This window comes from Streptomyces collinus Tu 365 (assembly GCF_000444875.1).
In the GTDB taxonomy this organism is placed as follows: Bacteria; Actinomycetota; Actinomycetes; order Streptomycetales; family Streptomycetaceae; genus Streptomyces; species Streptomyces collinus_A.
The window spans coordinates 2,173,360-2,402,135 of the sequence record NC_021985.1; the positions used below are offsets into that span (position 1 = coordinate 2,173,360).

The 228,776-nt window shown below is 72.4% G+C and carries 208 protein-coding genes, 3 rRNA genes, 1 pseudogene and 1 riboswitch (2 of these 213 only partly in view); of the genes and pseudogenes, 90 read left to right on the forward strand and 122 right to left on the reverse strand.

Translation table 11 applies throughout. The annotated features are described in order from the left end of the window. Both B446_RS09210 and B446_RS09215 read right to left on the reverse strand, forming a co-directional pair. Nucleotides 1–555, reverse strand: partial view of a FecCD family ABC transporter permease gene (locus tag B446_RS09210; RefSeq protein ID WP_043475157.1) — the 5' portion only. It extends 489 nt beyond the left edge of the window; the window shows 555 of its 1,044 coding nt (coding positions 1–555); the start codon lies at nt 553–555; its stop codon lies beyond the left edge, outside the window. Nucleotides 556–702: 147 nt separating this feature from the next. After that, the gene (locus B446_RS09215) at nt 703–1,731 is read right to left on the reverse strand and encodes an HAD hydrolase-like protein (RefSeq protein WP_020939153.1); all 1,029 of its coding nucleotides are present in this window, start codon (nt 1,729–1,731) and stop codon (nt 703–705) included. 74 nt (nt 1,732–1,805) lie between these two features. Here B446_RS09215 and B446_RS09220 point away from each other — a divergent pair, with 74 nt between their 5' ends. Then, on the forward strand, nt 1,806–3,089 hold the full coding sequence (locus B446_RS09220) for a DUF1015 domain-containing protein (RefSeq protein WP_043475160.1): 1,284 nt from the start codon (nt 1,806–1,808) through the stop codon (nt 3,087–3,089). Nucleotides 3,090–3,156: 67 nt separating this feature from the next. Here the strand turns inward: B446_RS09220 and B446_RS09225 are convergent, their stop codons facing one another. From B446_RS09225 to B446_RS09250, 6 genes are all read right to left on the reverse strand, one after another. Further along, nucleotides 3,157–3,990 (reverse strand): tetratricopeptide repeat protein, encoded by an 834-nt coding sequence (locus tag B446_RS09225; RefSeq protein WP_202807765.1) that lies wholly within the window; start codon nt 3,988–3,990, stop codon nt 3,157–3,159. Beyond that, complete coding sequence (locus tag B446_RS39480; RefSeq protein WP_234967994.1) at nt 3,882–5,108, reverse strand: hypothetical protein; 1,227 nt, start codon at nt 5,106–5,108, stop codon at nt 3,882–3,884. Before B446_RS39480 ends, B446_RS09225 begins: the two co-directional genes overlap by 109 nt. A 149-nt stretch (nt 5,109–5,257) precedes the next feature. Beyond that, nucleotides 5,258–5,374 (reverse strand): 5S ribosomal RNA (gene rrf, locus B446_RS09235). Nucleotides 5,375–5,485: 111 nt separating this feature from the next. Beyond that, a 23S ribosomal RNA gene (locus tag B446_RS09240) occupies nt 5,486–8,605 on the reverse strand. A 302-nt stretch (nt 8,606–8,907) separates the two neighbouring features. Further along, a 16S ribosomal RNA gene (locus B446_RS09245) occupies nt 8,908–10,433 on the reverse strand. The 16S, 23S and 5S rRNA genes sit together here, the layout of an rRNA operon. A gap of 606 nt (nt 10,434–11,039) precedes the next feature. After that, nucleotides 11,040–11,690 carry a DNA-3-methyladenine glycosylase gene (locus tag B446_RS09250; RefSeq protein WP_020939156.1) on the reverse strand — a complete coding sequence of 217 codons (651 nt, stop codon included), beginning with the start codon at nt 11,688–11,690 and terminating at the stop codon, nt 11,040–11,042. A gap of 100 nt (nt 11,691–11,790) precedes the next feature. On the opposite strand from B446_RS09250, the gene B446_RS09255 reads away from it, so the two are divergent. The 3 genes from B446_RS09255 (at nt 11,791) to B446_RS09265 (ending at nt 13,825) form a co-directional block, all read left to right on the forward strand. Beyond that, nucleotides 11,791–12,573, forward strand: coding sequence for a sporulation protein (locus tag B446_RS09255; protein WP_020939157.1), 783 nt, complete (start codon nt 11,791–11,793; stop codon nt 12,571–12,573). A gap of 40 nt (nt 12,574–12,613) precedes the next feature. Continuing rightward, nucleotides 12,614–13,153 (forward strand): YbhB/YbcL family Raf kinase inhibitor-like protein, encoded by a 540-nt coding sequence (locus B446_RS09260; protein WP_020939158.1) that lies wholly within the window; start codon nt 12,614–12,616, stop codon nt 13,151–13,153. A 165-nt stretch (nt 13,154–13,318) separates the two neighbouring features. Then, nucleotides 13,319–13,825: an HNH endonuclease gene (locus B446_RS09265; protein ID WP_020939159.1), complete on the forward strand. Its 507-nt coding sequence runs from the start codon at nt 13,319–13,321 to the stop codon at nt 13,823–13,825. Between the two features lie 70 nt (nt 13,826–13,895). Here B446_RS09265 and B446_RS09270 read toward each other — a convergent pair whose 3' ends face one another. The 3 genes from B446_RS09270 to B446_RS09280 all read right to left on the reverse strand — a co-directional run bounded on the left by B446_RS09270 (nt 13,896) and on the right by B446_RS09280 (nt 16,273). Next, nucleotides 13,896–14,861, reverse strand: coding sequence for an SPFH domain-containing protein (locus B446_RS09270; RefSeq protein WP_020939160.1), 966 nt, complete (start codon nt 14,859–14,861; stop codon nt 13,896–13,898). Between the two features lie 111 nt (nt 14,862–14,972). Further along, nucleotides 14,973–15,404 carry an NfeD family protein gene (locus tag B446_RS09275; RefSeq protein WP_020939161.1) on the reverse strand — a complete coding sequence of 144 codons (432 nt, stop codon included), beginning with the start codon at nt 15,402–15,404 and terminating at the stop codon, nt 14,973–14,975. Between the two features lie 71 nt (nt 15,405–15,475). Further along, nucleotides 15,476–16,273, reverse strand: coding sequence for an ABC transporter ATP-binding protein (locus B446_RS09280; RefSeq protein WP_020939162.1), 798 nt, complete (start codon nt 16,271–16,273; stop codon nt 15,476–15,478). A 149-nt stretch (nt 16,274–16,422) separates the two neighbouring features. On the opposite strand from B446_RS09280, the gene B446_RS09285 reads away from it, so the two are divergent. After that, nucleotides 16,423–17,211, forward strand: a complete 789-nt coding sequence (locus B446_RS09285; RefSeq protein WP_020939163.1) for a hypothetical protein — start codon at nt 16,423–16,425, stop codon at nt 17,209–17,211. Between the two features lie 109 nt (nt 17,212–17,320). Here the strand turns inward: B446_RS09285 and B446_RS41095 are convergent, their stop codons facing one another. The 4 genes from B446_RS41095 to B446_RS09300 form a co-directional block, all read right to left on the reverse strand. Beyond that, complete coding sequence (locus B446_RS41095; protein WP_158506749.1) at nt 17,321–17,473, reverse strand: chaplin family protein; 153 nt, start codon at nt 17,471–17,473, stop codon at nt 17,321–17,323. A gap of 71 nt (nt 17,474–17,544) precedes the next feature. Further along, the gene (locus B446_RS09290) at nt 17,545–17,790 is read right to left on the reverse strand and encodes a chaplin (protein ID WP_020939164.1); all 246 of its coding nucleotides are present in this window, start codon (nt 17,788–17,790) and stop codon (nt 17,545–17,547) included. A 172-nt stretch (nt 17,791–17,962) separates the two neighbouring features. Then, a complete protein-coding gene (locus B446_RS09295) occupies nt 17,963–18,604 on the reverse strand; it encodes a response regulator (RefSeq protein ID WP_020939165.1) in 642 nt (213 codons plus the stop codon). Further along, nucleotides 18,597–19,742 (reverse strand): GAF domain-containing sensor histidine kinase, encoded by a 1,146-nt coding sequence (locus tag B446_RS09300; RefSeq protein WP_020939166.1) that lies wholly within the window; start codon nt 19,740–19,742, stop codon nt 18,597–18,599. The genes B446_RS09295 and B446_RS09300 overlap by 8 nt, the downstream gene beginning before the upstream one ends. Before the next feature lie 242 nt (nt 19,743–19,984). On the opposite strand from B446_RS09300, the gene B446_RS09305 reads away from it, so the two are divergent. The 3 genes from B446_RS09305 to B446_RS09315 all read left to right on the forward strand — a co-directional run bounded on the left by B446_RS09305 (nt 19,985) and on the right by B446_RS09315 (nt 22,812). Beyond that, nucleotides 19,985–20,680 (forward strand): SDR family NAD(P)-dependent oxidoreductase, encoded by a 696-nt coding sequence (locus B446_RS09305; RefSeq protein WP_020939167.1) that lies wholly within the window; start codon nt 19,985–19,987, stop codon nt 20,678–20,680. Next, entirely contained in the window at nt 20,677–21,732 is a 1,056-nt protein-coding gene (locus B446_RS09310; RefSeq protein ID WP_043475169.1) for an S-adenosylmethionine:tRNA ribosyltransferase-isomerase, read from the forward strand. The genes B446_RS09305 and B446_RS09310 overlap by 4 nt, the downstream gene beginning before the upstream one ends. Before the next feature lie 327 nt (nt 21,733–22,059). Then, complete coding sequence (locus B446_RS09315) at nt 22,060–22,812, forward strand: transglycosylase SLT domain-containing protein (RefSeq protein WP_020939169.1); 753 nt, start codon at nt 22,060–22,062, stop codon at nt 22,810–22,812. Nucleotides 22,813–22,891: 79 nt separating this feature from the next. Here the strand turns inward: B446_RS09315 and B446_RS09320 are convergent, their stop codons facing one another. Beyond that, complete coding sequence (locus B446_RS09320; RefSeq protein ID WP_020939170.1) at nt 22,892–25,420, reverse strand: FHA domain-containing protein; 2,529 nt, start codon at nt 25,418–25,420, stop codon at nt 22,892–22,894. Between the two features lie 241 nt (nt 25,421–25,661). Between B446_RS09320 and B446_RS09325 the strand changes: the two genes are divergently transcribed. Both B446_RS09325 and serB read left to right on the forward strand, forming a co-directional pair. Beyond that, complete coding sequence (locus tag B446_RS09325; protein ID WP_020939171.1) at nt 25,662–27,620, forward strand: streptophobe family protein; 1,959 nt, start codon at nt 25,662–25,664, stop codon at nt 27,618–27,620. A gap of 420 nt (nt 27,621–28,040) precedes the next feature. Then, nucleotides 28,041–29,249 (forward strand): phosphoserine phosphatase SerB, encoded by a 1,209-nt coding sequence (gene serB, locus B446_RS09330; RefSeq protein WP_020939172.1) that lies wholly within the window; start codon nt 28,041–28,043, stop codon nt 29,247–29,249. Nucleotides 29,250–29,352: 103 nt separating this feature from the next. Here the strand turns inward: serB and B446_RS09335 are convergent, their stop codons facing one another. The 4 genes from B446_RS09335 to B446_RS09345 all read right to left on the reverse strand — a co-directional run bounded on the left by B446_RS09335 (nt 29,353) and on the right by B446_RS09345 (nt 31,826). Further along, on the reverse strand, nt 29,353–29,871 hold the full coding sequence (locus B446_RS09335) for a SixA phosphatase family protein (protein WP_020939173.1): 519 nt from the start codon (nt 29,869–29,871) through the stop codon (nt 29,353–29,355). A gap of 78 nt (nt 29,872–29,949) precedes the next feature. Continuing rightward, nucleotides 29,950–30,159 carry a hypothetical protein gene (locus B446_RS09340; RefSeq protein WP_020939174.1) on the reverse strand — a complete coding sequence of 70 codons (210 nt, stop codon included), beginning with the start codon at nt 30,157–30,159 and terminating at the stop codon, nt 29,950–29,952. 197 nt (nt 30,160–30,356) lie between these two features. Further along, a complete protein-coding gene (locus B446_RS40730) occupies nt 30,357–30,473 on the reverse strand; it encodes an SGM_5486 family transporter-associated protein (protein ID WP_020939175.1) in 117 nt (38 codons plus the stop codon). A 54-nt stretch (nt 30,474–30,527) separates the two neighbouring features. Continuing rightward, on the reverse strand, nt 30,528–31,826 hold the full coding sequence (locus tag B446_RS09345) for a CynX/NimT family MFS transporter (RefSeq protein ID WP_043477934.1): 1,299 nt from the start codon (nt 31,824–31,826) through the stop codon (nt 30,528–30,530). Between the two features lie 124 nt (nt 31,827–31,950). Here B446_RS09345 and B446_RS09350 point away from each other — a divergent pair, with 124 nt between their 5' ends. Next, complete coding sequence (locus B446_RS09350; protein WP_020939177.1) at nt 31,951–32,643, forward strand: FadR/GntR family transcriptional regulator; 693 nt, start codon at nt 31,951–31,953, stop codon at nt 32,641–32,643. Here the strand turns inward: B446_RS09350 and B446_RS09355 are convergent. The 5 genes from B446_RS09355 to B446_RS09375 all read right to left on the reverse strand — a co-directional run bounded on the left by B446_RS09355 (nt 32,621) and on the right by B446_RS09375 (nt 41,941). Next, nucleotides 32,621–32,971: a hypothetical protein gene (locus B446_RS09355; RefSeq protein WP_020939178.1), complete on the reverse strand. Its 351-nt coding sequence runs from the start codon at nt 32,969–32,971 to the stop codon at nt 32,621–32,623. The two genes, B446_RS09350 and B446_RS09355, sit on opposite strands and share 23 nt — an antisense overlap. A 162-nt stretch (nt 32,972–33,133) precedes the next feature. Then, on the reverse strand, nt 33,134–33,901 hold the full coding sequence (fabI, locus tag B446_RS09360) for an enoyl-ACP reductase FabI (RefSeq protein WP_020939179.1): 768 nt from the start codon (nt 33,899–33,901) through the stop codon (nt 33,134–33,136). A 5-nt stretch (nt 33,902–33,906) separates the two neighbouring features. Then, on the reverse strand, nt 33,907–34,611 hold the full coding sequence (fabG, locus tag B446_RS09365) for a 3-oxoacyl-[acyl-carrier-protein] reductase (RefSeq protein ID WP_020939180.1): 705 nt from the start codon (nt 34,609–34,611) through the stop codon (nt 33,907–33,909). Between the two features lie 149 nt (nt 34,612–34,760). After that, nucleotides 34,761–36,290, reverse strand: a complete 1,530-nt coding sequence (locus B446_RS09370; RefSeq protein WP_020939181.1) for a hypothetical protein — start codon at nt 36,288–36,290, stop codon at nt 34,761–34,763. Next, nucleotides 36,287–41,941 carry a hypothetical protein gene (locus tag B446_RS09375; RefSeq protein ID WP_148305728.1) on the reverse strand — a complete coding sequence of 1,885 codons (5,655 nt, stop codon included), beginning with the start codon at nt 41,939–41,941 and terminating at the stop codon, nt 36,287–36,289. The genes B446_RS09370 and B446_RS09375 overlap by 4 nt, the downstream gene beginning before the upstream one ends. A gap of 478 nt (nt 41,942–42,419) precedes the next feature. On the opposite strand from B446_RS09375, the gene B446_RS09380 reads away from it, so the two are divergent. From B446_RS09380 to tyrS, 3 genes are read left to right on the forward strand one after another with little or no spacing between them, the layout of a single operon-like run. Continuing rightward, nucleotides 42,420–43,943, forward strand: a complete 1,524-nt coding sequence (locus B446_RS09380) for a TldD/PmbA family protein (RefSeq protein WP_020939183.1) — start codon at nt 42,420–42,422, stop codon at nt 43,941–43,943. Then, nucleotides 43,940–45,334 (forward strand): metallopeptidase TldD-related protein, encoded by a 1,395-nt coding sequence (locus tag B446_RS09385; protein ID WP_020939184.1) that lies wholly within the window; start codon nt 43,940–43,942, stop codon nt 45,332–45,334. The genes B446_RS09380 and B446_RS09385 overlap by 4 nt, the downstream gene beginning before the upstream one ends. A 56-nt stretch (nt 45,335–45,390) precedes the next feature. Further along, nucleotides 45,391–46,659, forward strand: a complete 1,269-nt coding sequence (tyrS, locus tag B446_RS09390; RefSeq protein ID WP_020939185.1) for a tyrosine--tRNA ligase — start codon at nt 45,391–45,393, stop codon at nt 46,657–46,659. Between the two features lie 108 nt (nt 46,660–46,767). Here the strand turns inward: tyrS and B446_RS09395 are convergent, their stop codons facing one another. Then, the gene (locus B446_RS09395; RefSeq protein WP_020939186.1) at nt 46,768–47,046 is read right to left on the reverse strand and encodes a GlsB/YeaQ/YmgE family stress response membrane protein; all 279 of its coding nucleotides are present in this window, start codon (nt 47,044–47,046) and stop codon (nt 46,768–46,770) included. Nucleotides 47,047–47,285: 239 nt separating this feature from the next. On the opposite strand from B446_RS09395, the gene B446_RS09400 reads away from it, so the two are divergent. Together B446_RS09400 and B446_RS09405 are read left to right on the forward strand one after the other, a co-directional pair. Continuing rightward, on the forward strand, nt 47,286–47,687 hold the full coding sequence (locus tag B446_RS09400; RefSeq protein ID WP_020939187.1) for a DUF3099 domain-containing protein: 402 nt from the start codon (nt 47,286–47,288) through the stop codon (nt 47,685–47,687). Nucleotides 47,688–47,911: 224 nt separating this feature from the next. After that, a complete protein-coding gene (locus B446_RS09405; RefSeq protein ID WP_020939188.1) occupies nt 47,912–48,127 on the forward strand; it encodes a hypothetical protein in 216 nt (71 codons plus the stop codon). A 10-nt stretch (nt 48,128–48,137) separates the two neighbouring features. On the opposite strand, the gene moaA is transcribed toward B446_RS09405, so the two are convergent. The 3 genes from moaA to B446_RS09420 all read right to left on the reverse strand — a co-directional run bounded on the left by moaA (nt 48,138) and on the right by B446_RS09420 (nt 51,262). Further along, on the reverse strand, nt 48,138–49,127 hold the full coding sequence (gene moaA / locus B446_RS09410) for a GTP 3',8-cyclase MoaA (RefSeq protein WP_020939189.1): 990 nt from the start codon (nt 49,125–49,127) through the stop codon (nt 48,138–48,140). 156 nt (nt 49,128–49,283) lie between these two features. Further along, complete coding sequence (locus B446_RS09415) at nt 49,284–50,909, reverse strand: cation acetate symporter (RefSeq protein ID WP_020939190.1); 1,626 nt, start codon at nt 50,907–50,909, stop codon at nt 49,284–49,286. Further along, nucleotides 50,906–51,262, reverse strand: coding sequence for a DUF485 domain-containing protein (locus B446_RS09420; RefSeq protein WP_020939191.1), 357 nt, complete (start codon nt 51,260–51,262; stop codon nt 50,906–50,908). Before B446_RS09420 ends, B446_RS09415 begins: the two co-directional genes overlap by 4 nt. Nucleotides 51,263–51,585: 323 nt before the next feature. Between B446_RS09420 and B446_RS09425 the strand changes: the two genes are divergently transcribed. Beyond that, nucleotides 51,586–53,139 carry a S8 family peptidase gene (locus tag B446_RS09425; protein ID WP_020939192.1) on the forward strand — a complete coding sequence of 518 codons (1,554 nt, stop codon included), beginning with the start codon at nt 51,586–51,588 and terminating at the stop codon, nt 53,137–53,139. 33 nt (nt 53,140–53,172) lie between these two features. Beyond that, nucleotides 53,173–54,552, forward strand: a complete 1,380-nt coding sequence (locus B446_RS09430; protein WP_020939193.1) for a CoA transferase — start codon at nt 53,173–53,175, stop codon at nt 54,550–54,552. 208 nt (nt 54,553–54,760) lie between these two features. Here the strand turns inward: B446_RS09430 and B446_RS09435 are convergent, their stop codons facing one another. The 6 genes from B446_RS09435 to B446_RS09460 form a co-directional block, all read right to left on the reverse strand. After that, nucleotides 54,761–55,810, reverse strand: a complete 1,050-nt coding sequence (locus B446_RS09435; RefSeq protein WP_020939194.1) for a zinc-dependent alcohol dehydrogenase family protein — start codon at nt 55,808–55,810, stop codon at nt 54,761–54,763. Between the two features lie 189 nt (nt 55,811–55,999). Next, entirely contained in the window at nt 56,000–56,710 is a 711-nt protein-coding gene (locus B446_RS09440; protein ID WP_020939195.1) for a VIT1/CCC1 transporter family protein, read from the reverse strand. A 55-nt stretch (nt 56,711–56,765) separates the two neighbouring features. After that, a complete protein-coding gene (locus B446_RS09445; protein ID WP_020939196.1) occupies nt 56,766–57,992 on the reverse strand; it encodes an amidohydrolase family protein in 1,227 nt (408 codons plus the stop codon). Then, nucleotides 57,989–59,272 carry an amidohydrolase family protein gene (locus B446_RS09450; RefSeq protein WP_043477938.1) on the reverse strand — a complete coding sequence of 428 codons (1,284 nt, stop codon included), beginning with the start codon at nt 59,270–59,272 and terminating at the stop codon, nt 57,989–57,991. The genes B446_RS09445 and B446_RS09450 overlap by 4 nt, the downstream gene beginning before the upstream one ends. A 12-nt stretch (nt 59,273–59,284) precedes the next feature. Beyond that, a complete protein-coding gene (locus tag B446_RS09455; RefSeq protein WP_020939198.1) occupies nt 59,285–60,169 on the reverse strand; it encodes an SDR family NAD(P)-dependent oxidoreductase in 885 nt (294 codons plus the stop codon). Further along, nucleotides 60,169–60,966, reverse strand: coding sequence for an acetoacetate decarboxylase family protein (locus B446_RS09460; protein ID WP_020939199.1), 798 nt, complete (start codon nt 60,964–60,966; stop codon nt 60,169–60,171). Before B446_RS09460 ends, B446_RS09455 begins: the two co-directional genes overlap by 1 nt. Nucleotides 60,967–61,255: 289 nt before the next feature. On the opposite strand from B446_RS09460, the gene B446_RS09465 reads away from it, so the two are divergent. From B446_RS09465 to B446_RS09480, 4 genes are all read left to right on the forward strand, one after another. After that, nucleotides 61,256–62,236: a DEDDh family exonuclease gene (locus B446_RS09465; protein WP_043475178.1), complete on the forward strand. Its 981-nt coding sequence runs from the start codon at nt 61,256–61,258 to the stop codon at nt 62,234–62,236. 96 nt (nt 62,237–62,332) lie between these two features. Next, complete coding sequence (locus B446_RS09470; RefSeq protein ID WP_020939201.1) at nt 62,333–62,566, forward strand: hypothetical protein; 234 nt, start codon at nt 62,333–62,335, stop codon at nt 62,564–62,566. 49 nt (nt 62,567–62,615) lie between these two features. Next, entirely contained in the window at nt 62,616–63,410 is a 795-nt protein-coding gene (locus B446_RS09475; protein ID WP_020939202.1) for an SURF1 family protein, read from the forward strand. A gap of 266 nt (nt 63,411–63,676) precedes the next feature. Continuing rightward, nucleotides 63,677–64,432: an SDR family oxidoreductase gene (locus tag B446_RS09480; protein WP_020939203.1), complete on the forward strand. Its 756-nt coding sequence runs from the start codon at nt 63,677–63,679 to the stop codon at nt 64,430–64,432. 269 nt (nt 64,433–64,701) lie between these two features. Here the strand turns inward: B446_RS09480 and amaP are convergent, their stop codons facing one another. The 5 genes from amaP to B446_RS09505 form a co-directional block, all read right to left on the reverse strand. Continuing rightward, nucleotides 64,702–65,292, reverse strand: coding sequence for an alkaline shock response membrane anchor protein AmaP (gene amaP / locus B446_RS09485; protein ID WP_106960556.1), 591 nt, complete (start codon nt 65,290–65,292; stop codon nt 64,702–64,704). Next, nucleotides 65,289–65,927, reverse strand: a complete 639-nt coding sequence (locus tag B446_RS09490) for a DUF6286 domain-containing protein (protein ID WP_020939205.1) — start codon at nt 65,925–65,927, stop codon at nt 65,289–65,291. Before B446_RS09490 ends, amaP begins: the two co-directional genes overlap by 4 nt. Next, entirely contained in the window at nt 65,924–66,307 is a 384-nt protein-coding gene (locus B446_RS09495; protein WP_020939206.1) for a hypothetical protein, read from the reverse strand. The genes B446_RS09490 and B446_RS09495 overlap by 4 nt, the downstream gene beginning before the upstream one ends. Continuing rightward, complete coding sequence (locus B446_RS09500) at nt 66,304–66,498, reverse strand: hypothetical protein (protein ID WP_020939207.1); 195 nt, start codon at nt 66,496–66,498, stop codon at nt 66,304–66,306. The genes B446_RS09495 and B446_RS09500 overlap by 4 nt, the downstream gene beginning before the upstream one ends. A gap of 82 nt (nt 66,499–66,580) precedes the next feature. Further along, complete coding sequence (locus B446_RS09505) at nt 66,581–67,060, reverse strand: Asp23/Gls24 family envelope stress response protein (protein WP_043475184.1); 480 nt, start codon at nt 67,058–67,060, stop codon at nt 66,581–66,583. Between the two features lie 117 nt (nt 67,061–67,177). On the opposite strand from B446_RS09505, the gene B446_RS09510 reads away from it, so the two are divergent. Further along, a complete protein-coding gene (locus tag B446_RS09510; protein ID WP_020939209.1) occupies nt 67,178–67,918 on the forward strand; it encodes a hypothetical protein in 741 nt (246 codons plus the stop codon). 258 nt (nt 67,919–68,176) lie between these two features. Here the strand turns inward: B446_RS09510 and B446_RS09515 are convergent, their stop codons facing one another. The 3 genes from B446_RS09515 to B446_RS09525 all read right to left on the reverse strand — a co-directional run bounded on the left by B446_RS09515 (nt 68,177) and on the right by B446_RS09525 (nt 71,319). Further along, nucleotides 68,177–68,980: an enoyl-CoA hydratase/isomerase family protein gene (locus tag B446_RS09515; protein WP_020939210.1), complete on the reverse strand. Its 804-nt coding sequence runs from the start codon at nt 68,978–68,980 to the stop codon at nt 68,177–68,179. Nucleotides 68,981–69,139: 159 nt separating this feature from the next. Further along, nucleotides 69,140–69,361: a helix-turn-helix domain-containing protein gene (locus B446_RS09520; protein ID WP_004002281.1), complete on the reverse strand. Its 222-nt coding sequence runs from the start codon at nt 69,359–69,361 to the stop codon at nt 69,140–69,142. Between the two features lie 359 nt (nt 69,362–69,720). Continuing rightward, nucleotides 69,721–71,319, reverse strand: coding sequence for an ABC-F family ATP-binding cassette domain-containing protein (locus B446_RS09525; protein WP_020939211.1), 1,599 nt, complete (start codon nt 71,317–71,319; stop codon nt 69,721–69,723). Between the two features lie 259 nt (nt 71,320–71,578). On the opposite strand from B446_RS09525, the gene B446_RS09530 reads away from it, so the two are divergent. Continuing rightward, nucleotides 71,579–71,989: a VOC family protein gene (locus tag B446_RS09530; RefSeq protein WP_020939212.1), complete on the forward strand. Its 411-nt coding sequence runs from the start codon at nt 71,579–71,581 to the stop codon at nt 71,987–71,989. Nucleotides 71,990–72,014: 25 nt separating this feature from the next. Here B446_RS09530 and B446_RS09535 read toward each other — a convergent pair whose 3' ends face one another. The 3 genes from B446_RS09535 to B446_RS09545 form a co-directional block, all read right to left on the reverse strand. Further along, nucleotides 72,015–73,421 (reverse strand): hypothetical protein, encoded by a 1,407-nt coding sequence (locus tag B446_RS09535; protein WP_193384440.1) that lies wholly within the window; start codon nt 73,419–73,421, stop codon nt 72,015–72,017. A gap of 255 nt (nt 73,422–73,676) precedes the next feature. Beyond that, on the reverse strand, nt 73,677–74,804 hold the full coding sequence (locus B446_RS09540; protein ID WP_043477941.1) for an alpha/beta hydrolase: 1,128 nt from the start codon (nt 74,802–74,804) through the stop codon (nt 73,677–73,679). A 187-nt stretch (nt 74,805–74,991) separates the two neighbouring features. Further along, nucleotides 74,992–75,756: a class II aldolase/adducin family protein gene (locus B446_RS09545; protein WP_020939215.1), complete on the reverse strand. Its 765-nt coding sequence runs from the start codon at nt 75,754–75,756 to the stop codon at nt 74,992–74,994. 187 nt (nt 75,757–75,943) lie between these two features. Between B446_RS09545 and B446_RS09550 the strand changes: the two genes are divergently transcribed. The 10 genes from B446_RS09550 to cobI all read left to right on the forward strand — a co-directional run bounded on the left by B446_RS09550 (nt 75,944) and on the right by cobI (nt 89,533). Further along, nucleotides 75,944–76,714 carry a GH25 family lysozyme gene (locus B446_RS09550; protein WP_020939216.1) on the forward strand — a complete coding sequence of 257 codons (771 nt, stop codon included), beginning with the start codon at nt 75,944–75,946 and terminating at the stop codon, nt 76,712–76,714. A gap of 142 nt (nt 76,715–76,856) precedes the next feature. Then, the gene (locus B446_RS09555; protein WP_020939217.1) at nt 76,857–78,110 is read left to right on the forward strand and encodes an inorganic phosphate transporter; all 1,254 of its coding nucleotides are present in this window, start codon (nt 76,857–76,859) and stop codon (nt 78,108–78,110) included. Nucleotides 78,111–78,142: 32 nt separating this feature from the next. After that, on the forward strand, nt 78,143–78,370 hold the full coding sequence (locus tag B446_RS09560; protein WP_020939218.1) for a hypothetical protein: 228 nt from the start codon (nt 78,143–78,145) through the stop codon (nt 78,368–78,370). A gap of 118 nt (nt 78,371–78,488) precedes the next feature. Beyond that, nucleotides 78,489–78,631, forward strand: a riboswitch (cobalamin riboswitch). A gap of 99 nt (nt 78,632–78,730) precedes the next feature. Then, nucleotides 78,731–79,675: a cobalamin biosynthesis protein gene (locus B446_RS09565; RefSeq protein WP_020939219.1), complete on the forward strand. Its 945-nt coding sequence runs from the start codon at nt 78,731–78,733 to the stop codon at nt 79,673–79,675. Continuing rightward, nucleotides 79,672–81,180 (forward strand): cobyric acid synthase, encoded by a 1,509-nt coding sequence (locus tag B446_RS09570; RefSeq protein WP_020939220.1) that lies wholly within the window; start codon nt 79,672–79,674, stop codon nt 81,178–81,180. Before B446_RS09565 ends, B446_RS09570 begins: the two co-directional genes overlap by 4 nt. Continuing rightward, nucleotides 81,177–84,827, forward strand: coding sequence for a cobaltochelatase subunit CobN (gene cobN, locus B446_RS09575; RefSeq protein WP_043475186.1), 3,651 nt, complete (start codon nt 81,177–81,179; stop codon nt 84,825–84,827). The genes B446_RS09570 and cobN overlap by 4 nt, the downstream gene beginning before the upstream one ends. After that, a complete protein-coding gene (locus B446_RS09580) occupies nt 84,824–86,836 on the forward strand; it encodes a putative cobaltochelatase (RefSeq protein ID WP_020939222.1) in 2,013 nt (670 codons plus the stop codon). Before cobN ends, B446_RS09580 begins: the two co-directional genes overlap by 4 nt. Further along, nucleotides 86,836–87,435: a cob(I)yrinic acid a,c-diamide adenosyltransferase gene (gene cobO / locus B446_RS09585; protein WP_020939223.1), complete on the forward strand. Its 600-nt coding sequence runs from the start codon at nt 86,836–86,838 to the stop codon at nt 87,433–87,435. Before B446_RS09580 ends, cobO begins: the two co-directional genes overlap by 1 nt. Further along, nucleotides 87,429–88,805, forward strand: coding sequence for a cobyrinate a,c-diamide synthase (locus B446_RS09590; RefSeq protein WP_020939224.1), 1,377 nt, complete (start codon nt 87,429–87,431; stop codon nt 88,803–88,805). The genes cobO and B446_RS09590 overlap by 7 nt, the downstream gene beginning before the upstream one ends. Next, the gene (cobI, locus tag B446_RS09595; RefSeq protein ID WP_106960675.1) at nt 88,802–89,533 is read left to right on the forward strand and encodes a precorrin-2 C(20)-methyltransferase; all 732 of its coding nucleotides are present in this window, start codon (nt 88,802–88,804) and stop codon (nt 89,531–89,533) included. The genes B446_RS09590 and cobI overlap by 4 nt, the downstream gene beginning before the upstream one ends. A gap of 134 nt (nt 89,534–89,667) precedes the next feature. Here the strand turns inward: cobI and B446_RS09600 are convergent, their stop codons facing one another. Next, entirely contained in the window at nt 89,668–90,399 is a 732-nt protein-coding gene (locus B446_RS09600) for a ZIP family metal transporter (RefSeq protein ID WP_020939226.1), read from the reverse strand. Between the two features lie 118 nt (nt 90,400–90,517). Here B446_RS09600 and cobM point away from each other — a divergent pair, with 118 nt between their 5' ends. The 6 genes from cobM to cobC are packed head-to-tail and all read left to right on the forward strand — an operon-like array spanning nt 90,518 to nt 96,844. Continuing rightward, entirely contained in the window at nt 90,518–91,336 is an 819-nt protein-coding gene (gene cobM / locus B446_RS09605) for a precorrin-4 C(11)-methyltransferase (RefSeq protein ID WP_020939227.1), read from the forward strand. Beyond that, nucleotides 91,333–92,574 carry a bifunctional cobalt-precorrin-7 (C(5))-methyltransferase/cobalt-precorrin-6B (C(15))-methyltransferase gene (locus B446_RS09610; RefSeq protein WP_020939228.1) on the forward strand — a complete coding sequence of 414 codons (1,242 nt, stop codon included), beginning with the start codon at nt 91,333–91,335 and terminating at the stop codon, nt 92,572–92,574. The genes cobM and B446_RS09610 overlap by 4 nt, the downstream gene beginning before the upstream one ends. Further along, on the forward strand, nt 92,571–94,271 hold the full coding sequence (gene cobJ, locus B446_RS09615; RefSeq protein WP_020939229.1) for a precorrin-3B C(17)-methyltransferase: 1,701 nt from the start codon (nt 92,571–92,573) through the stop codon (nt 94,269–94,271). Before B446_RS09610 ends, cobJ begins: the two co-directional genes overlap by 4 nt. Further along, complete coding sequence (locus tag B446_RS09620; protein WP_020939230.1) at nt 94,268–94,855, forward strand: precorrin-8X methylmutase; 588 nt, start codon at nt 94,268–94,270, stop codon at nt 94,853–94,855. The genes cobJ and B446_RS09620 overlap by 4 nt, the downstream gene beginning before the upstream one ends. Further along, nucleotides 94,852–95,763: a sirohydrochlorin chelatase gene (locus B446_RS09625; protein WP_020939231.1), complete on the forward strand. Its 912-nt coding sequence runs from the start codon at nt 94,852–94,854 to the stop codon at nt 95,761–95,763. The genes B446_RS09620 and B446_RS09625 overlap by 4 nt, the downstream gene beginning before the upstream one ends. Then, on the forward strand, nt 95,753–96,844 hold the full coding sequence (gene cobC / locus B446_RS09630; protein ID WP_020939232.1) for an Rv2231c family pyridoxal phosphate-dependent protein CobC: 1,092 nt from the start codon (nt 95,753–95,755) through the stop codon (nt 96,842–96,844). The genes B446_RS09625 and cobC overlap by 11 nt, the downstream gene beginning before the upstream one ends. Nucleotides 96,845–97,222: 378 nt before the next feature. Here the strand turns inward: cobC and B446_RS09635 are convergent, their stop codons facing one another. The 5 genes from B446_RS09635 to B446_RS09655 form a co-directional block, all read right to left on the reverse strand. After that, nucleotides 97,223–98,116, reverse strand: a complete 894-nt coding sequence (locus B446_RS09635) for an SCO1860 family LAETG-anchored protein (protein ID WP_043475189.1) — start codon at nt 98,114–98,116, stop codon at nt 97,223–97,225. Nucleotides 98,117–98,302: 186 nt separating this feature from the next. Further along, a complete protein-coding gene (locus B446_RS09640; RefSeq protein ID WP_020939234.1) occupies nt 98,303–99,394 on the reverse strand; it encodes an amidohydrolase family protein in 1,092 nt (363 codons plus the stop codon). A gap of 18 nt (nt 99,395–99,412) precedes the next feature. Then, nucleotides 99,413–100,207 (reverse strand): amino acid ABC transporter ATP-binding protein, encoded by a 795-nt coding sequence (locus B446_RS09645; protein ID WP_020939235.1) that lies wholly within the window; start codon nt 100,205–100,207, stop codon nt 99,413–99,415. Beyond that, entirely contained in the window at nt 100,204–101,037 is an 834-nt protein-coding gene (locus B446_RS09650; RefSeq protein WP_020939236.1) for an amino acid ABC transporter permease, read from the reverse strand. The genes B446_RS09645 and B446_RS09650 overlap by 4 nt, the downstream gene beginning before the upstream one ends. After that, a complete protein-coding gene (locus B446_RS09655) occupies nt 101,034–101,882 on the reverse strand; it encodes a transporter substrate-binding domain-containing protein (protein ID WP_020939237.1) in 849 nt (282 codons plus the stop codon). The genes B446_RS09650 and B446_RS09655 overlap by 4 nt, the downstream gene beginning before the upstream one ends. A 140-nt stretch (nt 101,883–102,022) precedes the next feature. On the opposite strand from B446_RS09655, the gene B446_RS09660 reads away from it, so the two are divergent. The 5 genes from B446_RS09660 (at nt 102,023) to thpD (ending at nt 106,584) form a co-directional block, all read left to right on the forward strand. Then, a complete protein-coding gene (locus B446_RS09660) occupies nt 102,023–103,123 on the forward strand; it encodes a pyridoxal-phosphate-dependent aminotransferase family protein (protein WP_020939238.1) in 1,101 nt (366 codons plus the stop codon). Nucleotides 103,124–103,453: 330 nt separating this feature from the next. Continuing rightward, nucleotides 103,454–103,972, forward strand: coding sequence for a diaminobutyrate acetyltransferase (gene ectA, locus B446_RS09665; protein WP_043475191.1), 519 nt, complete (start codon nt 103,454–103,456; stop codon nt 103,970–103,972). Nucleotides 103,973–103,985: 13 nt separating this feature from the next. Next, nucleotides 103,986–105,257, forward strand: coding sequence for a diaminobutyrate--2-oxoglutarate transaminase (gene ectB, locus B446_RS09670; protein ID WP_020939240.1), 1,272 nt, complete (start codon nt 103,986–103,988; stop codon nt 105,255–105,257). A gap of 29 nt (nt 105,258–105,286) precedes the next feature. Continuing rightward, a complete protein-coding gene (locus B446_RS09675; RefSeq protein ID WP_020939241.1) occupies nt 105,287–105,691 on the forward strand; it encodes an ectoine synthase in 405 nt (134 codons plus the stop codon). A 5-nt stretch (nt 105,692–105,696) separates the two neighbouring features. Beyond that, a complete protein-coding gene (gene thpD / locus B446_RS09680; RefSeq protein WP_020939242.1) occupies nt 105,697–106,584 on the forward strand; it encodes an ectoine hydroxylase in 888 nt (295 codons plus the stop codon). 73 nt (nt 106,585–106,657) lie between these two features. Here the strand turns inward: thpD and B446_RS09685 are convergent, their stop codons facing one another. The 4 genes from B446_RS09685 to B446_RS09700 form a co-directional block, all read right to left on the reverse strand. Next, a complete protein-coding gene (locus tag B446_RS09685; RefSeq protein WP_078614668.1) occupies nt 106,658–107,764 on the reverse strand; it encodes an aminotransferase class V-fold PLP-dependent enzyme in 1,107 nt (368 codons plus the stop codon). Nucleotides 107,765–107,825: 61 nt separating this feature from the next. Then, nucleotides 107,826–108,551, reverse strand: a complete 726-nt coding sequence (locus B446_RS09690) for a DsbA family oxidoreductase (protein WP_020939244.1) — start codon at nt 108,549–108,551, stop codon at nt 107,826–107,828. A 183-nt stretch (nt 108,552–108,734) separates the two neighbouring features. Continuing rightward, nucleotides 108,735–109,343, reverse strand: a complete 609-nt coding sequence (locus B446_RS09695; protein ID WP_020939245.1) for a DUF1349 domain-containing protein — start codon at nt 109,341–109,343, stop codon at nt 108,735–108,737. Nucleotides 109,344–109,398: 55 nt separating this feature from the next. Next, nucleotides 109,399–110,928, reverse strand: a complete 1,530-nt coding sequence (locus B446_RS09700) for an aldehyde dehydrogenase (NADP(+)) (protein ID WP_078614669.1) — start codon at nt 110,926–110,928, stop codon at nt 109,399–109,401. A 139-nt stretch (nt 110,929–111,067) separates the two neighbouring features. Here B446_RS09700 and B446_RS09705 point away from each other — a divergent pair, with 139 nt between their 5' ends. The 4 genes and pseudogenes from B446_RS09705 to B446_RS09720 all read left to right on the forward strand — a co-directional run bounded on the left by B446_RS09705 (nt 111,068) and on the right by B446_RS09720 (nt 114,292). Continuing rightward, a complete protein-coding gene (locus B446_RS09705) occupies nt 111,068–111,841 on the forward strand; it encodes an IclR family transcriptional regulator (protein WP_020939247.1) in 774 nt (257 codons plus the stop codon). A 42-nt stretch (nt 111,842–111,883) separates the two neighbouring features. Beyond that, a complete protein-coding gene (locus tag B446_RS09710; protein ID WP_020939248.1) occupies nt 111,884–112,354 on the forward strand; it encodes a GNAT family N-acetyltransferase in 471 nt (156 codons plus the stop codon). Between the two features lie 208 nt (nt 112,355–112,562). Next, a pseudogene (locus B446_RS36045) lies at nt 112,563–112,786 on the forward strand (response regulator transcription factor); the annotation flags it as partial. Between the two features lie 54 nt (nt 112,787–112,840). Next, nucleotides 112,841–114,292 (forward strand): peptidoglycan D,D-transpeptidase FtsI family protein, encoded by a 1,452-nt coding sequence (locus B446_RS09720; RefSeq protein ID WP_020939250.1) that lies wholly within the window; start codon nt 112,841–112,843, stop codon nt 114,290–114,292. 43 nt (nt 114,293–114,335) lie between these two features. On the opposite strand, the gene B446_RS09725 is transcribed toward B446_RS09720, so the two are convergent. From B446_RS09725 to B446_RS09760, 8 genes are all read right to left on the reverse strand, one after another. After that, entirely contained in the window at nt 114,336–115,787 is a 1,452-nt protein-coding gene (locus B446_RS09725; RefSeq protein ID WP_020939251.1) for an NCS2 family permease, read from the reverse strand. Between the two features lie 184 nt (nt 115,788–115,971). After that, nucleotides 115,972–116,769 carry an HAD family acid phosphatase gene (locus B446_RS09730; protein WP_020939252.1) on the reverse strand — a complete coding sequence of 266 codons (798 nt, stop codon included), beginning with the start codon at nt 116,767–116,769 and terminating at the stop codon, nt 115,972–115,974. 216 nt (nt 116,770–116,985) lie between these two features. Next, nucleotides 116,986–118,719 carry an L-arabinonate dehydratase gene (gene araD, locus B446_RS09735; protein WP_043477943.1) on the reverse strand — a complete coding sequence of 578 codons (1,734 nt, stop codon included), beginning with the start codon at nt 118,717–118,719 and terminating at the stop codon, nt 116,986–116,988. Then, entirely contained in the window at nt 118,716–119,627 is a 912-nt protein-coding gene (locus tag B446_RS09740) for a dihydrodipicolinate synthase family protein (protein ID WP_020939254.1), read from the reverse strand. Before B446_RS09740 ends, araD begins: the two co-directional genes overlap by 4 nt. Further along, entirely contained in the window at nt 119,624–120,280 is a 657-nt protein-coding gene (locus B446_RS09745) for a GntR family transcriptional regulator (protein ID WP_043475194.1), read from the reverse strand. The genes B446_RS09740 and B446_RS09745 overlap by 4 nt, the downstream gene beginning before the upstream one ends. Before the next feature lie 157 nt (nt 120,281–120,437). Further along, entirely contained in the window at nt 120,438–121,199 is a 762-nt protein-coding gene (locus B446_RS09750; RefSeq protein WP_020939256.1) for an MBL fold metallo-hydrolase, read from the reverse strand. Between the two features lie 69 nt (nt 121,200–121,268). Further along, on the reverse strand, nt 121,269–121,568 hold the full coding sequence (locus tag B446_RS09755) for a hypothetical protein (protein ID WP_020939257.1): 300 nt from the start codon (nt 121,566–121,568) through the stop codon (nt 121,269–121,271). 221 nt (nt 121,569–121,789) lie between these two features. After that, complete coding sequence (locus B446_RS09760) at nt 121,790–122,371, reverse strand: TIGR03086 family metal-binding protein (protein ID WP_020939258.1); 582 nt, start codon at nt 122,369–122,371, stop codon at nt 121,790–121,792. 161 nt (nt 122,372–122,532) lie between these two features. Here B446_RS09760 and B446_RS09765 point away from each other — a divergent pair, with 161 nt between their 5' ends. Then, a complete protein-coding gene (locus B446_RS09765) occupies nt 122,533–123,768 on the forward strand; it encodes an MFS transporter (protein ID WP_020939259.1) in 1,236 nt (411 codons plus the stop codon). 287 nt (nt 123,769–124,055) lie between these two features. On the opposite strand, the gene B446_RS09770 is transcribed toward B446_RS09765, so the two are convergent. Next, the gene (locus tag B446_RS09770) at nt 124,056–125,219 is read right to left on the reverse strand and encodes a hypothetical protein (RefSeq protein WP_020939260.1); all 1,164 of its coding nucleotides are present in this window, start codon (nt 125,217–125,219) and stop codon (nt 124,056–124,058) included. Then, complete coding sequence (locus B446_RS09775) at nt 125,216–126,157, reverse strand: 5-dehydro-4-deoxyglucarate dehydratase (RefSeq protein ID WP_020939261.1); 942 nt, start codon at nt 126,155–126,157, stop codon at nt 125,216–125,218. The genes B446_RS09770 and B446_RS09775 overlap by 4 nt, the downstream gene beginning before the upstream one ends. A gap of 305 nt (nt 126,158–126,462) precedes the next feature. Between B446_RS09775 and B446_RS09780 the strand changes: the two genes are divergently transcribed. The 7 genes from B446_RS09780 (at nt 126,463) to B446_RS09810 (ending at nt 133,915) form a co-directional block, all read left to right on the forward strand. Beyond that, nucleotides 126,463–127,272: an NAD-dependent epimerase/dehydratase family protein gene (locus B446_RS09780; RefSeq protein ID WP_020939262.1), complete on the forward strand. Its 810-nt coding sequence runs from the start codon at nt 126,463–126,465 to the stop codon at nt 127,270–127,272. Nucleotides 127,273–127,550: 278 nt separating this feature from the next. Beyond that, nucleotides 127,551–128,321, forward strand: coding sequence for a DeoR/GlpR family DNA-binding transcription regulator (locus tag B446_RS09785; RefSeq protein WP_020939263.1), 771 nt, complete (start codon nt 127,551–127,553; stop codon nt 128,319–128,321). A 187-nt stretch (nt 128,322–128,508) separates the two neighbouring features. Next, complete coding sequence (locus tag B446_RS09790) at nt 128,509–129,879, forward strand: ABC transporter substrate-binding protein (protein ID WP_020939264.1); 1,371 nt, start codon at nt 128,509–128,511, stop codon at nt 129,877–129,879. Then, nucleotides 129,876–130,811, forward strand: a complete 936-nt coding sequence (locus tag B446_RS09795; protein WP_020939265.1) for a carbohydrate ABC transporter permease — start codon at nt 129,876–129,878, stop codon at nt 130,809–130,811. The genes B446_RS09790 and B446_RS09795 overlap by 4 nt, the downstream gene beginning before the upstream one ends. Next, the gene (locus B446_RS09800; RefSeq protein ID WP_020939266.1) at nt 130,808–131,653 is read left to right on the forward strand and encodes a carbohydrate ABC transporter permease; all 846 of its coding nucleotides are present in this window, start codon (nt 130,808–130,810) and stop codon (nt 131,651–131,653) included. Before B446_RS09795 ends, B446_RS09800 begins: the two co-directional genes overlap by 4 nt. After that, complete coding sequence (locus B446_RS09805) at nt 131,650–132,639, forward strand: zinc-dependent alcohol dehydrogenase family protein (protein ID WP_020939267.1); 990 nt, start codon at nt 131,650–131,652, stop codon at nt 132,637–132,639. Before B446_RS09800 ends, B446_RS09805 begins: the two co-directional genes overlap by 4 nt. Before the next feature lie 82 nt (nt 132,640–132,721). Continuing rightward, complete coding sequence (locus tag B446_RS09810) at nt 132,722–133,915, forward strand: TerD family protein (RefSeq protein ID WP_020939268.1); 1,194 nt, start codon at nt 132,722–132,724, stop codon at nt 133,913–133,915. A gap of 55 nt (nt 133,916–133,970) precedes the next feature. Here the strand turns inward: B446_RS09810 and B446_RS09815 are convergent, their stop codons facing one another. The 4 genes from B446_RS09815 to B446_RS09830 all read right to left on the reverse strand — a co-directional run bounded on the left by B446_RS09815 (nt 133,971) and on the right by B446_RS09830 (nt 138,397). Beyond that, complete coding sequence (locus tag B446_RS09815) at nt 133,971–134,549, reverse strand: TetR/AcrR family transcriptional regulator (RefSeq protein WP_020939269.1); 579 nt, start codon at nt 134,547–134,549, stop codon at nt 133,971–133,973. A gap of 4 nt (nt 134,550–134,553) precedes the next feature. Continuing rightward, nucleotides 134,554–135,231 carry a 2'-5' RNA ligase family protein gene (locus B446_RS09820; protein ID WP_020939270.1) on the reverse strand — a complete coding sequence of 226 codons (678 nt, stop codon included), beginning with the start codon at nt 135,229–135,231 and terminating at the stop codon, nt 134,554–134,556. A gap of 72 nt (nt 135,232–135,303) precedes the next feature. Beyond that, nucleotides 135,304–136,749 (reverse strand): alkaline phosphatase PhoX, encoded by a 1,446-nt coding sequence (locus B446_RS09825; protein WP_020939271.1) that lies wholly within the window; start codon nt 136,747–136,749, stop codon nt 135,304–135,306. A gap of 220 nt (nt 136,750–136,969) precedes the next feature. Then, nucleotides 136,970–138,397 (reverse strand): hypothetical protein, encoded by a 1,428-nt coding sequence (locus B446_RS09830; RefSeq protein WP_020939272.1) that lies wholly within the window; start codon nt 138,395–138,397, stop codon nt 136,970–136,972. Nucleotides 138,398–138,662: 265 nt separating this feature from the next. Between B446_RS09830 and B446_RS09835 the strand changes: the two genes are divergently transcribed. Further along, nucleotides 138,663–140,489 (forward strand): endonuclease/exonuclease/phosphatase family protein, encoded by a 1,827-nt coding sequence (locus B446_RS09835; protein WP_020939273.1) that lies wholly within the window; start codon nt 138,663–138,665, stop codon nt 140,487–140,489. An 89-nt stretch (nt 140,490–140,578) separates the two neighbouring features. Here B446_RS09835 and B446_RS09840 read toward each other — a convergent pair whose 3' ends face one another. The 6 genes from B446_RS09840 to B446_RS39600 form a co-directional block, all read right to left on the reverse strand. Continuing rightward, on the reverse strand, nt 140,579–141,316 hold the full coding sequence (locus tag B446_RS09840) for an SRPBCC family protein (RefSeq protein WP_020939274.1): 738 nt from the start codon (nt 141,314–141,316) through the stop codon (nt 140,579–140,581). A gap of 14 nt (nt 141,317–141,330) precedes the next feature. Then, nucleotides 141,331–141,933, reverse strand: a complete 603-nt coding sequence (locus B446_RS09845; RefSeq protein ID WP_020939275.1) for an ArsR/SmtB family transcription factor — start codon at nt 141,931–141,933, stop codon at nt 141,331–141,333. Between the two features lie 267 nt (nt 141,934–142,200). Next, entirely contained in the window at nt 142,201–142,692 is a 492-nt protein-coding gene (locus tag B446_RS09850) for a DUF3618 domain-containing protein (RefSeq protein WP_020939276.1), read from the reverse strand. Beyond that, nucleotides 142,689–143,108: a phage holin family protein gene (locus B446_RS09855; protein ID WP_020939277.1), complete on the reverse strand. Its 420-nt coding sequence runs from the start codon at nt 143,106–143,108 to the stop codon at nt 142,689–142,691. Before B446_RS09855 ends, B446_RS09850 begins: the two co-directional genes overlap by 4 nt. 52 nt (nt 143,109–143,160) lie before the next feature. Beyond that, nucleotides 143,161–143,868, reverse strand: a complete 708-nt coding sequence (locus B446_RS09860; RefSeq protein ID WP_020939278.1) for a hypothetical protein — start codon at nt 143,866–143,868, stop codon at nt 143,161–143,163. Beyond that, nucleotides 143,865–144,005, reverse strand: coding sequence for a hypothetical protein (locus tag B446_RS39600; RefSeq protein WP_166662825.1), 141 nt, complete (start codon nt 144,003–144,005; stop codon nt 143,865–143,867). The genes B446_RS09860 and B446_RS39600 overlap by 4 nt, the downstream gene beginning before the upstream one ends. Nucleotides 144,006–144,174: 169 nt before the next feature. On the opposite strand from B446_RS39600, the gene dapA reads away from it, so the two are divergent. From dapA to B446_RS09870, 3 genes are all read left to right on the forward strand, one after another. Beyond that, nucleotides 144,175–145,071, forward strand: coding sequence for a 4-hydroxy-tetrahydrodipicolinate synthase (dapA, locus tag B446_RS09865; protein ID WP_020939280.1), 897 nt, complete (start codon nt 144,175–144,177; stop codon nt 145,069–145,071). A gap of 72 nt (nt 145,072–145,143) precedes the next feature. Continuing rightward, complete coding sequence (locus tag B446_RS40735; protein ID WP_020939281.1) at nt 145,144–145,278, forward strand: hypothetical protein; 135 nt, start codon at nt 145,144–145,146, stop codon at nt 145,276–145,278. A gap of 196 nt (nt 145,279–145,474) precedes the next feature. Further along, nucleotides 145,475–145,705: a response regulator transcription factor gene (locus B446_RS09870; protein ID WP_020939282.1), complete on the forward strand. Its 231-nt coding sequence runs from the start codon at nt 145,475–145,477 to the stop codon at nt 145,703–145,705. Nucleotides 145,706–145,822: 117 nt separating this feature from the next. Here B446_RS09870 and B446_RS09875 read toward each other — a convergent pair whose 3' ends face one another. Next, the gene (locus tag B446_RS09875; RefSeq protein ID WP_078614671.1) at nt 145,823–146,890 is read right to left on the reverse strand and encodes a MerR family transcriptional regulator; all 1,068 of its coding nucleotides are present in this window, start codon (nt 146,888–146,890) and stop codon (nt 145,823–145,825) included. 179 nt (nt 146,891–147,069) lie between these two features. On the opposite strand from B446_RS09875, the gene B446_RS09880 reads away from it, so the two are divergent. Beyond that, nucleotides 147,070–147,384, forward strand: coding sequence for a CPCC family cysteine-rich protein (locus B446_RS09880; protein ID WP_043477948.1), 315 nt, complete (start codon nt 147,070–147,072; stop codon nt 147,382–147,384). Nucleotides 147,385–147,619: 235 nt separating this feature from the next. Here B446_RS09880 and B446_RS09885 read toward each other — a convergent pair whose 3' ends face one another. Then, a complete protein-coding gene (locus B446_RS09885) occupies nt 147,620–148,072 on the reverse strand; it encodes a hypothetical protein (protein ID WP_234967471.1) in 453 nt (150 codons plus the stop codon). A gap of 221 nt (nt 148,073–148,293) precedes the next feature. Beyond that, entirely contained in the window at nt 148,294–148,539 is a 246-nt protein-coding gene (locus B446_RS09890) for a hypothetical protein (protein WP_043477951.1), read from the reverse strand. A 103-nt stretch (nt 148,540–148,642) separates the two neighbouring features. Between B446_RS09890 and B446_RS09895 the strand changes: the two genes are divergently transcribed. Next, nucleotides 148,643–149,050 carry an NUDIX hydrolase gene (locus tag B446_RS09895; RefSeq protein ID WP_020939287.1) on the forward strand — a complete coding sequence of 136 codons (408 nt, stop codon included), beginning with the start codon at nt 148,643–148,645 and terminating at the stop codon, nt 149,048–149,050. A 438-nt stretch (nt 149,051–149,488) separates the two neighbouring features. On the opposite strand, the gene dapD is transcribed toward B446_RS09895, so the two are convergent. From dapD to B446_RS09910, 3 genes are all read right to left on the reverse strand, one after another. After that, the gene (gene dapD, locus B446_RS09900; protein WP_020939288.1) at nt 149,489–150,475 is read right to left on the reverse strand and encodes a 2,3,4,5-tetrahydropyridine-2,6-dicarboxylate N-succinyltransferase; all 987 of its coding nucleotides are present in this window, start codon (nt 150,473–150,475) and stop codon (nt 149,489–149,491) included. A gap of 73 nt (nt 150,476–150,548) precedes the next feature. Then, nucleotides 150,549–151,082 (reverse strand): TetR/AcrR family transcriptional regulator, encoded by a 534-nt coding sequence (locus B446_RS09905; RefSeq protein ID WP_020939289.1) that lies wholly within the window; start codon nt 151,080–151,082, stop codon nt 150,549–150,551. Then, nucleotides 151,082–151,402 (reverse strand): DMT family transporter, encoded by a 321-nt coding sequence (locus B446_RS09910; protein ID WP_020939290.1) that lies wholly within the window; start codon nt 151,400–151,402, stop codon nt 151,082–151,084. The genes B446_RS09905 and B446_RS09910 overlap by 1 nt, the downstream gene beginning before the upstream one ends. A gap of 202 nt (nt 151,403–151,604) precedes the next feature. On the opposite strand from B446_RS09910, the gene B446_RS09915 reads away from it, so the two are divergent. Next, nucleotides 151,605–152,438 carry an AbfB domain-containing protein gene (locus tag B446_RS09915; RefSeq protein WP_020939291.1) on the forward strand — a complete coding sequence of 278 codons (834 nt, stop codon included), beginning with the start codon at nt 151,605–151,607 and terminating at the stop codon, nt 152,436–152,438. A gap of 94 nt (nt 152,439–152,532) precedes the next feature. Here B446_RS09915 and B446_RS09920 read toward each other — a convergent pair whose 3' ends face one another. From B446_RS09920 to B446_RS09955, 8 genes are read right to left on the reverse strand one after another with little or no spacing between them, the layout of a single operon-like run. Then, a complete protein-coding gene (locus tag B446_RS09920; RefSeq protein WP_020939292.1) occupies nt 152,533–152,865 on the reverse strand; it encodes a metal-sulfur cluster assembly factor in 333 nt (110 codons plus the stop codon). Then, a complete protein-coding gene (sufU, locus tag B446_RS09925) occupies nt 152,862–153,329 on the reverse strand; it encodes a Fe-S cluster assembly sulfur transfer protein SufU (protein ID WP_020939293.1) in 468 nt (155 codons plus the stop codon). Before sufU ends, B446_RS09920 begins: the two co-directional genes overlap by 4 nt. A gap of 16 nt (nt 153,330–153,345) precedes the next feature. Beyond that, nucleotides 153,346–154,602 (reverse strand): cysteine desulfurase, encoded by a 1,257-nt coding sequence (locus B446_RS09930; protein ID WP_020939294.1) that lies wholly within the window; start codon nt 154,600–154,602, stop codon nt 153,346–153,348. After that, a complete protein-coding gene (gene sufC, locus B446_RS09935; protein ID WP_020939295.1) occupies nt 154,599–155,363 on the reverse strand; it encodes a Fe-S cluster assembly ATPase SufC in 765 nt (254 codons plus the stop codon). Before sufC ends, B446_RS09930 begins: the two co-directional genes overlap by 4 nt. Before the next feature lie 7 nt (nt 155,364–155,370). After that, nucleotides 155,371–155,691, reverse strand: coding sequence for a bifunctional 3-phenylpropionate/cinnamic acid dioxygenase ferredoxin subunit (locus B446_RS09940; protein WP_010987727.1), 321 nt, complete (start codon nt 155,689–155,691; stop codon nt 155,371–155,373). Continuing rightward, a complete protein-coding gene (gene sufD, locus B446_RS09945; RefSeq protein WP_020939296.1) occupies nt 155,688–156,872 on the reverse strand; it encodes a Fe-S cluster assembly protein SufD in 1,185 nt (394 codons plus the stop codon). The genes B446_RS09940 and sufD overlap by 4 nt, the downstream gene beginning before the upstream one ends. 56 nt (nt 156,873–156,928) lie before the next feature. Further along, nucleotides 156,929–158,350, reverse strand: coding sequence for a Fe-S cluster assembly protein SufB (gene sufB / locus B446_RS09950; protein ID WP_020939297.1), 1,422 nt, complete (start codon nt 158,348–158,350; stop codon nt 156,929–156,931). Beyond that, on the reverse strand, nt 158,347–159,099 hold the full coding sequence (locus tag B446_RS09955) for a helix-turn-helix transcriptional regulator (protein ID WP_020939298.1): 753 nt from the start codon (nt 159,097–159,099) through the stop codon (nt 158,347–158,349). The genes sufB and B446_RS09955 overlap by 4 nt, the downstream gene beginning before the upstream one ends. Nucleotides 159,100–159,305: 206 nt before the next feature. Between B446_RS09955 and B446_RS09960 the strand changes: the two genes are divergently transcribed. The 4 genes from B446_RS09960 (at nt 159,306) to B446_RS09975 (ending at nt 162,973) form a co-directional block, all read left to right on the forward strand. Next, nucleotides 159,306–160,121 (forward strand): aminoglycoside N(3)-acetyltransferase, encoded by an 816-nt coding sequence (locus B446_RS09960; protein WP_020939299.1) that lies wholly within the window; start codon nt 159,306–159,308, stop codon nt 160,119–160,121. 31 nt (nt 160,122–160,152) lie between these two features. Then, nucleotides 160,153–161,130: an ABC transporter ATP-binding protein gene (locus B446_RS09965; protein ID WP_020939300.1), complete on the forward strand. Its 978-nt coding sequence runs from the start codon at nt 160,153–160,155 to the stop codon at nt 161,128–161,130. 47 nt (nt 161,131–161,177) lie between these two features. Then, nucleotides 161,178–161,894 (forward strand): ABC transporter permease, encoded by a 717-nt coding sequence (locus B446_RS09970; protein ID WP_052352262.1) that lies wholly within the window; start codon nt 161,178–161,180, stop codon nt 161,892–161,894. Between the two features lie 68 nt (nt 161,895–161,962). Next, nucleotides 161,963–162,973 carry a COX15/CtaA family protein gene (locus tag B446_RS09975; protein WP_020939302.1) on the forward strand — a complete coding sequence of 337 codons (1,011 nt, stop codon included), beginning with the start codon at nt 161,963–161,965 and terminating at the stop codon, nt 162,971–162,973. A 51-nt stretch (nt 162,974–163,024) separates the two neighbouring features. On the opposite strand, the gene B446_RS09980 is transcribed toward B446_RS09975, so the two are convergent. The 4 genes from B446_RS09980 to B446_RS09995 form a co-directional block, all read right to left on the reverse strand. Next, nucleotides 163,025–163,840, reverse strand: coding sequence for a nucleotidyltransferase domain-containing protein (locus B446_RS09980; protein WP_020939303.1), 816 nt, complete (start codon nt 163,838–163,840; stop codon nt 163,025–163,027). Between the two features lie 422 nt (nt 163,841–164,262). Beyond that, the gene (locus tag B446_RS09985; RefSeq protein WP_020939304.1) at nt 164,263–165,369 is read right to left on the reverse strand and encodes an amidohydrolase family protein; all 1,107 of its coding nucleotides are present in this window, start codon (nt 165,367–165,369) and stop codon (nt 164,263–164,265) included. Between the two features lie 180 nt (nt 165,370–165,549). Further along, the gene (locus tag B446_RS09990; protein WP_020939305.1) at nt 165,550–165,870 is read right to left on the reverse strand and encodes a hypothetical protein; all 321 of its coding nucleotides are present in this window, start codon (nt 165,868–165,870) and stop codon (nt 165,550–165,552) included. Nucleotides 165,871–165,960: 90 nt separating this feature from the next. Then, nucleotides 165,961–166,950 (reverse strand): heme o synthase, encoded by a 990-nt coding sequence (locus B446_RS09995; RefSeq protein WP_043475208.1) that lies wholly within the window; start codon nt 166,948–166,950, stop codon nt 165,961–165,963. Nucleotides 166,951–167,330: 380 nt separating this feature from the next. On the opposite strand from B446_RS09995, the gene tkt reads away from it, so the two are divergent. Genes tkt through pgl form a run of 5 tightly spaced genes read left to right on the forward strand, consistent with a single transcriptional unit; the run spans nt 167,331 to nt 173,983 of the window. Further along, on the forward strand, nt 167,331–169,418 hold the full coding sequence (tkt, locus tag B446_RS10000; protein WP_020939307.1) for a transketolase: 2,088 nt from the start codon (nt 167,331–167,333) through the stop codon (nt 169,416–169,418). A 33-nt stretch (nt 169,419–169,451) separates the two neighbouring features. Next, the gene (gene tal / locus B446_RS10005) at nt 169,452–170,570 is read left to right on the forward strand and encodes a transaldolase (protein ID WP_020939308.1); all 1,119 of its coding nucleotides are present in this window, start codon (nt 169,452–169,454) and stop codon (nt 170,568–170,570) included. A 1-nt stretch (nt 170,571) separates the two neighbouring features. Continuing rightward, nucleotides 170,572–172,110 carry a glucose-6-phosphate dehydrogenase gene (gene zwf / locus B446_RS10010; RefSeq protein ID WP_020939309.1) on the forward strand — a complete coding sequence of 513 codons (1,539 nt, stop codon included), beginning with the start codon at nt 170,572–170,574 and terminating at the stop codon, nt 172,108–172,110. Then, on the forward strand, nt 172,107–173,204 hold the full coding sequence (gene opcA, locus B446_RS10015) for a glucose-6-phosphate dehydrogenase assembly protein OpcA (protein WP_020939310.1): 1,098 nt from the start codon (nt 172,107–172,109) through the stop codon (nt 173,202–173,204). The genes zwf and opcA overlap by 4 nt, the downstream gene beginning before the upstream one ends. After that, complete coding sequence (gene pgl, locus B446_RS10020; protein WP_020939311.1) at nt 173,201–173,983, forward strand: 6-phosphogluconolactonase; 783 nt, start codon at nt 173,201–173,203, stop codon at nt 173,981–173,983. Before opcA ends, pgl begins: the two co-directional genes overlap by 4 nt. Before the next feature lie 165 nt (nt 173,984–174,148). Here the strand turns inward: pgl and B446_RS10025 are convergent, their stop codons facing one another. From B446_RS10025 to B446_RS10045, 5 genes are all read right to left on the reverse strand, one after another. Further along, nucleotides 174,149–174,988 (reverse strand): carbohydrate ABC transporter permease, encoded by an 840-nt coding sequence (locus B446_RS10025; protein WP_020939312.1) that lies wholly within the window; start codon nt 174,986–174,988, stop codon nt 174,149–174,151. Beyond that, the gene (locus B446_RS10030; RefSeq protein WP_020939313.1) at nt 174,985–176,346 is read right to left on the reverse strand and encodes an ABC transporter permease subunit; all 1,362 of its coding nucleotides are present in this window, start codon (nt 176,344–176,346) and stop codon (nt 174,985–174,987) included. Before B446_RS10030 ends, B446_RS10025 begins: the two co-directional genes overlap by 4 nt. 6 nt (nt 176,347–176,352) lie before the next feature. Further along, nucleotides 176,353–177,681, reverse strand: a complete 1,329-nt coding sequence (locus tag B446_RS10035; RefSeq protein WP_020939314.1) for an ABC transporter substrate-binding protein — start codon at nt 177,679–177,681, stop codon at nt 176,353–176,355. 52 nt (nt 177,682–177,733) lie between these two features. Then, nucleotides 177,734–179,368 carry a glycoside hydrolase family 13 protein gene (locus B446_RS10040; protein ID WP_020939315.1) on the reverse strand — a complete coding sequence of 545 codons (1,635 nt, stop codon included), beginning with the start codon at nt 179,366–179,368 and terminating at the stop codon, nt 177,734–177,736. A 134-nt stretch (nt 179,369–179,502) separates the two neighbouring features. Further along, entirely contained in the window at nt 179,503–180,774 is a 1,272-nt protein-coding gene (locus B446_RS10045) for an ABC transporter substrate-binding protein (protein WP_043475212.1), read from the reverse strand. Nucleotides 180,775–180,902: 128 nt separating this feature from the next. Here B446_RS10045 and B446_RS10050 point away from each other — a divergent pair, with 128 nt between their 5' ends. The 3 genes from B446_RS10050 (at nt 180,903) to B446_RS10060 (ending at nt 184,534) form a co-directional block, all read left to right on the forward strand. Continuing rightward, the gene (locus B446_RS10050; RefSeq protein ID WP_020939317.1) at nt 180,903–181,418 is read left to right on the forward strand and encodes a PadR family transcriptional regulator; all 516 of its coding nucleotides are present in this window, start codon (nt 180,903–180,905) and stop codon (nt 181,416–181,418) included. Nucleotides 181,419–181,483: 65 nt separating this feature from the next. After that, a complete protein-coding gene (locus tag B446_RS10055; RefSeq protein ID WP_043475216.1) occupies nt 181,484–182,212 on the forward strand; it encodes an ABC transporter ATP-binding protein in 729 nt (242 codons plus the stop codon). A gap of 39 nt (nt 182,213–182,251) precedes the next feature. Then, nucleotides 182,252–184,534, forward strand: coding sequence for an FtsX-like permease family protein (locus tag B446_RS10060; protein ID WP_020939319.1), 2,283 nt, complete (start codon nt 182,252–182,254; stop codon nt 184,532–184,534). Nucleotides 184,535–185,193: 659 nt separating this feature from the next. On the opposite strand, the gene pgi is transcribed toward B446_RS10060, so the two are convergent. The 11 genes from pgi to uvrC all read right to left on the reverse strand — a co-directional run bounded on the left by pgi (nt 185,194) and on the right by uvrC (nt 199,979). Beyond that, nucleotides 185,194–186,846, reverse strand: coding sequence for a glucose-6-phosphate isomerase (gene pgi, locus B446_RS10065; protein WP_020939320.1), 1,653 nt, complete (start codon nt 186,844–186,846; stop codon nt 185,194–185,196). Between the two features lie 484 nt (nt 186,847–187,330). Continuing rightward, a complete protein-coding gene (locus B446_RS10070) occupies nt 187,331–187,666 on the reverse strand; it encodes an RNA polymerase-binding protein RbpA (protein WP_003957010.1) in 336 nt (111 codons plus the stop codon). Between the two features lie 210 nt (nt 187,667–187,876). Next, nucleotides 187,877–188,113 carry a preprotein translocase subunit SecG gene (gene secG, locus B446_RS10075; RefSeq protein ID WP_020939321.1) on the reverse strand — a complete coding sequence of 79 codons (237 nt, stop codon included), beginning with the start codon at nt 188,111–188,113 and terminating at the stop codon, nt 187,877–187,879. A gap of 108 nt (nt 188,114–188,221) precedes the next feature. Next, complete coding sequence (gene tpiA, locus B446_RS10080; RefSeq protein ID WP_020939322.1) at nt 188,222–188,998, reverse strand: triose-phosphate isomerase; 777 nt, start codon at nt 188,996–188,998, stop codon at nt 188,222–188,224. Between the two features lie 5 nt (nt 188,999–189,003). Further along, nucleotides 189,004–190,215, reverse strand: a complete 1,212-nt coding sequence (locus B446_RS10085) for a phosphoglycerate kinase (RefSeq protein ID WP_020939323.1) — start codon at nt 190,213–190,215, stop codon at nt 189,004–189,006. A 151-nt stretch (nt 190,216–190,366) separates the two neighbouring features. Next, nucleotides 190,367–191,374, reverse strand: a complete 1,008-nt coding sequence (gene gap, locus B446_RS10090; protein ID WP_020939324.1) for a type I glyceraldehyde-3-phosphate dehydrogenase — start codon at nt 191,372–191,374, stop codon at nt 190,367–190,369. Nucleotides 191,375–191,693: 319 nt separating this feature from the next. Continuing rightward, the gene (locus B446_RS10095) at nt 191,694–194,657 is read right to left on the reverse strand and encodes a M14 family metallopeptidase (RefSeq protein ID WP_043475222.1); all 2,964 of its coding nucleotides are present in this window, start codon (nt 194,655–194,657) and stop codon (nt 191,694–191,696) included. A 150-nt stretch (nt 194,658–194,807) separates the two neighbouring features. Continuing rightward, the gene (gene whiA, locus B446_RS10100) at nt 194,808–195,797 is read right to left on the reverse strand and encodes a DNA-binding protein WhiA (RefSeq protein WP_020939326.1); all 990 of its coding nucleotides are present in this window, start codon (nt 195,795–195,797) and stop codon (nt 194,808–194,810) included. Then, nucleotides 195,788–196,885: a gluconeogenesis factor YvcK family protein gene (locus tag B446_RS10105; RefSeq protein ID WP_020939327.1), complete on the reverse strand. Its 1,098-nt coding sequence runs from the start codon at nt 196,883–196,885 to the stop codon at nt 195,788–195,790. The genes whiA and B446_RS10105 overlap by 10 nt, the downstream gene beginning before the upstream one ends. Continuing rightward, nucleotides 196,882–197,877, reverse strand: coding sequence for an RNase adapter RapZ (gene rapZ, locus B446_RS10110; RefSeq protein ID WP_020939328.1), 996 nt, complete (start codon nt 197,875–197,877; stop codon nt 196,882–196,884). The genes B446_RS10105 and rapZ overlap by 4 nt, the downstream gene beginning before the upstream one ends. After that, the gene (gene uvrC, locus B446_RS10115; protein ID WP_052352140.1) at nt 197,874–199,979 is read right to left on the reverse strand and encodes an excinuclease ABC subunit UvrC; all 2,106 of its coding nucleotides are present in this window, start codon (nt 199,977–199,979) and stop codon (nt 197,874–197,876) included. Before uvrC ends, rapZ begins: the two co-directional genes overlap by 4 nt. A gap of 375 nt (nt 199,980–200,354) precedes the next feature. Between uvrC and B446_RS10120 the strand changes: the two genes are divergently transcribed. Next, the gene (locus tag B446_RS10120; RefSeq protein ID WP_020939330.1) at nt 200,355–201,305 is read left to right on the forward strand and encodes a hypothetical protein; all 951 of its coding nucleotides are present in this window, start codon (nt 200,355–200,357) and stop codon (nt 201,303–201,305) included. A gap of 191 nt (nt 201,306–201,496) precedes the next feature. Here B446_RS10120 and B446_RS10125 read toward each other — a convergent pair whose 3' ends face one another. Then, the gene (locus B446_RS10125) at nt 201,497–201,922 is read right to left on the reverse strand and encodes a Rieske (2Fe-2S) protein (RefSeq protein ID WP_020939331.1); all 426 of its coding nucleotides are present in this window, start codon (nt 201,920–201,922) and stop codon (nt 201,497–201,499) included. Between the two features lie 242 nt (nt 201,923–202,164). Between B446_RS10125 and B446_RS10130 the strand changes: the two genes are divergently transcribed. Both B446_RS10130 and B446_RS10135 read left to right on the forward strand, forming a co-directional pair. Further along, nucleotides 202,165–203,334 carry a LacI family DNA-binding transcriptional regulator gene (locus tag B446_RS10130; protein WP_020939332.1) on the forward strand — a complete coding sequence of 390 codons (1,170 nt, stop codon included), beginning with the start codon at nt 202,165–202,167 and terminating at the stop codon, nt 203,332–203,334. After that, nucleotides 203,331–204,242 (forward strand): carbohydrate kinase family protein, encoded by a 912-nt coding sequence (locus B446_RS10135; protein ID WP_020939333.1) that lies wholly within the window; start codon nt 203,331–203,333, stop codon nt 204,240–204,242. The genes B446_RS10130 and B446_RS10135 overlap by 4 nt, the downstream gene beginning before the upstream one ends. A gap of 241 nt (nt 204,243–204,483) precedes the next feature. Here the strand turns inward: B446_RS10135 and uvrA are convergent, their stop codons facing one another. Further along, on the reverse strand, nt 204,484–207,522 hold the full coding sequence (gene uvrA / locus B446_RS10140; RefSeq protein ID WP_043475225.1) for an excinuclease ABC subunit UvrA: 3,039 nt from the start codon (nt 207,520–207,522) through the stop codon (nt 204,484–204,486). 225 nt (nt 207,523–207,747) lie between these two features. Here uvrA and B446_RS10145 point away from each other — a divergent pair, with 225 nt between their 5' ends. From B446_RS10145 to B446_RS10165, 5 genes are all read left to right on the forward strand, one after another. Beyond that, complete coding sequence (locus B446_RS10145) at nt 207,748–208,434, forward strand: maleylpyruvate isomerase family mycothiol-dependent enzyme (RefSeq protein ID WP_020939335.1); 687 nt, start codon at nt 207,748–207,750, stop codon at nt 208,432–208,434. A gap of 44 nt (nt 208,435–208,478) precedes the next feature. Continuing rightward, the gene (locus B446_RS10150) at nt 208,479–209,135 is read left to right on the forward strand and encodes an MBL fold metallo-hydrolase (protein WP_020939336.1); all 657 of its coding nucleotides are present in this window, start codon (nt 208,479–208,481) and stop codon (nt 209,133–209,135) included. 360 nt (nt 209,136–209,495) lie between these two features. Further along, complete coding sequence (locus B446_RS10155; RefSeq protein WP_020939337.1) at nt 209,496–210,380, forward strand: ABC transporter substrate-binding protein; 885 nt, start codon at nt 209,496–209,498, stop codon at nt 210,378–210,380. After that, nucleotides 210,377–211,318 carry an amino acid ABC transporter permease gene (locus B446_RS10160; RefSeq protein WP_020939338.1) on the forward strand — a complete coding sequence of 314 codons (942 nt, stop codon included), beginning with the start codon at nt 210,377–210,379 and terminating at the stop codon, nt 211,316–211,318. The genes B446_RS10155 and B446_RS10160 overlap by 4 nt, the downstream gene beginning before the upstream one ends. A gap of 19 nt (nt 211,319–211,337) precedes the next feature. Then, nucleotides 211,338–212,105: an amino acid ABC transporter ATP-binding protein gene (locus B446_RS10165; RefSeq protein WP_020939339.1), complete on the forward strand. Its 768-nt coding sequence runs from the start codon at nt 211,338–211,340 to the stop codon at nt 212,103–212,105. Nucleotides 212,106–212,117: 12 nt separating this feature from the next. Here the strand turns inward: B446_RS10165 and aroQ are convergent, their stop codons facing one another. Next, nucleotides 212,118–212,591 carry a type II 3-dehydroquinate dehydratase gene (gene aroQ / locus B446_RS10170; protein ID WP_020939340.1) on the reverse strand — a complete coding sequence of 158 codons (474 nt, stop codon included), beginning with the start codon at nt 212,589–212,591 and terminating at the stop codon, nt 212,118–212,120. Between the two features lie 205 nt (nt 212,592–212,796). Here aroQ and B446_RS10175 point away from each other — a divergent pair, with 205 nt between their 5' ends. Next, entirely contained in the window at nt 212,797–214,080 is a 1,284-nt protein-coding gene (locus B446_RS10175) for an MFS transporter (protein ID WP_020939341.1), read from the forward strand. Between the two features lie 16 nt (nt 214,081–214,096). Here the strand turns inward: B446_RS10175 and B446_RS10180 are convergent, their stop codons facing one another. The 6 genes from B446_RS10180 to B446_RS10205 all read right to left on the reverse strand — a co-directional run bounded on the left by B446_RS10180 (nt 214,097) and on the right by B446_RS10205 (nt 222,293). After that, entirely contained in the window at nt 214,097–215,194 is a 1,098-nt protein-coding gene (locus B446_RS10180) for a calcium:proton antiporter (protein ID WP_020939342.1), read from the reverse strand. A gap of 160 nt (nt 215,195–215,354) precedes the next feature. Further along, nucleotides 215,355–216,392, reverse strand: a complete 1,038-nt coding sequence (locus B446_RS10185) for a TerC family protein (RefSeq protein ID WP_052352141.1) — start codon at nt 216,390–216,392, stop codon at nt 215,355–215,357. Nucleotides 216,393–216,615: 223 nt separating this feature from the next. Beyond that, nucleotides 216,616–218,427: a TerD family protein gene (locus B446_RS10190; RefSeq protein ID WP_020939344.1), complete on the reverse strand. Its 1,812-nt coding sequence runs from the start codon at nt 218,425–218,427 to the stop codon at nt 216,616–216,618. A gap of 57 nt (nt 218,428–218,484) precedes the next feature. Continuing rightward, nucleotides 218,485–219,063: a TerD family protein gene (locus B446_RS10195; protein ID WP_020939345.1), complete on the reverse strand. Its 579-nt coding sequence runs from the start codon at nt 219,061–219,063 to the stop codon at nt 218,485–218,487. A 166-nt stretch (nt 219,064–219,229) separates the two neighbouring features. Continuing rightward, nucleotides 219,230–221,374 (reverse strand): excinuclease ABC subunit UvrB, encoded by a 2,145-nt coding sequence (gene uvrB / locus B446_RS10200; RefSeq protein WP_020939346.1) that lies wholly within the window; start codon nt 221,372–221,374, stop codon nt 219,230–219,232. 49 nt (nt 221,375–221,423) lie between these two features. Further along, nucleotides 221,424–222,293 (reverse strand): MHYT domain-containing protein, encoded by an 870-nt coding sequence (locus tag B446_RS10205; protein WP_020939347.1) that lies wholly within the window; start codon nt 222,291–222,293, stop codon nt 221,424–221,426. A 278-nt stretch (nt 222,294–222,571) separates the two neighbouring features. Here B446_RS10205 and B446_RS10210 point away from each other — a divergent pair, with 278 nt between their 5' ends. Both B446_RS10210 and B446_RS10215 read left to right on the forward strand, forming a co-directional pair. Beyond that, entirely contained in the window at nt 222,572–223,447 is an 876-nt protein-coding gene (locus B446_RS10210; protein WP_020939348.1) for a glycerophosphodiester phosphodiesterase, read from the forward strand. 59 nt (nt 223,448–223,506) lie between these two features. After that, nucleotides 223,507–224,061 carry a methylated-DNA--[protein]-cysteine S-methyltransferase gene (locus B446_RS10215; RefSeq protein ID WP_020939349.1) on the forward strand — a complete coding sequence of 185 codons (555 nt, stop codon included), beginning with the start codon at nt 223,507–223,509 and terminating at the stop codon, nt 224,059–224,061. Between the two features lie 14 nt (nt 224,062–224,075). Here B446_RS10215 and B446_RS10220 read toward each other — a convergent pair whose 3' ends face one another. After that, nucleotides 224,076–224,504 (reverse strand): VOC family protein, encoded by a 429-nt coding sequence (locus B446_RS10220; protein ID WP_020939350.1) that lies wholly within the window; start codon nt 224,502–224,504, stop codon nt 224,076–224,078. Between the two features lie 99 nt (nt 224,505–224,603). On the opposite strand from B446_RS10220, the gene B446_RS10225 reads away from it, so the two are divergent. Beyond that, on the forward strand, nt 224,604–225,512 hold the full coding sequence (locus B446_RS10225) for a pseudouridine-5'-phosphate glycosidase (protein ID WP_020939351.1): 909 nt from the start codon (nt 224,604–224,606) through the stop codon (nt 225,510–225,512). Beyond that, nucleotides 225,497–226,426: a carbohydrate kinase family protein gene (locus B446_RS10230; protein WP_020939352.1), complete on the forward strand. Its 930-nt coding sequence runs from the start codon at nt 225,497–225,499 to the stop codon at nt 226,424–226,426. The genes B446_RS10225 and B446_RS10230 overlap by 16 nt, the downstream gene beginning before the upstream one ends. Before the next feature lie 109 nt (nt 226,427–226,535). Here B446_RS10230 and B446_RS10235 read toward each other — a convergent pair whose 3' ends face one another. Then, complete coding sequence (locus B446_RS10235; protein WP_020939353.1) at nt 226,536–227,330, reverse strand: methyltransferase; 795 nt, start codon at nt 227,328–227,330, stop codon at nt 226,536–226,538. A 174-nt stretch (nt 227,331–227,504) separates the two neighbouring features. Between B446_RS10235 and corA the strand changes: the two genes are divergently transcribed. Continuing rightward, nucleotides 227,505–228,632 (forward strand): magnesium/cobalt transporter CorA, encoded by a 1,128-nt coding sequence (gene corA, locus B446_RS10240; protein WP_020939354.1) that lies wholly within the window; start codon nt 227,505–227,507, stop codon nt 228,630–228,632. A gap of 92 nt (nt 228,633–228,724) precedes the next feature. Here corA and B446_RS10245 read toward each other — a convergent pair whose 3' ends face one another. Then, nucleotides 228,725–228,776: the end of a hypothetical protein gene (locus B446_RS10245; protein WP_020939355.1), read on the reverse strand. The gene runs 581 nt beyond the window's last position; 52 of the gene's 633 nt are visible here — the last part of the coding sequence; the start codon falls outside the window, past its right edge; the stop codon is at nt 228,725–228,727.

A 228,776-nucleotide genomic window follows, 5' to 3' on the forward strand; every position in this document is an offset into this window, starting at 1 on the left:
GTCCGTGATCATCACGGCCTGGAGGTAGCCGTACAGCGCGGCGCTGACCGCAGTGCCGGCCAGCGCCAGCCGCACCGGGGTGGCACCCCGGCCGCCACCGAGGAACCACACCAGCGCGCCGACCGCGGCCGCGCCGCCGAACGCGAACCACACGTACCCGGAGAGGCTGGTGACGCCGAACCAGGTGATGGCCGTGACGACGGCGGCGGAGGCACCGGCGTTGATGCCGAGCAGTCCGGGGTCGGCCAGCGGATTGCGGGTGAGCGCCTGGAGCACCGCCCCGGACAGACCGAGCGCGGCACCGGCCAGCAGACCGAGCACGGTCCGTGCCAGCCGTTCGTCGACGACGACGTCGCCGTAGGTGCCCGTGTCGTGGAACAGGCCGTGCCAGACCTGGTCCGGCGACAGCCCCTTGGCCCCGACCGCGATGCTCGCCAGGGCGACGAGGCCCAGGACCGCGAGGGAGAGGAGCAGCCCAAAGGCCTTTGCCGCCCGACGGGTTGGGAGCGCGGGGGCGGTCTGCGCGCGTCGTTCCGGAGGACTGTCGACCAACACGAGGTTAGGTTAGCCTACCCTCGCCACGATCTCGATGCCGGATCCCCGCGCGCAGGCTCGCGCCCCCGCTCCCGTCCGTACTCCCGTCCCTGTTCCGCACCCGCGCACGCCCGTACGCGCGAGCGTGCTCGTGCGTGTTCGTGACCGTCAGAGACCCAGCCTGGCCAGCGCCTTGCCCGCCTCCAGGGCGCAGGAACCGTCCCCGGCCGCCGTCCACGCGGCCGCGCACAGCGCGCGCAACCCGTCGAGCGCCTCACCCTCACCGTCGAGACCCAGCCGGTCCGCACCGGCGGTCGCCGTCCAGCCGCCGCAGCGGAAACCCTCACCCTCCCGGGTGATGTCGGGCTGACCGGTCAGCAGCCCCCGCAGATCGGCGTCCACATACGTCGGCCGGTGCCGCGGCGGTGCGGCGAGCAGCTGCGCGCCGTCCGTGACGCCGGTCAGCACCAGCAGCGAGTCGACCTCGCCGTTGAACGCGCCCTCGATGTCGGTGTCCAGCCGGTCTCCGACCACCAACGGCCGCTCCGCGCCCGTACGCAGGATCGTCTCCCGGTGCATGGGCGGCAGCGGCTTGCCCGCCACCTGCGGCTCGGCCCCCGTCGCGATCCGCACCACCTCGACGGCCGCGCCGTTGCCCGGCGCGATCCCCCGCCCGCTGGGAATCGTCAGATCGGTGTTGGACGCGAACCACGGCACCCCGCGCGCGACGGCGTACGACGCCTCCGCGAACCGCCCCCAGGGCAGATCGGGCCCGCCGTACCCCTGCACCACCGCCACCGGATCGTCGTCCGCCGACTCCACCGGCGTCAGACCGCGCTCGCGCAGCGCCACGCGCAGCCCCTCACCACCGATCACCAGCACCCGCGCACCGGCCGGCACCTGCTCGCTGATCAGCCGCGCGACCGCCTGCGCCGAGGTGATGACGTCGTCCGCCCCGGTCGGTATCCCCAGCTCCGTCAGATGCCCGGCCACCGCGTCCGGGGGGCGCAGGGCGTTGTTGGTGACGTACGCCAGCCGCATCCCGCCCGTGCGGGCACGCTCCAGGGATTCGACGGCATGCGCGATGGCGTTCCCGCCCGCGTACACCACCCCGTCCAGATCGAGCAGCGCCGTGTCGTACGCCTCGCTGAGGGGCTGCCCACTGCCCTCGGGCCTCGTCCTGACGCCCTGGCTCATTCCGCATCGCTCCTCGTTCGCTCGCTTTACCTGTCGATCATCCCCCACGGCACCGGCACACGTACGATGCCGGGATGAACACTGCAGGTCACTCGGAAGCAACGGCGCGCCGGGGCCTGGAACTCAACCCGTTCCGTGGCCTTCGATACGACCCCGACCGGGTCGGCAGTCTGGCCGCCGTCACCTCTCCTCCCTACGACGTCGTGGTCCGCCCCGACGGCCTGCACCACCTCCAGTCCGCCGACCCGCACAACATCGTCCGCCTGATCCTCCCGCAGGCCGCCACGCCCGAGGCCCGCAACGAACAGGCGGCCGACACCCTGCGCCGCTGGCTCGACGAGGGCGTCCTGACCGCCGATCCGGACCCCGCCCTCTACGTCTACGAGCAGCGGGACGGCGACGGCATGCTCCAGCGTGGCATCATCGGCGCCCTGCGGGTGTCCGAGCCCGCGGACGGCGTGGTGCTCCCGCACGAGGACGTCATGCCCCCGGTGGTCGCCGACCGCGCGGCCCTGATGCGGGCGACCCGAGCCAACCTGGAACCCCTGCTGCTGACCTACCGGGGCAACGGCGCGGCGGCCGAGGTCGTGGAGGAGACCGCCGAGCGGCCCCCGCTGCTGGCCACGACCACCGAGGACGGGTTCCGGCACCGGCTGTGGGCGGTCACCGATCCCGCCGACGTCCGCCGCATCCAGTCCGATCTGGCCCACCACCAGGCGCTCATCGCCGACGGGCACCACCGCTGGGCCACCTACCGGCGGCTGCGCGCCGAGCAGCCCTCCCCCAGCCCCTGGGACCACGGCCTGGTCCTGCTGGTCGACACCGCTCGCTATCCGCTGCGCGTCCGCGCCATCCACCGCCTGCTGCACCGGCTGCCGGTCGCGGACGCCCTGGCGGCCGTGAGCGGCCTGTTCCGGGTACGGCGGATCGACAAACCGCTGTCCGAGGCACTGGCGGCGCTCGCGGACGCGGCGTGCGCGGGCAACGCCTTCCTGTTCGCCGGCGACGGCACCTTCCACCTGGTCGACCGTCCCGATCCCGACCTGCTGGCCCGTACCGTCCCGGCCGACCGCCCGGCCGCCTGGCGCTCGCTGGACGCCACCGTCCTGCACGCCACGCTCCTCGACCACGTCTGGCACATCCCCGAGGACTCCCCGGCGCACATCGCCTACATCCACGACACCGCCGCCACCGTGGAGAAGGCCGAGCGCGACGGCGGTACGGCGGTCCTGCTGCACCCCGTCCACGAGGAGGTCGTGCGCGACCTGGCCCGGCAGGGCGTGACGATGCCCCGCAAGTCGACGTCGTTCGGCCCCAAACCGGCGTCCGGACTGGTGCTGCGGGCACTGGAGCTCTGACCCCGCACATACGAAAGGGCGGGACCCCGGGGGTCCCGCCCTTTCGTCATTCCTTCACCCGTCCGGGTCAGTCCTTGTCGCCCGGTTCGGGGGCGTCGGAGACCGGGGTGGTGTCGGCGGCGCTGTCGGCAGCGCCTGCCGCCTCGGTGGCGTCGGCGTCGGCGTCGGCGGTGTCATCGGCGGCCCGGCCGGCGCCCTCGCCGTCACTCTCGTTCTCGTTCTCGTCGAGGGCGTCGACGAACTCCACACCGTCCAGCTCCGCGAGCCGGTCGGAGGCGTCGGTGCTGCCGTCGCGGTCCGCCTCCACGGCCTTCGCGAACCACTCCCGCGCCTCGTTCTCCCGGCCCGCGGCCAGCAGCGCGTCGGCGTAGGCGTAGCGCAGCCGCGCGGTCCACGGTTGGACGGAGTTGGAGGCCAGCTCGGGGCTCTGCAGGGTCACGATGGCCGCGTCCAGCTGGCCCATGTCACGCCGGGCGCCGGCGGCGACCAGCCGCATCTCGACCTGACCGGCCTTGTCCAGCTTGTGCACCTCGGGAGCACCGGCCATGTCCAGCGCCTTCTCCGGACGGCCGAGCCCGCGCTCGCAGTCGGCCATGACCGGCCACAGCTCCGCGGAGCCGGTCATGCGCCGCGCGGCCCGGAACTCGCCGAGGGCCTCGCTGTACTTCTGGGTGGCGTACGCGGCGAAGCCGGCGGCCTCGCGGACGGCGGCCACGCGGGACGCCAGGCGCAGGGCCACCCGGGAGTAGCCGTAGGCGCCCTCGGGGTCCTCGTCGATCAGCCGCGCGACCATCACCAGGTTCTTCGCGACGTCCTCGGCGAGCGTCTTGGGCAGGCTCTGCAGCTCCTGCCGGACATCCTTGTCGATCTCGTCCCCGGTGACGTCCTCCGGGATCGGCAGCCGCTTGATCGGCTCACGGTCCCGGTCCCGCTCGTCGCGGAAACGGCCGGCGCCGCCACGGCGGTCGCCACCGCGGTCGTCCCGACGGTCGTCGCGGCCCCGGTACCCACCCGGACGGCCGCCGCGCTCGTCCCGGCGGGGCCCACGGGCACCGCCCCGGTCGTCACGCCCGCGGAAACCACCGCGTTCACCGCGGTCACCACGGTCGTCCCGGCCCCGGAAGCCACCGCGGTCCTCGCCACGCCGGTCGTCCCGACGGTCGTCCCGACGGAAGCCCCGGTCACCGCGGTCGTCGTCGCGGCGGCCGTAGCTGATCCGGTCGTCGTCGCGACGGAACGTGGGGCGGTCGCCACCGCGGTCGTCACGGCGGTCGTCGCGGCGGTCGTCGCGGCGGTCGTCGCGGCGGTAGGTGGGACGGTCGCCGCCACGGTCATCGCGCCGGCCGGCGTAGCCGCCACGGTCGTCGCGGCGGAAGCCACCGCGGTCGCCGCGATCACGGTCGTCGCGCTGGTACGCGGGACGCGAACCCCGGTCACCCTCACGCCGGTAGCCACCGCCACGGCTGTCACCACCGCGGTCATCGCGACGGTCGTCACGGCGGTCGTCACGGCGGTACGTGGGACGGTCACCGCCACGGTCATCACGCCGGCCGGCGTAACCGCCGCGGTCGTCGCGGCGGCCGTGGCCGCCACGGTCGTCGTCGCGACGGAACGTGGGGCGGTCGCCACCGCGGTCGTCACGGCGGTCGTCGCGGCGGTCGTCGCGGCGGTCGTCACGGCGGTAGGTGGGACGGTCGCCGCCACGGTCGTCGCGGCGGAAGCCACCGCGCTCGCCGCGATCACGGTCGTCGCGCTGGTACGCGGGACGCGAACCCCGGTCACCCTCACGCCGGTAGCCACCACCACGGCTGTCACCACCGCGGTCATCGCGACGGTCGTCACGGCGGTCGTCACGGCGGTACGTGGGACGGTCACCGCCTCGGTCGCCGCCTCGGTCGCGGTCGTCGCGACGGTCGTCGCGCCGGCCGGCGTAACCGCCACGGTCGTCACGCCGGCCGTAACCCCGGTCGTCACGACGGTCGTTGTCCCGACGGAAGCCACCGCGGTCGCCACGGTCACCGCTGTCCCGTCGCCGCTGGTCGCGCTCCGGTCGGTCGTCGGGAGAGTTGGTGGACATGGTGACTCCTGTCTTCGGTACACAAGCATTGTAAAAACGAAAGGACCCCTGGTCCCAGCTGAACGCTGGGACCAGGGGTCCTCCAAAGATTGTTCGGCGGTGTCCTACTCTCCCACAGGGTCCCCCCTGCAGTACCATCGGCGCTGTGAGGCTTAGCTTCCGGGTTCGGAATGTAACCGGGCGTTTCCCTCACGCTATGACCACCGAAACCCTAATGGTTTCGAGCGAACAAGCACACTTTTTACTTGTGTTGTTGTGTTCTACTCAAAGCCGGCAACGGTTCGTTGCCTCAGAACTAACACAGTGGACGCGAGCAACTGAGGACAAGCCCTCGGCCTATTAGTACCGGTCACCTCCACCCATTACTGGGCTTCCAGATCCGGCCTATCAACCCAGTCGTCTACTGGGAGCCTTACCCTCTCAAGGAGGTGGGAATACTCATCTCGAAGCAGGCTTCCCGCTTAGATGCTTTCAGCGGTTATCCCTCCCGAACGTAGCCAACCAGCCATGCCCTTGGCAGAACAACTGGCACACCAGAGGTTCGTCCGTCCCGGTCCTCTCGTACTAGGGACAGCCCTTCTCAATATTCCTACGCGCACAGCGGATAGGGACCGAACTGTCTCACGACGTTCTAAACCCAGCTCGCGTACCGCTTTAATGGGCGAACAGCCCAACCCTTGGGACCGACTCCAGCCCCAGGATGCGACGAGCCGACATCGAGGTGCCAAACCATCCCGTCGATATGGACTCTTGGGGAAGATCAGCCTGTTATCCCCGGGGTACCTTTTATCCGTTGAGCGACGGCGCTTCCACAAGCCACCGCCGGATCACTAGTCCCGACTTTCGTCCCTGCTCGACCCGTCGGTCTCACAGTCAAGCTCCCTTGTGCACTTACACTCAACACCTGATTGCCAACCAGGCTGAGGGAACCTTTGGGCGCCTCCGTTACTCTTTAGGAGGCAACCGCCCCAGTTAAACTACCCATCAGACACTGTCCCTGATCCGGATMACGGACCCAGGTTAGACATCCAGCACGACCAGACTGGTATTTCAACGACGACTCCACCCATACTGGCGTATGAGCTTCAAAGTCTCCCAGCTATCCTACACAAGCCGAACCGAACACCAATATCAAACTGTAGTAAAGGTCCCGGGGTCTTTCCGTCCTGCTGCGCGAAACGAGCATCTTTACTCGTAGTGCAATTTCACCGGGCCTATGGTTGAGACAGTCGAGAAGTCGTTACGCCATTCGTGCAGGTCGGAACTTACCCGACAAGGAATTTCGCTACCTTAGGATGGTTATAGTTACCACCGCCGTTTACTGGCGCTTAAGTTCTCAGCTTCGCCTGGACGAATCCAAGCTAACCGGTCCCCTTAACGTTCCAGCACCGGGCAGGCGTCAGTCCGTATACATCGCCTTACGGCTTCGCACGGACCTGTGTTTTTAGTAAACAGTCGCTTCTCGCTGGTCTCTGCGGCCACCCCCAGCTCACGGAGTAAATCCGATCACCGAGTGTGGCCCCCCTTCTCCCGAAGTTACGGGGGCATTTTGCCGAGTTCCTTAACCATAGTTCACCCGAACGCCTCGGTATTCTCTACCTGACCACCTGAGTCGGTTTAGGGTACGGGCCGCCATGAAACTCGCTAGAGGCTTTTCTCGACAGCATAGGATCATCCACTTCACCACAATCGGCTCGGCATCAGGTCTCAGACTATGTGCAAGGCGGATTTGCCTACCTCGCGTCCTACACCCTTACCCCGGGACAACCACCGCCCGGGATGGACTACCTTCCTGCGTCACCCCATCACTCACCTACTAACCGCTTGGTTCGGCGGCTCCACCACTCCCCTCAACTCCGAAGAGATCAGGGCGGCTTCACGGCCTTAGCATCACGATGCTCGATGTTTGACGCTTCACAGCGGGTACCGGAATATCAACCGGTTATCCATCGACTACGCCTGTCGGCCTCGCCTTAGGTCCCGACTTACCCTGGGCAGATCAGCTTGACCCAGGAACCCTTAGTCAATCGGCGCAAACGTTTCTCACGTTTGTATCGCTACTCATGCCTGCATTCTCACTCGTCAACCGTCCACAACTACCTTCCGGTGCTGCTTCACCCGGCAGACGACGCTCCCCTACCCATCCATACACCCGTTGGGGCTGTTGCATGAATGACACGACTTCGGCGGTACGCTTGAGCCCCGCTACATTGTCGGCGCGGAATCACTAGACCAGTGAGCTATTACGCACTCTTTCAAGGGTGGCTGCTTCTAAGCCAACCTCCTGGTTGTCTGTGCGACTCCACATCCTTTCCCACTTAGCGTACGCTTAGGGGCCTTAGTCGATGCTCTGGGCTGTTTCCCTCTCGACCATGGAGCTTATCCCCCACAGTCTCACTGCCGTGCTCTCACTTACCGGCATTCGGAGTTTGGCTAAGGTCAGTAACCCGGTAGGGCCCATCGCCTATCCAGTGCTCTACCTCCGGCAAGAAACACACGACGCTGCACCTAAATGCATTTCGGGGAGAACCAGCTATCACGGAGTTTGATTGGCCTTTCACCCCTAACCACAGGTCATCCCCCAGGTTTTCAACCCTGGTGGGTTCGGTCCTCCACGAAGTCTTACCTCCGCTTCAACCTGCCCATGGCTAGATCACTCCGCTTCGGGTCTTGAGCGTGCTACTGAAACGCCCTGTTCGGACTCGCTTTCGCTACGGCTTCCCCACACGGGTTAACCTCGCAACACACCGCAAACTCGCAGGCTCATTCTTCAAAAGGCACGCAGTCACGAGATACAGCAAGCTGTATCCGACGCTCCCACGGCTTGTAGGCACACGGTTTCAGGTACTATTTCACTCCGCTCCCGCGGTACTTTTCACCATTCCCTCACGGTACTATCCGCTATCGGTCACCAGGGAATATTTAGGCTTAGCGGGTGGTCCCGCCAGATTCACACGGGATTTCTCGGGCCCCGTGCTACTTGGGTGTCTCTCAAACGAGCCGCTGACGTTTCGACTACGGGGGTCTTACCCTCTACGCCGGACCTTTCGCATGTCCTTCGTCTACATCAACGGTTTCTGACTCGTCTCACAGCCGGCAGACTGTGAAAGAGAGATCCCACAACCCCGCATGCGCAACCCCTGCCGGGTCTCACACGCATACGGTTTGGCCTCATCCGGTTTCGCTCGCCACTACTCCCGGAATCACGGTTGTTTTCTCTTCCTGAGGGTACTGAGATGTTTCACTTCCCCTCGTTCCCTCCACACTGCCTATGTGTTCAGCAGCGGGTGACAGCCCATGACGACTGCCGGGTTTCCCCATTCGGAAACCCCCGGATCAAAGTCTGGTTGACGACTCCCCGGGGACTATCGTGGCCTCCCACGTCCTTCATCGGTTCCTGGTGCCAAGGCATCCACCGTGCGCCCTTAAAAACTTGGCCACAGATGCTCGCGTCCACTGTGCAGTTCTCAAACAACGACCAGCCACCCATCACCCCCGGTCAACAACCGGAGTTCACTGGGGCCGGCGACTGAGGAAGTTCATTCCCTCAGACACCCAACAGCGTGCCCGACACGATCAGCTGACCAGATCAGCGTTCCACGCTCCGAAGAGCAGTACTAGCGCCTGGTCCATCCTGGACCGTGCCGAATAATCAACGTTCCACCCATGAGCAACCAGCATCAGACGTTCGCTGATGTTCTGGCCTCTGACCGAGCAGGCTCGGTAAGAAGTGCTCCTTAGAAAGGAGGTGATCCAGCCGCACCTTCCGGTACGGCTACCTTGTTACGACTTCGTCCCAATCGCTAGTCCCACCTTCGACAGCTCCCTCCCACAAGGGGTTGGGCCACCGGCTTCGGGTGTTACCAACTTTCGTGACGTGACGGGCGGTGTGTACAAGGCCCGGGAACGTATTCACCGCAGCAATGCTGATCTGCGATTACTAGCGACTCCGACTTCATGGGGTCGAGTTGCAGACCCCAATCCGAACTGAGACCGGCTTTTTGAGATTCGCTCCACCTCACGGTATCGCAGCTCATTGTACCGGCCATTGTAGCACGTGTGCAGCCCAAGACATAAGGGGCATGATGACTTGACGTCGTCCCCACCTTCCTCCGAGTTGACCCCGGCGGTCTCCTGTGAGTCCCCATCACCCCGAAGGGCATGCTGGCAACACAGAACAAGGGTTGCGCTCGTTGCGGGACTTAACCCAACATCTCACGACACGAGCTGACGACAGCCATGCACCACCTGTACACCGACCACAAGGGGGCGCCTGTCTCCAGACGTTTCCGGTGTATGTCAAGCCTTGGTAAGGTTCTTCGCGTTGCGTCGAATTAAGCCACATGCTCCGCCGCTTGTGCGGGCCCCCGTCAATTCCTTTGAGTTTTAGCCTTGCGGCCGTACTCCCCAGGCGGGGAACTTAATGCGTTAGCTGCGGCACCGACGACGTGGAATGTCGCCAACACCTAGTTCCCACCGTTTACGGCGTGGACTACCAGGGTATCTAATCCTGTTCGCTCCCCACGCTTTCGCTCCTCAGCGTCAGTAATGGCCCAGAGATCCGCCTTCGCCACCGGTGTTCCTCCTGATATCTGCGCATTTCACCGCTACACCAGGAATTCCGATCTCCCCTACCACACTCTAGCTAGCCCGTATCGACTGCAGACCCGAGGTTAAGCCTCGGGCTTTCACAATCGACGTGACAAGCCGCCTACGAGCTCTTTACGCCCAATAATTCCGGACAACGCTTGCGCCCTACGTATTACCGCGGCTGCTGGCACGTAGTTAGCCGGCGCTTCTTCTGCAGGTACCGTCACTTTCGCTTCTTCCCTGCTGAAAGAGGTTTACAACCCGAAGGCCGTCATCCCTCACGCGGCGTCGCTGCATCAGGCTTTCGCCCATTGTGCAATATTCCCCACTGCTGCCTCCCGTAGGAGTCTGGGCCGTGTCTCAGTCCCAGTGTGGCCGGTCGCCCTCTCAGGCCGGCTACCCGTCGTCGCCTTGGTGAGCCATTACCTCACCAACAAGCTGATAGGCCGCGGGCTCATCCTTCACCGCCGGAGCTTTACAGCCTCCACCATGCGGTGGAAGCTCATATCCGGTATTAGACCCCGTTTCCAGGGCTTGTCCCAGAGTGAAGGGCAGATTGCCCACGTGTTACTCACCCGTTCGCCACTAATCCCCACCGAAGTGGTTCATCGTTCGACTTGCATGTGTTAAGCACGCCGCCAGCGTTCGTCCTGAGCCAGGATCAAACTCTCCGTGAATGTTTACCGGTAATCCGGATCAACACACACGAGAGCGGTGCGAGAGGAGGAATAGTCCCCTCGCACACAGCGTCCTCGCTGTGTTTTTCAAAGGAACCTCGTCCCAGCCGTGACGGCCGGAGACGGGGTATCACCATATCTGGCGTTGATTTTTGGCACGCTGTTGAGTTCTCAAGGAACGGTCGCTTCCTTTGTACTCACCCTCTCGGGCTTTCCTCCGGGCGCTTCCCTTCGGTCTTGCGTTTCCGACTCTATCAGATCTTTTCTCGATCCGATTTCCTCGGTGCTTTCCAGGTCTTCGCTCTCGCGTTTCCCTTTCCGGCGGTTCCGACTCTATCAGATCCTTTCGGCGTCCGATTCCCGGTCGGCGGGATTGTCTGGGGCTTTCGGCTTTCGCCCGTCGGCCTTTCGACATTCACTACGTTAGCGGAGTCCCCCGGGAACTCATAATCGAGTCTCGCGAGTTCGAATTAGGGCACGCGGGCGCGCCAGAATCGACCCCGCTGAGGGGTGGTAGCTAGGTAGTGGTTTGGCCGCTCCGGCTGCAGGCGATCGCCGTACCCGGTTCAGCGGCTCGGGCCACATTACGCACCTTCCAAGGTCGAGTCAACTTCGGCGGCGCCTGGGCACATGGGCCCGATAGGGGCTGACGGTCGGGTCGTCGGCCACCCAGTACCGCCAGGGATGGATCTCGCCGTCGCCGCCTTCGCCGGCCACTCCGGTGCGCGGGCCGTTGCGTACCTGGTCGGAGGTGACGGGAGTGCCGGTCAGGACCCTGAGGGGTGTCTCGCCCGGGGCGCACGCGTCCGTGCCGTCCAAGGCCCGGCCCACATCGAGGGCGGTGGCCAGACGGGCCGGCCCCTTGGCCAGTTCCTTGTCGTTCCGGGCCGAAAGTCGACGTCTGCGCGCCAGTTCGGCCCCTTCGATCACCTCCCCCGCGCGCAGCAGCACGGCACAGGCCCGGCCCTCCGGCCCACAGACCAGATTCATGCAGTGCCACATGCCATAGGTGAAATAGACGTACACATGACCGGGTGGGCCGAACATCACCGCGTTGCGGGCGGTGGGGCCGCGGTAGGCGTGCGACCCGGGGTCGTTCGGTCCGTCGTACGCCTCCACCTCCGTGAGGCGGACGGCGATCGGGCCGTCGGGGGTCGTCCGGACCAGAATGCGGCCGAGGAGGTCGGGTGCCACCTCGAGTACGGGGCGGTCGAAGAACTCTCGGGGCAGTGGCATACGGTCCGGGGGCGCGATCATGCCCTCCGAGGGTAGTCCAGACGTGGTGCGGTCCCGGCGGAACCGGTCGCGGCCCGATCGCGTTTGTAGGGGTCGAGGGTCCATTCGTAAAGGGAGAGTCATGGCGTTCAAGAAGCTGCTCGCGAGCCTCGGGGCCGGTGGGGCGTCGGTGGAGACGGTGCTGACCGAGTCCAACGTCGTGCCCGGCGGGGTCGTCCAGGGCGAGGTGCGAATCCAGGGCGGGTCGGTCAACCAGAACATCGAGGGCCTGTCGGTGGGCCTGCAGGCCAAGGTCGAGGTGGAGAGCGGCGACCAGGAGTACAAGCAGGACATCGAGTTCACCAAGGTGCGGCTGGGCGGTGCCTTCGAACTGCAGGCGGGTGCCGTGCACACGGTGCCGTTCGGCCTGGAGATCCCCTGGGAGACGCCGGTCACGATGATCGACGGGCAGGCCCTGCGCGGCATGCACATCGGTGTGACGACCGAGCTGGAGATCGCGCGGGCCATCGACTCCGGCGACCTCGACCCGATCAACGTGCACCCGCTGCCGGCGCAGAAGGCGATCCTGGACGGCTTCATCCAGCTGGGCTTCCGCTTCAAGAGCGCGGACATGGAGCGGGGCCACATCCGGGGCACGCGCCAGCGGCTGCCCTTCTACCAGGAGATCGAGTTCTACCCGCCGTCGCAGTACCGGGGCCTGAACCAGGTCGAGCTGAGCTTCGTGGCCGACGAGCACGCGATGGACGTCGTCCTGGAGATGGACAAGAAGTCGGGCCTGTTCAGCGAGGGATCGGACACCTACCGCTCCTTCCAGGTCGGTCTGAACGACTTCCACGGGACCGACTGGGCGGCTTACCTCAACCAGTGGCTGTCCGAGGTCGGCAGCAAGCGGAACTGGTTCTAGGCTCGGAGCCACCGAACGAGAACGATCAGGAGGTACCGAGGTGACCGAGCTCAAGCGACGGCCGCTCCCCCACGACTTCCATCCGCCCGTGCCGTCGTTCACGGTGACGAGTGAGGACATCGAGCCGGGAGCGACGCTGGGCAGCGCCCAGGTACAGGCGGAGGGGAACACCTCGCCGCAGTTGCGGTGGGACGGTTTCCCCGCGGAGACCAAGAGCTTCGCCGTGACCTGCTACGACCCCGACGCCCCGACGGGCAGCGGGTTCTGGCACTGGGTCCTGTTCGACATCCCGGCCTCCGTGACGGAGCTGCCGGCGGGTGCGGGCAGCGCGGGGTTCAAGGGCCTGCCCGAGGGTGCCGTGCACGCGCGCAACGACTACGGGTCGAAGGACTTCGGCGGCGCCGCCCCGCCGCCCGGGGACGGTCCGCACCGGTACGTCTTCACGGTGTACGCCGTGGACCAGGAGAAGCTGGGTCCGGACGCGGACGCCTCCCCGGCCGTCGTCGGCTTCAACCTGCGGTTCCACGCGATCGCGCGCGCCCAGCTCATCGGCGAGTTCGAGAACCCCGCCCAGGGCTGACGCGGCGCGGTTCCGCGGTCCGACGTTCATTGAACGTTTGCCCGCCTCTGGTCTTGGAAGTGATCAGAGGCGGGCACTTTTATTGCGTTGTCCATCTCGGCGCGCCCGTCCAGAGTTGATCCGAGCCCGCCGGGGGGTGGGCGGTGCACACGGGAGGTGGGCCGGATGCGTGACACGCTGGTGCTGAACGCGAGCTTCGAGCCGCTGTCGACGGTGACTCTGAACCGGGCCGTCGTGCTGGTCCTGCAGGACAAGGCCGTCGTCGAGCAGGCCCACCCCGAACTGCGCATGCGCGGTGCCGCTCTGGACATACCCGCGCCCCGGGTGATCAGACTCTGCAGATACGTACGGGTGCCGTTCCGAAGACAAGCCCCGTGGTCGAGACGGGGGGTGCTGGTCAGGGACCGGCACAGATGCGCGTACTGCGGGCGCAGGGCGACGACCGTCGACCACGTGGTGCCGCGGGCGCAGGGTGGGCAGGACACGTGGCTGAACACGGTGGCCGCGTGCGCGGAGGACAACCACCGCAAGGCGAACCGCACTCCGGAGGAGGCGGGGATGGCCCTGCTCCGGGAGCCGTTCGAGCCGACTCCGGCGGACGCGATGCTGTTGGCCCTGGGGCAGGACGACATGGCCGCCCTTCCCGACTGGCTCGCCCGGGCCGCGGCCTGAACGGCCGTAGCCTCGCGGTGCTCCGCGCCCCCGGTGGGGCGCGGAGCGGGACCGGCGGGGTGGCGGGTCCCTAGTCGATGCTCGGCTTCTCGCGGCGTTCGCCTGCGGGACCGTTGTTCTGGGACGGGACGGAGGCGCCGCCGCCGTTGCCGCCACCGCCGAAGGGGCCGAAGTTGCCCATCGCTCCGGACAGGCCCTTGAGGGCGTCGCCGATCTCGCTGGGGACGATCCAGAGCTTGTTGGCGTCGCCCTCGGCGATCTTCGGGAGCATCTGCAGGTACTGGTAGGACAGGAGTTTCTGGTCCGGGTCGCCCGCGTGGATGGCCTCGAAGACCGTGCGGACGGCCTGGGCCTCGCCCTCGGCGCGCAGTGCGGCGGCCTTGGCCTCACCTTCGGCGCGCAGGATCTGGGACTGCTTCTCGCCCTCGGCTGTGAGGATGGCCGCCTGGCGCGTGCCTTCCGCGGTGAGGATCGCGGCGCGCTTGTCGCGGTCGGCGCGCATCTGCTTCTCCATCGAGTCCTGGATGGAGGTGGGCGGTTCGATGGCCTTGAGCTCCACGCGGTTGACGCGGATGCCCCACTTGCCGGTGGCCTCGTCGAGCACGCCGCGCAGGGCCGCGTTGATCTCCTCGCGGGAGGTCAGGGTGCGTTCGAGGTCCATGCCGCCGATGATGTTGCGCAGGGTGGTGACGGTGAGCTGCTCGATGGCCTGGATGTAGCTGGCCACCTCGTAGGTCGCGGCCCGGGCGTCGGTCACCTGGTAGTAGATGACGGTGTCGATGTTCACGACCAGGTTGTCCTGGGTGATCACCGGCTGGGGCGGGAACGGTACGACCTGTTCACGCAGGTCGATGCGGTTGCGGATGGTGTCGATGAACGGCACCACGATGTTCAGGCCCGCGTTGAGCGTGCGGGTGTAGCGGCCGAAGCGCTCGACGATCGCGGCGCTGGCCTGTGGGATGACCTGGATGGTCTTGATCAGGGCGATGAAGACCAACACCACCAGAATGACCAGGACGATGATGACCGGTTCCATCGTGTACCCCGTACCCCTCTCCGCCTCGGCGCCTTCGGCGGACCCCGTGGTCGCCGAAGATCTTGCTGGTCGAGTCTGACAGACGGCCGCCCAACTCGTGGGCAGGATGCCTCAGATGACGATCGCGGTGGCTCCTTCGATGTCGACGACGTCCACCTCCTGGCCGACCTCGTAGGCGCGTGCGTTGTCGAGGGAGCGGGCCGACCAGATCTCTCCGGCGAGTTTGATGCGGCCGCCGGAGCCGTCGACGCGCTCCAGTACGACGGCCTGCCGGCCCTTCAACGCGTCGATGCCGGTGACGAGTTGGGGTCGCTGGTTGCCGTGGCGGGCCGCGATGGGCCGGACGACGGCGATGAGGGCGACGGAGACGACGACGAACGCGAGGACCTGGACGACGGCGTCGAGGCCGAGGCCGGCGGCGACCGCCGCCGCGACGGCGCCGACCGCGAGCATGCCGAACTCGGGCATCGCGGTGACCACGAGCGGGATTCCGAGCGCCGCCGCGCCGACGAGCCACCACACCCATGCGTCCATGTCGTTCACAGGGGTCATGGTAGGACCGCGGCCGGGCGGCGGACAGGGCGCGAAGGGGAGCGGGGAGGGCTCCCGAGGGGTCAGGACAGGGGCAGGCCCTGGGCGGTCCAGCGGTCGCCGACCTGCTCGACGACGAGCGGGAGGCCGAAGCAGAGGGAGAGGTTGCGCGAGGAGAGTTCGAGCTCGATCGGGCCCGCGGCGAGGACCTTGCCCTGACGGATCATGAGGACGTGGGTGAAGCCGGGGGCGATCTCCTCGACATGGTGCGTGACCATGATCATGGAGGGGGCGATGGGGTCGCGGGCGAGCCGGCCGAGGCGGCGGACGAGGTCCTCGCGGCCGCCGAGGTCGAGGCCGGCGGCGGGCTCGTCGAGCAGGAGCAGCTCGGGGTCGGTCATCAGGGCGCGGGCGATCAGGGTGCGCTTGCGCTCGCCCTCGGAGAGGGTGCCGAACCTGCGGTCGAGGTAGTCGCTCATGCCGAGGCGGTCGAGGAAGGCGCGGGCGCGCTGCTCGTCGACGTCCTCGTACTCCTCCTGCCAGCCGGCGGTCATGCCGTAGGCGGCGGTGAGGACCGTCTGCAGGACCGTCTGGCGCTTGGGGAGCTTCTCGGCCAGGGCGATGCCGGCGACGCCGATGCGGGGGCGCAGCTCGAAGACGTCGGTGCCGGGGGTGCCGAGGGTCTCGCCGAGGATGGTGGCGGTGCCCTTGCTGGGGTAGAGGTAGCTGGAGGCGACGTTCAGGAGGGTGGTCTTGCCGGCGCCGTTGGGGCCGAGGATGACCCAGCGCTCGCCCTCCTTCACCGACCAGGAGACCTGGTCCACCAGAGCCCGGCCCTCGCGGACCACGGATACGTCCTGAAGCTCCAGAACATCGCTCATGAGCGCGTTGTCTCCCCTTGCAGTGTGCCGGTCTCGGCTGTCGCGTACGCCTGTGGCTCGGTCCGCCGCGCCGGTGGGCGCAGCCCCCATGAAATCTACGCCACGAGCGCACCCCACCATTCCATCGGTCCGGTCCTTAGGGTGGGGGCATGCTGACGGAACCGCGTTCAGGACGCCTCGCCGCTTGGGGAAACGCCCTTTTGGCCGGACTTGTCTCTCCGGACGACGCCGCTCTCGCCATTGTGGGCGAGGACACGGTGCACCGGGTGGAGGGGCTTCCGGGTGAGCCGGCGCCGGTCGGGCTCACGCTGGCGCTGGGGCGGCTGCGGGCGCTGGGGGTGACCGGTCTGCGGGTGGCGCTGCCGGCTCCCGGTCATCCGCTGGGGCTGAGCGGGCCGCCGGAGTTCAACGCGCGGGCGCTGGAGGCGGAGGAGGCGGTGGTCTGCTTCGGCGCCGCGTTCGGGCTGGTGCCGGAGGCGTACGAGGCCGGGCCGGAGGGTGATGTGCACGCCGAGGTGGTCTGGCGGGTGCTGCCGGTGCGGGAGGCGCCGCCCGCGGACGTGCCGTCGCTGGGCGAGGCGGAGCGGGAGCTGGCGGAGGCCCTGCGGGAGGCGACCGAGGTGCTGGCGAAGCTGGATCTCGCCGGGTCGGGTCCGGTGGCGGAGGCGGCGATCGAGGCGTACCGGGCGCGGTCCGAGCGGGGCCGTGAGGTGCTGGCGCCGGGCTATCCGCCGCGGGCGGTGCGGGTGCTGGAGCTGGCCCAGCGGGTGGGGCTGCTGATTGCCCTGGCCCACGGCAACGGGCACGGGGCCGCGGTCACCGCCTCCGAGATGGCGGCCCGCTCGCAGGCGCTGCGTCCGGTGGAGCGGACGGCGCGGCGGGCGCAGGTGGCGGCGTACAACTCCATCGTGGAGGAGCGGGAGCGGGGGGTGCGCTGAGCCGGGGGGTGGTGTGGGTCCCGGGCGCACCGCGCGAGGTCCGCGGGGCGGGGGTCACCGGGGCTCCTGAGCCGTGGTGCCGCGGGGACCTCGCGCGTCGCGGACGGCGTCAGCCGTTGGTGGCCTGGTTGCCGAAGGCCGGGTTCGGGGCGCCGACGACGTCGACGGTCAGGCCGCTGGCGTCGACCGGGACCTCGTGCGCTGACGCGGGAGGTCTCCGCGGGGCTACGGGGGTCCGGGCCCCGGCCCTCGTTCGGGCCACTCGGACGACGAGCCGAAAACCCGACAGGCCTCCCGGTGGGCCCGGGAGGCCTGGGCTCGGTGGCCGCGGTGTCAGTGGTTGACGCCGAGGTTGCCGAAGGCCGGGTTCAGCGTGCCGATGACGTTGACGCTGTCGCCGACCACGTTCACCGGGACGTGCACGGGGACCTGGAGGACGTTGCCCGAGACGACGCCCGGGGAGCCGTGCGCCTCGCCGCCGGCCCAGGCACCGTTCGTGGCGGAGGCCGCGCCCGCACCGGCGGCGATCAGCCCCCCGGCCACCATCGTCACGGCCGCCGCCTTCTTCAGGTTCTTCACTTTCCAACCCCTCCTGGACGTTCACCGCGGTGTTCACCGCGGCACGCACTGGAGAACGGCGGGGATCGCCGGAGGATGCGCCATCCGGGTGACATTCCCACGACGGTATGAATCTCAGCCCGGAGCGGAACCGCGCCGATCCGTCGACGGCTGGTCGTCGGGTACGGACGTCTCAGCCGGTCACGCCGTGGCGGACGGCCCACAGGGCGGCCTGGGTGCGGTCGGCGAGGTCGAGCTTCATCAGGATGTTGGAGACGTGCGTCTTGACGGTCTTCTCGGACAGCACGAGGGCGCGGGCGATCTCCCGGTTGGAGCGGCCGTCGGCTATCAGGCCGAGCACCTCGCGCTCCCGGTCGGTCAGCGAACCCCCTCTGCCCTGACCGGAGTTGACCTCGTCCTGGGAGAGCAGGGCGCCGGCCACCTCCGGCTGGAGCAGGATGTGCCCGGCGTGCACGGAGCGGATGGCGCCGGCCAGGGCGTCGGGGTCCACGTCCTTGTACACGTACCCGGCGGCGCCGGCGCGCAGGGCCGGGACGACCGTGCGCTGTTCGGTGAAGCTCGTGACGATCAGCACGCGGGCGCGGTTGTCCAGTTCGCGGAGTTTGCGCAGGGCGTCGATGCCGTCGGCGCCCGGCATCTTGACGTCCATGAGGACGACGTCGGGCCGCAGCTCCTCGGCGCGGGCGACTCCCTCGGCGCCGTCGGCGGCCTCGCCGACCACCTCGATGTCGTCCTGCACCTCCAGGAAGGTGCGCAGGCCCCGGCGGACGACCTGGTGGTCGTCGACGATCAGCACCTTGATCCGGTCAGCCACCGGGGACCTCCATCTCGATCGTGGTGCCCTTGCCGGGCGCCGATTCCACGGTCAGCGTGCCGCCGACGCCGTCGGCGCGGTCCCGCATCGAGACCAGGCCCAGGTGGCGTCCGGCGCGGCGGACCGACCTGGGGTCGAAGCCGCGGCCGTCGTCGGTGACGCGCAGGACGGCGCCGCCGCCGCGCCGGTCCACGGTCACGTCGACCTGGTCGCCGCCGGAGTGGCGCAGGGCGTTGTGCAGGGCCTCCTGGGCCACCCGCAGCAGGGCCTCCTCCTGTGCGGCGGGCAGGGCGCGGAAGCCGTCGCAGGCGAAGGTCACGCGCGCGGTGTGGGCGCGGTCGAGGACCTGGATCTGGGTGCGCAGGGTGGCGATCAGGCCGTCCTCGTCCAGGGCGGCGGGGCGCAGCTCGACGACCGCGGCGCGCAGTTCGTCGGCCGCCTCGGCGGCGAGGGCGGCGACCTGGTGCAGCTCGCCCTTGGCGCGGGCCGGGTCGCGGTCGACGAGCGCGGCCGCGGCCTGGGCGGTCAGGCGCAGGGAGAAGAGTTTCTGGCTGACCGCGTCGTGCAGCTCGTGGGCGAGGCGGGAACGCTCCTCGGCGATGGTCAGCTCGCGGCTGCGTTCGTAGAGACGCGCGTTGGTGAGGGCGATGGCGGCGTGCTGGGCGAGCAGGGCGAGGAGTTCCTCGTCCTCCTCGGTGAAGCCGCAGCCGCCCGTGGGCCTGGGGCAGTTCTTGTTGGCCAGGAACAGGGCGCCGATGACCTCGTCGCCGTCCTTGACGGGCAGTCCCAGGAAGTCGGACATGTCCGGGTGGGCGGACGGCCAGCCCTCGAAGCGCGGGTCCTCGCGCACGTCGGCCAGGCGCTCGGGCCGGGCCTCGCGCAGCATCGCGGCGAGGATGCCGTGCTGGCGGGGCAGGGGCCCGATGGCCTTCCACTGCTCGTCGCTGACGCCGTCGACGACGAACTGGGCGAAGCCGCCGTGGTCGTCGGGGACCCCGAGGGCGGCGTACTGCGCGTCGAGCAGTTCGCGGGCGGAGGCGACGATCGTCTTGAGGACGTCGCGCACCTCCAGGTGCCTGCTCATGGCCAGCAGCGCGGCGCTGACCGCGGCGAGGCCGGACCGGGGGCCTTGACTCATGACCTCACGGTACCGGCGGGGTGTGACAGCGCGGATCGGACCGGTGGGGGCTCGGTCCGGTCCCATCGCCCTAGGTCGGGAGGGCTAGGTCCCGGGCGCTAGGTCGGGCGTCCCCGGGCGCGCGGTCTACGCCGAAGGGACCCGCCGGGCCCCGCCCCGCGCCCGAGGCGGCGGCGGGGCGGCCGTTCCTAGGTTGTGATCACCGCCCGGCGGGGGCGGCCAGCGACGAGGGGACGGATGTCATGCCGGTAGCGATCATCACAGGGGCGTCCAGGGGGCTCGGCCGGGCGCTCGCCGAGGCGCTGGCCGCCCGGGGGTGGGACCTGGTGCTCGACGCCCGGGGCGCGGGGCCGCTGCGGGAGGCCGCGGAGGCGGCCGAGGGGCGTGGCGTGCGGGTGGCGGCGCTGCCCGGGGACGTCACGGACCCGGGGCACCGGGCCGCCCTGGTGGCGGCGGCGCGCCGGCTGGGCGGGGCCGACCTGGTGGTGAGCAACGCGAGCGCGCTGGGCGCCGAGCCGCTGGTACCGCTCGCCGAGCTGCGCCTGGACGGGTTGCGGCGGGCGCTGGAGGTGAACGTGGTGGCGGCGCTCGGCCTGGTCCAGGAGGCGCTGCCGCTGCTGCGTCGGTCGCCGGCGGGCACGGTGATCGCGGTGAGTTCGGACGCGGCGGTGGAGGCGTACGGGACGTGGGGCGGTTACGGGGCTTCGAAGGCGGCCCTGGACCGGCTCGCGGCCGTGCTGGGCGCCGAGGAGCCGGCCCTGCGGGTGTGGGCGGTGGACCCCGGGGACATGGCGACGGAGCTGTACGCGGCCGCCGTGCCCGGTGACGACGAGCCGCGGCCGGCGCCCGCCGAGGTCGTGCCGGCGTTCCTGCGGCTGCTGGACGAGCGTCCGGCGAGCGGGCGGTACGCGGCGCCGGCCCTGACGGTGGGGCGATGAGCACGGCGGTGCGGGTGCCGGAGGAGCTGTCCGCGCGGGTGCCGGCCGAGCAGCGGGGGCCGGGTCTCGACCGGGACTCCGTGCGGCTGCTGGTGTCGCGCGGTACGGAGGTGACGCACCACGCGTTCGCCGAGCTGCCGCGGCTGCTGCGGGCGGGGGACCTGCTGGTGGTGAACACCTCGCCCACGCTGGCCGCCGCGGTGGACGGCCGGATCGGGCACGCGCGCGTGGTGGTGCACTTCTCCACGCGGGGTGACGACGGCCGGTGGGCGGTCGAGCTGCGTGATCCGGACGGAGCGGGCACCACGCGCGCGCGGACGGGTACGCGTGCGGGGACGGAGGTGGTGCTGCCCGGAGCGGGGGCGCTGGTGCTGGAGGAGCCGCTGAGCGCGCGCGGGGAGCGGCTGTGGTGGGCCCGGGCCGCGGGGGACGTCCGGCAGGCGCTGCGGGTGCACGGGCGGCCGATCCGCTACTCCTACACGGAGCGGGACCAGCCGCTGCCGGTGTACCAGACGGTGTTCGCGCTGCCCTCGGCGGACGGGGCGGGCAGCGCGGAGATGCCGAGTGCCGCGCGGCCCTTCACCGCGCGCCTGGTGACGGAGCTGGTGAGCCGGGGGGTGCAGTTCGCGCCGGTCACCCTGCACACGGGGGTGGCGTCGATGGAGGCGCACGAGCCGCCGTACCCGGAGCGGTTCGCGGTGCCGGAGGCGTCGGCGCGGGCGGTCGAGGCGGCGCGGGCGGGCGGCGGCCGGGTGATCGCGGTGGGGACGACGGCGGTGCGGGCGCTGGAGTCGGCCGCGGGGCCGGACGGCGCGGTGGGGGCGGCCCGGGGCTGGACGGATCTGGTGGTGACGCCCGGGCGCGGGGTGCAGGTGGTCGACGGGCTGCTGACCGGGCTGCACGAGCCGGAGGCCTCGCATCTGCTGATGCTGGAGGCGGTGGCGGGGCGGGCCGCGGTCGAGCGTGCCTACGCGGAGGCGCTGCGGGGCCGCTATCTGTGGCACGAGTTCGGGGACGTGCATCTCATCCTCCCCGCCGAGGCGGCTCACTGAGAGCATTGCGCCGGCAACTCTTCGTAAGAGACAGGCGTCGGCCATGTGAGCCCGCGCATAGGGCCCACATCACGTACGAAAGGGCATAGGAGATAAACACGCCCATATGAACGGGACAGACGGCCTAGTCTGTCCCGTTTTGCCCCTCCCTGATCCACTATCCCGGATAGTACGTCACACCTTTGCCTGGGCATTTTGCGCCCGCTAAGAATTGCTTCCGTCGCTCAGCGCCGTGGGTTTTCGCCCCGCGGCGTTCGTGTGGGAGGAGCCGATTCCCCCGGCGGACGCAGAGCGACCTCCGCGCCCGAACGAAGAGGTCCATCAGCCATGCCCAAGAACATCCTCAGTAGCCGTCTCAGTCGCACGCTGACCAAGCAGCAGCAGAAGATCGCCATCGCCGGCGTCGGCACCCTCGGCGTCGCCGCCCTCGCCTTCTCGGCCGTCCCCGGCAACGCCGAAACGGTCACCACCGGCGCACCGGCCGCCGCGTCCGCACAGGTCGCCGCCGCCCCGCAGGTGAAGAACGTCAAGGGCTCGCTGACCGACCAGCTCGCCACCGACACCGTCAAGCTCGACACCCTGGCCGCGCAGAAGAAGGCCGCGGCCGACGCCGCCGCCAAGAAGCAGGCCGCGGCCGACGCGAAGAAGAAGGCCGCCGACGCCGCCGCCCGCAAGGCCGCGCAGGACCGCGCCGCCCAGGCGCCCGCGAACCGCTCCGCGCAGCGCCCGCAGGTCCAGCTCGTCGCCGCGAAGACCTACGCCGACAACCTGGACGGCTGGATCCGGCAGTCCCTGGACATCATGCGCGCCAAGGGCATCCCGGGCAGCTACCACGGCCTGTACAAGAACATCATGCGCGAGTCCTCCGGCAACCCCCGCGCCATCAACGACTGGGACGTCAACGCGATCAACGGCATCCCGTCCAAGGGTCTGCTCCAGGTCATCCCGCCGACCTTCCACGCGTACCACGTCGCCGGCACCTCCTGGAACATCTACGACCCGGTCGCCAACATCACCGCCGCCGCCAACTACGCGGCCGACAAGTACGGCTCGATGGACAACGTCAACAGCGCGTACTGAGGTCGGCGCGGACCTCTGACACGACGCGGAAAGGGCGGCACCCCCTCGGGGGTGCCGCCCTTCGCGTGTCCGGCCGCGGTTACTTCCGCATGACCTCCGGCTCGTGCCGGCGCAGGAAGCGGGCGACGAGGAAGCCGCAGGCCACACCGAGGACGATCAGGGCGATCATGTCCAGGCTCCAGGCGCCCGCCGTGTGGTTCCACAGCGGGTCGGTGCTGGTCGGGTCATCGGCGTTCGGGGCGATGTTGTTGAAGTCCAGCGTGGCGCCCGCGGCGGCCACCGCCCAGCGCGACGGCATCAGGTACGAGAACTCGTTGACGCCCGGGGTGCCGTGCAGGGTGAAGAGGCAGCCGGTGAACACGACCTGGATGATCGCGAACATGACCAACAGCGGCATGGTCTTCTCGGCGGTCTTCACCAGCGAGGAGATCACCAGGCCGAACATCATCGAGGTGAAGCCGAGCGCCATGACCGGCAGGCACAGCTCCAGCAGCGTCGAGTGACCGAGGACGACCCCCTCCCCGGGGATCTCCCGGCTGGAGAAGCCGATCAGGCCGACCATCAGGCCCTGCAGCACCGTGACCGCACCGAGCACGACCACCTTGGACATCAGGTACGCCGAACGGGACAGGCCGGTCGCGCGCTCCCGCTCGTAGATGACCCGTTCCTTGATCAGCTCACGGACGGAGTTCGCGGCACCCGCGAAGCACGCGCCGACGGCGAGGATCAGCAGGACCGTGGTCGCGGTGCCGTTGGGCACGTGCAGCCCGGTCCTCGGGTTGACCGCCTCGTTGACCAGCAGCCCCTTGTCGCTGTCGATCAGCAGGCTGACCGCGCCGAGCACGGCGGGCAGGATCACCGTCAGGGCCAGGAAGCCCTTGTCGGAGGCGATGACCGCCACGTAGCGCCGGATCAGGGTCATCAGCTGCGAGCCCCAGCCCTGCGGCTTGGGCGGCTTGATGGCCTGCGGCGGCGGCATGTGTACGGACTGCGGGGCGACCGCGTCGATGTCCGCGGCGTACATCTGGTAGTGCTGCGAGCCCTTCCAGCGGCCCGCCCAGTCGTAGTCGCGGTAGTTCTCGAAGGCGGAGAAGACGTCGGCCCAGCTGTCGTAGCCGAAGAAGTTCAGCGCCTCCTCCGGCGGGCCGAAGTAGGCCACCGCACCGCCCGGCGCCATCACCAGGAGCTTGTCGCAGATCGCCAGCTCGGCCACGGAGTGGGTCACCACGAGGACCGTGCGGCCGTCGTCGGCGAGGCCGCGCAGCAGCTGCATGACGTCGCGGTCCATGCCCGGGTCGAGACCGGACGTCGGCTCGTCCAGGAAGATCAGCGACGGCTTGGTGAGCAGCTCGAGCGCCACCGAGACACGCTTGCGCTGGCCACCGGACAGGGACGTGACCTTCTTGTCCTTGTGGATGTCCAGCTTCAGCTCGCGCAGCACCTCGTCTATGCGGGCGTCGCGCTCGGCGGCCGTGGTGTCGGCGGGGAAGCGCAGCTTGGCCGCGTACTTCAGCGCCTTCTTGACGGTCAGCTCCTTGTGCAGGATGTCGTCCTGCGGGACCAGACCGATGCGCTGGCGCAGCTCGGCGAACTGCTTGTACAGGTTCCGGTTGTCGTACAGCACCTCGCCCTGGTTGGCGGGCCGGTAGCCGGTCAGCGCCTTGAGCAGGGTCGACTTGCCGGATCCCGACGGGCCGATCACCGCGATCAGGGACTTCTCCGGGACACCGAAGGAGACGTCCTTGAGGATCTGCTTGCCGCCGTCGACCGTGACGGTCAGGTGGCGCGCCGAGAAGGAGACCTCACCGGTGTCGACGAACTCCTCGAGGCGGTCGCCGACGATGCGGAAGGTGGAGTGGCCGACGCCGACGATGTCGTTCGGGCCGAGCAGCGCCGTACCGCCCTTGGCGATCGGCATACCGTTGACGTACGTGCCGTTGTGCGAGCCCAGGTCGCGGATCTCGAACCGGCCGTCGGGTGTGGCGTGGAACTCGGCGTGGTTACGCGAGACCTGCAGGTCGGAGACGACCAGGTCGTTCTCCAGGGCACGGCCGATGCGCATCACACGGTCGAGCGAGAACTGGTGGAACGTGGTGGGGCTGCGGTCGCCGTGGACCGGCGGCACCCCCGCGCCGCCACCGGGCGTCTTCTGCGCGTACTGCTCCGGCGGGACGCTCTGCTGCTGCGGGAACGGCGCGGCCTGCTGCGGTGGTTGCCAGTCGGCCTGCGGCGCCGGTTGCTGCGCCGGCGCCTGCTGCGCCCAGCCCGCTCCCGCCCCCTGCGCGGCGTACGGCGCCGCCTGCTGCTGGACGGCCGCGGCACCGGAGAGGTTCAGCCGCGGGCCGTCGGTCGCGTTGCCCAGGTACACCGCCGAGCCGGGGCCGATCTCCATGCGGTCGATCCGCCGGCCCTGCACGAAGGTGCCGTTGGTGCTGCTGTGGTCCTCGATGACCCAACTGCGGCCGTCGAAACTGACCGTGGCGTGGCGCCAGGAGACCCTGGCGTCGTCGAAGACGATGTCACCCTGCGGATCGCGGCCCAGGGTGTAGGGCCTGGACGCATCGAGCGTCCAGGTCCGTCCGTTTGATTCCAGTACGAGTTCCGGCACTCCATGCCCCACTGAGTTGTCCCCCGAATTTCCCCCATCACAGGGAGTCTAGGGATGTCGAACATCGTGGGGAACTATTTCAGGCTCGGCCCCATGACCGAAAGCCGGGCCTTGCGCACGGCGCCGGTGCGCGCATCAACTCGCCCCGTTGACGGGGTTGAAACCGGGCCGGAGAGTGGTAATCCCCCGCGAGGGGGACGAGCGCGGCCTCGGGACCGCGCCGCGGATCGGGGGGTCTGCCATGAGTGCCAGGGGCGTCGGGACCGCACGGCACGGCACACGGCTGCCGTGGGCGGACATCCTGCTGTCCGCGATCGCCGCCGTGAGCTGGGCGTTGATAGGGATGGCGGGCACGGCCGCGCTGGGTCTGCACCTGCTGCGGGCGGACACCGAGGGCTCTCTCGGCCCCATGACGGCGGCTGTCGTGGCCCTCGGGGCGGGTGGTTCGGTGTCACCATCGGGCGATGTGTCCGCTTTCGGGCTGAAGGGCGCCGAGGCCCACACGGCCGTCGAGATCACGCCACTCGGGGTGAGCCTGGTCGGAGCCCTGCTGCTGGCGTGGTTCTTCCTGCGGTCCCTGCGCACGGCCGGAGTTGTGATCGCGCCGGCCGAACTCCTCGCCCGCGCGGGCTCGGTGACCGCCCTGTTCGTGGCGACGCTGGGCGGCCTCGCGTGGGCGGGGCACGACGTCGTCACGATCGACGGCGGCGCGCTCGGCCTCGACCGGCTGCCGGGCGGCGCGGGCAAGGGCGGCGGCCTCGACATCCCCGGCGTGGGCGACGTCGGCGGCCTGCTGCCGGACCGGATCGGCGACCTGATCCACGCCAAGGCGGCCGTCGGCTTCACCGTGGACACCGCGCCCACCCTGCTCGGCGGCCTCGGCTGGTGCGCCGGTGTCCTGCTGATCGCCCTGTTCGCCTCCCGCCGCACCCCGCTGCCGGCCGGCTGGGACGCCGTGCACCGGGTGGTGCGGCCCGCCGTCTCGGCCCTCGTCACCGTGCTGCTCGTGGCCGTGGCCGCCGGGCTCGCGGCGGCAGTGTACGCGGCGATCGGCGACGACCACCCGCGCCGGATCGCGGGCGCGGCCCTGCTGGGCGCCCCCAACGGCGTGTGGCTCGGCGTCCCCATCGGTCTCTTCGTCCCCTGGGACGGCCGGGCGACCGGCGTCCTCGGCACCGTGCTGCCCGACCCGCTCGACCGGCTCCTGAGCTCGAACTCCGACGAGCCCGTCACGCTGGGCCGGCTGGCCGAGCTGGACGGGCGGGTGTGGCTGCTCGCGGTCGCGGCGGCGCTGATGATGCTGCTCGCCGGAGTGCTCACGGCGGTACGGACCCCGGTGGACGGGCGGGTCGGCGCGGCGGGGTTCGCCGGGCGTTGCGCCCTGCGGCTCGGGACGGTGACCGCGCTCGCCCTGCCCTTCCTCGGCCGGCTGGCGGACGTGTCGGTGACCGCCTCCCTGTCCGTGCTCGGCTTCGACGCCTTCGGCGCGGGCATCGAACTGCACGGACACCTGGGCACGGCGCTGCTCCTGGGCGCCGTCTGGGGCGCCGGCGCCGGGGCGGTGGGAGCACTGCTGGCGCGGGCGACGGGGGCGGCGGGGGTCCGCGCGGTGCTGCCGGGCCGGGACACGGGGACCGGCGCGGCCGGCCCCCGGGACCCGCGCGGCCCTGGCGGGCCAGGCGGGCCAGGCGGCCCAAGCAGGTCGGGCGGGTCGGGCGGCTCGGGCGGCTTCGCGGGAAGCGGGCGGCCGGGGAGCGGGAGCGTCGGCGGCCGCGCCGGGGGCGGCGGCACCGGGGGTGGTGAAGCCGGGCCGTACCTGCCGAACAGGCCGTACCGGCCGCCGAATCCCGACACCAACCCCTATCTCGAGGTGCCGCGGGAGCTGAGGGCGGAGCCCGAGGACGCGAGGCCTCCGGCGGCCGGGGACGCGAGGCCTCCGACGGCCGGGGACACGAGGCCTCCGACGGCCGGGGACACGAGGCCTCCGACGGCCGGGGACGAGGTGCACGGCGCTCCCACCGTCGTCCGGCCGCTCGGGCAGACTCCCCCGACGCCCCGCGGACGGGGGCGCGCGCCGGGCCGGCCGGGCGGCCAGGGCTCGCCGGACGACGGGCAGGCCGGGCCTCCCCCACCGCCCCCGCTCCCGCCGCGGCCGAAGGGCGGCCCGACCGGTGGCCCAGGGGGTGGACCGCGCCGGTGAGACCGCCCGGCGATGCGCCCGGCTCCGGCGGCGGACGGCGGCGTCCTCCCCACCCACTGCGCCCACTTCCACCACGACCGAAGAGCGGACCGGCCCATGGCCCACTTGGCGGGCCGGGGCGGCGAGCCCGGCCCGGCGAGCCAGCCTCCTCGGCGGCGGACGCAGCCCTGCGGCAGGCGCCCGCGTGCCCCGGGGCCGCACTCCGTGGCACAGTCGTGGTGGGGCCGGAACCGTGCCGTGCCGTCCGCGTCGTCCGCGCCCGCGAGCGGGCGGTGCGGGCGGATCGGGCGGATCGGGCACGTCGGGCGGACGTCGGTTCCGGGCAAGGTTCGCGACACCGGCCGGACACCCATTGTTCCGTGTCCGTCAGGCGGACCGGGCGGGCGGAAGGCACTGGGTGCCGGATACGGTGGTGACACCATGAGCGCTTCGCAGACCTCCGAGGTCCCCACTCTCCTCGTCAAGATCTTCGGCAAGGACAGGCCGGGCATCACGGCCGGCCTCTTCGACACCCTCGCCGCCTACACCGTCGACGTCGTCGACATCGAGCAGGTCGTCACGCGGGGCCGCCTGGTCCTGTGCGCGCTGGTCACCCACCCGCCGGCCGGGCTCGAGGGCGACCTGCGGGCGACGGTGCACAGCTGGGCCGAGTCGATGAAGATGCAGGCGGAGATCATCTCGGGACACGGCGACAACCGCCCCCGAGGTCTCGGGCGCTCCCTGGTGACGGTGCTCGGTCACCCGCTCACCGCCGAGTCGACGGCCGCCATCGCCGCCCGGATCGCCAAGGCCGGCGGCAACATCGACCGTATCTTCCGCCTCGCCAAGTACCCGGTGACCGCGGTGGAGTTCGCCGTCTCGGGTGTGGAGACCGAGCCGCTGCGCACGGCCCTGGCCTCGGACGCGGCGGCACTGGGTGTCGACATCGCCGTCGTCTCCGCCGGTCTGCACCGGCGCGCCCAGCGGCTGGTGGTCATGGACGTGGACTCGACCCTCATCCAGGACGAGGTCATCGAGCTGTTCGCGGCGCACGCCGGGTGCGAGGACAAGGTCGCCGAGGTGACGGCGGCGGCGATGCGCGGCGAGCTGGACTTCGAGCAGTCGCTGCACGCGCGCGTGGCGCTGCTGGAGGGACTGGACGCCTCGGTGGTGGAGAAGGTGCGCAATGAGGTCCGGCTGACGCCGGGCGCGCGCACGCTCATCCGCACCCTGAAGCGCCTCGGCTTCCAAGTCGGCGTCGTGTCAGGCGGGTTCACCCAGGTCACGGACGATCTGAAGGAGCGCCTGGGGCTGGACTTCGCGCAGGCCAACACGCTGGAGATCGTCGACGGCCGGCTGACCGGGCGGGTCACCGGCGAGATCGTGGACCGCGCGGGCAAGGCGCGGCTGCTGCGCCGGTTCGCCGCGGAGGCCGGGGTGCCGCTGGCGCAGACGGTGGCGATCGGGGACGGCGCCAACGACCTGGACATGCTGAACGCGGCCGGTCTCGGTGTCGCCTTCAACGCCAAGCCGGTGGTCCGCGAGGCCGCGCACACGGCCGTGAACTTCCCCTTCCTGGACACGGTGCTCTACCTGCTGGGCATCACCCGCGAAGAGGTCGAGGCGGCCGACACCCACGACGAGGGCTGAAGCTCCCCGCGGCGGCTCAGCGGGGCCGCCCGGCGGCCCGGCGCTCCGGACGTGAGGAGGGCCCGGCACCACGGGGTGCCGGGCCCTCCTGTCGTGCGTGCCGTCACTCGGAGGGCGCCCAGTAGTCCGTCAGGGTGGCCACGCCCGGCTCCAGGCTCTTCCAGGTGCCGTCGAAGGTGAGCACCGCGAAGCCGGCGGCGGGGAAGCCACGGCGGTTCATCCGCTCCCGGGCGTCGCCCTCGGAGCCGCCGGCCAGCACCTCGGCCAGGCCGTGGATGCCCGGGTTGTGGCCGATCAGGATCGCGTTGCGCACGTCGTCCGGGATCTCGTTGAGCACGGCGATCAGCTCCCCGGGCGAGGCCTCGTAGACCCGCTCCTCGTAGTGGGTCTTCGGCCGGTGCGCGAGTTCGTGGACGGCGAGCTTCCAGGTCTCACGGGTCCGGACCGCGGTGGAGCACAGGGCAAGGTCGAAGGTGACGGCGGTGTCGGCCAGCTTCCGTCCGGCGACGGCGGCGTCCATCCGGCCCCGCTCGGCCAGCGGGCGCTCGTGGTCGGACACCTGGGGCCAGTCGGCTTTCGCATGCCGGAAGAGGACGATCTCACGGGGTTCTGCGACGCTCATGAGATCCAGCTTCGCATGAAACAGGCCACCCGGCGCAGGGAGTTGACTTGCGATTTCACCGGGTGCGCGGGCTCGGTGTCAGCGTGCGAGAAGCTGCTGCACGCGTTCGAGGAGCTGAGTGATCGCGGGGTCGCCGCTCGCCGCGTGGGCCTGGGACGGGTTCAGTATCAGCGCGAACAGCATGATGAAGGCGAGTGCCGGCAGGGCGAGCGCCCACCAGCGCAGCCGGATGTCGACGCCACCGCCCGAAGGCGCCGGGTGGGGCCGGGAGGGGATGGGGGCCGGCATGGTCGCCTCCGTGGGTCGCCGAGCGGTTCTGGCCGCCTGTCGCGGTCACCTCTCGAAACTACGGAATCCGGGGCCGCCGACCCATCCGGTGACCCACCCACTTCACCCTGACCCTGGCCCCCTAGGGGATGGTGGGGCCAGCCCCACCATCGGGCGCCGCGGCCGGGCCGGACCGGGTCGGTTCAGGGCGGTTCGGGTCAGGGCGAGGCGAGCGTCGCGATGATGGCGATGATCACGAAGATGGCGAGGAACGAGCCGAAGACGAGCAGCATCTTCTTCTGGCCGTTCTGGGGGTTCGGGTCGAGCACGGGCATGCGGCCAGTGTCCCACCTGCCGTGCCCGTGCCCCGCCCCGGGGTGCCGCCCGGGTCAGCGTGTCGCCGCCGCCTCGTCCTCCACGACGCGGTCGCGGCCGGCCAGGAAGCCCACGACCATCTGGGGCAGCATCAGGGCCGCCATCAGGGCGATCGGCAGGCCCCAGCCGCCGCTGTGCTGGTAGAGGACGCCGACCAGCAGCGGTCCGGGGATGGAGATCAGGTAGCCGGTGCTCTGCGCGAAGGCGGACAGCTGCCCCACGCCGGGGCCGGTCCGGGCGCGCATGCCGACCATCGTCAGCGCCAGCGGGAACGCGCAGTTGGAGATGCCCAGCAGCACCGCCCAGGCCCAGGCGCCGGCGGCCGGGGCGAAGTACAGGCCCGCGTACCCGGCGAGGCCGCAGGCGCCCAGGACGAGCACGATGGGCCCCTGGTGGGGCAGCCGGGTGGCCACCCGCGGGATGACGAAGGCCAGCGGCACGCCCATCACCATGGTGACGGCCAGCAGGATGCCCGCGGTGCCGGCCGGGACGCCGGCGTCCCGGAAGATCTGCGCCATCCAGCCCATGGTGATGTAGGCGGCGGTCGCCTGGAGCCCGAAGAAGACGGCGAGCGCCCAGGCGGTGCGGCTGCGGGTGATGCGCAGCGGAGCCTGCCGCCGCTCCCCCGCCGGGTTCGCGGGCACCGCCGCCGGGTTCCCGGGCTCCGGGGACGGGGCGGGTTCGGGGGCCGCTCCCCGGCGCCGCACCAGCGGCAGCCAGGGCAGTACGGCGGCGGCGGCGAGCCCGGCCCACACGGCGAGGCCGGGCCGCCAGCCCCCGCCCAGGGCGTGGGTGACGGGCACCGTGAGCGCGGCGGCGGCGGAGGTGCCGAGGGCGAGGGCCATGGAGTACAGGCCGGTCATGGAGCCGACCCGGTCGGGGAACCAGCGCTTGACGATGACCGGCATGAGCACGTTGCTGACGGCGATGCCCATCAGGGCGAGCGCGCTCGCTGCCAGGAAGCCGGCCGCGCCGCCCGCGTAGGGCCGTATCAGCAGGCCGGCGGCGATGGCGACCATGCCGGCGCAGACCACGGCGGCCGGTCCGAAGCGGCGGGCCAGCCGGGGCGCGGTGACGCCGAAGACGGCGAAGCACAGCGGGGGCACGGAGGTGAGCAGTCCGGCCACGCTGCCGCTCATGCCGAGCCCGTCGCGCACCTCCTCCAGGAGCGCGCCGAAGCTCGTGATGGCCGGCCGGAGGTTCAGCGCGGCCAGCACGATGCCGACCACGACGAGCCGGGTCGCCCACGCGCGCGTGCGGGGTGTTTCGTCTGTGCGCGCGACGGTGGAAGCACCGCGTTCGGTCGAAGGCATCGACGTACGGGTGTCCACGGTCCGCGTTTCCTCACCAGCCATGCCGACCATCATAGAATCATGGGATGATTGGTTGTCCATTCCCGGGGTCTCTCCGCCCCGGCCCAGCGTGCGAAGGTGTGCCATGCCCCTGAGCCACCCGCGCCGGTCGGCGCTGTCCGAACAGGTCATCGCCGAGCTGCGCAACCAGATCGCGTCCGGCGAGTGGCCGGTCGGCTCCCGCATCCCGACGGAGCCCGAACTGGTCGAGCAGCTCGGGGTCGCCCGGAACACCGTGCGCGAGGCCGTCCGCGCCCTCGCGCACAACGGGCTGCTGGACATCCGCCAGGGCTCGGGCACCTACGTGGTGGCGACGAGCGAGCTGGCGGGCGTGATGCACCGCCGGTTCGCGGACGCCGACCCGCGCCACATCGCCGAGCTGCGCTCCACGCTGGAGTCGGCGGCGGCCCGTCTTGCCGCCGGGCGGCGCACGGAGAAGGACCTCAAGCAGCTCGACGCGCTCCTGCTGCGGCGCGAGGAGGCATGGGAGACCGGCGAGGCGGAGGCGTTCGTGACGGCGGACGCGACCTTCCACCTGGCGGTGGTGGCCGCCTCGCACAACGACGTCATGACGGCGATGTACGCCGACCTCGGTGAGGTGCTGCGGGACTGGCTGCGCGCGGACGTCGGCGCCGACCTGACGCCGGAGACGTACATGGAGCACGGCCGGCTGGTGGACGCGATCCGCACCGGGGACGCCGAGGCGGCCGCCGCCGAGGCCGCGAGCTACCCCTTCCTGTGCCGCCCCGGACGGTTCAGCGCGCCTTCTGGTGGCTGATCCAGACCGAGCGGACCTCCTTCCAGCAGCGTCCGGTCAGCCGTACGGTCATGGCGGCCGCGGCGTCCGCCGGGGCGCTGTCGGTGTCGATGTCCCACCAGCGGGCGCATTCGATGTGCAGCCGCACCCGGTCGGTGTCGACGTAGGGGTTGTGGCAGTAGGCCACGACGTGGGAGCCGTGGACGGCGGTGCGGCAGGCGGCGCCGAACAGGCGCGGCGCGGGCGGCTTGCCGTCGGTCACGCGCGCGTGGGACATCGCGTCGTACGGCAGGGACAGGACGAGGGCTACGGCCACGGTCACCGGGGCCAGGCTGCGGGACAGGCGCACAAGGGAACCTCCTCGGCCGGGCTGCGGAGGGAAGGCGCGGGGTGACCCCGTAGTCCAGAGTGGCCCGCCGGCCCCGGGCGCCGCCCGGCCGGATGCTCCGAACGAGTGACGCCCCGCCCCCCGCGCGGTGCGGGGAACGGGGCGTCGGGCCCGGGGCCTGGATCAGGCGCCGATGGCGTGCAGACCGCCGTCCACGTGGACGATCTCGCCGGTGGTCTTGGGGAACCAGTCGCTCAGCAGGGCGACGACGCCGCGGCCGGCCGGCTCCGGGTCCTTCAGGTCCCACTCCAGGGGCGCGCGGGAGTCCCAGACGGACGCCAGCTCCGCGAAGCCCGGGATGGACTTGGCGGCCATGGAGCCGATCGGGCCGGCCGAGACCAGGTTGCAGCGGATGTTCTGCTTGCCCAGGTCGCGCGCCATGTAGCGGCTGGTGGCCTCCAGGGCGGCCTTGGCCGGGCCCATCCAGTCGTACTGCGGCCAGGCGTACTGGGCGTCGAAGGTGAGGCCGACGACCGAGCCGCCGTTCTGCATCAGCGGCAGGCAGGCCATGGTCAGCGACTTCAGGGAGTACGCCGAGACGTGCATGGCGGTGGCGACCGACTCGAACGGCGTGTTCAGGAAGTTGCCGCCGAGCGCGTCCTGCGGGGCGAAGCCGATGGAGTGGACGACGCCGTCGAGGCCGCCGAGCTCCTCGCCGACGACGTCCGCGAGGCGCCCGAGGTGCTCGTCGTTGGTGACGTCGAGCTCGATGACCTTGGTGGGCTTCGGCAGCTTGCGGGCGATGCGCTCGGTGAGCGTGGGACGCGGGAACGCGGTGAGGATGATCTCGGCGCCCTGCTCCTGGGCCAGCTTGGCGGTGTGGAAGGCGATGGAGGACTCCATCAGCACACCGGTGATCAGGACGCGCTTGCCCTCGAGGATTCCGCTCATGGTGATCAATGACCCATTCCCAGTCCGCCGTCAACGGGGATGACGGCTCCAGTGATGTACGAAGCGTCGTCCGAGGCGAGGAACCGCACCGCCGCGGCGATCTCCTCCGGCTGCGCGTAACGGCCGAGCGGCACCTGCGAGACGATGCCCTCGCGCTGCTGCTCGGTGAGCACCTTGGTCATGTCGGTGTCGACGAAACCGGGCGCGACGACGTTGAAGGTGATGTTGCGCGAACCCAGCTCACGGGCGAGGGAGCGCGAGAAGCCGACCAGGGCGGCCTTGGAGGCGGCGTAGTTCGCCTGGCCCGCGGAGCCGAGCAGGCCGACCACCGAGGAGATCAGTATGACGCGGCCCTTCTTGGCGCGGAGCATGCCGCGGTTGGCGCGCTTGACGACGCGGAAGGTGCCGGTGAGGTTGGTGTCGATGACCGAGGTGAAGTCCTCCTCGGACATGCGCATCAGGAGCTGGTCCTTGGTGACGCCCGCGTTGGCGACCAGGACCTCGACCGGACCGTGCTGGTCCTCGATCTCCTTGTAGGCCTGCTCCACCTGCTCGGCGTCGGTGATGTCGCACCGGACGGCGAGGAAGCCGGCCGGCGGCTCACCCGAGCGGTACGTGATCGCGACCTTGTCGCCGGCGTCGGCGAAAGCGCGGGCGATGGCGAGGCCGATGCCCCGGTTTCCTCCGGTGACGAGAACCGAGCGGCTCAACGGATCACCCTTTCGATAGCGGTCTGCAGCGGTCCGACACCCGCCCGAACACCTCGATGACAGGCGGCTTCATCGAAAACCTATCGGTAGCGCCCCTCCCGCGGGGAAGCGGGCACCGACAGTGGCTGAAGTGCGTCGCTGTGGGGTCCCTACAGTTTCGCCCAGCGCCGATGGGCCCGGATCAGGGCGGTGCAGAAGGCGGCGAGGGTGTCGTCACGCAGTGCCCCACGGTGAGCGAGGATGTTCCTGACCCTGACCAGGTCCTTCAGCAGGGCCTCTTCCTCGGCGGGAAAGGCGAGTGCCCCGGCGTACTGGGCCGCCAGCAGCGTTCCCACCTCCAGTTGCCGGAAGGCCTCCTCCGGGCGGTCCCGGAAGCCGGCCGGTGGACGCTGGCTGTAAGTCGCTACGACCGTGTCGAGAGCCTTGGTCGCGTATCTGACTCCGAGCCGGGCCAGCTGATCCCGGGTCTCCTCGATCCAGGGCGACACCACCCGCTGCTGGGCCTGCCCCACGAGGGTGGTCAGCTCGATCGGCCTGCCGCGGTGCTCGGCGGCCCCTCCGGTCGCGTACCAGCCGGCCGGATGACGGCGCAGCATGCCGTCCCACGACTGGACGACCCCCTCGGACCAGGCCGAACGCAACCTGGATGCCGGGCGTCGGCGTGATCCGGCGTCCTGGGTGGCGCCGGGGCATGCCCCGGCACGCGCGATCAGCGCCACGTCCAGACAGGAGCGCAGCGCCGCGTCCAGCCGGCTCGCCGTGCCGTCCCAGGCGTCGGTCAGCCGCTGGGCGAGCAGGAGATCGAACGCGGCCAGCTCAGTGATCACCTCGTCGCGTACGGCCGCTACGATGCGCTGTTCGAGCGTTGCGCCCGGGGCGGAACGCTTGGCCGCCGCGACAGCGAGGGCGGTGTCGAGGCGGCCCACGGTGCCCCACCACCAGTGCACGGCCGCCGTCGCGATGTCCCGGTCCAGTTCGTCGGTCAGTGCCTCGGGAACATCCCTCAGCCGCGACACGACCAGCAGCCGGGGACGTTCGTGAGGCGGAAGGCCCGCGTCCTTCACCGCGGCGGTGAGAGAACGCAGGAGCCGCTCGACGGCACCGCCCCTGCCACCGCCTGGGGGACCGCCCGGCGCGGGTTGCCCCGAGTCCTCCGGTTCGCGCCAGGCACGCAGGCCGATCACGGGCCGCCAGCGTCCCCTCCGGTCCGTCAGCCGTGCCACGACCTCCCCCGGGCTGACGGCGAGCTCTTTGCCCAGTCGTTCGAACAGCGCCGGAACCGGATGCTCGCGTACGGGTGCGGTCGTCGCCCGCGCGGGCGCGGGCGTTTCCCAGCCGATGTCGTATCCGCCGTCGAAGTCGAGGTCGGGCAGGCCGTCCCAGGCCTCCTCCTCCCACGGGGCCGCGTGGTGGGCCACGGACCGGTCCGACGGCTCGCCGGTGTCCGGCCCCCGAGGCGTGGGGATCGGGAGTACCGTCGGCGGCTGCACGTCCAGGCGGTCCGGAGCGGTGTGCAGGGCAGCCCGGTACAGATCCTCGGCGTCTCCGGTCTCGACCAGATGGTCAGGCAACAGCCACAGGCAGTTCAGACCGGCCTCGAGGTCGGCGGCGATCGCCTCGATCTGTCCCCTGACCCCCGGCAGCGCGAGGAGCGTGCTGACGTCCTGCCCCATGGTCACGTGGTCTCCGCGGCGCGAACCCGCAGAGCGCGGAAGGTGACCGGGTCCACCGCCATCCCCTTGTCGACCTCGTCGATGACTCCGAGCTGATCCAGGTGGGCCAGCCACTCCTGGGTCTCCTCGGCCGACAGGCCGGTGGCCGCCTCGACGTCGTCCACCGGAACGCCCTGTCCCTCCTCGACGTACGCGAGCCACATGTCCAGCAGCGAGAGGTCCCGCGTGGTGAGCCCGGACTCCCTGATGTGGGCGGCGACGTTCGCGGGAAGGGCCGTGGCGGTGCGGACGCGGTCGAGGGCGTCGTCGAGGGTCGCACCCCGCAGCGACACGTCCGCGACCGCGATCTCCGTCCAGCGGGGCCAGCCCGAGGTCGCCTCCGTGAGCCTGCGGCGATCCTCGCGGGAGACGAACGGGCACTCCGGCCAGGCCCGCAGGGAGTCCGCCGTCCAGCGCCGGGGCTGCAGGGTCCGCACCCGCAGGCGCCGGCCCTCGTCACGGGCCCTGAGGGCGCCGACGGCCTCGGCTCCGGCCAGGACGAGGATGGTGCGGCTCTGCTTCTCCTTGCGTCCTTCGTTCTGCGGGACGTGTTCGTCGGCTGCCGGTCCGGCGAAGTCGACGCAGCGTCGCAGCTCCTCGTTCAGTTCTGCGACGCTCTTGCCTCGCAGGTCGGCGAGGACGACGTGGCCGGCCCGTGAACGGGCCGCCCCCGCGGCCCCGAGGACGGAACCGAGGTCCGCGCCGGGCTCGGCACGTACGACCTTCACCCCCCGCCCCTCGGCGAAGGCGGCGACAGCGCGCAGGACGAGTTCGGGTCGGTGCAGTTCCGTCGTCGACACCACCGACACCCCGGGCTGTGCGGCCTCGTGCAGCTGCCCCTCGGTCAGCGGGCTGTACAGCAGGACCCCGGTGGTGCGCTCACGGCCGAGGATGCGCCGGGCGGCCCGCGGGTTGTAGTCGTAGGGAAGGCCGAACTCCGTCTCGTGGAGTTCCACCTCCAGTTCCTCGCGCGTCCCGAGCATGTTCACGACGTTCGGGCTGCGTACGGCGAAGCGTGCGCGGTCACCGAGGCGGATCAGCAGACCGAGCCCGACCATCTCGGTGAGATAGATCTCGGCCTGCTGGACGCCGCACTCCTCGAACCCCTCGGGCCAGGCCTCACGGGCCAGGTCCAGCAGCTCCTTGGCGCTGTAGTCCCCGCGGTAACGGTCCTCGAGGCTGCGCAGGGCGATGACCAGCGCGAGCACTCGATAGCGGTCCTCGAGGTTGATGGTGAAGCGCAGGCGCTCGGCGATTCTGCGGCGCAGTGTCTCCGAGGCCGCGACCTCCTGGACATCCTGGTCCGTGATGGCCGTGGCCCGGTCCGTCACGACGTAGGGCCGCGAGTGCAGCGTGCGCACCAGCTCGCTGCAGAAGATCTCGACGATGTTCGCCTGGTAGTTGGTGATGGCCAGGATGCGCCAGACCAGCTCGGGACGCCCGAAGGCGTAGCCGAGCGCGGCCATGGGCTCGGTGACCAGCTTGAGGGCCGCCTGCTGTTTGAGGGGGCCCACGAGGACGTCGGGGCCGCCGTGCACGGTGGACACGTTGGAGAGGGCACCGAAGCGCTGGACCTGGTGGAGGCCGGCGAAGACGATCTTGAATCGTCTGTCCGTGCGCTCCATGAGCTGCTGGAACCGTTTCACGTTCGGGAAGGTCGACTCGCCGCCCATCTTGAACGTTCTGCGCGAGTCCGCCGTCAGGAAGGCGTCCGCCTCGTCCGCGAGGACGAGCAGCCGCCGCGACTCGTCGGCGTCGAGCCACTCCCCGAGCCGACGGGCTACGACGTCCGGGCCGGCCTGTTCGGACACCTTGTTGCCGAACACACCCCGCCGTTTGAGCTCCTCGGCGAGCAGGCTCCAGATCTTGTCGGGCGCCTCGGCCTGGCCGATCTCCGACTTGAGTAGATCCAGATAGATCGCGACGTAGTTGTCCGACCTGCTGGGGAAGATCCTGGCGACCCTTCGCAGCAGGGCCGACTTGCCGAGCTGCCGGCCCCCGTACAGGAAGAGCCCGCCACGCGGGTCCATGACCTCGCGCATCTCCTCGTCCCGCCCGTAGAAGACCTCCGGCGGGACCAGGCCCGCGACGAAGGGCGTGTACGGGTTGTACGCGGCCCAGGGCAGGGTGACACGCTGCAGCGCCCGGAAGCTGCCCGGGGCACGGGCAGCCATCCAGCCGACCACGGCGGGGTCCACGACCAGCGCCTGCTGGGCACCGGAGCGTGACGCGTCGGCCAGCCGGCGCCGTCCTTCGGTGCCGAGCGGGTGCAGGTACAGCACGATGTTCGCGTCGACGTCGGCGTCTTCCAGATGGGCGAGGGGGCCGTTCGCCCGCTGTTCCTCCCAGATGAGCTGGATCGTGTACGACGTGGCCTGGGAGCCGAGCGCGGCCACGTAGCCGGTGCGTTCGGCGACCCTGGCCTTCACCTTGAACCGGCGCACGCCCTGGGTGCGTGTCTCCACGACGGGCTGGCCGGTGGGCTCGAGGCCCAGCAGCCGCAGCACGCGCGGCAGATGCTGCTGCCATTCGCTGTTGCGTCCGTGCCGGGTGCACAGCGCCTTCCAGGATCGCAGGCCCAGGTCCGCGGCCTCCGTCAGTCCGCCGGCCGTGCCGTATCCCGTCGCCCACCATTCGGCGTCGACTCCGTCACCGCCCGGCCGCGGGACGCCCGGACCGGTGAGGCCGGCGACGAAGGCGGCCAGTTCGGCGCCGTCGTCGTCGGGCCGCTCGGGCAGGGGCTTCCCGCCGCGCGCGAGCGCCAGGAACTCCTCGGCCGTCACCGTGTCGCCCTCGGTGATGAGTTTGGTGATGCGTTCGTAGTCCGCCTGGTTCAGCGGGCGACCCTGAACCAGCCGCAGTTGCTCCAGTTCCTGGCGCTGCCGCCGGGTCGAGTCCTGCACCAGCTCGGACAGTTCCCTGGCCAGCCTTTCGAGCCGGTCGAGGGCGTAGCGGTACCGGCCGGCGTCCTCGCCGTGCGCGAATTCCTGCAGGCGACCGGTGAAATGGCGCTCCTGGTCAGGGGCGAGCAGGTTGAGGGTCCGCATCTGGGCGAGCAGACCCGCCGCCTGGGTGTGCTGCCGGTGGACGGTCTCCCGCCAGTTCTCCTCCGCCTGCTGCAGGCGTCGCTCGGCCCCGCCCACCCACTCGGTGTCCGTGACGCCGTAGCCGTTCCGGTCGAGTCGCACGGCTTCGACCAGGGCGCGCGCCAGGTGGAGGTCACCCCTCTTGAGGTAGCGGCGCAGTGCCTGCTCGGCGTCGGCGGGTGCCATCAGCGCGGCCATGCGCCGAGCCGTGCGCGGGTCGTCCAGATCGGGAAGGCCGCCACTGTCGCGGGGTACGTCGGGCAGTGCGAGCAGACAGTCGGCCGGGGGACGGCGCTCCGCCCCGTCCACGCCCGGGCGGTCCTCGGACGACGGGGGCTGCACCTCGCCCTCCAGCCACTGGTGGAGCAGCAGCAGTGCCGCTCCGCCCACGCCGGGCGGTGCTTCCACGTCCCGCAGGTCCCGTCGTGCGGAGGCCAGTTCCGGGATGCCCGACTGTCCGGGGCCCGAGGGCCGCGACAGGTTCGCGGCGACCGCGTCGGCCTTGGTCAGCAGGTCCGACACGGAACGGCAGGCGGCGTGCAGCTGGCGCAGGGCGCCCGCGGTGATGGGTTCCTTGGCCTGTTTCGGCGTGCGGAACCGGCTGTCGGTCTGCTCGATCAGCCGGTCGACCGCGTCGCTGCTGCGCAGTTCTTCGGCGCGTGCCCGGAACCCGGCTGTGGGCAGTGTGCCGTCGTCCACCCACTGGATGACGTCCCGCAGAGCCAGGCCGAGCTCGCCCATGGGGCCGACCAGGTACTGCAGGACGCGGGTGGCACGCTGGTACATCGTCTTGCGCCGGGCGAGGCCGTCGAGCAGCTGACGTGCCTCCTCGCCGAGTTCCTCTTCGAGGTCATGCTCCTGGTTCAGCACGTCGTCGGCGTGCCGGGCGGCGGGGTCGAACAACCGTCCGTTGCGAACGGCCGCGACCAGTACCGTGAGCAGTTCCTGCCAGGGTGCCGCCAGTCCGGCGGGGGCGGAGAAGTCACTGACCAGGACGTGCGGCCAGCACGCGGTCAGTCCGGCGCGCAGGGCGGCGACGAGGGCGACGAGGTAGGCGTCGCGGTCGGGGGCCAGCGCCGCGGGGTCGATGTCGTGCAGGATCTGCACGTCCGTGGCTTCCGACTCGGTTCCGCAGCGGAAGGCCGCGGCGGCGAACGCGAGGGCCTGGGCCCGCATGGCGGGCTCGGCCGAGGCTTCCGTCATCCAGTAGGCCTCGGCGAGACGTCCGTCGCGAACCAGCCGGACCACCGGCGGTTCCTGCCCGGTCTCCCACGGCGCCTGCACGTCCCAGTCGGCCTCCGCCACCGAGGCGGGCCACGGTTCCTGCTCGACGAGGTCGAGATCGGTCGTGGCCTGCCGCCCCTCCGGGGCGTCCTGCTCGGGCGTCGGGGCCGGTGCCGCCCCGTCGACGGCCGTGGCGGTGCTGTGACCGGAGTCGGTGCTGTCACCGGTGCCGGAGCCCTCCGTGCCGCGGGCACCGTCGTCGACCGGTCCGGCCGGGGCCGTCGCGGCCCCGGCTCGTACGTCCCCGGGGTCCGCCGACGGGACGGCGGCCGCCTCGGCTTCGGAGACGGCGGCAGGGGACGTCTCCGGCCCCGCTCCTCGGGTGGGACCGGCCGGGGCCGGGGCCTCCTCGCCCGTGGCCGTGCCGTTGTCGGTGCCCTCTCCCCCGTCCTGCGCGACGAGCGGCACCGGCGCGTGCTCCTGGGTGTCCGCCAAGGCCCCGGCGGCCACGGCGTCGTCCGTCCTCTCGCCGTCGTCCGCTTCATCCGGCTCGGCTTGCGCCGACGGCACCGTGCTCTTCTGCCCCAGCGTCTTCGCGACTTCGCCGATCTGGGCGACCACCCGGTCGCGCAGCATGCTGAGGGTCGCCACCTCGTCGGGGTCCTTGGCGGCACCGATCAATGCGTCGTACGAGTGCGCCCTTTCCCGCAGAGCGGCCAGTTCCGCACGGGAGGCCTCCAACCGCGCGCGTTCGGTGGTCAGCCACGCGTAGTCGGATTCGTCCGGCCAGTCGACACCGGCGTCGGCGGACCGGTCCGCGACCCGGTCACGCCGTTCGGCCCACATCGCCAGTGACTCGGCCAGCCTGCGGGGCTCGGCGGGCCTCCGTCCACTCGCCACGGCCTCGGCCGCGGACCGCAGGTCCGCCGTCAGGTTCTGACCGAGGGACTCGAGTTCAGCGAGCGCGGTGTCCAGGGACGGCCCGTCGTCCGCGGTGCCGTCGAGCGTGGGTATCGCTCCGTCCGGTTGCCGCCCGTCGTCGGCCCCCGACGCGGCCACCGCGGTCGTCCGTTCTTCGTTCGCCTGGTCGCTGACCGAAGGCCCTGTGACCGTCACTACTCTCCCGAGGGTCTCGGCTGGGTTCGAAGGGGGCTGCAGATCCGCCGCCGCCTGCAGGATGTCCACGTGTTCCCGCGCCATGTGCCCGGCCGGCAACGACTCCGGCTCGACCGAGAGCAGGCCGTACAACGCGCACCGGGCCAGCGGAGGTTCGAGAACCTCCAGCATGACGCGCAACTGATGAACCATCGGCTCCCGAACCACCGCGTCGGGGCAACCGTACTCGTCGATCAGCGCGCGGCAGGCCCAGGCCAGAGCGCATCTGGCGACGGAGACCAACTGCGGTTGCTTCGCACGGGTGATCCACACGCGGAAGCTGTTCACCTCGCGCCGGGTGATCGGTGAGCGGCCGCGACTCCCCTGACGGCAGCTGCAGGACTGTTGCCGCAGACACTGATGCCACGTCAACAAGCCGCGTATCTCGAGCTCGTCCAGCGACGACAGCCACACACGGAAGTCCGTCCCCCACCCTTGCATGGCGTCATGATGCCACCACGTCGTGACAGTCGGTATGTGACTGGGGCAATTCCAGCGGTTGTTCCGCGGACACCCTGGCAGCGATCGCGCAGGCGTTCGGCCGGTGCGCACGCCATACTGCACTGATGCGTCCACCTGCTGGACATTCACGGGCGCTGAAGAAACCCGACGACTTGGGGGAGAGCCTCCTGTGGCACACGGCATCGATCCGACGTTTCTCGCACTTCCCCTGAGGGCCCTGGCCGACGCCGCGCTCGCGCGGGCGCGGGCGCTGGGGGCCGCGCACGCGGACTTCCGGTTCGAGCGGGTGCGCAGCGCGTCCTGGCGGCTGCGGGACGCCAAGCCGGCGGGTTCGTCGGACACCACCGACCTCGGGTACGCGGTGCGGGTCGTGCACGGCGGGACGTGGGGCTTCGCGTCGGGGGTCGACCTGAGCCTGGACGCGGCCGCCAAGGTCGCCTCGCAGGCGGTGGCGATGGCGAAGCTGTCCGCGCAGGTCATCAGGGCCGCGGGGTCCGACGAGCGGGTGGAGCTGGCCGACGAGCCGGTGCACGCCGACCGGACGTGGATCTCGTCGTACGAGATCGACCCGTTCTCGGTGCCCGACGAGGAGAAGGCCGCGCTGCTCGCGCAGTGGAGCTCCCGGCTGCTGGCGGCCAACGGCGTGAACCACGTGGACGCCTCGCTGCTCACCGTGCACGAGAACAAGTTCTACGCGGACACGGCGGGGACCGTGACCACCCAGCAGCGGGTGCGGCTGCACCCGCAGCTCACGGCGGTCTCGGTGGACGAGTCGAGCGGCGAGTTCGACTCGATGCGGACCATCGCGCCGCCGGCCGGGCGCGGCTGGGAGTACCTGACCGGGACCGGCTGGGACTGGGACGGCGAGCTGGAGCGGATGCCGGAGCTGCTGGCCGAGAAGATGCGGGCGCCGAGCGTGGAGCCGGGGCTGTACGACCTGGTGGTCGACCCGTCCAACCTGTGGCTGACCATCCACGAGTCCATCGGGCACGCCACCGAGCTGGACCGGGCGCTCGGCTACGAGGCCGCCTACGCCGGCACCTCCTTCGCCACCTTCGACCAGCTCGGCAAGCTGAGGTACGGCTCCGAGCTGATGAACGTCACCGGCGACCGCACCGCCGAGCACGGCCTGGCGACCGTCGGCTACGACGACGAGGGCGTCGAGGCGCAGTCCTGGGACCTGGTGAAGGACGGCACGCTCGTCGGCTACCAGCTCGACCGCAGGATCGCCAGGCTGACCGGTTTCGAGCGGTCCAACGGGTGCGCGTTCGCCGACTCCCCCGGTCACGTCCCGGTGCAGCGCATGGCCAACGTGTCGCTGCGCCCCGACCCGGCCGGGCTGTCCACCGAGGACCTGATCGGCGGCGTCGACCGAGGCATCTACGTCGTCGGCGACCGGTCCTGGTCGATCGACATGCAGCGGTACAACTTCCAGTTCACCGGGCAGCGCTTCTTCCGGATCGAGAACGGGCGGATCACCGGGCAGCTCAAGGACGTCGCCTACCAGGCCACGACCACCGACTTCTGGGGCTCGATGGCGGCCGTCGGCGGTCCGGGGACGTACGTGCTGGGCGGCGCCTTCAACTGCGGCAAGGCCCAACCGGGCCAGGTCGCCGCCGTGTCCCACGGGTGCCCCTCCGCCCTGTTCAAGGGCGTCAACATTCTGAACACCACGCAGGAGGCCGGCCGATGAGCGCCCGTACCCACAAGCCGCACGAGGTCGTCGAGCGGGCGCTGGCGCTGTCCCGGGCCGACGGCTGTGTCGTCATCGCCGACGAGCACTCCACCGCCAACCTGCGCTGGGCGGGCAACGCGCTGACCACGAACGGTGTCACGCGCGGCCGGACGCTGACGGTGATCGCGACCGTGGACGGGCAGGAGGGCACCGCCTCCGGGGTCGTCTCGCGGTCCGCCGTGACCGCCGAGGAGCTGGAGCCGCTGGTGCGGGCCGCCGAGGCCGCCGCGCGCGGTGCCGGCCCGGCGGAGGACGCCCAGCCGCTGGTCGACGGCGTCCCGGCGTCCCCGGACTTCACCGACGCGCCCGCCGAGACCTCCTCCGCCGTCTTCGCCGACTTCGCGCCCGCGCTCGGCGAGGCCTTCGCACGCGCGCGTGCCGGCGGCCGCGAGCTGTACGGTTTCGCCAACCACGAGCTGGTCTCGACGTACGTCGGCACGTCCACCGGGCTGCGGCTGCGGCACGACCAGCCCACCGGCACCCTGGAGCTGAACGCCAAGTCCCCGGACCGCACCCGCTCGGCGTGGGCGGGCCGGTCCACCCGGGACTTCAAGGACGTCGACCCGGGCGCCCTGGACGCCGAGCTGGCCGTGCGCCTCGGCTGGGCCGAGCGGCGGGTGGAGCTGCCGGCGGGCCGGTACGAGACGCTGCTGCCGCCGACCGCGGTCGCGGACCTGCTCATCTACCAGCTCTGGTCGGGCTCCGGCCGGGACGCGGCCGAGGGCCGGACGGTGTTCTCCCGGCCGGGCGGCGGCACCCGGGTCGGCGACCGGCTGACCGAGCTGCCGCTGTCGCTGCGCAGCGACCCCAACGAGCCCGGCCTGGAGTGCGCGCCGTTCGTGGTCGCCCACTCCTCGGGCGGCGACCAGTCCGTGTTCGACAACGGGCTGCCGGTGCGGCCCACCGAGTGGGTCGACGAGGGGGTGCTCAGGAGCCTGACCACCACCCGGCACAGCGCGGGCCTGACCGGCCTCCCGGTCGCCCCGGCGCCCGGCAACCTGATCCTGGACGGCGGCCGGGACCGCTCGCTGGAGGACATGGTCGCGGACACCGAGCGCGGGCTGCTGCTGACCTGCCTGTGGTACATCCGCGAGGTGGACCCGGCGACACTGCTGCTCACCGGGCTCACCCGGGACGGCGTCTACCTCGTGGAGAACGGCGAGGTGGCCGGGCAGGTGAACAACTTCCGGTTCAACGAGTCGCCGGTGGACCTGCTCGGCCGGGCGGTGGAGGCCGGGCGCACCGAGAAGACGCTGCCGCGCGAGTGGAGCGACTGGTTCACCCGGGCCGCGATGCCCGCGCTGCGGATCCCCGATTTCAACATGAGCTCTGTCAGCCAGGGCGTATAACCTCGTAGGCGGCTGTCACCCGACCGCCCCAGGATCACCGAGGAGACACGAGAACCGTGACGGACATCGTCGACGAGCTGAAGTGGCGTGGGCTGTTCGCCCTGTCCACCGACGAGGACGCCTTGCGCAAGGCGCTCGCGGACGGTCCCGTCACGTTCTATTGCGGCTTCGACCCGACGGCGCCGTCGCTGCACGTGGGGCATCTGGTGCAGGTGCTCACCGTGCGCCGGCTCCAGCAGGCCGGGCACCGGCCGCTGGCGCTGGTCGGCGGCGCGACGGGCCTGATCGGCGACCCGCGCCCGACCGCCGAGCGCACGCTGAACGACCCGGAGACGGTGGCCGGCTGGGTGGGCCGGCTGCGCGGCCAGATCGAGCCGTTCCTGTCCTTCGAGGGCGAGAACGCGGCGGTCATGGTGAACAACCTCGACTGGACCGAGGGTCTCTCCGCGATCGAGTTCCTGCGGGACATCGGCAAGCACTTCCGCGTCAACAAGATGCTGACCAAGGACTCCGTGGCCCGCCGCCTGGAGTCCGACCAGGGCATCAGCTACACCGAGTTCAGCTACCAGATCCTGCAGGGCATGGACTTCCTGCAGCTGTACCGCCGGTACGGCTGCACGCTCCAGCAGGGCGGCAGCGACCAGTGGGGCAACCTCACGGCCGGTCTCGACCTGATCCACCGGCTGGAGCCGGACGCCGAGGCGCACGCCCTGGCCACCCCGCTGATGACCAAGGCGGACGGCACCAAGTTCGGCAAGACCGAGGGCGGGGCCGTCTGGCTCGACCCGGAGATGACGACGCCGTACGCGTTCTACCAGTTCTGGCTGAACGTGGACGACCGGGACATCTCGAAGTACATGCGCATCCTGTCCTTCCGGTCCCGGGAGGAGCTGGAGGAGCTGGAGCGGCAGACCGAGGAGCGTCCGCAGGCCCGTGCCGCGCAGCGCGCGCTGGCCGAGGAGCTGACGACGCTGGTGCACGGCGCCGACCAGACGGCCGCCGTGATCGCCGCCTCGCGGGCCCTGTTCGGCCAGGGCGAGCTGGCGGAGCTGGACGAGCGGACGCTGGCGGCCGCGCTGTCGGAGGTGCCGCACGTCCGGGTCACCGAGCTGGGCCCGGTGGTGGACCTGCTCGCCGAGGTCGGCCTGGTCGCCAGCAAGTCGGCCGCGCGCCGGACGGTCAAGGAGGGCGGCGCCTACGTGAACAACGCGAAGGTCACCGCCGAGGACGCCGTCCCGGCCAAGGAGGACCTGCTGCACGGGCGGTGGCTGGTGCTGCGGCGCGGGAAGAAGAACCTGGCCGCGGTAGAGGTCACCGGCGCCTAGGTGCCGGAGTACCGGATGGAGGGCGGTTCCCCGCGTGGGGGCCGCCCTCCGCCGTGTCGGCTGCCGGGCCGGTGTCCGCCGCCGCGTCCGCCGCGCGGCCGCCCGCCGTCAGGCGCCCTGTCTCCGCTTGCCCAGGGTCGCCATGTAGAGCATGTCGACGGCGAAGACGATGATGATCGCGGCGATGAGCTGGAAGGCGTGCCGGCTCCAGTCGATGCCCCGGGTGGTCTCGACGCCGAGGGCGCGGGCGACGGCGTTGCCGACGATGGCGCCCAGCATGCCGCAGATGGTGGTCAGCCAGAGGGGGCTGTGCTGCTTGCCCGGGATGACGGCCTTCGCGATGAGGCCCAGGACGAAGCCCACGATGATCGCCCACAACCAGCCCATGACTGCCTCCTCGTACGGCTCGACGTGAGCGTTGCTGCCAGTCTGGGCCGCTCCCCCGGGCACCGCATGCCGGCGGCGGCCGGACGCGGTACGGCCGGCGGCGTGCGCGCGGGCCGCGGGGCGACCCGGTCTCGTGGACGGTGCGGTCGCGGCGTACCGTGGGAGTGTTCTGGCCCGGTTCCCCGCCGGACGGGACGCGAGTGCGGGCCGGGGAGTCCGATGCGGGCGGATGGTGGGAAGTGACGCGGAAGCAGCACGGCGGCGTCGAGGTGTTCCGGATCACCGGGGCCCGGACCGGACTGGCCGAGGACGTGCGGGGCCGCCAGCGGCGGTACGTCATCTCCATGACGGTCCGCACCGCCTCGGTGATCCTGGCGGCCACCCTGTGGAACGTCGAACGGTACGTCGCGATCGTGGCGCTGGTGCTGGGCGCGGTGCTCCCCTACATCGCCGTGGTGATCGCGAACGCGGGCCGGGAGCGGCCGCCCTCCCTTCCGTCGACCTTCGTCACCGCGCCGACCCGGACGATGATCATGCCGCCGCGGGCGCGGGAAGAGGGCGCGCGGGCCGACTCCGCCGCGCGGGACGTGCCGCCCGAACCGCCCGCTGGAACGGGGGGCGAGCGGCCCGGAGGGGCGTGACCACGGCGGACGCGGGAAGGCTGCCGGAAGCGGAAGCCGGACCGCCGCCAAGCTCAAGAAAACCTCAGATCAATCGTGCTGTTCCGGTGCCGGGCGGCGGGTGACCCATGACATACTGCGTACGCGCTCCGCATCCCCCGTCGGAGCGACGGACCGACGCCGGGCAGCTCCCCCCGTGGCTGCTCGGCGTCGCCTTGTGCGCACCTTCTCTGTGAGACGAATCCGTGAGTGAGACGCCCATCTGTTCCGCCAAGGGCTGCCGTGCCGACGCCGTGTGGGTGCTGGCGTGGAACAACCCGAAGGTCCACACGCCGGAGCGGCGCAAGACCTGGCTCGCCTGCGAGGAGCACCGCGAGCACCTCGCGCAGTTCCTCGGGGTCCGCGGCTTCCTGAAGGACGTCGTCGGGTTCGAGGACTGGGAAGCGCGCGAGGACTCCTAGGCCGTGTCCGTCAGCCGCCGATCGCGGACATCGGGCGGTCCGGCTGGACGAACGACGGGTCGTCGAGTCCCGCTCCCGCCTTCTTGCCCCACATCGCCGTGCGCCACAGGCGGGCGATCTCCTCGTCGGGGGCGCCGGAGCGCAGGGCCGCCCGCAGGTCGGTCTCCTCGGTGGCGAACAGGCAGGTGCGTATCTGTCCGTCGGCGGTGAGCCGGGTGCGGTCGCAGGCGGCGCAGAACGGGCGGGTGACCGAGGCGATCACACCGACCCGGTGCGGGCCGCCGTCCACCAGCCAGCGCTCCGCCGGTGCCGAGCCGCGCTCGTCGGCGCCCTCGGGGGTGAGTTCGAAACGGGTGCGCAGCGAGGCCAGGATGTCCCCGGCGGTGACCATGCCCTCGCGCTTCCAGCCGTGCTGGGCGTCCAGCGGCATCTGCTCGATGAACCGCAGTTCGTAGTCGTGCTCGACGGCCCAGGCCAGCAAATCGGGGGCCTCGTCCGCGTTCAGGCCCGGCATCAGGACGGTGTTGACCTTGACCGGGGTGAGGCCGGCCTCGCGGGCGGCCCTCAGGCCCTCGATCACGTCCTTGTGCCGGTCGCGCCTGGTGAGGGTCTTGAAGACGTCCGGGCGCAGGGTGTCCAGCGAGACGTTGACGCGGTCGAGGCCCGCTGCCTTCAGCGCGGACGCGGTGCGCCCGAGGCCGATGCCGTTCGTCGTCAGGGACGTCCGGGGCCGGGGCGTGAGGGCCGCGACCCGCTCGACGATGCCGACCAGGCCGGGGCGGAGCAGGGGTTCACCGCCGGTGAAGCGGACCTCCTCGACGCCGAGCAGGCGTACCGCGATGTCGACGAGGCGGACGATCTCGTCGTCCGTCAGCAGGTCGGGCTTGGCCAGCCACTGCAGGCCTTCCTCCGGCATGCAGTAGGTGCAGCGCAGGTTGCACCGGTCGGTCAGCGAGACCCTCAGGTCGGTGGCCACTCGGCCATAGGTGTCGATGAGCACGTGGGCCCCCTCCCTCGTTCCGGAACACTCATTCTCCCGTCACCTGTGAGCCTACGTGAGAGCGCCGACAACGACAGCGGCCCGATCCCACGAGGTACGGCGCGGCCGCGTCGTAGGACCGCACAGTCCGGTACGACGCGGCCGTCCGTAGGAAGCTCAGTGGGCTCCGGTGCCGGTCAGGGACCGCACTTCGAGCTCCGCGTACTTGCCGGTGTCCGGGACCTCCTTCGACAGGAGGGTTCCCAGGGCGCCGAGGAGGAAGCCGACCGGGATCGAGATGATGCCGGGGTTCTCCAGCGGGAACCAGTGGAAGTCGACGTCGGGGAACATCGAGGTCGGCTTGCCGGACACCACCGGTGAGAACAGCACCAGGCCGACCGCGGTGACCAGACCGCCGTAGATGGACCAGAGGGCGCCTGCGGTGGTGAAGCGCTTCCAGAACAGGCTGTAGAGCAGGGTCGGCAGGTTGGCGGAGGCGGCGACCGCGAAGGCGAGGGCGACGAGTCCGGCGACGTTCAGGTCGCGGGAGAGGGCGCCGAGGACGATGGAGACGGCGCCGATGCCGACGGTGGCGTAGCGGGCCGCGTTGATCTCCTGCTTCTCGGTGGCCTGGCCCTTCTTGATGACGTTGGCGTAGATGTCGTGCGCGAAGGACGAGGAGGAGGCCAGGGTCAGGCCCGCGACGACGGCGAGGATCGTGGCGAAGGCGACCGCCGAGATGGTGGCGAGCAGGATCGCGCCCCAGTCGGAGTGGGTTCCGCCCAGGTGCAGGGCGAGCAGCGGGGCGGCGGTGTTGCCGGCCTTGTTGGAGGTGATGATCTCGTCGGGTTTGATCAGCGCGGCCGCGCCGAAGCCGAGGGCGAGGGTCATCAGGTAGAAGGCGCCGATCAGGCCGATCGCCCAGATGACGGACTTGCGGGCGGCCTTGGCCGTGGGGACGGTGTAGAAGCGGATCAGGATGTGCGGCAGGCCGGCGGTGCCGAGGACCAGGGCGATGCCGAGCGAGATGAAGTCCAGCTTGGTGGTGCCGGTGGCGCCGTACTTCAGGCCCGGCTCCAGGAACGCGGAGCCCTTGCCGCTGTTGGTGGCGGCCGTGCCGAGCAGGTCCGAGACGTTGAAGTGGAACTTCAGCAGGACCAGGAAGGTCAGCAGCACGGCGCCCGCGATGAGCAGCACGGCCTTGACCATCTGCACCCAGGTGGTTCCCTTCATGCCGCCGATGGTGACGTACACGATCATCAGCAGGCCGACGAGGGCGACGATACCGATCTTCCCGCCGTCGCTGGTGATGCCGAGGAGCAGCGAGACCAGGACGCCGGCGCCGGCCATCTGGGCGAGCAGGTAGAAGATCGACACGACGATGGTCGAGGTGCCGGCCGCCGTCCGCACGGGGCGCTGGCGCATGCGGTAGGCCAGCACGTCGCCCATGGTGTAGCGGCCGGAGTTGCGCAGCGGTTCGGCGACCAGCAGCAGGGCGACCAGCCAGGCGACCAGGAAGCCGATGGAGTAGAGGAAGCCGTCGTAGCCGAAGAGGGCGATGGCGCCGGCGATGCCGAGGAAGGACGCGGCGGACATGTAGTCGCCGGAGACGGCGAGGCCGTTCTGGAAGCCGGTGAACTGGCGGCCGCCGGCGTAGAAGTCGGCGGCGTCCCGGGTCTGCCGGCCCGCCCAGACGGTGATGACGAGGGTCGCGGCGACGAACACCGCGAACAGCGTGATGATCAGCGGCCGGTGCTCGCTCGCCTCGCCGGCGGCGAGCAGGGTGTGCTGTGCGGGGCTCATGCGCCGCCCTCCATCCGGGACTTGATGGCCTCGGCCTTCGGGTCGAGGTCGGCGGCGGCGTGCCGCGCGTACCACCAGGCGATGAGGAACGTGGTGAGGAACTGGGCGAGGCCCAGGACGAGGGCGACGTTGACGTTGCCGGCCACCTTGGTGCCCATGAAGCCGCCCGCGTAGTTCGAGAGCAGGACGTACAGCAGGTACCAGGCGATGAAGCCGATCGTCAGCGGGAAGGCGAACGAGCGGTGGGATCGGCGCAGTTCACCGAACTCCGCGCTCTGCTGCACCTCGGTGAACTCCTCGGTGGAGGGAAGGGGGGCTCGGGGTTTCGCGGGGGGCGGTGTCTCGGTGGCCACGGAGTCTCCTCGCGTTGCGGACATGCGCTTCGGACCTCACAGGAACGGGAGACCACGCTACAGCCAGTCATCGGTCGACTCCCCGGCGTGATTCCCGCGGAGGGCCTCGATCCTGGTGGGCCCTCCGTCCACGGTCACGGCGCCACGCGCGGCGCGGTTCACGTCGGCCGCGCCCTTTCGTGGATCAGTGCGGGCCGCGCCCTTTCGTGGACCAGTGGGGGGAGATAGCTTCGGCCTCGCACCCCCCGTCATGTACCTGATGTACCCGCCCGGGCACCACCTGTGTCTCGGGCGGTTCCGTATCCGGATGATGTGGAGATCCCATGGCTCATCTGCGTTCCAGACGCCGGCTCGCGCTCGCCGTGCCGGTCGTGCTGTCGCTGACCGCCTCGCTCGGCTTCCTGCCGACGGCGGCCTCGGCGTCGACCCCGGCCGCCGCGACGGCGCGGGCCGCGGACGGTCCGAACCTCGCGTACGTGGTCAACACCTCGACGGACCACCGCACGGTCGAGTCGGTGACGCGGGCGATCACGCGCAACGCCGGCACGGTGGTGGCGAGTTACGACCGGATCGGGGTGATCGTCGCGCACTCCGCGGCCCCCGACTTCGGCGCGCGGATGCGTGCGGTGCGGGGTGTGGACTCGGCGGGCGCCACGCGCACCGCCCCGCTGGCGCCGGCCGGGACGACGGACGAGGGCGCGGTGCAGGTCCTGTCCAAGGCGGAGGCCGCGGAGATCGCCAAGGGTGCGGCGCCGGGCGAGGAACCCCTGGAGGCCGACCAGTGGGACCTGCGGGCGATCGGGGCGGACAAGGCCGCCGCGATCGACCCCGGCAGCCCGAACGTGACCGTCGGCGTGATCGACACGGGCGTGGACGACACCCACCCGGACATCGCGCCGAACTTCTCCGCCTCCCAGTCCGCGAGCTGTGTGAGCGGCAAGGCGGACACGACGTACGGCGCCTGGCGGCCGGCGGACGCCGGCCACTACCACGGCACCCATGTGGCGGGCGAGATAGCCGCGGCCCGCAACGGCACCGGGGTGGCGGGCGTGGCGCCCGGGGTGAAGGTCGCGAGCATCACGGTGGCCCAGCCCGACGCGACCTCGCTGTTCTACCCGGAGAGCGTGGTCTGCGCGTTCGTGTTCGCCGCGGACCACGGCATCGAGATCACCAACAACAGCTACTACGTCGACCCGTGGATGTACAACTGCATGGACGACCCCGATCAACGTGCCATCGTGGACGCGGTCAACAGGGCCCAGCTGTACGCGCAGCGCAAGGGCACGCTCAACGTGGCCTCGGCCGGCAACTCGGGTGACGACCTCGACTCGCACGCGATCACCGACGACTCCAGCCCCGACGACTCGACCGCCGTGCCCCGTACGGTCGACCCGCACCGGTGCTACGACGTGCCGACCCAGTTGCCCGGCGTGGTCACCGTGAGCGCGGTGGGCGTCAAGGGCGCGAAGTCGTACTACTCCAGCTACGGGCAGGGCGTCATCGACGTGGCCGGTCCGGGCGGCGACAAGTACCAGATCCCGGACACCCCGTCGAAGAACGGCCGCATCCTGTCCACGCTGCCGAACGGCCAGTACGGCTTCCTCCAGGGCACGTCGATGGCGTCGCCGCACGTGGCCGCGGTGGCCGCGCTGCTGAAGTCGGCGCACCCGCACGCCACTCCCGCGCAGCTGCGGGCGCTGCTGAAGGCCCAGGCGGACAACCCGGGCTGCCCGGACGGGCCCTACGACTGGAACGGCGACGGGGTCGTGGACGCCACCTGCGTCGGCGGCAAGCGCGTCAACGGGTTCTACGGCTTCGGCGTCGTGAACGCGCTGCGCGCGGTGCGCCAGGTCGACGGACCGCTTCACACCCCCTGAATATTGATTGAGTCAATACTGCATGCTTGACGCATGACCAATCAATACACAGCGTGGACGGCACTCGGCGGTGACCCCGCCCTCCTGCCGGCCGTCACGGCCGTCGGGCGGGCGGGGACGCTGTCCTCGAAGCTTCCGGTGCGAGAGCTGGCACGCACGTGCGTGGGCGCGTGCGCGCTGGCCGCCGCCGAACTCGGGGCGCGGCGGACCGGGCGCGCCGGAGTGCCCGGGGTGCGGGTGGACGACGGCGCGGTGGCCGCCGCCTTCCACAGTGAGCGGCTGCTCCGGGTCGACGGGCGGGCGCCGGTCGCCTTCGCGCCGCTGTCGCGGTTCTGGCGGACGGCCGACGGCTGGGTCCGCACCCACGCCAACTACCCCCACCACCGGGCCCGTCTGCTCGGTGCCCTGGGCCTGTCCCCGGACGCCCCGGCGCCGGAGGTCGCCGGCGTGCTCGCCGGTCGCTCCGCCCTGGAGGTGGAGGAGACGGTGTACCGCGCGGGCGGTCTCGCCGTCGCCCTGCGCACCCCGGCGGGGTGGGCGGCGCACGAGCAGGCCGCCGAGGTCGCCGCACGGCCATTGGTCGAGAGCGAGCGGCTGGCCCCCGCGCCCCCGCGGGTGCTGCCGCCGCTCGACCCGGCCGCCGCACCCCTGCTGCCCGCCGCCGGGCTGCGGGTCCTGGACCTCACCCGGGTGCTGGCCGGCCCGGTCGCCACCCGCACCCTGGCGCTGCTCGGCGCCGACGTCCTGCGGCTGGACGCGCCGGAGTTGCCCGAACTGCCGGACCAGCACGCCGACACCGGGTTCGGCAAGCGGTCGGCGACGCTCGACCTCGGCGCCGACCGGGACACCTTCGAGAAGCTGCTGGCCTCGGCGGACGTCGTGGTCACCGGCTACCGGCCGGGCGCCCTCGACCGGTTCGGGCTCTCCCCGCGCGCGCTCGCCGAGCGGCGCCCGGGGCTGGTCGTGGCCCAGGTCTCGGCCTGGGGCGGGTACGGGCCCTGGGGCGAGCGGCGCGGCTTCGACAGCCTGGTGCAGGTCGCGACGGGCATCGCGGCGACGGAGGGGACGGCCGGCGAACCCGGCGCGCTGCCGGCGCAGGCGCTGGACCACGGCACCGGCTACCTGCTGGCGGCGGCCGTCCTGCGGGCGGTCACCGAGCAGTCGTACGACGGACACGCCCGCGGGGTGCGGCTGGCGCTCGCCCGGACCGCGCTCTGGCTGACCCGGGAGGTCCGGCCGGAACCGGCGCCCGACGACGCCCCGGATCCGGGCCCGGACGCCTGGCTGGCCGAGACCGACAGCGACCTCGGCCGACTGCGGCACGCCCTGCCCCCGGTGTCCTTCGCAGGCGGCCCCACCGACTGGGCACGGCCTTCCGCGCCGTGGGGCACGGACCCGGCCGCCTGGGACTGAACGCCGGGCCGGGCGGCCGCGCGAGCCGTACGGGGCCGGCCCCGGCGGGAAACGTCCGGTGCGGGACGATGCCGGCGCGCCCGCGGGACGGCCCGGCTCCGCCCCGACGGACGGCTGCCCCACGCGCCATGCGCTTCGCCCTGCCGGAAGGCGGCCTCACGCGCCGTGGGGCCGCCGTCCGCCTGGGACTGAACGCGCCGGGCGGACGTCAGCGGGCGTCGGTCACGAGCACCTTGAGCGCGGTGCGTTCGTCCATCGCCTTGTAGCCGTCCGGGACGCCCTCCACGCCGACGGTCATGTCGAAGACCGGCGAGGGGTCGATGGTGCCGTCGAGGACGTCGGGCAGCAGCTGGGGGATGTAGGCGCGGACCGGCGCGACCCCGCCGCGCAGGGCGATGTTCCGGTCGAACATGACGCCGAGGTCGAGGCCGGTGCCGCTGCCGTGGGGCACGCCCACGAAGCCGATGGCGCCGCCGTCGCGGGTGATGTTCACGGCCGTGCGCATGGACTGCTCGGTGCCGACCGCCTCCACGACGGCGTGCGCGCCCTGGCCGTGGGTGAGCTCGCGGACGGCCTCGACGGCCGCCTCGCCGCGCTCGGCGACGACGTCGGTGGCGCCGAAGCGGCGCGCGATGTCGGTGCGGACCTCGTGCCGGCCCAGCGCGATGATCCGCTCGGCGCCCAGCCGCTTGGCGGCCAGCACCGCGCACAGGCCGACCGCGCCGTCGCCGACGACGGCGACCGTGGCCCCGGGGCGCGCACCCGCGCCGAGGGCGGCGTGGTGGCCGGTGCCGAGGACGTCGGAGAGGGTCAGCAGGGCGGACAGCAGGTGGTCGTCGGAGGCCGCCTCCTTGGGCAGCCCGACGAGGGTGCCGTCGGCGAACGGCACGCGCACGGCCTCGCCCTGCCCGCCGTCGTAGCCGACGGCGCCCCAGAAGCCGCCGTGCTCGCAGGAGGTCGTCAGGCCCTCGCGGCAGTAGTCGCAGACGCCGTCGGACCACATGAAGGGCGCGACCACCAGGTCGCCGCGCCGCACGCCTGCCACCTCGGAGCCGGTCTCCTCGACGACGCCGAGGAACTCGTGCCCGATGCGCTGGCCCGGCTGCCGGGCCGCCTCACCGCGGTAGGCCCACAGGTCGCTGCCGCAGATGCAGGAGCGCAGCACCCGCACCACGGCGTCGGTGGGCAGCTGCACCACGGGGTCGGGCACGTCCTCCACGCGCATGTCGTACGGGGCGTGAATGGTGGTGGCGCGCATGGCGAGGGTCCTTCTCGTGCGGGGAGAACTGCGACGCGCCCAGGGGGTGGTCGGGCGCACTTCACGGTACGCCGCGGCGTTCCCCGGCCGCTCATCGAGGTGCCCGGTGACGGCGGCGGCAGCCCGGCGCGCGCTGCGACCCGGTCGCACCGGCAGTCTCCGGTTGCGGCGGCGGCAGCCCCGCGCGGCTCAGACCCCGGCCGCTCCCAGCAGCCTCCCGGTGACGTAGGTGACCAGCATCGCGAGCGCGCCGCCCAGGACGTTGCGCAGCACCGCGCGCCGGGGGTCGGCCGCTCCGAGCCGGGCGCTGCTCCAGCCGGTGAGGACGAGCGCGGCCAGCACGGACACCACGGTGACCGGGAGCCGCCAGGCGGCCGGGGGCAGCACGATGGCCAGCAGGGGCAGCAGCGCGCCCACGGTGAAGGCCAGGAAGCTGGCCCAGGCCGCGTGCCAGGGGTTGGTCAGGTCGTCCGGGTCGATGCCGAGCTCCACGCGCGCGTGCGCCCGGAGCGCGTCCCGCGCGGTGAGCTGTTCGGCGGCCTCCCGGGCCACCTCCCGGGACAGGCCGCGCACCCGCAGCATCTCGGTCAGCTCCTCCAGCTCGGCCTCGGGCTGCTCGCGCAGCTCCCGTTTCTCCACGGCCAGCGCGGCCATCTCGGAGTCGCGCTGGGTGGACACCGAGACGTACTCGCCCGCCGCCATGGACATCGAGCCGGCGAGCAGCCCCGCGAGGCCGGCGGTGAGCAGGGCGGCCCGGTTCTCGGTGGCGCCGGCCACGCCGACGACCAGGCCCGCGGTGGAGACGATGCCGTCGTTGGCGCCCAGCACGGCCGCGCGCAGCCAGTTCAGCCGGGTGCCGAGCGCGCCCGCGTGGGCCTCGTCGTGGGTGGGTTCCGTCACAGGACGGAGGATCGCATCCCGGGCGCCGGACCGGTGGCACCGGCGCCCCGGGCGTTCACCACACCCGTACCGACGCCCCCCGGGCGAACAGCGGGCTCGTCGCGTCGGCCGGCGGCTCGTGCAGCGGCTCGGCGATCTCGGCCACGGTCGGGCCCACCCGGGCCGCTATCGGGTCCAGCAGGCCGAGGTCGAAGCCGTAGACGCGGGCCGCGTTGCCGCCGAGCAGGGCCGTCAGCTCCGCGCGCGGGACGTCGGCGCAGGCGTAGCGCAGGCCCTCGCGGGTGTACGGGTAGGTGCCTTCGTCGTGCGGGTAGTCGCTGCCCCACATGATCCTGTCGACGCCGATGCGGTCGCGCAGCGGGACCTCGTGCGGGCGCATGAAGCTGGCGCCGACGTAGCAGTGGTCGTGCCAGACCGCGGAGGGCGGCCGGCCCGTGCCGGCGGCGAGGCCGGCGCCGAACCTGGCCTCGGCGGTGCCGCTGCCGGAGGCGGCCGCGACGAGGCGGCCGTGGTAGTAGTCCAGCATGTCGAGGACCCCGGGGATCCAGCCGGAGCCCTGCTCGGTGAGGACCAGGCGCAGTCCCGGGTGGCGGCGGAAGGCGCCGCCGAAGACGAGGTGCCACAGCGCGCGGTGGGAGAACCAGGTCGTCTCGACCATGAAGACCGCGCGGGCGGCGGGTTCGTCGCCGAGCGGCGGTGAGGCGGAGCCCGCGTGGTGGTTGACGGGGACGCCGAGTTCCGCGCAGGCGGCCCAGATCGGGTCGTAGGCGCGCGAGTACAGCTCGGGCAGTCCGCAGCCGGGTGGGGTGCCGGGCAGCATCAGCCCGCCCCTGAGGCCGGCCGCGGCGGCCCGGCGGATCTCCCGGACGGCTTCGTCGACGTCCCCGAGGAGGATCTGGAAGACGCCCGCGCGGCGGCCGGGCGCGGCGGCGCAGAAGTCGGCGAGCCAGCGGTTGTGGGCGCGCAGTCCGGCCCAGCGGCGTTCGAATTCCTCGGCGGTGGCCGGCGGGGCCATGAGGGAGCTCGACGGGAAGAAGGGCGGGATGGTGTTGGGGAAGACGACCTCGGCGACGATGCCGTCGGACTCCAGCTCGGCGAGGCGCCGTTCGGAGTTCCAGTTCCGGTCGGCGGAGTCGGCGAGCAGGTCCTCGTGGGGGTTGACGTAGGTGGCCGCCCAGTCGTCGAAGTCGTCGTGGTACCGCTTGTCCAGGTACGGCCGGTAGTCCAGCAGGTCGGCCCCGGCGTGGCAGTCGGCGGAGATCACCGTGTAGCGGTCGCTCATCGGGTCGCCCCCAGCACCGGGAAGTCGTGGCCGGTCAGCCAGTGCCGGCCGGTCTCGCGCGAGCGCGCCCAGGACGCCTCCACGGCGCTCTGGTCGGCGGGCTGCCCGAGGTCGGCGGGGGTGGGGCCGATGCGCCGGGCCAGCGGGGCGAGGGCGGCCGGGTCGAAGCCGAAGACCTCGGCCGCCGCGAGGCCGAGCATCCGGCGGGTCTCGGTCACCGGGATGTCGTGGAAGGTGCGCCGGAGCCAGCCGCGGGTGTCGGGCCAGGTGCCCTCGGGGTGCGGGAAGTCGCTGCCCCAGAGGATGTTGTCGACGCCGATCTCGTAGCGCTGGGCCAGTTCGCGCCGCTTGGTGTTGGTGGCGCACACGAAGACCTGCCGGTCGAGGTACTCGTGCGGCGGGCGGCTCAGTTCCCGGAACGGGGAGAGCTTCTTGCCGCCGTGCGCGCCGAGGTAGAGGCGGTCCATGAACCACAGCAGGTTCGGCAGCCACCAGCAGCCCGACTCCGCGATGCCGAACCGCAGTCCGGGGTGGCGTTCGAGGACGCCGGACCAGAGCAGGAACCACAGCGGCCTGGCGGGCCACCAGGTCACCTCGCTCACGTAGATGCCGAGGTGGTCGCCGTACTCCTCGCGCGGGGCCGCCCCCGAGTGGGTGAGCACGGGCATGCCGCACGCGGCGGCGGCCGCCCACACCGGGTCGTAGCGGCGGTCGTGGTACGGCTCCCGGGCGCCCCACATGGCGGGGATCATCAGGGCGCGCAGCCCGGACTCCCGGGCCCGGTGGATCTCGGCGACGACCTGGTCGACGGGGGCCGTGACGGGCAGCAGGGCGACCCCGCAGTGCCGTTCGGGGCAGGCGGAGACGAAGTCGGCGAGCCAGCGGTTGTGCGCCCGGGCGCCCGCCATGCCGAGCGCGGGGTCGTGGTCGCCGGACAGGCCGAGGCCGACGCCGAAGGGCGCGGCGGTGCGGCTGTCCACGGCGTCGGCGTCCGGGAAGACGACCTCGGCGGCCACCCCGTCCCCGTCGAGTTCCTTCAGGCGTCGCGCGCTGTCCCAGCCGCCGCGCAGTCCCTCCTCGTGGTCGTGGAACCACCGGTCGGCGAACGCCTCGTTCCGGATGCCGAGCCGGGTCATCTCCTCGCGGCGCCGGTCGCGGCCCGCGAGGAACTCGTCGAAGTCGCGGTGGAAGCGTGACTCCAGGTAGGGCCGGTACCGCTCGGTGGGCGGTCCGGCGTGGCAGTCGGAGGAGATGATCAGGTACGGGTCACGGTCGGCCACCACGACCCCCTCTCAGTCCAGGATGAAGCGCTCGAGGTACGACGGGGCGGCGCGCTCCAGCATCGAGCGCGCCCGCGCGCGGATCCGGGCGTCGCTGTGCTCGCTCGCCGGCAGCAGCCAGAACCGGTCGGCCCGGACGCCGTCCACGACCAGGTCCGCGACCTCCTCGGCGGGGGTGAAGCGGACCTCGTGGCCGGCCGCGCGCATGGCGGCCTCCCACTGGTCGAGGCTGCGGTACGGCGTCCTGCGGGGGCGCTGCTTGGCGTAGCGGTCGGGGCGGTTGCGGTGCGACTCCCACAGGCCGGTGCGCAGCATGTGCGGCCCGGGGAAGAGCACGGAGGCGCCCACGCGCGCGTGCTCGGCGCGCAGATGGGCGTACAGGGACTCGGTCATCGTGACGACGGCGGCCTTGGTGACCGCGTAGACGGAGGCGGTCGGCAGGGGTGCGATGCCGCCGTCGCCGGAGGAGGTGTTGACGACGTGGCCGGGCTGCCCGGAGCCGATCATCCGGGGCAGGAACGCCTGGATGCCGTGGAAGACGCCCCAGACGTTGACGGCGAAGGCCCACCGCCAGTCGTTGGGGTCGTGCTCCCACATCCGGCCCTCGGCGCCCGAGCCGACCCCGGCGTTGTTGCACAGGACGTGCACGGCGCCGTAGGTGCCGTACGCCGACTCGGCCAGGGCCACGACCTGTTCGCGCACGCCGACGTCGGTCACGCGCGCGTGCACCTCGGCTCCCCGTGCGCGCAGCCCGGCGGCGGCCTTCTCCAGCGCGGCCTCCTCGACGTCGGCGAGGACGACCTTCAGTCCCTCGGCGGCGAACCGCGCGGCCAGGGCGAGGCCGATGCCGCTCGCGGCGCCGGTGACGACGGCGACCTGTCCCGGGCGCAGGTCCATCACGTGCTCCTCTCGGGCGGTGCGTCGTGGGCCTGGAGCGGGTCGTCGTAGCGCTGGTGGACGTACGGCAGCAGGGCCCGGGCGTCGACCCGTTCGGCGACCCGGCCGCTCTGGTCGCTGGTCCGCTCGCCGGCGGTGATCTCCCGCAGGCGCAGCACCGGGAGGTCGGCGACGGGGTCGAAGGCGGACTCGCGCAGGACCACGTCGCCGGTGATCCGCTCCAGCCGGCGCACCCGTTCGTGCCGTACGCAGTGCACCAGGACGGGGTCGCCGTCGAAGCCGCGGCCGTCCACCGCGGGGAGGAACTTGAAGTAGAAGTCGGTCCTGCTCGACGGCTCCGGCAGGGGCAGCGCGCCGCTCACCGTGCCGCGCACCTCGACGAAGGCGATGCCGTGCCGTTCCAGCGCCGCCCGTACGGCGGGGCCTTCGCGCTCGACGGTCACCCGGCCGAGCTTCTTGGGCTCCCCGAAGACCTCGCGGCCGCCGGTGAGGGCGCGCTCGTGGGTCATCGGCATCACCAGCGGGTACCAGCCGTCGACCGCGCCGTGGGCGGCGGCGACCGCGACGGAGCCCGCGCCGAGCGGGTACCCCGGGAGCGCGACCTCGCTGACGCTCACGCGGACGAGCGGGCTGCCGGTGGGCGTCAGGGGTGGCGGCAGCACGGCCGCGACCGCGTCGGGGTCGGTCTCCCAGAGGGCGGTGACGCCGGTGGACCAGACGTCCGGGAGCCGGGCGGCCGCCGTGCGGGTGGCGGCGGTCTCCTCTTCGGTTCGTGCGCCGTACCGTACGCGTGCCATGCGCCGTACCGCCCTTCTCCCGACGTCCCCGGCGCCTCCGCCGTTTCTGACGGACCGTCATCTGTCACACAGTTACCGCAGCCGGCGAGCAGGGTGAAGAGACGTGCACGGACCGATCGGCGCGCGGCTCCGACCGGCCCCGTCACTCACCAAAGGGACATGACGGACTTTCCACAACTCGTCGGACACGTACGCGCGTACGGCCGCCGAGCGGCCGGGCGGGCGCGCGGAGGCGGCGCACGCCCCTGGGATACGGAACTGTCGGTGGTGGCCCGTATCCTCAGTGACCATGCTCGAAGACCGTGCGACCGCAGTGTCCTCCCCCACCCTGTGGCCGGCCGCGTATCCGCAGGGATACGCGGTCGTTGACGTGGAGACCACCGGCCTGGCCCGGGACGACCGGATCATCTCGGCGGCCGTCTACCGGCTGGACGCGCGCGGCGTGGTCGAGGACCACTGGTACACCCTGGTCAATCCGGAGCGCGATCCGGGGCCCGTGTGGATACACGGCCTGACGAGCGAGGTGCTGGAGGGGGCGCCCCTCTTCGCGGACGTGGCCGAGGAGTTCGCCGCCCGGCTGGACGGCCGGGTCCTGGTCGCGCACAACGCGGTCTTCGACTGGCAGATGATCGCCCGCGAGTACGCGCGCGCCCGGCGTGAGGCGCCGGTGCGCCAGCGGCTGTGCACCATCGCGCTGTCCAAGGAGCTGGGACTGCCGCTGCCCAACTTCAAGCTGGAGTCGCTGGCGGCGCACTACGGGGTGGTCCAGCAACGGGCGCACCACGCGCTGGACGACGCGCGCGTGCTGGCCGAGGCGTTCCGGCCCAGCCTGCGGGCCGCGGCGGCGGGTGGCGTCCGGCTGCCGCTGCTGGAGTGCCGGCCGCTGACGGAGTGGTCGGACACACCCCGGATCGGCCGGCAGGCGAGCGGCGGGTACGGCGGCCAGTCGAGCTGGCGCCCCTCACGGAAGCGGCCCGCCTGCCCTTACCCCAACCCGGGCCGCTACGAGGACGGCAAACGCCTCCGGCAGGGCATGCGGGTGGCGTTCTCCGGGGACACCTCCACCGAGCGCGAACTGCTGGAGGACCGGGCGACCGAGGCCGGGCTGCACGTGGCGACCAGCCTGTCGCGGCTGACCAGCCTGCTGGTGACCAACGACCCCGAGTCGGGCACCTCCAAGGTGGTCAAAGCGCGGCAGTTCGGCACGCCGGTCGTCGACGAGGCCGCGTTCGGGCAGCTGCTGCGTGACGTGGAGCCCGCCGACGGGTGACGGCGACCACCGGGCCGACCGTACGGACGGGTGATTCCCCGCGACTCGCCCCGCGCCCGCTCGCCCGGGGATCGGCGACGGCTCACCCTGTGGCGCATGGCGAGATGCGAAGTTTGCGGCAATGACTACGGAATGACCTTCGAGGTCCACGCCCAGGGCGCAGTCCACGTGTTCGACTGCTTCTCCTGCGCGATCCACCGCATGGCCCCCATCTGCGAGCACTGCCGGGTGCAGATCATCGGGCAGGGCGTCGAGGTGGAGGGCCACTGGTACTGCGGCGCCCACTGCGCCCGGGCGGAGGGCCGGACGGGGGTGGTGGACCGGGTGTGACGCGGTACCCGGCGCACGGCACCCCACGGCCCGGAGGTAACGTCGTGGGGTGCACCGCTACCGCTTCCTGCTGTCCCGCCAGTGGGTGATCCTCACCCTCGTCGCGATCGCGCTGATCCCGGCGATGATAAGGCTCGGCTTCTGGCAGCAGCACCGGTACGAGGAGCGCACCGCGCGCAACGACCTGGTCTCCGGCGCGCTGCACGCGAAGCCGGTCCCCGTGGAGCGGCTCACCTCCCCCGGCCACGCCGTCAGCCGCACCGAGCGGTACCGCACGGTCACCGCGACCGGCACCTTCGACACCGCCCGGGAGGTCGTGGTCCGGCGCCGGACCAGCGCCGACGGCGAGGTCGGCTTCCACGTGCTGACCCCGTTCGTCCTCCCGGACAAGACGGTGCTGCTGGTCAACCGGGGCTGGATCCCCGCGAACGGCGCGCAGACCGACTTCCCCAAGGTCCCCGCGCCGCCCGCCGGCCGCACCACCGTCAGCGGACGGCTGATGGCCGACGAGACCACCGCCGCGAGCGGCATCAAGAACGTCAAGGGCCTGCCGGACCGGCAGATCATGCTGATCAACAGCGCGGAGGAGGCACGGCGGCTCGGCGCCCGGGTGCTCGGCGGGTACGTCGAGCAGACGGCCCCCGCCGCCAGGGGCGGCTCCCCGGAGCAGATCTCCGACCCCGGCAGCGAGGACGCGCCACTGAACTACGCGTACATGCTCCAGTGGTGGCTGTTCGCCGCGGCGGTCCCGGTGGGCTGGTGGTTCCTGGTCCGGCGTGAGCTGCGGGACCGCGAGGAGGCCGCGGCCGAGCGCGACCCGGAGGAGCAGCCGGCCGCCGTGTGACGGCCCGCCCGGAACCTCGCTCCCCCGGCGCACCCCCTGCTGGTTCTGGCCGGCCGACGCCCCGCACCTGACCGGCCGCACGGCTCAGGCCCGGGAGCTGTTCGAGCGGGCCGGTGTCCCTCACCGACGACGTGGGGCTGCCGGCCGGGGAGTACGACCCGGTGAGCGGCGGCCGGGCGGGCGACTTCCCGCAGGCGTTCAGCCGCATCGGGCTGGGTCGACACCGCCCTCGCCCTCCTCGGGGGCGAACGGGCAGGATAGGGACCATGGATCTTGGACTGAAGGACCGGGTGTACGTCGTCACCGGAGCCACCCGGGGACTGGGCAACGCGGTCGCGCGGGAGCTCGTCGCCGACGGCGCGAAAGTGGTCATCACCGGCCGGGACGAGAAGCGGGTCGCCGACGCGGCGGCCGAACTGGGCCCGAACGCGGCCGGGGTGGCCGTGGACAACGCCGAGGCGGGGGCCGCCGAGCGGCTCGTCGCGGCCGCCCGGGAGCGCTTCGGCGGCTTCCACGGCGTCCTGGTGAGCGTCGGCGGCCCGGCCCCCGGGTTTCTCGCGGACAACACCGACGAGCAGTGGCGGGACGCCTTCGAGTCGGTGTTCCTCGGCGCGGTGCGGCTCGCCCGCGCGGCCGCGGCCGAGCTGGAGGACGGCGGGGTCATCGGGTTCGTGCTGTCCGGGTCGGTGCACGAGCCGATCCCGGGGCTGACGATCTCCAACGGGCTGCGGCCCGGGCTCGCCGGGTTCGCCAAGTCGATCGCGGACGAGCTGGGACCGCGCGGCATCCGGGTCGTGGGGCTGCTGCCGGCCCGCATCGACACCGACCGCGTGCGCGAGCTGGACGGGCTGTCCGCCGACCCCGAGGCCACCCGGGCCGCCAACGAGTCCCGGATCCCGCTGCGCCGGTACGGCAGGCCCGAGGAGTTCGGGCGGGTCGGGGCGTTCCTGTTGTCCCCGGCGGCCTCCTACCTCACCGGGATCATGGTGCCGGTGGACGGCGGGATGCGGCACGGCTTCTGAGGGACCGCCAGGGGGCCGGTCGGGCGCCGGTCGGGCCGGAGACGGGTCCCTGGCGGGCGCCGGTCATGTGCTGGTCGAGCGCCGGTCGGGCCGGAGACGGGTCCCGGGCCGCCGCCGGTCAGGCCCAGGGTCCCGATCGGGCGCCGGTCCGGCCCGAAACGGGTCCCCTCGGCCGGGCGCCGATCAGTGCCGATCAGGCCCGAGACCGGTTCCGGCGGGCGCCGGGCCAGATGCCGATCAGGCCCGAGACGGGTCCCGGGCGGCGTTGGTCAGGTGACCCGCTCCGCTCGGTGCCCGATCGCGCCCAGGCGTACCTCGGCCGGCAGTGCCGCCAGGCCCGCCGACTCCCGGGCGTGCGCCAGGGCCTGGCCGGTGAAGGCGGTCAGCGCCGCCGCGGGGTCCACCGCCGGGTCCAGGCGGAGCCGGGCGCTCACCGCCGGTGCCGTACGACGGCCCGTCAGCAGGATGCCGCTGCCGGCCACGCCCTGCTGGCGGGCCGCGTCCGCGGCGATCGCGGCCTCCAGGGCCTTGCCGCGCAGCACGGCGCCCTCGCCGTCGCCGGTGTCGACCACGATCTCGGCCGGACGGCGCCGCCGCAGGATCGCCACGAGCCACCACAGGGCGAGCAGCACGAGCACGGCCAGCACGGCGATGACCGTCGGCCACCACCAGTCAGCGTCCTGCCAGTGGGTGCGCTCGGCCCTGCTGAGCAGGACGTCGTGCGGCCCCGAGTGGAGCCACCAACGGGGCGGGCGCACGCCCAGGCCCACGGCCAGCACCGAACCGCCCAGGGCCAGCAGGACCAGCCCCACGATCGCGGTCACCACCCGGTTCACACCGCCCCGGTGCACCCGCCTCACCCCTTCCGTCCGGCCCGGCGGACCCGCACCGACAGCGCGGGGACCCGGCTCAGCCCGAGCCCGCCGACCGCGGCGCCGAGCACGGTGTCCAGGTCGGCGCGCACCTCGTCGAGGTCGCGGAAGTGCGACAGCGCGCGCACGGCGGCCCGCCGGCGGCGCAGCCGCACCCGTACCGACCGCACACCGGAGACCTCCATGGCCCGGTCGCGCAGCACCTGCGCGGCCGCCTCCCGCCGCAGTCCGGCGCGTACGTCGGGGTGCGGGCGCCGCATCGGCAGCAGGCCCCGCAGCCCGGGCGTGACGGCGAGCACGAACAGCCACAGGCCGAGGGCGGCGGCCACGCCCGCCCCGGTCAGCACCCAGACGTCGTCCAGGGGCCGTTCGGCGAGCTGCCGGGCCAGTGCCCGGCGCCACCGCATCGCGGGCCGGTCGGCCCGGACGGCGACCACGTCGTACAGGAGGAGCGCCGAGCCGGCCAGCAGGAGTACGGCCACGATGCCGGCCGGGACGCGGCGCGCCGACCAGAAGCGGCCGCTGCTCCTCGGCGGCGGGGCCGGGGAGCCGTCGGGAGGACCGGCCGCGTCGAGGACGGGCGGTCCGGCCGTGCCGGCCCCGGGAGGTCCGGTCTCGCTCATGTGATCCTCCCGTGGGGCGCGCCGGGCGCCGGTGCCGGGTGCAGCCGCTCGACTTGGACGGCGACCTCGGGCACCTGGAGATCCAGCAGGGTGCCCACCCGCTCCACCACCCGGCGGCGCACGGCGGCGCAGCGGGCGCCGATGTCACCCGGGTAGCCCAGCTCCAGATGGACGCGGACCCGGGCCGTTTCGTGCTGCACGACCACGGTGGCGTGCGGGGCCGCCGCACCGGCGGGCAGCGGGGCCAGCGCCTCGCGCGCCGCCTGCGCGGCGATCTTCGCGACGACCCGGTCGGCGATCCTGAGGGCGCCCCGCTCGGCGGGCGGCACCACGGTCAGGGGCGGGCGCGCCGTGCCGGTCTGCGCGCTCACGGCGGTCACCGCCGCCGGTCGCGCCGGTCGTCGCGGAGGCGGAAGAAGTCGCCGAGTTCCAGGTCGCCGTCCAGGAACCGGCCGGCGACGAAGCCGACGGCACCCAGCGCGGCGACCAGCAGGAAGGCCCCGAACCCGCCGAACCAGCCGGCGAAGCCCAGCGCCATCCCGGCGATCATGCCGACCACGGCCATGCTCATGCAGCGCTCCTCAGCTGGTCAGGGATGTGGATAGGGGTGCGGATGGGGGTGCGGACGAGGGTGCGGGTGCCGACACCGGTGCTCACTGGATGCGGGGCGGCTGGAGCTCCTCCTCTTCCTCCTCCTCGGGAAGCTTGACGTCGCTCACCGCGATGTTGACCTCGACCACCTCGAGTCCGGTCATGCGCTCCACGGCGGCGACCACGTTCTCCCGCACCGCGCGAGCCACCTCGCCGATCGACACGCCGTAGTCCACGACGATCTCCAGGTCGATCGCCGTCTGCACCTCGCCGACCTCGGCCTTCACGCCCCGGGTCACGGACCTCGTCGAGCCGCCCGGCACCCGGTCGCGCACGGCGCCGAAGGTGCGGGCCAGCCCGCTGCCCATGGCGTGGACGCCGACCACGTCCCGTGCCGCGAGACCGGCGATCTTCTCGACCACGCCGTCGGCGATGGTCGTCCTTCCCCGGGTCGCCGGGTCGCCGCCGCCCCGTCGGGTGGGCTTGCGGGTGGACACCTGGGGCTCGTTGTCACCGTCTGGGGTCGTCGTCATATCGGTCATCGCCGTACGTCCCTTTCGGTCGTCTTCCTGCGACCACCGTAAGCAAGGATGCGCGGTCGCGCGCCGGGGATGCGGCAGATGCGCGGTCGCGCGCCGGGGATGCGGCAGGCTGGAGGAATGACGGCGGACGGTTGGACACAGGGTGTCAGGCACCAGCTGGCGCTGGGCAGGCTGCTGCCGCTCGGCGGACCGCGTGACGGCGCGTGGATCGCCGAGGGGGCGGCCGCGGCGGTGCTGGCCGGCGCCGCGGCGGGCCTGCCCGGGGTACGGCTGGGCGCGCTGCGGATCGCGTCGGCCGATCCCGACGACGTCCACGAACCGGTGGTGGCGCCGCCGCCGGGCGCCCTGGCGCCCGGGTCCCTCCGGGTGACGGCGGACTTCGCGGCAGACGCCGCCGAGCCGCTGCCGGAGGCGGCCGCGCGGCTGCGCCTGGTGCTGGCGGCGGCCGCTGCGGAACGCCTCGGCCTCGCCGTCACGGAGGTGGACCTGCGGGTGACGGACCTGCTGGAGACGGACGCGCCGCGGCCGGCGGACGCGCGGCCGGGGGCGGCCCGGACCGCGTGGCGGCCCCAGGCGGCCCGGGAGGCGGCGGAGCCGGACGAGGCCCGGGTGGTCGCGGCCGCGCTCGCGGTGCCCGGGGTGGCGCGGCTGACCGGCTCGCTCGGCGGACTCGGCCGCGCGGTGCGCATCGAACGGAGCACCGTCGGCACGTCGCTGCCCCGGCGGCAGGTGCGCGTGGAACTGGCGACGGGCGCGGGGCACCGGGCCGTGGACGTGGCCCGTCTGGTGCGGATCGCGGTCCGCGACGCCTTCGACGATCACCCGGCGGTGACGGTCCTGGTCACCGGCGTGGAATGACCGCCCACCGGGGCGCCACCCTGGCTGGGGCGCCACCACCCGCTGAGGGGCCACCCTCGCCGGGAGCGTCACCGCGGGAGGGGGCCACCGCCGGCGGGGGACCACCGCTGGGGGTCATCACCGCCAGCAATCCCCGCCGCCGGGTACCTCACCGGGCCCGGGACGGCTGTGACGGACCCGGCACAGCTGTCCCCGGGCGGGGACGGCTGTCACCGGGGCCCGGCACGGCTGTCACCGGGCCCGGGACGGGTCAGCGGCTCATTCGCCGGTGCCGGCCAGGTCCCGCAGTCGTCGGGCCTGGGCGGCGCGCTCGGCGGCCCGCTGCTCGTCGTAGGTGCGGCCGGCCGCACCCCGCAGCAGCGCCTTCGTCTCCACGACCGCGTCCCGCGGCGCGGCGAGCAGCGCGGCGGACAGGTCCCGCACGGCGCCGTCGAGTTCCCCGCCGGGCACCGCCAGGTTGGCCAGCCCGGACGCCACCGCCTCCTCGGCGCCGACGAACCGTCCGGTCACACAGATCTCGAGCGCGCGGGCGTACCCGACCAGGTTGACCAGCGGATGCGTGCCGGTCAGGTCGGGAACGATGCCGAGGGCGGTCTCGCGCATGGCGAACTGCACGTCGTCGGCGACGACCCGCAGGTCGCAGGCGAGCGCGAGCTGGAACCCGGCACCGATGGCATGCCCCTGGACAGCGGCGACGGACACGATGTCGTTGCGCCGCCACCAGGTGAACGCCTCCTGGAACTCGGCGATGGACGCGTCGAGCCCGGCGTCGTCACGGCGCGCGAGATCGGTGAAGGTCGGCTCGCCCGGAATCCCCTCCAGGGTGAACATCTGCCGGTCCAGCCCGGCGGAGAAGGATTTGCCCTCGCCGCGCAGCACCACGACACGGACGGAGCCCGGCAGCAGCCGGCCGGCCTCGGCGAGCGCCCGCCACAGGGCCGGGCTCTGCGCGTTGCGCTTGGCCGGGTTGGTCAGCGTCACCGTGGCGAGCGCGTCGTCGACGGTGAGCCGTACGCCGTCCTTGTCGAGTACAGGAGCGAGGTCCTGGTCGGGCGAAGCCATGGGGCGCCTCCGGTGGGTGCAGTCGTCGCGCATGCCGACGGCATGCCAAGTGACTGCACAGTAACCACCCGGCCGATCAAGGGGCACCCCCGGGCCCGTCAGGACCCTGGGGAAGGACCGGCCGGATGGTCACCATCGAAGACGGTGGGCCGCCCGGAGTCAGGACGATGCGGCCTTCTTGCCCCGGGTCGCTCCGCCACGCCCACGGAGCGTGACGCCCGACTCGCTGAGCATCCGGTGTACGAAGCCATACGAGCGGCCGGTCTCTTCGGCCAGCGCCCGGATGCTCGCACCGGAGTCGTACTTCTTCTTCAGGTCTGCCGCGAGCTTGTCGCGCGCGGCGCCGGTCACCCGGCTGCCCTTCTTCAGAGTCTCGGCCACCCGTGCCTCCTCATGGGAAGTGCGCTCTGGTCTCCTCATGATCACCCCTCCGGGGCGGGATGGCCACCCATTCGGCAAGGTCCGTGAGACATCGTTGTGACGACAGGAGCGCTTCCCCACATCCGGAATCAGGGATTCCGCCATGGCGTGCACGGCGGTTCGGACGGTCGGATTCACGAAGTGCCAGGTCAGCGAAGCGCGGCGGCCGATCCCCGGGCAGAGAGGGGATCGGCCGCGAAATCGGTGTACGACACACCTCGATACGAGGAGATCTCACACAGATGGTGGATCACGACTAGGCCGAATGATCCATACGCAGTGGATCAGTCCTCGATCGGGCCGTCCCGGTCACTCCCGGTTCACGCCAGGGCGACCAGATCCGCGTAGTCGGAGCCCCACAGGTCCTCGACGCCGTCCGGCAGCAGGATGATCCGCTCCGGCTGGAGCGCCTCGACGGCGCCCTCGTCGTGGGTGACGAGCACGACGGCGCCCTTGTAGGTGCGCAGCGCGCCGAGGATCTCCTCGCGGCTGGCGGGGTCGAGGTTGTTGGTCGGCTCGTCGAGGAGCAGGACGTTCGCGGCGGAGACGACCAGCGTGGCCAGGGCGAGACGGGTCTTCTCGCCGCCGGACAGGACGCCGGCCGGCTTGTCGACGTCGTCCCCGGAGAACAGGAACGAGCCCAGCACCTTGCGGACCTCCACGAGGTCCATGTCGGGGGCGGCCGAGCGCATGTTCTCCAGGACCGTGCGCTCGGGGTCCAGGGTCTCGTGCTCCTGGGCGTAGTAGCCGAGCTTGAGGCCGTGGCCGGGGACGACCTCGCCGGTGTCGGGCCGCTCCACACCGCCGAGCAGGCGCAGCAGGGTGGTCTTGCCGGCGCCGTTGAGGCCGAGGATGACGACCCGGGAGCCCTTGTCGATGGCCAGGTCGACGTCGGTGAAGATCTCCAGCGAGCCGTAGGACTTCGACAGGCCCTCCGCCATCAGCGGGGTCTTGCCGCAGGGCGCGGGCTCGGGGAAGCGGAGCTTGGCGACCTTGTCGGACTGGCGGACCGCCTCCAGGCCGGAGAGCAGCTTGTCGGCGCGGCGCGCCATGTTCTGCGCGGCGACCGTCTTGGTGGCCTTGGCGCGCATCTTGTCGGCCTGCGAGTGCAGGGCGGCGGCCTTCTTCTCGGCGTTGGCGCGCTCCCGCTTGCGGCGCTTCTCGTCGGCCTCGCGCTGCTGCTGGTAGAGCTTCCAGCCCATGTTGTAGACGTCGATCTGGGACCGGTTGGCGTCCAGGTAGAACACCTTGTTGACGACCGTCTCGACCAGGTCGACGTCGTGGGAGATCACGATGAAGCCGCCGCGGTAGGTCTTCAGGTAGTCGCGCAGCCAGATGATCGAGTCCGCGTCGAGGTGGTTGGTCGGCTCGTCGAGCAGCAGTGTGTCGGCGTCCGAGAAGAGGATGCGGGCCAGCTCGATACGCCGGCGCTGACCGCCGGAGAGCGTGTGCAGGGGCTGGCCGAGCACGCGGTCGGGCAGGTTGAGCGCGGCGGCGATGGTCGCGGCCTCGGCCTCGGCGGCGTAGCCCCCCTTGGTGAGGAACTCGGTCTCCTGGCGCTCGTACTGCTTCATGGCCTTGTCGCGGGTGGCGCCCTTGCCGTTGGCGATGCGCTGCTCGTTGTCGCGCATCTTGCGGATCAGCACGTCGAGGCCGCGGGCGGACAGCACGCGGTCACGGGCGAGGACGTCGAGGTCGCCGGTGCGGGGGTCCTGCGGCAGGTAGCCGACCTCGCCGGAGCGGGTGACGGTGCCGCCGGCCGGGATGCCCTCGCCGGCGAGGACCTTGGTCAGGGTGGTCTTGCCCGCGCCGTTGCGGCCGACGAGGCCGATGCGGTCGCCCTTGGCGACGCGGAAGGTGGCGTTCTCGATGAGGACGCGCGCACCGGCGCGCAGCTCGATACCGGAGGCGGAGATCACGGACAGACTCCAGGACGTACGTGGGAGGCGGGTGGGCGGCTGAGGACGTTCCCGCCGTCTAATGCGCGAGGAGAATGGCCATGGAGGCAATTCTAACGGGGCCGTGCAAGCGGTTTTTCTACGTGCGCGTGTTCGGGCCGCGGCGCGGGGCGCCGTCGGTGGCGGCTGCGAGACTCGGGACCGGGGGGCGGGGTACGGCAGGACAGGGCACGACCAGCGCACGACCAGGGCAGGACCGACGCACCGAGGAGTGATCGGCATGGCAGGCACCGGCGGACGGCCGAGCATCTACCCGACGCTGCTGTACGCGGACGCCAGGGCGGCGATCAGGCAGCTCACCGAGGCCTTCGGGTTCACCGAGCTGTCGGTGTACGAGGCGCAGGACGGCACGGTGATGCACGCCGAGCTGGTCCAGGGCAGGGGCGCGGTGATGGTCGGCTCCAGGGGCCGCGGCGGCCTGTTCGACTCGGCGATGGGGAACGCGGGACCGGCGGGGGTGTACGTCGTCGTGGACGACGTCGACGCCCATCACGAGCGGGCCGTGGAGCACGGGGCGGAGATCCTGATGCCCCCGACGGACCAGGACTACGGCTCGCGGGACTACCTGGCCCGGGACGCCGAGGGCAACATCTGGAGCTTCGGCACGTACGCCCCCGAGATCGGCTGCTGAGCGGCCCGCTTCCGCCGCGTGCCGGCTATCCCCCGGTGTGCACTTGGAACGCGGCCCGGCGCACGGCCTTGGCGAGGGCCGGGTCCGGGTGGGCGGCGGCGAGCGCGACCAGGACCTGCACGGTGCGCGGGTGGCCGACGGCGCGGACCTCGTCCAGCAGCACGGGGACGGTGGGCTGCACCGCGGCCTCCAGGTGCCGTACCAGCATCGTCGTCTCTCCGTGGTCGGCGACGGCGGCCGCGGTGTCGACCCACAGCCAGGTGGCCTCCTCGCGGGTCAGGACCTCGTGGGCGTCCTCCGGGTCGACCCCGTCGTGCTCGGCCAGCCACAGCAGGGCGTACGGCCGCAGCGCCGGGTCGTCCACGACGGACCGTACGTCGGGTTCGGCGGGGGCGCCGACGACGCGCAGCGCCTCGAAGGCGAGGCCGCGCAGCAGGGCGTCCTCGCCGCGGGCGGCGGCGAGCAGTTCGGTGACGGCGCTGCCGACGGGCCGGGCGGCCAGCCAGGCGCGGTACTCGGCGCGGGCGGCGTTGGGCCGCAGCTGGGCGCAGCCGCGGAGCATGTCCTCGGCGGACTGCTCGATGTTCCCGGCGGGGCTCTGGGCGGCCACGCAGATCTGCTCCAGCTTGACCCAGACCGCCCAGCTGCCCAGCGGGGTGAGCGTGGCCTGGTTGTCGCCGCAGGTCAGGGCGCCGACGGAGGCGAGGGCGCGCAGGGCCCAGTCGAGCAGCGGCGGCAGCGGGGTGTCCCCGGGCGCCGGCTCGGCGCGCCCCGCGGACTCGGCGGAGCCGGGCTCGTAGGAGACCTCGCAGCGCTCGGTGCGCAGTTCGGTGACCCGCTGCCGGAGCAGGTCGAGGAGCTGCTCGACCGGGACGGGGCCGGCGGAGAGCTGGAGGAAGGAGAGCACCTGCGGCATGGCCGAGACGACCTCGGCGACGGCGGCCGGCTCGTGGTCCGCGGGTTCCGGGCAGGCGAGCGACCAGGCGTCGAAGAGGGCCACCCAGCCGCGCAGCACGGCGCTGTCGTCGCGGTCCCAGGCGCGCAGCCGCCAGCCGGGGCGCGCGCTGTCCCCGTGCACCTCGACCAGTCCGGCGAGGCGGGCGGTGTCCCACTCCGCGCGGACCTGCGTGACGCTGAGGCCGAGTTCGGCGGCGGCGCGCTCGGCGGTGGCGTCGGAGAGGGTGGCCTTGCCGTCGGCCGTGGCGGCGTCGCTTCCCGGGCCGAGGGCGGTGTCGGCCCAGCGGGCCACCCGGACCGCGCCGGCCAGTCCGGTGCGCGCCATTCTGGCCAGTTCCGCGGGCGCGGGAGTGCCCTCCGGCGGCCGGGGCGCGGGGCGGCGCGGGCGCCGCTGGTTCACAGCTGTGGGGGCGGCGGCCAGGGGTCGCGGTCGGACGAGTCGAAGCCTGGAGTCGCGCGGGATACGGGACGTCACGGGTGCAGTCTTCCGGTTGACGGTCCGAAAACCCAAACGGAATGTCACGGGGGGCGACGGGGCTGGCCAACGCACCGGGTCCGATGCCGGGTGAACGGTCCCGATCAGGCCAGTGGTACGCCCCTAAACGGAACCCCTGGAACCGGGGCTTCCGACTCGTTCCGCGGCGCGTACCGCCGCGGGTTCCGCGCCGGCTCCCGCGACGCGCGTGGGAGAGCCGGAAGCGGAGCCGGAAGCCGCCGGGCCGGGCGGGGCCTACAAAAGGGGCGTCAGGAAGCGGCGCAGGCGTTCCTCGTACTCCTCGGGGTCGGCGTTCCACATCGCCGCGTGCGGGGCCTGGGCGACCGTGTGCAGGGCCACGCGGTCCGGGCGGCGGTCGGCCAGGCGGCGGGAGTACTCCCACGGGGCGACCGCGTCGTCCGGCCCGTGGACGATCAGGGTGGGCAGGTCGATCCGGTCGAAGTCGGCCGTCCCGGCGGACCGGTCGGCGTGCAGGCCGGCCCGGCCCTGGGCGGCGCGCACCGCGAGCGGCAGCAGCGGCTCCGGGGTGTGCCGGGCCTGGGCGAGGGCGCGCAGGGTGGCCTCCCAGTCGAGGACCGGGGAGTCCAGGACGAGGCCGGCGATCCGGTCGCGCACGGCGGAGTGCTCGGCGGCGCGCAGGGCCATGGTGGCGCCGGTGGACCAGCCGAGCAACACCACCCGGCGGGCGCCGTAGCGCACGGCGTAGCGGATGGCCGCGTCCAGGTCGCGCCACTCGGTCTCGCCGAGGTGGTTCAGGCCGTCGGGCGGGCGCGGTGCGCCGAGGTCGCCGCGGTAGGAGAGCGCGAGGACCGGCAGCCGGCGGCCGTGCAGGAACTCCATGACGTTCAGGGCCTGCTCGCGGGTGGTGCCGAGGCCGTGCACGGCGATCACCCACATGTCCCGGCTGCCGGGCACGAACCAGGCGGGCAGCGGGCCCAGCTCGCCGGGCACGTCCACGTCGGCGAAGTCGAGCCCCAGGGCGGCGGCCGGGTTGCCGACGTAGACGTTCGGGGTGAGCCAGACGGCGTCGCCGGGGGCGAAGGTGCCGTGCGTGACCCGCTCCAGGCGCCGTACGACGGTGTCGGCGGTCTGCGCGGCCGTGCCGAGCACGGGCCCGACGACCGCGTGCGAGCCGTCGCCGGCCAGGCCGTAGGTGCCCGGACGCAGCGAGGCGAGATCGCGGGTGAGGGTGATCCGGCCGGGGGCCGTGCCGTGCACGGTGAGCCGGGGCTCGGTGGGCAGGGGACGGCCCGCGGGCGCCTTCAGCGCGGCGTCGCTGGCGAGGCGGCCGGCGGCCACGGAGGCCGCGCCGGCGGCCAGCACGGCGGTGAGTGCGGCGGCGGTGGCTCTGACGGTGCGCACGGCTCCAGTGTCGGGGCGGTCCGTGCGCACGGCCAGTGGAAGGGCGGGCCGGGGCGGGAGCGGGCGCGGCCTCGGCAGCGCGGGACGCCCGCGGCCCGGCGGGCCGACGGCGCGGCGCAGGGGCGCGGGCAGGACGTGCGCGAGCCGGTCGAGCAGGAGCTGGAACGAGGGGCTGGGCGGCAAGGGGTCACCTCCGTTGGCCGTACCCCTTCAAACGTGCCCCGGCTTCGGCCATGTGTGCCTCCGTCAGCAGCGACGGTGTCAGACCGGGCACGGAGGACGCCGTCAGCCACAGGCGGCACATCCACTCGAGCTGGGCGGTGCGGTCGTAGGCCTGGTCGAGCGTGGCGCCGTGGGTGATCGTGCCGTGGTTGCGCAGCAGGCAGCCGGAGCGGCCGTCGAGGGCCCGGAGCATGTTCCGCGCCAGCTCCTCGGTGCCGTAGGTCGCGTAGGGCGCGACGCGGACGACGCCGCCGAGGGCGCCGGCCATGTAGTGGACCGGGGGCAGCTCGGTCACGAGGGTGGAGACGGCCGTGGCGTGCACGGCGTGGGTGTGGACGACGGCGCGGGCGTCGGTGGTGCGGTAGACGGCGAGGTGCATGGGCAGTTCGCTGGTCGGCACCAGCGTGCCCACGACCTGCCGTCCGGTGAGGTCGACGCCGGTGATGTCGGCAGGGGTCAGCCGGTCGTACGGCACGCCGGAGGGCGTGACCAGCACGAGGTCGCCGACGCGCGCCGAGACGTTGCCGGAGGTGCCCACGACCAGGCCGTCGGCGACGGTACGGCGGGCCGTCGCGACCAGCGCCTCCCAGGCGGCCGCCGCCTCGCCGTACGCCTCGGCGGCCCACGCCGTGCCCATGGCCCCGCCGGGCCCGGCCTCACCGGCTCCGCCCGCCCTGTGCCCGCCGTCCGTGCCGTCCGACCCGGGCGCGTCCCGTCGCTGTTCCGCCATGCCGTGATCCTGCCAGCCGGACCGGCGGGGGCGGTCCGGGCGCCCGTTTCCGGCCGGAAGTCGTGCCCCCGAACGAGTGGACCTGGGATGAACCGTCCGGAATCGGCCTGGATCCCGGGAGCTCCGGTCATTCAATGAGCTTTCCCGATCGCCCGAACGCGGGTCCACCGCCACTCCAGGGGGACGCATGGCCCGTGACCGCACACCCTCCCGCTCCCGCCGCCGCGCCGCCGGCCTCGCCGCCGCCGGCGCCGCGCTGGTTCTCGCGGGCGCGCAGGCCGCGTCCGCCGTGCCGGCCGGTTCGCCCGCGACCTCGCTGGGGCTGCCGCTGGGGCACGACGTCTCCTCGCACCAGAGACACGTCGACTGGCCGGCCGCGCGGTCGGAGGGCGCCCGGTTCACCTACGTCAAGGCGACCGAGTCGACCGACTACCGCAACCCCTACTTCCACCGGCAGTACGCCGGCGCGCGCCGGGCGGGCCTGATCCGCGGCGCGTACCACTTCGCGCGCCCGGACCGCTCCTCGGGCGCGCGGCAGGCGTCGTACTTCGTGCGGCACGGCGGCGACTGGCGGGCGGACGGCTGGACCCTGCCGCCGGCGCTCGACATCGAATACAACCCGTACAACCGGAAGCACCGCTGCTACGGGCTGGGGTGGAAGCGGATGGTCCGCTGGATCCGGTCCTTCAGCGACGAGGTGGCGCGCGAGACCGGCCGCCGGCCGGTGATCTACACCACCGCCGACTGGTGGGGCGCGTGCACCGGTGACAGCCGCGCGTTCGCCGCCGACCACGCGCTGTGGATCGCCCGTCACGGCACGTCGGACCCCGGATCGCTGCCGGGCGGATGGTCCGACTGGACCTTCTGGCAGTACGGCGTGCGGGGCGGTCTGCCGGGTGACCAGAATCTCTTCCACGGGCCGCCGGGGCAGCTGCGGGCCTTCGCGCGGGGCTGGTAGCCAAGGGGCGGTTGGGGCGTGGGGGCGGACGTCATCCGGAACCTCTCGGACGGACACCGTCACGCCCGCCTCAGTTCACCTTCCGTTCACCCAGATTGCCTACGGTCCAACAGCCAACGACCTCGAACGATTGCCTGGGTAAATGGAAAGCTTCTCGCTGATCCTCGCGATTGTGGTGGTAACCGCACTCGCGTTCGATTTCACGAACGGTTTCCACGACACCGCCAACGCGATGGCCACGACCATCTCGACCGGCGCGCTCAAGCCCAAGGTCGCGGTGGCCATGTCCGCCGTGCTCAACCTTGTAGGCGCATTCCTCTCGGTGGAGGTCGCCAACACGATCTCCAAGGGTCTCGTCGACGAGACCGGCATCCGTCCCGAGGTCATCTTCGCCGCCCTGGTCGGCGCGATCCTCTGGAACCTGCTGACCTGGCTGGTGGGGCTCCCCTCCAGCTCCTCGCACGCCCTGATGGGCGGCCTGATCGGCGCCACCGTCGCCTCCGCCGGCTTCGGCGCGGTCCACGGTGAGGTCCTGGTCACCAAGGTGCTGCTGCCGGCGGTCGCCGCCCCGGTGGTCGCGGGCCTGGCGGCCATGCTCTCCACCCGCTTCTCCTACGCCATCGGCGGCACGTCGGACGGCGAGGCCACCCGCAAGGGCTACCGCGCCGGCCAGATCGCCTCGGCCGGCCTGGTCTCCCTCGCGCACGGCACCAACGACGCGCAGAAGACCATGGGCATCATCACCCTGGCGCTGATCGCGGGCGGCGCCGTGTCGCCGGGCTCCAACCCCCCCACCTGGGTGATCCTCTCCGCGGGCCTGGCCATCGCGCTCGGCACCTACATCGGCGGCTGGCGCATCATCCGCACCATGGGCACCGGCCTGACCGACCTGGAGCCGCGTCAGGGCTTCGCCGCCCAGACCAGCGCGGCCACCGCCATCCTGGCCTCGTCGCACCTCGGCTTCTCCCTCTCCACCACCCACGTGGTCTCCGGCTCGGTCATGGGCACGGGCCTGGGCCGCAAGGGCGGTGTGGTCCGCTGGTCCACCGCCACGCGCATGCTCATCGCCTGGGTGCTCACGCTCCCGGCCGCCGCGCTGGTCGGCGCGCTCGCCGAGTCCGTCACGGACCTGGGCGACTGGGGCACCGCGGTCGTCGCCGTCTTCCTGGTCGCCGCCAGCGCCGCGATCTGGAAGTACTCCCGGCGCGAGGTCGTGGACCACACCAGCGTCGTCGCCGACCCGGCCGAGGAGCCGCCCGGCGTGGTGACCACCGCGATCGCCATGGTGACCCCGCCGCCCACCGGCACCGTCACCGAGGACCTCACGGCCACGATCCCGGCCCCGGTCCCGACCGAGCCCGTGGCCCCGGCGGTTCCGCCGGCCGCAGCGGTCTGACCCCGAGCACCCGGTACTGAAGGAAGCAACCCATGAAGATCGACTGGGCGGCCATCGGCTCCGTCCTCGGCGTCAGCCTCGCGTTCGCGGTGGGCCTGGTGGCCCTGTTCACCCTCGGCATCAACGGCCTGGCACGGCGCGAGAAGGCCACCGCGCAGGGCGGCTCGGCGGCGCTCGCCGCCACCGGCGCGTACGTCTGCTTCGCGGCGTGCGCGGCCGCGGTGGCCTACGGCATCTACCTGATCGTCGTCAAGCCCTGACGCACCGTTCGCGAGGCCCCTCGCCGGAGAGATCCGGCGGGGGGCCTTTCGGCTGCCCGCCTCGTGCCGGTGTGGGCCTCAGCACACTCTTCCCCCGCAGGTCACAGGCAAGTTGACGGCCCTTCCGGGCGCGTGGTGGACTGCCCAGGCCATGTACGGCGGCAGAAGAGGAAGCCGGTGCGAATCCGGCGCGGTCCCGCCACTGTCACCGGGGATGCGATCCCCGGGAGCCAGGAACTCTCACCGCCGGTCTCGTCGAACCAGGGCGCGGACACCCTGAGTGAGGACATATCGCCATGCGCGGCTGCCGACCGACGTTCACGCACCGGACCCCGCCTGCTCTGACGACCGGCTGACCCGATGGGTGCCGATCGCTGCTACGCGTACGGCGCCGCCGCCGGCCTCCTCGGCGACCTGCTCCTCGGCGATCCGCGCCGGGGGCATCCGGTCGCCGCGTTCGGGCGGGCCGCCGGGGCCGTGGAACGGGTGCTGTGGCGCGACCACCGCGGGTGGGGCGCGCTGCACACCGGCGTGTGCGCCGGAGCCGCCGTCGCGCTCGGGGCGCTCGCCGAACGCGCCGTGCGCCGCTCCCCCGCCGCCACCGTCGCGCTGACCGCGGCGGCCACCTGGTCCGTCGTCGGGGGCACTTCGCTCGCCCGGGAGGCCCGGGCCGTCGGGCGCGCCCTGGAGTCCGGCGACGTGCCGGCCGCCCGCGCGCGGCTGCCGCACCTGTGCGGCCGCGACCCGCAGGCGCTGGACGCCGACGGGATCGCCCGCGCCGTGGTCGAGTCGGTCGCCGAGAACACCTCCGACGCCGTTGTCGGCGCCCTGGTGTGGGGTGCCGTGGCCGGCGTGCCGGGACTGCTCGGCTTCCGGGCCGTCAACACCCTGGACGCGATGGTGGGGCACAGGTCGCCCCGCCACCTGCGCTACGGCTGGGCCTCCGCCCGCCTCGACGACGTCGCCGGCTGGCCGGGCGCGCGGCTGACCGCCGTGCTCGCCACGGCGGCCGGGCCCGACCCGCGCGGCGCCCTGCGCGCCTGGAAGGCCGACGCTCGCCGGCACCCGAGCCCCAACGCCGGTCCGGTGGAGGCGTCGTTCGCGGGCGCCCTCGGGGTGCGCCTCGGCGGGACGCTGTCCTACGGCGGCCGCGTCGAGCACCGGCCCGTGCTGAACGGGGCGTCCGGGCGGGCCGTCCGGGTCACCGACATCGACCGGGCCGTACGGCTCTCCCGCCGCGTCGGCCTGCTCGCGCTCGGCGTCACGGCCGCGGCGCGCCTCCTCGTGAAGGGACGTGGCAAGTGAACGGAGGGCTCCTCGTCGCCGGCACCACCTCCGACGCCGGCAAGAGCGTCGTGACGGCCGGGATCTGCCGCTGGCTGGTGCGCCGGGGCGTGAAGGTGGCGCCGTTCAAGGCGCAGAACATGTCGCTGAACTCGTTCGTGACGCGCGACGGCGCGGAGATCGGGCGGGCGCAGGCCATGCAGGCCCAGGCGTGCCGGATCGAGCCGACCGCGCAGATGAACCCCGTGCTGCTCAAGCCGGGCGGTGAACAGAGCAGCCAGGTGGTGCTGCTGGGCAGGCCGGTGGGCGAGATGAGCGCGCGCGGCTACCACGGTGGACGTCAACAGCGGCTGCTGGGCACGGTGCTGGACTGCCTGGCCGAGTTGCGGGGCACGTATGACGCGGTGATCTGTGAGGGGGCCGGAAGCCCGGCCGAGATCAACCTGCGGCGCACCGACATCGTCAACATGGGCATCGCGCGAAACGCCCGGCTGCCCGTGCTGGTGGTGGGCGACATCGACCGCGGGGGCGTCTTCGCCTCCTTCTTCGGCACCGTCGCCCTGCTCTCGCCCGAGGACCAGGAGCTGATCGCCGGGTTCCTGGTGAACAAGTTCCGGGGCGACGTCGGCCTGCTGGAGCCGGGCCTGGACATGCTCCGGGACCTCACCGGACGGCGGACGTACGGCGTGCTGCCCTTCCGGCACGGGCTCGGCATCGACGAGGAGGACGGACTGAGGGTCTCCTTGCGCGGCACGGTGCGGGAGTCCACCGTCGCTCCCCCGGTCGGCGAGGACGTGCTGCGGGTCGCCGTGTGCGCGATCCCGCTGATGTCCAACTTCACCGACGTGGACGCGCTGGCCGCCGAACCGGGCGTCGTGGTGCGGTTCGTGGACCGCCCGGAGGAACTGGCCGACGCCGACCTGGTGGTGGTCCCCGGCACCCGCGGGACCGTGCGGGCCCTCGCCTGGCTGCGGGAGCGCGGCCTCGCCGACGCGCTGCGCGCCCGGGCCGCCGAGGGGCGGCCGACCCTCGGCGTCTGCGGCGGCTTCCAGATCCTCGGCGAGCACATCGAGGACGAGGTCGAGTCCCGGGCCGGCGAGGTCCCCGGGCTCGGACTGCTGCCGGTGCGGGTGCGGTTCGCCCGTGAGAAGACGCTGACCCGGCCGGTCGGCGAGGCCCTCGGCGAACCGGTCGAGGGATACGAGATCCACCACGGGGTGGCCACCGTCGGCGGGGGCGAGCCCTTCCTGGACGGCTGCCGGGTCGGGCCGACCTGGGGGACGCACTGGCACGGCTCGCTGGAGTCGGACGGCTTCCGGCGGGCCTTCCTGCGCGAGGTGGCCGCCGCCGCGGGGCGCCGCTTCGTGCCGGCCCCCGACACCTCGTTCGCCGCGCTGCGCGAGGAGCAGCTCGACCGGCTCGGCGACCTGATCGAACAGCACGCGGACACGGACGCGCTGTGGCGGCTCATCGAGTCGGGCGCGCCGCAAGGACTGCCTTTCATTCCACCGGGAGCGCCCGCATGAGCACTGTGTTGTTGTTGTCGACCGCCGACACGGACCTGCTGGCGGCCCGGGCCTCCGGCGCGGACTACCGCATCGGGAACCCCACCCGGGTCGACGTGGCCGGGGAGCTGCCCCGGCTGCTCGACGGCGCCGACCTCGCCGTCGTCCGGCTGCTGGGCGGCAGGCGGGCGTGGGAGGACGGGCTGGCCGCCCTGAGGGCGTCCGGTGTGCCGACCGTGCTGCTGGGCGGCGAGAGCGTGCCGGACGCCGAGCTGATGGCCGAGTCGTCGGTCCCGGCGGGTGTGGTAGCCGAGGCGCTCAGGTACCTGGTCGAGGGCGGGCCCGGGAACCTGACCGAGCTGGCGCGGTTCCTCTCCGACACCGTGCTGCTGACCGGTGAGGGGTTCGAGGAGCCGCAGGGCATGCCGGAGTACGGCGTGCACGGGGCGTACGAACCGCGCGAGGGCCGGCCCACCGTGGGCGTGCTGTTCTACCGGGCGCACGAACTGAGCGGCAACACCGGCTTCGTGGACACCCTGTGCGCGGCGATCGAGGCGAAGGGCGCCAACGCCCTGCCCGTGTACTGCGGTTCGCTGCGCGGCGCGGACGCCGGGCTGTACGAGCTGCTGGGGAAGACCGACGCCCTGGTGGCCACGGTGCTCGCGGCCGGCGGCACCCACGCCTCGCAGGCGTCGGCGGGCGGCGACGAGGAGTCCTGGGACATCGGGGCGCTCGCCGACCTGGACGTGCCCGTGCTCCAGGGGCTGTGCCTGACCTCCTCCCGGGCCGCCTGGGAGGCGTCCGACGCCGCGCTCTCCCCCATGGACGCGGCGATGCAGGTCGCCATCCCCGAGTTCGACGGCCGCCTGATCACCGTGCCGTTCTCCTTCAAGGAGCGGGGCCCGGACGAGGTCCCGGTCTACGTCGCCGACCCCGAGCGGGCCGCCCGGGTGGCCGGGATCGCCCTGCGCCACGCCCGGCTGAAGCACCGGCCGAACGCCGAGAAGAGGATCGCGCTGGTCTTCACGGCGTACCCGACCAAGCACTCGCGGGTCGGCAACGCGGTCGGCCTCGACACACCCGCGTCGGCGGTACGCGTCCTGGACGCCCTGCGGGACGCGGGCTACGGCCTCACCGAATACCCCGACAACGGCGACGAGTTGATCCACCGGCTGATCGAGGCCGGCGGGCACGACGTCGAGTGGCTGACGGAGGAACAGCTCGCCGCCGCGCCCGCCCGGGTCCCGCTGGCCGACTACCTGGCCTGGTTCGGCACGCTGGACGCGGAGCTGCGGGACGCCATGACCGAGGCGTGGGGCGAGCCGCCGGGCAGCCTGTACGTGGACGGCGACGACATCGTGCTGGCCGCCCTGCGGTTCGGGAACGTCGTCGTGATGATCCAGCCGCCGCGCGGCTTCGGCGAGAACCCGATCGCGATCTACCACGACCCGGACATGCCGCCCTCGCACCACTACATGGCGGCCTACCGCTGGCTCGACCGGAGCTTCGGCGCGGACGCGGTGGTCCACATGGGCAAGCACGGCACCATGGAGTGGCTGCCGGGCAAGGGCCTCGGCCTCGGCGCCGGCTGCGCGCCGGACGCGGTGCTCGGCGAACTGCCGCTGATCTACCCGTTCATCGTCAACGACCCCGGTGAGGGCACCCAGGCCAAGCGGCGCGGGCACGCCACCGTCGTGGACCACCTCGTCCCGCCGATGGCCCGCGCCGACACCTACGGCGACCTGGCCAAGCTGGAGCAGCTCCTCGACGAGTACGCGCTCGTCTCCGACCTGGACCCGGCGAAGGCCCCGGCCGTCCGCGCGCAGATCTGGACGCTGGTCAAGGCGGCCGAGCTGCACCACGACCTGCACGTGGACGAGCAGCCGGACGACGAGGCGTTCGACGAGTTCGTCATGCACATCGACGGCTACCTGTGCGAGATCAAGGACGTGCAGATCCGCGACGGACTGCACGTCCTGGGCGGCGGTCCGGTCGGCGAGCCGCGGGTGAACCTGGTCCTGGCGGTGCTGCGGGCCGCGCAGGTGTGGGGCGGGCGGGCGAACGCCCTGCCGGGTCTGCGGGCCTCGCTGGCCGCGCACTTCGGGCTGGTGGAGAAGGACCTGCTGGCCGAGCCCGGCGCCCCGGTGAAGGTGCCGGTGGAGCTGACCGACCTGGTGGACGGTCCGGCCCGCACCGCGTCCGACGCGATCGACCTGCTGGAGCAGCTGTGCCGGCGGGCCGCAGAGGCCCTGGAGGCCCGGGACTGGGACCGTGCGGTCGTCCCCGCGGTGCTGCGGGGCGTGCTCGGCACCGAACTGCCCGAGGCGGTGGCCGTGCTGGAGTTCGCCTGCGCCGAGGTCGTGCCGCGGCTCGCCCGCACCACCGACGAGATCGGGCACATCCTGCACGCCCTGGACGGCGGTTACGTCCCCGCGGGCCCGTCCGGATCGCCGACCCGGGGCCTGGTCAACGTCCTGCCGACCGGCCGGAACTTCTACTCGGTCGACCCCAAGGCGATCCCCTCGCGGCTGAGCTGGGAGGTCGGGCAGTCGCTCGCCGACTCGCTCGTCGCCCGCTACCTCCAGGACACCGGCGACTACCCGCGCTCGGTGGGCCTGACCGTGTGGGGCACGTCCGCGATGCGCACCCAGGGCGACGACATCGCCGAGATCCTGGCGCTGCTGGGCTGCCGTCCGGTGTGGGACGAGGCGTCGCGCCGGGTGACCGGCTTCGAGGTGGTCCCGCTCGCGGAGCTGGGCCGGCCGCGCATCGACGTCACGGTCCGCATCTCCGGCTTCTTCCGGGACGCGTTCCCGCACGTGGTCGGACTGATCGACGACGCGGTGCGCGCGGTGGCCGAGCTGGACGAGCCGGCCGACCGCAACTTCGTGAAGGCGCACGCCGACGAGGACACCGCCGGGCACGGCGACCGGCGCCGGGCCACGGCCCGCGTGTTCGGCTCCAAGCCGGGCGCGTACGGCGCCGGTCTGCTGCCGCTGATCGACGCCCGCAACTGGCGCTCCGACGCCGACCTCGCCGAGGTGTACGCGGTGTGGGGCGGCTACGCCTACGGCCGCGGGCTGGACGGGCGGGCGGCGCGCGGCGACATGGAGACGGCGTTCCGGCGGATCGCGGTCGCCGCGAAGAACGTGGACACCCGCGAGCACGACCTGGTCGACGCCGACGACTACTTCCAGTACCACGGCGGCATGGTGGCCATGGTCCGGCACCTGACCGGCGCCAACCCCGAGGCCTACGTGGGTGATTCGGCCACGCCCGACCAGGTGAGGACCCGCACCCTGGGCGAGGAGACCCACCGGGTCTTCCGGGCACGGGTCGTCAACCCCCGCTGGATGGCGGCCATGCGCCGGCACGGCTACAAGGGCGCCTTCGAGATGGCGGCGACCGTGGACTACCTGTTCGGCTACGACGCCACGGCGGGCGTGGTCGACGACTGGATGTACGAGAAGCTCAGCGCGGAGTACGTCTTCGACCCGGAGAACCGGGACTTCATGAAGCAGTCCAACCCGTGGGCGCTGCGCGGGATCACCGAGCGGCTGCTGGAGGCGGCGGACCGCGGGCTGTGGGCGGAGCCGGACGCGGAGACGCTGGAGCGGCTGCGCGCCACCTATCTGGAGCTGGAAGGCGACTTGGAGGGCGACCAGTGACCACCCCGTTCCCGTTCACGGCCGTGGTCGGCCAGGACGACCTGCGGCTCGCGCTGCTGCTGAACGCCGTCTCGCCGGCGGTCGGCGGTGTGCTGGTACGCGGCGAGAAGGGCACCGCCAAGTCGACGGCGGTGCGCGCTCTTTCGGCGTTGCTGCCGGCGGTCGCCGTGGTGCCCGGCTGCCGCTTCTCCTGCGACCCGGCCGCGCCCGACCCGGCGTGCCCCGACGGACCGCACGAGCCGGGCGGCGGCGCGGACCGGCCGGCCCGGATGGTCGAGCTGCCGGTCGGCGCCTCCGAGGACCGGCTGGTCGGCGCGCTCGACATCGAGCGGGCGCTCGCCGAGGGCGTCAAGGCGTTCGAGCCGGGCCTGCTGGCCGACGCGCACCGCGGCATCCTCTACGTCGACGAGGTCAACCTGCTCCACGACCACCTGGTCGACCTGCTGCTGGACGCGGCGGCGATGGGCGCCTCGTACGTGGAGCGCGAGGGCGTCTCCGTGCGGCACGCGGCCCGCTTCCTGCTGGTCGGCACCATGAACCCGGAAGAGGGCGAACTGCGGCCGCAGTTGCTGGACCGGTTCGGGCTGACCGTGGAGGTCGCCGCCTCGCGGGAGCCGGAGCAGCGGGTGGAGGTCGTACGGCGCCGGCTGGCGTACGACGACGACCCGGACGGCTTCGCCGCGCGCTGGGCCGAGGAGGAGGCCGCGGTGCGGCAGCGGATCGTGGCGGCGCGGCGGCTGCTGCCCGGGGTGCGCCTCGGCGACGGCGCGCTGCGGCAGATCGCGGCGACCTGCGCGGCCTTCGAGGTGGACGGCATGCGGGCCGACATCGTGATGGCGCGCACCGCGACCGCGCTGGCCGCGTGGGCCGGGCGGACGGACGTGCTGGCCGAGGACGTACGGCAGGCCGCGCTGCTCGCGCTGCCGCACCGGCGCCGGCGCAACCCGTTCGACGCGCCGGGGCTCGACGAGGACAAGCTGGACGACACGCTGGAGCAGTACGCCGGGGACGACGACGGCGGGGACGACCCCGATCCGGACGGTCCCGGCGGGGGCGGGGGCGGCGGCCCGCGTCCCGACGACGGGCCGCAGGGCGGCGGGGACACCGCGGCGCGTCCCGAGGCCGGCGAGGGCGGGGAACCGCAGGCGTCCGGCGCGCGGGAGCAGGCCGCGGCGCCGGCGGCCGAGCCCTTCCGGACCAGGGCGCTGAGCGTCCCCGGCATCGGCGAGGGCGCCGCGGGCCGGCGCTCCCGGGCGCGCACCGAGCACGGGCGGACCACCGGGGCCAGGCGGCCCCGGGGCACGCTGACCAAGCTGCACCTGGCGGCCACCGTGCAGGCGGCCGCCCCGCACCAGCGGGCCCGCGGCCGGTCGGGACCGGGCCTGGTGATCCGCCGGGACGACCTGCGGCAGGCGACCCGGGAGGGCCGCGAGGGCAACCTCGTGCTGTTCGTGGTGGACGCCTCCGGGTCGATGGCGGCGCGGCAGCGGATGGGCGCGGTGAAGGGCGCCGTGCTGTCGCTGCTGCTGGACGCCTACCAGCGGCGGGACAAGGTGGGTCTGGTGACCTTCCGGGGTGCCGCGGCCGAGGTGGCGCTGCCGCCGACCTCCTCCGTGGACGCGGCGGCGGCCCGGCTCGGGTCGCTGCCGACCGGCGGGCGCACCCCGCTCGCGGCCGGGCTGCTCAGGGCGCACGAGGTGCTGCGGGTGGAGCGGCTGCGGGACCCGGCGCGCCGTGCGCTGGTCGTGGTGGTGACGGACGGGCGGGCCACCGGTGGCCGGGAGCCGGTGGCGCAGGCGGGCCGCGCGGCCCGGCTGTTCGCCGCCGACGGGGTCGCCTCCGTGGTCGTGGACTGCGAGTCCGGGCCGGTGCGGCTCGGGCTCGCCGGACAGCTCGCGGGAGAGCTGGGCGGTACGGCCGTGACCCTGGACGGGCTGCGGGCCGACTCGATCGCCGGGCTGGTCAGGGACGTGCAGGGGACGCAGAGGACGTCGGGGAGGGCCGCGTAATGCCGCAGGGACAGCCGAGTGTGGTGCCGGACGACGGGCTGACGACCCGGCAGCGGCGCAACCGGCCGCTGGTCGTGGTCCACACGGGCGTCGGCAAGGGCAAGTCGACCGCCGCGTTCGGGCTCGCGCTGCGCGCCTGGAACCAGGGCTGGCCGATCGGGGTGTTCCAGTTCGTCAAGTCCGCGAAGTGGAAGGTCGGCGAGGAGAACGCGCTGCGCGTGCTCGGCGCCTCCGGCGAGGGCGGGACCGTCGACTGGCACAAGATGGGCGAGGGCTGGTCCTGGGTCCAGCGCGACGCGCAGATGGACAACGAGGAGAAGGCCCGGGAGGGCTGGGAGCAGGTCAAGCGCGACCTGGCGGCCGAGACATACCGGCTGTACGTGCTGGACGAGTTCGCGTACCCGATGCACTGGGGGTGGGTCGACACCGAGGAGGTCGTCGACGTGCTGCGCGACCGCCCCGGCACCCAGCACGTGGTGATCACCGGCCGGAACGCGCCGGATAGGCTCGTGGACCTCGCCGACCTCGTCACCGACATGTCCAAGGTGAAGCACCCCATGGACGCGGGCCAGAAGGGCCAGAAGGGCATCGAGTGGTGACGTCCGTTCCCCGGCTGGTCGTCGCCGCGCCGTCGTCCGGCAGCGGCAAGACCACCGTCGCCACGGGGCTGATGGCCGCGTTCGCCGCGCGGGGGCTCGCCGTGTCCCCGCACAAGGTCGGGCCGGACTACATCGACCCGGGGTACCACGCGCTCGCGACCGGGCGGACGGGGCGCAACCTGGACGCCTACCTGTGCGGCCCCGAGCTGGTCGCCCCGTTGTTCCTGCACGGGGCGCGGGGGTGCGACCTGGCGGTCGTCGAGGGCGTGATGGGGCTGTACGACGGGGCGGCGGGCGAGGGCGAGCTGGCGTCCACCGCGCATGTCGCCAAGCTGCTGGGCGCGCCGGTGGTGCTGGTCGTGGACGCGTCGTCGCAGTCGCGGTCGGTGGCGGCGCTGGTGCACGGGTTCACGTCCTGGGACCCGGAGGTGCGGATCGGCGGCGTGATCCTGAACAAGGTCGGCTCGGACCGGCACGAGGCGCTGCTGCGGGAGGCGCTGGACGCCTCCGGCGTGCCCGTGCTGGGGGTGCTGCGGCGGGCCCCGCAGGTGGACACGCCGTCCCGGCACCTGGGTCTCGTGCCGGTCGCCGAGCGGCGCTCCGCCGCGGTGGAGGCGGTCGCCGCGATGGCGGCGCAGGTGGCCCGCGGGTGCGATCTGGACGCGCTGGAAGCCCTGGCCCGGGGGGCCGGCGCCCTCCCGGGGGACCCCGCTCCCTGGACGCCCGCCCCGGCCGCCCACGACCCGGGGCTCCCCGCCGGAGGCCGGGCGCCCGTCGTCGCCGTCGCCGGTGGGCCCGCGTTCAGCTTCTCCTACGCCGAGCACACCGAGCTGCTCGCCGCCGCCGGGGCCGCGGTCGTCGTCTTCGACCCGCTGCACGACGAGCGGCTGCCGGAGGGGACCGCCGGGCTGGTCGTCGGGGGCGGCTTCCCGGAGGTGTACGCGGGTGAGCTGTCCGCCAACGAGCCGCTGCGCAAGGAGATCGCGGAGCTGGCGCTCGGCGGCGCGCCGGTGGCTGCCGAGTGCGCGGGGCTGCTCTACCTCTGCCGGGAACTGGACGGCCGGCCCATGTGCGGGGTGCTGGACGCCGCCGCGCGGATGACGGAACGGCTCACCCTCGGCTACCGCGACGCGGTGGCCGTCGGGGACAGTGTGCTGGCCGCCGCCGGGACGCGGATGCGCGGGCACGAGTTCCACCGCACGCTCGTCGAGCCCGGCGCCGGTGCGGCTCCCGCCTGGGGGCTGCTGGCCCCGGCCCGGCGGGTCGAAGGTTTCGTGCAGCAGGGCGTGCACGCGAGTTATCTGCACACGCACTGGGCGTCCGAGCCCGGTGTGGCCCGTCGGTTCGTGGAGAGGTGCCGGACGTCATGAGCAGCAAGCTGGTCGGAGTCGGGGTCGGTCCCGGTGACCCGGAGCTGGTGACCGTCAAGGGGGTCAACGCGCTGCGCGCGGCGGACGTCGTCGTCGTGCCCGTGATGGACAGCGGGGAGCGCGGGCGGGCCGAGGCGACCGTGCTGCACTACGTGCCTGAGGACAAGGTGGTCCGGGTGGTGTTCGCGCTGAACGAGCGGACCGACCGGGCGCGGCGGGAGGCGGCCTGGGACGTGGCCGGCACGCGGGTGGCCGGGCTGCTCGAACGGCACGGGTCGGTCGCCTTCGCCACCATCGGGGACCCGAACGTGTACTCGACGTTCACGTATCTCGCGCAGACGATCGCCGGTCTCGTACCGGGTGTCGTGCTGGAGACCGTGCCGGGGATCACCGCCATGCAGGACCTGGCGGCGCGCTCGGGCGCGGTGCTCACCGAGGGGACCGAGCCGCTGACGCTGGTGCCGGTGACGGCGGGTTCCGCCGTGCTGAAGGAGGCGCTGGCCGGGCCGGGGACCGTGGTGGCGTACAAGTTCGGGCGGCAGGCCGCCGAGGTCGCCGAGGCGCTGCGGGAGACGGGCCGGATCGGGGACGCCGTGTGGGGGTCCGCGCTCGGGCTGCCCGAGGAGTCGGTGCGGCCGGCCGGCGAGCTGGACGGGGAGCCGCTGCCGTACCTGTCCACGCTGATCGCTCCGCCGAGGCGCGAGGGCGGCCGGGGCGGGAAGCTGTGAGCCGGTACGCGGTCCGGGCCGGGCGGCAGGCCGGGAGCCGTCACGCGGGCCCGTCCGGGCAGAAGGCCGCCAGCCGTCACGCGGGTCCCTCCGGGCGGGAGGCCGGGAGCCGTCACGCGGGCCGGGCTGTGCGGTCAGCCGCCGGAGACGCCGACCACCAGCCAGATGAAGGCGGCGCCCGCCACCGTGCACAGCAGGGTGGAGCGGGCGGGGTGCTCGTGGTGGGCCTCGGGGAGGATCTCGGCGGCGGCGAGATAGAGCAGCACGCCGCCGAAGAGGCCGAGATAGCCGCCGAGCACCGGTTCGGGGATGTGGACGAACACGGTCGACAGCGCGCCCAGCAGGGGTGCGCAGGCGTCGGCCACGAGCATGCTTATCGCCCGGCGGCGCGCGTTGCCGTACAGGCTGGTGAGGGTGAAGGTGTTGAAGCCGTCGGCGAAGTCGTGCGCGATCACGGCGAGCGCGACGGAGGCGCCCATGCCGCCGCCCACCTGGAAGGCGGCGCCGATCGCCACGCCGTCCATGGCGCTGTGGCCGACCATCGCGGCGGCCGCCGTCAGGCCCACCTCGGGCGCGCGGTGGTTGTGCTCGGCGCCGCCGTGGGCGGCCTGCCGTGCGGCCAGGGTGCGCTCGACCAGATGGGCGAGCAGGAATCCGGCCACGAACAGCAGCAGCGCGGCGGGCACGCCGAAGACCTCGCGGTCGGCCGCGTGCAGGGCCTCCGGGAGCAGGTCGAGGCCGACCACACCGAGCATCAGACCGCCGGCCAGTCCCAGGACCAGGTGCCTGCGGTCGGTCACGCGCTGAGCCGTCCAGCCGCCGGCCAGCGTCATCAGGAACGCGCCGAGCGCGACGAAGACCGCCATAGGCCCCTTGCTATCCGATGGAGGCGCCTTCGCGCACATCCGGGGGCGCGCACACTCCCCCAGACCCTGACATTTCACTGATTCTGACTTGCGTTTCCCGTACGAGAGGACCCCTCCCATGGCCGATGCCCCCACCGGCAAGGTGACCTTCGTCGGTGCCGGCCCCGGCGCCGCCGACCTGCTGACCTTCCGTGCCGCGCGCGCGATCGCCGACGCCGACGTGGTGATCTGGGCGGCGAGCCTGGTCCAGGCGGAGGTCCTCGACCACGCGCGCGAGGGCGCGGAGATCCTGGACTCGGCCACCATGTCCCTGGAGGACGTCGTGGCCGTCTACCGGCGCGCCCTGGCCGAGGGGCTGAGGGTGGCGCGGATCCACTCCGGCGACCCGGCGCTGTGGGGCGGTACGCAGGAGCAGCTCGACCGGTGCGCCGAGATCGGGATCGACACCGAGGTCGTGCCCGGCGTCTCGTCCTTCTCCGCCGTCGCCGCGCTCGCGCGGCGAGAGCTGACCATCCCGGAGGTCGCCCAGTCCGTGGTGCTCACCCGGCTCGGCGGCGGCAAGACGCCGATGCCGCCCGGCGAGGAGGTGCGCGAGTTCGCCCGGCACGGCACCACCATGGCCGTCTTCCTGTCGGCGGCCCGCAGCGGGCAGCTGGTGCGGGAGCTGCTGGAGGGCGGCTACCCGACCGACACCCCGGTGGTCGTCGCGTACCAGGCGACCTGGCCGGAGGAACTGCTCGCACGGTGCACGATCGGCACGCTGGAGGAGACGGTCAAGGAGCACAAGCTCTGGAAGCACACGCTGTTCCTGGTGGGCCCGGCCCTGGACGCCAGCGGGACCCGGTCGCACCTGTACCACCCGGGGCACTTCCACGGGTACCGCAAGGCCGACCCGGAGGCCCGGCGGGCCCTGCGCGAGCAGCGGGCGAAGAGTTGATCACGGTCGTCGGCACGGGGACCGGCGCGGGCGCGCCGCCGCCGGCGGACGTCCTGGCGCGGGCCGCGCTGGTCGTCGGCGGGCGGCGGCACCTGGACGCCGCACCGCTGCCCGAGGGAGCGGAGCGCGTCGTGCTCGGGCCACTGGCCCCCGCCCTGGACACGATCGCGGAGTACGTCGGGAAGGAGCTGCCGGTGGTCGTGCTGGCCTCCGGCGACCCCGGCTTCTTCGGGGTGGTGCGGGCGCTGGCCGAGCGGTTCGGTCCCGGACGCCTCGACGTGCGGCCCGGGGTGTCGTCGGTGGCGGCCGCGTTCGCGCGGATCGGGCTGCCGTGGGACGACGCGGTCGTGGTGAGCGCGCACGGCCGGGACCCGCGCACGGCCGTCAACGTCTGCCGGGCGCATCCGAAGGTGGCGGTGCTGACCGGGCCCGGGGCCGGACCCGCCGAGCTGGGCGCCGCGCTGGGCGAGGGGCGGGTCCTGGTGGTCGCGAGCGCGCTCGGCGATCCCGAGCGCGAACGGGTGGAGCGGGTGACGCCCGCCGAGGCCGCCGCCCGGGACTGGGGCCCGGCGGTGAACGTGGTGCTGTGCCTGGACGGGGCGCGGGCGCTCGGCGCGGTGCGCACGGTCGCCGGGGCGGCGGCCGGCCCGGCGGCGTGGGCGCTGCCCGAGGAGGCGTTCGCCCACCGGGACTCGATGATCACCAAGTTCGAGGTGCGGGCGCTGGCGCTGGCCCGGCTCGGTCCGCGCGCGGGCGACCTGGTGTGGGACGTCGGCGCCGGTTCCGGGTCGGTGGCCGTGGAGTGCGCGCGGTTCGGCGCGGCGGTCGTCGCCGTCGAGCGCGCCCCGGACGGCGTGGAGCGGATCCGCGCCAACGCGGCCGCCCACGGGGTCGACGTGCGCGTGGTGCACGGCACGGCGCCCGGGGCGCTGTCCGGCCTCGCCGACGACCCCGACGCGGTGTTCGTCGGCGGTGGCGGCCGGGAACTGCCCGCCGTCGTCACCGCCTGCGCCCGGCGGGCGCGGCGGACGGTCGTCGTGGCCGTGGCCGCGCTCGACCGGGTACCGGCCGCGCGTGCGGCGCTGGCCGGTGCCGGGTTCGACTGCGACGGGGTGCTGCTGCAGTCCTCGCGCCTCGCGCCGCTGCCCGGGGACGTGACCCGGCTGGCGGCGACCAATCCGGTGTTCCTGCTGTGGGGCGTCAGAACCCCGGTGTCCAGTGAAGGAGTTGCTCAGTGATCGGCCTGATTTCCGCCACCGCGGCGGGGGCGGCGGCGCGGGACCGGCTGGCCTCGGCCTGGCCGGACCGCACGCGGGTGTACGACGGTCCCGTCGGGGAGTCCGTGCGGGCCGCGTTCGCGGAGTGCGACCGGCTGGTGTGCTTCCTCGCCACGGGCGCGGTGGTACGGCTGCTCGCGCCGCTGCTCGGCGACAAGGCGGCCGACCCGGGCGTGGTGTGCGTGGACGAGGGCGGCCGGTTCGCGGTGTCGCTGCTCGGCGGGCACGGCGGCGGGGCCAACGAACTCGCGCGTGAGGTCGGCGCGTTGCTGGGCGCCGAGCCGGTGGTGACCACCGCGACCGACGCGGTCGGGCTGCCGGGCCTGGACACCCTCGGGCTGCCGTACGAGGGCGCGGTGGCCGCGGTGTCCCGCGCCCTGCTGGACGGCGAGCCCGTGGCGCTCGACGCCGAGGTGGCGTGGCCGCTGCCGCCGCTGCCGTTCTCCGCGCGGGGCGAGTACACCGTCCGGCTCACCGACCGGGCCGTCGCGCCGGGCGAGCGCGAGGTGCTGCTCAGACCGCCGACCCTGGTGGTCGGGGTCGGCGCGTCCCGCGGCGCGCCGGCCGAGGAGGTCGTCGGCCTGGTCGAGGAGGCGCTGCGCGAGGCGGGCCTGAGCGCCCGGTCCGTCGCCGAACTCGCCACCGTGGACGCCAAGTCCGGCGAGCCGGGCGTCGTGGCCGCGGCGGAACGGCTCGGGGTGCCCCTGGTGACGTACTCCGCCGAGGAACTGGCGGCCGTCGAGGTGCCGAACCCCTCCGAAGCCCCCCTCGCTGCCGTCGGCACCCCGTCCGTGGCCGAGGCCGCCGCCCTGCTGCGCGGCGGTGAACTCCTCGTGCCCAAGCGCAAGTCGGAGCGCGCCGACGGGCAGCCGGCCATGGCGACCTGCGCCGTCGTACGGCGGCCCGGGCGCGGCCGGCTCGCGGTGGTCGGGCTCGGGCCGGGTGCCCGGGACCTGCTCACCCCGCGCGCCGCGGCGGAGCTGCGCCGGGCCTCCGTCCTGGTCGGACTCGACCAGTACGTCGACCAGATCCGCGACCTGCTGCGGCCCGGCACCCGGGTGCTGGAGTCGGGTCTGGGCGCCGAGGAGGAGCGGGCCCGCACGGCGGTCGCCGAGGCCCGTGCGGGGCACGCGGTGGCGCTGATCGGCAGCGGGGACGCGGGCGTGTACGCCATGGCCTCCCCGGCGCTCGCCGAGGCGTCCGACGACATCGACGTGGTCGGGGTGCCCGGGGTGACGGCCGCGCTGGCCGCCGGGGCGATCCTGGGCGCGCCGCTGGGCCACGACCACGTGTCGATCTCACTGTCCGACCTGCACACGCCGTGGGAGGTGATCGAGCGCCGGGTGCGCGCCGCGGCCGAGTCGGACCTCGTGGTCACCTTCTACAACCCGCGTTCCCGGGGCCGTGACTGGCAGCTCCCCAAGGCGCTGGCGATCCTCGCCGGGCACCGGGAGCCGCGGACGCCCGTCGGTGTCGTGCGCAACGCGTCGCGGCCGGACGGGTCGAGCCGGGTGACGACGCTCGGCGCCCTCGACCCGGCGACGGTCGACATGATGACGGTCGTGACCGTCGGCAACACGGCGACCCGGAACATCGCGGGGCGCATGGTGACCCCGCGCGGCTACCGCTGGCAGGGCGCCGGGGAGGAGGCCCGGTGAACCGGATCGTCCACCCCATCGAGCAGGAGTCCTACCGGCGGCTGCGGGCCCGGCTCGACACCTCCGGCTTCCCGCCGCTGACCCGGGCGGTGGTGGAGCGGGTCATCCACTCGGCCGCCGACCTGGAGTACGCGGACGATCTCGTCATGGCCGAGGAGGACCTGGTGAGGGCGCACGCCGCGCTGCACGCCGGGGCGCCGGTCGTCGTGGACGTCGAGATGGTCGGCGCCGGCATCACCCGCCGGGAGACCGTCTGCCGGCTCAAGGACGGTACGGCCGGACCCGGGCTGACGCGCTCGGCGCACGGGATCCGGCTCGCCTTCGAACAGGTCGGCCCGGGCGCCCTGTGGGTCATCGGCAACGCGCCGACCGCGCTGGAGGAGCTGCTGACCCTGGACGCCTCCCCCGCACTCGTCATCGGCCTGCCCGTCGGCTTCGTCGGCGCGGTCGAGTCCAAGGAGGCGCTGCGCGCGAGCGGACTGCCCGCCGTGAGCAACGTGTCCGAGAAGGGCGGCTCGGCGGTCGCCTCCGCCGCGCTCAACGCCCTGCTGTACCACCCCGTTTCACCTGAGGAGACCTCGTGACCACCCCGCCCGCCCTGCTCATCGCCGGCCACGGCACCCGTGACGACGCCGGAGCCGAGGCGTTCCGCGACTTCGTCCGGGAGCTGGGCCGCCGCCACCCCCAACTGCCCGTCGCGGGCGGCTTCATCGAGCTGTCCCCGCCGCCGCTCGGCGACGCCGTCGCCGAGCTGGTCGGACGGGGCGTGCGCCGGTTCGCGGCCGTACCGCTGATGCTGGTGTCCGCCGGGCACGCCAAGGGGGACATCCCGGCGGCGCTGGCCCGGGAGAAGGAGCGGCACCCGGGGATCTCGTACACCTACGGCCGTCCGCTGGGCCCCCACCCGGCGCTGCTGAACGTGCTGGAGCGGCGCCTGGACGAGGTGCTGGACGGTGCCGACCGGTCCGAGGTGACCGTGCTGCTGGTCGGGCGCGGCTCGACCGACCCGGACGCCAACGCCGAGGTGCACAAGGCGGCCCGGCTGCTGTGGGAGGGGCGCGGGTACGCCGGGGTCGAGACGGCCTTCGTGTCGCTCGCGGCGCCGGACGTGCCGAGCGGTCTCGACCGCTGCGCCAGGCTGGGGGCGCGGCGGATCGTCGTGCTGCCGTACTTCCTGTTCACCGGCATCCTGCCGGACCGGGTGCGGCGGCAGACCGAGGAGTGGGCGGCCGCCCACCCGGAGACCGAGGTGCGTTCGGCGGACGTCATCGGGCCCGAGCCGGAGCTGCTCGACCTGGTGATGGAGCGGTACGAGGAGGCCGTCCGCGGTGACCTGCGCATGAACTGCGACTCGTGCGTGTACCGGATCGCGCTGCCGGGCTTCGAGGACAAGGTGGGGCTGCCGCAGCAGCCGCACTTCCACCCGGACGACGACGGGCACCACCACGGGCACCACCCTCATGGGGGGCACTCGCACAGCCATGCGCACTGAGGACGACCGGGAGGCCTCGGGCACCGGGCACGATCTGCGCCACCACGGGGACGCCGAGGTGCGGGACGACGGGGCCGGACTGGTCGACCTCGCCGTCAACGTCCGCGCGGACACGCCTCCGCGCTGGCTGCGCGAGGAGATCTCCGGATCGCTGGCGTCGCTTGCGGCCTACCCGGACGGGCGGGCCGCGCGGGTCGCGGTGGCCGAGCGGCACGGACTGCCGGTGGAGCGGGTGCTGCTGACGGCGGGGGCGGCGGAGGCGTTCGTGCTGCTGGCGCGGGCGCTGAAGGTGCGCCGGCCGGTCGTGGTGCACCCGCAGTTCACGGAGCCGGAGGCGGCGTTGCGCGACGCGGGGCACACGGTGGACCGGGTGCTGCTGCGGGAGGCGGACGGCTTCCGGCTCGACCCGGCGGCGGTTCCCGAGGACGCGGATCTGGTGGTGGTCGGCAACCCGACGAACCCCACGTCGGTGCTGCACCCGGCCGGGACGATCGCCGGGCTCGCCCGGCCCGGGCGGACGCTGGTGGTCGACGAGGCGTTCATGGACGCGGTGCCGGGCGAGCGGGAGGCGCTGGCGGGGCGGACCGACGTGCCCGGTCTCGTCGTGCTGCGCAGCCTGACCAAGACGTGGGGTCTGGCCGGGCTGCGGATCGGGTACGTGCTGGCCGAGGCCGGGGTCGTCGCCGAGCTGGAGCGCGCCCAGCCGCTGTGGCCGGTGTCGACGCCGGCGCTGGTCGCGGCCCGTGCGTGCCTGGCGCCGCGCGCGCTGGCGGAGGCGGCGCACGCGGCCCACCGGACCGCCGCGGACCGCGCCCACCTGGTGGCCGGCCTGACCGGCCTCGCGGACCGCGGCGTGCGGGTGGTGTCCCCGGCCGAGGGCCCGTTCGTGCTGGTGCGCCTGCCGGACGCGGCCGCGCTGCGGCACCGGCTGCGGGACCTGGGCTACGCGGTGCGCCGCGGAGACACGTTCCCGGGCCTGGACGAAGGGTGGATCCGCATCGCCGTCCGCGACCGCGCCACGGCGACGGACTTCCTGCGCGCCCTGACGGCGGTGCTGCCTCAGGGGCCTCGGGGTCCCTGACGGGACCCTGCCCACGGGGCCCGGCGGCCCCCGCCGCCACGGCGATCCGCCCTCGACCGGCAGGGGCCCGGACCGGCGCCCGGCCCGGCGCCGCCGCCCGTACGGAGACGGCGATCCTGCCGTGGAGCCCCGAGGCCCCCGCGCGGGGCGCCGTGAGCCGACAGACCGTCACGCGGCCGGACGCCCACCCGCCCGGCCCTGCGGCCCTTTCGGCCCAGCCCCGACGCAAGCGCGCCGACGGCCGTCCCGCCGCAGCGGCCCCGGAGGAGACCCGCCCGACCACGCCTACGGGACGTAGCGGCCCCCGACACACCGCCGTCAGCCGACAGACCGTCACGCGGCCGGACGCCCACCCGCCCGGCCGTGGGGGCGTGGGGGTCAGCCTCGGCGGCGGCGGGCCACCGTCACCGCTCCGCCGCCCGCCAGGAGCAGGGCCAGCGCGCCGCCCGCGATGTACGGCGTGGCCGGGCTGCCGCCGGTCTCGGCGAGGTCGGCCTGTGTGCCCTGGGGCTTCACGTCGGGGGTCGGGGCGTGGCTCGGCACGTGCTTGGCGGGCACCGGGGCCTCGCAGGTCGCGGCGGCCAGAGTGACCGTTCCTTCCACGTCGGCCACGTTGAGCTTCAGCGGGTTGACCGAGACCTTGAGCCGCAGGGCCGTGGCGGCCGCCGTGCGGGACGTGGTCCGGTGCCGGGACAGGTCGAGCCGGACGTCGCCGACGCCGGGCACCTTCACCTCGGTGGGGCCGCCGGCGGTGAGCGTGACGCGCTTGCCGAGGACCGTGACGGCGCCCAGGACGTTCGCGGAGGCGACGGGCTCGTGCCCGGCCGCGCAGGTCGCCTTCGCGGTGACCGTGCCGACGTCGATCAGGGAGAGCAGGGGCAGGCCGGGGACGTGCACCCGGGCGTGCACGAGCCGGACCGACCCCTCGGCGAGCCTGCTGTTCGCGGTGGCCCTGGCGGAGGCCACCTGGGCGCCGAGGACGGTGAACGGCCTGCCGCCGTCGACGCCGTCGAGCCGCGCCGTCAGCGTGGTCCGCTCGGCGTCCGCCGGCGCCTTGACGTCGTTGAGGCTGACCGCGAGCGGGACGTTCACGGTCTTGTTGAGCAGGGAGACGTCGAGCCCCGTGCGGAGCACGACGGCGGAGGCGCGACCGTGACCGGTGGTCGCGTGCGCGGCGCCCGCGCCCAGGGCGGCGGGAGCCGCGGCGAGGGCCGTGACCGTCGCGACGGCGGCGAGACGGCGTGCGGGCATACGGAAGAAGTGGCTGTTCAAGGCGGTGGGACCCCCAGAAGAAACTTGCTTGGGACCCGTCAACTTTTACGCACTGTGGGTGAACGGTCAGCCATCCTGCGTTACTTCACTCCATCGTGGAGTTTCAGCACACCTCTTCGAATCCCCGGGCACAGACGTTCTGTTGCCCGCCCATTGCGCCCGCTCCACCCACTTCGCCTACGCCCCCTACTCGACGATGCGCCCGTTCAGCACCACCCGCCGCGGCGCCGCCAGCACGCGCACGTCGGCCCGGGGGTCGGACGCGTACACCACGAGGTCGGCCGGCGCGCCCTCCTCCAGGCCGGGACGGCCCAGCCAGGCGCGGGCGCCCCAGCTCGTGGCGGACAGCGCGGCGACCGGCGAGAGCCCCGCGGTGACCAGTTCGGCGACCTCGGCCGCCACCAGCCCGTGCGCGAGCGAGCCGCCCGCGTCCGTGCCGACGTACACCGGGATGCCGGCGTCGTGGGCGCCGCGCACCGTGTCGTAGCGGCGCTCGTGCAGCCGCCGCATGTGCGCCGACCAGCGCGGGTACTTGCGCTCGCCGCCCGCCGCCAGGTCCGGGAAGGTGGCGATGTTGACCAGCGTCGGGACGATCGCGACCCCGCGCTCGGCGAACAGCGGGACGAGGTCGTCCGTCAGCCCCGTGGCGTGCTCGATGCAGTCGATGCCCGCCTCGACGAGATCGCGCAGCGAGCTCTCGGCGAAGCAGTGCGCGGTGACCCGGGCGCCGAGCCGGTGGGCCTCGGCGATGGCCGCCTCGACGGCCTCGCGCGGCCAGCAGGCCGACAGGTCGCCGAGGTCGCGGTCGATCCAGTCGCCGACCAGCTTGACCCAGCCGTCCCCGCGCCGGGCCTCCTGGGCGACATAAGCGACGAGTTCGTCCGGCTCGATCTCGTGGGCGTAGTTGCGCATGTAGCGGCGGGTGCGGGCGATGTGCCGGCCGGCCCGGATGATCTTCGGGAGGTCGTCGCGCTCGTCGACCCAGCGGGTGTCGGAGGGCGAGCCGGCGTCCCGGATGAGCAGGGTGCCGGTCTCCCGGTCGGTCAGCGCCTGCTTCTCGGCGGTGTCCGCGTCGACCGGGCCCTCGGCGCCCAGCCCGACGTGGCAGTGCGCGTCGACCAGGCCGGGCAGCGCCCAGCCCTCGACCGTCCGCACGTCGCGGGCGGCGGCGGGGCGGTCGTAGGAGATCCGGCCCCCCACCACCCACAGTCCGTCGCGGACGTCCTCGGGCCCCGCCAGGACCCGCCCCTTCACGTGCAGCACCGGCTGTTCGCTCATGCACCGCACCTTAGTGAGCTACGCCCCGGGCTCGCCCACCTGGTCCGAGGTCTCCTCCTCCACCTCGGCCATCGCCGGGTCGAGCAGCCGGGACAGGAAGTGCCGGGTGCGCTCGTGCCGCGGGGCGCCGATCACCTGGTCGGGGCTGCCGTCCTCGACGACGACCCCGCCGTCCATGAAGACGACCCGGTCGGCCACCTCGCGCGCGAAGGTCATCTCGTGGGTCACGACCATCATGGTCATGCCCTCCTCGGCGAGCCCGCGCATCACCGCGAGCACGTCCCCGACGAGCTCCGGGTCGAGCGCGGAGGTCGGCTCGTCGAAGAGCATCACGTCCGGGCCCATGGCGAGCGCGCGGGCGATGGCCACCCGCTGCTGCTGGCCGCCCGACAGGGAGGCCGGGTAGGCGGCCGCCTTCTCCGCCAGGCCGACCCGGGCCAGGTTCTCGGCGGCGACCCGGGCGGCCTCCGCCCTGCCCCGGCCGAGCACCCTGCGCTGCGGCAGGGTGAGGTTCTCCGTCACCGTCAGGTGCGGGAAAAGGTTGAACTGCTGGAAGACCATGCCGATGCGCCGCCGCGCGGCGTCGATGTCGACGTCCGGGTCGGTGATCTCGGTGCCGCCGACGAAGACCTGGCCCTCGCTGGGCTCCTCCAGCAGGTTCACGCAGCGCAGCAGCGTCGACTTGCCGGAGCCGGAGGGGCCGATGACGCAGACCACCTCGCCCTGGTCGATCTCCAGGTCGATGCCGCGCAGGACGTGGTTGTCGCCGAAGGACTTGTGCAGGCCCTGGACGCGGATCTCGGGGCGGCTCACTTGATCTCCTCCTGGGCCCTGGCCTCCAGGCGGCGGGCGACGAAGCCGAGCGGGATGGTGACCAGCAGGTAGCACAGGCCGGCGACCAGGATCGGCGTGGAGTTGGCGGTGGTGCTCGCCAGGTCCCGGCCGAACTTGGACAGTTCCCGCTCCTCCAGGGTCACGCCGAGCAGCAGCACCAGCGAGGAGTCCTTGAAGAGCATGATCAGCTCGTTGGTGAGCGGCGGGAGGATGATCCGGAACGCCTGCGGGATGATGATGGAGACCATGGCCCGGGCGGGCGAGAAGCCCAGCGACCGGGCGGCCTCCGTCTGTCCCCTGGGCACCGCCTGGATGCCGGCGCGGAAGGTCTCCGCCATGTAGGCGGCGCCGATGAGGCCGAGACCGAGGGCGCCCTTGCCGTAGGTGCCGCCCGGGATCTCCGCGCCGGGGAAGGCCAGCGGCACGGCCACCGCGATGAAGACGAAGATCAGCAGGGCGGGCAGACCGCGGAAGACCTCGATGTAGACGCCGGCCACCCAGCGGTACGGCCCGACCGAGGACAGCCGCATCAGCGCGATGACCAGGCCGAGCAGCAGCCCGAGGAGGAAGCCGGACACCGTGTACAGGACGGTGTTCTTCAGCGCCAGCGTGAGCACGTCCGGCCACATCTGCCGGGCGATGCTTCCCTGCGCGAACTGGTTCTGCAGCCGGCCCCAGTCCGCCGAGACCGCCGCGGCGATCACGGCGGCGACGAACACGACGTACTGGATGCCGCGGGACAGCCGGCGCTTCTGGCGCCGGGTCAGTCCCTTCTTCTTCGGCCGGGGCCGTACGTCCGTGTCGGTCATGAGCCGGCGGGAGAGGCCACGGAGGCGTCGTACGGACCGATCCACTGCTCGTAGATCTTCTTGTAGGTGCCGTCGGCCTTGGCGTCCTTGAGAGCCTTGTCGATCGCCTCGCGCAGCGCCGTGTTGCCCTTCTTGACGGTGAAGCCGTACTGCTCACCGGTCTTGAGGTTGTCGACGACCTTGAACTTGTCGGCGTTGGCCTTGTCCTTCAGCCAGCCCTGGACGACCGGGTAGTCGATGACGACGGCCTGGACCTGTCCGGTGCGCAGTCCGTTGAGGACGGCGTCGGAGGACTCGAAGGAGACCGGGTCGAAGCCCTTGCTCTTGGCGTAGTCCTCGCCGGTGGTCTGCGCCTGCGCGCCGAGCTTCTTGCCCTTGGCCTTGACGTCGGCGAGCGAGTTGACCCCGCTGCTCTTGTCGACCAGGACGGCCTGGGTGGCCTCGAAGTACGGGTCGGAGAAGTCGACGTTCTTCTTGCGCTCGGGCGTGATCGTCATGCCGGCGGCGGCCAGGTCGCACTGCCCGGAGTTCAGGAAGGCGCCGGTCTTGAAGTTCTCGAAGGGCGTGTCGACGATCTGCTGCTTGACGCCCAGGTTCTTGGCGACGAGGTCGATGAGGGCGACGTCGAAGCCCTGCACCTTGCCGCCCACCTCCGACTGGAACGGCGGGTACGGCAGGTGGGTGCAGGTGGTGAGCTGACCGGCCTTGACGAGGTGGACCCCCTTGACGGTGGCACCGCCGCTCCCTCCGCCGTTCGAGGAGCAGCCGGCGGCCACGAGCACGAGTCCGGCGGTCGCGGTGGTGGCGGCCAGGAGGCGGGTCCGGCGCCCGGTGAGCGTTTTCATGGGGGGAGGTCTCCAGTGGGGGAAGAGTGGGTTCCGATTATAAGGAAGAGTTTGGGTCTCTCAAATCAAACCGATGGCTGTGGGGCCGTCCGACCTAAGATCGAGGGAGTCGACTCCCCGAGCACGAAGAGAGCACCGTCGTGACCCACCCCCTCCTCGACCTGCCCCCGCTGACCGCCGGACGGTTCGCCGCCATCGAGGACCGGGTGGCCCGGCTGCTGGCGACCCGGCAGGACGTGCTGATCACCCAGGGCGAGGCCCTGCTGCCGCTGGAGGGCGCGATCCGCGCGGCGGCCGGCCCCGGCACCGTCGCGCTGAACGTGATCACCGGCCCGTACGGGCAGACCTTCGGCGACTGGCTCCGGGACTCCGGCGCGACGGTCCACGACCTGGCGGTGCCCTTCCACACGGCGGTGACCGCCGCCCAGGTCCGGGAGGCGTTCGCCGAGCACCCGGAGATCGACTTCGTGTCCCTGGTGCACGCCGAGGCCGCGACCGGCAACACCAACCCGGTCGCGGAGATCGGCGCGGCGGTGCGCGAGCAGGGCGCGCTGTTCTACCTGGACGCGGTCGCCTCCGTGGGCGCCGAGCCCGTGCTGCCGGACGCGTGGGGGGTGGACCTGTGCGTGATCGGGGCCCAGAAGGCGATGGGCGGCCCGGCGGGCGTGTCGGCGATCTCGGTGAGCGAGCGGGCGTGGGCGCTCATGGCGGCCAACCCGCACGCCCCGCGCCGCTCCTACCTGTCCCTGCTCGACTGGAAGGAGCGGTGGATCGACGGCGGCCGCAAGGCGCTGCCGCACGCCCCCGCACAGCTGGAGATGCTGGCGCTCGACGCCTGCCTGGAGCGGATCGAGTCGGCGGGCGCCCAGGCGGTGATGGCGCGGCACGCCTCGGCCGCCGCGGCGACCCGGGCGGGCGTGACGGCACTGGGCGGGGGGCTGACGCCTTATGTGCACGAGGCGCGGGACGCGGCGCCGGTGGCCACGACCCTGCGGGCGCCCGCCGGGCACTCGGCCCGGGAGCTGGTCGCCCGGGCCCTGGCGAGCGACCCGGCACTGCCGCTGGCCGCCGGCGGCGGCGCCCTGGCCGAGGAGATGATCCGGGTGAACCACTACGGCCCCGACGCGACCCCGGCCGCGGTGCACGGCTCGCTGGCCGCCCTCGGCGCGGCCCTCGCCGAGCGGGGCGTCGACGCGGACCTCGCGGCGGCCCGCGTCGCCGTGGACGGCGCCTGGCGGTAGCCGCGGGTCCCCCGGGGACGTCACACGGAGCGGCCCGCGCCTTTCGCGCGGGCCGTTCTCGTTTCCGGACTCAGAATTCAAATTGGCTTCACAATTTCTGCGAATTCATCCGTCGATAGCTTCCCGTCTTCTTCTGCCCGCTTTTTGCGGAGCTAAACAATGAGGTTGCACAAGGCCCACTCGGGGCTTTTCGGGCTGTGACACACTCCACAGACGGCGAGTTCTGTCCTGATTTGCACCGTGACAATCAGGACATAGCGTCCAGTCGGCCACGTGAGGCACTCCAGCCACCCGTGCATTTTTCAATTTGCCTCGCTAAATTCGTGCCGCATGACTGCCGCACCAGCAGACCTTCTCATCGACCGACCCGCCATGGCCGACGGAGCCGCGCTCTGGCGTATAGCCAAGGATTCCGAAACCCTCGACCTGAACTCTTCGTACGCTTATCTGCTGTGGTGCCGGGACTACGCCGGCACCTCGGCCGTGGCGCGCGGCGCCGACGGCGAGCCCGTCGGTTTCGTCACCGGCTACGTGCGGCCCGACGACCCCACCACGCTGCTCGTCTGGCAGGTCGCCGTCGACGCCGCCCACCAGGGCCACGGCATCGCCGCCGCGCTGCTGGACGGGCTGGCCGCCCGGCTGACCGCCGACCGCGGCATCACCCGTCTCGAGACCACCATCAGTCCCGGGAACACCGCCTCCGAGCGCCTGTTCACGTCGTTCGCCGCCCGCCACGGCGCCGACCTGAGCCGTGAGGTGCTGTTCCCCGCAGGGCTCTTCCCGGACGGCCCGCACGATCCGGAAATCCTGTACCGCATCGGCCCGCTGACCCCCGCCACCGCGCACTGAGGAGCGATCCCACGTGACCATCACCCAGCCCGACCTGAGCGTCTTCGAGACCCTGGAGTCCGAGGTCCGCAGCTACTGCCGCGGCTGGCCCACCGTGTTCGACCGCGCGCAGGGCAGCCGGATGTACGACGAGGACGGCCATGCCTACCTCGACTTCTTCGCCGGGGCCGGCTCACTCAACTACGGCCACAACAACCCGGTGCTCAAACGGGCGCTGATCGACTACCTGCTGCGGGACGGCGTCACGCACGGCCTGGACATGTCGACCACGGCCAAACGGTCGTTCCTGCAGACCTTCCAGGACCTGGTGCTGCGCCCGCGCGACCTGCCCTACAAGGTCATGTTCCCGGGCCCCACCGGCACCAACGCGGTGGAGTCCGCGCTGAAGCTCGCCCGGAAGGTGAAGGGCCGGGAGGCGATCGTCTCCTTCACCAACGCCTTCCACGGCATGTCGCTCGGCTCCCTCGCGGTCACCGGCAACGCCTTCAAGCGGGCCGGCGCCGGCATCCCGCTGGTCCACGGCACGCCCATGCCGTTCGACAACTACTTCGACGGCCAGGTCCCGGACTTCCTGTGGTTCGAGCGGCTGCTGGAGGACCAGGGCTCCGGGCTCAACAAGCCGGCCGCCGTGATCGTGGAGACCGTGCAGGGCGAGGGCGGCATCAACGTCGCGCGCCCCGAGTGGCTGCGCGCGCTCGCCGACCTGTGCGAGCGGCAGGACATGCTGCTGATCGTCGACGACATCCAGATGGGCTGCGGCCGCACCGGCGCCTTCTTCTCCTTCGAGGAGGCCGGCGTCACGCCCGACATCGTCACCGTCTCCAAGTCCATCAGCGGCTACGGGCTGCCGATGTCGCTGTGCCTGTTCAAGCCCGAGCTCGACGTCTGGGAGCCGGGCGAGCACAACGGCACCTTCCGCGGCAACAACCCCGCCTTCGTCACCGCGACCGCGGCCCTGGAGACCTACTGGACCGACGGCTCCGCGATGGAGAAGCAGACCCGCACCCGGGGCGAGCAGGTCGAGCAGTCCCTGATCGCCATCACCGAGGAGAACCTGGCCGACGTGCGCGAGTACCGCGGCCGCGGTCTGGTGTGGGGTCTGGAGTTCCACGAGAAGGAGCGGGCCTCGCGGGTCGCCAAGCGCGCCTTCGAGCTCGGGCTGCTCATCGAGACCTCAGGTCCTGAGAGCGAGGTCGTCAAACTGCTCCCCGCTCTCACCATCACCGCCGACGAGCTGGACGAGGGTCTGAGCATCCTCGCCCGCGCCGTCCGCGAGACCGTCTGACACCACCACCGAGGAGGAAGCACAGCACCGTGATCGTCCGATCGTTCAAGGACATCGAAGGCACCGACCGGCACATCAAGTCGAAGTCCGGCACCTGGGAGAGCAAGCGGATCGTCCTCGCCAAGGAGCGGGTCGGCTTCTCCGTGCACGAGACCATCCTGTACGCCGGCACCACGACCGACATGTGGTACGCCAACCACATCGAGGCCGTCGTCTGCACCCGGGGCGAGGCCGAGCTGACCGACCGCGAGACCGGTCAGAGCTACACCATCACGCCCGGCACCATGTACCTCCTCAACGGGCACGAGCGGCACACGCTGCGGGTCAAGGAGGACTTCCACTGCATCTGCGTGTTCAACCCGCCCGTGACCGGACGGGAGGACCACGACGAGAACGGCGTCTACCCGCTGCTCACCGAGCCCGAGGAGGTGTGACACCCATGACCACCGTCACCGATCTCTACCCCAGCCGCGGCGCCGGCGAGGTGGCCGTCCCGCGCCAGGACCCGGTCGTCTGGGGCTCCCCGGACACGCCCGGCCCGATCGCCACGGCCGACCTGCAGACGTACGAGCGTGACGGCTTCCTGGCGATCGACCAGCTGATCACCCCCGGCGAGGTCGAGGTCTACCGGCGGGAGCTGGAGCGGCTGGTCGCCGACCCGGCGATCCGGGCCGACGAGCGCTCGATCGTCGAGCCGGCGTCGCAGGAGATCCGCTCGGTCTTCGAAGTGCACCGGATCAGCGAGGTGTTCGCGAAGCTGGTGCGTGACGAGCGGGTGGTCGGCCGCGCCCGGCAGATCCTCGGCTCGGACGTCTACGTCCACCAGTCCCGGATCAACGTCAAGCCGGGCTTCGGCGCCAGCGGCTTCTACTGGCACTCGGACTTCGAGACCTGGCACGCCGAGGACGGCCTGCCGAACATGCGCACGGTGTCCGTCTCGATCGCCCTGACCGAGAACTACGACACCAACGGCGGCCTGATGATCATGCCGGGCTCGCACCGCACGTTCCTCGGCTGCGCCGGCGAGACGCCTACGGACAACTACAAGAAGTCGCTGCAGATGCAGGACGCGGGCACGCCGTCCGACGAGGCGCTGACGAAGATGGCCGGCGAGTACGGCATCCGCCTCTTCACGGGCAAGGCCGGTTCGGCGACCTGGTTCGACTGCAACTGCATGCACGGCTCCGGCGACAACATCACGCCGTTCCCGCGCAGCAACGTGTTCATCGTGTTCAACAGCGTGGACAACGCGGCCGTGGAGCCGTTCGCCGCGCCGGTGCGGCGGCCGGAGTTCATCGGGGCGAGGGACTTCACCCCCGTGCGGTGACCTCCGGCACGACCGGGCCGGGGCCTCCTCGTGTGGGACGGGAGGCCCCGGCCCGGTCGTGTCAGCGGAACTGTCAGCGGGACAGTGCCGCCAGCAGGCGGTCCACGTCGGCGGGCGTGTTGTACAGGTGGAAGGCCGCGCGCAGCAGGCCCGCGCGGTCGGAGAGCTCGATGCCCGCCCTGCTCAGGTCCGGCTGGCGGGAGCCGAGTCCCGGCACCGAGACGATCGCCGAGCCGGGTGCGGGCACCGGCTCGTGCCCGAGGTCCGCGAGCCCGGCCCGGAACCGGTCGGCCAGGGCCACGGCGTGCGCGTGGACGGCGGACACCCCCAGCTCCTCGATCAGTTCGAGGGAGCGGCGCAGCCCGGCGTAGCTGAACAGGGCGTGGGTGAGGTCGAACCGCCGTGCGGAGCGGGCGAGTTCGGTGACCGGGCCGTAGCAGCTGTCCCACGGTGCCTCGCCCGCGACCCAACCGGCGAGCACCGGGGTCAGCCCGCCGAAGTCCTCGGGCACCGTGAGGAAGGCCGCCCCGTGCGGACCGAGCAGCCACTTGAAGGAGACGGTGGCGGTGAAGTCGTCCGCGCCGGCGTCCATGGGCAGCCAGCCGGCGGCCTGGGAGTGGTCGACGTAGGTGCGGGCGCCGTGCTCCCGGGCGGCCTCGCGCAGCGCGGCCAGGTCGGCGACGCGTCCGTCGGCGGACTGGGCGGCGCTGACCGCGACCAGGGCGGTGCCCGGACGGACGGACTCGGCGAGGCGCTCCAGCGGGACCGCGCGCACCTTCAGGTCGCCGCGGACGTGGAACGGGTTCAGCACGGAGGTGAAGTCGGCCTCGGCGGTCAGCACTTCGGCGCCCGCCGGCAGCGAGGCGGCGATCACCCCGGTGTGCGCGGCGACCGAGGCGCCCGCCGCGACGCGGTCGGCCGGGACCCCGGCGAGCCGGGCGTACGCGGCCCGGCAGGCCTCCACGTCCTCGAACAGCGGGGTCAACGGCCGGCCCGCGGCCCGCAGCAGCGCCGCCTCGTGCAGGGCGGCGACGGTGCGGGCCGGCAGCAGGCCGTTGCTCGCGGTGTTGAGATAGGTGCCGGCGGGGGCGAACTCGGCGCGGACGAGGCTCTCGAACGTGACCGTGGTCTCCGTGGTCTCCATGGGACCACTGTGCGGCTCAGCGAACCGGCCGTCCATTGCGCATTTTTACGCGGAACGTCTCAGGAACCCTTATACATCCGCGCCGACCTGCGGTTTCTCAGTGCTGGGGCACCGCGCACCCGTCCGGGCCGCAGGCCGTGCCGTCCTCGGCACCGCTCTGCTGGACGAGCTTCACCGGGGAGCGGTCGCCCCACGCCTGGGTCAGCGCCCGGGTGAAGACCTCGGCCGGCTGTGCGCCGGAGACGCCGTAGGCGCGGTCGAGGACGAAGAAGGGGACGCCGTTGGCGCCGAGCTCAGCGGCCTCGCGCTCGTCGGCGCGGACCTCGTCGGCGTAGGCGTCGGGGTCGGCGAGGACCGCGCGGACGGCGTCGGCGTCCAGGCCGGCCTCGACGGCCAGCTCCACCAGGCGCTCGTCGCCCTCGGTGAAGACGGACCGCTCCTCGGCGAAGTTGGCCCGGTAGAAGCCCTGGACGAGCTGGTCCTGCCTGCCGTGCTCCTTGGCGAGGTGCAGCAGCCGGTGCATGTCGAAGGTGTTGCCGTGGTCGCGGCCCCGGGTGCGGTAGTCCAGCCCCTCGGCGGCCGCCTGGGCCCCGAGGTTGTCCTCGCCGGCCTGGGCCTGCGCCTCGCTCATGCCGTACTTGCGGGTGAGCATGGTGATGACCGGCTGCACGTCGCCCTTGGCACGGCCGGGGTCCAGCTCGAAGGAGCGGTGCACCACCTCGACCTGGTCGCGGTGCGGGAAGGCGGCGAGCGCCTTGTCGAAACGGGCCTTACCGACATAGCACCAGGGACAGGCGATGTCCGTCCAGATCTCGACGCGCATGCTCTCGGCTCTTCTCCAGGTCGTACCGGGCCAGGACCCTCCTCGCCCAGTACGTGAACGTTCAAACAGCCGGGTTCATTCCCCTCGAAGTCGGCCCGGGGGACGCCGTCCGGGATCACCGATCATGGGACCGAGGGCGCGGGGGCGCCCGGTCCGGTTCCGCTGGGGCCCGGCCCGGCCGTCTCAGCTCCCGTCCCTGAGGTCGCTCGGCCAGGCGGGCCGGAACTCGATGTGGTCCCAGGTGACCACGCAGCCCTCGCCCAGCGGCGACTGGGCCATGAAGCCGACGAGGGCCGCTCCGGTCTCCTTCTCCCCGCCCAGGGTGAACAGCCGGACGAAGGTCCAGCGTGCGCCGTCCCGTGAGGCGTGGAAGGCGAAGGCCCGTCCGGTGCGGCTGACCCGCAGCCACACCGAACTACCCTGCACGGTGAAGGAGTTGGCGTCGTCGGAGTGTCCCCGGGTGACCACCGTGCAGACGGTGGGCACGTCCGGGGAGTACTCCAGGCAGAGCTTGGCCCAGGCCCGTTCGCCGACGTGGACGTAGAGCACGCCGGCGTCGAAGGACGCGTTGAACCCGACGGTGACGCGCGCGATGAGCTGGAAGTCGCCCTCGGGCGCCCCGAGCAGCCGGGGCGCGTCGGAGGCGGGATCCAGAGCCTCACCGGTGGGCGTGACGAACCGGTCCTGCCGGGGGCCGGCCCATCCGGTCAGCACGCCGTCCTCGTGGGACCAGTGGCCGTCGGGACCGTAGGTCCGCAGCGGGAAGGGGAGTTCGGGAAGCTCTGTGTCCATCGGCGGATTCTCCCAGAGGGGCCGAGGCCGTCCAGGGCCACTGCCGCGAGATGCTCTAGCGCTCCAGGACCTTGTTGAAGCGCCGCGGGAGCCCGAGCGGGTTGTCGTCGCGCAGTTCCTTCGGCAGCAGTGCCTCGGGCGCGTTCTGGTAGACGACCGGCCTGAGCCACCGTTCGATGGCGGTACCGCCCACGGAGGTGGACGTGGAGGTCGTGGCGGGGTACGGGCCGCCGTGGTGCTGCGCGGGTGCCACGGCCACTCCGGTCGGCCACCCGTTCACCAGCACCCGCCCTGCCAGCGGGGTCAGTTCGGCGAGGATCTCGGCGCCGCGGCCCCCGCCGGCGGCCTCCTCGCCGGAGAGGTGGACCGTCGCCGTCAGGTTGCCCGGCAGCCGCGACAGGACCGCCGTCGCCTCGCCCTCGTCCTCGTACCGCGCCACCACGGTGACCGGCCCGAAGCACTCCTCGAGCAGCAGGTCGTGGGCACCCTCCCCGGCCAGCCGGCTCGCCGGCACGGTGAGGAACCCGGCGCTGACCGTGTGCTCGCCGCCCGCGCCCGGCGTGACCGGCGCCTCCACCCCGGGCAGCCCGGCCCGCTCGGCGACGCCCGCGACGAAGTTGTCCCGCATGCGGTGGTCGAGCAGGACGCCCGCGCCGGTGCCGCCGACGGCGTCCGCGAGCGCCTTGACGAGTCCGTCGCCCGCGGCGCCGGACGGCACCAGCACCAGGCCCGGCTTGACGCAGAACTGGCCGACGCCCAGGGTCATGGACCCGGCGAGCCCGGACCCGATCGCCTCCGCGCGCTCGGCGGCCGCCGCCTCGGTGACCACGACCGGGTTCAGCGAGCCCAGCTCGCCGTGGAACGGGATCGGCACCGGCCGCGCCGCGGCCGCGTCGAACAGGGCGCGTCCGCCGCGCACCGAGCCGGTGAAGCCGGCGGCGGCCACCAGCGGGTGCCGGATCAGTTCGACGCCCGCCCCGAAGCCGTGCACCAGGCCGACGACGCCCTCGGGGACGCCGTGCTCGGCGGCGGCCCGGCGCAGCACCACGGCGACCAGCTCGGACAGGGCCGGGTGGTCGGGGTGGGCCTTGACGACGACCGGGCAGCCCGCGGCCAGCGCGCTCGCGGTGTCCCCGCCGGCCACCGAGAAGGCGAAGGGGAAGTTGGAGGCGGAGTAGACGGCCACCACACCGAGCGGCACCTTGTAGCGGCGCAGGTCGGGGACGGGCGGGGTGGCGGTGTCGTCGGGGTGGTCGATGATGACGTCCAGGAAGGCGCCCTCGTCGACCATGTCCGCGAAGGCCCGCAACTGGTAGGTGGTCCGGGCGAGTTCGCCGGTCAGCCGGACCGGTCCGAGGGCGGTCTCGGCGTCGGCGGTCTCCACCAGGCCGTCCTTGGCCGCGTCCAGGCCGGCGGCGGCCGAGCGGAGCAAGGCGGAGCGGACGGCGCGGTCGGCGAGGGCCCCGCGCGCGGCGTGCGCCGCCCGGACGGCCGCGTCCACCTCCTGGGCCGTGGCCTCCACCGCAACCTGCTCGCGCTGCTTCCCGGTGCGCGGGTCGACACTCCAGACTGGTGCTGCTGCCACCGCGGGTCCCTCCAAGTAAGGCCGCATTCCCTGGGTCAACATCAGCCGCGTTCGATATACTGAACACTGTCTCTGATGATGAATTCGCTGCTCGGAGACTATATATCTAGGTCCTCGTCGAACGAAGGGGTCAGGGGCGATGTCGGCAGCCGAGACAGGCGGCGGGGCGCAGGTCAAGTCCGCGGTACGGACCGTTGAATTGCTCGAGTACTTCGCCGGCAAGCCCGGCATGCACTCGCTCGCGGCCGTCCAGGAGGCCGTGGGCTACCCGAAGTCCAGCCTCTACATGCTCCTGCGCACGCTCGTGGAGCTGGGCTGGGTGGAGACGGACGCCACGGGGACGCGGTACGGCATCGGCGTGCGGGCGCTGCTGGTGGGCACGTCGTACATCGACGGCGACGAGGTGGTCGCGGCGGCCCGGCCGACGCTCGACCGGCTCTCCGACGACACCACGGAGACCATCCACCTCGCGCGCCTCGACGGCACGAACGTGGTCTACCTGGCCACCCGCCAGTCGCAGCACTACCTGCGGCCCTTCACCCGGGTCGGGCGGCGGCTGCCCGCCCACTCCACCTCGCTGGGCAAGGCGCTGCTCGCCACGCACACCGACGAGCAGGTCCGCAAGCTGCTGCCGGAGACGCTCCCCGCCCTCACCGAGCACACGATCACCGACCGCGAGAAGCTGATCGAGGAGCTGCACCAGGTCCGCGAGCAGGGCTTCGCCGTCGACCGCGAGGAGAACACGCTGGGGCTGCGCTGCTTCGGGGTGGCGATCCCGTACCGCACCCCGGCCCGTGACGCCATCAGCTGCTCGGTCCCGGTGGCCCGGCTGACGCCCGCGCACGAACAGATGATCAAGGACGCGCTGTTCGACGCCCGGGACCGGCTGACCCTCGCGACACGGCGGCTCTAGGCGGCCCGGTCCGGGCCCGGACCGGCGCGTAGGCTCTCCCCCATGGAGATCGCGCTGCGTGCCGTCGAGGACAGTGATCTGCCGGTCTTCTTCCGGCAGATGAGCGACCCGGAGGCCCTGCGGATGGCCGCCTTCGGCCCGCAGGACCCCGCCGACCGCGGCGCCTTCGACGTCCGCTGGAAGCGCGTCAGGGACAGTTCCTTCCTGCTGCGCACGGTCCTCGCCGACGGCGTCGTGGTCGGCAGCGCGGGCGTCTACGGAGAGCCCGGCGAGCGCGAGGTGACGTACTGGATCGACCGGGCCTACTGGGGGCGCGGGGTGGCGACGGCGGCGCTGCGGGCCCTGCTCGTGGAGGTGCCCGAACGCCCGCTGTACGCCCGGGCCGCCGCCGACAACGCGGGCTCGCTGCGGGTGCTGGAGAAGTGCGGCTTCCAGGAGAGCGCGCGGGCCCGCGGGTACGCCAACGGGCGCGGCGCAGAGATCGACGAAGTGGTCCTGAGGCTGGAGGGCTGAAGGCCCCTCTCCCCCGCGCGGCGGAGACGGACCGTCCCGGGGCGGCCCGCCCGCGCCGGGCGCGCCCGTCACCTCCGGGTACCTCGCCGATCGGCCGCCGCCGGCGGCGGCCCTCGCCTACGCTGGGCGGATGACCGCCGGCCCGCTCGTCGCGCCCGCCGCCGCGCGCCACCCGGCGGACCGGCCCGCCGACGCACCGCGATGAGCGCGGGCGGTGCCGCCGGCCTGGGTCGGAAGGCTCACCGGGCGGGAGCGCGAGGTGCTCGGCACCTGGCCGGCGGCCTGACGAACGCCGAGACGGCCCGGCGCATGGAGGTCGGTGCCGCCACCGTGAAGTCGCACGTGGCGGCGGTGCCGGCGAAGACCGGCACCCGGGACCGGACCCAGGCGGTGATCGCCGCGTACGAGGCGGGCTTCCTGAACGTGCGATGAGAAAGGGCGCGCGCGGGAACGATCACCCCCCTTTCACTCGTCCTTCCGGACGGGATGAACAAGACGATCAGGCGGGCGTCCGTCTTCGCGCTGCTGCTCGTGCTCGCTCTGCTGGTCAGGGCGACCTGGGTGCAGTTCTACGACGGCAAGGCCCTCGCGGAAGACAACGACAACCGGCGGAACGCGATCGAGACCTACTCACGGCCGCTGGGGAACATCATCGTGGCCGGGAACTCGATCACCGGCTCGGCGCGGACGAAGGGCGGCGACCTCGCGTACAAGCGGACGTACAAGACCGGCAGACTCTACGCGGCCGTGACGGGTTACGCCTCGCAGGCCTACGCCCCGACCCAGCTGGAGGGCATCTACGCGGACCTGCTCAACGGCACCGACACCCAGCTCAAGACCGTCATGGACACGGTCACCGGGGAGCGGGCCGAGCCGGGTGACGTGCTCACCACGATCGAACCGGCCGTCCAGAAGGCGGCCTACGACGCGCTCGGGAACAACAAGGGCGCGGCCGTCGCCCTCGACCCGAAGACCGGCCGGATCCTCGCGGTGGTCTCGACCCCCTCGTACGACCCCACGCAGCTCACCGACGCCAACACCGCGGGCGGGGCCTGGAAGCGGCTGCTCGCGGACAAGGACAAGCCGCTCACCAACCGGGCGCTGCGCCAGCCGCTGCCGCCCGGCTCCACGTTCAAGCTGGTCGTGGCCGCGGCCGCGCTGGAGGACGGGCTGTACAAGAACGTGGACGAGCCCACCGACAGCCCCGATCCGTACACGCTGCCCGGCACGTCGCAGGTGCTGACCAACGAGAACCGGTCGGCTCCCTGCAAGGACGCCCCGATCCGGGTCGCGCTGCGCTACTCCTGCAACAACGTCTTCGCCAGGATGGCGGTCCGGCTCGGCCAGGACAAGGTGCGGGCCATGGCCGAGAAGTTCGGCTTCGACGACGAGAAGCTGGACGTGCCGGTGCGGGCCAACGCCAGCGTGTACCCGGCGCACATGGACGACGCCCAGACCGGCCTCTCCGGCATCGGCCAGTTCGACGTGACCGCGACCCCGCTCCAGATGGCCATGGTGTCGGCGGCCATCGCCAACGACGGCAAGCTGGTCTCGCCGCACATGGTCTCGCGGATCACCGACAGCGGCGGCGACACGCTGAAGGACTACGACGACGGAGCGGACACGCGGCAGATCGTCAGCTCCGCTACTGCCGGGCAGCTGCGGTCGGCGATGGAGACGGTGGTGAAGGACGGCACCGGTACGAACGCGCAGATCGCCGGGGTGACGGTCGGCGGCAAGACCGGCACCGCGCAGCACGGCGAGAACAACAGCAAGACGCCGTACGCCTGGTTCACGTCCTACGGAAAGGCGGCGGGCGGCAAGGAGGTCGCCGTCGCGGTGATGGTCGAGCAGTCCGACGCGGCCCGGTCGGAGGTCAGCGGCAACGGGCTGGCGGCGCCGGTGGCCCGGGCGATGATGCGGGCGGCGCTCAAGTAGGTACCGGGCGCGGGGGGCGGTCCGCCGGGCCGCCCCCCGTCGCTCACCTGACCCCGAGGATCTGCTCCACCGGGTCGATCGCGAAGTAGACGAGGAACAGCGCCGAGACGCCCCACAGCAGCCAGTTGACCTCCCTGGCCCTGCCGAGGACCGTCTTGATGAGCACGTAGGACACGAAGCCCGCGCCGATGCCGTCGGTGATCGAGTAGGTGAAGGGCATCGCGGCGATGGTGAGGAACGCCGGGACGGCGATCTCGTACCGGTCCCAGTCGATGTGCTTCACATGGGTCATCATCAGGAAGCCCACCGCGATCAGCGCCGGCGCCGCCGCCTGCAGCGGGACGATCGTCAGCAGCGGGGTGAGGAAGAGGGCGAGGCCGAAGAGGCCGCCGGTGACCAGGTTGGCGAAGCCGGTGCGGGCTCCCTCGCCGACCCCGGCGGCGGACTCGATGTAGGCCGTGTTGGAGGAGGCGGAGCCGACACCGCCCGCGACGGCGGCGGCGCCGTCGATGAACAGCACCCGGCCGATGCCGGGCACCTGCCCCCGGTCGTCGAGCAGTCCGGCCTCGGCGCTGATGCCGACGATCGTGCCCATGGCGTCGAAGAAGTCGGACAGGATCAGGGTGAAGACCAGCAGGACGGCGGTGAGCACCCCGGCCTTGGCGAAGCCGCCGAACAGGCTGAAGTGGCCGACGAGACCGAAGTCCGGGGCGGCGACGATCCTGTCCGGGAGCCTGGGGGTGGTCAGGCCCCAGCTCCCGATGTCGGCGACGGCGTCGATGACGATCGCGACGACGGTCATCGTCACGATGCTGATGAGGATCGCGCCCTTCACCTTGCGGGCGAGCAGCGCGACGGTCAGCAGCACGCCGAGGCAGAAGACGAGGACCGGCCAGCCGGTGAGACGCCCGACGGCGCCGAGCTGCACGGGCACGGTGGTGTGCGCGGCGTCCGGGATCCGGCTGACGAACCCGGCGTCCACGAAGCCGATGAAGGCGATGAACAGGCCGATGCCGACGCCGATGGCCTGCTTGAGCTGCTGCGGGATCGCGTTCATGATCGCTTCCCGGAGTCCGGTGAGGACCAGCAGGCAGATGACGAGGCCCTCCAGGACCACCAGGCCCATCGCGTCGGGCCAGCTCATCAGCGGCGCGAGCTGGAAGGCGACGACGGCGTTGAGGCCGAGGCCCGCCGCGACGGCGAGCGGCAGGTTGCCGCCGACGCCCATGATGACGGTCATGACGCAGGCCACCAGCGCGGTGGCGGTGACCAGTTGGCCGGTGTCGAGGGAGTGGCCGAACTTGTCCTTGGCGCTGCCCAGGATGATCGGGTTCAGGACAAGGATGTAGGCCATGGTGAAGAACGTGGCGAGACCGCCGCGTATCTCCCGGCCGAAGGTGGAGCCCCGTTCGGTGATTCTGAAGTACCGGTCGAGGCCGTTCGTGGCGGGTGGCGCGGCACTCCGCCGCTGCTCCGCCTGCTGCGTCTCGGACATGGTCGAACTCCTCGTCGCCTGTGAGCCGATGGGCGCGTGCTGGCTGGATTGTTCCCCTGTCGCACCCGTTTCAGGTTTCCCCGGTGTGACGGAATCCCGGGCGACGCGCCGGCCCCCGCCGCGGCACGGTCGTGCCGGGACGGGGGCCGGGTGCGAGCGTCCGCTCGCCGGCGTACGGCTGACGTCAGGAGACGAAGTACGTCGGGTTCGGCAGCTTGTAGGTGCGGTCGGCGTGTCCGCCGTCGAGGTCCGAGTACTGGTCGCCGAAGTTGGCGACGATCTCGTACCCGAGGTCGTCCTCGATGTGCTTGCGGGTGCCGGCCTTGTACTGCACGGTGGTGCAGTTCCAGGTGCCGGGGGTGGCGCAGTCGCCCAGGTAGGCGGGCGGGTTGGCCTTGTCCTTGAGGAACATGTGGCCGGCGTCGAGGTTCACGTCGGCGCCGATCTTCTTCAGGTTGTCGACGGCGGCGGTGCGCTGCGCCTCGCTGAGACCGGAGTTGTAGAAGACCGTCACGCCCTTGGACGCGGCGTACCGGACCAGCTCGGGGCTGCCGAAGACGGCCGGGCGGTCGGCACGGTTCACGTAGTCGGCCCAGGTGGTGCCGTTGTACGTGTAGTTGTAGCGCTTCTCGTAGTCGAGGCTGAGCAGCAGCGTGTCGTCGATGTCGAAGACGACGGCCGGCTTCTCGCCGTGGTGGTGCGCCTTGCGCGCCGCCTTGTCGATGTAGCGGCGGGCGTCGGCGTCGATGCGCGCGAGGTCCTTGGCGTACGGGCTGTCCGGGGACGCCTGGTAGACGCCGTTGCTGTCGGCGGTGGTGCCGTAGTAGGTGTCGATGTCCTTCACCAGGAGCCCGATGTTGTAGGGCTCGTGGGTGGAGTTCGCGGTGGACTGGCCGGCCGTGGCCGCGCCGGCGCCGTACAGGGCGCCACCGGCGAGGGCGCAGGCGGCGGTGGCCGCCGCGATCCGATGTGATTTACGCATGACAGGTGTTCTACGCGCGTCACCAGGGGGAGCGCGAGACTCATTGCCCAATCGATATCAAGCCATCCCCGAACGGCTCGCGCTCCGGGGCGGGTACGGGCGTGCCGGAGCCACCGGTGCGTCAGCACTTCTGGCGTGGCGCCCAGTTGCCGGGCCGTGCCCGGGGACGGACCGCCGCCGTGTCGGCGCAGGCAGACGGCGGGGGTCGCGGGCCTCTCAGCCGGCGTACGGGTCCGGCACCTGGCCCGGGCGGGCGAGGAACTCGAAGTCGCAGCCGGTGTCGGCCTGGGTGATCTGTGCCTGGTGGAGGGCGCCGAAGCCGCGCTCGTACCGGGCGGGCGGCGGGGTCCAGGCGGCCCGGCGCCGCTCCAGTTCCGCGTCGTCCACGTGCAGGTGGAGGCTGCGGGCGTCGACGTCCAGGGTGATGAGGTCGCCGGTGCGCACCAGCGCGAGGGGCCCGCCGACGTACGACTCGGGCGCCACGTGCAGCACGCAGGCGCCGTAACTGGTGCCGCTCATCCGGGCGTCGGAGATCCGCACCATGTCCCGCACTCCTTGCTCGAGCAGGTGGCCCGGGATGGGCAGCATGCCGTACTCGGGCATGCCGGGGCCGCCCTTGGGTCCGGCGTTGCGCAGCACCAGCACGCTGTCGGCGGTGATGCCGAGGGCGGGGTCGTCGATGGTGCGCTGCATGGTCCGGTAGTCGTCGAAGACGACGGCGGGGCCGGTGTGCCGCAGCAGGCGGGGCTCGGCGGCGATGTGCTTGACGACGGCGCCGTCCGGGCAGAGGTTGCCCCGCAGGACGGCGACCCCGCCCTCGCTCGCGACCGGGTTGTCACGGGTGCGGATCACCGCGTCGTCGTGCACCCGCGCGCCGGCGAGCTGCTCGCGCAGGGTGTCGTGGGAGACCGTCGGCCGGTCGAGGTGGAGCAGGTCGGGGATGCGGGAGAGGAAGCCGGGCAGGCCGCCGGCGAAGTGGAAGTCCTCCATGAGGTGGCGCCGGCCGCCGGGCCGGACGTCGGCGAGGACCGGGACGGTGCGGGCGATGCGGTCGAAGTCGTCCAGGGTGAGTTTCACCCCCGCCCGGCCCGCCATGGCGATCAGGTGGATCACGGCGTTGGTGGAACCGCCGAGCCCGAGCACCGTGGTGACGGCGTCCTCGAAGGCCTCGCGGGTGAGGATGTCGCTCGGCCTGCGGTCGCGGTGGACCAGTGCGACGATCGTCAGGCCGGCCCGCGCGGCCATCCGGTCGTGCCCGGAGTCCACCGCCGGGATGCTGGACGCGCCCGGCACGGTCATCCCGAGCGCCTCGGCGGCCGCGGTGAGCGTCGACGCGGTGCCCATCGTCATGCAGTGGCCGGGCGAGCGGGCCAGTCCGCTCTCCAGTTCGGCCATCTCGCAGTCGCCGATGAGACCGGCCCGCCGGTCGTCCCAGTACTTCCACATGTCGGTGCCGGACCCCAGGACCTCGCCCCTCCAGTGGCCCGGGAGCATGGGCCCGGCCGGTACGAACACGGCGGGCAGGTCGACGGAGGCGGCGCCCATGAGCAGCGCGGGGGTCGACTTGTCGCAGCCGCCCATGAGCACCGCGCCGTCGACGGGGTAGGACCGCAGCAGTTCCTCGGTCTCCATGGCGAGCAGGTTGCGGTAGAGCATCGGGGTCGGCTTCTGGAAGGTCTCGCTGAGCGTGGAGACGGGGAACTCCAGCGGGAAGCCGCCCGCCTGCCACACCCCGCGCTTGACGGCCTGGGCCCGCTCGCGCAGGTGGACGTGGCAGGGGTTGATGTCGGACCAGGTGTTGAGGATCGCGACGACCGGCTTGCCGAGGTGTTCCTCGGGCAGGTAGCCGAGCTGGCGGGTGCGGGCGCGGTGGCTGAAGGAGCGCAGGCCGTCCGCGCCGTACCACTGGTGGCTCCGGAGCTCTTCCGGGCTCCTGCGGGGCGCGCTCACACCGGCCACCCGGCGGCGATCGCGGCGACCTCGGCGCGCCTTTCCTCGGGCAGCGGCCTGCTCGGCGGGCGGACGTCCCGGCGGCACAGGCCGAGCGCGGCGAGCGCCTCCTTGACGACGGTGACGTTGTCGGCGGAGCCGTGGGCGGCGCGCAGCTCCTCGAAGCGGCGGATCCGCTCCCAGACCCTCATGGCGGCCGGGTAGTCGCCGGAGCGCAGCGCGTCGAGCATGTTCCGCGGGACGGCCGGCGCGACGTTGACGAGTCCGGAGGTGAAGCCGGTGGCGCCGGCGGAGAAGTAGGAGGGGGCGTACGGCTCGGCGAGGCCGGCCACCCACACGAAGCGGTCCAGGCCCGCGTCCCGGGCGAAGGCCGCGAACCGGGCCGCGTCCGGGACGGCGTACTTCACGCCGATCACGTTGGGGCAGTGGTCGGCGAGTTCGGCGAGCCGGGCGCCGGTGAGCCGCGCGTCGCGGACGTAGGGGACGACGCCCAGCTCGGGCACGGCCTCGGCGATGGCCCGGTGGTAGTCGACCCAGCCGGCGGCCGAGACGTAGGGGTGCACGGGCTGGTGGACCATCACCATCCCGGCGCCGAGGTCGCGGGCGTGCCGGGCGGAGCCGGTCGCGGTGGGCAGGTCGTGGCCCACGCCCACCAGGACCGCGGCGCGGTCGCCGGCCTCCTCGACGGTCAGCTCGGTGACCAGGCGGCGCTCCTCGGGGGTGAGGGCGTAGAACTCGCCGGTGTTGCCGTTGGGGGTGAGGGTCGTGATCCCGCCGTCGAGCAGACGGCGCAGCAGGGCCCGGTGGGTGTCACGCTCGACGGAGCCGTCCGCGGCGAAGGGGGTCACCGGAATGGCCACCACGTCGGCCAGGGCGGCCCGCTGAGCCTCGAACGTCACGCTGCTCATGAACGGCCTTCCGCTGGGTGGGGCTCGGGGAAAGCCCGCCGCACGAAGGACGCGATGTGGGCGTGCAGGGCGCCGGCCGCGCCGTCCGCGTCGCCGTCCAGGGCGAGCCGCAGGATCTCCCGGTGCTCGGCGGCCTCCCGCTCCCAGGAGGGGTCGGCGGCCCAGGCCACGGCGGAGACCAGCGCCGCCTGGTCGCGGACCTCGTCGAGCATCCGGCCGAGCAGCGGGTTGCCGCACGGCAGGTAGAGGGCGCGGTGGAACGCGCGGTTGGCGAGGGAGCGTTCGGCGGTGTCGGTGGCGGCGTCGGCCCGGGTGAGGGCCTCGCGGGCGGCGTCGAGGGGCGAGCCGCGCCGCACTGCCCGGCGCAGGGCCTCGGGCTCCAGCAGCAGGCGCACGTCGTAGACCTCGCGGGCCATGTCCGCGTCCACCATGCGCACCGTGACGCCCTTGTACTGGCTCAGCACGACCAGGCCCGTCCCGGCGAGGGTCTTGAGCGCCTCCCGCACGGGGGTCTTGGACACCCCGAACTGCGCGGCCAGCTCCGTCTCGACCAGGGCCTGTCCGGGGGGCAACTGCCCCGTCAGGATGCGGTGTCTGATCGCGTCCAGCACGAACTGCGTGCGGGACGGGATCGGGGTGGGCACAGAGGTCATGCGGCCCTCTCGGATCTCACGTATCGCGTCTCATATATGACGTACGAAGTACGACGCGGACGACCGTAGGAGGGTGACCGGGTTCCGTCAATGCCTCTGACAAAGGAAGCGGGCGGGGAATGTCCTTACCGGGCCCGGGAGTTGGCGGGCGGGCGGGTCAGAAGACGCGGACGGCGCCCTCGACGGCCGGGTGGGTCGGCCGGCCGCAGGCGGCCGCGGCGCGCCCGGTCGCCGCCTCCCTGGTGAGCGTCGGCCCGACATGGGTGACGAGCAGTTCCCGCACACGGGCGTCACGGGCGACGCGCCCGGCGTCCTCGGGGGTGAGATGGACCGGCCGGAGAGGCTCGTCTCCGCCGTGCGCGTCGAGGTCCGCCTCGCACAGGAACAGGTCGGCGCCGGTGGCGAGTTCGGTGAGCGCGGGGCAGGGGCCGCTGTCCCCCGAGTACGCCAGCACGCTGCCCTGGCACTCGGCGCGCAGACCGTACGCCTCGGTGTCGTGGACGACGGCGCGGCTGGTCAGGCGGAGGTTCCAGTGCCGGACGTCGTGTCCGTCGTACAGGTCACGGAAGTCGAGGACGGCCTTCAGGAAGTCCACGTCCGGGCGGCCGAAGAAGCCGGCCAGCCGCCGCGCGCAGTCCCGCGGGGCGTACACGGGGACAGGCGCGGGCGGGGTCATCCCGCCGAAGGCGAAGGCGTACGCGGCGGCCAGCAGGTCGGCGCTGTGGTCCGCGTGCAGGTGCGAGATCCAGATCGCCGTGAGCCGCGCGGGGTCCGTGTGCCGCTGCAACGCGGCGAACGTGCCCGGACCCGCGTCCACCCACACCTCGGCGCCCCCGCCGGAGACCAGGTACCCGGAGCAGGGCCGGTCGGGGCCGGGGTGCGGCGAGGCGGTGCCGAGAACGGTGAGCGTGAGCGGCATGGGAGTGAGGCTACCGACGCCGTCCGCCCGGATCGGGCGGATTCCCGCAAGCCGGGAGCGAAGGACCGGTCAGGTCTCCACCACGGCCGCGCAGTCGGGGCAGACCCGGGCGGCGTACTCGGGCGGGTACCAGGGGGTCTCGGGTTCCTCGGCGGACATCCGGCGGGCCTTCTCCATGGCGAAGGTGTCCTTGCCGCACAGGGTGCGGGGCCCGGCGGCGCCGGACCTGCCGGGGGCGGCGGGCGCGGCGTGCACCCGCCGGGGCACCCGTGCCGCGCTGGCCGCACCGGGGGACGCGGGGGCGCCGGCCGGGGCCGCGTGGCCGGCCGCCGGCTGGTCGAGTTCGTACACGACGACGATCTCGCTCATGCCTCCACCGTAGCCACGTTCGCCGCCGATCCGCTTGACGTGGGCGGAGGGTGTCGCAGGGGGGCGTCCGGCGGCTGCCCGGCCGGCCGGCGGGGTCACCGCACGGCCGACGGCGGGGTCACCGCACGGGCAGCGACGAGGTCACCGCACGGACGGCGGCGCCGGCCCAGGGCGACGCTCCGGGCCGCGGCCCGGCGGTGCCACGGCCGCCGGTCCGGGTGCTACGGCCGCCACCCCGGGTCCCGGCCGCTCAGGCCCACCGCGCGGTCGAGCGGCGGCGCGTCCTCGGGGACGGCGACCGGCGGCCCGAACGGGCTGTTCTCCGGCTGGGCGGCCGCGGCCCGGAGGAAGGCGAGGGAGGCGTCGAGAGCGGCCGGGTCGGGGGTGTACGGCAGGCCGGTCGCGCGGGCGAGGTCCCAGGCGTGGATCACCAGCTCGTCGGCGGCGATCGGGCCCGCGATCCCGGCCGGCAGGTCGATCCCGCCCGCCCGGGTCATGCCGGTCCAGGCGGCCGGGTCGCGCCAGGCGTCGGCGAGTTCGTCCAGCGCCTTGGGCAGTTCCTCGCGCCAGCCTGGGCCGATGTCCGGCACGGCGCTGTCCGGGCTGGTGTCGGTGGTGGCGCCGAGGTCCTTGCGCGCCGCGTCGCGGAAGGCGACGGACAGCCCGAGCAGATGACCCAGCAGGTTGCGTACCGCCAGGTCGGGACAGGGGGTGGGGGCCGAGAGCTGGTCGTCGGTCACGGCCTCGGCGAGTTGCGCCACGATCCGGGCCTGGGGGCCGAGATCGAGCAGGTGGTCGGACATGCCTGGCTCCTCGATGATTGCTGCGGTACCGGTACGGAAGGCTGACCGCGCGGCACGGGGAAACTCATCGGTCCGGCGCAAGCCCGCCGCCGCCGCCGTCCCGCGGCATAGGGCAGGTGCCCGATGTCCGCCCGCCCCCCTCAGACCCACGATGGGCGGGCATGACGACCTCCTCCACGGTGCCCCGCGTGCTGCGGGACCGCAACGCCGCGCTCTGGCTGACCGGCTCGCTGGTGTCCGCCTTCGGCACCTCCTCGCTGTGGCTGGCGTCGGGCGTGTGGGTCAAGGACCTCACCGGTTCGGACGGCCTGGCCGCGCTGTGCGTGTTCGCCCTGTGGGCGCCCACCGTGGCGGGCCCGGCGCTCGGGACGCTCGCCGACCGCTGCCGCCGCCGGCCCCTGCTCGTCGCCCTGAACCTGGGCCTGGCCGCCCTGCTGCCCACCCTCTTCGCCGTCCGCTCCCCCGGCCGTCTGTGGCTGCTGTTCACGGTGCTCTTCCTGTACGGCGCCGCCGGCGTCGTCCTCGACGCCGCCGAGTCGGCCCTGGTCGCCGCCGCCGTCGCCCCGGACCTGCTCGGTGACCTCAACGGGCTGCGCACGACGGTCACGGAGGGCATGAAGCTGGTCGCCCCGCTGACCGGGGCGGGCCTCTACGCGGTGGGCGGCGGCCCGGCCGTGGCCTGCCTCGACGCGGTCACCTTCGCCGCCGCCGCCGGGCTGTGTGCCCTGCTCCGGGTGGCGGAGGGGCGCCCGGTCCGCTCCGGTGCCGGCTGGTGGCGGGAGACGGCGGAGGGCGTGCGCCGCCTGTGGGGGCACCGGGGGCTGCGGCCACTGGTCGGCGCGGGCGGTACGACGATGCTGTGCGCCGCGCTGGGCAGCACGACGCTGTACGCCGTCGTCGATCGCCTCGGCCACTCCCCCGCCTATCTGGGCGTGCTGTACGCCGTCCAGGGGGCCGGCTCGGTGGCGGCCGGGCTGGTCTCGGGCCCGGCGCTGCGACGGCTGGGCGGGCCCCGGTTCGCGGCGGCCGGGATCGCGCTGACGGCGGCCGGGCTGGCGGCGCGCGCCGTTCCCTCGGACCCGGTGGTCCTGGTGTCGGGCGCGGCGGTCGGGCTGGGGCTGCCGTGCGTCCTGGTCGCCGCGCTCACCGCGGTGCAGCGGGAGACACCGGGGCCGCTGCTGGGCCGGGCGACCGCCACCGCGCACACGGTGCTGTTCACCCCGAACGTCGTCGGCCTCGCCGCCGGAGCCGCCCTGGCCGGACCGGCAGGCCCCGTGCCCCTGTGCCTGCTGACCGCCTCGGCACTCCTGCTGACGGCGGCCACCCTCACGGTTCACCGGCCGCCCCTCACCTCGCGCTCCGCGTCGAAGTCCCCGCCGGACGCCGGACGCCCGTGACATGGCAGCCCCCGTCGCGCCGCCCCAGGGGCACGCGCGCGGGCCGCGTCCGCGAGGGCCGCGCAGGGCGCCACGCCCCTTCCGCGCGCCCGGCGCGGCTCGTACCGCCGCGAGGTCACCGTCGGAAGCCGACCCTCGGGGCACAACTCCCGTCGCCCCACTCCCAAGACACGCGCGCGGGCCGCGTCCCCGGCGACCGCGCCGGGCGCCACCGCGCGACCGGCGACCGGCGACCGGCGACCGGCGACCGGCGACCGGGATCCTGCCCCCGTCCCCGCCCCCCCGTTTCAGCGCGCGGCCAGCGCCCCTCGTACCGCCGCGAGGTCGTCGTCGGACGCCAACCCCGCGTGGTAGAGCCGCAGTTCCGTCGCGCCCAGAGCGCGGGCGCGGGCCGCGTCGGCGGTGAGTGTGCCGCGGCTGCCGCCCATGCCGGCGACGACCGTGAGGTTGGCGGCCAGGACCGTGTCCGTGCGGGCCTGCTCGGCGAAGGGGGTCAGCAGGGACGGGCCGGCGGTGCACGGCACCACCACGCCGTCCGCCACGGAGAGGACGTGGGCCGGGTCGACGCCCGCGTTGGCGCCGCAGTGGTAGGGCACCGGGTCCGCGTGCAGCAGGACCTGGAAGCCGTCGGGGGCGGCCGCGCGCACGGCGGCGACGGCCTGCTCCTGGAGGGTGCGGGCGGTGGTGTCGCGCCACGCGCGCGTGGCGGCGGCCCGGTCCTCGCCGAGGAGCCTGCCGACCGTCGGCCAGCCCCCGTCGGCGGCGGCGCCGCGCCACAGCGGTTCGAGGGCGTCCCGTACGGCAGCCGTCAACTCGTCCGCGTCGAGGCCCTGTTCGCCGTACCCGGTCCGGCAGGCCGGGCAGAAGCAGAGCGACATCAGGTACTGCCCGGCGTCCCCGAGCCCGACCCCGGCGGTCTTGTCGTGGGCGTGCAGGTGCTGGAGGCCGTACCAGCCCAGCGACTCCAGTTCGGTGCCCCGCGCGCCGGGGCGCACGGCCGCCTCGGCGGCCAGGTCGACCAGGTACGCGCGCGTGGCGGGCTGGGCGATGCAGGGGGCCCACGGGTAGCGGTCGCCGTAGGCGTTGACGACGGAGGTGTCCGGATGTTCGGCGCCCATGCGGGAGTTGTGCGCGAGGACGACCCAGGTGTGCACCTCGAGACCGGCCGCGGCGAGCGCGCCGGCGGCCTCCCCGTAGGCGTCCCCGGGGGCCCAGCGGCCGGCCGGGTAGGGGCGCAGCCCGCGGCCCGCCCAGCGGTGACCGACCGGGTAGAGGACGGCCGCGTACTCGGCGGTGACGATGCGGTGGCGCGGGTGGCGGGGGGTGAGGGCGCGGGTGGAGTGGTAGGCGGAGGCCAGGGTCACCTGCTCGACGCCGAGGGCGGCGATGCGGGCGGGCGCCTCCGGGTCACCCACGACGTCCCAGGGGTAGACGAACGCCGACGCCTTCACGCGCCCCCCTCCAGCAGTGCGTGCCCGCGCTCGATCAGCCGGGCCAGCCGTTCGACGTGGTCCTCGGACGGTTCGTGCAGCGGCGGGCGGACCTCGCCGACGTCCTGGCCGCGCAGCCGTACGCCGGCCTTGACGAGCGCGACGGCGTAGCCGCGGCCCTGCGCGCGCAGTTCCACGAACGGGCGGTAGAAGCCGTCCAGGAGGCGGCGCACGGTGTCCTGGTCGCCGTCGGCCAGGGCCCGGTGGAAGGCGACGGCGATCTCGGGGGCGAAGCAGAAGACGGCGGAGGAGTACAGCGTGATGCCGAGGGCGCGGTAGGCGAGCTGGGTCTGCTCGGCGGTGGGCAGACCGTTGAAGTACAGGAAGTCGCCGGGGACCTCGGTGCGCACGGCGCTGACGATCCGCTGCAGGAGGTCCAGGTCGCCCAGGCCGTCCTTGAGGCCGACGACACCGTCGGTGCGGGCGAGGGCGACCGCGGTGGCCGGGGTGAGGACGGCGTTGTCCCGCTGGTAGACGATCACCGGCAGGGCGGTGGCCGCGGCGATCTCCCGGTAGTGCCGCAGCAGCCCCTCCTGGGGGGCGTGGACGAGGTAGGGCGGCATGGCGAGGAGTCCGTCGGCGCCCGCGTCCTCGGCGAGGCGCGCGTAGCGGACGGCGAGCGCGGTGCCGTACCCGGCGCCCGCGACCACCGGGACCCGCCCTCCCGTCGCCTCCACCGCCGCCCGGACGCAGGCTCCGAACTCCTCGGGCAGCAGCGCGTGGAACTCGCCGGTGCCGCAGCAGGCGAACACGGCGGCGGCGCCGTCCGCGACGCCCCGGCGCACATGGGCGCGGTAGACGTCGAGGTCCACGGTGCCGTCGGGGCCGTAGGCCGTGACGGGGAAGAACAGCGGCCCGCTCGGGTCGCGGAGCCGGGCGGCGAGAGGGGCTGGCGTCACGGGCGCTCCCTGTCGGTGCAGGTCATCGGTGCATGTGCCTGATCTGCGTCCATATTCATGAACGACGTCACGCTACGGGGCGCCCTCTGGGGCGGTCAAGCGGTCACACCGGCAACACCAGGGCCGATTCCGGCACGCCACGGCGCACTTGACCCGGCGCCCGGCCCTCTTTAGCGTGACCTTGCGTCTACGGATGTGAATATCCGCCACGCACGCGCCGCCGTCGGTACGGGACTCGCCGCGAGGACCGGCGCAGGACTTCGCAGACTTCGCAGGACTTCGCCCGGACAGCAAGGAGACCGAGGATGCCCGCTCCCCGCACCGTTCTGCTCACCGGCGCCGCCGGCGGCCTCGGCACGCTGATGCGGTCCCTGCTGCCGGAGTACGGCTACACGCTGCGCCTGTTCGACGTGCGGCCGGTCGAGGGCGCGCCGGACGCGATCACCGCCGACCTCGGCGACCGGGAGGCGCTGCGCGAGGCGGTGCGGGGCGTGGACGCGGTCCTGCACCTCGCGGGCATCTCCCTGGAGGCACCCTTCGAGAAGATCCTGCGGTCCAACATCGAGGGCACCTACCACCTGTACGAGGCCGCCCGCCTCGAAGGCGTGCCGCGGATCGTCTTCGCCTCCTCCAACCACGCCGTCGGCTTCACCCCCGCCCCGCGCCCGGGCGAGGCGCTGATCCCCGTCGACACCCCGCGCCGCCCGGACACCTTCTACGGCCTGTCCAAGTCGTTCGGCGAGGACCTGGCCCAGCTCTACTGGGACAAGCACGGTCTGGAGACCGTCTCGGTGCGGATCGGCTCCTGCTTCCCGGAGCCGACCAGCGTGCGCATGCTCTCGGTGTGGATGAGCCCGGCCGACGGCGCCCGCCTCTTCCACGCGGCCCTGACCGCCGACGGGGTCGGCCACACGGTCGTTCACGGCTCCTCGGCCAACACCCGCCTGTGGTGGGACCTGACGTCCGCGCGGGCCCTCGGCTACGAGCCGCGGGACGACTCCGAGCCGTACGCGGCCGAGCTGATCGCCGAACAGGGCGAGCTGGACCCGGACAATCCGGCCCACAGCCACCTGGGCGGCCACTTCGTGACCGACCCGCCCGTCTGGCCGTACTGAGGCAGTACCGAGGCACCTTCCGGACGGCCGGAAACGGCCGTCCACGCGGCGGGCGGGCACCGAACGGGCCCGCCCGCCGCCCTGTTCGGGCATCCGGGCCGCCCGCTCAGACGCGGCCGCGCACGGCCGCGCAGGTCCGAGCCGGGCACGGCGCACGGCGAACGGGCACACCCGGGCAGCATCGGGCCCGCAACAGACCTGGTCGGCGCCGCACCCCCGCTGTAGAAATTCCCCCAGGGCCCGAACGGGCAGCTCCGGCGGAAGAAGCGGGTGACGGCATGGGCGCCAGTACGGCGGAAGAGCGCCAGCGCGAGATCGTGCGCGCCGCGCGCGCCACCGGTTCGGTCGACGTCACGGCGCTCGCCGCCGTCCTGGGCGTGGCCAAGGAGACCATCCGGCGCGACCTGCGGGCGCTGGAGGACCACGGCCTGGTCCGGCGTACGCACGGCGGCGCCTACCCGGTGGAGAGCGCGGGTTTCGAGACGACGCTCGCCTTCCGCGCCACCAGTCACGTGCCCGAGAAACGCAGGATCGCGGCCGCCGCCGCCGAGCTGCTGGGCGACGCGGAGACCGTGTTCGTGGACGAGGGCTTCACCCCGCAGCTCATCGCCGAGGCGCTGCCGCCGGACCGGCCGCTGACCGTGGTCACCGCGTCCCTGCCGGTCGCGGGCGCCCTCGCCGAGGCCGAGCACACCCAGGTGCTGCTGCTCGGCGGGCGGGTCCGGGCCGGCACGCTGGCCACCGTCGACCACTGGACGACGAAGATGCTGGCCGGCTTCGTGGTCGACCTCGCCTACATCGGTGCCAACGGCATCTCCCGCGAACACGGCCTGACCACCCCGGACCCCGCGGTCAGCGAGGTCAAGGCGCAGGCCATCCGGTCCGCGCGGCGCACCGTCTTCGCGGGCACGCACACCAAGTTCGGGGCCGTCAGCTTCTGCCGGTTCGCCGAGGTCGGCGCGCTGGAGGCGATCGTGACGAGCACCCTGCTGCCGGCCGCCGAGGCCAACCGCTACTCCCTGCTGGGCCCGCAGGTCATCCGGGTCTGAACCGCCGCCCCAGCCCGCCCGCCCACTCGCGCCCGCTCGCGAGGGCCCCTTCCGTACCACCGCACCCTCCGCCCCGTCACACCCCGACCCGTCACACCCCGACCCGTCCCGTCCCGGTACCTCCATGTCCCGGGACCCTCAGCCCCCTACTGCACCTCCCCACACCTCCAACTCCCAGGAGCGATCGATGCGCACCCCGAGCCGACGGAGGCCGCGAGCCACGCTCGCCGCGGCCGCCGCTGGGACGCTGCTCGCCCCGCTGCTCTCCGGCTGCTGGGTCGGGGCCGGCGGGACCGGTTCCGGCGGCGACTCCATCAACGTGCTGATGGTCAACAACCCCCAGATGACCGAGCTGCAGAAGCTGACCGCCGCCCACTTCACCCGGGAGACCGGCATCAAGGTCAACTTCACGGTCCTGCCCGAGAACGACGTCCGCGACAAGATCAGCCAGGACTTCGCCAACCAGGCCGGCCAGTACGACGTGGCCACCCTGTCCAACTACGAGATACCGATCTACGCCCGCAACGGCTGGCTGCACGAGATGGACTCCTACGTCGGCCGGGACCCCGGCTACGACGAGCAGGACGTGCTGAAGCCAATGCGCCGCTCGCTGACCGGCGACGACGGCAGGCTCTACGGGCAGCCCTTCTACGGCGAGTCGTCCTTCCTGATGTACCGCAAGGACGTCTTCGCCGCGAAGGGCCTGAAGATGCCCGCCCGCCCGACCTGGCGGCAGGTGGCCGACCTCGCCGCGAAGACGGACGGCGCGCGCCCCGGCATGAAGGGCGTCTGCCTGCGCGGACTGCCCGGCTGGGGCGAGCTCATGGCCCCGCTCACCACCGTGGTGAACACCTTCGGCGGGACCTGGTTCGACAAGAACTGGAAGGCCCGCCTGGACTCCCCCGAGTTCGTGAAGGCGACGAAGTTCTACGTCGGCCTGGTCCGCGAGCACGGCGAGTCGGGCGCGGCCCAGTCCGGGTTCGCCGAGTGCCTCAACGACATGACCCAGGGCAAGGTCGCCATGTGGTACGACGCCACCTCGGCGGCGGGCCTGCTGGAGGCGGACAAGTCGCCGGTGCGGGGCAAGCTCGGCTACGCCCCCGCCCCCGTGGAGCGGACCCCGTCCTCCGGCTGGCTCTACACCTGGGCCTGGGGCATCCAGAAGGCCTCCCACAACCCCGACAAGGCGTGGAAGTTCGTCTCCTGGGCGTCCGGCAAGGGCTACGAGCGACTGGTCGGCGAGACCAGCGGCTGGCCGAACGTCCCGGCGGGCAAACGGGCCTCGACCTACACGAACGCCGACTACCGCACATCCGCCGCCGCCTTCCAGGAGATGACCCGGCGGGCGATCGAGAGCGCCCGCCCGGACGACCCCGGCGTGCAGCCGCGCCCCGCGCCCGGCATCCAGTTCGTCGGCATCCCCGAGTTCACCGACCTCGGCACCAAGGTCTCCCAGGAGATCAGCGCGGCCATCGCCGGGCGCCAGTCCACGGACGCGGCCCTGCGCAGGTCCCAGCAGCTCGCCGAGAAGATCTCCAAGGAGTACGAGGGACGATGACAGCGACGACGGCTCCCCTCGCGACCACCGCCGTACGCGCGGCGAAACAGCCCCCCGCCCGGCTGCGCGCCTGGGTCACCCGGGCCCCGCTGCTGCCGGCCCTGGTCTTCATGATCGTGGTGACCCAGCTGCCGTTCGTGGCCACGCTGGTGATCTCCTTCTTCGACTGGAACGCCCTCTATCCCAAGGCCCGCCGGTTCACCGGCCTCGCCAACTACCGCCAGGTGCTGACCGACGCGGACCTGCGCCACTCGGTGTGGACGACCGTGCTGCTCACGGTGGCGGTGGTGCTGGCCAGCCTGGTCCTGGGCCTCGTCCTGGCCCTGCTGCTGGACCGCAGGTTCCGCGGCCGGGGCATCGTCCGCACCCTGCTGATCGCGCCCTTCCTGGTGGTGCCGGTGGCCGCCGCCCTGCTCTGGAAGCATGTGCTGTACAACCCCGAATACGGCCTGCTCAACGGGTTGCTGCACTATGTGGGCGGCCCACAGCCCGACTGGATCTCGAACACCCCGCTGCTCGCGGTCGAGGCCTCGCTGGTGTGGCAGTGGACGCCGTTCATGATGCTGATCCTGCTCGCCGGGCTGCAGAGCCGGGACCAGCAGCAGATCGAGGCCGCGCGGGTCGACGGCGCGAGCGACTGGCAGATCTTCCGCCATCTGACCCTCCCCCACCTGCGCCGCTACCTGGAACTCGGCGCCCTGCTGGGGTCGGTCTACATCGTGCAGAACTTCGACGCGGTCTTCACCCTCACATCCGGCGGCCTGGGCACGGCGAACCTGCCCTACACCGTCTACCAGAGCTTCTACCAGGCCCACGAGAACGGCCTCGCCTCGGCCGCCGGCGTCCTGGTGGTCATCGGTTCCATCGTCATCGCGACCTTCGCCCTGCGCGTGGTGTCGTCCCTGTTCCGCGAGGAGGTGTCCCGCGCATGAGCGCAACGGCCGTACGGCGCAGGGCGCGCCGGGGGTCCGGTCTCGGCCTGGTGGCCTGGCTGGCCGGCGTCGTCTTCTTCCTGCCCGTCGCGTGGATGGCCCTGACGTCCTTCCACTCCGAGGCGGACGCGGCGACCAACCCGCCGTCCTTCACCGCCTCCCTCACCCTGGACGGCTACCGCGAGTTCTTCGGCACCGGCGGCGGCGCGAGCCCGTGGCCCGCGCTGATCAACTCCACGGTCGCGTCCGTGGCGTCCACGGTGTGCGTGCTGCTGCTCGCCCTGCCGGCGGCGTACGCGCTGTCGGTCCGGCCCGTGCGCAAGTGGACGAACGTGCTGTTCTTCTTCCTGTCCACGAAGATGCTGCCGGCCGTGGCGGGCCTGCTGCCGATCTACCTGTTCGCCAAGAACGCCGGGATGCTCGACAACATCTGGCTGCTGGTCGTCCTCTACACCTCCATGAACCTGCCGATCGCGGTGTGGATGATGCAGTCCTTCCTGGCCGAGGTGCCGGTGGCGGTCATCGAGGCGGCCCGGGTGGACGGCGCGTCCCTGCCGGTGATCCTCGCGCGCGTGGTGGCCCCGATCGCCCTGCCCGGCATCGCCGCCACCGCCCTGATCTGCTTCATCTTCAGCTGGAACGAGCTGCTGTTCGCCCGGGTCCTGACGGGTGTGGTCGCCGGGACCGCCCCCGTCTTCCTGACCGGCTTCATCACCAGCCAGGGCCTGTTCCTGGCCAAGGTGTGCGCCGCGTCGCTCGTCGTCTCCCTGCCGGTGCTCGCCGCGGGGTTCGCCGCCCAGGACAAGCTGGTCCAGGGCCTGTCGTTGGGAGCCGTGAAATGAAGGCCGCCGTCATCGAGTCCGTGGGCCGTGCCGTCGTCACCGAGGTCCCGGACCCCACGCCCGGGCCCCGCGAGGTCGTCGTCGAGGTCGCCGCCTGCGGTCTGTGCGGCACCGACCTGCACATCCTCCAGGGCGAGTTCGCGCCCGAGCTGCCGATCGTGCCCGGCCACGAGTTTGCGGGCACGGTGGTCGGGGTCGGCACCCAGGTCACCGAGGCCGCGGTCGGCGACCGGGTGGCGGTGGACCCCTCCCTGTACTGCCACGAGTGCCGCTACTGCCGTACCGGCCACAACAACCTGTGCGAGCGCTGGGCCGCGATCGGCGTGACCACGGCGGGCGGCGCGGCCCGGTACGCCGTCGCCCCGGTCGCCAACTGCGTGAAGCTGCCCGAGCACGTGCGCACCGAGGACGCGGCCCTGGTCGAGCCGCTGTCCTGCGCGGTGCGCGGCTACGACGTGCTGCGCGCACGCCTCGGCGCGCACGTGCTGGTCTACGGGTCCGGGACCATGGGCCTGATGATGCTCGAACTGGCCAAGCGCACCGGTGCGGCCAGTGTGGACGTGGTGGACGTCAACCCGGATCGGCTGGAGACGGCCCGCCGGCTCGGTGTCTCGGGCGCGGCGGCCGGCGCCGACGACCTGGACCGGCCGCAGGGCTGGGACGTGGTCGTGGACGCGACCGGCAACGCGGCGGCGATCCAGGACGGCCTGGGCCGGGTGGCCAAGGCGGGCACGTTCCTGCAGTTCGGGGTGGCCGACTACGCGACCCGGGTCACGATCGACCCGTACCGGATCTACAACCAGGAGATCACCATCACCGGCTCCATGGCGGTGCTGCACAGCTTCGAGCGGGCGGCCGAACTGTTCGCCGGCGGGGTGCTGGACCCCGAGGTGTTCATCAGCGACCGGATCCCGCTGGAGCGCTACCCCGAGGCGCTGGAGCAGTTCGCCGCCGGGGTGGGCCGCAAGATCGTGGTGGTGCCCTGAGCCGATCGGGGGACGCGGGGCCGCCGGGGTGTCGGTAAGGGAACGGTAAAGCGGTGTCGTTCGTTCACCCGGCATGACAGCTATGACCCCTGGCTCGAACATCCCTCTGCCGGCCGCACGCGTGACGGTGGACGTCGCCGCCCCGGTGCGGCTCGACGTGTCGGGCCTGCTGCTCACCGCCGACGGCAAGGTGCGCTCCGACGACGACTTCATCTTCTACAACCAGCCGGCCGGACCGGGCGTGACGTACACGTCCGGCGGCGGCTCGGCGCCCGACGCGATCACGGTGGACACCGCCGCCGTGCCGCCGGAGATCGAGAAGATCGTGGTCACGGCCAGCCCGGACGCGGCCGGCCAGACCTTCCAGGGCATCGAGCCGACCGCCACGGTCCGGGACGCCGACGGCGGTTCGGTCCTGGCCACCTTCACCCCGCCGCAGCTCGGCACCGAGACGGCGCTGGTGGTCGTGGAGATCTACCGCAGGGGCGGCGCCTGGAAGGCCCGGGCCGTCGGCCAGGGGTACGCGAACGGCCTCGCGGGCATCGCGACCGACTTCGGTGTCTCGGTGGAGGAGCCCGCCGCCCCCGCGGCCGCGCCGCGGCAGCCGGCCGCCCCGCCCGCGCCCGCCGCGCAGGCGCCCGCCGTTCCGGCCGCGCCGCCGGTTCCCGCCGCTCCCCCCGCCCCGGTGCCGGGCGCCGGGAAGGTCAACCTGGACAAGGGGCGGGTCAGCCTCCAGAAGAACCAGACGGTGTCCCTGGTCAAGGGCGGCCGCCCGCTGCTGTCCGTGGTGCAGATGGGCCTCGGCTGGGAGCCCGCCCACCGGGGCAGGGACATCGACCTGGACGCCTCGGTCATCGCCTACGGCCCGCAGCGCAACCCGGTCGACAGCTGCTACTTCGGCAAGCTGACGATCCTGAACGGCGCGATCAAGCACTCCGGTGACAACCTCACCGGCGAGGGCGGCGGCGACGACGAGATGATCATGGTGGACCTGGGGCGGATCCCCCAGGAGGTGACCGGTCTGGTCTTCACCGTGAACTCCTTCTCCGGGCAGAAGTTCACCGAGGTCGCCAAGGCGTACTGCCGGCTGCTGGACGCGGACACCGGAGAGGAGCTGGTCCGCTTCGACCTCACCAACGCCGAGCCGCAGACGGGCGTGATGATGGCCAAGCTCGTCCGGCAGTTCTCCGGCGAGTGGGACATGACGGCGCTGGGCGAGTTCGTGAAGGCCCGCACCGTGCGGAACATGGTCGATCCCGGAGCGCGGGCCCTCTAGGCGTGCGTCCGGCGGCCGGCGGCGCCCCCGTTCCCGCGGGGGCGCGCCCGGCTGCTCACGCTCCGGCGGCCGGGCGCAGTCCCTCGGTCAGCAGGGTCAGGTAGCGGCGGATCTCATGTCCCCGCCCGCCGGCCAGCTCCGACGCCGAGGCCACGCCGTGCGCCAGGCGCAGGACCTCGATCGGCTCGATGTCCGGGCGCAGGCTGCCGTCGCGCTGCGCAGCCTCCACCAGCCGCCGCGCCGCGTCCTTCAGCCGGGTGCCGCAGACCGTGTCCGCGGCGGAGCCGCCGTCGGAGACGGCCGAGCCCAGCAGCGCCTTCATGCCGCGCACCTGGATCGTGCCGACGCACACCTCGTGCAGCCACTCCGTCAGCGCCTCGCCCGGCGGCAGCCGTGCGGCGAACTCCCCGGCCCGGTCCGCCATGGCCTGCATCCGGTCCACGTACGCGGCCTCCAGCAGGTCCTGCCGGGTCGGGAAGTGGCGGTAGAGGGTGCCGGCGCCGACCCCGGCGCGCTTGGCGATGTCGTCGAGGGACGCGTTCTCCCCGTGCTCGGCGAAGGCCTCGGCCGCCACCGTCAGCAGCCGTTCGTAGTTGCGCCGGGCGTCCGCGCGCATGGGCCTGCCCTGCGGCATCCAGCTACTCCTCGCGCACCGGGGGTCTCGCGGGAATCGTATCGGCCCCCGGTCCCGCCGGCCGGTGCGCCGGCGGTCCGTACCCGTACCCGCCGCTGCCCGGGTCCTCCTCCCGGTGGCGGTGCACCGCGCCGGTGCCCAGGGCGACGGTGGCGCGTACCCGCATGGGCCCGTCACCGCGGCGGGACAGCAGCACGACCTCGGACACCCGGGCCCGGGCCGCCCCGAGCCGGGCGGCGCACTCGGCCGCGAGGTCCCGCGGGGCCCGGGTCCGCCCGAGCGAGAGGTGCGGGGTGAACCGGGGGAAGCGGTCCACGCAGGCGGGGAACGGCTCGGCGAGCACGCGCCGCAGTTCCGTCCAGGGCGCGACGCCGGCCGCCGCTGGGTCGAGCCACACGGTGGAGAAGGAGCGGTGGCCGAACGAGCGGACCCCGGCGAGCCGGGCGTCGAAGGGCGCGCACCGCGCCGCGGCGTCGGCCAGCAGCGGGAGCGCCGCCGGGAAGTCCTCCTCCGGTACGAAGCCGAAGACGAGGTTCACATGGGGCGGCCAGCGGCGGATCTGCGGGTCGTGCTCGGCCCGGACGTCCTGGACGGCGGGCCACAGCGCGGCCGGGGGCAGCCACGCCACGGCGGTCCGGGGCGTGGGTGCCGACTCCAGGCGGCCGGGCGGCGGACGGGACACCCCTCCATCATGGCCCGCCACCCGCCGGACAGGGGTGCGGCCCGCTCCGGCAGCGCGCCACACCCGGAGAGGTCAGCCGCGCTTCTGCCGCTTCCAGGGGCCGGTGACGGCGAGCATGATGCCCGGTTCCTGGATGTTGGCGAACAGGGTGCGGCCGTCGGGCGAGAAGGTGACGCCGGTGAACTCGCTGTACTCCGGTTCCTGCGCGGTGCCGATGTTCAGTTCGTTGCGGGCGATCGGGTAGGTGCGGCCGCTCTCGGTGGCGCCGAAGAGGTGCTGGACGCCCTCGCCGTCCTCGGCGATGACAAGGCCGCCGTACGGGGAGACGGTGATGTTGTCGGGGCCGTCGAAGGCGCCGTCCGCCGCGGGGTCGGGGTTGACGCCGAGGAGCACCTTGAGGGTCAGGGTGCGGCGCTTGGGGTCGTAGAACCAGACCTGGCCGTCGTGCTGGACAGGACTCTCCGCGCGGGCGTAGGAGGAGACGACGTAGGCGCCGCCGTCGCCCCACCACATGCCCTCCAGCTTGCGGGCGCGGGTGACCTGGCCGTCGGTGAACTGCTTGCGCACGGACGTGGTCCGGGCGTCACGGTCGGGGACGTCCACCCAGTCGACCCCGTACACGGTGCCGATGCGGGTCGCCCGCGAGAGGTCGTCGACGAACCTGCCGCCGGAGTCGAAGCACTTGAACGCCTGGAGCGCGCCGGCGTCGTCGGCGAGGGTGCGCAGCCTGCCGCGGCCGTGGCGGAATCCCTGCGGCGGGGTCCAGCGGTAGAGGAGGCCGTTGGGGCCCGAGGCGTCCTCGGTGAGGTAGAGGTGCCCGCGCTTGGGGTCGACGACGACGGCCTCGTGGGCGTAGCGGCCGAGCGCCTTGACCGGCTTGGGGTCGCGGTTGGCCCGGCGGTCCTCGGGGTCGACCTCGAAGACGTAGCCGTGGTCCTTGGTCATGCCGTTCTGGCCGGCCTTGTCCTCGGTCTCCTCGCAGGTCAGCCAGGTGCCCCACGGGGTGTTGCCGCCCGCGCAGTTGGTGGAGGTGCCGGCGACGCCGACCCACTCGGCGACCTGGTCGCGGCGGACCTCGACGACCGTGCAGCCACCGGCGGCGGCAGGATCGTAGACGAGGCCCTCGGTGAGCGGCACCGGGTGCTGCCAGCCGGCGCGGGGGCCCTTCAGCTCGTGGTTGTTGACGAGGAGGGTGGCGCCCCGGGGGCCGTCGAAGGTGGAGGTGCCGTCGTGGTTGGAGGGGGTGAACTCGCCCGACTCCAGCTTCGTCCGGCCGCTGTAGGTGATGATCCGGTACCGGAAGCCCTCGGGCAGGGCGAGGATGCCGGCCGGGTCCGGGACCAGGGGGCCGTAGCCGGGGCCGTGGTGTCCGTGCCCCTGTTCGCCCTCCGCGCTGTCGATCTCGGTGGCGGCGAGGGCGTTGGGCGCGGTGGCGAGGGCCCCGACGCTGCCCGCCAGCGCGATCCCGGCACCGGTGACCGCGGATGTCCTGGCGAAGTCCCTGCGAGTGAGCGACATGGTGTCTCCCTGTGACGGTGGGCACGTGCCGTGGCGGGTGGCGGGCCTCGGTTCGGCGCACACGCTCCCGCCGCTTGCTGAACGGGAGTTGAACGCCGTACTGCTTCCGGGGCCCCGGTTCCATGAACCCGTAGGCACGCCCTCCGGCCAACGGCGGGCACCGGCCATGTTCGCCCGGGTGCGGGCGGCCGGGTGCGGGCGGCCGGGTGCGGGCGGTCGCTCAGCCGCCCTGCTGGGACCGCGCCTTGAACGCGGCCTTCCGCGCCTCCTTCGCCACCTTCTTGTCCGGGTGCAGCCGGCCCATCGCCTCCAGGACGTCCGCGGTGGCGGGGTGGTCCACCCGCCAGGCGGCCGCGAAGAACCCGCTGTGCTGCTCGGCGAGCCCCTCCACCAGTGCCTGGAGTTCGTCGGAGTTGCCCTCGGCGGCCAGTTGGGCGGCCACCGTGTCGACGGTCAGCCAGAAGACCAGGTCCTGGGAGGGCGCCGGCACGCCGGAGGCGCCGCGCTCGCTCAGCCACACCCGGGCGAGTCCGCCGAGCTCCGGGTCGTCCAGCACCTCCCGCAGGGCCGGTTCGGCCTCCGTCCCGACCAGGGACAGCGCCTGCTGGCAGCGCAGCCTGCGCAAGGGGGCGCCGGCGTCCGCGCCGCGTGCCGCCGCGAGCAGGTCCCTGGCCGCGGCGAGCGGTTCACGCCGGCCGAGCCACTGCTCCGTCTCGGCCTGGGCGGCGGACTGCCCGAACCGGGCGGTGCCGTCGAGCAGGGCGTCGGCGCCCTTCTCGGCGAGTTCGCCGACCGCGGGGGCGTCGAGGCCGGCCTCCAGCAGCCGTACCCGCAGCCCGTACGCGCCGAGCGGGGTGAGCCGGACCAGGCCGTAGCGGGAGACGTCGGTGTCGTCGACCGGCGCGGCGGGCTCCTCGTCGGCGTCGGCCATGAGGTCCTCGTCCACCGGCCGGTACTCGACGAGGCCGATCGGCTCCAGTGTCCGGAACTGGTCGTCGAGGCGCATCATCGCGTCGGAGACCTGTTCCAGCACGTCGTTGGTGGGTTCGCCCATGTCGCTGGGGACGATCATCGAGGCGGCGAGGGCGGGCAGCGGCACGGGGGCCTGGCCGGGACCGTCCTCACTGACCGTCAGCAGGTAGAGGTTGCCGAGGACGCCGTCGAGGAACTCCGCCTCGGCCTCCGGGTCCCAGTCGAGTGACGTGAAATCGATCTCGCCGCCCTCGTCCATCGCGTCCATGAGGCCGTCCAGGTCCGGCACGCTCGCGTCCGCGACCACGGTCTCCAGGGCGCTGAGCCAGACGGTGAGCACGTCGTGCGGGGAGCCGCCGGTGAGCAGCGCGAGTTCCTCCCCGGCCGTCACCGTCCCGGCCTCCTCGTCGGTGATCTCGACCAGCCCGGCGTCCACCGCCACCCGCCACGCCTCGGCGGCGTACGCGGCGGCGTCGTCCCCGCTCAGGCCGAGGGTCCCGGCGGCGTCAGGCAGTTGTTCCTCGACCAGGCCGCCGCCGGCGTCCACCCGGGTCGCGGGACCGGCCCAGCGGGCGAGGCGGACGGCGCGGGAGAGCAACGGCGTGGACAGCGCGGCGCGCGCCAGCTCCGCTTCGGGGTGCAGCCGTACGGGCGGCAGGGGGGAGCTGTCTGACATCGGCTGGTTCTCCTCGGGCCGTGAAATCACTCAGCCGCTCAGCCTAGACGGATTTCCACCCATGCCGCCCGGTTCATCTCCCCGCCGGTCGCCGTACATGGCCGAAACCTTGACAACTCCGGGCGCCTGGCGGGAGATTGACGCGCGTAGAAGTTGGGGGGACAACTGTTCACTCGGCTCTATGCGTGTCACGGAGGGCCACGAGCCCGACACGCTCCCGTTCCACCCTCGTCCCGGCGCTCACGCACGTCCCCGGAGGGATCCCTTGCCGAGCAGGTCCACCGCGCGCCTCGCCGCGCTCACCGTCGCCGCCGTCTGTTCCGCCGCGTCGGCCGTCGTCCTCACGTCGCCCGCGCACGCCGACTCGGTGCGCATCCACGACATCCAGGGCACCACCCGTATATCCCCGCTGGCCGGCCAGAAGGTCGCCGACGTGCCCGGCATCGTGACGGCCACGCGCACCTACGGCTCGTCCAAGGGCTTCTGGATGCAGGACCCGACCCCGGACGACGACCCGGCCACCAGCGAAGGCGTGTTCGTCTTCACCAGCTCCACGCCCAAGGTCGCGGTCGGCGACTCCGTCACGGTGACCGGCACGGTCTCCGAGTTCGTCCCGGGCGGCGCCTCCTCCGGCAACCAGTCGGTGACGGAGGTGACCAAGCCGACGGTCACCACCGTCTCCACCGGCAACGCCGTCCCGGCGCCCACCGTGATCGACGCGGAGTCGGTCCCGGACGCCTACACCCCGGCCGGCGACACCGCCGCGGCCGGCTCCGTCAACGGCCTGACCCTGGACCCGTCGGCGTACGCCCTGGACTACTACGAGTCCCTGGAGGGCATGAACGTCCAGGTCGCCGACACCCGCGTGGTGACCCGCACCGACCCGTACAGCGAGCTGTGGGTCACGGTGAAGCCGCGGGAGCACCGCAACCATCGCGGCGGCACGGTCTACGGATCCTACGAGTCGCAGAACACCGGCCGGCTGCAGATCCAGTCGCTGGGCTCGACCGCCGCCTTCCCGAAGGCGAACGTCGGCGACACCCTGGAGGGCACCACCACCGGCCCGCTGGACTACAACCAGTTCGGCGGCTACACCCTGGTCGCGAGCAAGCTCGGCACGCTCACGAGCGGCGGCCTGGAGCGCGAGACCACGGCCAAGCAGTCCGCCCGCGAGCTGGCGGTGGCCACCTACAACGTCGAGAACCTCGACCCGTCGGACGCCACGTTCGACAAGCACGCCGCCGCGATCGTGAACAACCTTCAGTCGCCCGACATCGTGTCCCTGGAGGAGATCCAGGACGACAACGGCGCCACGGACGACGGCACCGTCGACGCGAGCGCGACCGTGAACAAGCTGATCGACGCGATCGTCGCGGCGGGCGGCCCGAAGTACGACTGGCGGTCGATCAACCCGGTCAACGACCAGGACGGCGGCGAGCCGGGCGGCAACATCCGCCAGGTCTTCCTGTTCAACCCGGAGCGGGTGTCCTTCGTGGACCGCGCGGGCGGCGACTCCACCACCGCGGTCGGCGTCACCAAGGTGCACGGCAAGGCGGAGCTCACGGCCTCCCCGGGCCGCATCGACCCGACGAACGCGGCCTGGACCAACAGCCGCAAGCCGCTGGCCGGCGAGTTCACCTTCCACGGCAAGACCGTGTTCGTGATCGGCAACCACCTCAACTCCAAGGGTGGCGACCAGGGTCTGACCTCGCAGTACCAGCCGCCGACGCGCAGCTCTGAGGTCCAGCGCCACGCGCAGGCGACCGAGGTGAACGCGTTCGTCAAGGACATCCTGTCCGTGCAGAAGAACGCGAACGTGATCGCGCTCGGCGACATGAACGACTTCGAGTTCTCCGAGACCGCGAAGATCATGGAGGGTGACGGCGAGCTGTGGTCGGCGATCAAGTCGCTGCCCCGGAGCGAGCGTTACACCTACGACTACCAGGGCAACGAGCAGGTCCTCGACCAGATCCTGATCAGCCCGTCGATCCGCCGCGGCTGCGACTTCGAGTACGACAGCGTGCACATCAACTCGGAGTTCAACGACCAGATCAGCGACCACGACCCGCAGGTGCTGCGGTTCCGCCCGTAGGTCTGCAGCTCCGCAGGGCTGTAGGTCCGCAGGGCTGTAGGTCCGCAGGGCTGTAGGTCCGCAGTCGGCGCCGACCGGGGCCGCCGGGCTCAGGGCCGGCCGAACACGTCGTTCAGCCAGTCCTGCCAGGCGGCCCCGTTCGCGTCGGCGTCGGCGTCCGGCGCGAAGTCGTGGACGCTGATGCCGAGCGGCGCGCCCCAGTGGCCGCGCCCGAAGAACCGGACGAGGGCATGGTCGGTGCGCAGTCCGATGAAGTACGGGTTGCGGTAGTCGAGCACGGCGTCCAGGGTCCGCCCGCCGGGCCCCCGGACGGTGGCCTTCGTGCCCGCGGCCGCGTCGTCCGGCAGGCCGAGCGCACGGGCCGCGGCGGCCAGCGCCCGCGGTGTCGCGGAGGCGGCGGGCCCGTTCAGCTGGGCGAAGGCGACCGGGCGGGGCGCGAAGTGCGTCAGGTACTCGCACAGGGTGTGCAGATAGAAGTTGGTGTGCTTGCTCGCGCCGTCGTACTGGTTGTTCCAGTCGTCGGTGAAGATGCCGCTGTGCACGTAGCGCACCCAGGCGCGGCGGCCCTCGTCGCGGGACTCGATCGTGTAGTCGAGCTGGTTGAGCGACTGGGTCGGGGAGCCGACGTCCTCGCTGCGGCTGGTGTAGCGGTGGGGCGGGTCCCAGGCGGTGACGGTGGACCCGAAGGGTCCCCTGCCGCCCTCCCGGGGCTCGGGCGGATCCATCGGCCACAGGTAGCCACCGCTGCCGGTGGTGACGGCGTCCCACACCTTCTCCGGCGGGACGTCGACCTCGAACTCGCGGACGATCTCGAATTCCTGGGGCATGGCGAAGCTCCTGCTCAGCTCTCGACGGACGGCTGGTCCTTGACCACGGGGTGCAGCGCGATCACGATCCGGTGGTCGCGGCCGCCCTCGGCGTCGGGGGCGTCGTACTTGCGGACGAGGGCGCTCACACCGGCGGTCAGCTCCTGCACGAAGGCCGCGCGGTCGGCGGCGGACGCGAAGCGGACCTGGCCGTCCAGGGCGTAGGTGGCCAGCGGCCTGCGGGCCCGGGCGGCACCGGTGATCAGGGTGCCGACGTCCCGTACCAGGCGGGCGCCGAGGGCGAGCAGCCAGCGCGCGGAGAGCTGGTCGCGGAAGCGGTCCGGGTCCGGCTGCACGGCGGGCAGGGCGGCCGGCGAGATGACGTACGACGCGGCGGTCGCGCGCATGAGCCGCTCGGTGACGTTGCCCTTGCGGCGCTCCCCGGCCAGTTCGACCAGGCCGTGCCGCTCCAGCGCCTTGAGGTGGTAGTTGACCTTCTGCCGGGGCAGGCCGACCCGGCCGGCCAGCATCGCGGCGGAGGCGGGTTCCGCGGCCAGTTCGGCGAGCAGCCGGGCCCGTATCGGGTCGAGCGATACGGCCGCCGCCTCGGGGTCCTCGATCACGGTGACGTCCAGCATGCGTCCACCCTCCCACCGAAAACTAAATCTGTCCAAGCAGACTTCGTTTTCGGTGGGAGGGTGGAGGAGGGGGCGGAGTGGGCGGAGTGGCGGGGGCCCAGGCCGGGGTGGACCGGCGCCTTGGCACCGCGGGCCGGCACCGGGGACCGACGTGCCCCGGGGGCTCGTGCCGCGGCCGGGCGCGGTCAGCGGTGGCGTCGGTGACGGCCCCGGCAGCGACCCGCCGACGGCTTCGGCACTGACCCGCCGACGGCATCGGTGGTGGCGTCAGCGTTGCCGCTGCCTGCGCCAGGCGAAGCCCGCCGCGACGGCGGCGGCACCCAGCACGCCCACGGCCGCGAGCGCGCCGGGGTGCCGCTTGCCCGAGCGCAGCGCCGCGCGGAACTGCTGCGGGAGGCCGTCCGGGCCGGAGCGGCCCGCGCGGGCGGCCCGGTCCTGCACCGCGTGCCCGGCGTGCGCGGCCTGGTCCTGCAGGACGTGCCCGGCGTGCGCCGCCCGGTCCTGGACCAGGTGCCCGGCGTGCGCCGCCCGGTCCTGGACGGCGTGGCCCGCGTGCCGGGCGCTCACCCGGAGCTGCACGGTCATGGCGCCGGCCTTGTCGCGCAGGTCGGCGGCCCGGGCGCGGGCCCGGCCCTTCACGTCGGCCTTGTCCATGAGCTGCGCGACGGTGTCGCCGAGCTGGCTCCTGGTGTGCTCGATCTGGCGCCGCAGCTCGTCGGGGCCCTTGGCGCCCGAGCCGTGCGGGATCCTGTGCGTCATCGATGTGCCCTTTCCCTGATCTCGTCGACGTCCGCCCTGACGCTGCCGAGCGTCTCCTCCGGGGTCGGCGGGGCGGCGCGGCGCAACTCGGCGCGCCCCGCCACGGCCAGCACACCGGCCACCGCGAAGTACACGGCGGCGACGATCAGCGCCGCCGCCCACACGGGCAGGGCCAGGGAGAGTGCGGCGGTGGCGGCGCCGGCCAGCACGATCAGGCCGACGTAGCCGACGGCGCCCGAGGCGCCCAGCAGTCCGCCGCCGCGCCCGGCCCGGCGTCCCTTCTCGGTCAGCTCCTCCTTGGCGAGGGCGACTTCCTGCCGCAGGAGCAGCGAGAGCTGTTCGGTGGCCCGGCCGACGAGTTCGCCCGTGGAGGGGCGCCCGTCGGCCGCGGGCCGTGCGTGCTGGGTCACGGTCACGGTGTCCGCCTCCTCTCCGTACGGAACATCCGGGTACCCCGGCCGCGGTGCGTCAGACCTGTTCCCGCCCCCCGGACCCGGCTTCGCCGAACCGGGCGAGTTGGGTCTGGAACCAGTCGAGCCTGGCCTGCAACAGGGCCGCTTCCGCGGTGAGTTCGGGCAGGCCCAGTTCTCCGTCGGCCGCCAACTCGGCCGCCGTCCCGGCCGGCAGAACAGCTTGGGCCGGGCCGCCCGCGACCACCCGCAGGCCCGCGCCGGCGAGCCGGGCGAAACCGGCGAGCGAGACGGACGTCCGCCCGCGGACACAGCCGGCGCACGCGGGGGCGAGGGCCCACCAGCCGGGTCTTCCCCAGCCCGCGTCGGCGAACGCGACGGCGCCGGCGCCGCAGCCGCACGGCCCGGCGGTCGCCGTGCGCACCCGCTGCCGGGCGTAACGGAACCCGCGCTCGAAGCGGATGTAGGCACCGAGCACGGAGACCTCGAGCAGAACGGTGTCCCGGTGCTCCGCCGTGCACCGCAGGGCCTCGGCGGCCGCACGCTCGTGCACGCAGTGGAAGCCGCAGTCGCACCGGCGCGCGGGCGGCCGGTGCCGGCGCCCGTAGACGCAGGCCGCGTCGGCGAGGACGCCGTACGGCAGCGCGCCACCCAGGGACACACCGGTGAACCCGGCCCGGGTGCCGTCCTGGGACAGCACCGGGTGGGCGATCTTGTATCCGGTCGGCGGCTCCGTGGGGCGTTCCACCGGGAGCCGCAGCCTCATCGGGCCGCCGGTACCTCTTCGCGGGCCGGTTCGGCCGGCGCGGTGCGGGTGATCTCCTCGGGGAGCGGCTGCTCCTCCTCGTGGACGGGTTGCCGCTCCTCGGCGACCCCGGTGGCCAGTGCCTTGCCGAGCTTCATGGTGCCTCCCATGACCGACGTAGATGACCCTCCGTGCCCATAGTGACCCATGAAGGGCCGAGTTGGACACAGGGCCTTCGGCCGTCCGCACCACAGATCAGCAGTGCTACGCAATATGCCGTAGAAGATTTAAGTGGAGCTACATCGTCGTCGCGCCGAGACTACCCCTATGACGAACCGACGCACACCCTTCGGCCGCACGCTCTGCGCGATGATCACCCCGTTCACCGGGGCGGGCGCCCTCGACCTGGAGGGGGCCGGGCGGCTGGCCGCGCGGCTGGTGGCGGCGGGCTGCGACGGCCTGGTGCTCAACGGCACCACGGGCGAGTCGCCGACCACCACCGACGCGGAGAAGGCGGACCTGGTGAGGGCCGTACGGGAGGCGGTCGGCGACGGGGTCCCGCTGGTGGCGGGGGTGGGGTCCGCGGACACCCGGCACACGGCCGGACTGGCACTGGCGGCCGGGAAGGCGGGGGCCGACGGGGTGCTGGTGGTGACCCCTTACTACAGCAGGCCGCCGCAGGAGGCGGTGGCGGCGCACTTCCGCGAGGTCGCCGACGCGAGCGAGCTGCCGGTGATGCTCTACGACATCCCGGGCCGCACCGGCACCCGGATCGAGCCGGAGACGATGATCCGCCTGGCCGCGCACCCGCGGATCGTGGCGGTCAAGGACTGCTCCTACGACTTCCTCGGCACCCAGAAGGTGCTGGCCGAGACGGAGCTGGCCTACTACGCGGGCTGCGACGAGCACCTGCTCGCGTTGTACGCCGTGGGCGCGGCCGGCTGCGTGAGCACGGTCGCCAACGCCGTGCCGGGCCATGTCGCCGCCGTCCTCGACGCCTTCGACGCGGCGGACACCGCCCGCGCGGCCGAACTCCAGTCGCGGCTCGTGCCGTTGATCGAGGCGACGACGGGCGCGGACCTGCCGGGCACGGTCACCGTCAAGGCGCTCCTCGGCGGACTCGGCCTGCCCGCGGGCCCGGTACGCGCACCACTGCTGCCCGCGGGGCGGGAGGCGGCCGAGAAGCTGCGGGCGCGGTACGAGACGCTGGTCGGCGGGGCGTGACCGGCGGCTGCCCCCGGCACCCTGGACAGTGACCCCCGACGGCCACCGGGCCCGCAGCCGTACGGTGCCGCCATGAGCCGCCCGCCGCTGTTCCTGGACGTCGACGGCCCCCTCAACCCGTTCGCGGCCCGGCCGGAGTGCCGCCCGGAGGGCTGCGCGACGATCAGGGCGTCGGTGCGCCCGGGCCGGCCCTGCGGGTCCGGCTGAAGATGCCGCCACCTGGCCTCGTGACACGCCCGTGACAGTCGGCAGACAGCGCCATGACCTCCCCACATCAAAATCGGATAAAGAGGGCGAACAAGCAGGAATGCGGCTATGCGGACACCCTGGCATCCCGGCACTCGCCCACTGCTTCCGAGGACGCGAGCAGCGACGACCGAGTCGACCGCCGAAGGACATCCCCATGAGCCTCATCCTCACCCCGCAGACCGCCGAAGCCCCCGCGCCCGAGCTGGCCCCGCGCGAGCGTGAGACCCTCCGGCACATCGCCGCCGGCCGCACCTACCTGCAGACGGCCCGCCACATGGGCCTCTCCAAGCACACGGTCGACGCCTACCTGCGCCGCATCCGGGCCAAGCTCGACATCACCACCACGGCGGAGCTGACGCGCCTGGCGATCTCCCTGGGGCTGTGAGGCGGCCCCCGGCGGTGAGGGGGCGAGGAAGACGTGAGGGCGGCCGCGGGGACGGCCGCCCTCATGCTGCGCGTGACCGGACGGGCGCCGGCATCCGGCCTCGCGGTGAGCGGAGTGTCAGTCCTCCAGACGGACCGGCATCAGGATCGAGAAGGTGCCCTCGTCGTCCAGCCGGCGGACCGCGATCGGCACGGTGGGGGTGTCGAGCTCGAGAACCAGCCGGTCCCGGCCCCCGGCGGCCAGCGCGTCCAGCAGGAAGTCACGGTTGACGGCGACGCGGTCCGGGTCCGTGTCACCGTCCGCGCAGAGGGTCACCGTGCCCCCGTCCCGCACGCTGAGCACGCTGAGGTCGGGCGCTCCGGCCCCTTCGGAACGGACGGGCCCGGTCTCCAGGGCCTTCCGGAACGCGGCGGCCTCGACGACGGCGCGGCGCCCTACGGCCTTGGGGAGGAGACGCCGGTAGTCGGGGAAGTCGTGGTCGGGACACTGGCCGCCCGCCTGCCTGTCCCCCACCTCCAGCGTCACGCGATCACCGTCGACGGACAGCCGGACAGGACCCTCACCGTCCAGCAGCGCCCGCATGGCGTCGACGAGCGGGGTGGGCACGACGGCCTGCACCCGGCCCTGGCCGTGCCCGGCGACTTCGGCGTACGCGACGGCCATGCGGTACCGGTCGGTGGCGACGAGATGGAGTGCCTCGCCCTCGATGTCGAACAGGACCCCGCCGAGCGAGGGCAGTTCGGGGTCGGTGCCGACGGCGAACCGGACGGCGTCCAGCGCGGCCGCGAGGTCGGCTGCGGCGCCGGGCATCCGGACGGCGGCGGTGCGGGGCGAGGTCATGGCGTTCTCCCGGTGATCGAGTAGTGCGCGGAGCGCGGAGAACTCGCCGCGGGCGTCGGACAGCCCTTGTTCGAGACGACCGAGGTGCGCCGTGAGCAGCTTCCGGACCAGACCGGTGTCCGCACCGGACCAGCTGGCCAGCACGAGCCGGATGTCCGGCAGCGGCATCCCGGCCCGGCGCAGGCGAGCCAGCAACCTGGCCTCCTCGAGCTGCCCGGGCTCGTACCAGCGGTATCCACTCACCGGATCCACCCAGGCCGGGACGAGCACACCGGCACGGTCGTAGAACCGCAGAGCGCTCACCCCCAGACCGCTGTCACGGCCCATCTCCCCGATGCTGCGCATGTCGTTCTCCACACCCGAACTCTGAACCCTGCACAAGGTCGAGGGTCAACGGTCCCCTGGGTCCGGCCGGCCGCCCCGGTTGGAGAAGATCTCACCCCAGGCACGCCAGGACGACGAGACAGCCGCAAAATGCCTGCGCAAGCGCCGCGTTGATGACTCATGATGCGTCCGTGACCTTCATGGCTGTCCGCGGAAGCGCCGAAGACGGACCGTACCGTTGTCCGTGCTGCGGTTTCGTCACCCTGTCCGAGCGCGGGGCGTTCGAGATCTGCAACGTCTGCTTCTGGGAGGACGACGGCCAGGACGAACACGACGCGAGCGACGTCCACGGCGGCCCGAACCACGACCTCAGCCTGCGACAGGCACGCCAGAACTTCGAGTCGATCGGGGCGTGCAGCGAGTATTGCGCCCAGTTCGTACGCGACCCGTTGCCCGAGGAACACCCGGACAGGAGCGAACGGTACGGCACGGGCACCCTGTACTCGTGGCCGTGAGATCCGTGGCCGACCGAGGGACCGCTGTCCTCGTCCCGTGTTGTTCGTCCAGTTAGGCAAGCCGGGCGTCCGTCGGCCGTTCCCTCCTTCCGGTAGGTCGGATCGAGGGACCCGAGGGCCGCGCCAAGTGCGGCGGCCACATCCCAACACGGGCACGGGGACCAACGGTATTCCCCAACGGTGCAGGTCGAAGACGCGTTGTGGCACCGAAAGAGGCCGGATCGCACGTTGCTGACTACGCGGGAGGGGCGTAAGGGTTCGCCTTGGACACCGGTGGGCCATCCCACCATGCCCCCGGTGGCGGGACGGGAACCCAGTCCGGGCCCCGGTGATCCAGCCACCACCTGCCGATGGTGTGGAACTTCTCCTCGAAGCTGCGATCCCAGTTGAGCGGCGCGGTGATCGGTGCCCGCAGGCGGGTACGGCGGCCGCCCGCTTCGTAGATCACGACGGTCCGGCTCCCGAAGAGAGACTCGATCTGGATGGCTTGGACGCTCGACCACGGGATGGTCCGGCGGCGGAGGTTGTGCACGAGGGCCGCGGATGGCGTGAGCGTGACCCCGAAGAGCCGGGAGGCGATCGGCAGAACACACCACACGAGCAGTTCTGAGACCAGAAAGAGGCCAGACGGTCCCCCGTCCAACCGGAACAGGACCTGGGAGGCCACGATGATGATGCCGGGCAGCATGGACAGCGCGCATTGGAGGGGCGTCAACCGGTACCGGATGCGCGCCGGCGGTACAGCTGCGACATGCGATTGCTCCATCGATCTGCGCCCCTCACTCGATGCAGCCAGTGGTGGCACGTCATCGCGGTGGCAGCATGGCGGACCAGGGGCGCCGTGTCCATCCGTCTGTGGGCCCGGCGCCGTGCCCCTACGGGGCACCGAGCAGAGAAGGGTCGGTCTTGCTATGCCTGCGGTCCTTCGGCATCTCTCCGGCTGGACACGACGTGCCGCGCGATCGTGGACAAGGCCAGCTCCCGATCGTCGTCCACGACAAGCCAGCCCTTGCCCAGGAGCGATTGCAGCAGTGGGCGGACCTCTTCGCCCAGTTCCTCCGCCAAGTCGTCATCCGTGAGGGAGAAGCCCTCCTGTACCCGGCTCGCCACGTGGAACACGACGGCTTCCTCCCCCGCGGTGATGTTGAAGTCCATGACGTGAAGGTATGCGAGCCCCGTGGCCGCAGCACGCCGATGGTGCCCGAAGCCGAGGCACCTACTCCCCCAGCAGACGGTGCCCTCCGATACGGTCCGAACCATGGTGAACGGCAACGGTGTGCCGGAGAAGGTGGCGTGGGTCCTGGTTCGGGACGACCGGGTATTGGTGACGCGTAGTCACGGCAGAGATCGCTTCTACTTCCCGGGCGGTCATCGTGAGCTGGGCGAGTCCGACGCAGAGACCCTGGTGCGGGAGATCGACGAAGAACTGCAGGCGACGATCGATCCCGGTTCCATGGTGCACTTCGGCACGTTCGAGATCGGCGAGGGCCATCCGGAGCACGGCCCCTTCAGGATGATCTGTTATACCGCCGATCACCGCGGTGAGCTGACCCCGTCGCGGGAGATCGCCGAGAAGGCGTGGTTCCGCTACGCCGATCGGGACCGGGTCTCGGCCGTCGACGCGATGGTCTTCGACGCACTGCACGAGGCCGCGCGGCTTTCCTGAACCCGTGACCGCTGAACAGCAGCGGAGTGCGGCAACCACCGTCACCGCAGCTGACCGCCAACACCCCCTCTTTTCCCGCTCCCGTGACCAACACGATTCACCGGGGAGCTGACGCATGGCCGGGTACGGAGATCACTAGCCCTACCGGCACTCGCCGCAGCCGTCGCCGTCAGTCAGGCGGGATCGTCATGGCAACCGCCACAGTGGGAGCGGTAGCTGGGCCGTCCGGAGCGGACCACCTGACCACGAGTCCTCCGGGCGCCCGGGACAGTCCTGCCGCCTACCGTCGCCCGTAGCTGAACCAGGCGGCGCCCTTCCGGGCCGTCCTGGGGCCGTGGAAGGGCGCTCAATGGTGACCGACGTCGACAGGTGCCGACAGCTCGGCAGCAGGTCAGAGCGGTGATCGGTGAGGCGGCCGCAGGTCATGGCCGCCCCTGATCAGTTGTGGCTGTGCAGGATGTCGTTCAGTCCGCCCCACACCGCGTTGTTCGGCCGGGCCTCCACCACGCCCGTGACCGAGTTGCGGCGGAAGAGGATGTTGGAGGCGCCGCTGAGGTCGCGGGCCTTGACGATCTGGCCGTCGGGCATCGTCACGCGGGTGCCCGCGGTGACGTAGAGGCCCGCCTCGATGACGCACTCGTCGCCGAGCGCGATGCCGACGCCCGCCTCGGCGCCGATCAGGCAGCGCTCGCCGATCGAGATGATCACGTTGCCGCCGCCGGACAGCGTGCCCATGGTGGAGGCGCCGCCGCCGATGTCGGAGCCGTTGCCGACCACGACGCCCGCGGAGATGCGGCCCTCGACCATGGAGGTGCCCAGCGTGCCGGCGTTGAAGTTGACGAAGCCCTCGTGCATGACCGTGGTGCCCTCGGCGAGGTGGGCGCCGAGGCGGACCCGGTCGGCGTCGGCGATCCGCACGCCCTTGGGGGCGACGTAGTCCGTCATGCGCGGGAACTTGTCGATCGAGGTGACCTGGAGGTGCAGGCCCTCGGCGCGGACGTTCAGCCGCACCTTCTCGATGTCGTCCACGGCGACCGGGCCGAGCGAGGTCCAGGCGACGTTGGCCAGGTGGCCGAAGATGCCGTCGAGGCTCTGGCCGTGCGGCTTGACCAGGCGGTGCGAGAGCAGGTGCAGCCGCAGGTAGACGTCGTGCGCGTCGATCGGCTTCTCGTCGAGCGAGGCGATGACCGTGCGGACCGCGACCACCTCGACGCCACGGCGGGCGTCCGGGCCGATCGCCGCGGTCGCGCCGCCGCCGAGCAGCTCGGCCGCCTGCTCGGCGGTGAGCCGCTCGGTGCCGGAGGGGCCGGGCTCGCCGACCAGCTCGGGGGCCGGGAACCAGGTGTCGAGAACGGTGCCGTCGGAGGCGAGGGTGGCGAGGCCGGCGGCGACGGCGCCGGTGGTACGGGAAGCGGTGTCGGTCATGGGGAAAACCTAACGTGAGGGGGCCTGCGCGGGCGAACCCGCGCGGGGGGCGTCTCAGGTGCCGGGCGCGGCTTCAGGGGATCACCCGGGCCAGCACGGCGCGGGCGTACCCCTCGTCGTACGAACCGCCGGTCAGCAGCACCTGGAGGCAGATCCCGTCCATCAGCGCGAGCAGCGCCCGCGCCGTCACCGCGTCCGTACGGCGGGCCAGCCCCTCGGCCGCCCGTTCGGTCCACTCGGCGGCGACCGGGCGCAGCGCCGGCCGCCGCAGTGCGGCGAGGTACAGCTCGTACTCCAGTTCCACGCCCGTCCGCTCGCCGCCCAGCCACTCCCCCAGCACCCCGGCGAGCTGCGTCGCGAGGTCCCCGTGGCCGTCCTCGGGCAGCCGCTCGGCCAGCACGCGGGCGAACCCCTCGTTGGTCTGCCGCAGCGCCGCCACCATCAGCTCCTCCAGGGTGGCGAAGTGGTACGTGGTGGAGCCGAGCGGGACGTCGGCCTCGGCGGCGACCGAGCGGTGGCTGAGCCCGGCGATGCCCTTGCGGCCCACCACCCGGATCGCCGCGTCGATGATCCGCTGCCGCCGCTCGGGATCGTGCCTGCGCGCCATCAGTGGGCACCGCCCAGGTTCAGCACGACCACGCCGCCGACTATCAGCACGATCCCGGCGACCTTGGCCGCGCTCATCCCCTCCCCGAACAGCAGCAGGCCGAGGACGGCGACGGCCGCCGTCCCGACCCCGGACCAGATGGCGTACGCCGTGCCGATCGACAGCGTCCGCAGGGTCCGGGCGAGCAGCGCGAACGAGACGAGGTAGCCCACAGCCGTCACGAGCGAGGGCCCGAGCCTGCTGAACCCCTCGCTGTACTTCATCGCCGTCGTCGCGGCGACCTCGGCGGAGATGGCCCCGGCGAGCCACAGGTATCCCATGTGTACGAGCGTACACATGAGACGTGTACGGGTGTACGGATGAGGCGGCATCAGTTTTCGCGGCGATCACTTGCCGAAACGCCGTACGGCGGCCCCCCGGCTCCACTAATGTGCGGCACTCGGCCTCACATCGGCCTCACACGTCATTCACCTCACCCTCACGCCCCCGGCCGTGCCGCCGGGCGGCGGTGGAGAACCACGCATGCCCGACGACACCCCCCGCCCTCCGCACCGGCAGCCGTGGGACCACGGCTGGCACCCGGACGCCTCCCGCACCCCCGGCACCCGAAGACTCTGGCTGGCCGGGGCGCTGGCCCTGGCCACGATCGCGGCCGGTGCGACCGCGATAGCCGTGAACGACGGGGCCGCGAGCGGGAAGACCGCCTCGCCCGCGACCCCGGGAGCACCCAGCGACAGCGGCCCGGGGCTGCTGTCCTTCGCCTCACCCTCGGCCGCCGCGACCGCCCCCTCCGGTGCGGCCCCGCACCGGTCCGGGGCCACGCCGTCCGCGGCCGGCGCACCGTCCGCCGCACGCCGTGCCTCCGGGCATCCGGACCGGCCCGCGTCCGGTCACGCCAAGTCACCCGAGAAGAAGAGCGGTTCGCCGGAGCCCTCGTCCGGGCGGCGGTCGGTGCGCTCCCTCAACCATCCCGACCGCTACTGGCACGTCAGCGACGGACTCGTACGGCTCGACCCGGCCGGTTCCGCCGCCGAGCGCCGCGACGCCACCTTCACGGTGGTCAAGGGGCTGGCGAAGGCGGGCTGTTACTCCTTCGCCACGGCCGACGGCGGCTACCTCAGGCACCGGAACTTCCTGCTGCGCGCCGAACACGACGACGGGTCCCGGCTGTTCGAGCAGGACGCCACCTTCTGCCCGCGCACGTCCGCGTTCGCCGGCGCCGTCATGCTGGAGTCGGTCAACTACCCCGGCCGCTATCTGCGCCACCAGGACTTCCAGCTGAAGCTGGACCCCTACCAGGACACCGACCTCTACCGGGCGGACTCGGCGTTCCTGCTGGTGTCCGGGCTGGCCTGAGCACGCGGAAGCGGCGGCACCCACGAGGGGTGCCGCCGCTTCCGGCGCGAGGCCGCACGCGGGATGTCCGCGCGAGGCGTCGCTCAGACGTCGCTCAGACGTTGAAACCGAGCGCCCGGAGCTGCTCCCGGCCGTCGTCGGTGATCTTGTCGGGGCCCCACGGGGGCATCCAGACCCAGTTGATGCGCAGCTCGTTGACGAGGCCGTCCGTGGCGGACTTGGCCTGGTCCTCGATCACGTCCGTCAGCGGGCAGGCCGCCGAGGTCAGGGTCATGTCGATCGTCGCGATGTTCGCGTCGTCGATGTGGATGCCGTAGATCAGGCCGAGGTTGACGACGTCGATGCCCAGCTCGGGGTCGACGACGTCGTACAGCGCCTCGCGGAGTTCTTCCTCCGAGGCCGGCTTCAGCTCAGCGGTCTCGCTCATGCGGTCTTCCTTTCGGCTTCCGCGCCACTCAGCGCCTGGGCCGTCGCGTCCTTCCACGCCATCCAGCTCAGGAGGGCGCACTTGACCCGCGCGGGGTACTTGGAGACGCCGGCGAACGCGACCGCGTCCTCCAGCACTTCCTCCATGGCGTCGTCCGGCTCGATCCTGCCCTTGGACTGCATCAGCTCCAGGAAGGTCTCCTGGATCTTCTGCGCGTCGGACACGTCCTTGCCGACCAGCAGCTCGTTCAGTACGGAGGCCGAGGCCTGGCTGATGGAGCAGCCCTGCCCCTCGTAGGAGACGTCCTCGATCGTCGTGCCGTCGTACTTCACTCGGAGGGTGATCTCGTCGCCGCACGTCGGGTTGACGTGGTGCACCTCGGCGTCGCCGTCCCGGAGACCACGCCCGTGCGGGTTCTTGTAGTGGTCCAGGATGACTTCCTGGTACATCGAGTCCAGCTTCACGGTGTCGACACGCCTCTCAGCCGAAGAAGTTCCGTACGTGCTCCAGCCCCTCGACCAGTGCGTCGATCTCGGCCGGCGTGGAGTACAGATAGAACGACGCTCGCGTGGTCGCGGGAATTCCGTAGCGCAGGCAGACGGGCCGCGCGCAGTGGTGGCCCACGCGCACCGCGATGCCCTGCTCGTCGAGGACCTGACCCACGTCGTGCGGGTGGATGTCACCCAGCGTGAAGGAGATCGCGGCCCCGCGGTCCTCGGCCGTGGTCGGGCCGATGATCCTCAGGTCCTGGACCTCGCCCAGCCTGCGCACCGCGTACTCGGTGAGCGCGTGCTCGTGGGCGAGGATCTTGTCCATGCCGATCGAGTTCAGGTAGTCGATCGCGGCACCGAGGCCGACCGCCTGCGCGATCGGGGGCGTGCCCGCCTCGAACTTGTGCGGCGCCGGGGCGTAGGTGGAGGAGTGCATCGAGACGGTCTCGATCATCTCGCCGCCGCCGAGGAACGGGGGCAGGTCCTCCAGCAGCTCCTGGCGGCCCCACAGGACGCCGATGCCGGTCGGGCCGCACATCTTGTGGCCGGTGAAGGCCACGAAGTCGGCCTGGAGCGCCTGCACGTCCAGCGGCATGTGCGGGGCGGCCTGGGAGGCGTCGATGCAGACCAGCGCGCCGACCTCCTGGGCGCGGCGCACTATCGCCTCGACCGGGTTGACCGTGCCCAGGATGTTCGACACCAGCACGAAGGAGACGATCTTCGTCTTCTCGGTGATGACCTCGTCGATGTTGGAGAGGTCGAGCCGGCCCTCGTCGTCCAGCCCGAACCACTTCAGCTTCGCGCCGGTGCGCTGCGCGAGCAGCTGCCACGGCACGATGTTGGAGTGGTGCTCCATCTCCGTGATGACGATCTCGGTCTCGTGGTCCACCCGGTAGGGCTCGTCGGCCCAGCCCAGCATGTTCGCCACGAGGTTCAGCGACTCGGAAGCGTTCTTGGTGAAGATCACCTCGTCGCGGCTCGGCGCGTTGACGAACTCCGCGACCTTGTCGCGCGCACCCTCGTAGAGCGCCGTGGCCTCCTCGGCGAGGACGTGCACGCCGCGGTGGACGTTGGCGTTGTAGCGCTCGTAGTACTCGCTCAGGGCGTCCAGCACCTGGCGCGGCTTCTGCGAGGTGGCCGCGTTGTCCAGGTACACGAGCTTCTTGCCGTCGTGGACCACTCGGTCCAGGACGGGGAAGTCCTTGCGGATCGCCTCGGTGTCGAGGAGGCCCGGCAGCTGTGTCACGCGGATGCGCCACCCTTCACGTATGCCTCGTAGCCCTCGTTCTCCAGCTTGTCCGCGAGCTCGGGGCCGCCGGACTCGACGATGCGGCCGCCGGCGAACACGTGGACGTGGTCGGGCTTGATGTAGCGCAGGATGCGCGTGTAGTGCGTGATCAGCAGGGTGCCGACCTCGCCCGTCTCGCGGACGCGGTTGACGCCCTCGGAGACGATGCGGAGCGCGTCGACGTCGAGGCCGGAGTCGGTCTCGTCGAGGATCGCGACCTTCGGCTTGAGCAGTTCGAGCTGGAGGATCTCGTGGCGCTTCTTCTCACCGCCGGAGAAGCCCTCGTTGACGTTGCGCTCGGCGAAGGACGGGTCCATGTTGAGACGCTCCATGGTCTCCTTGACCTCCTTCACCCAGGTGCGCAGCTTGGGGGCCTCGCCGCGGATGGCGGTGGCGGAGGTGCGCAGGAAGTTGGAGACCGAGACGCCGGGGACCTCGACCGGGTACTGCATCGCCAGGAACAGGCCCGCGCGGGCGCGCTCGTCGACGGACATCTCCAGGACGTCCTCGCCGTCGAGGGTGACGGTGCCCCCGGTGATCGTGTACTTGGGGTGACCCGCGAGCGAGTAGGCGAGGGTCGACTTGCCGGAGCCGTTGGGGCCCATGATGGCGTGCGTCTCGCCCTGCTTCACGGTGAGGTCGACGCCCTTGAGGATCTCCTTCGTGGCGTTGTCGGCCTCGACGGTGACGTGCAGGTCTCGGATTTCAAGCGTTGCCATGGGTGCCTCAGGACTCCTGGGTGAGGGAGACGAGCACGTCGTCCCCTTCGATCTTTACGGGGTATACGGGTACGGGACGCGTGGCCGGGAGGCCGGACGGCTTGCCGGTGCGCAGGTCGAAGGCGGAGCCGTGCAGCCAGCACTCGATCTGGCAGTCCTCCACCTCGCCCTCGGAGAGCGAGACGTTCGCGTGGGAGCAGATGTCGTTGATGGCGAACACCTCGCCCTCGGTCTTCACGACCGAGACCGGCGTGCCGTCGAGTTCCACCCGCTTCGGGGTGTCCTCCTCCAGCTCGCTCAGCCCGCAGGCGCGTACGAAGGTCGTCATGCGACCGAAGCCTCCAGCTCCTCCTCGATCTTGGCGAGCAGGCGCTCCTCGATGTCGGTGACACCGATCTGCTGGACCAGCTCGGCGAAGAAGCCGCGGACCACCAGGCGCCGGGCCTCGTGCTCCGGGATGCCGCGGGCCATCAGGTAGAAGAGCTGCTCGTCGTCGAAGCGGCCGGTCGCGGAGGCGTGCCCGGCGCCGACGATCTCGCCGGTCTCGATCTCCAGGTTCGGCACCGAGTCGACGCGCGCGCCGTCCGTGAGGACGAGGTTGCGGTTCATCTCGTAGGTGTCCGTGCCCTCGGCCTTGGCCTCGATGAGCACGTCGCCGATCCAGACCGCGTGCGCGTCGTCGCCCTGGAGCGCGCCCTTGTAGGCGACGTTGGACTTGCAGTGCGGGGTGTTGTGGTCGACGAGGAGGCGGTGCTCCTGGTGCTGGCCGGAGTCGGTGAAGTACAGGCCGAACAGCTCCGCCTCGCCGCCGGGGCCGGCGTAGGCGACGCGCGGGTGCAGACGCACCAGGTCGCCGCCGAAGGTGACCACGAAGGACTTGAAGGTGGCGTCGCGGCCGATCAGCGCGTTGTGCTGGCCGACGTGGACGGCCTTGTCGTCCCAGTCCTGGACGGACACGACGGTCAGCTTGGCGCCGTCGCCCAGGACGTAGTCGACGTTGGCGGCGAGCACGGCGTCACCGGTGTGGTCGATGACGACGACGGCCTCGGCGAAGGCTCCCAGCTCGATGACCTGGTGGCCGTAGGCGACCCCGCCCTCGCCGTGCACGGCGATGCGGATCGGCTCGGCGAGGACCGTCTCCTTGGGGACGGTGACCACGCCGGCCTTCTCGAAGGCCGAGAACGCCTGGGCGGCGACGCGGTCCACGGGGGTGCCCGCGCGGCCGATCCGGGCGTCGTCGCGGCCGACGGTCTCCACGGTCACGCCCTCGGGGGCCTGGACGTCCACCTTGACGCCGTCGCCGGTGGCGACCGCGGTGCCGTCGTGCAGCCCGCGGAGCCGCTCCAGCGGCGTGAACCGCCACTCCTCCTCGCGGCCGTGGGGGACGGGGAAGTCCGCCACGTCGAAGGACGGGGGCGCGCTCATGCGGGTGGCGACGGTCGACTCCGCGGCCACCGCGATCTGGCCCGCGGTCGTGGAGCCCACGGGGATGTTCTGAGCCTCAGCCATGGCTGTCGGTCTGCTCGCTTTCTTACGTGAGTGGCTTGACGGGAGCTGCGGTGGCGTCAGCCGACCGCGCCCTCCATCTGGAGCTCGATCAGCCGGTTGAGCTCGAGGGCGTACTCCATGGGCAGTTCCTTGGCGATCGGCTCGACGAAGCCGCGCACGATCATCGCCATCGCCTCGAACTCGCTCAGACCACGGCTCATCAGGTAGAAGAGCTGGTCCTCGGAGACCTTGGAGACGGTCGCCTCGTGGCCCATGGACACGTCGTCCTCGCGGACGTCCACGTAGGGGTACGTGTCGGAGCGGGAGATGGTGTCGACCAGCAGCGCGTCGCAGAGCACGTTGGACTTGGAGCCCGCGGCGCCCTCGCCGATCTCGACCAGGCCGCGGTAGGAGGTACGGCCGCCGCCGCGCGCCACCGACTTGGAGACGATGTTGGACGAGGTGTTCGGCGCCATGTGGACCATCTTGGAGCCGGCGTCCTGGTGCTGGCCCTCGCCCGCGAAGGCGATGGAGAGCGTCTCGCCCTTGGCGTGCTCGCCCATCAGGTAGACGGCCGGGTACTTCATCGTCACCTTGGAGCCGATGTTGCCGTCGATCCACTCCATGGTCGCGCCCTCGTACGCCACGGCGCGCTTGGTGACCAGGTTGTAGACGTTGTTCGACCAGTTCTGGATGGTCGTGTAACGGCAGCGGGCACCCTTCTTCACGATGATCTCGACGACCGCGGAGTGCAGGGAGTCCGACTTGTAGATCGGGGCGGTGCAGCCCTCGACGTAGTGGACGTAGGCGTCCTCGTCGACGATGATCAGCGTCCGCTCGAACTGGCCCATGTTCTCCGTGTTGATACGGAAGTAGGCCTGGAGCGGGATCTCGACGTGCACGCCCTTCGGCACGTAGATGAAGGAGCCGCCGGACCACACGGCCGTGTTCAGCGCGGCGAACTTGTTGTCGCCGGCCGGGATGACGGTGCCGAAGTACTCCTTGAAGAGCTCCGGGTGCTCCTTCAGGGCGGTGTCGGTGTCGAGGAAGATGACGCCCTGCTCCTCCAGGTCCTCGCGGATCTGGTGGTAGACGACCTCGGACTCGTACTGGGCGGCGACACCGGCGACGAGGCGCTGCTTCTCGGCCTCCGGGATGCCCAGCTTGTCGTAGGTGTTCTTGATGTCCTCGGGCAGGTCCTCCCAGGACTCCGCCTGCTTCTCCGTGGAGCGCACGAAGTACTTGATGTTGTCGAAGTCGATGCCCGACAGGTCCGAGCCCCAGTTCGGCATGGGCTTCTTCTCGAACAGCTTCAGACCCTTGAGGCGCAGCTTCGTCATCCACTCCGGCTCGGACTTCTTGCCCGAGATGTCACGGACGACGTCCTCGTTCAGGCCGCGCCTGGCAGAGGCACCGGCCACGTCGGAGTCGGCCCAGCCGTATTCGTACGTGCCCAGGCCCTCGAGTTCGGGGTGGGCAGTCTCCGTGGGGAGAGTCATGCGGGGTTCCTCCCGGCCGTGCTTGCAGATGCGTTGTCGCTGGTCTTGGAAATCTTGGGGATGAACGTCGTGCAGACGCCGTCGCCGTGGGCGATGGTCGCCAGTCGCTGCACGTGAGTACCCAGCAGCTCCGCGAAGATCTCGGTCTCCGCCTCGCACAGCTGCGGGAACTGTTCCGCCACGTGGGCGACCGGGCAGTGGTGCTGGCACAGCTGTTCGCCGACCGGTGCGCTGCGCGCCGTAGCAGCGTACCCGTCCGCACTCAGGGCCTTGGCCAGCGCTTCGGCGCGTTTGTCGGGGCCGGCCTCCTCGACCGCCGCGCGGTAGGCGCCCGCCTGGGCGGCGATCCGCGCGCGGGCGAAGGCGGCCACCGCCTCGGCGCCGCCCTCCTGGTCGGCGATCCAGCGCAGGGCGTCGGCGGCGAGCGCGTCGTACGACTGGTCGAAGGCGTCGCGGCCGCAGTCGGTCAGCGCGAACACCTTGGCGGGACGGCCGCGGGTGCGGGTGCCGTAGACCCGCTGCTCGCGCGCCTCGACGACGTCGTCGGCGACCAGGGCGTCCAGATGGCGCCGCACGGCGGCCTGGGTGAGCCCGAGCCGGTCGGCCAGCTCGGCGACGGTGGAGGGGCCGTGGTCCAGGATCGACCGCGCGACCCGGTTGCGCGTCGAGCGGTCCGACCGCACCCCGGCCGCGAGCTCCTCGTGCGGGGTCCCCGTGGGGGTCTCCCGAGCCTCGCCGTCGTATTTCACAACACCATTGTTGCGTAATTCCTCGGAGCCTGACAAGCGGCGTCCGGATCACCCCGCGGTGCCCTGCGTCACTTAGGCATACCTAATCCCACCTGCGGAAACGGCCCCCGACCAGCCGCTGACCTGCCGCGCACCCCCACCCGCCGCCCCGGCCGGCCGGGCAACTCGGTGGCGCCCCCGGGCCTCCTCGGGAAGACTCCCGAAGCATGCCGACACCCCCTGCGACCGGCCCTCTCGTCACCCGGGACACCGTCAGCGCACAGCTGCGGCGGCTGGGTGTGGAGACGGGCGAGACCCTGCTCGTGCATTCCTCGCTCAGTTCCCTCGGCTGGGTCAACGGCGGCGCCGTCGCGGTCGTCCAGGGACTCCTCGACGCCCTCGGCGCGTCCGGCACGCTCGTGGTGCCCACCCAGACGGGCGACCTGTCCGACCCGGCGGTGTGGCAGCACCCGCCGGTGCCCGCCGAGTGGTGGGACACGGTCCGCGCCACCATGCCCGGCTACGACCCGCGGGTCACGCCCTCGCGGGGGGTCGGCGTGATCCCGGAGACCGTCCGCACCTGGCCGGGGGCCCGGCGCAGCGCACACCCGCAGACCTCCTTCGCCGCGCTCGGGGGCCGCGCGGCCCATGTCGTGGCCGACCACGCCACCGACTGCCGGCTGGGCGAGCGCAGCCCGCTGGCCCGGCTGGAGCGGCTCGGCGCCCGGGTCCTGCTGCTCGGGGCCGGCTACGGCGCCTGCACCAGCTTCCACCTGGCCGAGTACCGCATCCCCTCCCCGCTGGTCCTGGTCGGCCGGCCGGCCCCGGGCGGCGGCTGGGAGACGGTGACCGAGGTGTCGATCACCTCGGACCGGTTCGACGAGCTGGGCCACGACTTCGAACGGGACCGGCCGGTCGTGCGCGGCCGGGTCGGGGCGGCCGAGGCCAGGCTGTTCCCGGTCGCGGAGGCCGTGGCCTACGCCGAGCACTGGCTGCCGCTGCACCGGCCCCGTGAGGAGTACCTTCCGCACCCGCCCGCATGAGGGCCGCGGCGGCTCCCTAGACTCTGGATCCATGCGAAGTGAGCCCGCCCAGCCGTCTGACGACCACCACCCCCCGGGAGGACGCTTCGCGCCGCACCCCGTCATCGAGGTGCGGGGCCTGGTGAAGCGGTACGGCACCAAGACCGCCGTGAACGGCCTGGACCTGGTGGCCCGGGCCGGGGTGACCGCCGTACTCGGGCCCAACGGGGCGGGCAAGACGACCACGGTCGAGACCTGCGAGGGGTACCGGAGGCCGGACTCCGGCACGGTGCGCGTCCTGGGCCTCGACCCGGTCCGCCAGTCCGCCGAGCTGCGCCCCCGCATCGGCGTGATGCTCCAGTCGGGCGGCGTCTACTCCGGCGCCCGCGCGGACGAGATGCTGCGCCACGTGGCCGGGCTGCACGCCCACCCGCTGGACGTGGACGCGCTCGTCGAGCGCCTGGGCCTCGGCTCCTGCGGCCGGACGAGCTACCGGCGGCTGTCCGGCGGCCAGCAGCAGCGGCTCGCGCTCGCCATGGCCGTCGTGGGGCGCCCCGAACTGGTGTTCCTCGACGAGCCGACCGCCGGTCTCGACCCGCAGGCCCGCCGCGCCACCTGGGACCTGGTGCGCGACCTGCGCGCCGACGGCGTCTCGGTGATCCTCACCACGCACCACATGGACGAGGCCGAGCAGCTCGCCGACGACGTCGCGATCGTCGACGGCGGCCGGGTCATCGCCCAGGGCTCCCCCGAGGAGCTGTGCAGGGGCGGCGCCGAGAACACCCTGCGCTTCACCGGCCGCCCCGGCCTCGACGTGGCCTCGCTGCTCAAGGCGCTGCCCGCCGACTGCACCGCGGCCGAGCTGACCCCGGGCGGCTACCGGGTCGTCGGCAAGGTCGACCCGCAACTGCTGGCCACGGTCACCTCGTGGTGCGCCCAGCACGGGGTGATGCCGGACCGGATCTCGGTGGAGCGGCACACCCTGGAGGACGTCTTTCTGGAACTGACCGGCAAGGAGCTGCGGTCGTGAGTGTCGGTACCTACGCCCCGAAGCCGGGTGCGGCGCCCCTTCCGCGCATGATCGCGGCCCAGGCGGCGCTGGAGACGAAGATGCTGCTGCGCAACGGCGAGCAGCTGCTGCTGACGGTCGTGATCCCGACCCTGTTGCTCGTCCTCTTCAGCTGCGTCGACATCGTCGACACCGGCGCCGGCAAGGCGGTCGACTTCCTCACCCCGGGCATCCTGGCCCTCGCGGTGATGTCCACGGCCTTCACCGGCCAGGCCATCGCGACCGGCTTCGAGCGCCGCTACGGCGTGCTCAAGCGGCTCGCGGCCTCCCCGCTGCCCCGCTGGGGCCTGATGACCGCGAAGACGGCCTCCGTGCTGGTCACCGAGGTCCTCCAGGTGATCCTGCTGACGGTGATCGCCTTCGCGCTGGGCTGGTCCCCGCACGGCAACCCGGCCGCCGTCCTGCTCCTGCTGGTCCTCGGCACCGCCGCCTTCTCCGGCCTCGGGCTGCTGATGGCCGGCACCCTGAAGGCGGAGGCGACGCTGGCCGCCGCCAACCTGGTCTTCCTGCTGCTGCTCGTCGGCGGCGGGGTGATCGTGCCGCTGGAGAAGTTCGGCACGGCCGGATCGCACGTGCTCGGCCTGCTGCCCGTCTCGGCGCTCTCCGACGGCCTGCGGGCCGTGCTCCAGCACGGGTCCGGCACACCCTGGGGCGACCTGGGCGTCCTCGCCGTCTGGGCGGTCGTGGGGCTGGCCGCCGCCGGGAAGTTCTTCCGCTGGGAGTAGCCGGGCGGACCCCCGGGTCGTACGCGGGACGGGACCCTCGTGAACGCGTGCACAAGCGGCGGCCTACCATGGTGCGCGTGCCAAAGCTGAACCGTGCCGACGCCGTAGCGGCCGTGCGCAACCCGCTCGCCTTCGTCGCCGACCGCTGGACCCCGGATCCCCGGACCGTGCAGCGGGCGGCCCTCGCCGCGCTCGTCATGTCGGTGATCATCGTCGTCACCGGCGGCGCCGTGCGGCTGACCGCCTCGGGCCTCGGCTGCCCGACCTGGCCGACCTGCACCGACGACTCGCTGACCACCACCCGGGCCATGGGCTTCCACGGGGTCATCGAGTTCGGCAACCGCATGCTGACCTACGTGCTGTGCGCGGCCGTCGGCTGGGCCATCGTCGCGGCGCGCGCGCAGAAGCCGTGGCGGCGCGCGCTGACCCGGCTGGGCTGGGCGCAGTTCTGGGTGGTCATGGGCAACGCCGTGCTCGGCGGGATCGTGGTCCTGGTGGGCCTGAACCCGTACACGGTCGCCGCGCACTTCCTGCTCTCCTCGGCGCTGATCGCCGTCGCCACGGTGATGTGGCAGCGCACCCGCGAGGGCGACGGGGCGCCGCGCCCGCTGGTCGGCAAGGCCGTGCAGCAGCTCGTGTGGTTCCTGGTGGCCGCCTCCACGCTGCTCATCGCGGTCGGCACGGTGGTGACCGGGGCCGGGCCGCACGCGGGCGACTCCAAGGAGGTCGCGCGGATCCCGATCGACTGGGAGACGGTCGGCAAGCTGCACGCCGTGCTCGCCTGGATCGTGGTGACGCTCACCTTCGCTCTGTGGTTCGTCCTCAAGGCCGTCGACGCCCCCCGGGGTCCGCTCGGCCGTACCCGGGAGCTGTTCCTGATCCTGCTCTCGCAGGGTGTCATCGGCTACGTCCAGTACTTCACGCACCTGCCCGAGATCCTGGTCGCACTGCACATGCTGGGCTCCTGCCTGGTGTGGATCGGCGTGCTGCGGGTGCTGCTGGCGCTGCGGGAACGCCCGGAGGACGCGTTCGACCTGCCCGGCCCCTCGGCCGAGGTCCCGGTCGGCACCCGCGCCTGACCCGTTGTCCGGGCCCGTGGTCCGGGCCCGGATTCCGAACCGGGCCCGCGGTCAGCCGTACGTCGCGACCAGCGCGTCGATCGCGGGCCCGAGGTAGGCACGGGTCAGCTCGGCACGGACGGTGAGCCGGTGGTCGTCCGCGGGGGCGGGGGCCGTGCCCGTGCCGGGGGCGGTGTCCGGTCCGCCGGCCGTGGCGGCGCCGGGAGCGGGGTCCGTGCCGGGGGCGGTGTCCGGGTAGCGGCGTCGTTCGATGTCCGCGACGACCTCCTCGGGCGCGCCGAGTTCGCGCAGCTCCCCCAGTGCCTCCCGTTTGGTGACCAGCCGGCCCTCGCGCAGGGTCACCGTGGCCCGGGCGAAGGTGAGCAGGCCCAGGTCGACCCAGATGTCCTGGCGCCAGAGCCGGGCCTTGTCCACCGCGGGCCGCCAGTAGTCCCGCTGGTCCCTGACGACGAAGCCGCGCAACTCCGCGTCCGGCACCTCGGGGAGCAGCCCGGCGGGCGCCTCGCCGGACAGCACCCGTCCGAAGTCGTGCAGCTCGCGCCGGGTGACGGGGGTGACAGGGCGGCGCATCAGCCGCCCGTGCGCCCAGGTGAGGTGCGGCCGCTCGGGGTCGTCCAGGGTGGCCGGGGCGACGTAGCTGCAGTGCAGCCGCCCGGCGAGCGGCTCGGCCCGCAGCCGCCGGTGCGCCGTCGCCACCTTCCGCACGGTCTGGAGCCTGGGCGGCTCCCGCAGTACCGCGACCAGGTCGAGGTCACTGCGTCCCTCCTGGTAGTCCCCGCCGGCCAGCGACCCGTGCGCCCAGACGGCACGGGTCCCGAGCGGCGCCAGCTCCCGGACGAAGCGCGCGAGAAGCGCGTCGGTAGGCATCGCGCCAGTCTGCCGGGAACCGCCGCCGCGGTACAGCTCTCGGGGTACGGCATCCTCTCGGGGCGCGGCGCGCCCAGGTCCCCGCGGACGGCGGGGTCCCGCTCCCGCCGAGAGCCCGGCCCCGCGGGGCGTGCCGCCACCATGGGCCACGCCGCCCACGGCGACCGGGGTGCCCCCGCACGCGCCGAGCCCGGCCCTGTGCCGCCGCCGTGGAGGGCCCGACCGCGCGGGGCACGCGACTGCGCGGGCACGCGAGCCACCGTCGCCGGGCCCGCCGGTGCGTTCGCTCGCACGGGCCGTGACCTCTTGTCCGGCGCGCCCCCGCCGCCTCCGACGCGCCCCGCGCCCCGGGCCCACCCGGGCGACCGGACAGCCGGCCCCCGCCGAGCCCGCCCCCTCGCGCTCCTTGCGCCCCTTGCGCCTCACTGCAGCCCGTACACCCGCCGCGCGTTCCCCGCGGCCACCATGTGGGCCACGCGCTGGGCGTCCTCCAGGCACCACGCGCCGTCGGCCACCCAGGTGCCGAGGACACGGGCCAGGGACTCGCGGAACAGGTGGGCGCCGACGACGTGGAGCTCGGGCAGGGCGTGGGCGCCGCTGGAGAAGAGGATCTTGCCGAAGGGGGCGAGTTCCAGGATCTCGGCCAGGACGGTGGCCGCGCGGGCGCCGGTGCGGACGAGGGCCGCGCCGGAGTCGGCGTACACGTGCGGGAACACGCCGGCCAGGTGGGCGGCGTGCCGGTGGTGCGGGTAGCCGTGCAGCAGGATCAGGTCGGTGCCGAGACCCGCCGTGGCCCGTACGAAGTCGGTGAGCGGCACCGGGTCGGTGCGGTCGACGCGGGAGCCGGGCCCGCCGAGTCCCGCGTGCAGTTGCAGCGGCAGGCCGGAGGCGACGGCGATCCACAGCAGGTGCCGCAGCAGCACCGGGTCCGTCAGCTCGCCGCCCACCCGCCGTCCGGCCAGCCAGCGGCCCGCCGCGCCTCGCACCTCGCCCGGCCCCGGGGGCTCGGGGGCCAGGGCCAGACCGTGCCGGAGGCAGGCGACGGAGCTGAAGGCGACGGTGCCGGCGGCCGCGCCGTGCACCGACTCGGCGAGGTTGGCGAGGAAGGACTCGACGGTGCCCGAGGTGTCGGCGACCTGCTCGGCGAGCAGTTCGAGGCGGACGATCTCCCGTGCCTCGGCGTCGCCCGTCAGGGCCATCTCGTCGGGGCCGGTGAGGTCCCCGGGCAGCCCGGTGTCGACCAGGTAGGTGGTGATGCCGCTGCCCCGCAGCAGCCTGCGGGCCGACTCCAGCACGCCGAGTTCGCGGCGCCGGGCGAGGTAGCGGGCGGGCGGGCAGTGCGGTTCGAGGCCGAGCAGGGGCGGACACCAGCGGCGTACGGCGAAGCCGGTCTGGGTGTCGAAGAGGGTGGTGCCCGGAGCCGGCGGGCCCTCGGTCCGCACGAGCTGGGCCTCGAAGGTGCCGAGACCCAGCTCCGTGCGCAGTACGCCGTGGCAGTACTGGTCCACGAGGGACGGCGTTTCGATCATTCCGGCTCCCCGGGAGGACGCGTGGGCGCTGCGCTGGCCTACCGGTCCTAACGGGTGAGCGGGGTGCCAGGTGGCGGTCCGGCCGCGGCCGGATACCGGAGCGCGCGCCCTCGCGGGCCGCGCTCCGGCGCACCACCACCGCTCGACGGCGGTGGATCCACCCCCGCCCGCCGCGCGCGCCTAGCCGCCGACCTGGATGCCGGCCATCCGCTTCCACTCGTACGGCCCCGTCGCGACCTTCGCGGCGAACTCGCCGTCGAAGGACTCGTGGACGGTGATGCCGGCCTTCGCCACCGCCTGCTCGGCGGTCGTGGTGTCAGGGGCCACCAGGTCGCCCCAGCCGCCGTCCTCGCCGACGAGCACGATCCGGGCGCCGCGCTCGCCGATGTGGGCCACCTGGCCCTCGGCACCGCCGTGCGCCTTGGCGAAGGCGGTGATCTGCCGGGCGAGCTTCGCCGCCGTGCGCTCGGCCTTGGGGTCAACCTGCTGCGTGTCTGCCATGGCCAGGATGCTACCGACGGGTAGATCGAACGGCGACGGGAGGGGTGCGTGGCCTTGACCACGCGCCCCTCCCGTCGGGAGTCGGGACGTTCAGCGCAGGAACGGGTCCACCGCGACCGCGACGAACAGGATCGACACGTAGGTGATCGACCAGTGGAAGAGCCGCATCTCCTTCAGCTTCGCGCCGGTCACCTCGGCCTTCGCGCGGTTCTGCAGCCCGTGGGCCTCCCACAGCCAGAACCCGCCGGCCGCGAGCGCGACCAGGGTGTAGAACCAGCCCGTGTAGCCGAGCGGGGTCAGCAGCAGGGAGACGGCGACCATCACCCAGCTGTAGATGACGATCTGCCGGGCGACCACCTTGTTGGACGCGACCACCGGGAGCATGGGCACGCCCACGCGCGCGTAGTCGTCCTTGACCTTCATGGACAGCGGCCAGTAGTGCGGCGGCGTCCAGAAGAACATGACGAGGAAGAGGACGACCGGCGCCCACGACATGGAGTTCGTGACCGAGGACCAGCCGATCAGCACGGGCAGGCAGCCGGCGATGCCGCCCCAGACGATGTTCTGGGAGGTACGCCGCTTGAGGATCATCGTGTAGACGACGACGTAGAAGAGGAGCGCTCCGAGCGAGAGCCAGGCACTCAGCCAGTTGACGGTCAGCCCGAACAGCAGCGTCGAGACGACCGCCAGCGTGATGCCGAAGGCCAGGCACTCGCGCGGGCTCACCATGCCGGTGACCAGCGGGCGCTGCGAGGTGCGGTCCATCAGGGCGTCGATGTCCCGGTCGATGTACATGTTCAGCGCGTTGGCGCCGCCCGCCGACAGGTAGCCGCCGAGACAGGTCAGCAGCACGAGGCCGAGGTCGGGCACGCCCTGCTGCGCCAGGAACATCACCGGCACCGTGGTGATGAGCAGCAGCTCGATGATCCGCGGCTTGGTCAGCGCCACGAAGGCCTTGACACGGGCCCCGAACGGCCGGTGAACCGGGCTCCGGCTCGCACCGGCGAGCACACCCTCCCCCAGGGCCTCAACGGCCTGGGAGGTGGCCCCAGGACGGGATTCGACGGCCGTCACGCACACCCCTGACAGAGACATCCCAGCAAGCCTCCCCGTGTGAGGTCCCGGTAAAAGGCTCGCGCGTACCACGCCACTTTAGACGTTGCCCATACCCCGGCCTTCGCGGGGGTGGGCTCGTGTTGGCGTGCGGCCCGTTTGAGATCTTCGGTGACTCGATTGAGCGGTCAGATGAGCGGCTCCGTATTCATGTGCCGAATACGTCTTCGGCCAGTCGGGAGGCGGATCTCCGAGAGTCCCGGCAGTCTGGAATGACTCGAAAAAACGCACGTCCTTACGGGGGTAGGCTCGACAACGGCCGGTGGGCAGGCAGTGCACCGGCGGCCGGGTGAGGGCACGTCCCGAAAGACCGGCGACCGACATGTGGAGAGGAGCCCTGACCCAGGGTGAGCACCAAGCCGACCACCACAGACCTTGAGTGGACCGACCTGGACCAGCGGGCCGTGGACACCGCCCGTGTTCTTGCCGCCGACGCCGTACAGAAGGTCGGCAACGGCCATCCCGGAACGGCGATGAGCCTGGCCCCCGCCGCATACACCCTCTTCCAGAAGGTGATGCGGCACGACCCGGCCGATCCGGAGTGGGTCGCGCGTGACCGCTTCGTGCTGTCCGCCGGCCACTCGTCCCTGACCCTCTACACGCAGCTCTTCCTGGCCGGCTTCGGCCTGGAGCTGGACGACCTCAAGGCCTTCCGCACCTGGGGCTCGAAGACGCCGGGCCACCCGGAGTACGGGCACACCAAGGGTGTCGAGACCACCACCGGCCCGCTGGGCCAGGGTGTGGCGAACGCGGTGGGCATGGCCATGGCCGCCCGCTACGAGCGCGGTCTCTTCGACCCGGAGGCCCCGCAGGGCGAGTCCCCCTTCGACCACTACATCTACTGCATCGCCGGCGACGGCTGCCTGCAGGAGGGCATCTCGGCCGAGGCGTCCTCGATGGCCGGCCACCAGAAGCTGGGCAACCTGATCCTGCTGTGGGACGACAACCACATCTCGATCGAGGGCGACACCGAGACGGCCGTCTCCGAGGACACGGTCAAGCGGTACGAGGCCTACGGCTGGCACGTGCAGCGGATCGCCCCGAAGCCGGACGGCGACCTCGACCCGCACGCCATCTACAACGCCATCGAGGCCGCGAAGCAGGTCACCGACCGGCCGTCGTTCATCGCGATGCGCTCGATCATCGCCTGGCCGGCCCCGAACGCGCAGAACACCGAGGCCGCGCACGGCTCGGCGCTCGGCGACGACGAGGTCGCGGCCACCAAGCGCGTCCTCGGCTTCGACCCGGAGAAGACCTTCGAGGTCTCCGACGAGGTGCTCGCCCACACCCGCCAGGCCCTGGACCGGGGCCGCGAGTACAAGGCGCAGTGGGAGAAGTCCTTCCAGGAGTGGCGCGACGGCAACGCCGAGCGCGCGGCCGACTTCGACCGCATCAGCAGCGGCGAACTGCCCGCCGGCTGGGAGGAGAAGCTCCCGGTCTTCGAGACGGGCAAGGCCATCGCCACCCGTGCCGCCTCCGGCAAGGTGCTCCAGTCGCTGGGCGCGGTGATCCCCGAGCTGTGGGGCGGCTCCGCCGACCTCGCCGGTTCGAACAACACCACCATCGACAAGGACAGCTCCTTCCTGCCGGTGGGCAACCCGCTGCCCGAGGCCTCCCCCTACGGCCGCACGATCCACTTCGGCATCCGCGAGCACTCCATGGGCGCGGAGCTGAACGGCATCACGCTGCACGGCAACACGCGCGTCTACGGCGGCACCTTCCTGGTGTTCTCCGACTACATGCGCAACGCGGTGCGCCTGTCGGCCCTGATGCACCTGCCGGTGACGTACGTCTGGACGCACGACTCGATCGGTCTCGGCGAGGACGGCCCCACCCACCAGCCGGTCGAGCACCTCGCCTCGCTGCGCGCGATTCCGGGCCTGAACGTCGTCCGCCCGGCGGACGCCAACGAGACCGCGATCGCCTGGCGCGAGATCCTCAAGCGCTACACCAAGGAGTTCGGCAAGGGCGCCCCGCACGGCCTCGCGCTGACCCGCCAGGGCGTGCCGATCTACGAGCCCAACGAGGACGCGGCGCGCGGTGGTTACGTGCTGTTCGAGGCCGAGGGCGGCGAGCCCCAGGTGATCCTGATCGCCACCGGCTCCGAGGTCCACGTCGCCGTGGAGGCCCGCGAGCAGCTCCAGGCCGAGGGCGTGCCGACGCGTGTCGTGTCGATGCCGTCGGTCGAGTGGTTCGAGGAGCAGGACCAGGGGTACCGGGACTCCGTGCTGCCGCCGTCCGTCAAGGCCCGTGTCTCGGTCGAGGCGGGCATCGGCCTGACCTGGCACAAGTACGTCGGGGACGCCGGCCGCATCGTTTCCCTGGAGCACTTCGGTGCCTCCGCCGACGCCAAGGTCCTCTTCCGCGAATTCGGTTTCACCGCCGAGAACGTGGCCGCCAAGGCGCGGGAATCCATCGCCGCCGCCCAGCGCTGACGCCCATATACGACACGTAGGAGATGTAATTCCATGACAGACGCACTCAAGCGCCTCTCCGAGGAAGGCGTCGCGATCTGGCTGGACGACCTGTCGCGCAAGCGGATCACGTCCGGCAACCTCGCGGAACTGATCGACCAGCAGCACGTCGTGGGCGTCACCACCAACCCGACGATCTTCCAGAAGGCGATCTCGCAGGGCGACGGTTACGACCAGCAGCTCTCCGACCTCGCCGCGCGCAAGGTCACCGTCGAAGAGGCCATCCGCATGATCACGACGGCGGACGTCCGCGACGCCGCCGACATCCTGCGCCCGGTCTTCGACGCCACGGACGGCCAGGACGGCCGGGTCTCCATCGAGGTCGACCCGCGCCTCGCGCACAACGAGAAGCCGACCGTGGCCGAGGCCCGGCAGCTGGCCTGGCTCGTCGACCGCCCGAACACCCTGATCAAGATCCCGGCCACGATGGCGGGCATCCCCGCGATCGGCTCGGTCATCGGTCTCGGCATCAGCGTCAACGTCACCCTGATCTTCTCCCTGGAGCGGTACCGCGCCGTCATGGACGCCTACCTCTCCGGCCTGGAGAAGGCCAAGGAGCGCGGCCTGGACCTGTCGAAGATCCACTCCGTGGCGTCCTTCTTCGTGTCCCGCGTGGACACCGAGATCGACAAGCGGCTGGACGGGATCGGCACCGAGGAGGCCAAGGCGCTGCGCGGCAAGGCCGCCCTCGCCAACGCCCGTCTGGCGTACCAGGCGTACGAGGAGGTCTTCTCCTCCGACCGCTGGAACGCGCTGGAGAAGGCGGGCGCGAACAAGCAGCGTCCGCTGTGGGCGTCGACCGGTGTGAAGGACCCGGCGTACCCGGACACCCTCTACGTCACCGAGCTGGTCGCGCCGAACACGGTCAACACCATGCCGGAGGCCACGCTGGAGGCCACCGAGGACCACGGCGAGATCACCGGCAACACGATCGCCGGTACGTACGAGCAGGCCCGCGCCGACCTCGACGCGCTGGAGAAGCTCGGGATCTCGTACGACGACGTGGTCCGGGTGCTGGAGGAGGAGGGCGTCGAGAAGTTCGAGGCCTCCTGGAACGACCTGCTCAAGTCCACCCAGGCGGAGCTCGAGCGCCTCGCCCCCTCGGAGGGCTGACTTGTCACCCGTTTCCGGTTCCGGAGCGAACCCGCTTCGTGACCCGGCCGACCGACGGCTCCCGCGTATCGCGGGGCCGTCGGGTCTGGTCATCTTCGGTGTCACGGGCGACCTGTCCCGCAAGAAGCTGATGCCCGCGGTGTACGACCTCGCCAACCGGGGTCTGCTGCCGCCGGGCTTCTCGCTGGTGGGCTTCGCCCGCCGCGACTGGGAGCACGAGGACTTCGCGGAGGTCGTCCACGACGCGGTCAAGGAGCACTCGCGCACCCCGTTCCGTGAGGAGGTCTGGCAGCAGCTCATCCAGGGGATGCGCTTCGTCCAGGGCACCTTCGACGACGACGAGGCGTTCGAGCGGCTGCGGGCCACCATCGAGGAGCTGGACAAGGCGCAGGGCACGGGGGGCAACTTCGCCTTCTACCTGTCGGTGCCGCCGCGCTCCTTCCCGGTGGTCATCCAGCAGCTCAAGAAGCACGGCCTCGCCGACCAGACCGAGGGGTCCTGGCGGCGGGCGGTCATCGAGAAGCCGTTCGGGCACGACCTGGCGTCGGCCGAGCAGCTGAACAAGGTCGTGCACGAGGTGTTCGAGCCGGACCAGGTGTTCCGGATCGACCACTACCTCGGCAAGGAGACCGTCCAGAACATCCTGGCGCTGCGCTTCGCCAACACCATGTTCGAGCCGATCTGGAACCGGTCCTTCGTGGACCACGTGCAGATCACCATGGCCGAGGACATCGGCATCGGCGGCCGCGCGGGCTACTACGACGGCATCGGCGCCGCCCGTGACGTCATCCAGAACCACCTGCTCCAGCTGCTCGCGCTGACCGCGATGGAGGAGCCGGCCTCCTTCGGCGCGGACGCGCTGGCGGCCGAGAAGACCAAGGTGCTCGGTGCCGTACGGCTGCCCAGGGACCTGGGCCGCTCCACGGTGCGCGGGCAGTACGCGGCCGGCTGGCAGGGCGGCGAGAAGGTCATCGGCTACCTCGAAGAGGACGGCATCGACGCCAAGTCGAAGACCGACACCTACGCGGCCGTGAAGCTGGAGATCGACAACCGCCGCTGGGCGGGCGTCCCCTTCTACCTGCGCACCGGCAAGCGCCTTGGCCGCCGGGTCACCGAGATCGCGGTGGTGTTCCAGCGGGCCCCGCACTCCCCCTTCGACCACACGGCGACGGAGGAGCTGGGCTCGAACGCGGTCGTCATCCGCGTCCAGCCCGACGAGGGCATCACGGTCCGCTTCGGCTCCAAGGTGCCGGGCACCTCGATGGAGATCCGGGACGTGTCGATGGACTTCGCCTACGGCGAGTCCTTCACCGAGTCCAGCCCGGAGGCCTACGAGCGGCTGATCCTGGACGTGCTGCTCGGCGACGCCAACCTCTTCCCGCGCACCGAGGAGGTCGAGCTGTCCTGGCAGATCCTCGACCCGATCGAGCGCTACTGGGACAAGCACGGCAAGCCCGCGCAGTACCGGTCGGGCACCTGGGGACCCGTGGAGGCGGACGAGATGCTCGCACGAGACGGACGGAGCTGGCGCCGGCCATGAAGATAGACCTGACCGGCACCACCGCCGGTGCGATCAACAAGGCGCTCGTCCGGGGCCGCCGTGCCATCGGCACCCCCGCCGTCGGCATGGTCCTCACCCTCGTCATCGTCACCGACGAGGAGAACGCCTACGACGCCCTGAAGGCCGCCAACGACGCCTCGCGCGAGCACCCTTCGCGCACGCTGGTGGTCATCAAGCGCGTCTCCCGCTCCCCGCGCGACCGCACGTCCTCGCGGCTGGACGCCGAGGTGCGGGTGGGCGCGGACGCGGGCACCGGCGAGACGGTCGTGCTGCGGCTGTACGGCGAGGTGTCCGACCACGCCGACTCCGTGGTGCTGCCGCTGCTGCTGCCGGACGCCCCGGTGGTCGTGTGGTGGCCGGTGAACGCCCCGCTGGACCCGGCCGAGGACCCGCTGGGCGCGCTGGCCCAGCGCCGGGTCACCGACACCTACACCGCCGAGGAGCCGGTGCGGGAGCTGTCCGCCCGCGCCGGGACCTACAAGCCCGGCGACACCGACCTGTCCTGGACCCGGATCACGCCCTGGCGCTCGATGCTGGCGGCGGCCCTGGACCAGGTGGTCTGCGAGGTGGAGGCCGTCGAGGTGGAGGGCGAGGAGTTCAACCCGAGCTGCGAGCTGCTGGCGATGTGGCTCGCGGACCGGCTGGACGTCCCCGTCCGGCGCTCGCTGTCCTCGGGCCCGGGCCTGACCGCCGTCCGCATGACCACCAGCGGCGGTCCGATCGTCCTGGACCGCGCCGACGGCTCGCTGGCCACCCTGGCCATCGACGGGCAGCCGGCCCGCGCGGTGGCGCTCAAGCGCCGGGACACCGCCGAGCTGATCGCGGAGGAGCTGCGCCGGCTCGACCCGGACGACACCTACGCGTCGGCGCTGCGCTTCGGCGTGGACCGGCTGGCCACCGTCCCGGAGCCCGCGTCCGCCGAGAGGCCGGGCGAGGACGCTTCCGACTCCCCCGAGGGTTCGGTCGACGGGTCCGGCGAGCCGGTCGCGGAGCCGGAGCGGCTGGCGGCCAAGGCGCCGGCCAAGAAGGCGGCCGCCAAGCGGGCCCCGGCGAAGAAGGCGGCGGCGAAGTGAGCACTCCTCAGCTGGTCGTGCACCGCGACAAGGAACTGATGGCCCAGGCCGCCGCGGCCCGCCTGATCACGAAGATCGTGGACGCGCAGGCCTCCCGGGGTCACGCGTCCGTGGTCCTCACCGGCGGCCGCAACGGCAACGGCCTGCTGGCCGCGCTGGCGGCGGCACCGGCCCGGGACGCCATCGACTGGGGCCGCCTGGACCTGTGGTGGGGCGACGAGCGGTTCCTGCCCGAGGGCGACCCGGAGCGCAACGTCACGCAGGCCCGCGAGGCCCTGCTGGACTCCGTACCGCTGGACCCGGAGCGCGTGCACGCCATGCCCGCCTCCGACGGCCCGCACGGCGCGGACGTGGAGGCGGCGGCGGAGGCCTACGCGCAGGAGCTGGCGAAGGCGGCCGGCCCCGAGAACCACGGCGCGGTGCCGTCCTTCGACGTCCTGATGCTGGGCGTCGGCCCGGACACCCATGTGGCCTCCCTGTTCCCGGAGTTGCCCGCGGTACGGGAGACCGAGCGGACGGTGGTGGGCGTCCACGGCGCCCCGAAGCCCCCGCCGACCCGGATCACCCTGACCCTCCCGGCGATCCGCTCGGCCCGCGAGGTCTGGCTGCTCGCGGCCGGCGAGGACAAGGCGGAGGCCGCGGCCATCGCCCTGTCGGGCGCGGGCGAGATCCAGGCCCCGGCGGCCGGGGCGTACGGCCGTTCCCGCACCCTGTGGCTGCTGGACTCGGCGGCGGCCTCGCAGCTGCCGCGGTCGCTGTATCCGCCGGCGTCGCCGTGACCATCTGAAATCTCCGCGGAACGAGGGCGGCAGGGGACGACTCCCCTGCCGCCCTCGTCGTGTGCGCCGACTTCCCGCCGACCGGCCCTCGACCGCCCACATGCGCATACGCCTACAGCGCCAACGCCAGGCGCTGGACGTACGCCTGAGACGGGGGAGGCGGGGTCACTTGACCGATCCCGCCATCACGCCCTGGACGAAGTGCCGCTGGAAGGCGAAGAAGACGACGACCGGGACGATCAGGGAGAGGAAGGCGCCCGGCGCCAGGACGTCGATGTTGCTGCCGAACTGGCGTATCTGGGACTGGAGTTGCACGGTCAGCGGCTGGGCGGAGCTGTCGGCGAAGAGCAGGGCCACCAGCATGTCGTTCCAGACCCACAGGAACTGGAAGATGGCGAGCGAGGCGATCGCCGGGCGTCCGACCGGCAGGACCAGGCGGGTGAAGATGCGCCACTCGGTGCCCCCGTCCATCCGGGCCGCCTCCAGCATCTCCTTCGGCATCTCCGCGAAGTAGTTCCGCAGCAGGAACACCGCGAACGGCAGGCCGTAGGCGACGTGGAAGAGGACCACGCCGGGGATGGTGCCGAACAGGCCGAGCTGCCCGAAGAGTCTGGCCACCGGCAGCAGGCCGATCTGCACCGGCACCACCAGCAGGGCGACGACCAGCAGGAAGACCGGTTCGCGGCCGGGGAAGTCCAGCCAGGCGAAGGCGTATCCGGCGAGTGCCGCGATGACGACGACCAGGGTGGTCGCCGGCACCGAGATCAGCACGGTGTTCCAGAACGCCTGCGTCATGCCGGAGTTCTTCAGCAGCGCCGAGTAGTTGTCGAAGGACAGCTGGCCGGGACTGGCGAGCGCGGTCCACCAGCCGCCCTTGGCGGTGTCACGCGCCGAGCGCAGGGAGGACACGAACAGTCCCGCGAGGGGGGTCAGCCAGACCAGGCCGATCACCACGAGGAACGCCTGGACCAGGCCGTTGCCCAGGCCGCGCCGGATCGCGTTCATCGCTGGCTCCTTCGGAAGCGGCGGACGTTGAAGACCATCGCGGGGACGACCAGGAGCAGCAGCAGGACGCCCAGCGCGCTGCCGAGGCCCTGGTTGTTGCCGCCGCCGAAGGACACGAGCCACATCTGCGTCGCGAGCACCGTGGCGTCCTCCTGCACCGGTCCGGGCGCGATGATGTAGACGAGGTCGAAGACCTTCATCACGTTGATCACGAGGGTCACGAAGACGACCGTGAGCACGGGGGCGAGCAGCGGCACGGTGATGCGGCGGAAGATCTGCCACTCGTTCGCGCCGTCCATCCGGGCGGCCTCCAGCGCGTCGCGCGGGAGGGCGGCGAGGCCCGCGCCGATCAGGACCATCGCGAAGCCGGTCCAAATCCACAGGTACGCCCCGATGATCGCGGGGGTGACGAGCGCCGGGCCGAGCCAGGAGACGCCCTGGTAGGGCGGGGCGAAGTTGGCGGCCGGCAGCCTCACCGTGTACGAGCCGTCGTCGAGCCCGGTGAAGCGGAAGGAGCCGTCGCCGGCGGTCGTGGTGCTCGCGACCGTCCGTCCGTCGCGGGTCGCCTCGACCTGCATGCCGGGCAGCCCGCTCTCCTTCGGGTCGACCCTGCCGGGCCTGCCTCCGCCGCCGGGTGTGAAGTCCAGGTAGACGACGCCGCGCAGCTCGCCGGGGGCGGCCCGGCGGGCGGCCGCGGCGGCCGCGGGCGAGGCGCCCCGGGGCAGGTCCCTGGGCAGCACCCCGACCAGCCCGAGGGCCACCGAGTCACCCGGGGACAGGGCGTTCGCGGTCAGGTACGAGCCGTCCCGCCCCCGGGTGAGGTCCTGTCCGTCGCGCGCCCGTGCCGTGGGGTACGACGAGGTGCCCGCGAAGGCGTCGTGCACCGAGACCACGGCGGCGTTGAGGACGCCCTTGTCGGGGTCCTCGTCGTAGGCGAGACGGAAGATGATGCCGGCGGCGAGGAAGGAGACCGCCATCGGCATGAACAGCAGCAGCTTGAACGCGGTGGCCCAGCGGACCTTCTCCACCAGGACGGCCAGGATCAGGCCGAGGCCGGTCAGCAGGGCCGGGGCGACGACGACCCAGATGGCGGTGTTGCGGATGGCCTTGACGGTCGCCGGGTCGCGGAACATCTCGGTGTAGTTGCCGCCGCCGACGAAGCGGGTGCCGGAGGCGTCGAAGAAGCTGCGTCCGACGGAGAACAGCACCGGGTAGACGACCAGCGCGCCGAGCAGCAGCAGCGCGGGGAAGACGAAGAGCAGGGCGACGATCCGGCCCCGCCGCCGGGTGCGACGCCTGCGGGTCGCACCGGCGGCGGGCGGGCTCGCCTCTTTGCTCACGAGCGTGGTGGCGGTCATCGCGGATCAGTCCTGGTAGGCCTTGGCCGCGGCGGACTCCAGCTTCGCGGCGGTGCCCTTCGGGTCCGACGGGTCGCGCAGGAAGTCCTGGAGCAGCTTCCACTCGCCCGCGCCCTTGGTGCCGCCGAAGGCCGCCGGCGCCTGGTCGGACATGTCGAAGCGGACCGAGTCGCCGGCCCCGACGAGGGACTTGGCGGTGGCGCGGGTGACGTCGTCGCCGTAGGCGGCGAGGTCGAGCTTCCTGTTCGGGGACAGGAAGCCGCCCGCCTTCGCCCAGACGGCCGCCGCCTCGGGGGTCGCCAGGTACTCCAGGAGCTTCATGCCGGCCTTGGCGTTCTTGCCGTCCTTGAGGACGACGGCCGCGTCGCCGCCGCTGACCACCGGGGCCTTGCCGCCGCCGACGGCGGGGAACGGGAAGAAGTCGGCGTCCTTGCCGATGGTCTTCTGGAACTGGTCATGGGCGACACCGGCGACGAAGTCGCCCTCGTAGACCATGCCGGCCTTGGGCTGGGGCCCGAACACCTTCTCCACCGAGCCGGGGAAGTCGGTGTTGAGGGCCTCCTTCTGACCGCCCGCGACCAGCTGCTTGTCCTTGAACAGCTTGCCCAGGGTGGTGAGCGCCTCGACGACGGAGGCGTCGGTCCACTTCAGCTTGTGCGCGGCGAGGGCGTCGTACTTCTCGGGCCCGGCCTGCGAGAGGTAGACGTTCTCGAACCAGTCGGTGAGGGTCCAGCCGTCCTGGCCGGCCACGGAGAAGGCGGCGAGCCCGGAGTCGGAGACGGTGTGGCCGGCCTTCAGCATCTCGTCGTAGGTCTTCGGCGGCTTGACGCCGGCCTGGGCGAGCGCGTCGGGGCTGTACCACACGGTCGACTTGTGGGCCGCCTTGAAGTAGAGGCCGTAGAGGGTGCCGTCGACGCTGCCGTACTTCTTCCAGACGGGGGCGAAGCCCGCGTCCACCGACTTCTGCGCGGTGGCGGACAGCGGCTCCAGCCAGCCCTTCTTGGCGAACTGCTGGAGCACGCCGACCTGGGGGACCATCACCACGTCGGGGGCGTTGCCGCCCTCGATCTTGCTGCCGACGACGGTGGAGACGTTGTCGCCGGTGGACGTGAACTGCGTCTTGGCGCCGGTCTTCGCGCTGAACGCGTCGAGCACCTTCTGGAAGTTCTTCTGCTCGCTGCCGGACCAGACACCGGCCACGGTGACGGTCTGGCCGTCGAGCGCCTTGTCGCCGCCGCCGGCGGAGACCGGGCCGCCGCCGCCGCAGGCGGTGGTGCCGAGGGCCAGGGCGAGGGCGGTGCAGCCGGTGAGCAGCGTGGTGCGTCGTCGCATCATCGTTGATGTCCCTTCAGGGGTGGGGAGCTGACGAGGGTGGAGCGGGGAGGGATCAGAGGGCGGTGCCGTCGCTGATCCACCAGGCGGCCGTCGACCCGGGGAGCACCCCGGGCGGGCAGGGGCCGCTGGACAGCAGGGGTGCGCCGGAGACCGGCGCGGGGGCGGGCGCCGTACCGAAGTTGACGGCGCAGACGAGGTCGTCGCCGCGGGCGAAGGCGAGGACGTCCGGCGGGGAGTCCAGCCAGCGCAGCGTGCCTTCGCCCAACTGCGGCAGTGCCGAGCGCAGTTGGAGGCCGTCGCGGTACAGGTGCCAGAAGGAGCGGGTGTCGGCGAGGGCGCGGTCGGTGGCGTACTCGGCGAAGTAGTCGGGCTGCGGGAGCCAGGGCCGGGCGCTCTCGACACCGGAGGTGAAGCCGAACGGGGACGCCTGCCCGGACCAGGGCAGCGGCACGCGGCAGCCGTCCCGGACCCGGGCGCGGCTCCCGGTGCGGCGGAAGATCGGGTCGGTGAGCACGTCGTCGGGGAGGTCGACGACCTCGGGCAGGCCCAGTTCCTCGCCCTGGTAGATGTACGCGGCGCCGGGCAGCGCGAGCATCAGCAGCGCCGCGGCGCGGGCGCGGGCGGCGCCGAGGCCGCTGCCCTCGGGGGCGGGCTCGCCGTAGCGGGTGACGGTGCGCACCTGGTCGTGGTTGTTGAGGACCCAGGTGACCGTGGAGCCCGTGCCGGCGATGTCCTGCATGGCCTCGGAGACGACCTTGCGGAAGGCGTCGGCCTGCCAGGGGGCGCCGAGCAGGTCGAAGAAGAAGGCCTGGTGGAGTTCGTCGGGGCGGACGTAGCGGGCGTGCTCGCGGGCGGTGGGGACCGAGACCTCCCCCACCAGCAGCCGCTCGCGGCCGTCGCGCGCGGTGTACTCCTCGCACACCGACCGCCAGTGCCGCCACACCTCGTGCACCTCGGGCTGGTTCCAGGCGAGCGGGTTGACCGAGTCGCGGGCGCGGGCGTCGGCCTCCGGGTCGTCCGAGTCGGGCAGGTCCGGGTGCTTGTAGAGGCCGGCGGCGACGTCGATGCGGAAGCCGTCCACCCCGCGGTCCAGCCAGAACCGCAGCACACGGTCGAACTCGGCGGGGATCTCGGGGTTGCGCCAGTTCCAGTCCGGCTGTTCCGGCGTGAACATGTGCAGGTACCACTGGCCGGGCCGGCCGTCCGCCTCCGTGACGCGGGTCCAGGCCGGGCCGCCGAACATGGCGTGCCAGTTGTTGGGCGGCTCGTCGCCGCCGGGGCCGCGGCCGTCGGCGAAGTGGAAGCGGGCCCGGGCCGGGCTGCCGGGTCCGGCGGCCAGGGCCTCGGCGAACCACGGGTGCTCGCTGGAGCAGTGGTTGGGGACGATGTCGAGCAGCACCTTGATCCCGAGCCGGCGGGCGGCGGTCATCAGCAGGTCGAACTCGGCGAGGTCGCCGAAGACCGGGTCGACGCCGCGGTAGTCGGCGACGTCGTAGCCGTGGTCGTGCTGGGGCGAGGGGTAGAAGGGGCTCAGCCAGATCCCGTCGACGCCGAGCTTCTTCAGGTACGGCAGTCCGGTGCGGACCCCGGCCAGATCGCCGATGCCGTCCCCGGTGCTGTCCAGGAAGCTGCGGACATACACCTGGTAGATCACCGCGTCGCGCCACCAGTGGTACTTACTCAACATGTATGCATGTTAGGTAGGCGTGTCGTGAGGGTGTCAATGAAAAGAACAGAGCTACCGAGGAGTTGGGTCGGCAAAACAGGACTTAAAAGGGCATCCTGAAGACAAGCGAGATGTCCGCGTTACCTAACAAGTAACTAGCGGTCGGAGATGGCGGCCAGTTCCCGCGCCAGCCGGCGCACCGCGGCGGCCGGCGTCTCGTGCCCGGTCAGCGCGTCCTGCACGACCGCCTGCACCACGAGGCTCACCTGGTCGTAGCGGGGGCTCTTGGGCCGCGGCTCGGCCGTGCGGACGGCGTCGCGCAGGATCGGCAGATAGGGGAACCGCCGCACGAGCGCGGGGTCGTCGTAGAGCGCGGCGCGTACGGGCGGCAGCGCGCCCCGGGTGAGCACCTGGCGCTGGACCGGCTCGCTGGTGAGGTAGGCGATCAGCCGGGCGGCCGAGTCGGGGTGCCGCGCATGCGTGTTGACGGCCAGGTTGGAGCCGCCCAGGACGCTCTTGCCCGGACCGTGCGGTCCCGGCAGCCGTACGGCGCCGATCTTCCCGGCCACCTTGGAGCCGGGGGCCGAGGCCACGGCGTAGGCGTAGGGCCAGTTCCGCAGGAAGAGCAGCCGGCCGTCCTGGAACGCCTCCTTGGACTCCTCCTCCTTGTACGTCAGCGCCGCCTTCGGGATCCAGCCCTCGCGCACACCGCGGGCGAGGAAGCCGATGCCCTCGCGGGCCGCGTCGGAGTCGACGGTGACCCGGGTGCCCTCGTCGCCGAGGATCGTGCCGCCCGCCGAGTACACGGCCTCGGCCGCGTTGACGGTCAGGCCCTCGTAGGGCAGGAACTGGCCCGCGTAACCGCCCAGACCGTACTTGGGCGCGACGGTCTTCGCGTCATGCTCCAGCTCGGCCCAGGTGCGCGGCGGCGGCAGGCCCTCCTTGGCCAGCACGTCCCTGCGGTACAGCAGCAGCCCCGCGTTGGTGACGTACGGCACGGCGTACAGCCGGCCGTCGTACGTGGCCGTGTCCACCACCGGCCGCAGGAAGCTGCGCAGCGGGAAGCGGTCCGGGGGCAGCGGGCGGATCCAGCCGGCCGCCGCGAACTCCGAGGTCCAGTTGACGTCGATGTTGAGGACGTCGAACCGCCCCCGGTCGCCGCCGCGCAGGTCGGTGGTCATCTGCGCGTGGGTCTCGTCGGCGGAGTCGGGCAGCTCGACGAGGGTGACCTTCTCGGCGGGGTGCGTGCGGTTCCAGCCCCGCAGCAGCGGGTCGAGGTAGTCGGTGAGGTCACCGGCGGTCGCGAGGGTGAGCGGCCCGCGGCCGCCGTCGGCCGCCTCGCCGCTCCGGGTGCCGGAGGCGACGTAGCCACTGAGGACCACGGCCAGAACGAGGAGCCCCCTACCGGCGGCGCGCATCCACCGCATAGGTTCCTCCCAGAACACGTACACCGGCCCCGGGCACCCGCGCCCGCGGTCAGAGGCCATGTATACCTGTTAGGTATGGGCGATACTAGGGCCTGGAGCACATTGCCGTAGACAGGAGGACAGCACGAGTGCGCCTGCCCCTCCTGGCACTGCTCGCGCGCGGCCCGGCCCACGGTTACGAGCTGAAGCACGACCTTGAGCAACTGCTGGGCTCCGCGTACCCTCAGCCCAACGTCGGCCAGATCTACGTCACCCTCGGCCGCCTCGAGAAGTCGGGACTGATCGAGGGCGAGGACGTCGAGCAGTCCAGCCGGCCCAACAAGAAGGTCTACCACCTCACCGACGCCGGGCGGGAAGCGCTGCACGCCTGGTTCGAGGAGACCGAGGACGAACCGCGGGTCCGGGACGAGTTCTTCATGAAGCTCGCGCTCGCCCCGCAGACCGGTCTCGCCGACCAGATCGCCCTCATCAACCGCCAGCGGCGCCAGTACCTCAACACCATGCGCGATCTGTCGAAGCTGGCCGCCGCCGAGAACCGGGACAACCGAATCGCCCATCTGCTGATCGAGGGCGCGATGCTGCACCTGCAGGCCGACCTGGACTGGCTGGAACGGTGCCAGGAAGAACTGGAGGACCTGGAGTGAGGGACGGCCGGTCCTCAGGACCCAAGGCGCATGACCGCCGGTCTGCCACGCCCGGCCCGGCCGCCGTGCTGCGGGCCGAGGGCCTGGTCAAGACCCACCACGGCGAGGGCGCGCCCGCGCACGCCGTGCGCGGGGTCGACCTGAGCGTGGCGCGCGGCGAGTTCGTGGCGGTCACCGGACCGTCGGGAGCCGGCAAGTCCACGCTGCTGCACCTGCTCGGCGGCCTGCAGCGGCCCGACCGGGGCAGCATCTGGCTCGACGGCCGCTGCACGGACACCTTCGGCGAGGCCCGCTGGGCGCTGGAGCGCCGCAAGGCCATCGGGATCGTCTTCCAGTTCTTCAACCTGGTGTCGAACCTGTCGGTCGCCGACAACGTCGAGCTGCCCGCGCTGCTCGCGGGCGTGCCGCCGAAGAAGGCGCGCGGCGAGCGCGAGGAACTGCTCGCCGAACTGGGCCTGGAGGGCAAGGAGCGCAGCATGCCGGGCGAGCTGTCCGGCGGCGAGCAGCAGCGGGTCGCGCTGGCCCGCGCCCTGGTCAACCACCCGCCGCTGCTGCTGGCCGACGAGCCCGCCGGCAGCCTGGACAGCAAGGGCACCCGCGAGGTGATGCGGCTGCTGTCCCGCTTCCACGGGCGGGGCCAGACCATCGTGCTGGTCACCCACGACGCCCGGCTGGCCAGCGCGGCCGACCGCGTCATCAGCTTCTTCGACGGCCGCATAGCCGACGACGCCACGCTGGACGGCACCCCGTCCCGCCGCGGCGGCGCCTCCGGCGTGCTGGAGCTGAGGGACTGATCCGGGTGCACGACCGTTCGACGACCGGGGGCTGAGGCCGTGCGCGCCACCCTCCGCTGGGCCCACTCCGATCTGCGCACGCACCGCGGCGAGGCGCTGTTCATCACGCTCGCCACGGCCGGCATCGTCGCCTCGCTGCTGCTGGCGGCCGCGCTGTTCGGCTACGCCACCAACCCCTGGCAGCGGACCTTCACCGAGGCGCACGGGGCGCACGTGTGGATCCACACCGCCGCCTCCACCGACGTCCGCGAGCTCGCCCGGCTGGACGGCGTCGAGTCCGTCGCCGGCCCCTACCGGACGGAGTCCACCACCGTCGCCGCTCGCGGCACCCGGGCCGCCGTCGAGCTGCGCGGCACCCCGGACCTGCCGACCGTCGGCCGGCCGCTCGTCACCGTCGGCCACTGGCTGGACCCGGCCGAGCCGGACGGCGTGGTCCTGGAGAGCCGCCTGGCCCGGGCCCTGCTCGCCGAGCCCGGCGACACCCTCACCCTGCCCGGCAGCGCACGCACCCTGACCGTGGAGGGCATCGCCGACAGCGCCGAGCCCGGCTACAGCCCGGGAGCCCAGCCGGGCCTGGTCTGGGCGCTGCCCCCCGCCGTGCGCGCCGACGCCGGCCGGGTGACCGGGCTGCGCCTGAAGGACCCGGGCGACACCGACTACGCGGTGCAGCGCGCCGTCACGGTGCTCGGCGCGGGCACCGTCGGCGAGGTCTCCACCTGGCAACAGGAGCGGGCCGCGGCCCAGGGCGAGAACCGGCTCCTCGGACAGGTGCTCGGCCTGTTCGGGCTCGGCGCCCTGGCCGCCGCCGGCTTCGCCGTGCACGGGGCGATCGGCACCCGCATCCGCGGCCACCTGCGGGACATCTCGGTGCTCAAGGCGATCGGCTTCACGCCCGGCCAGGTGGTGCGGATCTTCCTGCTCCAGCACCTGGCGTTCGCGGCGCTCGGCGCGGTGGCCGCGGCCGCGCTCACCGAGGGCCTGGGCAACCGGGTCCCGGGGCGGCTCGGCGACGCGGTGGGGGTGTGGCAGGGGCTGCCCGGGCACACCGTGACCCTGTCCGCCGTGCCGGTCGGCGCGGTGCTGTTCATCGGCGTGACCACGGGGCTCGCCGCCTGGCGGGCGGGCCGGGTGCCGCCGGTGCCGGTGCCCCGCCCGGCGGCCCCGGCGGGCGGCCGGCTCACCGCCGTCGCCCGCAGCGCGCTGGGCCTGCGGCTGCCGGCCGCGCTCGTGCTCGGCTGCCACAAGGCGTTCGCCGGGCGCGGCCGCTCACTGGCCGGCGTGGCCCGCCTGACGCTGCCACTGCTGCTCATGGTGGTGGCCATGAGCGCGTGGACCACCCTGGACCGGTTCCACAGCAGTCCCGGGCGCGTGGGCCTGCCGGCGGCGCTCTCGGTCCGCTCGGACGGCGACCTGGGCGACGCCGGTGTCCGGGCCCTGCTGGCGGCGGACCCCGGGGTCGGCGCCGCCTACCCGGGCGTCGAGCTGGCCGCGCTGCTCCCCGGACAGACCGGGACGGTCGCCCTGCGCGGCCTCGGCACCCGGGCCCACCCCTACCCGTACACCCTCGCCGAGGGCCGGGCCGCCCGCGGTCCCGACGAGGCGGTGGCCGGCCAGGGCATGCTCGACCTGGTGCACGCGCGGGTCGGGGACTGGGTGCGGATCACGGTGGGAGAGCGGCCGCAGATCCTGCACATCGTGGGCCGCAGCATCGAGCCGCAGAACGCCGGGCGGGTCGTGACGACCTCCCTGGACACCCTGCGGGAGAACGACGCGCACCTGTCCCCCGCCTTCTACCAGCTCCGCCTGCGCCCCGGCGCCGACCCGCGGCGGGTGGCCTCCGCCCTGACCCGGGCCGGCCACGGGCACCTGGACGTGCACCCGGTCACGAACCCGGCCGACGGGCTCTCGCCGCTGCGCGGGGTGGTGACCGCGCTGATCGCCGTGCTCGCCCTCATCGGGCTCGTCGAGCTGCTCACCGCGATCGGCGGCACCGTACGGGAGAGCGAACGGGACGTGCTGGCGCTGCGGGCGATCGGCATGTCACCGCGGCAGATCACCGCGATCACCGTCACCGCGACGACCTGCACGGCGCTCGCGGCCGCCGTCGCCGCCACGGTGCTGGGCCTGCCGCTGGCCCACCGGCTGATCGACGCGCAGGGCGGTTCGAGCGGCATCGGCGCCGGCATCGCCCAGTCCCCCTCCCCCGCCCTGCTCCTGCTGCTGGGCACGGGCGCCGTCCTCGGCGCGGCGGCCCTCTCCGCCCTCCCCGCGTCCCGCGCGGCCCGCCGCCGCCTGGCGGACACGCTGAGCGCGGTGTCGTGAGCGGGCGGGCGTCGTGAGCGGGCGCGGCTGGACGGCGTTGAAGAAGCCGGGGCTGGTCTGCACCGGTTAGGTGCCGCCCGCCGAGGTGAGCTGGGGCCTCCTCTGCCCGGTCGGCTGCTGCCCCGCCCCCGGCCGCGGGCGCCGACAGCCCCTACGCGTGAGGAGCCCCGCCCGCCACCGTCAGGTCGCCTCCGGGGCGCCGCTCTTCGGGCCGTCCACCGGGGTGTCGTGAGCGGGCGCGGTGCCGCGAGCAGGCGCGGTGCCGCGCGCGGCGGCGCGGAGCTGGGGTGCGCGCCGGGGGCCGTGCAGAGGCGGGGTACGCGCAGCGGGGGGCGGTGGCCAGGCGGGGTGCGCCGCACGGGTGTGGCGGCCGGGTCGAGGGCCGAGTCGGCCGGTGTGTCAAAGGCCGGCCCGAGGCGGCTCCTCCGGGCTTTCGCGGGCCGGTGCGGTCGTACCGGTGACCGCGGGGCGAGGGCCGGCCGGAAGCCGGGGCGGCGCAGGCGCGGTGTCCCGACGGTCCGCGGGCACGCCGAGCGCTTGTCCTGACGCGGGCGCGGCGCCCGCGAGGCGGCGCCGGGCCGGCGGGAGACGGACGGCCGAGCGGGCCGGGACCGGTGCGGCCCCGCCCGGTCGGGGGCCGGGCCGCACCGGGAGCCGGGTCAGGCCCGGCCGCGCAGCTCGCGGTACTTGGCGACCAGGGCCTGCGTGGAGGTGTCCAGGCCGGGGACCTCCTTGCCCTCGGTCAGGGCGGGTTCGACGCGCTTGGCGAGGACCTTGCCGAGCTCCACGCCCCACTGGTCGAAGGAGTCGATGTTCCAGACGGCACCCTGCACCAACACCTTGTGCTCGTAGAGGGCGACCAGCTGGCCGAGGACGGACGGGGTCAGTTCGCGGGCGAGGATCGTCGTCGTCGGCCGGTCGCCCGGGAACGTCTTGTGCGGGACCAGTTCCTCCGGCACGCCCTCCGCGCGGACCTCCTCGGCCGTCTTGCCGAAGGCGAGGGCCTGCGTCTGGGCGAAGAAGTTCGCCATCAACAGGTCGTGCTGGGCCTTGAGTTCACCGCTCAGCTCGGCGACCGGCTCGGCGAAGCCGATGAAGTCCGCCGGGATCAGCTTCGTGCCCTGGTGGATGAGCTGGTAGTAGGCGTGCTGCCCGTTGGTGCCGGGCGTGCCCCAGACCACCGGCCCGGTCTGCCACTCCACCCGCTTGCCGTCCCGCGCCACGTACTTGCCGTTGGACTCCATGTCCAATTGCTGCAGGTACGCCGTGAACTTGGACAGGTAGTGCGAGTACGGCAGCACCGCGTGCGACTGGGCGTCGTGGAAGTTGTCGTACCAGATACCCAACAGCCCGAGCAGCAGCGGGGCGTTGGCCTCGGCGGGCGCGGTGCGGAAGTGGTCGTCGACCAGGCGGAAGCCGTCCAGCATCTCGCGGAAGCGGTCCGGGCCGATCGCGATCATCAGGGACAGACCGATCGCGGAGTCGTACGAGTAGCGGCCGCCGACCCAGTCCCAGAACTCGAACATGTTGGCCGTGTCGATGCCGAAGTCCGACACCTTCTCCGCGTTCGTGGACAGCGCCACGAAGTGCTTGGCCACGGCCGCTTCGTCGCCGAGCGCGTCCACCAGCCAGGAGCGGGCGGAGGTCGCGTTGGTGATCGTCTCGATGGTGGTGAACGTCTTGGACGCGACGATGAACAGCGTCTCGGCCGGGTCCAGGTCGCGGGTGGCCTCGTGCAGGTCGGCGCCGTCCACGTTGGAGACGAAACGGACGGTCAGGTCGCGGTCGGTGAAGCTGCGCAGCACCTCGTAGGCCATCGCCGGGCCGAGGTCGGAGCCGCCGATGCCGATGTTGACGACGTTCCTGATGCGCCTGCCGGTGTGGCCGGTCCACTCGCCGGAGCGCACCCGCTCGGCGAAGCCGGCCATCTTGTCCAGCACGGCGTGCACGGCCGGTACGACGTTCTCGCCGTCGACCTCGACCACCGCGCCGGGCGCGGCCCGCAGCGCGGTGTGCAGCACCGCCCGGTTCTCGGTGACGTTGATCTTCTCACCGCGGAACATGGCGTCCCGCAGACCGAAGACGTCCGTCGCGGCGGCAAGCTCGCGCAGCAGCCGCAGCGTCTCGTCGGTGACGAGGTGCTTGGAGTAGTCGATGTGCAGGTCACCGACCTGCAGGGTGTACCCGCTGCCGCGCCCCGGCTCGGCGGCGAACAGGTCCCGCAGCCCGGTCCCGGCCAGTTCCTCGCGGTGCTTCTCGAGAGCGGTCCACTCGGGCGTCTGGTTGAGCCTGGTACGGCCGTCTGCGTTCATATCCGACTTCAGCCTTCTTTCCTGCGCCTGTCCTGCTGTGTCCCGTGCCCCACTGCCGGTCCCAACCTAGTTGATCAGGGCCGGTGACGAGCGGTGGTGACGCCGTCGGTGCGGGCGACAAGAGGTACGTCCGGCTGACGCGCCGGTGTCAGCACGGTGCGGAACGGGCGGGCGCCCGGGGACGCGGCTCGCCCGGCCGGCCCGGGGCGCGAGCCGAAGAGTCGCACGGGGTCGCCGGGCAGAAGCGGGGCGCAGGCCGCGGAGGGCGCCGGGCAGGCCGGGTGCAGGCCGAGGGGCGTGCCGCCCGGCGGAGACGCGGGCCGTCGAACGGCGCAGGATCAGGACGGCGGGCAGCCCGGGGCGGGCATGCGGGCACGCCGGCAGCACGAAGCGTGCCAGGGCCACGCCCCGCCGCCGGCGTCGGCCGGGGCTGCGTGCGGGACGGCGGCGGCCGGGCACCCGAGGGCACCCGGCCGGTGAAGTCCTAGATCTCGCCGCGCAGTTTGGCGAGTGCCTCGGCGAGGATCGCCTCGCCGTCCGCGTCGCTGCGCCGCTCCCGTACGTACGCGAGGTGCGTCTTGTACGGCTCGGTGCGCGGCGGGTCCGGCGGGTTGTCCCGGTCCTGGCCGGCCGGGAAGCCGCAGCGCGGGCAGTCCCAGGTGTCGGGGACCTGCGCGTCGCTGGCGAAGCTCGGCTGCGTCTCGTGCCCGTTGGAGCACCAGAAGGAGATGCGCAGACGCGGCGCGGACTCGCCACGCTCGGCCTCGCCCATCGGCCCCGCTCCGACCCGGCTTCCCCGGATCGCGTTGCCACTTGCCACGGTCGTAACTCCCTGCGTGATGGTGCCGCGAAGCGAGTCGGCGTTCCGCTTCGCCGCGAGCGCCTCAGTCTACGTAAGGCCCAACGCGCGTCCAGTGTGCGGAGTTACAGCCCCCGCACCTAGACGCAAGCCCCATGATAGGCCGCGCCCTGGGGCGCGTACCGGACATGGGGCCTTACGTACGGATCGAGCGTGTGCGCGACGTGTCGGTCAGCTGTTCGTCTTCATGAGGATGCCGAGGACGACGATGCACGCGAACCACAGCAGACCGATGACGATGGTGATGCGGTCGAGGTTGCGCTCGGCGACCGAGGAACCGCCGACGGAGGACTGCATACCGCCACCGAACATGTCGGACAGGCCGCCGCCCTTCCCCTTGTGCATCAGCACCAGCAGCATCAGCAGCAGGCTGAAGACGATCAGGGCGATCGAGAACCCCAAAACCACGGCTGGACCAACTTCCTCGGATTCGGATGGACTGCGGGGGCACAGCACCATGGCTGTGCCCCCGCAAGAGTACGACGTATCGTCGCTACCGCCTACTCACGGACCTGATCACTGGTCGCGGAAGCGCACGATCTTGACGAACTCGTCGGCGTCCAGCGAGGCACCGCCGACCAGGGCGCCGTCGATGTCGGCCTTGGCCATGATCTCGGCGACGTTGCCGGCCTTCACGGAGCCGCCGTACTGGATGCGGACCTTGTCGGCCACGTCCTGGGAGTACAGCTCGGCGAGCTTGCCGCGGATGGCCGCGCAGACCTCCTGGGCGTCGTCGGCGCCGCAGACCTTGCCGGTGCCGATGGCCCAGACGGGCTCGTAGGCGATCACGACGGTCTCGGCCTGCTCGGCCGGGAGGTCCTTCAGACCGCCCTCGACCTGGGCGAGGGTGTGGGAGACGTGGTTGCCCGCCTCGCGGACGTCCAGCTCCTCGCCGACGCACAGGATCGGGGTCAGACCGTGCTTGTAGGCGGCCTTGACCTTGGCGTTCACGATCTCGTCGGTCTCGTGGTGGTACTGGCGGCGCTCGGAGTGGCCGATGGCCACGTACGTGCACTTGAGCTTGGCCAGCATCGGACCGGAGATCTCACCGGTGTAGGCGCCGGAGTCGTGCGCCGAGATGTCCTGGGCACCGTACTTGATCTTGAGCTTGTCGCCGTCGACCAGGGTCTGCACGGAGCGCAGGTCGGTGAAGGGCGGCAGGACGGCGACCTCGACGGCCTCGTAGTCCTTGTCGGCCAGGGCGAAGGCGAGCTTCTGGACGTGCGCGATGGCCTCGAGGTGGTTGAGGTTCATCTTCCAGTTGCCCGCCATCAGCGGCGTGCGCGTGCTCATCGAGGTCAGTCCTCCAGTGCGGCGAGGCCGGGGAGCGTCTTGCCCTCGAGGTATTCGAGGGAGGCGCCGCCACCGGTCGAGATGTGGCCGAATGCCTTCTCGTCGAAGCCGAGCGTACGCACGGCCGCGGCGGAGTCACCACCGCCGACGACGCTGAAGCCGTTCGAGTCGACAAGGGCCTGGGCGACCGCCTTGGTGCCCTCGGCGTAGTCGGGGTGCTCGAAGACGCCCATGGGACCGTTCCAGAAGACGGTCTCGGCGTCGGCGAGCTTCGAGGCGTAGAGCTCCCGGGTCCTGGGGCCGATGTCCAGGCCCTCCTGGTCGGCGGGGATCTTGTCCGCGTCGACCACGGTGTTCTCGGTCGGCGCCTTGGTCTTCAGGTCCGGGAACTCCCGGGAGACCACGACGTCGACGGGGAGCAGCAGCTCCACGCCCTGCTTCTCGGCGCGCTCCAGGTACTCGGTGACGGCCGGGACCTGGTCCTCCTGGAGCAGGGAGATGCCGACCTCGTAACCCTTGGCCTTGAGGAAGGTGTAGGCCATGCCGCCGCCGATGAGCAGCCGGTCGGCCTTGCCGAGGAGCTGGTCGATGACGGCGAGCTTGTCGGAGACCTTGGCGCCGCCGAGCGCGACGACGTAGGGGCGCTTGACGTCGTCGGTGAGCTTCTTCAGGACGCCGACCTCGGTGGCGATCAGGTAGCCGGCGTAGTGCGGCAGCCGGGCCGGAAGGTCGTAGACGGAAGCGTGCTTGCGGTGCACCGCGCCGAAGCCGTCCCCGACGTACACGTCGGCGAGGGCGGCCAGCCGGTCGGCGAACTCGCCGCGCTCGGTGTCGTCCTTGGCGGTCTCGCCGGCGTTGAAGCGCAGGTTCTCGATGACCGCGACCTGGCCGGGCTGGAGGCCGTTGACGGCGTCGTGGGCGGCGGGGCCGACGGTGTCCTGGGCGAACGCGACCGGCGCGCCGAGGAGTTCGCCGAGCCGCTCGGCGGCGGGCAGCAGCGAGAAGGCGGGGTCCGGGGCGCCCTTGGGGCGGCCCAGGTGGGAGGCGACGACCACCTTGGCGCCGGCCTCGGCGAGCGCCTTGACCGTGGGCAGGACGGCGCGGATGCGGCCGTCGTCCGTGATGACGCCGTCGGCGAGCGGCACGTTGAGGTCGGCACGGACGAAGACCCGCTTGCCGTCCACGCCCGCGGAGAGAAGTTCGTCGATGGTCTTCATGAGAGTGGGCTCCTGAGGAGGGCTCTTGTTCCTACGAGGCTCGATCTTCGCAGGTCGGCCGGGGCCGCCTGCACGCACGTCAGGGCCCGGGCAGCGCGACGTTGCGCTGCCCGAGCCCTGCGTTGACGCATCGGCTGCCCGTTGCGGCCGATCAGAGCTGGTTGCCGACGAAGACCGTGAGGTCCACGAGGCGGTTGGAGTAGCCCCACTCGTTGTCGTACCAGCCGAGGATCTTCACCGACGTGCCCTCCTGGACCATGGTCAGGGAGGAGTCGAAGGTGCAGGACGACGGGTCGCCGACGATGTCCGAGGAGACGATCTGGTCCTCGGTGTAGGTCAGGTAGCCCTGCAGCTCGCCCTCGGACGCCTTCTTGAAGGCGGCGTTGACCTCGTCCTTGGTGACCTCGCGCGAGAGCTCCACCACGAGGTCGGTGGCCGAGCCGGTCGGGACCGGGACACGCATCGCGATGCCGTCGAGCTTGCCCTTGAGCTGCGGCAGGACCAGCGCGGTGGCCTTGGCGGCACCGGTGGTGGTCGGGATGATGTTCTCGGCGGCGGCACGGGCGCGGCGCAGGTCCTTGTGCGGGAAGTCCAGGATGCGCTGGTCGTTCGTGTACGCGTGCACCGTCGTCATCAGGCCCTTGACGATGCCGAAGTTCTCGTCGAGGACCTTCGCCATCGGCGCCACACAGTTGGTGGTACAGGAGGCGTTGGAGATGACGTGGTGGTTCGCCGGGTCGTACTTGTCCTGGTTGACGCCCATCACGATGGTGATGTCCTCGTCCTTGGCCGGGGCCGAGATGAGGACCTTCTTCGCGCCACCGGCGATGTGCTTGGCGGCGTCTTCCTTCTTGGTGAAGATGCCGGTCGACTCGATGACGATGTCGACGCCCAGCTCACCCCACGGGATGTCGGCCGGGTTGCGCTCGGAGAGCACCTTGATGGTGTGGCCGTCGACGGTGATGGTGTCGGCGGTGTGGGTGACCTCCGCCTTGAGGCGGCCCAGGATGGTGTCGTACTTGAGCAGGTGGGCGGTGGTCGCGGTGTCACCCAGGTCGTTGACAGCCACAACCTCGATGTCGGCACCCTGCTCCAGCAGCGCGCGGAAGTAGTTGCGTCCGATACGGCCGAAGCCGTTGATGCCTACGCGGATCGTCACGAACCGATCTCCTCGTTGGTACGCCGGCCATGCGGTGCCGGCGAGCTGTATTTGGGATGTCCCCGACCACCCCCGACCCTACCCCTCTGGGTGCCCCGGAGTGACATCGAGATGCCGCATAAAAGGGCAGGCGGTCCGTACCGGCCAGTAGGGTACGGACCACCTCGGATCGGCGGTCGTTTCGCAGGTCTTTGTTATGTAATGCCGCTGCCCTTCGACGTTGTTTTCACTCGTTCGTGAGCGGGTCGGCTCACCTGATGAGTGCCGTTTCCGCGCACCGTTGAGAGAGGGTCCCGCTCACATGTCGAGTCAGCTCGTCTCAACTGCCGAGCGAGACGAACGCCTTCCTCATCAGGGCGGCGCGATCGGCCGCCGACGGCACCTGCTCCAGACCGAAGCCGAGGAGCACGGTGTCCTTCGTGGTGACGGCTCCGTAGGTGCGGAAGAGGGTTCCGGTGCGCGTCCAGTCCTTCAGGACCGCCGGGCTGCCCGGGGGCGGTCCGGACACGCGCCACGCGCCGAGGGACGTCTCGAAGCCCTCGGTCTCCTTCGCGGTGCCGCCCACGACGAGGGAGGCGTCGTCGGCGAGCACGCCGTGCCCGCCGCTGCCCGGGTCGGTGATGTAGGCGAGGGAGATCTCCACCGACTTCCCCGCGTACGCGCTCAGGTCGAAGTCCGCCCGCTGCCAGCCGCTGGAGCTGCCGGTGAGGCTGTGCCACGCCCCCGAGGTGCCGCTCGCGGTGCAGGAGTTGTCCGCGAGTGTCAGGTAGTGCCTGAGCCAGGGGTGTTCGCGGATCAGGAACCCGGCCCCGCACTCGGCGGGCACGGCCGACGTGGTGGCGCCGGACGCCTCCGGGAGCGTGGTCCAGTCGTCGCCGCCCACCGTGTGCGCCTCGAGGACCGCGTGGTCGTAGCCGCGCTCGGTGTCCCACAGCAGCCGGGTGCTCAGCGTGGGCCGGTCGGCGGCACTCACCCCGGTGAGGTCGACGGTGCGGGTCAGGCGCTTGTAGGCGTCGTCGGTGTGGACGGCGGCGGCCATGAAGGAGCCGCTGTACGGGCCGTAGGGGTTGACCGTGCCGGCGAACTGCCCCGCCCCCGCGCTCGCGAACTGCGGGTACGTCGCGGCCGGCAGCTCGTCCGACGTCACGCCGTAGGTGCCGGCCCGGTCCAGCGGGTTGCCGGGCGCGTCGCCGAGGGGGCCGGTGTAGCCGGCCAGGCCGCCGGAGCCGGTGAAACCGGTGGCTCCCTTGGTCGAGGTACGGCTGTAGGCGCCCAGGTAGTACTGGCTGAAGTCGTCCGAGGGCGTGCCGTCGCCGAGGTCGACGCTGCCGCCGGCCAGCTCGCCGGCCTCGATCAGCCGGCCGCCCTCGTTGAGGTAGGCGCGCAGCTGGAGCTGGGTGGCGTTGCCCGGACCGTCGGCGCCCGAGTAGTGCACGACCGTCCGGAAGTGGCCGAGCACGCCGAGCGCGTCGGGCGCGCCCTGCGTGGCGACGTCCCAGACGACGGCCCGGTGGCCGGCGGCGCGCAGCGCGTGGGCGTACGTCCGCGCCTGCGCGGCGGCCGTGCCCTCCTCGGCGACCACCAGTGTGTCGGCCGCGGGCCGCTCGGCGACGGTGTAGGTGAAGCGGGAGCTCGCCGTCCTCCGGCCGTGTCCGCCGCGCCCGGTCTCACCGGTGAACCACACCTCGACCTTGTCGCCCGGCCTGCCGCCGGGCACCTTCGCCCGGTACTCGTCGAAGTAGAGGTCGTCCTCGCCGCCGTACGTCTTGCCGCCCCTCCAGCGCCTGAGCGCGAGGTCGTGCGTACGGCCGCCGTCGACGCGGTACTTGAGTTCCTTGTGCCGGACCGCCTTGCGGACGACGACGGAGACCTGCTGGTCCGTGCCCCGCGCGTAGGAGGTGGCGAACGCGGCCGGGGTGAAGTCGGCGGCCTTCAGGCCGACCGGTGAGGCCGGCCGGTCGGGGTGGGCGGCCGTCTCGGCGACGGAGAGCGCGAACGGGACGTTCTTCTCGAACTCCTGCTGGATCAGCTTCTCGTCGTCGGGGAAGTTGAAGACCGACTGGCAGTCGCCGGGGTTCCAGGCGTCGTTCGGGTCGACGTTCGACGCGGTCTCGCACGTCGACATCTCGGGGGTGAACATTCCCATGCCGTTGACGTTCGAGGCGTGGCCGTCCGCCTCGCCGTTGGTGGTGTACAGCTCGGAGGAGACCTGCGAACGGTAGCCCGGGATCGCCGGGTTGTCGGGGGTGCCGGCGAGCGCCTTGTACAGGACGTCGTCCGGGGTCGGGGTGGCGACCTGCCATCCCACGCCGTACAGCAGCAGTTCGGCGGCGGAGTGGTAGTTGATGCCGTAGGTGAAGCGGACGCGCTTCTCGAAGCCGTCCAGGGCCTTCGTCTCCGGCTCGGACTCGGGGGTCGCGCCGCGGTACGTCTCACTGGTGGGGTTGGGGGACGAGCCCTCGTCGTCGTAGCCCCACTTGTAGGGGAAGTTGCGGTTGAGGTCGACCCCGTCGCCGGTGCCGATGACACCGTCGCCGTTGTTGTCCCGCAGGTTCTTGCGCCACAGGCGGGTGGAGGAGTCCTTGAACGTGTAGTCGTAGCCGTCGGGGTTGGCCGACAGCACGAACCACAGTTCGGTGGAGTCGACGATCCGCCGCACGCGCTTGTCGGACGTGTAGCCGTCCAGGTAGTAGTGCATCAGACGCCGGGTCATCTCCGGGGTGATCCACTCGCGCGCGTGCTGGTTGGACATGTACAGCACCGCCGGCTTGGAGCCGTCCTTGGACTTCCGGGCGTCCTTGGTCAGCCGGAGCGCGAGGATGTCCTGGCCGCCGACGGTCCTGCCGATGGACTCGACCTTGGTGAGGCCGGGGTGGGCCCGAGCCGTGCGGAGGATCTCCTCCTTCAGGCCGCCGCTTCCGCTGTACGGCCGGAACACGCCCTGTGAGGCGCCCTCGACGCGCTTCGCGGACCTGGCCGAGACGGTGCGCTCGGTGAGGTGCACGCCCCGCCGCCGGAGCTTCCCGGCCTGCTCGTCGGTCAGATAGACCTCGACGGTGCTCCGGCCCTTGCCGGTCACCTGCTCGCCGAGTTCCTGGCCGTCCTGGCCGGCCGCCAGGAGCAGCGGGACCTGTTTACGGGTGATGTCGGCGCGGAAGACCTTGACCACGCCGGGGTCGGACGGAGAAGGGCTTCCGCTCTGTGCGCGGGCGACGGGTGCAAGGGCCGCTCCCCCGATCAGGAGCGTGCCGACAGCGAGGATCGATCTCGCTCTGTGTCTCATGAACCCCCCTTGCGGTGGTCCGCCACAGCGGCGAACAGGTTGCCAGGCTCATGTCACCTCATGATCGAGTCAAGAGCGCCTCACGGACACGCAAACGCCGGTGCCGGCCACCCGTTCGGGCGCCGGCACCGGCGGATCGGGGGGTCCGGATCAGCCCGCCAGGTTGTCCGCCAGCTCGTCGCTGAGGTTGGCCTCGGTGCTCGGGATGCCGAGGTCGGCGGCGCGCTTGTCGGCCATCGCCAGCAGCCGGCGGATCCGGCCCGCGACCGCGTCCTTGGTCAGCGGCGGGTCGGCGAGCGCGCCCAGTTCCTCCAGCGAGGCCTGCTTGTGCTCCATGCGCAGCCGGCCGGCGGCCGCGAGGTGCTCGGGCACCTCCTCGCCGAGGATCTCCAGCGCGCGCTGCACCCGGGCACCGGCGGCCACCGCGGCACGGGCCGAGCGGCGCAGGTTGGCGTCGTCGAAGTTGGCGAGCCGGTTGGCGGTGGCCCGCACCTCGCGCCGCATCCGGCGCTCCTCCCAGGCCAGCACCGACTCGTGCGCGCCGAGCCGGGTGAGCAGGGCGCCGATCGCGTCACCGTCGCGGACGACCACCCGGTCCACCCCGCGCACCTCGCGGGCCTTCGCGGCGATCGACAGCCGGCGCGCGGCACCGACCAGCGCGAGCGCGGCCTCGGGACCGGGGCAGGTCACCTCCAGGGAGGAGGAACGGCCGGGCTCGGTCAGCGAGCCGTGCGCCAGGAAGGCGCCCCGCCAGGCCGCCTCCGCGTCACAGGTGGCCCCCGAGACCACCTGCGGGGGCAGACCCCGGATCGGGCGCCCGCGGCCGTCCACCAGCCCGGTCTGGCGGGCCAGCTGGTCACCGCCCGCGACCACCCGCACCACGTACCGCGAACCACGGCGCAGACCGCCGGGAGCCATCACGATCAGTTCGGAACTGTGGCCGAAGATCTCCAGGATGTCCCGCTTGAGCCGGCGGGCCGCCATCGCGGTGTCCAGCTCCGCCTCGATCACGATGCGCCCGCTCACCAGGTGAAGGCCGCCGGCGAACCGCAGAATGGCGGAGACCTCCGCCTTCCTGCAGCAGGTCCGGGTGACGGGGAGCCGGGAGATCTCGTCCTTCACCGCTGCCGTCATCGCCATGGGCCGATCCTTCCATGCATCCGAAAAATACGGTCGTACGCGGCGGCCAACAGCTCCGGGTCGTGCCGGGGGCTTCCGTCGGTCCGGGCCACCGGCGCCAGCTCGACCGCGGCCCCGAGCCTCTTGGCCGCTTCGGTGAGCGAGTCGCGGTCGGGCACGGCGGCCTCGTCGGCCAGCACCACGTCCAGGGCGAGTTTAGGGGCGTGTCGCCCCAAAACCTCCAAATGACGCTGCGGGGAGAAGCCCTCGGTTTCTCCCGGCTGCGGGGCGAGGTTCAAGGAGAGCACCTTGCGCGCCTTGGTCTCGGTCAGCGCGTCCAGCAGGTCCGGCACCAGCAGGTGCGGGATCACCGACGAGAACCAGGAGCCCGGGCCGAGCACCACCCAGTCCGCGTCCAGGACCGCCGCGACGGCCTCGGGCACCGCCGGCGGGTCGTGCGGCACGACGTGCACGGACTGCACCTCCCCCGGCGTGAGCGCCACCGTCGCCTGCCCGCGGACCGTGTCCACGTCGTCCGGGCGCTCCGGGTCGTGCCCCCTGACCAGCGCCTGCAGCTCCAGCGGCACGGCGGACATGGGCAGCACCCGCCCGTGCGCGCCGAGCAGCTTGCCGACCAGGTCCAGGGCCTGGACATGGTCGCCGAGCTGCTCCCACAGCGCGACGATCAGCAGGTTGCCCACCGCGTGGTCGTGCAGGTCGCCCTTGGACTGGAAGCGGTGCTGGATGACCCGGGCCCAGGTCTGGCCCCAGTCGTCGTCACCGCACAGGGCGGCCAGCGCCTTGCGCAGGTCGCCGGGCGGCAGCACGCCCAGCTCGTCGCGCAGGCGTCCGCTGGAGCCGCCGTCGTCGGCCACCGTGACGACGGCGGTCAGGTCACCGGTGATCCGGCGCAGCGCGGCGAGCGAGGCGGACAGGCCCATGCCGCCGCCGAGCGCGACGACCTTGGGCTGGGCGCCGCGCCGGCGGGCCCGGCCGCCCGCCCGGCGCTCGGCCGGACGGGGCGCCCGGGCCCCGCCCACGGCGCGGCCGGAACGGCCCTCCGGGACCGCCCGGCGCAGCCTGCCCAGCCGCGGTGTACGTTCCGTCATTCCCGTCCCATGTCCCGGTGCACGACCACCGTCTCCACGCCCTCGGCCGCGAGGCGCGCGGCGAGCTTCTCCGACATCGCGACCGAGCGGTGCTTGCCGCCGGTACAGCCGATGGCGATGGTCACATACCGCTTGCCCTCGCGCCGGTAGCCGGCCGCGACGAGCCGCAGCAGCTCCGCGTACCGGTCCAGGAACTCCTTGGCGCCGGGCTGGTTGAAGACGTAGGCGGCGACCTCCTCGTTCAGGCCCGTGTACGGCCGCAGCTCCGGCACCCAGTGCGGGTTGGGCAGGAACCGCATGTCCGCGACCAAGTCGGCGTCGACCGGCAGGCCGTACTTGAACCCGAAGGACATCACGGTGGCCCGCAGCTCGGGCTCCTCCTCACCGGCGAACTGCGCGTCCATCTTGGCGCGCAGCTCGTGCACGTTCAGGCTGGAGGTGTCGATCACCAGGTCGGCGTCGCCGCGCAGCTCGCGCAGCAGCTCGCGCTCGGCGGCGATGCCGTCCACGATGCGGCCGTCGCCCTGCAGCGGGTGCGGGCGGCGCACCGACTCGAAGCGCCGCACCAGGGCCTCGTCGGAGGACTCCAGGAACACGATGCGGCGGGTGACACCCCGGGTGTCGAGGTCGGCGAGGGACTCGCGCAGATTGTCGAAGAAGCGCCGGCCGCGCACGTCCACGACGACCGCGATCCGCGCCACGTTGCCCTGGGAGCGGGCGCCCAGCTCCACCATGGTGGGGATCAGGGCGGGCGGGAGGTTGTCGACGACGAACCAGCCGAGGTCCTCCAGACACTTCGCGGCCGTCGACCGGCCCGCACCGGACATGCCGGAGATGATCACCAGCTCGGGGATGGCCGCCTCGGGGGCCCCGGCCGGTGTGACGTCCGTACTCACCTGTGCTCCGTTTTCGTCGACCGCCTGCTGTGGCTCCCCCTGGGCCTGGGCCGTCTGTTCTCGGTCCGCTGCGCGCTGTGCGTCGTGCTCGGTCATGGCTCCTGCCCCCGTCGTTCGTCCGGGGGGCCCGCGGTCACGGGCTCCCCCGAGGAACCCCCGGTCGTGTCGGGTTCCTCGTCGTCAATGATCTCCCCGGTCGCCGTGTTCACGGCGGGTGCGGCCGGAACCGCCCGGGCGAGGGCCACAGCGATGGTCTCGGCCGTCTTCCGGCCTATGCCGGGCACCTCCTGGATCTGCTCGATTGTGGCGGACCGCAGCTTCTTCACCGAGCCGAAATGCTTGATGAGCGCCTGTTTCCGCGTCTCACCGAGGCCGGGCACGTCGTCCAGGGGGCTGGAACGGAAGCGTTTGGCACGCCTTGTGCGCTGATAGGTGATCGCGAAGCGGTGCGCCTCGTCCCGGACGCGCTGGAGCATGTACAGGCCCTCGCTGGTGCGCGGCAGGACGACCGGGTCGTCCTCGCCGGGCACCCACACCTCCTCCAGGCGCTTGGCGAGACCGCACACCGCGATGTCGTCGATACCCAGCTCGTCCAGCGCCCGCCGGGCGGCCGCGACCTGCGGCTGCCCGCCGTCGACCACGACGAGCTGCGGCGGGTAGGCGAACTTCCTGGGCCGGCCGTCGTCGTCCTTGAGGGTGTCGGGGACCGGCTCACCGTCGTTCAGGGGGTCGATGACCGGCTCACCGTCGGCGAGCACGTCCTCCGGGACGGCTCCGTCGGTCCACTCCCCCGTCTTCTCCTTCTCGGCCAGGTAGCGCCGGAAGCGCCGGGTGATCACCTCGTGCATGGAGCGGACGTCGTCCTGCCCGGCGAAGCCCCTGATCTGGAAGCGGCGGTACTCACTCTTGCGCTGCAGGCCGTCCTCGAAGACGACCATGGAGGCGACCACGTCGTCGCCCTGGAGGTGGGAGATGTCGTAGCACTCGATGCGCAGCGGGGCACTGTCCAGGTCGAGGGCCTCGGCGATCTCCTCCAGCGCCCGCGAGCGCGTGGTCAGGTCGGAGGCGCGCTTGGTCTTGTGCAGGGCGAGGGACTGCTGGGCGTTGCGCTGCACGGTCTCCATGAGCGCCTTCTTGTCGCCGCGCTGCGGGATGCGCAGCGAGACGTTGGACCCGCGGCGGCCGGTCAGCCACTCCTGGACCGGCTCGACGGGCTCGGGCAGCGCCGGGACCAGCACCTCCTTGGGCACGGCGTCCCCGCTCTCCTCGCCGTACAACTGCTGCAGGGCGTGCTCGACGAGGGCACCCGTGGTGACCTCCTCGACCTTGTCGGTCACCCAGCCGCGCTGGCCGCGCACCCGGCCGCCGCGCACGTGGAAGATCTGCACGGCCGCCTCCAGCTCGTCCTCCGCGACGGCGACGAGGTCGGCGTCGGTGGCGTCGGCGAGCACGACCGCGTTCTTCTCCATGGCCTTCTTCAGGGCCTCGATGTCGTCGCGCAGGCGGGCGGCCCGCTCGTACTCCATGTCCTCGGCCGCCTCCGTCATCTGCCTCTCCAGGCGGCGGAGGTAGGTGCCCGTGCGGCCCGCCATGAAGTCCGAGAACTCCTCGGCCAGGTCCCGGTGGTCCTCGGGAGTGATGCGGCCGACGCAGGGCGCGGAGCACTTGCCGATGTAGCCGAGCAGGCAGGGGCGGCCGGTGCGGGCGGCGTTCTTGAAGACACCGGCCGAGCAGGTGCGCACCGGGAAGACCCGCAGCAGCAGGTCGACGGTGTCCCGGATGGCCCAGGCGTGCGCGTACGGCCCGAAGTACCTGACGCCCTTCTTCTTGTGACCGCGCATCACCTGCACACGCGGGAACTCCTCGTTCATCGTCACCGCGAGGTACGGGTAGCTCTTGTCGTCGCGGTACTTGACGTTGAACCGGGGGTCGTACTCCTTGATCCAGGAGTACTCCAGCTGCAGCGCCTCGACCTCCGTGGACACCACGGTCCACTCCACGGAGGCGGCGGTGGTCACCATCGAGCGGGTGCGCGGGTGCAGGTTCGCCAGGTCCTGGAAGTAGTTCGCCAGGCGCTGGCGCAGGCTCTTCGCCTTTCCGACGTAGATCACCCGGCGGTGCTCGTCACGGAACCTGTACACCCCGGGACTGTCCGGGACATCACCCGGCCTGGGGCGGTAGCTGGAAGGGTCGGCCATGTCTCACACCCTACTGGCGAGCGCCGACACCGCGTCGGGCCCGTGGACGACGCCGGCCGGGCGTCGGCCACGGGCGGAGTTCCGGCCATGTCGGCCCCCGCGGGCCCGCCCGGACGGGCACGGACGGTGACCGTACCGTGCCCGGGTGCGTGCGCCGGGGGTCGCTGGTCGGCCAGGACTGAGCGGTGTCCCGGCCCGAGGTGTTGTCGGGGTCTGGTCAACACGCTTCAATGCGGGGGAGCTCGGGGCCGAGCGTGCCGGCGTACGGACGCGGCGCGCGCAGAAAGGGCGTTCCCACGCCCACGGGGGTGGCCCCGCACACCCGCACGGACGGTCCGACCAGCCTCCGTGAACCTCACAGAAAGGCCCCTGTGCATGCGGCACGCCACAGCAGAGCACGCGGACGCCCCCGCCGCGCAACTCGACCTGGCCCTGCGGGGCGGCCCCTTCCACGTGGCGCTGCGCGCCGCGATCGCCGCCCGGGGACTGCCGCTTCAGCGCGTGCAGCACCATCTGTCGCGCCACGGGGTCAAGGTGGGGGTCACCAGCCTGAGTTACTGGCAGCAGGGCGCCCGCCGCCCGCAGCGCCCGGAGTCGCTGCGCGCCGTCCGGGCCCTGGAGGAGATACTCCGGCTGCCCGACGAGTCGCTGATCCGGCTGCTCGCCGAGGCCGACGAGGCCGCCTCGGCCCGTCGCCCCTCGGCCCGCTCCTACCGCTCCCTCGTCGAGGCCTCCGACGCCCTGACCCGGCTCCAGGCCGACCTGGGCTGGTCCCTCGACGGCGGGCTGCACACCCTCGGCCACCACGAACGCGTGCGGATCGGCGCCCGCCGCGAACTGGCGGGCCGCGAGTCCCACCACATCGTGCGGGCCCACCGTGACGGCGTCGACCGCTTCGTCGCCGTGCACCACGGCGACCCCGGCTGCGACCCGCGCGCCATGACGGTGCACGCCCTGGACAACTGCCGCACCGGACGGGTGCGCCGGGACCAGGACACCGGCGTGCTGGTGGTCGAGCTGCTCTTCGGCACCCGGCTGCGCGCCGGCGACACCTTCCTCTTCCGGTACGGCGTCGAGGACGGCACGGCGGGTGCCTGCCGGGAGTACGCCCACCGGTTCGGCTTCCCGGGCGGGCAGTACGCGCTCCAGGTGCGCTTCGACGGGGCCGCGCTGCCGGCCCGCTGCCATCGCTTCACACAGCACTCGCCCGCGGCCCCGCGCAGCGGGCGGCACGAGCTGCCGGTCACCGGGCCGCATCACAGCGTCCATGTGGTCGAGCCCAGGATCCGGCCGGGACTGGTGGGCATCACCTGGGACTGGGAGTGAGCGTCTGATCCGGGGCGGACCTGGAGGGCCGGGCTGTCCCCGGGGCGCCGGGCTGTCCTCGCGGGCCCCGCTGGCCCGAGGGCGTGGGCCGGTCCCAGGGCGACGGTTGAGGGGCCTGGGCCGGTCCCCGGCCGACGCCGAGGGCGTGGGCCGGTCTCGGTGTGCAGGCCGGTCCCGGGGAGGCCGGTGAGTCAGGCGCCGGGGCCGGCGATGAGCCTGCCCCCGGTGGCCCTGACCGGCAGTTCGTTCAGCGGCTCGGTGGCCGGTGACTGGACCACCTTTCCGGTCGCCGCGTCGAACTGGCTGCCGTGGCAGGGGCAGACCAGCGTGGTCCCCTGCAGCTTGTTGATGGGGCACCCCGCGTGCGTGCAGATGGTGCTGTACGCCTTGAGGGCACCGCTCGCGTCCCGGCTGACCACCACATTCCGGTCGCGATAGAGCTTGGCCCCGCCCTTGGGGACCTCGTTCTCGGCGCCGAGGTCGACCGGCGCGGTCGGGGTGGCGTCGGCCGTGGCGCCGCCCGGGGCGGAGCAGGCGGCCAGTCCGAGCCCGGCGACCGGGGCCGCTGCGGCCCCTCGAAGGACGGTACGACGGCTCGCGGACGAACGGGCAGGCATCAGGACTCCACGGATCGGGGGCGTGCGAGCCGCACGATACCGGGGCAAGTCGGCCGGGCTTCCGGCGGGAGGGGTGGATACGGGCGGACACGGGCGGGCGGTACGCCGATACGGAGGGGAGCGGTCCGCCGACACGGGTGGAACCGGAGCGCGTAAACGCTTGCGCAAGCGTTTACGCGGGGCGTCTGCCTGGGGTAGCTTTCCGGGCCGACGGCTCCGTCGCGACGCAGGGAGGAACGCCGATGCCGACCATGGCCGACGTCGCCCGGAGCGCCGGTGTCTCCGTCGCGACCGTCTCCCACGTGCTCAACGGCACGCGCCCGGTGCTGCCCCACACCCGTCAGGCGGTGCTGGACGCCGTCGACGCCCTCGGCTACACGCCCAACACCCTCGCCCGCTCGCTGGTGACCTCCCGGACCCGCTCCATCGGTCTGGCGGTGTCGGCGATCAGCAACCCGTACTTCACGGAGATCCTCCAAGGTGTGGAGGCCGCGGCCCTCGAAGCCGGCTACGGCCTGCTCATCGCCGACCCGCACGACGACCCCGTGCACGAGCGCAAGGTCGTCCAACTGCTCCACGAGCGCCGGGTGGACGGCATGATCGTCGCTCCCTCCGCCGACCCGCACGCCCTCGTGGACTACCTCGCCCGCCACTCCGTGCCCACGGTGTTCCTGGACCGGGTGCTCACGGGTGGCGAGGAGGCGGCCGATGGCCGCGTCGGCCCCGATAACCGCGATGGCCCCGATCAGGTCTGCGCCGAGAACGTCGAGCCGATGGCCCGGCTCGTCGGCCATCTCACCGCGCTCGGCCATCGGCGGATCGGCCTCGTCGCCGGCCTGCCCGGGCTCAGCACCACGACCGAGCGGATCGCCGGCTACCGGCGGGCCCTCACCTCGGCGGGCCTCCCCCATGACGACGACCTGGTGGTGTCCGGAAACTCGGAGTCGTCCGGCGCCGAGCGGGCCACGGCCGCCCTGCTGGCCCGTCCCGAGCCGCCCACGGCACTCGTCACCGCCAACAACGCCATGACCATCGGCGCCCTGCGCGCCCTGCGACGGCGGGGCCTGGCCGTGCCGGACGACATCGCCCTGTGCTGCTTCGACGACTTCGCCTGGGCCGACCTGTTCTCCCCGCGGCTCACCGCCGTCGCCCAGCCCAGCAGGGAGATCGGCGCCCAGGCCGTCCGGGTGCTGCTGGACCGGCTCGTCACGCCCGGCCGGCCTGCCCGGACCGTACGGCTGCCCTGCGCCCTCGTCCACCGCACCTCCTGCGGCTGCCCGGAGGAGCCGGCCGGGGACCTGGGCCGGGAGAGAGACCGGGACGAAGGGACCGGCCCGGTGCCGGGCGGCCTGGCCGGCAAAGCCGCATCATCCGCACGCTCCACGCTGTCCGAGAAGGGAACAACCTCGTGATCGTCGTCGCCGGTGAGGCACTGATCGACCTGGTACCGCACGGCCCGGGTGCCCTCGCGGACCTGAAGCCGGCGCTCGGCGGCGGCCCGTACAACACGGCCGTGGCCCTCGGCCGTCTCGGTTCCCCGACCGCGTTCTGCTCCCGGACGTCGCACGACGCCTTCGGCGAGGCCCTGCTCGACGGGCTGAGGAGGGCCGGGGTGGAGCTGTCGGGTGTGCAGCGTGGCCCGGAGCCGACCACCCTGGCAGTCGCCACCGTCGGCAGCGGTGGCTCGGCCTCTTACTCCTTCTACGTCGACGGCACCGCCGACCGTCTCTTCACCACTCCCGCCGCGCTTCCCGCCGGCACGCGCGCGGTCTCCTTCGGTACCTGTTCGCTCGTCCTGGAGCCGGGAGCGAGCGCCTATGAGGAGCTGATGCGGGCCGCCGCCGCACAGGGCCTGTTCACCGCACTCGACCCCAACATCCGGGCGGGGCTGATCCCGGACGCGGACGCCTACCGGGCGCGTTTCAGGGGCTGGCTGCCCTCGGTGACGCTGCTGAAGCTGTCAGAGGAGGACGCCGAGTGGCTGGGCGGCACTCCGCGCGAGTGGCTGGCCGCGGGGCCGTCGGCCGTCGTGCTCACCCGGGGCGGGGACGGCCTCACCGTCCTCACCCGGGACGGCGCGGAGTACTCCGTACCGGGTGAGAAGGTCGATGTCGTGGACACCATCGGTGCCGGTGACACCGTGAACGCGGCCCTGCTGCACGGGCTCTGCGCCCAGGACGCGCTGTCCGCGCGGGGCCTGGCCGCCCTGGGACCGGACGGCTGGCAGCGGCTGCTGCGGTTCGCGGCGCGCGCGGCCGCGATCACCTGCTCCCGGGCCGGGGCGGAGCCGCCGTTCGCGAGCGAGCTGGGAGAACTCTGAGCCGACCACAAACCGGGGACCCGAGGGGACGCAGAGGGACGCCGGGGGGGGGCGGGGGTCTTCGCGGATTTCCTCGATGCTGTTGTCAAGGTGCTGCCGGCTCCGCGGTTCGTGACACCGGTGGAGGCTGCCGCTGCGCGGGGCCGGGGTGGCTGTAGAGGGAACGAGCGGCGCCCCGCGGGGAGTTCCCGCGGGGCGCCGCTTTTTTGATGGCATGTCAGAGCATGTCGCCCGACCCGGGTCAGGCCTTGCGGGCCCGGGTCGTCTTCTTGGCCGGGGCCGCCTTCTTCGTGACGGCGGCGGTCTTGCCGGTCGTCTTGCCGGTCGTCTTGCCGTCGGCCTTGGCCGTCACCGTCTTCTTCGTCGTCGACCGCGCCGCGGCGGTCTTCCGGGCCGTCGTGCCGCGGGACGCCTTCACCGGCTGCGCGTCGCTGATGCGGTCGGCGCCGAGGATGTCGCGCAGGAACTTGCCGGTGTGGCTGGCCGGAACGCCGGCGACCTCCTCGGGCGTGCCCTCGGCGACCACGAGACCACCGCCGGCGCCGCCCTCCGGCCCCATGTCGACCAGCCAGTCGGCGGTCTTGATCACGTCGAGGTTGTGCTCGATGACGATGACCGTGTTGCCCTTGTCGACCAGGCCGGAGAGGACCGTCAGCAGCTTGCTGATGTCCTCGAAGTGCAGGCCGGTGGTCGGCTCGTCCAGGACGTAGACCGTCCGGCCGGTGGAGCGCTTCTGCAGTTCGCTGGCGAGCTTCACGCGCTGCGCCTCGCCGCCGGACAGGGTGGTCGCGGACTGACCGAGCCGCACGTACCCGAGGCCGACGTCCTTGAGCGTCCGCAGGTGCCGGGAGATGGCCGGGACGGCCTCGAAGAAGTCGGTGGCCTCCTCGATCGGCATGTTCAGCACGTCGGCGATGGACTTGCCCTTGTAGTGGACGTCCAGGGTCTCGCGGTTGTACCGGGCGCCGTGGCACACCTCGCACGGGACGTAGACGTCCGGCAGGAAGTTCATCTCGATCTTGATCGTGCCGTCGCCCGCGCAGTTCTCGCAGCGGCCGCCCTTGACGTTGAAGGAGAAGCGTCCGGGCAGGTAGCCGCGCACCTTCGCCTCGGTGGTCTCGGCGAACAGCTTGCGGATGTGGTCGAAGACGCCGGTGTAGGTCGCCGGGTTGGACCGCGGGGTGCGGCCGATCGGCGACTGGTCGACGTGCACGACCTTGTCCACGAGGTCGTCGCCGTCCACGCGCGTGTGCCGTCCGGGGACGTTGCGCGCGCCGTTCAGCTCACGGGCCAGGTGTGTGTAGAGGATGTCGTTGACCAGCGTCGACTTGCCGGATCCGGACACGCCCGTGACGGCCGTGAAGACGCCCAGCGGGAAGGACACGTCGATGTCCTGGAGGTTGTTCTCCCGGGCGCCGTGCACGGTGAGCTGCCGGGACGGGTCGCGGGGGCGGCGCACGTCCGGGAGCGGGATGGCCTTGCGACCCGAGAGGTACTGGCCGGTCTGCGACTCGGTGTTCGCCAGCAGTTCCTTCAGGGAGCCGCTGTGCACGACCTTGCCGCCGTGCTCACCCGCGCCGGGGCCGATGTCCACGATCCAGTCGGCGACCTTGATCGTGTCCTCGTCGTGCTCCACGACGATGAGCGTGTTGCCCATGTCGCGCAGCCGGACCAGGGTCTCGATCAGCCGGTGGTTGTCACGCTGGTGCAGGCCGATGGACGGCTCGTCCAGGACGTACAGGACGCCGACGAGACCGGAGCCGATCTGGGTGGCCAGCCGGATGCGCTGGGCCTCGCCGCCGGACAGGGTGCCGGCCGCGCGGTTGAGGGAGAGGTAGTCGAGGCCGACGTCGACGAGGAACCGGAGCCGCTCGTTGACCTCCTTCAGGACGCGCTCGGCGATCTTCTTGTCGCGGGCGTTGAGCTTCAGCTCGCCCAGGAAGTCCGCGCAGTCGCTGATCGACATCGCGGCGACCTCGGCGATCGACTTCTCCATGATCGTGACGGCGAGGACGATCGGCTTCAGGCGCGTGCCCTCGCAGGAGGGGCAGGGCACCTCGCGCATGTAGCCCTCGAAGCGCTCACGGCTGGCGTCGCTCTCGGCCTCGCTGTGCCGGCGCTTGACGAAGGGCACCGCGCCCTCGAAGGGCGTGGTGTACACGCGCTCGCGGCCGTACCGGTTGCGGTAGCGGACCTCGATCTGCGTCTTGTGTCCCTGGAGCAGGGCCTTCTTCGCGCGCTGCGGCAGCCCGGCGAAGGGGATGTCCGTGCGGAAGCCGAGGGCGTCCGCGAGGGCGCCGATGAGACGGCCGAAGTAGTCCTTGGTGTGTCCGTGGGACCAGGGGTGGATGGCGCCCTCGTCCAGGGACTTGTCCTCGTCCGGGACGATCAGCTCCGGGTCGACCTCCATGCGCGTGCCGATGCCCGTGCACTCGGGGCAGGCGCCGAAGGGCGAGTTGAAGGAGAAGGAGCGGGGCTCCAGTTCCTCGAAGGACAGGTCGTCGTACGGGCAGTACAGGTGCTCCGAGAACATGCGCTCGCGCTCGGGGTCGTCCTCGGGCAGGTCGACGAAGTCGAGCACGACCATGCCACCGGACAGGCCGAGGGCGGTCTCCACGGAGTCGGTGAGGCGGCGCTTGGCGGTGTCCTTCACCGTGAGGCGGTCGATGACCACCTCGATGGTGTGCTTCTCCTGCTTCTTCAGGGTCGGCGGGTCGGACAGCTGGATGGTCCGGCCGTCGACACGCGCGCGGGAGTAGCCCTTGGTCTGCAGGTCGGCGAAGAGGTCGACGAACTCGCCCTTGCGCTCGCGCACCAGCGGCGACAGGACCTGGAAGCGGCTGCCCTCGGGCAGCTCCAGCACCTTGTCGACGATGGCCTGGGGCGACTGGCGCGAGATCGGACGCCCGCACTCGGGACAGTGCGGCTTGCCGATGCGCGCGAACAGCAGGCGCAGGTAGTCGTAGACCTCGGTGATGGTGCCGACCGTCGAGCGCGGGTTGCGCGAGGTCGACTTCTGGTCGATCGAGACCGCCGGGGACAGGCCCTCGATGAAGTCGACGTCCGGCTTGTCCATCTGGCCGAGGAACTGCCGGGCGTACGAGGAGAGCGACTCGACGTACCGCCGCTGCCCCTCGGCGAAGATCGTGTCGAAGGCCAGGGAGGACTTGCCCGACCCGGAGAGGCCCGTGAAGACGATGAGCGAGTCGCGAGGCAGGTCGAGCGAGACATTCTTCAGATTGTGCTCACGCGCGCCACGGACGATGAGACGGTCGGCCACGCCGGTCCGCACCTTTCTTGAGAGAAGTGACAGGGGCCGGAGCCCCCGTGCTTCTTCGAGACTAGGGGGAGCCACTGACAACGCCGGTCGGATTCCGGGATGCATAACAATCCCCGGCTCTCTTTCATGCCCGACGCCACTCTCGACGATATAGCACGGGCATTCGATTTAAGGGCGGGCTTCACCACCTTCACCCGAAGGTGTGGTGAGGCTAATGTCAGGCCCATGATTGATCACGCTCATGACCTGGCATGTGTACATGACGCGACCGAGCGGCTCCTCAGCGCTGTCGCCGAACTGGACAACGCCTCGCTCGCCGAGCCGTCACGCCTGCCCGGCTGGACCCGCGGTCACGTCCTCGCCCACCTCGCCCGCAACGCAGACGCCCTCGTGAACGTCCTCGGGGGCCGCCCGATGTACCCGAGCGCCGAGGCCCGGGACGCCGACATCGAGCGGGACGCCCCGCGCCCCCTGGACGTCCAGCTCGCCGACGTGCGCGAGAGCGCGGCCCGCTTCGAGGCCACCGGGGCCGCGCCGGCGGACTGGGGGCGCACGGTGGAACTGCGCAACGGGGTCACCGACGCCGCGGCCCGCGTGCCGTTCCGGCGGTGGATCGAGGTCGAGCTGCACCACGTCGACCTGGGGGTCGGTTACGAGCTGGAGGATCTTCCGGCCGAGTTCACCGAGCGCGAGATCGACTTCCTGACGCAGCGGTTCTCCGGCCACCCCGACGTCCCGGCGACCCGGGTCACGGCGGGCACGCGCGCGTGGAGCACGGGACGCGCGGCGGCCGAGCCCGAGGTGACGGTCGACGGCACCCCCGCGGACCTGCTCGGCTGGCTCGCCGGGCGCCGCGAGGGCGAGGCGCTGAAGACCACGGGCGGCGCTCTGCCGACGCTGCCGCCGCTGTAGCGCGACGCCGGTCCGCCGGCCCCTCTCCGCTATAGGCTGCCGCCATGACGTACAGCGGAGAGGTCAAGGTCGGCGGACCGGCGGACGTGCACGAGCTGAAAGACCTGATGATCACCAAGATCGCGGTCGGCCCGATGGACAACAACGCCTATCTGCTGCGCTGCCGGGCCACCGACGAGCAACTCCTCGTCGACGCCGCCAACGAGGCGCGCACCCTGCTCGGCATGATCGGTGACGACGGCATCGCGTCCGTCGTCACCACGCACCGGCACGGCGACCACTGGCAGGCGCTCGCCGAGGTCGTCTCCGCCACGGGCGCCCGCACCTACGCGGGCCGCGAGGACGCGCCCGGCATCCCGGTGCCCACCGACGTCCTGGTCGACGACGGGGACGTCATCAGGGTGGGGCGGGTGGAACTCACCGCGCGTCATCTCGTCGGGCACACCCCGGGCTCCATCGCCCTGGTCTACGACGACCCGCACGGTCACCCCCACGTGTTCACCGGCGACTGCCTGTTCCCGGGCGGCGTCGGCAACACCCACAAGGACCCGAAGGCGTTCGCAAGCCTGATCCACGACGTCGAGACGAAGATCTTCGACGTGCTGCCGGACGAGACGTGGGTGTACCCGGGACACGGGAATGACACCACCCTGGGCACGGAGCGGCCGCATCTCCCCGAGTGGCACGCGCGCGGCTGGTGACAACGGCGCCCGCGCGACGCGGGGTCCCCGCACACCGGGCGCACCACGGGCGCTCACCGGAGACCACGCCCGGCCGCGCACTCCCCCGAACGCGCCCGGTGTGAACGGTTCGCACGCGCCGGACACCCGTGCGCGCTCCCGGCGCGTGCCGCCAGGAGGTCAACTGGTGATGGCCCCGCACAGGATGACGGCTCCTGAGCGGCAGGGCCGCCGGTCTCCAACCCCGCCCTCGACCGGCGGCCCAGGCCGGGGCGGCCGCACGGCGGTGCGCGGTTCACACGGCTGCAACACCGTTCCCACCATGCGGACAGTTACCCCCGTGACCTGGACAAACAGGGGGTTCGCTGCCAATCTCCCGCCATGCACCCTGCCCCTCGCGCCCTGCGCCGCGCGGTATCCGCCGCGACCATAGCCCTGCTCGCCACCGCCGTCGGCTGTGCTCCGCAGCCCGAGGACAAGGCGACGACCTCCTCGTCGGGGTCCGCCGCGAAGAGCTGCGCCCCGGGCAAGCTGGCCACCAAGACGTCCGGGAAGCTGACCGTCGCGACCGACGAACCGGCCTACGAGCCCTGGTTCAAGGACGACAAGCCGGCGAACGGCAAGGGCTTCGAGTCCGCCGTCGCCTACGCCGTCGCCGAGCGACTGGGCTACGGCCGCGGCGCGGTGGTCTGGCAGAGCGTCCCCTTCAACAAGGCGTTCGCGCCCGGTGCGAAGACCTTCGACTTCGACATCAACCAGGTGTCGATCAGCACCGAGCGCAAGAAGGCCGTGGACTTCTCCTCCGGCTACTACGACGTCCGCCAGGCCGTCATCGCGCTCAAGGGCGGCAAGGCCGCCAAGGCGACGAGCATCGCGGACCTGAGGAACCTCAAGCTGGGCGCCCAGGTGGGCACCACCAGCCTCGACTACATCACCGACGTCGTGAAGCCGAAGCAGCAGGCCGCGGTGTACGCCAAGAACGACCAGGCCAAGTCCGCCCTGAAGAACGGTCAGGTCGACGCCGTCGTCACCGACCTGCCCACCGCGTTCTACATCACCTCCGCCGAGGTGACCGACGCCCGGATCGTCGGCCAGTTCGAGAACCAGGGCGCCGCGCCCGAGCAGTTCGGGCTCGTGCTCGACAAGGGAAGCGCGCTGACCTCGTGCGTGAGCGGCGCCGTCGACGCCCTGCGCAAGGACGGCACCCTGGCGAGGATCGAGAAGCAGTGGCTCTCCGACGCCGTCGACGCGCCGGTGCTCAAGTGACGGTCACCAAAGGCGAGTCCGCGCGGGAGGGAGCGGACGACGAGGGCGACATGACCGGCGGCGCCGGGGACCCGGTCCCGGGCGCCACGGACGGCTACACGCCGTCCGCACGGCGGCTGGAGCGCGAGCGCCACAAGAGGGCGCGCGCCCGCCGCGCCACGGCCGTCGCCGCGCTCTCCACCCTGGTCACCGCCGTCGTGCTCTACCTGGTCGTCGTCAACGCCCCCGGCTGGCCGCGCACCAAGGAGACGTTCTTCAGCGCGCAGTACGCGCGCGAGGCGCTGCCGAAGGTCCTCGACGGGCTGTGGCTGAACGTCCGCCTCCTGTTCGTCTGCGGCGCCGCCGTGCTGGTCCTCGGCATGCTCATCGCGATCGCCCGGACCCTGCGCGGCCCGGTGTTCTTCCCGCTGCGCGCGCTGGCGGCGGCGTACACCGACTTCTTCCGCGGACTGCCGCTGATCATCAATCTGATGATCGTGGTCCTCGGGGTGCCCGCCCTGCGGCTGCAGGGCGTGACGGTCGATCCGGTACTGCTGGGCGGTACGGCACTGACCCTGACGTACTCGGCGTACGTGGCCGAGGTGTTCCGCGCCGGCATCGAGTCCGTCCACCCCTCGCAGCGCGCCGCGGCCCGCTCGCTGGGCCTGACCAACCGGCAGGCCCTGCGGTACGTCGTGCTCCCCCAGGCGGTGCGCCGTCAGGTGCCGCCCCTGCTCAACGACCTGGTGTCGCTGCAGAAGGACACCGGCCTGGTCTCGATCGGCGGCGCGATCGACGCCGTACGCGCGGCCGACATCATCGTGGGCCGCAGTCTCAACTACACGCCGTACATCGTCGCGGGCCTGGTGTTCGTGGCGCTGACCATCCCCATGACCCGCTTCACGGACTGGGTGACGGCCAGGATGGACCGGCAGCGGGCCCAGGGAGGATCCCTGTGAGTCCCGAGGGAGGATCGCTATGAGTACGGCACCCGGCGGCGAAGCGCCCGTGCTGCGGATGGAGTCCGTCCGCAAGACCTTCGGGGACTCGGTCGTGCTGCGGGACATCGGCCTGGAGGTCGCCCCGCACACGGTGACGGCGCTGATCGGCGCCTCGGGCTCCGGCAAGTCCACGCTGCTGCGCTGCGCCAACCTTCTGGAGGAGATCGACGACGGCGCGATCTGGCTGGACGGCGAGGAGATCACCGACCCGCGTGCCGACCAGGACGCGGTGCGGCGCCGGATCGGCGTGGTGTTCCAGGCGTACAACCTCTTCCCGCACATGACCGTGCTGGACAACATCACCCTCGCCCCGCGCCGGGTGCACGGAGTCGTGCGTGCCGAGGCCGAGGAGCGGGCCAGGGGGCTGCTGGAGCGCCTCGGCCTGGCGGACAAGGCGGACGCCTACCCGGACCGGCTCAGCGGCGGCCAGCAGCAGCGCGCGGCCATCGTGCGGGCGCTCGCGGTGCGGCCCCGGCTGCTGCTGCTCGACGAGATCACGGCGGCGCTCGACCCCGAACTCGTGGGCGAGGTGCTGAACGTCGTCCGTGACCTCAAGGACGAGGGCATGACCATGGTGCTGGCGACGCACGAGATGGGTTTCGCCCGGGACGTCGCCGACCAGGTCTGCTTCCTCGACGGAGGGGTGGTCCTGGAACGCGGTACCGCCGAGCAGGTCTTCGGCGACCCGCGGCAGGAGCGCACCCGGCGGTTCCTGCGGCGGATCGTGGAGGCCGGCCGCCTGTAGCGGCTCCGGGGGCTACGCGTCGGCCCGCGCCGCCCCCAGCAGGGCGGCGACCCGCTCCACGCCGAACACGTAGCCCTGCACCCCGCAGCCCGCGATCACGCCGTCGGCGCGCAGGGAGACGTAGCTGTGGTGCCGGAACGACTCGCGCTGGTGGATGTTGGAGATGTGCACCTCCAGCACGGGCATCCCGTCGCAGGTGTTGAGCGCGTCCAGGATCGCGACCGAGGTGTGGGAGTAGGCGCCGGGGTTGATGACGATCCCGCAGTGGCCGCCGCGGGCCTCGTGGATCCAGTCGACCAGCTCGCCCTCGTGGTTGGACTGCCGGAGATCCACCGTGCCGCCGTGCGCGGCCGCCGCCCGGGCGCACATCGCCTCGACGTCGGCAAGGGTGTCCTTGCCGTAGATCTCGGGCTGGCGCTGGCCGAGGAGGTTCAGGTTGGGCCCGTTGAGAATCATGATCGGGGCGTTGGCCAGGGTGCGGGGCACGGTTCCTCCGGTCCGGTCGGGGCGGCTGCGGCCGCCTTCTGGGACCCGGTCTATCACGGTCCGCGCTCCCGGCCGGGGCCGGTGTCCGCGGGCCGCCTCGGCGTGCGCCGGACCCGTCCGATCGCCTCCGCGCGCCCCGTAACCCTTGATCACTTCGGCTGGTTGAGGCGGCATGCACGCTGTACGGGCCGCAAGGAGCCCTTCCATGCCGCGGCTCGCGGCCGCCTCGCTCGCCGGCACCGCGATCGAGTTCTACGACTTCTTCGTCTACGGGACCGCCGCGGCGCTGGTCCTGGGGCCGCTGTTCTTCCCGGGCTTCTCGCCGCTGGCGGGGACGCTGGCGGCGTTCGTGACGTTCGGGGTGGGGTTCGTGGCCCGCCCACTGGGTTCGGTCCTGTTCGGGCACCTCGGGGACCGGCGCGGACGGCGGCCGGTGCTCGTGGTCTCGCTGCTGCTGACCGGTGCCTCGACGGTCGCGGTCGGCTGCGTCCCGGCCTACGGGTCCATCGGCGTGGCCGCTCCCGTACTGCTGCTCGTCCTGCGGTTCCTGCAGGGGCTGGGGCTCGGCGGGGAGTGGGGCGGGGCGGTGCTGCTGACCGCCGAGCACGCGCCCGCCGGACGGCGCGCCCTGTGGTCGAGCTTCCCCCAGGTGGGACCCGCGCTGGGCTTCGTGCTCGCCAACGGTGTGATGCTCGCCCTGTCGGCGGGGCTGTCCGAGGCACAGTTCGCGCAGTGGGGCTGGCGGGTGCCGTTCTGGGCGGCGGCCGTGCCGGCTCTGGCCGGGCTGTGGCTGCGTTCGTCGCTCCCGGAGACTCCGCGGTTCCTGGAGATCGACGACCACGCGCGCGTGCCGCTCGTCGAGGTGGTCCGGCACCACGGGCGGCTGGTGCTGCTGGCAGCCGGGGCGCTGGCCGCCGGGTACGCGGTGTTCTACGCGGTGACGACCTGGTCGCTGGCCTACGCGACGCAGCGGCTGGGGGTGAGCCGTACCGTCATGCTGACCTGCGTCATGGGCGCGGTGGTGGTGAAGGGCGCGCTCACTCCTCTCCTGGCGCTGCTCGGGGACCGGTTCGGGCGCCGTCCCCTGTGCCTGACGGGGTGCGCGGTCTGCGCGGTGTGGATGCTGCCGATGGTCTCCCTGCTGGCGACCGGCGAGCCGCTGCTGATGTTCCTGGGCATCCTGGGCGCGCTGATCGGTTTCATCACCATGTTCGCGGTGATCGCCGCCTATCTGCCGGAGCTGTTCGAGGCGCGGGTGCGCTGCACGGGTGCCTCGGTCGGCTACAACCTCGGCGGTGTCGTCGGCGGCGCGCTCACCCCGGTCGTGGCGACGGCGCTGGCCGCGCACGGCGGGCGTGTCCCGTGGGGTGTGGGCGTCTATCTGACGGGGATCTGCCTGCTCAGCCTCGGCTGCTTCGCACTCCTGCCGGAGACCCGGCCGGCGCCGGCGCCGGCCATGGAGGCGGAGGCGGACGCTGCGACCGGCTGACCTAGTGGGGTTTGCGCTACGGGTTGATCGCCAGTTCCAGGTAGGCCGCGAACAGCACCAGGTGGACGCCGCCCTGCAGGGGGGTGGCCCGGCCGGGGACCACGGTCAGCGAACTGACCACCACGGTGAGCGCGAGCAGCAGCATGTCGGTGGAACCGAGGCCGAGCACGAGCGGGCCGGGCAGCCAGACGGAGGCGAGTGCGACGGCGGGGATGGTCAGGCCGATGCTGGCCATCGCGGAGCCGAGAGCGAGGTTGAGGCTGGTCTGCACGCGGTCGCGGCGTGCGGAGCGCAGTGCGGCGATCGTCTCGGGGAGCAGCACGAGCAGCGCGATGATCACACCGACGACCGCCTGGTTCAGGCCGGCCGCCTTCACCCCGGACTCGATGGTGGGTGACACGCCTTTCGCCAGGCCGACCACGCCGACGAGGGCGAGACCGAGCAGGCCGAGACTGGTCCAGGCGGTGCGCGCGGACGGTGCCGCGGCGTGGTCGGCGGCGATGACGTCGCCCTGCCGGGTGATCGGCAGGAAGTAGTCGCGGTGCCGCACGGTCTGGGTGGTGACGAACAGGCCGTAGAGGACCAGCGAGGAGACCGCGGCGAACATCAACTGCACGCTGGAGAACTCGGGGCCCGGCTTGCTGGTGGTGAAGGTCGGCAGCACCAGGCTGAGCGTGGCCAGCGTGGCCACCGTGGCCAGGGCGGCGCCGGTGCCCTCGGGGTTGAAGACGGCCGTGCCGTGCCGCAGGGAGGCGACCAGGAGGCAGAGTCCGACGATGCCGTTGCAAGTGATCATCACGGCGGCGAACACGGTGTCCCTGGCCAGGGTGGCACTCTTGTCGCCGCCGTCGACCATGAGGGTGACGATCAGAGCCACCTCGATGATCGTGACCGCGATGGCCAGGACCAGGGAGCCGAAGGGTTCTCCGACCCGGTGGGCGATCACCTCGGCGTGGTGCACCGCCGCGAGTACGGATCCCGCCAGGACCAGGGTGACCAGGCCGACGACCGCTCCGGGCAGGCCGCGTCCCCAGGTGAAGATCAGCAGGATCACCGCGAGCACCGGCACGAGGAGCGTCCACTGCCCGGCGAGCGAGGTGAGCCGTTTGATCATGCCGCGATCGTTGCAGACAGTCACATGATTCGCATTCCGTTCTTTCCGGATGCCTGGTCGTCCTTTCCTGTGCGGGTCCCCCGCTCCTGAGTGGGGCACCGGGCGCCTGCCACGCCCGGCGCCCCAAGGGTCGGGGGACGGTTCACGCCTCCTCGCCCGGTCAGGCGTCGACGCTGTTCCTGCTGTCCCTGCTCTCACCGCCGGCCTTGTCGCCCTCCGCCGGGCTCTCGCCGGCACGGGAGGCCGTGTCGGCGGCCGCCTGCTTCCTGGTGGCCAGCAGGCTGGTGACCGTGGTGACCGCGAGGACCGCGCAGATCACGCCCAGGGAGACCGGGGTGCTGATCTCGGGGACGTGGACGCCGGTCTCGTGCAGCGCGTGCAGCACCAGCTTGACGCCGATGAAGCCGAGGATGACCGACAGGCCGTAGGACAGGTGCACCAGCTTCTTCAGCAGGCCGCCGATGAGGAAGTACAGCTGGCGCAGGCCCATCAGGGCGAAGGCGTTGGCGGTGAAGACGATGTACGGGTCCTGGGTCAGACCGAAGATCGCGGGGATCGAGTCGAGCGCGAACAGCACGTCCGTGGTGCCGATGGCGAGCATCACGACCAGCATCGGGGTCATGACCCGCTTGCCGTTCTGCTCGATCCACAGCTTGGTGCCGTGGTAGCGGTCGGCCACGCCGAACCTGCGCTCGGCCGCCTTCAGCAGCTTGTTCTCCTCGAACTCCTCGTCCTCGTCGTCGCCGCGGGCCTCCTGGACCAGCTTCCAGGCGGTCCAGACCAGGAAGGCACCGAAGAGGAAGAACACCCAGGAGAAGCTGGCCGTGATCGCCGCTCCGGCCGCGATGAACACGGCCCGCAGGACGAGGGCTATGAGGACGCCGACGAGCAGCACCCGCTGCTGGTACTGCGAGGGCACCGCGAACTTCGCCATGATCAGGACGAAGACGAAGAGGTTGTCGACGCTGAGCGATTTCTCGGTGATGAAGCCCGCGAGGAACTCGCCGGCCGGCTGACCGCCGCCGAAGAGGAACAGGCCGAGTCCGAAGAGGCCGGCCAGGGCGATCCAGACGACCGTCCAGATGCCCGCTTCCTTGATCGACACGTCATGGGGCTTGCGCCCGATGAAGAAGTCGACGGCGATCAGGGCGGCGAGACCCACGATGGTCAGGACCCACAGGGTCATGGAGACTTCCATTGCACCTCCGGCAATACGTCATGGCGAACACATTCGCGTGGTCACTGCCGGAGGTCTCTTCCACCCGGTACGGGCCGACGCCCCGGGATCCTCATCGGTCCGTACTGACGGGTGCGTCGCAGCCAGGGAGTACTCCCCTCCGTACGGAAGACAGTACCCCAATCACCAAGGAAAGGTAAAGTGCTAGGTAAAGCTACTGCCAAATCAGCAGCTCATGGGCACTTTACTTACGCTTGGTGCGGGCTTCTGTCAGCTCGGTGAGCACCTGCTCCAGGACCCTGCTGCCGGGCGGCACCAGACAGGGCTCGTACGTCCAGGCGTGACCGACCCACGGGTCGGCGAGGTGGTCGCAGGGCACGGGGGTGAGTCGCATGAGCGAACGCCACAGCGGGTCGAGCAACGGGCCGTAGGCCTCGGCGTCCTCGCGGTCCGCGACCATCAGCAGGTGCACGCCGACGGCCGGTCCCTCGTCGGCGAGATAGCGCAACCGGGTCACGGCCCGGTCGTCGAATCCGTGCGGGAAGTCGTTGACGATCAGCAGCTGCTGGGCGGCGTCGACGTCCGGCGGCAGCGCTTCGGCCGCCCCGCCCCGCACCGCCATCTGCGTGAGGTCGACCCGGCGGGTGAGCCGCTCCAGCACCTCGGCCACGCCCGCGGCGCCACTCGCGGGCGCCGCCGCCACGGCGCCCGTCCGGACGAGCGGCAGCAGCGCTTCGGCGCCGGCTCCGGCCGCGTCGACGACCTGGACGGCGAACTCCCCCGCCGGGTGGACGGCGAGCAGCCGGGCCGCGAGTGCCACGGCGCTCTCCATGGCCAGCCGGCGCGCGGAAGGGGAGTCGTGGACGGTGCCGTCGGGTCCCTCCAGGGGCCCGCTGTCGATCCACAGTCCTCGCTCCAGCGGGAGCCTGGCCAGCAGCGGGATGCGCAGCAGCGCGCTCTCGGGGAGGCAGAGGTCGCCGAGTCGCAGGGCCATGGGGGGCTCGGCCGGTACCCGGTAGCCGTGCCAGACGGGGTTGTCCCAGCGGGCGAAGGCCGGCGGGAGCGCCGGCTCGACGACCTCGGACTCGGCGGTGAGCTGGGCGAGGTCGCGGTCGAAGGCGGCCCGCGCCTGGTCGGAGAGCTGGGTGTGCCGGGCCTGGGCCGCCTCGCGCGCGGCCTCTCCCGTGCCCCCGAGCCGGTTGCGGGGATCGGCCAGGGCCTGGTCGAGTTCCTTCTCCAGCCGGGAGTCGGCGAACTCGACGGCGCCGCGGTACGCGGCCGTGGTGCGGGCCAGGTCCTCGAACATGCCCCAGACCTGGTTGTACAGCCGCTCCTCCATCGACCAGCCGACCGCGTCGCCCGCCACCGGCGGCGTGGGCTGCCCGGCCGGGGCCGGTGCCTCCGGGGACGGGGACGGCGCGGCGCCGGCACGGCGGTGGGGGTGGCTGTAGTCAATCGGGCCGCCGGGGGCGTCCTGGGACCGCGGCGCCGGTACAGCGCGGGCGAGGCTCGCGGCCACCGCCTCCTGGATGACAGCGGCGAGTTCCCCGGCTCCGGCCAGGCCCTGGTCGGCCAGGAGTGCGGGGAGGCCCAGGGCGTAGCCCTGTCCCACCGCGCGGACCTTCCAGGTGTCGTTCCTGCGGTACAGCTCCAGCGCGACGACGGCCGACTCGGCGTCCAGGCCGGTGAGGGTGAACCGGGCGATCTCGGTGCCGTCCGGGGCGGTGACCGCCGTCTGCGGGGCGGCGACCGCGCCGAACCGGAGGGGGCACCCGGGCTGCGTGGGCAGCGCCAGGAGGACCGAGACGCGCTGGACCGCCTCCGGGAGGGCGGCCAGGTCGACGGCGATCCGGTGGTCGGCGGCGGCCTGCCCGGACACCTCGATCCCGGGCAGGTGGGGGGCGCCGGGGTGGGCCACCCACTCGGCGCCGCGCACGGTGCCGTGCTCGTCGCCGAGCGCGGCACCCGCGAGGACCGGTACGCCGGCGGAGACCCGGATCTCCACCCGGGTCCGGGACAGCGGGTGGTTCTGCCCCCGCACCAGCTCGGCCGTCATCGCCGTCGCCCCCCCTGTGTGGTGTTGTCGTGCGCTGCGCCGTGCGGGGTGGTCGCCCTACAGGTGCGGCAGGATCGTCGGCATCAGGTCCTGGAAGGTGCGGCCCTTGGCGGGCTCGCCGAGTGCGGTCATCGTCCAGCCCGAGCCCACGCGGTGCACCTTGGCCATGATCTGGGCGGTGTACGCGCCGCCGCCCGCCAGCGTGTAGCGGGCGAGTTCCTGGCCGTTGGTCTCGTCCACCAGGCGGCAGAACGCGTTCTGCACCTCCTGGAACGTCTGACCGGTGAAGGAGTTCACGGTGAAGACGATCTGGTCGATGTGGACCGGGACCCGCTGCAGGTCGACCAGGATGGCCTCGTCGTCGCCGCCCTGGCCGGAGCCGCCGACGAGGTTGTCTCCGGTGTGGCGCACGGAGCCGTCGTCGCTGACCAGGTGGCGGAAGAAGACGACGTCGACCGGCTGCTTCTCGGCGAAGAGGACGGCCGAGGCGTCCAGGTCGATCTCCTGCGTGCGCGAGCCGAACAGGCCCCGGCGCTTCGCCGCCTGCCAGCCGAGACCCATACGGACGGCGGTCAGGGTGGCGCCGTCCTTCTTCTCCAGGCTGATGGCCTGACCCTTGGACAGATTGACGGTCACGGCTGTCTTCCCCTCTCGTTTTCCCCTGTTGCCGCGCAGCGCGCGGTTGCCAGAACCCTACGCAGGAGCACTGACAGTGCCGAACCCCGGCCCACGGTTTGTGTCGGTGTTGCAACACAGCGCGCGGACACCGGGGTCCGGTGGGGCCGTTAGGGCCGCCGGGGAGTCAGGCGATGCCTGCCTCCCGCATCTGGCGCAGCTCCTTCTTCATCTCGGAGACCTCGTCACGCAGCCGGGCGGCGATCTCGAACTTCAGCTCGGCTGCGGCCGCCCGCATCCGGTCCGTCATCTCCTCGATCTGCTCGGCGAGCTCGGCCGCGGGACGGTCCGTCGGCACCGTGGCCGTCTTGCCCTTGGCGGCCTTGCCCGCCTTCGCGCCCTTGAGCGACTTGTCGCCCAGCGACGGCACGGGTGCCTTGGCGCTCTTGCCGTCCTTGGGGTTGCGGTAGCCGGTGCCGAGGAGCTGTTCGGTGTCGACCTCCTCGCGGGCGATCTGCGCGACGATGTCGTTGATCTTCTTGCGCAGCGGCTGCGGGTCGATGCCGTTGGCCTTGTTGTAGGCGACCTGCTTCTCCCGGCGCCGGTTGGTCTCGTCGATGGCCTTCTCCATCGCCGGGGTGATCTTGTCGGCGTACATGTGGACCTGGCCGGAGACGTTGCGCGCCGCGCGGCCGATGGTCTGGATGAGGGAGGTCCCGGAGCGCAGGAAGCCCTCCTTGTCGGCGTCGAGGATGGCCACCAGGGACACCTCGGGCAGGTCGAGGCCCTCGCGCAGGAGGTTGATGCCGACCAGGACGTCGAACTCACCGGCGCGCAGCTCACGCAGCAGCTCGACCCGGCGCAGGGTGTCGACGTCGCTGTGCAGGTAGCGCACCTGGATGCCCATTTCCAGGAAGTAGTCGGTGAGGTCCTCGGCCATCTTCTTGGTCAGCGTGGTGACCAGGACGCGCTCGTCCTTCTCGGTGCGGGTGCGGATCTCGTGCACCAGGTCGTCGATCTGGCCCTCGGTGGGCTTGACCACCACCTCCGGGTCGACCAGACCCGTCGGCCGGATGATCTGCTCGACGACGCCGTCGCCGCGGGAGAGCTCGTAGGCGCCCGGGGTCGCCGACAGGTAGACCGTCTGCCCGATCCGCCCCTGGAACTCCTCCCACTTCAGCGGGCGGTTGTCCAGCGCGGAGGGCAGCCGGAAGCCGTGGTCGACGAGCGTGCGCTTGCGGGAGGCGTCGCCCTCGTACATGGCACCGATCTGCGGCACGGTGACGTGCGACTCGTCGATGACGAGCAGGAAGTCGTCCGGGAAGTAGTCCAGCAGGGTGTTGGGCGGGGAGCCCGGCAGACGCCCGTCGAAGTGCATCGAGTAGTTCTCCACGCCGGAGCAGGTGCCGATCTGGCGGAGCATCTCGATGTCGTAGGTGGTGCGCATCCGCAGACGCTGGGCCTCCAGCAGCTTGCCCTGCTTCTCCAGCTCGGCCAGCCGCTCCACCAGCTCCTTCTCGATGTCGTTGACGGCCCGCTCCATGCGCTCGGGTCCCGCGACGTAGTGGGAGGCGGGGAAGACGTACAGCTGCTGGTCGTCGCTGATGATCTCGCCGGTGATCGGGTGGAGCGTGGACAGCGCCTCGATCTCGTCGCCGAACATCTCGATGCGGACGGCCAGCTCCTCGTAGACCGGGAAGATCTCGATGGTGTCGCCGCGCACCCGGAAGGTGCCGCGGCTGAAGGCCACGTCGTTGCGCGTGTACTGGATGTCGACGAAGCGGCGCAGCAGCTGGTCGCGGTCGATCTCGTCGCCGACCCGCAGGGGGACCATGCGGTCCACGTACTCCTGCGGCGTGCCCAGGCCGTAGATGCAGGAGACCGAGGCCACCACGATGACGTCGCGGCGGGTGAGCAGCGAGTTCGTCGCCGAGTGACGCAGCCGCTCGACCTCCTCGTTGATCGAGGAGTCCTTCTCGATGTAGGTGTCCGACTGCGGGACGTAGGCCTCGGGCTGGTAGTAGTCGTAGTACGAGACGAAGTACTCGACCGCGTTGTTCGGGAGGAGCTCGCGGAACTCGTTGGCCAGCTGGGCGGCCAGCGTCTTGTTCGGCGCCATCACGAGGGTGGGGCGCTGGAGCTTCTCGATCATCCAGGCGGTGGTGGCGGACTTTCCGGTGCCGGTCGCGCCCAGCAGGACGACATCCTTCTCGCCGGCCTCGATGCGCTTGGCCAGGTCGGCGATGGCCGCCGGCTGGTCGCCGCCGGGCTGGTAGGGACTGACGACCTCGAAAGGCGCCACCGTGCGTTCGATGTGAGAGACGGGCCGCATGCCATCAACCGTACGACCCTCCACTGACAACCGGTTCCGGTCAGCGGTTCTACGGGGTGCGGGAGGCGTGGTGGCGCTCGTGCCGGACCGGCCGGCGGGCGGTGTGGGGCTGCGTTCGGCGGTCCTGGTGGGAGGGCACGGCGGCGGCCGGGACGCCCGGCTTCTCCTCGACGGGGGAACGGGCCGGGTTCCCCGTGATCATCAGGGGGTCGCGCATCACGACGACGCCCGCGATGAGCAGGAAGACGAGCGGGCCGATGAGCATGGGGGCGAGGACGTCGGCCCCGGAGCCGGTCGTGGCGGCGCTGGGCGGGGTGTGGAGGTGGACGTCGAGGGCGGCCATGCCCATGTAGTGCATGCCGCTGACGGCGAGGCCCATCACGAGGCTGGCGCCCACGCTCCACAGGAAGCCACGGACGCGGCCGGCCGCCCACAGGGCGGCCGTGGCGGCCACGACCGCTATGACGACGGAGGCGGCGACGGTGAGGGTGTTGTACGTGAACCTGCCGTCGAACTGCATGCCGGCCATGCCCAGGTAGTGCATCGAGGCGACGCCCAGACCGGTGATCGTGCCGCCGGTGAACAAGGCGGTGCCGGTGGCGCCCCGGTAGCCGACGATGAAGATCCCGACGCCCACCATGACGACGGCGAGGGCGAGGCTCGCATAGGTGATCGGCTGGTCGTAGTGGATCGGCGTCTCCTTGATGCTGAAGCCGATCATGGCGACGAAGTGCATGGTCCAGATACCGGAGCCGATCGCGGCCGAGCCGAGGGCCAGCCAGGCGGGCCGCCGGGAGTGCGTGACCAGCAAGGATCTCGTGGTGCAGCGCAGGCCGAGGGCGCCACCGAGGCAGGCCATCAGATAGGCCACCAACGGGGTGACGGCCCCGTAACTGAATCCGTCGACCGTGCCCTGCATGCGCGGCTGCCCTTCCGCCCTGTTCCGTCCCGGAATATCCGACTTGCGCCCCCGTCCCAGGACCGCGGGGGCGACCAGGGTTGACGCTGAGAGTATGACCCCCACCGGAATGGTCGAACGATTTTCCGGCAAAGAAACACGGTCTTGCCCCACTTGTGCGGCACTCGTGAGCGGACTTGCACGCTGTCGTTCACCGGGTGGCCGCTCCGCGCACGCGTGCTCTTACCGTCTGCTGTCAAGCTGGTGCTGTCGGTAACCGATCGACGCGAGGAGACCGCATGTACGCGCGCGCAGTCGCCGCCACGACCACCGTGATCCTGGGTACGGCAGCCCTGCTGACCCCCCTGTCCGCGGCCGAGGCCCGGGCGGGCGAGGTCGGCCGTCCCACGGTGGTCGCACACCGTGGTGCCTCGGCCTACGCCCCCGAAAATACGCTCGCTTCCATCGACAAGGCCGCGGAGCTCGGCTTCACCTGGGTGGAGAACGACGTGCAGCGCACCAAGGACGGCGAGCTGGTCGTCATCCACGACGACAGCCTGCGGCGCACGACGGACGTCGAGAAGGTCTTCCCGGACCGGGCGCCCTGGAAGGTGAAGGACTTCACCGCCGCCGAGATCTCCCGGCTGGACGCCGGCAGCTGGTTCTCGCCCGCGTACGCGGGCACGCGCGTGCCGACGCTCGAGCAGTACATGCGCCGGGTCGAGCGCAACCACGAGAAACTGCTGCTGGAGATCAAGAACCCCGAGCTCTACCCCGGCATCGAGCAGCAGACGCTGAAGCTGCTGAGCAACGAGGGCTGGCTGGGCCCCCGGCACCACGACCGGCTGATCGTCCAGAGCTTCAGCGCCGACTCCTTGCGGACGGTGCACGAGCTGAGGCCGGCCGTCACCACCGCCTACCTCGGCAGGCCGCCCGTCGCGGAGCTGCCCGAGTACGCGCACTTCGTCGATCTGATCAATCCCTCGTACGGGTCGATCTCCGGCGCCTACGTCTCCGCGGTGCACACCTTCACCGGGCCGCACGGCAGGACGCTCGGCGTGTTCGCGTGGACGGTGGACGACCCGGCCACCGCCTGGCAGGTCGCCGGCTACGGCGTCGACGGGGTCATCACCAACCGGCCCGACGTGGTCAGGGCCGCCCTGGGGACGGACTGAGCCTCCGGGCCGGCTGCCGTGCGGCGGGCGTTGTCAGTGGCGGGTCGTACGGTGGGCGCATGGACAGCCATGGGCAGGACGAGCAGCGGGTCGTGTGGGCCGTCGTGGACACCGGCATCGGCCCGCTGATGCTGGCGGCGACCCGCGAGGGCCTGGTCAACGTGGTCTTCCACGCCTCGGACCCGGTGCGCGAGCGCGCCCTGGAGCGGCTGGCGGCCCGGCTGGGCACGGAGCTCGCCGAGGACCCGGACGCCCCGGTGCTGGCGGAGCCGATACGGCAGGTGAAGGCCTACTTCGCGGGCGATCGCCACGCCTTCGACCTGCCGCTGGACTGGTCGCTGATCTCGGGCTTCAACCGGCAGGTGCTGCGCGAGCTGGCCTCCGGCGTCCCGTACGGCACGGTGGTGGGGTACGGCGACCTGGCCGGCCGGGTGGGACAGCCGGGCGGCGCGCAGGCGGTGGGCGCCGCGATGGGGGCCAACCCGCTGCCGGTCGTCGTTCCGTGTCACCGCGTGGTGGAGAGCGACGGCGGCATAGGCGGTTTCGGCGGCGGGCTGGAGGCCAAGCGGAAGCTGCTCGCCCTGGAAGGCGTGCTGCCCGAGCCGCTGTTCTGACGGCCCGGGCGCGGCTACGTGTAGTGCCGTGCTTCGATCACGTTGCCGTCGGGGTCCCGGAAGTAGAAGGTGCCGGTGGCCGAGCCGCGGGCGCCGAAGGAGCCGTGTCCGACGTCGGTCATGGGGACGCCATGAGCGGCCAGGCGGGCCCGCAGGGCGTCGAAGCCGGCCGGTGACAGCGACAGACAGACGTGGTTCACGGGGTGGCCCGCGCTGTCGGCGGAACCGGGAAGCATGTCCATGCGCGGCGCCAGCCCGTACGGCGCGAGGTCAAGGATGGTCTCCTCGTTGACGCGCACCGAGGGGAACGACACCCTGCCCGCGGCGAACTCCCCGACCCTCACGGGTTCGAGGCCCACGGACTCCTGGTAGAAGCGGGCCGCCGCGACCGGGTCGGTCACCCACAGCACGACGTGGTCGAGACGGACGGTGTGGTCGGTCATGCCGTCCAGGCTGGTGGCATCCCCCACAGACGGCAAGCGTTTAGCCGGAGGTGCCGCCCGCCAGAGATGAGGAAGGACCGACGGACAGGAGGCGGGCGCGTGGTGCTGGTGGTGTCGCAGGAAGTCCGGGAGGCGATCGACGCGCGGCGGCCGGTGGTGGCGCTGGAGTCGACCATCATCGCGCACGGGCTGCCCCGCCCGCGCAACCTCCAGGTGGCGCTGGAGCTGGAGGACGTGGTGCGGCGGGAGGGCGCCGTCCCCGCCACCATTGCCGTGCTGGACGGGCAGCCGCACATCGGCCTCGACAAGGAACAGCTCGAACGGGTCGCCAACGAGGACGGCATCCGCAAGCTGGGCCACCGCGACCTGCCGCCCGCCGTGGCGGCCGGGGCGAGCGGGGCGACCACGGTGTCGGCGACCGCACAGCTCGCGGCGCTCGCGGGCGTCCGCGTTTTCGCCACGGGCGGCCTGGGCGGCGTGCACCGGCAGTGGACGGTCACCCAGGACGAGTCCGCCGACCTCGGCCTGCTGGCACGGACCCGGATCACGGTGGTGTGCGCGGGCGTGAAGTCGATCCTGGACGTGCCCGCCACCCTGCAGCGTCTGGAGACCCTGGGCGTGACCGTCGCCGGGTACGGCACCGACCGGTTCCCCGGCTTCTACCTGTCCGACTCCGGTCACTCGGTCGACTGGACCCTGGACAGCCCGGAGCAGGTGGCCGAGGTGATGCGGGCACAGGACGCGCTGCACGCCCCGGACGCGGCACTGATCGTCGCCAATCCCGTACCGGAGGAGCAGCAGCTCGATCCCGGACTGCACGCACGCGTGCTCGCCGACGCCCTGCGCGCCTGCGAGGAGGAGGGCGTCACCGGCCAGGCGGTCACGCCGTTCCTCCTCGACCACCTGGTCCGGCACACGGACGGGGCCTCGTTGGAGGCCAACCTGGCGGCGGTGCGCGGCAATGTGCGGCTGGCGGCACGGATCGCCACCGCGTGGACGAGGGGGTGACCGGGGGCCGGGACGGCGCGCTGCTGGTCGTCGGGGACGTCGTCACCGATGTCGTCGCCCGGCACCGGGAACCGCTGGCCACGGGCACGGACACGGCGGCCGCGATCCGCACCCTGCCGGGCGGCGCGGGCGCCAACGTGGCCTGCTGGGCCGCCCACACCGGCTGCCCGGACGTACGGCTGCTGGGACGGGTGGGTGCGGACGCGGCGCAGTGGCACGAGCGGGAACTGCAGGCGGCCGGAGTGCGGCCTCACCTGGTGGTCGACCCCGAGGCGGCCACCGGGACGGTGATCTGCCTCGTCGACGCGGGCGCGGCGGCCGAACGCACCTTCCTGACCGACAGCGGAGCCTCCTTGCGGCTCGAACCCGCCGACTGGTCCGACGCGTTGCTCGACGGCGTCACCCGGCTGCACCTGTCGGGCTATCTGCTGTTCTCGGAGCCGAGCCGGGAACTGGCCGCGGTCGCTCTCGCCGCGGCACGCGCACGGGGCGTACGGGTCAGTCTGGACCCGGCCTCGGCGGGGTTCCTGGCGGAGTTCGGCGTGGACCGCTTCCTCGCCTTCGCGGAGGGGCTGGACGTGCTGCTGCCCAGCCGGGACGAGGCGTGCCTGCTCACCGGGCTGCCCGAAGCGGACGACGCCGCCGCCAAGCTGAGCCGGCTGGTTCCGCTGGTGGTGGCCAAGTCGGGTCCGGCGGGGGCTCTGGTCGCCCGGGCAGGGAAGGTGCTCGCCCGGGTTCCCGCCGCACCGGCGGCCCCGACGGACACCACGGGCGCGGGCGACGCCTTCACCGGCGCGTTCCTCGCCGCGCTGCTCACGGGCGCCGATCCGCGGCAGGCGGCGGCCCGGGGGTGCGAGGCGGGGGCGCGGGCCGTTGAGCGGGTGGGCGGGAGGCCACCGCACCAGGGCAGCTGAGCCCGTCGAGGGGCAGCGAGGGTGGGGCGTACCGCGCGTCCGCCCCGCGGACGACCGCGTCGCTCGCGCACGACGACACCCGCCCACGACACCGTTCGGGCATCCGGCCTCAGCGCTTGCGCCCCCACGCCGAGATCATCAGCGCGGTGGCCAGGTCCATGCCGCCGGCCGCCACGTTGGCCAGGTGCCGGTCGATGTCCTCGTCGGTGGCCAGGCCCGCCGCCACGAGACGGCCGCGGATCTGACGGACCGTGGCGGACTCCAGGGCCGCACAGGCGGGAGAGGTCATGGGGAAGTAGGCGTCGGCCCGGACGTCGTCGAGTCCGGCCTCCCGGAGCAGGCGCGGCAGCCTGCGACCGTAGGACAGGTCCGCGCCGCGATCGGCGAGCAGTTCACGAAAGCCCCGCCGCAGCCGGTTGGCGAGCCGCTCCTCCGGACCGTGCTCGTCGGGGCAGGTCAGAGGCTGTAGGGCCGGGTCCGCGTCCTCGACCAGCAGCGTTCCACCGGGCCGCAGCGCGCTGATCATGGAGCGCAACGCCCTGTCTCGGTCCGGGACATGGACCAGGACCAGCCGGGCGTGCACCACGTCGAAGCCCACCCCCGGCGGCTCCTGTGCGCCGACGTCGTGCACGAGCACCTCGACGGACGGACGGGCCACGGAGGCGAGCCGCGAAGTGTCGATGTCCGTCGCCACGACGTGGCCGGTGGGCCCGACCCTGTCGGCGAGCCAGGACACCACCGACGTGCCACCCGCCCCGACTTCCCAGCACCGCATGCCAGGAGCGAGCCCGAGTCCCTCCAGATGCCGGAAGGTCGTGGGGTCGAAGAGAGAGGCGAAGGCGTCGAAGCGCTCCTGCGCCTCGCTCTGCTGGTTGCGCAGGAGATATCCGTCGGACGGTTCCATGCCCCGATCATCCCAATCCCCCTCGGCCGGTGCGCCTCCGACGCCTCGTCCACAGGCGGGAACCAAGCGGAATGAGTTGTTCCCACAGGCTCGCTCGCGCCGTTCGCCGGACTGGCACACTTGCCGGACAGGCGCGAAGGCGATGCGCGAGGAGAGCCACGCGAGGAGATCCGGATGTCCATGGCAGGGAACCTGCGCAAGGTCACAGAGCTGGGCAAGGTCGGCGGTCTGCGCAAGGTGGCGCGGCTGGCCCGGCGGCGCCCGCGCGTCGACCTGAGCCATCCCGCCCGGTCACCGCTGGGCTCCTCCGTCGTCAACTGCGTGACCTACCAGGACGGTGCCCGGGTTCCCGGGTGCGCCGACCTGGTGGACGCCGTGGAGATGGTACGCAAGAGCGGTGAGGGTTTCGTCTGGCTGGGACTGCACGAGCCGACGGACAGCGAGTTCACCGGCATCGCCGAGCTGTTCGACCTGCACCCGCTGGCGGTCGAGGACGCGGTGGAAGCCCACCAGCGCCCGAAACTGGAGCGGTACGGGGAGACGCTGTTCGCGGTGTTCAAGACCGTCTGCTACGTGGAGCACGAGCAACTGACGGCGACGAGTGAGGTGGTCGACACCGGCGAGATCATGGTGTTCGTCGGCGAGGACTTCGTCATCACCGTACGGCACGGACGGCACGGCTCCCTCGGCCCGCTGCGCGAGGAGCTGGAAGCCGATCCACAGCAGCTCGCCAAGGGGCCGGCGGCGGTCCTGCACGCGCTCGCCGACCATGTGGTGGACGACTATCTGACCGTCACGGACGCGGTGCAGGCCGACATCGACCAGGTCGAGACGGACGTGTTCTCGGAGAACGGCGCACGGGCCGATCCGGGGCGCATCTACCAGCTCAAGCGTGAACTCCTGGAGCTGAAGAGGGCGGTGATGCCGCTCGCCCGCCCGGTGGAGGACCTGGCGACCCGGCCGATCCGGGTGATCGACCCGGAGATACAGGCGTACTTCAGGGATGTGCTGGACCACCTGATGCGGGCCAAGGAGCAGATAGCCGCGTTCGACGAACTGCTCAACTCGATCCTGCAGGCGCACCTCGCCCAGGTGACGGTCGCGCAGAACGAGGACATGCGGAAGATCACGGCCTGGGCGGCGGTGATCGCCGTCCCGACGATGGTGTGCGGCGTCTACGGCATGAACTTCACGTTCATGCCGGAGTTGCACTGGCGGGTGGGCTATCCGCTGGTCATGGGAGTGATGGCGGCGGCCTGCCTCGCGCTGTACCGCGGCTTCCGGCGCAACGGCTGGCTCTGAGGAGGCCGTGGGGGCCGGCGACACCGGCAAGTCGCGGGGGGCTGTGTCGGGAGGCTCCGCCTCGTCTCGGCCGGGGCACCTGACTGGTCGGGTCAGCCGTTCCAGGCGGGGTGCCGTGGATCGTCGGCCCGGACGAGGACGTCC

Coding starts and splice junctions, on each gene's coding strand:
- B446_RS09215 (WP_020939153.1), bottom strand. CDS start 1,731: ATGAGCCAGGGCGTCAGGACGAGGCCCGAGGGCAGTGGGCAGCCCCTC.
- B446_RS09220 (WP_043475160.1), top strand. CDS start 1,806: ATGAACACTGCAGGTCACTCGGAAGCAACGGCGCGCCGGGGCCTGGAA.
- B446_RS09250 (WP_020939156.1), bottom strand. CDS start 11,690: ATGATCGCGCCCCCGGACCGTATGCCACTGCCCCGAGAGTTCTTCGAC.
- B446_RS09255 (WP_020939157.1), top strand. CDS start 11,791: ATGGCGTTCAAGAAGCTGCTCGCGAGCCTCGGGGCCGGTGGGGCGTCG.
- B446_RS09265 (WP_020939159.1), top strand. CDS start 13,319: ATGCGTGACACGCTGGTGCTGAACGCGAGCTTCGAGCCGCTGTCGACG.
- B446_RS09270 (WP_020939160.1), bottom strand. CDS start 14,861: ATGGAACCGGTCATCATCGTCCTGGTCATTCTGGTGGTGTTGGTCTTC.
- B446_RS09280 (WP_020939162.1), bottom strand. CDS start 16,273: ATGAGCGATGTTCTGGAGCTTCAGGACGTATCCGTGGTCCGCGAGGGC.
- B446_RS09285 (WP_020939163.1), top strand. CDS start 16,423: ATGCTGACGGAACCGCGTTCAGGACGCCTCGCCGCTTGGGGAAACGCC.
- B446_RS09300 (WP_020939166.1), bottom strand. CDS start 19,742: ATGAGTCAAGGCCCCCGGTCCGGCCTCGCCGCGGTCAGCGCCGCGCTG.
- B446_RS09305 (WP_020939167.1), top strand. CDS start 19,985: ATGCCGGTAGCGATCATCACAGGGGCGTCCAGGGGGCTCGGCCGGGCG.
- B446_RS09310 (WP_043475169.1), top strand. CDS start 20,677: ATGAGCACGGCGGTGCGGGTGCCGGAGGAGCTGTCCGCGCGGGTGCCG.
- B446_RS09315 (WP_020939169.1), top strand. CDS start 22,060: ATGCCCAAGAACATCCTCAGTAGCCGTCTCAGTCGCACGCTGACCAAG.
- B446_RS09325 (WP_020939171.1), top strand. CDS start 25,662: ATGAGTGCCAGGGGCGTCGGGACCGCACGGCACGGCACACGGCTGCCG.
- serB (WP_020939172.1), top strand. CDS start 28,041: ATGAGCGCTTCGCAGACCTCCGAGGTCCCCACTCTCCTCGTCAAGATC.
- B446_RS09335 (WP_020939173.1), bottom strand. CDS start 29,871: ATGAGCGTCGCAGAACCCCGTGAGATCGTCCTCTTCCGGCATGCGAAA.
- B446_RS09340 (WP_020939174.1), bottom strand. CDS start 30,159: ATGCCGGCCCCCATCCCCTCCCGGCCCCACCCGGCGCCTTCGGGCGGT.
- B446_RS40730 (WP_020939175.1), bottom strand. CDS start 30,473: ATGCCCGTGCTCGACCCGAACCCCCAGAACGGCCAGAAGAAGATGCTG.
- B446_RS09345 (WP_043477934.1), bottom strand. CDS start 31,826: ATGCCTTCGACCGAACGCGGTGCTTCCACCGTCGCGCGCACAGACGAA.
- B446_RS09350 (WP_020939177.1), top strand. CDS start 31,951: ATGCCCCTGAGCCACCCGCGCCGGTCGGCGCTGTCCGAACAGGTCATC.
- fabI (WP_020939179.1), bottom strand. CDS start 33,901: ATGAGCGGAATCCTCGAGGGCAAGCGCGTCCTGATCACCGGTGTGCTG.
- B446_RS09375 (WP_148305728.1), bottom strand. CDS start 41,941: ATGGTTCATCAGTTGCGCGTCATGCTGGAGGTTCTCGAACCTCCGCTG.
- B446_RS09385 (WP_020939184.1), top strand. CDS start 43,940: ATGAGCGCCCGTACCCACAAGCCGCACGAGGTCGTCGAGCGGGCGCTG.
- B446_RS09395 (WP_020939186.1), bottom strand. CDS start 47,046: ATGGGCTGGTTGTGGGCGATCATCGTGGGCTTCGTCCTGGGCCTCATC.
- B446_RS09415 (WP_020939190.1), bottom strand. CDS start 50,909: ATGAGCCCCGCACAGCACACCCTGCTCGCCGCCGGCGAGGCGAGCGAG.
- B446_RS09425 (WP_020939192.1), top strand. CDS start 51,586: ATGGCTCATCTGCGTTCCAGACGCCGGCTCGCGCTCGCCGTGCCGGTC.
- B446_RS09430 (WP_020939193.1), top strand. CDS start 53,173: ATGACCAATCAATACACAGCGTGGACGGCACTCGGCGGTGACCCCGCC.
- B446_RS09435 (WP_020939194.1), bottom strand. CDS start 55,810: ATGCGCGCCACCACCATTCACGCCCCGTACGACATGCGCGTGGAGGAC.
- B446_RS09445 (WP_020939196.1), bottom strand. CDS start 57,992: ATGAGCGACCGCTACACGGTGATCTCCGCCGACTGCCACGCCGGGGCC.
- B446_RS09455 (WP_020939198.1), bottom strand. CDS start 60,169: ATGGACCTGCGCCCGGGACAGGTCGCCGTCGTCACCGGCGCCGCGAGC.
- B446_RS09460 (WP_020939199.1), bottom strand. CDS start 60,966: ATGGCACGCGTACGGTACGGCGCACGAACCGAAGAGGAGACCGCCGCC.
- B446_RS09465 (WP_043475178.1), top strand. CDS start 61,256: ATGCTCGAAGACCGTGCGACCGCAGTGTCCTCCCCCACCCTGTGGCCG.
- B446_RS09470 (WP_020939201.1), top strand. CDS start 62,333: ATGGCGAGATGCGAAGTTTGCGGCAATGACTACGGAATGACCTTCGAG.
- B446_RS09480 (WP_020939203.1), top strand. CDS start 63,677: ATGGATCTTGGACTGAAGGACCGGGTGTACGTCGTCACCGGAGCCACC.
- B446_RS09490 (WP_020939205.1), bottom strand. CDS start 65,927: ATGAGCGAGACCGGACCTCCCGGGGCCGGCACGGCCGGACCGCCCGTC.
- B446_RS09500 (WP_020939207.1), bottom strand. CDS start 66,498: ATGAGCATGGCCGTGGTCGGCATGATCGCCGGGATGGCGCTGGGCTTC.
- B446_RS09505 (WP_043475184.1), bottom strand. CDS start 67,060: ATGACCGATATGACGACGACCCCAGACGGTGACAACGAGCCCCAGGTG.
- B446_RS09510 (WP_020939209.1), top strand. CDS start 67,178: ATGACGGCGGACGGTTGGACACAGGGTGTCAGGCACCAGCTGGCGCTG.
- B446_RS09515 (WP_020939210.1), bottom strand. CDS start 68,980: ATGGCTTCGCCCGACCAGGACCTCGCTCCTGTACTCGACAAGGACGGC.
- B446_RS09530 (WP_020939212.1), top strand. CDS start 71,579: ATGGCAGGCACCGGCGGACGGCCGAGCATCTACCCGACGCTGCTGTAC.
- B446_RS09545 (WP_020939215.1), bottom strand. CDS start 75,756: ATGGCGGAACAGCGACGGGACGCGCCCGGGTCGGACGGCACGGACGGC.
- B446_RS09550 (WP_020939216.1), top strand. CDS start 75,944: ATGGCCCGTGACCGCACACCCTCCCGCTCCCGCCGCCGCGCCGCCGGC.
- B446_RS09555 (WP_020939217.1), top strand. CDS start 76,857: ATGGAAAGCTTCTCGCTGATCCTCGCGATTGTGGTGGTAACCGCACTC.
- B446_RS09560 (WP_020939218.1), top strand. CDS start 78,143: ATGAAGATCGACTGGGCGGCCATCGGCTCCGTCCTCGGCGTCAGCCTC.
- B446_RS09565 (WP_020939219.1), top strand. CDS start 78,731: ATGGGTGCCGATCGCTGCTACGCGTACGGCGCCGCCGCCGGCCTCCTC.
- cobN (WP_043475186.1), top strand. CDS start 81,177: ATGAGCACTGTGTTGTTGTTGTCGACCGCCGACACGGACCTGCTGGCG.
- cobO (WP_020939223.1), top strand. CDS start 86,836: ATGCCGCAGGGACAGCCGAGTGTGGTGCCGGACGACGGGCTGACGACC.
- cobI (WP_106960675.1), top strand. CDS start 88,802: ATGAGCAGCAAGCTGGTCGGAGTCGGGGTCGGTCCCGGTGACCCGGAG.
- B446_RS09600 (WP_020939226.1), bottom strand. CDS start 90,399: ATGGCGGTCTTCGTCGCGCTCGGCGCGTTCCTGATGACGCTGGCCGGC.
- cobM (WP_020939227.1), top strand. CDS start 90,518: ATGGCCGATGCCCCCACCGGCAAGGTGACCTTCGTCGGTGCCGGCCCC.
- cobC (WP_020939232.1), top strand. CDS start 95,753: ATGCGCACTGAGGACGACCGGGAGGCCTCGGGCACCGGGCACGATCTG.
- B446_RS09640 (WP_020939234.1), bottom strand. CDS start 99,394: ATGAGCGAACAGCCGGTGCTGCACGTGAAGGGGCGGGTCCTGGCGGGG.
- B446_RS09650 (WP_020939236.1), bottom strand. CDS start 101,037: ATGACCGACACGGACGTACGGCCCCGGCCGAAGAAGAAGGGACTGACC.
- B446_RS09655 (WP_020939237.1), bottom strand. CDS start 101,882: ATGAAAACGCTCACCGGGCGCCGGACCCGCCTCCTGGCCGCCACCACC.
- ectA (WP_043475191.1), top strand. CDS start 103,454: ATGACTGCCGCACCAGCAGACCTTCTCATCGACCGACCCGCCATGGCC.
- thpD (WP_020939242.1), top strand. CDS start 105,697: ATGACCACCGTCACCGATCTCTACCCCAGCCGCGGCGCCGGCGAGGTG.
- B446_RS09685 (WP_078614668.1), bottom strand. CDS start 107,764: ATGGACGGCCGGTTCGCTGAGCCGCACAGTGGTCCCATGGAGACCACG.
- B446_RS09690 (WP_020939244.1), bottom strand. CDS start 108,551: ATGCGCGTCGAGATCTGGACGGACATCGCCTGTCCCTGGTGCTATGTC.
- B446_RS09695 (WP_020939245.1), bottom strand. CDS start 109,343: ATGGACACAGAGCTTCCCGAACTCCCCTTCCCGCTGCGGACCTACGGT.
- B446_RS09705 (WP_020939247.1), top strand. CDS start 111,068: ATGTCGGCAGCCGAGACAGGCGGCGGGGCGCAGGTCAAGTCCGCGGTA.
- B446_RS09710 (WP_020939248.1), top strand. CDS start 111,884: ATGGAGATCGCGCTGCGTGCCGTCGAGGACAGTGATCTGCCGGTCTTC.
- B446_RS09720 (WP_020939250.1), top strand. CDS start 112,841: ATGAACAAGACGATCAGGCGGGCGTCCGTCTTCGCGCTGCTGCTCGTG.
- B446_RS09725 (WP_020939251.1), bottom strand. CDS start 115,787: ATGTCCGAGACGCAGCAGGCGGAGCAGCGGCGGAGTGCCGCGCCACCC.
- B446_RS09730 (WP_020939252.1), bottom strand. CDS start 116,769: ATGCGTAAATCACATCGGATCGCGGCGGCCACCGCCGCCTGCGCCCTC.
- B446_RS09740 (WP_020939254.1), bottom strand. CDS start 119,627: ATGAGCAGCGTGACGTTCGAGGCTCAGCGGGCCGCCCTGGCCGACGTG.
- B446_RS09745 (WP_043475194.1), bottom strand. CDS start 120,280: ATGACCTCTGTGCCCACCCCGATCCCGTCCCGCACGCAGTTCGTGCTG.
- B446_RS09750 (WP_020939256.1), bottom strand. CDS start 121,199: ATGCCGCTCACGCTCACCGTTCTCGGCACCGCCTCGCCGCACCCCGGC.
- B446_RS09755 (WP_020939257.1), bottom strand. CDS start 121,568: ATGAGCGAGATCGTCGTCGTGTACGAACTCGACCAGCCGGCGGCCGGC.
- B446_RS09760 (WP_020939258.1), bottom strand. CDS start 122,371: ATGTCCGACCACCTGCTCGATCTCGGCCCCCAGGCCCGGATCGTGGCG.
- B446_RS09765 (WP_020939259.1), top strand. CDS start 122,533: ATGACGACCTCCTCCACGGTGCCCCGCGTGCTGCGGGACCGCAACGCC.
- B446_RS09780 (WP_020939262.1), top strand. CDS start 126,463: ATGCCCGCTCCCCGCACCGTTCTGCTCACCGGCGCCGCCGGCGGCCTC.
- B446_RS09785 (WP_020939263.1), top strand. CDS start 127,551: ATGGGCGCCAGTACGGCGGAAGAGCGCCAGCGCGAGATCGTGCGCGCC.
- B446_RS09790 (WP_020939264.1), top strand. CDS start 128,509: ATGCGCACCCCGAGCCGACGGAGGCCGCGAGCCACGCTCGCCGCGGCC.
- B446_RS09795 (WP_020939265.1), top strand. CDS start 129,876: ATGACAGCGACGACGGCTCCCCTCGCGACCACCGCCGTACGCGCGGCG.
- B446_RS09800 (WP_020939266.1), top strand. CDS start 130,808: ATGAGCGCAACGGCCGTACGGCGCAGGGCGCGCCGGGGGTCCGGTCTC.
- B446_RS09805 (WP_020939267.1), top strand. CDS start 131,650: ATGAAGGCCGCCGTCATCGAGTCCGTGGGCCGTGCCGTCGTCACCGAG.
- B446_RS09810 (WP_020939268.1), top strand. CDS start 132,722: ATGACCCCTGGCTCGAACATCCCTCTGCCGGCCGCACGCGTGACGGTG.
- B446_RS09815 (WP_020939269.1), bottom strand. CDS start 134,549: ATGCCGCAGGGCAGGCCCATGCGCGCGGACGCCCGGCGCAACTACGAA.
- B446_RS09825 (WP_020939271.1), bottom strand. CDS start 136,749: ATGTCGCTCACTCGCAGGGACTTCGCCAGGACATCCGCGGTCACCGGT.
- B446_RS09830 (WP_020939272.1), bottom strand. CDS start 138,397: ATGTCAGACAGCTCCCCCCTGCCGCCCGTACGGCTGCACCCCGAAGCG.
- B446_RS09840 (WP_020939274.1), bottom strand. CDS start 141,316: ATGCCCCAGGAATTCGAGATCGTCCGCGAGTTCGAGGTCGACGTCCCG.
- B446_RS09845 (WP_020939275.1), bottom strand. CDS start 141,933: ATGCTGGACGTCACCGTGATCGAGGACCCCGAGGCGGCGGCCGTATCG.
- B446_RS09850 (WP_020939276.1), bottom strand. CDS start 142,692: ATGACGCACAGGATCCCGCACGGCTCGGGCGCCAAGGGCCCCGACGAG.
- B446_RS09860 (WP_020939278.1), bottom strand. CDS start 143,868: ATGAGGCTGCGGCTCCCGGTGGAACGCCCCACGGAGCCGCCGACCGGA.
- B446_RS39600 (WP_166662825.1), bottom strand. CDS start 144,005: ATGAAGCTCGGCAAGGCACTGGCCACCGGGGTCGCCGAGGAGCGGCAA.
- dapA (WP_020939280.1), top strand. CDS start 144,175: ATGACGAACCGACGCACACCCTTCGGCCGCACGCTCTGCGCGATGATC.
- B446_RS40735 (WP_020939281.1), top strand. CDS start 145,144: ATGAGCCGCCCGCCGCTGTTCCTGGACGTCGACGGCCCCCTCAACCCG.
- B446_RS09870 (WP_020939282.1), top strand. CDS start 145,475: ATGAGCCTCATCCTCACCCCGCAGACCGCCGAAGCCCCCGCGCCCGAG.
- B446_RS09875 (WP_078614671.1), bottom strand. CDS start 146,890: ATGCGCAGCATCGGGGAGATGGGCCGTGACAGCGGTCTGGGGGTGAGC.
- B446_RS09880 (WP_043477948.1), top strand. CDS start 147,070: ATGGCTGTCCGCGGAAGCGCCGAAGACGGACCGTACCGTTGTCCGTGC.
- B446_RS09885 (WP_234967471.1), bottom strand. CDS start 148,072: ATGCTGCCCGGCATCATCATCGTGGCCTCCCAGGTCCTGTTCCGGTTG.
- B446_RS09890 (WP_043477951.1), bottom strand. CDS start 148,539: ATGGACTTCAACATCACCGCGGGGGAGGAAGCCGTCGTGTTCCACGTG.
- B446_RS09895 (WP_020939287.1), top strand. CDS start 148,643: ATGGTGAACGGCAACGGTGTGCCGGAGAAGGTGGCGTGGGTCCTGGTT.
- dapD (WP_020939288.1), bottom strand. CDS start 150,475: ATGACCGACACCGCTTCCCGTACCACCGGCGCCGTCGCCGCCGGCCTC.
- B446_RS09905 (WP_020939289.1), bottom strand. CDS start 151,082: ATGGCGCGCAGGCACGATCCCGAGCGGCGGCAGCGGATCATCGACGCG.
- B446_RS09910 (WP_020939290.1), bottom strand. CDS start 151,402: ATGGGATACCTGTGGCTCGCCGGGGCCATCTCCGCCGAGGTCGCCGCG.
- B446_RS09915 (WP_020939291.1), top strand. CDS start 151,605: ATGCCCGACGACACCCCCCGCCCTCCGCACCGGCAGCCGTGGGACCAC.
- B446_RS09920 (WP_020939292.1), bottom strand. CDS start 152,865: ATGAGCGAGACCGCTGAGCTGAAGCCGGCCTCGGAGGAAGAACTCCGC.
- sufC (WP_020939295.1), bottom strand. CDS start 155,363: ATGGCAACGCTTGAAATCCGAGACCTGCACGTCACCGTCGAGGCCGAC.
- B446_RS09940 (WP_010987727.1), bottom strand. CDS start 155,691: ATGACGACCTTCGTACGCGCCTGCGGGCTGAGCGAGCTGGAGGAGGAC.
- sufD (WP_020939296.1), bottom strand. CDS start 156,872: ATGGCTGAGGCTCAGAACATCCCCGTGGGCTCCACGACCGCGGGCCAG.
- sufB (WP_020939297.1), bottom strand. CDS start 158,350: ATGACTCTCCCCACGGAGACTGCCCACCCCGAACTCGAGGGCCTGGGC.
- B446_RS09960 (WP_020939299.1), top strand. CDS start 159,306: ATGCCGACACCCCCTGCGACCGGCCCTCTCGTCACCCGGGACACCGTC.
- B446_RS09965 (WP_020939300.1), top strand. CDS start 160,153: ATGCGAAGTGAGCCCGCCCAGCCGTCTGACGACCACCACCCCCCGGGA.
- B446_RS09970 (WP_052352262.1), top strand. CDS start 161,178: ATGATCGCGGCCCAGGCGGCGCTGGAGACGAAGATGCTGCTGCGCAAC.
- B446_RS09975 (WP_020939302.1), top strand. CDS start 161,963: ATGGTGCGCGTGCCAAAGCTGAACCGTGCCGACGCCGTAGCGGCCGTG.
- B446_RS09980 (WP_020939303.1), bottom strand. CDS start 163,840: ATGCCTACCGACGCGCTTCTCGCGCGCTTCGTCCGGGAGCTGGCGCCG.
- B446_RS09985 (WP_020939304.1), bottom strand. CDS start 165,369: ATGATCGAAACGCCGTCCCTCGTGGACCAGTACTGCCACGGCGTACTG.
- B446_RS09990 (WP_020939305.1), bottom strand. CDS start 165,870: ATGGCAGACACGCAGCAGGTTGACCCCAAGGCCGAGCGCACGGCGGCG.
- tal (WP_020939308.1), top strand. CDS start 169,452: ATGACAGACGCACTCAAGCGCCTCTCCGAGGAAGGCGTCGCGATCTGG.
- opcA (WP_020939310.1), top strand. CDS start 172,107: ATGAAGATAGACCTGACCGGCACCACCGCCGGTGCGATCAACAAGGCG.
- B446_RS10025 (WP_020939312.1), bottom strand. CDS start 174,988: ATGAACGCGATCCGGCGCGGCCTGGGCAACGGCCTGGTCCAGGCGTTC.
- B446_RS10030 (WP_020939313.1), bottom strand. CDS start 176,346: ATGACCGCCACCACGCTCGTGAGCAAAGAGGCGAGCCCGCCCGCCGCC.
- B446_RS10035 (WP_020939314.1), bottom strand. CDS start 177,681: ATGATGCGACGACGCACCACGCTGCTCACCGGCTGCACCGCCCTCGCC.
- B446_RS10040 (WP_020939315.1), bottom strand. CDS start 179,368: ATGTTGAGTAAGTACCACTGGTGGCGCGACGCGGTGATCTACCAGGTG.
- B446_RS10045 (WP_043475212.1), bottom strand. CDS start 180,774: ATGCGGTGGATGCGCGCCGCCGGTAGGGGGCTCCTCGTTCTGGCCGTG.
- pgi (WP_020939320.1), bottom strand. CDS start 186,846: ATGAACGCAGACGGCCGTACCAGGCTCAACCAGACGCCCGAGTGGACC.
- tpiA (WP_020939322.1), bottom strand. CDS start 188,998: ATGAGCACGCGCACGCCGCTGATGGCGGGCAACTGGAAGATGAACCTC.
- B446_RS10085 (WP_020939323.1), bottom strand. CDS start 190,215: ATGAAGACCATCGACGAACTTCTCTCCGCGGGCGTGGACGGCAAGCGG.
- B446_RS10095 (WP_043475222.1), bottom strand. CDS start 194,657: ATGAGACACAGAGCGAGATCGATCCTCGCTGTCGGCACGCTCCTGATC.
- whiA (WP_020939326.1), bottom strand. CDS start 195,797: ATGGCGATGACGGCAGCGGTGAAGGACGAGATCTCCCGGCTCCCCGTC.
- B446_RS10105 (WP_020939327.1), bottom strand. CDS start 196,885: ATGACGGAACGTACACCGCGGCTGGGCAGGCTGCGCCGGGCGGTCCCG.
- rapZ (WP_020939328.1), bottom strand. CDS start 197,877: ATGACCGAGCACGACGCACAGCGCGCAGCGGACCGAGAACAGACGGCC.
- uvrC (WP_052352140.1), bottom strand. CDS start 199,979: ATGGCCGACCCTTCCAGCTACCGCCCCAGGCCGGGTGATGTCCCGGAC.
- B446_RS10120 (WP_020939330.1), top strand. CDS start 200,355: ATGCGGCACGCCACAGCAGAGCACGCGGACGCCCCCGCCGCGCAACTC.
- B446_RS10125 (WP_020939331.1), bottom strand. CDS start 201,922: ATGCCTGCCCGTTCGTCCGCGAGCCGTCGTACCGTCCTTCGAGGGGCC.
- B446_RS10130 (WP_020939332.1), top strand. CDS start 202,165: ATGCCGACCATGGCCGACGTCGCCCGGAGCGCCGGTGTCTCCGTCGCG.
- B446_RS10145 (WP_020939335.1), top strand. CDS start 207,748: ATGATTGATCACGCTCATGACCTGGCATGTGTACATGACGCGACCGAG.
- B446_RS10150 (WP_020939336.1), top strand. CDS start 208,479: ATGACGTACAGCGGAGAGGTCAAGGTCGGCGGACCGGCGGACGTGCAC.
- B446_RS10155 (WP_020939337.1), top strand. CDS start 209,496: ATGCACCCTGCCCCTCGCGCCCTGCGCCGCGCGGTATCCGCCGCGACC.
- B446_RS10165 (WP_020939339.1), top strand. CDS start 211,338: ATGAGTACGGCACCCGGCGGCGAAGCGCCCGTGCTGCGGATGGAGTCC.
- B446_RS10175 (WP_020939341.1), top strand. CDS start 212,797: ATGCCGCGGCTCGCGGCCGCCTCGCTCGCCGGCACCGCGATCGAGTTC.
- B446_RS10180 (WP_020939342.1), bottom strand. CDS start 215,194: ATGATCAAACGGCTCACCTCGCTCGCCGGGCAGTGGACGCTCCTCGTG.
- B446_RS10185 (WP_052352141.1), bottom strand. CDS start 216,392: ATGGAAGTCTCCATGACCCTGTGGGTCCTGACCATCGTGGGTCTCGCC.
- B446_RS10190 (WP_020939344.1), bottom strand. CDS start 218,427: ATGACGGCCGAGCTGGTGCGGGGGCAGAACCACCCGCTGTCCCGGACC.
- uvrB (WP_020939346.1), bottom strand. CDS start 221,374: ATGCGGCCCGTCTCTCACATCGAACGCACGGTGGCGCCTTTCGAGGTC.
- B446_RS10205 (WP_020939347.1), bottom strand. CDS start 222,293: ATGCAGGGCACGGTCGACGGATTCAGTTACGGGGCCGTCACCCCGTTG.
- B446_RS10210 (WP_020939348.1), top strand. CDS start 222,572: ATGTACGCGCGCGCAGTCGCCGCCACGACCACCGTGATCCTGGGTACG.
- B446_RS10215 (WP_020939349.1), top strand. CDS start 223,507: ATGGACAGCCATGGGCAGGACGAGCAGCGGGTCGTGTGGGCCGTCGTG.
- B446_RS10220 (WP_020939350.1), bottom strand. CDS start 224,504: ATGACCGACCACACCGTCCGTCTCGACCACGTCGTGCTGTGGGTGACC.
- B446_RS10235 (WP_020939353.1), bottom strand. CDS start 227,330: ATGGAACCGTCCGACGGATATCTCCTGCGCAACCAGCAGAGCGAGGCG.
- corA (WP_020939354.1), top strand. CDS start 227,505: ATGTCCATGGCAGGGAACCTGCGCAAGGTCACAGAGCTGGGCAAGGTC.